Origin of the sequence: Haloarcula sp. CBA1131 (assembly GCF_008728975.1) — an archaeon.
Lineage (GTDB): Archaea > Halobacteriota > Halobacteria > Halobacteriales > Haloarculaceae > Haloarcula > Haloarcula hispanica.
The window spans coordinates 1,384,008-1,606,411 of the sequence record NZ_RPCY01000001.1 but is presented as its reverse complement, the minus strand read 5'-3'; the positions used below and the strand labels follow the sequence as shown (position 1 = coordinate 1,606,411).

General features: G+C 62.2%; 224 protein-coding genes, 5 tRNA genes, 1 other RNA gene and 11 pseudogenes (1 of these 241 only partly in view). 110 read left to right on the top strand and 131 right to left on the bottom strand.

Features of this window, described 5'->3' with window-relative positions:
- The first annotated feature begins 91 nt into the window (after nt 1-91).
- Complete coding sequence (yqeC, locus tag Har1131_RS08310; RefSeq protein ID WP_151145896.1) at nt 92-811, top strand: selenium cofactor biosynthesis protein YqeC; 720 nt, start codon at nt 92-94, stop codon at nt 809-811.
- A gap of 27 nt (nt 812-838) precedes the next feature.
- Here the strand turns inward: yqeC and Har1131_RS08305 are convergent, their stop codons facing one another.
- Nucleotides 839-1,444 carry a molybdenum cofactor guanylyltransferase gene (locus Har1131_RS08305; protein ID WP_050036714.1) on the bottom strand — a complete coding sequence of 202 codons (606 nt, stop codon included), beginning with the start codon at nt 1,442-1,444 and terminating at the stop codon, nt 839-841.
- A 78-nt stretch (nt 1,445-1,522) separates the two neighbouring features.
- Between Har1131_RS08305 and Har1131_RS22690 the strand changes: the two are divergent.
- The 7 genes and pseudogenes from Har1131_RS22690 to Har1131_RS22510 form a co-directional block, all read left to right on the top strand.
- Nucleotides 1,523-2,067: pseudogene (locus Har1131_RS22690) on the top strand (aldehyde ferredoxin oxidoreductase N-terminal domain-containing protein); the annotation flags it as partial.
- 21 nt (nt 2,068-2,088) lie between these two features.
- Entirely contained in the window at nt 2,089-3,294 is a 1,206-nt protein-coding gene (locus Har1131_RS08300) for an aldehyde ferredoxin oxidoreductase C-terminal domain-containing protein (RefSeq protein ID WP_370455089.1), read from the top strand.
- Nucleotides 3,291-4,079 carry a hypothetical protein gene (locus tag Har1131_RS08295; RefSeq protein WP_050036716.1) on the top strand — a complete coding sequence of 263 codons (789 nt, stop codon included), beginning with the start codon at nt 3,291-3,293 and terminating at the stop codon, nt 4,077-4,079. The genes Har1131_RS08300 and Har1131_RS08295 overlap by 4 nt, the downstream gene beginning before the upstream one ends.
- 48 nt (nt 4,080-4,127) lie before the next feature.
- On the top strand, nt 4,128-4,394 hold the full coding sequence (locus tag Har1131_RS08290) for a hypothetical protein (RefSeq protein WP_014040690.1): 267 nt from the start codon (nt 4,128-4,130) through the stop codon (nt 4,392-4,394).
- Nucleotides 4,391-4,534 carry a hypothetical protein gene (locus tag Har1131_RS21695; RefSeq protein ID WP_004516231.1) on the top strand — a complete coding sequence of 48 codons (144 nt, stop codon included), beginning with the start codon at nt 4,391-4,393 and terminating at the stop codon, nt 4,532-4,534. Before Har1131_RS08290 ends, Har1131_RS21695 begins: the two co-directional genes overlap by 4 nt.
- Nucleotides 4,531-4,875 (top strand): hypothetical protein, encoded by a 345-nt coding sequence (locus Har1131_RS08285; protein ID WP_174878659.1) that lies wholly within the window; start codon nt 4,531-4,533, stop codon nt 4,873-4,875. Before Har1131_RS21695 ends, Har1131_RS08285 begins: the two co-directional genes overlap by 4 nt.
- Nucleotides 4,876-4,919: 44 nt before the next feature.
- Nucleotides 4,920-5,054, top strand: coding sequence for a hypothetical protein (locus Har1131_RS22510; RefSeq protein ID WP_008313251.1), 135 nt, complete (start codon nt 4,920-4,922; stop codon nt 5,052-5,054).
- A 60-nt stretch (nt 5,055-5,114) separates the two neighbouring features.
- Here Har1131_RS22510 and Har1131_RS08280 read toward each other — a convergent pair whose 3' ends face one another.
- On the bottom strand, nt 5,115-6,332 hold the full coding sequence (locus Har1131_RS08280) for a hypothetical protein (protein WP_050036717.1): 1,218 nt from the start codon (nt 6,330-6,332) through the stop codon (nt 5,115-5,117).
- 96 nt (nt 6,333-6,428) lie between these two features.
- Between Har1131_RS08280 and Har1131_RS21690 the strand changes: the two genes are divergently transcribed.
- From Har1131_RS21690 to Har1131_RS08270, 3 genes are read left to right on the top strand one after another with little or no spacing between them, the layout of a single operon-like run.
- Complete coding sequence (locus Har1131_RS21690) at nt 6,429-6,578, top strand: hypothetical protein (protein WP_014040693.1); 150 nt, start codon at nt 6,429-6,431, stop codon at nt 6,576-6,578.
- Nucleotides 6,578-6,853 (top strand): hypothetical protein, encoded by a 276-nt coding sequence (locus tag Har1131_RS08275; RefSeq protein WP_014040694.1) that lies wholly within the window; start codon nt 6,578-6,580, stop codon nt 6,851-6,853. Before Har1131_RS21690 ends, Har1131_RS08275 begins: the two co-directional genes overlap by 1 nt.
- Nucleotides 6,846-7,079 (top strand): hypothetical protein, encoded by a 234-nt coding sequence (locus Har1131_RS08270; protein ID WP_050036718.1) that lies wholly within the window; start codon nt 6,846-6,848, stop codon nt 7,077-7,079. The genes Har1131_RS08275 and Har1131_RS08270 overlap by 8 nt, the downstream gene beginning before the upstream one ends.
- A gap of 8 nt (nt 7,080-7,087) precedes the next feature.
- Here Har1131_RS08270 and Har1131_RS08265 read toward each other — a convergent pair whose 3' ends face one another.
- Nucleotides 7,088-7,714, bottom strand: a complete 627-nt coding sequence (locus Har1131_RS08265; protein WP_014040696.1) for a molecular chaperone — start codon at nt 7,712-7,714, stop codon at nt 7,088-7,090.
- Nucleotides 7,711-9,846, bottom strand: coding sequence for a 4Fe-4S dicluster domain-containing protein (locus Har1131_RS08260; protein ID WP_151145893.1), 2,136 nt, complete (start codon nt 9,844-9,846; stop codon nt 7,711-7,713). Before Har1131_RS08260 ends, Har1131_RS08265 begins: the two co-directional genes overlap by 4 nt.
- Before the next feature lie 233 nt (nt 9,847-10,079).
- Here Har1131_RS08260 and Har1131_RS08255 point away from each other — a divergent pair, with 233 nt between their 5' ends.
- From Har1131_RS08255 to Har1131_RS08240, 4 genes are read left to right on the top strand one after another with little or no spacing between them, the layout of a single operon-like run.
- Nucleotides 10,080-13,481, top strand: coding sequence for a formate dehydrogenase subunit alpha (locus Har1131_RS08255; RefSeq protein WP_146417162.1), 3,402 nt, complete (start codon nt 10,080-10,082; stop codon nt 13,479-13,481).
- Nucleotides 13,482-13,492: 11 nt separating this feature from the next.
- Entirely contained in the window at nt 13,493-14,155 is a 663-nt protein-coding gene (locus tag Har1131_RS08250; RefSeq protein WP_151145890.1) for a 4Fe-4S dicluster domain-containing protein, read from the top strand.
- On the top strand, nt 14,152-14,562 hold the full coding sequence (locus Har1131_RS08245; protein ID WP_050036722.1) for a hypothetical protein: 411 nt from the start codon (nt 14,152-14,154) through the stop codon (nt 14,560-14,562). The genes Har1131_RS08250 and Har1131_RS08245 overlap by 4 nt, the downstream gene beginning before the upstream one ends.
- A complete protein-coding gene (locus tag Har1131_RS08240) occupies nt 14,559-15,602 on the top strand; it encodes a cytochrome b/b6 domain-containing protein (protein WP_050036723.1) in 1,044 nt (347 codons plus the stop codon). The genes Har1131_RS08245 and Har1131_RS08240 overlap by 4 nt, the downstream gene beginning before the upstream one ends.
- A gap of 28 nt (nt 15,603-15,630) precedes the next feature.
- Here the strand turns inward: Har1131_RS08240 and Har1131_RS08235 are convergent, their stop codons facing one another.
- Complete coding sequence (locus Har1131_RS08235; RefSeq protein ID WP_008313240.1) at nt 15,631-16,029, bottom strand: hypothetical protein; 399 nt, start codon at nt 16,027-16,029, stop codon at nt 15,631-15,633.
- An 89-nt stretch (nt 16,030-16,118) separates the two neighbouring features.
- On the opposite strand from Har1131_RS08235, the gene Har1131_RS21685 reads away from it, so the two are divergent.
- Entirely contained in the window at nt 16,119-16,295 is a 177-nt protein-coding gene (locus Har1131_RS21685) for a hypothetical protein (protein ID WP_008313239.1), read from the top strand.
- 670 nt (nt 16,296-16,965) lie between these two features.
- Here Har1131_RS21685 and Har1131_RS08230 read toward each other — a convergent pair.
- The 3 genes from Har1131_RS08230 to Har1131_RS08220 all read right to left on the bottom strand — a co-directional run bounded on the left by Har1131_RS08230 (nt 16,966) and on the right by Har1131_RS08220 (nt 19,989).
- Nucleotides 16,966-17,730, bottom strand: a complete 765-nt coding sequence (locus Har1131_RS08230; RefSeq protein ID WP_151145887.1) for an IclR family transcriptional regulator — start codon at nt 17,728-17,730, stop codon at nt 16,966-16,968.
- A 337-nt stretch (nt 17,731-18,067) separates the two neighbouring features.
- The gene (locus Har1131_RS08225; RefSeq protein WP_151145884.1) at nt 18,068-18,931 is read right to left on the bottom strand and encodes a fumarylacetoacetate hydrolase family protein; all 864 of its coding nucleotides are present in this window, start codon (nt 18,929-18,931) and stop codon (nt 18,068-18,070) included.
- A gap of 455 nt (nt 18,932-19,386) precedes the next feature.
- Nucleotides 19,387-19,989 carry a bifunctional 2-polyprenyl-6-hydroxyphenol methylase/3-demethylubiquinol 3-O-methyltransferase UbiG gene (locus Har1131_RS08220; RefSeq protein WP_014040704.1) on the bottom strand — a complete coding sequence of 201 codons (603 nt, stop codon included), beginning with the start codon at nt 19,987-19,989 and terminating at the stop codon, nt 19,387-19,389.
- 100 nt (nt 19,990-20,089) lie between these two features.
- Between Har1131_RS08220 and Har1131_RS08215 the strand changes: the two genes are divergently transcribed.
- Nucleotides 20,090-21,775, top strand: a complete 1,686-nt coding sequence (locus Har1131_RS08215) for an acyl-CoA synthetase (RefSeq protein WP_050038234.1) — start codon at nt 20,090-20,092, stop codon at nt 21,773-21,775.
- Nucleotides 21,776-22,176: 401 nt separating this feature from the next.
- Here Har1131_RS08215 and ffs read toward each other — a convergent pair.
- An RNA gene (gene ffs, locus Har1131_RS08210) (signal recognition particle sRNA) lies at nt 22,177-22,489 on the bottom strand.
- Between the two features lie 79 nt (nt 22,490-22,568).
- Nucleotides 22,569-22,982: a hypothetical protein gene (locus Har1131_RS08205; RefSeq protein ID WP_050038235.1), complete on the bottom strand. Its 414-nt coding sequence runs from the start codon at nt 22,980-22,982 to the stop codon at nt 22,569-22,571.
- Between the two features lie 79 nt (nt 22,983-23,061).
- Between Har1131_RS08205 and Har1131_RS08200 the strand changes: the two genes are divergently transcribed.
- Complete coding sequence (locus Har1131_RS08200; protein ID WP_014040706.1) at nt 23,062-23,337, top strand: DUF5798 family protein; 276 nt, start codon at nt 23,062-23,064, stop codon at nt 23,335-23,337.
- 74 nt (nt 23,338-23,411) lie between these two features.
- Nucleotides 23,412-23,486, top strand: a tRNA-Arg gene (locus tag Har1131_RS08195).
- Between the two features lie 461 nt (nt 23,487-23,947).
- Here the strand turns inward: Har1131_RS08195 and Har1131_RS08190 are convergent.
- The 6 genes from Har1131_RS08190 to Har1131_RS08165 form a co-directional block, all read right to left on the bottom strand.
- Entirely contained in the window at nt 23,948-24,943 is a 996-nt protein-coding gene (locus Har1131_RS08190; RefSeq protein WP_050036724.1) for a hypothetical protein, read from the bottom strand.
- An 89-nt stretch (nt 24,944-25,032) separates the two neighbouring features.
- On the bottom strand, nt 25,033-25,449 hold the full coding sequence (locus tag Har1131_RS08185) for a PIN domain-containing protein (protein WP_014040709.1): 417 nt from the start codon (nt 25,447-25,449) through the stop codon (nt 25,033-25,035).
- A gap of 9 nt (nt 25,450-25,458) precedes the next feature.
- On the bottom strand, nt 25,459-25,689 hold the full coding sequence (locus tag Har1131_RS08180; RefSeq protein WP_044951905.1) for a hypothetical protein: 231 nt from the start codon (nt 25,687-25,689) through the stop codon (nt 25,459-25,461).
- A 409-nt stretch (nt 25,690-26,098) separates the two neighbouring features.
- Entirely contained in the window at nt 26,099-26,977 is an 879-nt protein-coding gene (locus Har1131_RS08175) for a mechanosensitive ion channel family protein (RefSeq protein ID WP_044951907.1), read from the bottom strand.
- A complete protein-coding gene (locus Har1131_RS08170) occupies nt 26,977-27,225 on the bottom strand; it encodes a YhbY family RNA-binding protein (RefSeq protein ID WP_008313216.1) in 249 nt (82 codons plus the stop codon). Before Har1131_RS08170 ends, Har1131_RS08175 begins: the two co-directional genes overlap by 1 nt.
- A gap of 52 nt (nt 27,226-27,277) precedes the next feature.
- Complete coding sequence (locus tag Har1131_RS08165) at nt 27,278-27,565, bottom strand: ribonuclease P protein component 4 (protein ID WP_005538431.1); 288 nt, start codon at nt 27,563-27,565, stop codon at nt 27,278-27,280.
- A 509-nt stretch (nt 27,566-28,074) separates the two neighbouring features.
- Here Har1131_RS08165 and Har1131_RS08160 point away from each other — a divergent pair.
- On the top strand, nt 28,075-29,124 hold the full coding sequence (locus Har1131_RS08160; protein ID WP_050036725.1) for a glycosyltransferase family 4 protein: 1,050 nt from the start codon (nt 28,075-28,077) through the stop codon (nt 29,122-29,124).
- 39 nt (nt 29,125-29,163) lie between these two features.
- On the opposite strand, the gene Har1131_RS08155 is transcribed toward Har1131_RS08160, so the two are convergent.
- The gene (locus tag Har1131_RS08155; protein WP_050036726.1) at nt 29,164-30,486 is read right to left on the bottom strand and encodes an MFS transporter; all 1,323 of its coding nucleotides are present in this window, start codon (nt 30,484-30,486) and stop codon (nt 29,164-29,166) included.
- A 120-nt stretch (nt 30,487-30,606) separates the two neighbouring features.
- Between Har1131_RS08155 and Har1131_RS08150 the strand changes: the two genes are divergently transcribed.
- The gene (locus tag Har1131_RS08150) at nt 30,607-31,710 is read left to right on the top strand and encodes a glycosyltransferase (protein WP_050036727.1); all 1,104 of its coding nucleotides are present in this window, start codon (nt 30,607-30,609) and stop codon (nt 31,708-31,710) included.
- A gap of 32 nt (nt 31,711-31,742) precedes the next feature.
- On the opposite strand, the gene Har1131_RS08145 is transcribed toward Har1131_RS08150, so the two are convergent.
- The 4 genes from Har1131_RS08145 to gatC are packed head-to-tail and all read right to left on the bottom strand — an operon-like array spanning nt 31,743 to nt 34,726.
- Nucleotides 31,743-31,928: a hypothetical protein gene (locus Har1131_RS08145; protein ID WP_044951910.1), complete on the bottom strand. Its 186-nt coding sequence runs from the start codon at nt 31,926-31,928 to the stop codon at nt 31,743-31,745.
- A gap of 41 nt (nt 31,929-31,969) precedes the next feature.
- The gene (locus Har1131_RS08140) at nt 31,970-33,115 is read right to left on the bottom strand and encodes a M48 family metallopeptidase (protein ID WP_151145881.1); all 1,146 of its coding nucleotides are present in this window, start codon (nt 33,113-33,115) and stop codon (nt 31,970-31,972) included.
- A gap of 54 nt (nt 33,116-33,169) precedes the next feature.
- A complete protein-coding gene (gene gatA, locus Har1131_RS08135; protein WP_014040717.1) occupies nt 33,170-34,447 on the bottom strand; it encodes an Asp-tRNA(Asn)/Glu-tRNA(Gln) amidotransferase subunit GatA in 1,278 nt (425 codons plus the stop codon).
- Nucleotides 34,448-34,726: an Asp-tRNA(Asn)/Glu-tRNA(Gln) amidotransferase subunit GatC gene (gene gatC, locus Har1131_RS08130; protein WP_008313198.1), complete on the bottom strand. Its 279-nt coding sequence runs from the start codon at nt 34,724-34,726 to the stop codon at nt 34,448-34,450.
- Nucleotides 34,727-34,950: 224 nt separating this feature from the next.
- On the opposite strand from gatC, the gene Har1131_RS08125 reads away from it, so the two are divergent.
- Both Har1131_RS08125 and Har1131_RS08120 read left to right on the top strand, forming a co-directional pair.
- On the top strand, nt 34,951-35,925 hold the full coding sequence (locus tag Har1131_RS08125; protein ID WP_008313196.1) for a transcription initiation factor IIB family protein: 975 nt from the start codon (nt 34,951-34,953) through the stop codon (nt 35,923-35,925).
- A gap of 43 nt (nt 35,926-35,968) precedes the next feature.
- Nucleotides 35,969-36,442 carry an NUDIX hydrolase gene (locus tag Har1131_RS08120; protein WP_050036730.1) on the top strand — a complete coding sequence of 158 codons (474 nt, stop codon included), beginning with the start codon at nt 35,969-35,971 and terminating at the stop codon, nt 36,440-36,442.
- 1 nt (nt 36,443) lies between these two features.
- Here Har1131_RS08120 and Har1131_RS08115 read toward each other — a convergent pair whose 3' ends face one another.
- The 6 genes from Har1131_RS08115 to Har1131_RS08090 all read right to left on the bottom strand — a co-directional run bounded on the left by Har1131_RS08115 (nt 36,444) and on the right by Har1131_RS08090 (nt 41,874).
- Nucleotides 36,444-36,650 carry a DUF2061 domain-containing protein gene (locus Har1131_RS08115; protein WP_050036731.1) on the bottom strand — a complete coding sequence of 69 codons (207 nt, stop codon included), beginning with the start codon at nt 36,648-36,650 and terminating at the stop codon, nt 36,444-36,446.
- Between the two features lie 148 nt (nt 36,651-36,798).
- Nucleotides 36,799-37,893 carry an asparagine synthase C-terminal domain-containing protein gene (locus tag Har1131_RS08110; RefSeq protein ID WP_151145877.1) on the bottom strand — a complete coding sequence of 365 codons (1,095 nt, stop codon included), beginning with the start codon at nt 37,891-37,893 and terminating at the stop codon, nt 36,799-36,801.
- Entirely contained in the window at nt 37,893-38,579 is a 687-nt protein-coding gene (locus Har1131_RS08105) for a PHP domain-containing protein (protein ID WP_014040722.1), read from the bottom strand. Before Har1131_RS08105 ends, Har1131_RS08110 begins: the two co-directional genes overlap by 1 nt.
- A 248-nt stretch (nt 38,580-38,827) precedes the next feature.
- On the bottom strand, nt 38,828-40,063 hold the full coding sequence (locus tag Har1131_RS08100; RefSeq protein ID WP_151103532.1) for a TIGR04347 family pseudo-SAM/SPASM protein: 1,236 nt from the start codon (nt 40,061-40,063) through the stop codon (nt 38,828-38,830).
- Nucleotides 40,060-40,374, bottom strand: a complete 315-nt coding sequence (locus tag Har1131_RS08095; protein ID WP_151103533.1) for an Htur_1727 family rSAM-partnered candidate RiPP — start codon at nt 40,372-40,374, stop codon at nt 40,060-40,062. The genes Har1131_RS08100 and Har1131_RS08095 overlap by 4 nt, the downstream gene beginning before the upstream one ends.
- Before the next feature lie 348 nt (nt 40,375-40,722).
- On the bottom strand, nt 40,723-41,874 hold the full coding sequence (locus Har1131_RS08090) for a multicopper oxidase domain-containing protein (RefSeq protein ID WP_151145874.1): 1,152 nt from the start codon (nt 41,872-41,874) through the stop codon (nt 40,723-40,725).
- 211 nt (nt 41,875-42,085) lie between these two features.
- On the opposite strand from Har1131_RS08090, the gene Har1131_RS08085 reads away from it, so the two are divergent.
- The 3 genes from Har1131_RS08085 (at nt 42,086) to Har1131_RS08075 (ending at nt 43,219) form a co-directional block, all read left to right on the top strand.
- Complete coding sequence (locus Har1131_RS08085) at nt 42,086-42,463, top strand: helix-turn-helix domain-containing protein (protein WP_004591803.1); 378 nt, start codon at nt 42,086-42,088, stop codon at nt 42,461-42,463.
- A 2-nt stretch (nt 42,464-42,465) separates the two neighbouring features.
- Nucleotides 42,466-42,765, top strand: a complete 300-nt coding sequence (locus Har1131_RS08080; RefSeq protein WP_014040726.1) for a hypothetical protein — start codon at nt 42,466-42,468, stop codon at nt 42,763-42,765.
- 157 nt (nt 42,766-42,922) lie between these two features.
- Complete coding sequence (locus Har1131_RS08075; RefSeq protein WP_023843329.1) at nt 42,923-43,219, top strand: hypothetical protein; 297 nt, start codon at nt 42,923-42,925, stop codon at nt 43,217-43,219.
- A 1-nt stretch (nt 43,220) separates the two neighbouring features.
- Here the strand turns inward: Har1131_RS08075 and Har1131_RS08070 are convergent, their stop codons facing one another.
- Entirely contained in the window at nt 43,221-44,534 is a 1,314-nt protein-coding gene (locus Har1131_RS08070) for a hypothetical protein (protein WP_151145871.1), read from the bottom strand.
- Nucleotides 44,535-44,623: 89 nt separating this feature from the next.
- Here Har1131_RS08070 and Har1131_RS08065 point away from each other — a divergent pair, with 89 nt between their 5' ends.
- Together Har1131_RS08065 and Har1131_RS08060 are read left to right on the top strand one after the other, a co-directional pair.
- On the top strand, nt 44,624-44,908 hold the full coding sequence (locus tag Har1131_RS08065; protein ID WP_014040729.1) for a DUF2249 domain-containing protein: 285 nt from the start codon (nt 44,624-44,626) through the stop codon (nt 44,906-44,908).
- Complete coding sequence (locus Har1131_RS08060) at nt 44,905-45,177, top strand: glutamyl-tRNA reductase (RefSeq protein ID WP_014040730.1); 273 nt, start codon at nt 44,905-44,907, stop codon at nt 45,175-45,177. Before Har1131_RS08065 ends, Har1131_RS08060 begins: the two co-directional genes overlap by 4 nt.
- Nucleotides 45,178-45,179: 2 nt before the next feature.
- On the opposite strand, the gene Har1131_RS08055 is transcribed toward Har1131_RS08060, so the two are convergent.
- The gene (locus tag Har1131_RS08055) at nt 45,180-45,494 is read right to left on the bottom strand and encodes a cupin domain-containing protein (protein WP_014040731.1); all 315 of its coding nucleotides are present in this window, start codon (nt 45,492-45,494) and stop codon (nt 45,180-45,182) included.
- A complete protein-coding gene (locus tag Har1131_RS08050) occupies nt 45,491-45,724 on the bottom strand; it encodes a DUF2249 domain-containing protein (protein WP_008313171.1) in 234 nt (77 codons plus the stop codon). The genes Har1131_RS08055 and Har1131_RS08050 overlap by 4 nt, the downstream gene beginning before the upstream one ends.
- A gap of 89 nt (nt 45,725-45,813) precedes the next feature.
- Between Har1131_RS08050 and Har1131_RS08045 the strand changes: the two genes are divergently transcribed.
- Complete coding sequence (locus Har1131_RS08045; protein ID WP_008313170.1) at nt 45,814-46,350, top strand: hypothetical protein; 537 nt, start codon at nt 45,814-45,816, stop codon at nt 46,348-46,350.
- Between the two features lie 193 nt (nt 46,351-46,543).
- A complete protein-coding gene (locus tag Har1131_RS08040) occupies nt 46,544-46,867 on the top strand; it encodes a hypothetical protein (protein ID WP_008313168.1) in 324 nt (107 codons plus the stop codon).
- 23 nt (nt 46,868-46,890) lie between these two features.
- Here Har1131_RS08040 and Har1131_RS08035 read toward each other — a convergent pair whose 3' ends face one another.
- Complete coding sequence (locus tag Har1131_RS08035) at nt 46,891-47,256, bottom strand: hypothetical protein (protein WP_008313166.1); 366 nt, start codon at nt 47,254-47,256, stop codon at nt 46,891-46,893.
- Between the two features lie 329 nt (nt 47,257-47,585).
- On the opposite strand from Har1131_RS08035, the gene purL reads away from it, so the two are divergent.
- Entirely contained in the window at nt 47,586-49,751 is a 2,166-nt protein-coding gene (gene purL, locus Har1131_RS08030) for a phosphoribosylformylglycinamidine synthase subunit PurL (RefSeq protein WP_151145868.1), read from the top strand.
- On the opposite strand, the gene Har1131_RS08025 is transcribed toward purL, so the two are convergent.
- The 3 genes from Har1131_RS08025 to Har1131_RS08015 all read right to left on the bottom strand — a co-directional run bounded on the left by Har1131_RS08025 (nt 49,752) and on the right by Har1131_RS08015 (nt 52,466).
- Nucleotides 49,752-50,966 carry a HAMP domain-containing sensor histidine kinase gene (locus Har1131_RS08025; protein WP_050036736.1) on the bottom strand — a complete coding sequence of 405 codons (1,215 nt, stop codon included), beginning with the start codon at nt 50,964-50,966 and terminating at the stop codon, nt 49,752-49,754.
- Nucleotides 50,967-50,969: 3 nt separating this feature from the next.
- Entirely contained in the window at nt 50,970-52,181 is a 1,212-nt protein-coding gene (locus Har1131_RS08020; protein WP_064287582.1) for an FIST signal transduction protein, read from the bottom strand.
- A gap of 93 nt (nt 52,182-52,274) precedes the next feature.
- Nucleotides 52,275-52,466 carry a hypothetical protein gene (locus Har1131_RS08015; protein ID WP_004591771.1) on the bottom strand — a complete coding sequence of 64 codons (192 nt, stop codon included), beginning with the start codon at nt 52,464-52,466 and terminating at the stop codon, nt 52,275-52,277.
- Nucleotides 52,467-52,583: 117 nt separating this feature from the next.
- On the opposite strand from Har1131_RS08015, the gene hisF reads away from it, so the two are divergent.
- Together hisF and Har1131_RS08005 are read left to right on the top strand one after the other, a co-directional pair.
- Nucleotides 52,584-53,399 carry an imidazole glycerol phosphate synthase subunit HisF gene (hisF, locus tag Har1131_RS08010; protein WP_129755313.1) on the top strand — a complete coding sequence of 272 codons (816 nt, stop codon included), beginning with the start codon at nt 52,584-52,586 and terminating at the stop codon, nt 53,397-53,399.
- A 297-nt stretch (nt 53,400-53,696) separates the two neighbouring features.
- Nucleotides 53,697-54,545 carry a hypothetical protein gene (locus tag Har1131_RS08005; RefSeq protein ID WP_050036738.1) on the top strand — a complete coding sequence of 283 codons (849 nt, stop codon included), beginning with the start codon at nt 53,697-53,699 and terminating at the stop codon, nt 54,543-54,545.
- 2 nt (nt 54,546-54,547) lie between these two features.
- Here the strand turns inward: Har1131_RS08005 and Har1131_RS08000 are convergent, their stop codons facing one another.
- The 3 genes from Har1131_RS08000 to Har1131_RS07990 form a co-directional block, all read right to left on the bottom strand.
- Nucleotides 54,548-54,832 carry a DNA-directed RNA polymerase subunit L gene (locus Har1131_RS08000; RefSeq protein WP_050036739.1) on the bottom strand — a complete coding sequence of 95 codons (285 nt, stop codon included), beginning with the start codon at nt 54,830-54,832 and terminating at the stop codon, nt 54,548-54,550.
- 80 nt (nt 54,833-54,912) lie between these two features.
- Complete coding sequence (locus Har1131_RS07995) at nt 54,913-55,224, bottom strand: C2H2-type zinc finger protein (protein ID WP_129755314.1); 312 nt, start codon at nt 55,222-55,224, stop codon at nt 54,913-54,915.
- Nucleotides 55,221-56,567, bottom strand: coding sequence for a hypothetical protein (locus Har1131_RS07990; protein WP_151103947.1), 1,347 nt, complete (start codon nt 56,565-56,567; stop codon nt 55,221-55,223). Before Har1131_RS07990 ends, Har1131_RS07995 begins: the two co-directional genes overlap by 4 nt.
- Before the next feature lie 159 nt (nt 56,568-56,726).
- On the opposite strand from Har1131_RS07990, the gene Har1131_RS07985 reads away from it, so the two are divergent.
- The 4 genes from Har1131_RS07985 (at nt 56,727) to Har1131_RS07970 (ending at nt 59,858) form a co-directional block, all read left to right on the top strand.
- A complete protein-coding gene (locus tag Har1131_RS07985) occupies nt 56,727-57,590 on the top strand; it encodes a heme-copper oxidase subunit III (RefSeq protein WP_008313149.1) in 864 nt (287 codons plus the stop codon).
- A 42-nt stretch (nt 57,591-57,632) separates the two neighbouring features.
- Nucleotides 57,633-57,875 carry a hypothetical protein gene (locus Har1131_RS07980; protein WP_004957007.1) on the top strand — a complete coding sequence of 81 codons (243 nt, stop codon included), beginning with the start codon at nt 57,633-57,635 and terminating at the stop codon, nt 57,873-57,875.
- 54 nt (nt 57,876-57,929) lie between these two features.
- Nucleotides 57,930-58,565, top strand: a complete 636-nt coding sequence (locus Har1131_RS07975; protein ID WP_050036742.1) for a PGF-CTERM sorting domain-containing protein — start codon at nt 57,930-57,932, stop codon at nt 58,563-58,565.
- A 252-nt stretch (nt 58,566-58,817) separates the two neighbouring features.
- Nucleotides 58,818-59,858, top strand: coding sequence for an NAD(P)-dependent alcohol dehydrogenase (locus Har1131_RS07970; RefSeq protein WP_151145865.1), 1,041 nt, complete (start codon nt 58,818-58,820; stop codon nt 59,856-59,858).
- A gap of 51 nt (nt 59,859-59,909) precedes the next feature.
- Here the strand turns inward: Har1131_RS07970 and Har1131_RS07965 are convergent, their stop codons facing one another.
- The 11 genes from Har1131_RS07965 to Har1131_RS07915 all read right to left on the bottom strand — a co-directional run bounded on the left by Har1131_RS07965 (nt 59,910) and on the right by Har1131_RS07915 (nt 68,891).
- Complete coding sequence (locus Har1131_RS07965) at nt 59,910-60,215, bottom strand: hypothetical protein (protein WP_151103540.1); 306 nt, start codon at nt 60,213-60,215, stop codon at nt 59,910-59,912.
- 274 nt (nt 60,216-60,489) lie between these two features.
- Nucleotides 60,490-60,563 (bottom strand) — tRNA-Thr (locus Har1131_RS07960).
- 78 nt (nt 60,564-60,641) lie between these two features.
- Complete coding sequence (locus tag Har1131_RS07955; protein ID WP_014040741.1) at nt 60,642-61,055, bottom strand: universal stress protein; 414 nt, start codon at nt 61,053-61,055, stop codon at nt 60,642-60,644.
- A 3-nt stretch (nt 61,056-61,058) separates the two neighbouring features.
- Nucleotides 61,059-61,808: an ABC transporter ATP-binding protein gene (locus Har1131_RS07950; RefSeq protein WP_014040742.1), complete on the bottom strand. Its 750-nt coding sequence runs from the start codon at nt 61,806-61,808 to the stop codon at nt 61,059-61,061.
- Between the two features lie 2 nt (nt 61,809-61,810).
- A complete protein-coding gene (locus tag Har1131_RS07945; RefSeq protein WP_146417143.1) occupies nt 61,811-62,596 on the bottom strand; it encodes an ABC transporter ATP-binding protein in 786 nt (261 codons plus the stop codon).
- Entirely contained in the window at nt 62,589-63,650 is a 1,062-nt protein-coding gene (locus tag Har1131_RS07940; RefSeq protein ID WP_014040744.1) for a branched-chain amino acid ABC transporter permease, read from the bottom strand. The genes Har1131_RS07945 and Har1131_RS07940 overlap by 8 nt, the downstream gene beginning before the upstream one ends.
- Nucleotides 63,647-64,534, bottom strand: a complete 888-nt coding sequence (locus Har1131_RS07935; RefSeq protein WP_151145862.1) for a branched-chain amino acid ABC transporter permease — start codon at nt 64,532-64,534, stop codon at nt 63,647-63,649. Before Har1131_RS07935 ends, Har1131_RS07940 begins: the two co-directional genes overlap by 4 nt.
- Nucleotides 64,535-64,539: 5 nt before the next feature.
- Nucleotides 64,540-65,859, bottom strand: coding sequence for an amino acid ABC transporter substrate-binding protein (locus Har1131_RS07930; protein WP_151145859.1), 1,320 nt, complete (start codon nt 65,857-65,859; stop codon nt 64,540-64,542).
- Between the two features lie 144 nt (nt 65,860-66,003).
- Nucleotides 66,004-67,551, bottom strand: a complete 1,548-nt coding sequence (locus Har1131_RS07925) for a DASS family sodium-coupled anion symporter (protein WP_151145856.1) — start codon at nt 67,549-67,551, stop codon at nt 66,004-66,006.
- A gap of 61 nt (nt 67,552-67,612) precedes the next feature.
- Nucleotides 67,613-67,864: a hypothetical protein gene (locus Har1131_RS07920; RefSeq protein WP_151145853.1), complete on the bottom strand. Its 252-nt coding sequence runs from the start codon at nt 67,862-67,864 to the stop codon at nt 67,613-67,615.
- Between the two features lie 46 nt (nt 67,865-67,910).
- Entirely contained in the window at nt 67,911-68,891 is a 981-nt protein-coding gene (locus Har1131_RS07915) for a class I SAM-dependent methyltransferase family protein (RefSeq protein ID WP_050036746.1), read from the bottom strand.
- Nucleotides 68,892-68,966: 75 nt separating this feature from the next.
- Between Har1131_RS07915 and dph5 the strand changes: the two genes are divergently transcribed.
- Nucleotides 68,967-69,746, top strand: a complete 780-nt coding sequence (gene dph5 / locus Har1131_RS07910) for a diphthine synthase (protein ID WP_014040750.1) — start codon at nt 68,967-68,969, stop codon at nt 69,744-69,746.
- A 22-nt stretch (nt 69,747-69,768) separates the two neighbouring features.
- On the opposite strand, the gene artA is transcribed toward dph5, so the two are convergent.
- The 6 genes from artA to Har1131_RS07880 form a co-directional block, all read right to left on the bottom strand.
- Entirely contained in the window at nt 69,769-70,770 is a 1,002-nt protein-coding gene (gene artA / locus Har1131_RS07905; RefSeq protein ID WP_014040751.1) for an archaeosortase A, read from the bottom strand.
- 147 nt (nt 70,771-70,917) lie between these two features.
- Nucleotides 70,918-73,677 carry a BGTF surface domain-containing protein gene (locus Har1131_RS07900; RefSeq protein WP_151145849.1) on the bottom strand — a complete coding sequence of 920 codons (2,760 nt, stop codon included), beginning with the start codon at nt 73,675-73,677 and terminating at the stop codon, nt 70,918-70,920.
- A 574-nt stretch (nt 73,678-74,251) separates the two neighbouring features.
- Nucleotides 74,252-77,020: a BGTF surface domain-containing protein gene (locus Har1131_RS07895; protein WP_151145846.1), complete on the bottom strand. Its 2,769-nt coding sequence runs from the start codon at nt 77,018-77,020 to the stop codon at nt 74,252-74,254.
- Nucleotides 77,021-77,450: 430 nt separating this feature from the next.
- Nucleotides 77,451-78,203: a VOC family protein gene (locus Har1131_RS07890; RefSeq protein WP_014040754.1), complete on the bottom strand. Its 753-nt coding sequence runs from the start codon at nt 78,201-78,203 to the stop codon at nt 77,451-77,453.
- A gap of 72 nt (nt 78,204-78,275) precedes the next feature.
- Nucleotides 78,276-78,716: a TIGR04206 family protein gene (locus Har1131_RS07885; protein WP_014040755.1), complete on the bottom strand. Its 441-nt coding sequence runs from the start codon at nt 78,714-78,716 to the stop codon at nt 78,276-78,278.
- Nucleotides 78,717-78,850: 134 nt separating this feature from the next.
- On the bottom strand, nt 78,851-79,960 hold the full coding sequence (locus tag Har1131_RS07880) for a GTP-binding protein (protein WP_014040756.1): 1,110 nt from the start codon (nt 79,958-79,960) through the stop codon (nt 78,851-78,853).
- A 159-nt stretch (nt 79,961-80,119) separates the two neighbouring features.
- On the opposite strand from Har1131_RS07880, the gene Har1131_RS07875 reads away from it, so the two are divergent.
- The 5 genes from Har1131_RS07875 to rpl12p all read left to right on the top strand — a co-directional run bounded on the left by Har1131_RS07875 (nt 80,120) and on the right by rpl12p (nt 83,243).
- On the top strand, nt 80,120-80,320 hold the full coding sequence (locus Har1131_RS07875) for a hypothetical protein (RefSeq protein ID WP_004591733.1): 201 nt from the start codon (nt 80,120-80,122) through the stop codon (nt 80,318-80,320).
- A gap of 138 nt (nt 80,321-80,458) precedes the next feature.
- Nucleotides 80,459-80,947, top strand: coding sequence for a 50S ribosomal protein L11 (locus Har1131_RS07870; protein ID WP_004591731.1), 489 nt, complete (start codon nt 80,459-80,461; stop codon nt 80,945-80,947).
- 238 nt (nt 80,948-81,185) lie between these two features.
- The gene (locus Har1131_RS07865) at nt 81,186-81,824 is read left to right on the top strand and encodes a 50S ribosomal protein L1 (protein WP_014040758.1); all 639 of its coding nucleotides are present in this window, start codon (nt 81,186-81,188) and stop codon (nt 81,822-81,824) included.
- A gap of 1 nt (nt 81,825) precedes the next feature.
- On the top strand, nt 81,826-82,878 hold the full coding sequence (locus Har1131_RS07860; RefSeq protein WP_050036751.1) for a 50S ribosomal protein L10: 1,053 nt from the start codon (nt 81,826-81,828) through the stop codon (nt 82,876-82,878).
- A 17-nt stretch (nt 82,879-82,895) separates the two neighbouring features.
- Nucleotides 82,896-83,243: a 50S ribosomal protein P1 gene (gene rpl12p, locus Har1131_RS07855; protein WP_050036752.1), complete on the top strand. Its 348-nt coding sequence runs from the start codon at nt 82,896-82,898 to the stop codon at nt 83,241-83,243.
- A 149-nt stretch (nt 83,244-83,392) separates the two neighbouring features.
- Here the strand turns inward: rpl12p and Har1131_RS07850 are convergent, their stop codons facing one another.
- On the bottom strand, nt 83,393-87,166 hold the full coding sequence (locus Har1131_RS07850; protein WP_050036753.1) for a hypothetical protein: 3,774 nt from the start codon (nt 87,164-87,166) through the stop codon (nt 83,393-83,395).
- 603 nt (nt 87,167-87,769) lie between these two features.
- Nucleotides 87,770-88,798, bottom strand: coding sequence for a tyrosine-type recombinase/integrase (locus tag Har1131_RS07845; RefSeq protein ID WP_151145843.1), 1,029 nt, complete (start codon nt 88,796-88,798; stop codon nt 87,770-87,772).
- An 824-nt stretch (nt 88,799-89,622) separates the two neighbouring features.
- On the opposite strand from Har1131_RS07845, the gene Har1131_RS22140 reads away from it, so the two are divergent.
- From Har1131_RS22140 to Har1131_RS07820, 5 genes are all read left to right on the top strand, one after another.
- Nucleotides 89,623-89,751: a phage repressor protein gene (locus Har1131_RS22140; RefSeq protein ID WP_225308098.1), complete on the top strand. Its 129-nt coding sequence runs from the start codon at nt 89,623-89,625 to the stop codon at nt 89,749-89,751.
- A 13-nt stretch (nt 89,752-89,764) separates the two neighbouring features.
- Complete coding sequence (locus Har1131_RS07835; RefSeq protein WP_151145836.1) at nt 89,765-90,058, top strand: hypothetical protein; 294 nt, start codon at nt 89,765-89,767, stop codon at nt 90,056-90,058.
- Nucleotides 90,059-90,268: 210 nt separating this feature from the next.
- Entirely contained in the window at nt 90,269-90,916 is a 648-nt protein-coding gene (locus Har1131_RS07830) for a hypothetical protein (RefSeq protein WP_151145824.1), read from the top strand.
- A complete protein-coding gene (locus Har1131_RS07825; protein WP_151145816.1) occupies nt 90,913-91,386 on the top strand; it encodes a hypothetical protein in 474 nt (157 codons plus the stop codon). Before Har1131_RS07830 ends, Har1131_RS07825 begins: the two co-directional genes overlap by 4 nt.
- Nucleotides 91,387-91,391: 5 nt before the next feature.
- Entirely contained in the window at nt 91,392-92,141 is a 750-nt protein-coding gene (locus Har1131_RS07820) for a hypothetical protein (protein WP_151145813.1), read from the top strand.
- Between the two features lie 219 nt (nt 92,142-92,360).
- On the opposite strand, the gene Har1131_RS07815 is transcribed toward Har1131_RS07820, so the two are convergent.
- From Har1131_RS07815 to Har1131_RS07775, 10 genes are all read right to left on the bottom strand, one after another.
- The gene (locus tag Har1131_RS07815; protein WP_151145807.1) at nt 92,361-93,350 is read right to left on the bottom strand and encodes a hypothetical protein; all 990 of its coding nucleotides are present in this window, start codon (nt 93,348-93,350) and stop codon (nt 92,361-92,363) included.
- On the bottom strand, nt 93,343-93,639 hold the full coding sequence (locus Har1131_RS07810) for a hypothetical protein (protein WP_151103555.1): 297 nt from the start codon (nt 93,637-93,639) through the stop codon (nt 93,343-93,345). Before Har1131_RS07810 ends, Har1131_RS07815 begins: the two co-directional genes overlap by 8 nt.
- Entirely contained in the window at nt 93,632-94,465 is an 834-nt protein-coding gene (locus tag Har1131_RS07805; protein ID WP_151145804.1) for a hypothetical protein, read from the bottom strand. The genes Har1131_RS07810 and Har1131_RS07805 overlap by 8 nt, the downstream gene beginning before the upstream one ends.
- A complete protein-coding gene (locus Har1131_RS07800; protein WP_151145801.1) occupies nt 94,462-95,016 on the bottom strand; it encodes a hypothetical protein in 555 nt (184 codons plus the stop codon). The genes Har1131_RS07805 and Har1131_RS07800 overlap by 4 nt, the downstream gene beginning before the upstream one ends.
- A 19-nt stretch (nt 95,017-95,035) precedes the next feature.
- Nucleotides 95,036-95,197, bottom strand: a complete 162-nt coding sequence (locus Har1131_RS21680; protein WP_023843035.1) for a hypothetical protein — start codon at nt 95,195-95,197, stop codon at nt 95,036-95,038.
- Nucleotides 95,197-97,002 (bottom strand): hypothetical protein, encoded by a 1,806-nt coding sequence (locus Har1131_RS07795; RefSeq protein ID WP_151145798.1) that lies wholly within the window; start codon nt 97,000-97,002, stop codon nt 95,197-95,199. Before Har1131_RS07795 ends, Har1131_RS21680 begins: the two co-directional genes overlap by 1 nt.
- A 39-nt stretch (nt 97,003-97,041) precedes the next feature.
- Complete coding sequence (locus Har1131_RS07790) at nt 97,042-97,440, bottom strand: hypothetical protein (protein ID WP_127014747.1); 399 nt, start codon at nt 97,438-97,440, stop codon at nt 97,042-97,044.
- Nucleotides 97,437-97,808 (bottom strand): hypothetical protein, encoded by a 372-nt coding sequence (locus Har1131_RS07785; RefSeq protein WP_008313104.1) that lies wholly within the window; start codon nt 97,806-97,808, stop codon nt 97,437-97,439. The genes Har1131_RS07790 and Har1131_RS07785 overlap by 4 nt, the downstream gene beginning before the upstream one ends.
- An 89-nt stretch (nt 97,809-97,897) precedes the next feature.
- Nucleotides 97,898-98,641 (bottom strand): hypothetical protein, encoded by a 744-nt coding sequence (locus Har1131_RS07780; protein WP_151145795.1) that lies wholly within the window; start codon nt 98,639-98,641, stop codon nt 97,898-97,900.
- Between the two features lie 104 nt (nt 98,642-98,745).
- Nucleotides 98,746-100,536: a hypothetical protein gene (locus tag Har1131_RS07775; RefSeq protein WP_151145791.1), complete on the bottom strand. Its 1,791-nt coding sequence runs from the start codon at nt 100,534-100,536 to the stop codon at nt 98,746-98,748.
- A gap of 151 nt (nt 100,537-100,687) precedes the next feature.
- Here Har1131_RS07775 and Har1131_RS07770 point away from each other — a divergent pair, with 151 nt between their 5' ends.
- A complete protein-coding gene (locus tag Har1131_RS07770; RefSeq protein ID WP_151145788.1) occupies nt 100,688-100,927 on the top strand; it encodes a hypothetical protein in 240 nt (79 codons plus the stop codon).
- On the opposite strand, the gene Har1131_RS21675 is transcribed toward Har1131_RS07770, so the two are convergent.
- Together Har1131_RS21675 and Har1131_RS07765 are read right to left on the bottom strand one after the other, a co-directional pair.
- Nucleotides 100,918-101,061, bottom strand: a complete 144-nt coding sequence (locus Har1131_RS21675; RefSeq protein ID WP_191907474.1) for a hypothetical protein — start codon at nt 101,059-101,061, stop codon at nt 100,918-100,920. The two genes, Har1131_RS07770 and Har1131_RS21675, sit on opposite strands and share 10 nt — an antisense overlap.
- Before the next feature lie 194 nt (nt 101,062-101,255).
- Nucleotides 101,256-101,327: transfer RNA gene (locus Har1131_RS07765), tRNA-Ala, on the bottom strand.
- A 210-nt stretch (nt 101,328-101,537) separates the two neighbouring features.
- On the opposite strand from Har1131_RS07765, the gene Har1131_RS07760 reads away from it, so the two are divergent.
- From Har1131_RS07760 to Har1131_RS07740, 5 genes are read left to right on the top strand one after another with little or no spacing between them, the layout of a single operon-like run.
- Nucleotides 101,538-102,143, top strand: coding sequence for a hypothetical protein (locus Har1131_RS07760; protein WP_050036754.1), 606 nt, complete (start codon nt 101,538-101,540; stop codon nt 102,141-102,143).
- Between the two features lies 1 nt (nt 102,144).
- Nucleotides 102,145-102,732, top strand: coding sequence for a hypothetical protein (locus tag Har1131_RS07755; RefSeq protein WP_014040763.1), 588 nt, complete (start codon nt 102,145-102,147; stop codon nt 102,730-102,732).
- Nucleotides 102,720-103,700 (top strand): hypothetical protein, encoded by a 981-nt coding sequence (locus Har1131_RS07750; RefSeq protein WP_014040764.1) that lies wholly within the window; start codon nt 102,720-102,722, stop codon nt 103,698-103,700. Before Har1131_RS07755 ends, Har1131_RS07750 begins: the two co-directional genes overlap by 13 nt.
- Complete coding sequence (locus tag Har1131_RS07745; RefSeq protein ID WP_008313095.1) at nt 103,690-104,133, top strand: hypothetical protein; 444 nt, start codon at nt 103,690-103,692, stop codon at nt 104,131-104,133. Before Har1131_RS07750 ends, Har1131_RS07745 begins: the two co-directional genes overlap by 11 nt.
- Nucleotides 104,126-104,869, top strand: a complete 744-nt coding sequence (locus Har1131_RS07740; RefSeq protein ID WP_008313093.1) for a hypothetical protein — start codon at nt 104,126-104,128, stop codon at nt 104,867-104,869. The genes Har1131_RS07745 and Har1131_RS07740 overlap by 8 nt, the downstream gene beginning before the upstream one ends.
- Before the next feature lie 8 nt (nt 104,870-104,877).
- Here the strand turns inward: Har1131_RS07740 and Har1131_RS07735 are convergent.
- Nucleotides 104,878-106,613: pseudogene (locus Har1131_RS07735) on the bottom strand (polymer-forming cytoskeletal protein).
- 108 nt (nt 106,614-106,721) lie between these two features.
- Nucleotides 106,722-108,452, bottom strand: a complete 1,731-nt coding sequence (locus Har1131_RS07730) for a hypothetical protein (protein WP_225308097.1) — start codon at nt 108,450-108,452, stop codon at nt 106,722-106,724.
- Between the two features lie 369 nt (nt 108,453-108,821).
- Here Har1131_RS07730 and Har1131_RS07725 point away from each other — a divergent pair, with 369 nt between their 5' ends.
- From Har1131_RS07725 to Har1131_RS07710, 4 genes are read left to right on the top strand one after another with little or no spacing between them, the layout of a single operon-like run.
- Nucleotides 108,822-109,292, top strand: a complete 471-nt coding sequence (locus Har1131_RS07725) for a 30S ribosomal protein S15 (protein ID WP_008313088.1) — start codon at nt 108,822-108,824, stop codon at nt 109,290-109,292.
- Nucleotides 109,293-110,414 carry a hypothetical protein gene (locus Har1131_RS07720; protein WP_151145785.1) on the top strand — a complete coding sequence of 374 codons (1,122 nt, stop codon included), beginning with the start codon at nt 109,293-109,295 and terminating at the stop codon, nt 110,412-110,414. It abuts the gene before it with no gap.
- Nucleotides 110,411-110,641: a KEOPS complex subunit Pcc1 gene (locus Har1131_RS07715; protein WP_050036758.1), complete on the top strand. Its 231-nt coding sequence runs from the start codon at nt 110,411-110,413 to the stop codon at nt 110,639-110,641. The genes Har1131_RS07720 and Har1131_RS07715 overlap by 4 nt, the downstream gene beginning before the upstream one ends.
- A complete protein-coding gene (locus Har1131_RS07710; protein ID WP_050007149.1) occupies nt 110,634-111,275 on the top strand; it encodes a 30S ribosomal protein S3ae in 642 nt (213 codons plus the stop codon). Before Har1131_RS07715 ends, Har1131_RS07710 begins: the two co-directional genes overlap by 8 nt.
- 194 nt (nt 111,276-111,469) lie before the next feature.
- Here Har1131_RS07710 and Har1131_RS22685 read toward each other — a convergent pair whose 3' ends face one another.
- The 3 genes from Har1131_RS22685 to Har1131_RS07695 form a co-directional block, all read right to left on the bottom strand.
- Nucleotides 111,470-111,757: a plastocyanin/azurin family copper-binding protein gene (locus Har1131_RS22685; RefSeq protein ID WP_369804294.1), complete on the bottom strand. Its 288-nt coding sequence runs from the start codon at nt 111,755-111,757 to the stop codon at nt 111,470-111,472.
- A gap of 232 nt (nt 111,758-111,989) precedes the next feature.
- Entirely contained in the window at nt 111,990-113,135 is a 1,146-nt protein-coding gene (locus tag Har1131_RS07700; protein WP_050007150.1) for a 5-(carboxyamino)imidazole ribonucleotide synthase, read from the bottom strand.
- A 25-nt stretch (nt 113,136-113,160) separates the two neighbouring features.
- On the bottom strand, nt 113,161-115,134 hold the full coding sequence (locus Har1131_RS07695) for a flippase activity-associated protein Agl23 (protein WP_151145774.1): 1,974 nt from the start codon (nt 115,132-115,134) through the stop codon (nt 113,161-113,163).
- Between the two features lie 151 nt (nt 115,135-115,285).
- Here Har1131_RS07695 and ribH point away from each other — a divergent pair, with 151 nt between their 5' ends.
- Both ribH and Har1131_RS07685 read left to right on the top strand, forming a co-directional pair.
- On the top strand, nt 115,286-115,699 hold the full coding sequence (gene ribH / locus Har1131_RS07690; protein ID WP_050007152.1) for a 6,7-dimethyl-8-ribityllumazine synthase: 414 nt from the start codon (nt 115,286-115,288) through the stop codon (nt 115,697-115,699).
- A complete protein-coding gene (locus Har1131_RS07685; RefSeq protein ID WP_064287604.1) occupies nt 115,696-116,856 on the top strand; it encodes a pyridoxal phosphate-dependent aminotransferase in 1,161 nt (386 codons plus the stop codon). Before ribH ends, Har1131_RS07685 begins: the two co-directional genes overlap by 4 nt.
- A gap of 320 nt (nt 116,857-117,176) precedes the next feature.
- On the opposite strand, the gene Har1131_RS07680 is transcribed toward Har1131_RS07685, so the two are convergent.
- The 3 genes from Har1131_RS07680 to Har1131_RS07670 all read right to left on the bottom strand — a co-directional run bounded on the left by Har1131_RS07680 (nt 117,177) and on the right by Har1131_RS07670 (nt 118,904).
- Nucleotides 117,177-117,887 carry a hypothetical protein gene (locus tag Har1131_RS07680; RefSeq protein ID WP_225308096.1) on the bottom strand — a complete coding sequence of 237 codons (711 nt, stop codon included), beginning with the start codon at nt 117,885-117,887 and terminating at the stop codon, nt 117,177-117,179.
- A gap of 94 nt (nt 117,888-117,981) precedes the next feature.
- Complete coding sequence (locus Har1131_RS07675; protein ID WP_064287605.1) at nt 117,982-118,410, bottom strand: adenylyltransferase/cytidyltransferase family protein; 429 nt, start codon at nt 118,408-118,410, stop codon at nt 117,982-117,984.
- Nucleotides 118,407-118,904: a Mov34/MPN/PAD-1 family protein gene (locus Har1131_RS07670; RefSeq protein WP_014040778.1), complete on the bottom strand. Its 498-nt coding sequence runs from the start codon at nt 118,902-118,904 to the stop codon at nt 118,407-118,409. The genes Har1131_RS07675 and Har1131_RS07670 overlap by 4 nt, the downstream gene beginning before the upstream one ends.
- Before the next feature lie 94 nt (nt 118,905-118,998).
- On the opposite strand from Har1131_RS07670, the gene Har1131_RS07665 reads away from it, so the two are divergent.
- Nucleotides 118,999-120,912 (top strand): DHH family phosphoesterase, encoded by a 1,914-nt coding sequence (locus Har1131_RS07665; protein ID WP_151103568.1) that lies wholly within the window; start codon nt 118,999-119,001, stop codon nt 120,910-120,912.
- 27 nt (nt 120,913-120,939) lie between these two features.
- Here Har1131_RS07665 and Har1131_RS07660 read toward each other — a convergent pair whose 3' ends face one another.
- Together Har1131_RS07660 and Har1131_RS07655 are read right to left on the bottom strand one after the other, a co-directional pair.
- On the bottom strand, nt 120,940-122,565 hold the full coding sequence (locus Har1131_RS07660; RefSeq protein WP_151145761.1) for a phosphatidylserine/phosphatidylglycerophosphate/cardiolipin synthase family protein: 1,626 nt from the start codon (nt 122,563-122,565) through the stop codon (nt 120,940-120,942).
- 42 nt (nt 122,566-122,607) lie between these two features.
- Complete coding sequence (locus Har1131_RS07655) at nt 122,608-123,879, bottom strand: HEAT repeat domain-containing protein (RefSeq protein ID WP_064287608.1); 1,272 nt, start codon at nt 123,877-123,879, stop codon at nt 122,608-122,610.
- Between the two features lie 125 nt (nt 123,880-124,004).
- Here Har1131_RS07655 and Har1131_RS07650 point away from each other — a divergent pair.
- The 14 genes and pseudogenes from Har1131_RS07650 (at nt 124,005) to Har1131_RS07585 (ending at nt 137,680) form a co-directional block, all read left to right on the top strand.
- Nucleotides 124,005-125,626 (top strand): annotated as a pseudogene (locus Har1131_RS07650) (uracil-xanthine permease family protein).
- Nucleotides 125,627-125,628: 2 nt separating this feature from the next.
- On the top strand, nt 125,629-126,051 hold the full coding sequence (locus Har1131_RS07645; protein ID WP_014040783.1) for a hypothetical protein: 423 nt from the start codon (nt 125,629-125,631) through the stop codon (nt 126,049-126,051).
- 46 nt (nt 126,052-126,097) lie between these two features.
- Nucleotides 126,098-126,748 (top strand): AIR carboxylase family protein, encoded by a 651-nt coding sequence (locus Har1131_RS07640; RefSeq protein WP_014040784.1) that lies wholly within the window; start codon nt 126,098-126,100, stop codon nt 126,746-126,748.
- 156 nt (nt 126,749-126,904) lie between these two features.
- Nucleotides 126,905-127,318 carry an NADH-quinone oxidoreductase subunit A gene (locus Har1131_RS07635; protein WP_004957100.1) on the top strand — a complete coding sequence of 138 codons (414 nt, stop codon included), beginning with the start codon at nt 126,905-126,907 and terminating at the stop codon, nt 127,316-127,318.
- Nucleotides 127,311-128,003, top strand: a complete 693-nt coding sequence (locus Har1131_RS07630) for an NADH-quinone oxidoreductase subunit B (protein ID WP_004957101.1) — start codon at nt 127,311-127,313, stop codon at nt 128,001-128,003. Before Har1131_RS07635 ends, Har1131_RS07630 begins: the two co-directional genes overlap by 8 nt.
- A 6-nt stretch (nt 128,004-128,009) precedes the next feature.
- Nucleotides 128,010-129,677, top strand: a pseudogene (locus tag Har1131_RS07625) (NADH-quinone oxidoreductase subunit D); the annotation flags it as partial.
- A gap of 13 nt (nt 129,678-129,690) precedes the next feature.
- Entirely contained in the window at nt 129,691-130,731 is a 1,041-nt protein-coding gene (locus tag Har1131_RS07620; RefSeq protein WP_014040786.1) for a complex I subunit 1 family protein, read from the top strand.
- Nucleotides 130,732-130,777: 46 nt separating this feature from the next.
- Nucleotides 130,778-131,239 (top strand): NADH-quinone oxidoreductase subunit I, encoded by a 462-nt coding sequence (locus tag Har1131_RS07615; RefSeq protein ID WP_004518194.1) that lies wholly within the window; start codon nt 130,778-130,780, stop codon nt 131,237-131,239.
- A 293-nt stretch (nt 131,240-131,532) separates the two neighbouring features.
- Entirely contained in the window at nt 131,533-131,802 is a 270-nt protein-coding gene (locus Har1131_RS07610; RefSeq protein ID WP_004591678.1) for an NADH-quinone oxidoreductase subunit J, read from the top strand.
- Complete coding sequence (locus Har1131_RS07605; protein ID WP_014040787.1) at nt 131,799-132,197, top strand: NADH-quinone oxidoreductase subunit J; 399 nt, start codon at nt 131,799-131,801, stop codon at nt 132,195-132,197. Before Har1131_RS07610 ends, Har1131_RS07605 begins: the two co-directional genes overlap by 4 nt.
- The gene (gene nuoK, locus Har1131_RS07600) at nt 132,194-132,496 is read left to right on the top strand and encodes an NADH-quinone oxidoreductase subunit NuoK (RefSeq protein WP_014040788.1); all 303 of its coding nucleotides are present in this window, start codon (nt 132,194-132,196) and stop codon (nt 132,494-132,496) included. The genes Har1131_RS07605 and nuoK overlap by 4 nt, the downstream gene beginning before the upstream one ends.
- A gap of 3 nt (nt 132,497-132,499) precedes the next feature.
- Nucleotides 132,500-134,593, top strand: a complete 2,094-nt coding sequence (gene nuoL, locus Har1131_RS07595; protein WP_151145748.1) for an NADH-quinone oxidoreductase subunit L — start codon at nt 132,500-132,502, stop codon at nt 134,591-134,593.
- Nucleotides 134,594-136,129, top strand: coding sequence for a NuoM family protein (locus tag Har1131_RS07590; RefSeq protein ID WP_014040790.1), 1,536 nt, complete (start codon nt 134,594-134,596; stop codon nt 136,127-136,129).
- Entirely contained in the window at nt 136,130-137,680 is a 1,551-nt protein-coding gene (locus tag Har1131_RS07585; RefSeq protein WP_014040791.1) for an NADH-quinone oxidoreductase subunit N, read from the top strand.
- A gap of 45 nt (nt 137,681-137,725) precedes the next feature.
- On the opposite strand, the pseudogene Har1131_RS07580 reads toward Har1131_RS07585, so the two are convergent.
- A pseudogene (locus Har1131_RS07580) lies at nt 137,726-138,672 on the bottom strand (MBL fold metallo-hydrolase).
- 148 nt (nt 138,673-138,820) lie between these two features.
- Between Har1131_RS07580 and Har1131_RS07575 the strand changes: the two are divergent.
- The 5 genes from Har1131_RS07575 (at nt 138,821) to Har1131_RS07555 (ending at nt 141,463) form a co-directional block, all read left to right on the top strand.
- A complete protein-coding gene (locus tag Har1131_RS07575; protein WP_008313024.1) occupies nt 138,821-139,090 on the top strand; it encodes a hypothetical protein in 270 nt (89 codons plus the stop codon).
- A gap of 48 nt (nt 139,091-139,138) precedes the next feature.
- A tRNA-Val gene (locus tag Har1131_RS07570) sits at nt 139,139-139,213 on the top strand.
- Nucleotides 139,214-139,548: 335 nt separating this feature from the next.
- Entirely contained in the window at nt 139,549-140,298 is a 750-nt protein-coding gene (locus Har1131_RS07565; protein ID WP_151103572.1) for a pirin family protein, read from the top strand.
- Between the two features lie 96 nt (nt 140,299-140,394).
- Nucleotides 140,395-140,955, top strand: coding sequence for an NAD(P)/FAD-dependent oxidoreductase (locus Har1131_RS07560; RefSeq protein WP_151145736.1), 561 nt, complete (start codon nt 140,395-140,397; stop codon nt 140,953-140,955).
- A gap of 94 nt (nt 140,956-141,049) precedes the next feature.
- Nucleotides 141,050-141,463 (top strand): DoxX family membrane protein, encoded by a 414-nt coding sequence (locus Har1131_RS07555; protein WP_007190793.1) that lies wholly within the window; start codon nt 141,050-141,052, stop codon nt 141,461-141,463.
- Between the two features lie 20 nt (nt 141,464-141,483).
- Here the strand turns inward: Har1131_RS07555 and Har1131_RS07550 are convergent, their stop codons facing one another.
- The 4 genes from Har1131_RS07550 to Har1131_RS07535 all read right to left on the bottom strand — a co-directional run bounded on the left by Har1131_RS07550 (nt 141,484) and on the right by Har1131_RS07535 (nt 144,304).
- Nucleotides 141,484-142,098, bottom strand: a complete 615-nt coding sequence (locus Har1131_RS07550) for a TetR/AcrR family transcriptional regulator (RefSeq protein WP_050036773.1) — start codon at nt 142,096-142,098, stop codon at nt 141,484-141,486.
- A 109-nt stretch (nt 142,099-142,207) separates the two neighbouring features.
- A complete protein-coding gene (locus Har1131_RS07545) occupies nt 142,208-142,555 on the bottom strand; it encodes a TRAM domain-containing protein (protein WP_050036774.1) in 348 nt (115 codons plus the stop codon).
- 54 nt (nt 142,556-142,609) lie between these two features.
- Nucleotides 142,610-142,987 carry a hypothetical protein gene (locus tag Har1131_RS07540; protein ID WP_050036775.1) on the bottom strand — a complete coding sequence of 126 codons (378 nt, stop codon included), beginning with the start codon at nt 142,985-142,987 and terminating at the stop codon, nt 142,610-142,612.
- Nucleotides 142,988-143,062: 75 nt separating this feature from the next.
- Nucleotides 143,063-144,304 carry a hypothetical protein gene (locus tag Har1131_RS07535; protein ID WP_050036776.1) on the bottom strand — a complete coding sequence of 414 codons (1,242 nt, stop codon included), beginning with the start codon at nt 144,302-144,304 and terminating at the stop codon, nt 143,063-143,065.
- Nucleotides 144,305-144,425: 121 nt separating this feature from the next.
- Here Har1131_RS07535 and Har1131_RS07530 point away from each other — a divergent pair, with 121 nt between their 5' ends.
- A complete protein-coding gene (locus Har1131_RS07530; protein ID WP_050007157.1) occupies nt 144,426-144,869 on the top strand; it encodes a DUF6653 family protein in 444 nt (147 codons plus the stop codon).
- 57 nt (nt 144,870-144,926) lie between these two features.
- On the opposite strand, the gene Har1131_RS07525 is transcribed toward Har1131_RS07530, so the two are convergent.
- Nucleotides 144,927-145,973 (bottom strand): phytoene/squalene synthase family protein, encoded by a 1,047-nt coding sequence (locus Har1131_RS07525; protein ID WP_064287612.1) that lies wholly within the window; start codon nt 145,971-145,973, stop codon nt 144,927-144,929.
- A gap of 151 nt (nt 145,974-146,124) precedes the next feature.
- Between Har1131_RS07525 and Har1131_RS07520 the strand changes: the two genes are divergently transcribed.
- Entirely contained in the window at nt 146,125-146,352 is a 228-nt protein-coding gene (locus Har1131_RS07520) for a hypothetical protein (protein WP_225308094.1), read from the top strand.
- A gap of 140 nt (nt 146,353-146,492) precedes the next feature.
- Nucleotides 146,493-147,836 carry a glycoside hydrolase family 68 protein gene (locus Har1131_RS07515; RefSeq protein WP_151145733.1) on the top strand — a complete coding sequence of 448 codons (1,344 nt, stop codon included), beginning with the start codon at nt 146,493-146,495 and terminating at the stop codon, nt 147,834-147,836.
- A gap of 43 nt (nt 147,837-147,879) precedes the next feature.
- On the opposite strand, the gene Har1131_RS07510 is transcribed toward Har1131_RS07515, so the two are convergent.
- The 3 genes from Har1131_RS07510 to Har1131_RS07505 all read right to left on the bottom strand — a co-directional run bounded on the left by Har1131_RS07510 (nt 147,880) and on the right by Har1131_RS07505 (nt 152,068).
- The gene (locus Har1131_RS07510) at nt 147,880-149,991 is read right to left on the bottom strand and encodes a GH32 C-terminal domain-containing protein (RefSeq protein WP_151145730.1); all 2,112 of its coding nucleotides are present in this window, start codon (nt 149,989-149,991) and stop codon (nt 147,880-147,882) included.
- Between the two features lie 225 nt (nt 149,992-150,216).
- Nucleotides 150,217-150,351 (bottom strand): hypothetical protein, encoded by a 135-nt coding sequence (locus Har1131_RS22505; protein ID WP_023843340.1) that lies wholly within the window; start codon nt 150,349-150,351, stop codon nt 150,217-150,219.
- Between the two features lie 220 nt (nt 150,352-150,571).
- Nucleotides 150,572-152,068 (bottom strand): hypothetical protein, encoded by a 1,497-nt coding sequence (locus Har1131_RS07505; RefSeq protein WP_151103577.1) that lies wholly within the window; start codon nt 152,066-152,068, stop codon nt 150,572-150,574.
- Between the two features lie 206 nt (nt 152,069-152,274).
- Here Har1131_RS07505 and Har1131_RS07500 point away from each other — a divergent pair, with 206 nt between their 5' ends.
- Nucleotides 152,275-152,460: a hypothetical protein gene (locus Har1131_RS07500; RefSeq protein ID WP_008311620.1), complete on the top strand. Its 186-nt coding sequence runs from the start codon at nt 152,275-152,277 to the stop codon at nt 152,458-152,460.
- Here Har1131_RS07500 and Har1131_RS07495 read toward each other — a convergent pair.
- Together Har1131_RS07495 and Har1131_RS07490 are read right to left on the bottom strand one after the other, a co-directional pair.
- Nucleotides 152,457-153,551 (bottom strand): rod shape-determining protein, encoded by a 1,095-nt coding sequence (locus Har1131_RS07495; protein WP_008311619.1) that lies wholly within the window; start codon nt 153,549-153,551, stop codon nt 152,457-152,459. The genes Har1131_RS07500 and Har1131_RS07495 overlap by 4 nt on opposite strands.
- Before the next feature lie 140 nt (nt 153,552-153,691).
- Nucleotides 153,692-154,177 carry a FlaD/FlaE family flagellar protein gene (locus Har1131_RS07490; RefSeq protein WP_014040806.1) on the bottom strand — a complete coding sequence of 162 codons (486 nt, stop codon included), beginning with the start codon at nt 154,175-154,177 and terminating at the stop codon, nt 153,692-153,694.
- Nucleotides 154,178-154,347: 170 nt separating this feature from the next.
- On the opposite strand from Har1131_RS07490, the gene Har1131_RS07485 reads away from it, so the two are divergent.
- Together Har1131_RS07485 and Har1131_RS07480 are read left to right on the top strand one after the other, a co-directional pair.
- Nucleotides 154,348-155,253 (top strand): ParA family protein, encoded by a 906-nt coding sequence (locus tag Har1131_RS07485; protein WP_080505498.1) that lies wholly within the window; start codon nt 154,348-154,350, stop codon nt 155,251-155,253.
- Nucleotides 155,250-156,233, top strand: a complete 984-nt coding sequence (locus tag Har1131_RS07480; RefSeq protein ID WP_151145727.1) for a chemotaxis protein CheW — start codon at nt 155,250-155,252, stop codon at nt 156,231-156,233. Before Har1131_RS07485 ends, Har1131_RS07480 begins: the two co-directional genes overlap by 4 nt.
- Nucleotides 156,234-156,496: 263 nt before the next feature.
- Here Har1131_RS07480 and Har1131_RS07475 read toward each other — a convergent pair whose 3' ends face one another.
- The 5 genes and pseudogenes from Har1131_RS07475 to msrA all read right to left on the bottom strand — a co-directional run bounded on the left by Har1131_RS07475 (nt 156,497) and on the right by msrA (nt 160,531).
- Entirely contained in the window at nt 156,497-156,814 is a 318-nt protein-coding gene (locus tag Har1131_RS07475) for an RPA12/RPB9/RPC11 RNA polymerase family protein (RefSeq protein ID WP_151145724.1), read from the bottom strand.
- A 135-nt stretch (nt 156,815-156,949) separates the two neighbouring features.
- Complete coding sequence (locus tag Har1131_RS07470; protein ID WP_151145721.1) at nt 156,950-158,095, bottom strand: NAD(P)/FAD-dependent oxidoreductase; 1,146 nt, start codon at nt 158,093-158,095, stop codon at nt 156,950-156,952.
- A gap of 69 nt (nt 158,096-158,164) precedes the next feature.
- The gene (gene mvaD, locus Har1131_RS07465; protein ID WP_151145718.1) at nt 158,165-159,139 is read right to left on the bottom strand and encodes a phosphomevalonate decarboxylase MvaD; all 975 of its coding nucleotides are present in this window, start codon (nt 159,137-159,139) and stop codon (nt 158,165-158,167) included.
- Nucleotides 159,140-159,226: 87 nt separating this feature from the next.
- The gene (locus Har1131_RS07460; RefSeq protein WP_014040811.1) at nt 159,227-159,763 is read right to left on the bottom strand and encodes a cob(I)yrinic acid a,c-diamide adenosyltransferase; all 537 of its coding nucleotides are present in this window, start codon (nt 159,761-159,763) and stop codon (nt 159,227-159,229) included.
- Between the two features lie 100 nt (nt 159,764-159,863).
- Nucleotides 159,864-160,531: pseudogene (msrA, locus tag Har1131_RS22680) on the bottom strand (peptide-methionine (S)-S-oxide reductase MsrA).
- A 91-nt stretch (nt 160,532-160,622) separates the two neighbouring features.
- On the opposite strand from msrA, the gene Har1131_RS21670 reads away from it, so the two are divergent.
- On the top strand, nt 160,623-160,793 hold the full coding sequence (locus Har1131_RS21670) for a hypothetical protein (RefSeq protein WP_004591646.1): 171 nt from the start codon (nt 160,623-160,625) through the stop codon (nt 160,791-160,793).
- 309 nt (nt 160,794-161,102) lie between these two features.
- A complete protein-coding gene (locus Har1131_RS07445) occupies nt 161,103-161,498 on the top strand; it encodes a response regulator (protein WP_225308093.1) in 396 nt (131 codons plus the stop codon).
- Here Har1131_RS07445 and Har1131_RS07440 read toward each other — a convergent pair.
- The 6 genes and pseudogenes from Har1131_RS07440 to Har1131_RS07415 form a co-directional block, all read right to left on the bottom strand.
- A complete protein-coding gene (locus Har1131_RS07440; protein WP_151145713.1) occupies nt 161,467-164,565 on the bottom strand; it encodes a PAS domain S-box protein in 3,099 nt (1,032 codons plus the stop codon). The genes Har1131_RS07445 and Har1131_RS07440 overlap by 32 nt on opposite strands.
- A gap of 76 nt (nt 164,566-164,641) precedes the next feature.
- A complete protein-coding gene (gene gcvPB, locus Har1131_RS07435) occupies nt 164,642-166,063 on the bottom strand; it encodes an aminomethyl-transferring glycine dehydrogenase subunit GcvPB (protein ID WP_058990826.1) in 1,422 nt (473 codons plus the stop codon).
- A gap of 82 nt (nt 166,064-166,145) precedes the next feature.
- On the bottom strand, nt 166,146-167,489 hold the full coding sequence (gcvPA, locus tag Har1131_RS07430; RefSeq protein ID WP_050036783.1) for an aminomethyl-transferring glycine dehydrogenase subunit GcvPA: 1,344 nt from the start codon (nt 167,487-167,489) through the stop codon (nt 166,146-166,148).
- Between the two features lie 106 nt (nt 167,490-167,595).
- On the bottom strand, nt 167,596-167,973 hold the full coding sequence (gcvH, locus tag Har1131_RS07425; RefSeq protein WP_014040818.1) for a glycine cleavage system protein GcvH: 378 nt from the start codon (nt 167,971-167,973) through the stop codon (nt 167,596-167,598).
- Nucleotides 167,970-169,061 carry a glycine cleavage system aminomethyltransferase GcvT gene (gene gcvT, locus Har1131_RS07420; RefSeq protein ID WP_151145710.1) on the bottom strand — a complete coding sequence of 364 codons (1,092 nt, stop codon included), beginning with the start codon at nt 169,059-169,061 and terminating at the stop codon, nt 167,970-167,972. Before gcvT ends, gcvH begins: the two co-directional genes overlap by 4 nt.
- Before the next feature lie 226 nt (nt 169,062-169,287).
- A pseudogene (locus Har1131_RS07415) lies at nt 169,288-171,086 on the bottom strand (PAS domain-containing protein).
- A gap of 163 nt (nt 171,087-171,249) precedes the next feature.
- Between Har1131_RS07415 and Har1131_RS07410 the strand changes: the two are divergent.
- Entirely contained in the window at nt 171,250-171,696 is a 447-nt protein-coding gene (locus tag Har1131_RS07410) for an NYN domain-containing protein (RefSeq protein ID WP_014040821.1), read from the top strand.
- Nucleotides 171,697-171,749: 53 nt separating this feature from the next.
- Nucleotides 171,750-172,595: a TatD family hydrolase gene (locus Har1131_RS07405; protein ID WP_151145707.1), complete on the top strand. Its 846-nt coding sequence runs from the start codon at nt 171,750-171,752 to the stop codon at nt 172,593-172,595.
- A gap of 6 nt (nt 172,596-172,601) precedes the next feature.
- On the opposite strand, the gene pstB is transcribed toward Har1131_RS07405, so the two are convergent.
- From pstB to Har1131_RS07385, 4 genes and pseudogenes are all read right to left on the bottom strand, one after another.
- On the bottom strand, nt 172,602-173,501 hold the full coding sequence (gene pstB, locus Har1131_RS07400; RefSeq protein ID WP_014040823.1) for a phosphate ABC transporter ATP-binding protein PstB: 900 nt from the start codon (nt 173,499-173,501) through the stop codon (nt 172,602-172,604).
- 3 nt (nt 173,502-173,504) lie between these two features.
- Nucleotides 173,505-175,204 (bottom strand): annotated as a pseudogene (gene pstA / locus Har1131_RS07395) (phosphate ABC transporter permease PstA).
- A gap of 19 nt (nt 175,205-175,223) precedes the next feature.
- Entirely contained in the window at nt 175,224-176,156 is a 933-nt protein-coding gene (pstC, locus tag Har1131_RS07390; RefSeq protein WP_151145704.1) for a phosphate ABC transporter permease subunit PstC, read from the bottom strand.
- 51 nt (nt 176,157-176,207) lie between these two features.
- The gene (locus Har1131_RS07385; RefSeq protein WP_014040826.1) at nt 176,208-177,203 is read right to left on the bottom strand and encodes a PstS family phosphate ABC transporter substrate-binding protein; all 996 of its coding nucleotides are present in this window, start codon (nt 177,201-177,203) and stop codon (nt 176,208-176,210) included.
- Between the two features lie 308 nt (nt 177,204-177,511).
- Here Har1131_RS07385 and Har1131_RS07380 point away from each other — a divergent pair, with 308 nt between their 5' ends.
- On the top strand, nt 177,512-178,510 hold the full coding sequence (locus tag Har1131_RS07380) for a phosphate uptake regulator PhoU (RefSeq protein ID WP_014040827.1): 999 nt from the start codon (nt 177,512-177,514) through the stop codon (nt 178,508-178,510).
- 55 nt (nt 178,511-178,565) lie between these two features.
- Here the strand turns inward: Har1131_RS07380 and Har1131_RS07375 are convergent, their stop codons facing one another.
- Nucleotides 178,566-178,937, bottom strand: a complete 372-nt coding sequence (locus Har1131_RS07375; protein WP_008311571.1) for a 30S ribosomal protein S8e — start codon at nt 178,935-178,937, stop codon at nt 178,566-178,568.
- A 90-nt stretch (nt 178,938-179,027) separates the two neighbouring features.
- On the opposite strand from Har1131_RS07375, the gene Har1131_RS07370 reads away from it, so the two are divergent.
- Nucleotides 179,028-179,468 (top strand): DUF2240 family protein, encoded by a 441-nt coding sequence (locus Har1131_RS07370; protein WP_014040828.1) that lies wholly within the window; start codon nt 179,028-179,030, stop codon nt 179,466-179,468.
- Nucleotides 179,468-179,809, top strand: a pseudogene (locus Har1131_RS07365) (hypothetical protein); the annotation flags it as partial. The gene Har1131_RS07370 and the pseudogene Har1131_RS07365, both read left to right, overlap by 1 nt.
- Before the next feature lie 138 nt (nt 179,810-179,947).
- Here the strand turns inward: Har1131_RS07365 and Har1131_RS07360 are convergent.
- Nucleotides 179,948-180,430, bottom strand: a complete 483-nt coding sequence (locus Har1131_RS07360) for a hypothetical protein (RefSeq protein WP_049943000.1) — start codon at nt 180,428-180,430, stop codon at nt 179,948-179,950.
- A gap of 120 nt (nt 180,431-180,550) precedes the next feature.
- Between Har1131_RS07360 and pyrF the strand changes: the two genes are divergently transcribed.
- Complete coding sequence (gene pyrF, locus Har1131_RS07355; RefSeq protein WP_014040831.1) at nt 180,551-181,384, top strand: orotidine-5'-phosphate decarboxylase; 834 nt, start codon at nt 180,551-180,553, stop codon at nt 181,382-181,384.
- A 1-nt stretch (nt 181,385) separates the two neighbouring features.
- On the opposite strand, the gene Har1131_RS07350 is transcribed toward pyrF, so the two are convergent.
- Nucleotides 181,386-181,586, bottom strand: coding sequence for a hypothetical protein (locus Har1131_RS07350; protein ID WP_064287625.1), 201 nt, complete (start codon nt 181,584-181,586; stop codon nt 181,386-181,388).
- Between the two features lie 138 nt (nt 181,587-181,724).
- Here Har1131_RS07350 and Har1131_RS07345 point away from each other — a divergent pair, with 138 nt between their 5' ends.
- Nucleotides 181,725-181,913, top strand: coding sequence for a hypothetical protein (locus tag Har1131_RS07345; RefSeq protein ID WP_146417115.1), 189 nt, complete (start codon nt 181,725-181,727; stop codon nt 181,911-181,913).
- Here Har1131_RS07345 and trpG read toward each other — a convergent pair.
- The 4 genes from trpG to trpD are packed head-to-tail and all read right to left on the bottom strand — an operon-like array spanning nt 181,910 to nt 185,767.
- On the bottom strand, nt 181,910-182,533 hold the full coding sequence (trpG, locus tag Har1131_RS07340; RefSeq protein ID WP_151145701.1) for an anthranilate synthase component II: 624 nt from the start codon (nt 182,531-182,533) through the stop codon (nt 181,910-181,912). The genes Har1131_RS07345 and trpG overlap by 4 nt on opposite strands.
- Nucleotides 182,530-184,134, bottom strand: coding sequence for an anthranilate synthase component I (gene trpE / locus Har1131_RS07335; protein WP_151145698.1), 1,605 nt, complete (start codon nt 184,132-184,134; stop codon nt 182,530-182,532). Before trpE ends, trpG begins: the two co-directional genes overlap by 4 nt.
- The gene (locus Har1131_RS07330; protein WP_151145695.1) at nt 184,131-184,775 is read right to left on the bottom strand and encodes a phosphoribosylanthranilate isomerase; all 645 of its coding nucleotides are present in this window, start codon (nt 184,773-184,775) and stop codon (nt 184,131-184,133) included. Before Har1131_RS07330 ends, trpE begins: the two co-directional genes overlap by 4 nt.
- On the bottom strand, nt 184,772-185,767 hold the full coding sequence (gene trpD, locus Har1131_RS07325) for an anthranilate phosphoribosyltransferase (protein ID WP_044952246.1): 996 nt from the start codon (nt 185,765-185,767) through the stop codon (nt 184,772-184,774). Before trpD ends, Har1131_RS07330 begins: the two co-directional genes overlap by 4 nt.
- Nucleotides 185,768-185,945: 178 nt before the next feature.
- Here trpD and Har1131_RS07320 point away from each other — a divergent pair.
- Both Har1131_RS07320 and Har1131_RS07315 read left to right on the top strand, forming a co-directional pair.
- Nucleotides 185,946-186,020, top strand: a tRNA-Val gene (locus Har1131_RS07320).
- A gap of 283 nt (nt 186,021-186,303) precedes the next feature.
- The gene (locus tag Har1131_RS07315) at nt 186,304-186,657 is read left to right on the top strand and encodes a hypothetical protein (protein WP_050007161.1); all 354 of its coding nucleotides are present in this window, start codon (nt 186,304-186,306) and stop codon (nt 186,655-186,657) included.
- A gap of 11 nt (nt 186,658-186,668) precedes the next feature.
- Here Har1131_RS07315 and Har1131_RS07310 read toward each other — a convergent pair whose 3' ends face one another.
- Nucleotides 186,669-187,160 carry an HTH domain-containing protein gene (locus Har1131_RS07310; RefSeq protein ID WP_151145692.1) on the bottom strand — a complete coding sequence of 164 codons (492 nt, stop codon included), beginning with the start codon at nt 187,158-187,160 and terminating at the stop codon, nt 186,669-186,671.
- 181 nt (nt 187,161-187,341) lie between these two features.
- Nucleotides 187,342-187,661, bottom strand: a pseudogene (locus tag Har1131_RS07305) (lycopene cyclase domain-containing protein).
- 108 nt (nt 187,662-187,769) lie between these two features.
- Here Har1131_RS07305 and Har1131_RS07300 point away from each other — a divergent pair.
- Complete coding sequence (locus Har1131_RS07300; RefSeq protein ID WP_050007162.1) at nt 187,770-188,912, top strand: CBS domain-containing protein; 1,143 nt, start codon at nt 187,770-187,772, stop codon at nt 188,910-188,912.
- Nucleotides 188,913-188,929: 17 nt separating this feature from the next.
- On the opposite strand, the gene Har1131_RS07295 is transcribed toward Har1131_RS07300, so the two are convergent.
- Together Har1131_RS07295 and Har1131_RS07290 are read right to left on the bottom strand one after the other, a co-directional pair.
- Nucleotides 188,930-189,943 carry an NADP-dependent oxidoreductase gene (locus Har1131_RS07295; protein WP_050038238.1) on the bottom strand — a complete coding sequence of 338 codons (1,014 nt, stop codon included), beginning with the start codon at nt 189,941-189,943 and terminating at the stop codon, nt 188,930-188,932.
- A 188-nt stretch (nt 189,944-190,131) separates the two neighbouring features.
- Nucleotides 190,132-192,357, bottom strand: coding sequence for a CDC48 family AAA ATPase (locus tag Har1131_RS07290; protein WP_008311543.1), 2,226 nt, complete (start codon nt 192,355-192,357; stop codon nt 190,132-190,134).
- A gap of 200 nt (nt 192,358-192,557) precedes the next feature.
- On the opposite strand from Har1131_RS07290, the gene Har1131_RS07285 reads away from it, so the two are divergent.
- The gene (locus Har1131_RS07285) at nt 192,558-192,974 is read left to right on the top strand and encodes a universal stress protein (protein WP_050036797.1); all 417 of its coding nucleotides are present in this window, start codon (nt 192,558-192,560) and stop codon (nt 192,972-192,974) included.
- A gap of 75 nt (nt 192,975-193,049) precedes the next feature.
- Complete coding sequence (gene larC / locus Har1131_RS07280; protein WP_151145689.1) at nt 193,050-194,369, top strand: nickel pincer cofactor biosynthesis protein LarC; 1,320 nt, start codon at nt 193,050-193,052, stop codon at nt 194,367-194,369.
- Here the strand turns inward: larC and Har1131_RS07275 are convergent.
- Nucleotides 194,366-195,172 (bottom strand): hypothetical protein, encoded by an 807-nt coding sequence (locus tag Har1131_RS07275; RefSeq protein WP_129755357.1) that lies wholly within the window; start codon nt 195,170-195,172, stop codon nt 194,366-194,368. The genes larC and Har1131_RS07275 overlap by 4 nt on opposite strands.
- Before the next feature lie 163 nt (nt 195,173-195,335).
- Here Har1131_RS07275 and Har1131_RS07270 point away from each other — a divergent pair, with 163 nt between their 5' ends.
- Entirely contained in the window at nt 195,336-196,166 is an 831-nt protein-coding gene (locus tag Har1131_RS07270) for a hypothetical protein (RefSeq protein ID WP_050036798.1), read from the top strand.
- Between the two features lie 54 nt (nt 196,167-196,220).
- Nucleotides 196,221-196,931 carry a DNA repair and recombination protein RadB gene (gene radB, locus Har1131_RS07265; RefSeq protein ID WP_008311538.1) on the top strand — a complete coding sequence of 237 codons (711 nt, stop codon included), beginning with the start codon at nt 196,221-196,223 and terminating at the stop codon, nt 196,929-196,931.
- A 308-nt stretch (nt 196,932-197,239) separates the two neighbouring features.
- Here the strand turns inward: radB and phoU are convergent, their stop codons facing one another.
- The 7 genes and pseudogenes from phoU to Har1131_RS07235 all read right to left on the bottom strand — a co-directional run bounded on the left by phoU (nt 197,240) and on the right by Har1131_RS07235 (nt 204,199).
- A complete protein-coding gene (gene phoU, locus Har1131_RS07260; protein WP_050036799.1) occupies nt 197,240-197,920 on the bottom strand; it encodes a phosphate signaling complex protein PhoU in 681 nt (226 codons plus the stop codon).
- A 125-nt stretch (nt 197,921-198,045) separates the two neighbouring features.
- Complete coding sequence (locus Har1131_RS07255; RefSeq protein WP_050007164.1) at nt 198,046-198,357, bottom strand: hypothetical protein; 312 nt, start codon at nt 198,355-198,357, stop codon at nt 198,046-198,048.
- Between the two features lie 57 nt (nt 198,358-198,414).
- A pseudogene (trkA, locus tag Har1131_RS07250) lies at nt 198,415-199,745 on the bottom strand (Trk system potassium transporter TrkA).
- A gap of 159 nt (nt 199,746-199,904) precedes the next feature.
- The gene (locus Har1131_RS22490; RefSeq protein WP_255355535.1) at nt 199,905-200,033 is read right to left on the bottom strand and encodes a hypothetical protein; all 129 of its coding nucleotides are present in this window, start codon (nt 200,031-200,033) and stop codon (nt 199,905-199,907) included.
- 396 nt (nt 200,034-200,429) lie between these two features.
- Nucleotides 200,430-201,143 (bottom strand): hypothetical protein, encoded by a 714-nt coding sequence (locus Har1131_RS07245; RefSeq protein ID WP_151145686.1) that lies wholly within the window; start codon nt 201,141-201,143, stop codon nt 200,430-200,432.
- 485 nt (nt 201,144-201,628) lie between these two features.
- Complete coding sequence (locus Har1131_RS07240; protein WP_151145683.1) at nt 201,629-203,332, bottom strand: hypothetical protein; 1,704 nt, start codon at nt 203,330-203,332, stop codon at nt 201,629-201,631.
- Between the two features lie 108 nt (nt 203,333-203,440).
- Nucleotides 203,441-204,199, bottom strand: coding sequence for a helix-turn-helix domain-containing protein (locus Har1131_RS07235; RefSeq protein WP_151145680.1), 759 nt, complete (start codon nt 204,197-204,199; stop codon nt 203,441-203,443).
- 538 nt (nt 204,200-204,737) lie between these two features.
- Here Har1131_RS07235 and Har1131_RS22130 point away from each other — a divergent pair.
- The 3 genes from Har1131_RS22130 to Har1131_RS07225 all read left to right on the top strand — a co-directional run bounded on the left by Har1131_RS22130 (nt 204,738) and on the right by Har1131_RS07225 (nt 206,985).
- Nucleotides 204,738-204,851 carry a DUF2089 domain-containing protein gene (locus Har1131_RS22130; RefSeq protein ID WP_218587543.1) on the top strand — a complete coding sequence of 38 codons (114 nt, stop codon included), beginning with the start codon at nt 204,738-204,740 and terminating at the stop codon, nt 204,849-204,851.
- 222 nt (nt 204,852-205,073) lie between these two features.
- Complete coding sequence (locus tag Har1131_RS07230; protein ID WP_151145677.1) at nt 205,074-206,489, top strand: DUF4330 family protein; 1,416 nt, start codon at nt 205,074-205,076, stop codon at nt 206,487-206,489.
- Between the two features lie 49 nt (nt 206,490-206,538).
- Nucleotides 206,539-206,985 (top strand): hypothetical protein, encoded by a 447-nt coding sequence (locus tag Har1131_RS07225; protein WP_151145674.1) that lies wholly within the window; start codon nt 206,539-206,541, stop codon nt 206,983-206,985.
- Nucleotides 206,986-207,766: 781 nt separating this feature from the next.
- On the opposite strand, the gene Har1131_RS07220 is transcribed toward Har1131_RS07225, so the two are convergent.
- From Har1131_RS07220 to neuB, 6 genes are all read right to left on the bottom strand, one after another.
- On the bottom strand, nt 207,767-208,798 hold the full coding sequence (locus tag Har1131_RS07220) for an NAD(P)-dependent oxidoreductase (protein ID WP_151145671.1): 1,032 nt from the start codon (nt 208,796-208,798) through the stop codon (nt 207,767-207,769).
- A gap of 50 nt (nt 208,799-208,848) precedes the next feature.
- Nucleotides 208,849-209,931, bottom strand: coding sequence for a DegT/DnrJ/EryC1/StrS aminotransferase family protein (locus tag Har1131_RS07215; protein ID WP_151145668.1), 1,083 nt, complete (start codon nt 209,929-209,931; stop codon nt 208,849-208,851).
- Nucleotides 209,932-209,992: 61 nt separating this feature from the next.
- Nucleotides 209,993-210,697: a cytidylyltransferase domain-containing protein gene (locus Har1131_RS07210; protein WP_151145665.1), complete on the bottom strand. Its 705-nt coding sequence runs from the start codon at nt 210,695-210,697 to the stop codon at nt 209,993-209,995.
- The gene (locus Har1131_RS07205) at nt 210,694-211,473 is read right to left on the bottom strand and encodes a methionyl-tRNA formyltransferase (RefSeq protein WP_058994870.1); all 780 of its coding nucleotides are present in this window, start codon (nt 211,471-211,473) and stop codon (nt 210,694-210,696) included. The genes Har1131_RS07210 and Har1131_RS07205 overlap by 4 nt, the downstream gene beginning before the upstream one ends.
- Nucleotides 211,473-212,255: a sugar phosphate isomerase/epimerase family protein gene (locus Har1131_RS07200; protein WP_191907473.1), complete on the bottom strand. Its 783-nt coding sequence runs from the start codon at nt 212,253-212,255 to the stop codon at nt 211,473-211,475. The genes Har1131_RS07205 and Har1131_RS07200 overlap by 1 nt, the downstream gene beginning before the upstream one ends.
- 50 nt (nt 212,256-212,305) lie before the next feature.
- Nucleotides 212,306-213,334 (bottom strand): N-acetylneuraminate synthase, encoded by a 1,029-nt coding sequence (neuB, locus tag Har1131_RS07195; protein ID WP_191907472.1) that lies wholly within the window; start codon nt 213,332-213,334, stop codon nt 212,306-212,308.
- Nucleotides 213,335-213,678: 344 nt separating this feature from the next.
- Here neuB and Har1131_RS07190 point away from each other — a divergent pair, with 344 nt between their 5' ends.
- Both Har1131_RS07190 and Har1131_RS07185 read left to right on the top strand, forming a co-directional pair.
- Nucleotides 213,679-215,469: an ABC transporter ATP-binding protein gene (locus tag Har1131_RS07190; protein ID WP_151145655.1), complete on the top strand. Its 1,791-nt coding sequence runs from the start codon at nt 213,679-213,681 to the stop codon at nt 215,467-215,469.
- A gap of 397 nt (nt 215,470-215,866) precedes the next feature.
- Complete coding sequence (locus Har1131_RS07185) at nt 215,867-217,120, top strand: hypothetical protein (RefSeq protein ID WP_151145652.1); 1,254 nt, start codon at nt 215,867-215,869, stop codon at nt 217,118-217,120.
- 10 nt (nt 217,121-217,130) lie between these two features.
- On the opposite strand, the gene Har1131_RS07180 is transcribed toward Har1131_RS07185, so the two are convergent.
- A complete protein-coding gene (locus tag Har1131_RS07180; protein ID WP_151145649.1) occupies nt 217,131-218,513 on the bottom strand; it encodes a sulfatase in 1,383 nt (460 codons plus the stop codon).
- A 165-nt stretch (nt 218,514-218,678) separates the two neighbouring features.
- Between Har1131_RS07180 and Har1131_RS07175 the strand changes: the two genes are divergently transcribed.
- The 3 genes from Har1131_RS07175 to Har1131_RS07165 are packed head-to-tail and all read left to right on the top strand — an operon-like array spanning nt 218,679 to nt 222,325.
- Nucleotides 218,679-219,848, top strand: a complete 1,170-nt coding sequence (locus tag Har1131_RS07175; RefSeq protein ID WP_151145646.1) for a glycosyltransferase — start codon at nt 218,679-218,681, stop codon at nt 219,846-219,848.
- A complete protein-coding gene (locus Har1131_RS07170; RefSeq protein ID WP_151145643.1) occupies nt 219,849-220,754 on the top strand; it encodes a polysaccharide deacetylase family protein in 906 nt (301 codons plus the stop codon).
- Between the two features lie 32 nt (nt 220,755-220,786).
- Nucleotides 220,787-222,325 (top strand): alkaline phosphatase family protein, encoded by a 1,539-nt coding sequence (locus Har1131_RS07165; RefSeq protein ID WP_151145639.1) that lies wholly within the window; start codon nt 220,787-220,789, stop codon nt 222,323-222,325.
- On the opposite strand, the gene Har1131_RS07160 is transcribed toward Har1131_RS07165, so the two are convergent.
- Nucleotides 222,322-222,404, bottom strand: partial view of a hypothetical protein gene (locus Har1131_RS07160; RefSeq protein WP_151145636.1) — the final stretch only. Its footprint extends 100 nt past the window's final position; only the last 83 of its 183 coding nucleotides appear in the window; the start codon falls outside the window, past its right edge; its stop codon occupies nt 222,322-222,324. The two genes, Har1131_RS07165 and Har1131_RS07160, sit on opposite strands and share 4 nt — an antisense overlap.

The window sequence follows — 222,404 nt, the reverse complement described above, 5'->3', positions numbered from 1 at the left end:
CAGCACAACCTCTTAAATGGCGTGACTGGTCCGGTTCCGTTGTCGCGCGCACCAGGGTAACGATTAATTCGGCGACTGCCGTGCACTGCGTATGAACATCGTCGATGCGCTGGACGCGCGGCGGGGAACGACCTGTTTCGTCGGCGCTGGGGGGAAGAAGACGACGATGGCAACGCTCGCCGGCCGACTGGACCGCGCGGTTGTCACAGCGACGGTCCGGATTCCGATATTCGACGGCTGGGTCGAGAACGTTGTCGTGACGGAGACCCCACGGACAGCCATTGACGAGGCGTCTGCGTGGCCGCTGGGCGTCGTCCCGACACAGGAGCGGCCGGACCGCTACCGCGGCTACGACCCGGAAACCGTCGCCGACCTGGCTGATATCGACCATCCGATTCTGGTGAAAGCCGACGGCGCACGGATGCGAGAGTTCAAAGCGCCGAGCGACCGCGAGCCACAGCTCCCCACGTCGGCCTCGACCGTCGTCCCGATTGCCAGCGCCCACGTCGTCGGCGAACCCTTGACCGACGACATCGTCCACCGGGTCGACGAAGTTACCGCGATTACCGGGCTCGCTCGCGGTGACGAGATTCGACCGCAAGACGTCGCCGCGGTCCTCGCCCACGAACAGGGCGGGCTGAAAGACATCCCTCCCGACGCGACCGAGATTCCGCTACTCAACATGGTCGACGACGAGAGACTCGAAACGAACGCGCGGGCTGTCGCCGAGGGGATTCACGACCGCGCCGACGTGCCACGCGTGGTGCTCGCGGAAATGCGAGCCGACGACCCACTGGTGGCAGTCGTCTGAGATCGAGCCGACACCGGCACCGCTTGTTCAAAATCGTTTGCCAGCGGCCTCGAACTCTTCGCGGGTATTGAGGTTGTTGAACGTATCAAGTGAGGTGCATTCGAGTATCTCTTCGCGTTCGACGACGACGTAATCGAGGTCGAACAGCGGTTCGACGACTTTGTGCTCGCCGCGTTCCAGCGCTCGCTGGCAGGCCGCCTGCATTGCCTCGGCGTGGTACACCGCCTGTGTCGTCTGGAACCACTCGTCCGGGCGCGGCACCGCGGCCTCGTGGGACGCTGCCCGCTCGAACAGATAGTCGAGGAACGCGGGATCGACGAAAGGCATATCACAGGCCACCACGGCGGCGTACTCGCTATCGACGGCCCCCAAACCGGTTGCGATGCCCGCCATCGGCCCCTGATCGGGGTCCTCGTCGAGCGCGAACGTCGGGTCGAGGGTGTGGCCCGACAGCGCCGCGTCGATGGCCTCGACCTGGTCCTCGCGGCAGTTCACGACGAGTTCGTCGACGACCTGTCCCAGTCGGTCGGCGACGCGGCGAATCATCGGCGTCCCCGCGAGGTCGGCGACGGCTTTGTCGCTGTCGCCGAACCGCGTCGACCGACCGCCCGCAACGATGACACCTGCGCGCATACCCTGCCTTCTCGGGTCTGGCAGAAAGGTGCTTGGTGCTGTGGGTAATCCTTTAGTCGACAGACGGAAGAGTGAGGTATGATGACAGTAGCCAATCGGGACCGGATGCTCCACGTCGACCTGTCGTCGGCATCGGTCGAGAGCTGTCCGGTTCCGGAGGCCTGGCGTCGCCAGTTTGTGGGCGGCAAGGGACTCGGCGCTCGGTACCTGTACGACAAACTCGACGCAGGCACCGACCCGCTAGGCCCGAGAACGTCCTGTTGTTCATGCTCGGGCCGGTCTCCGGGCTGCTCCCCGGCGAGACACGCTACGCGGCGGTCACGAAGTCGCCCCTGACTGGCGGCTTCCTCGACTCCTATGCGGGCGGGACGTTCCCGGACACGCTGGCCGGCGCGTTGCAGGACCACACCGGGATTCTTGTCACCGGGCGCGCTTCGGAGCCGGTCAAACTCGTCGTCGAGGCCGACGGCGCGACGGTCGAACCCGCCGAGACGTGGGGGCAGGATACAGCCGAAACCGACGCAGCGTTCCCCGAGGCTGCGGTGGCGTGTATCGGCCCGGCGGGCGAGCAGGGCGTCGCGTTCGCGACTATCGCTTCTGACGGCGGCGAACACCACGCGGGGCGGGGCGGTGCCGGAACAGTGATGGGCGCAAAACGGCTGAAAGCCGTCGTCGTCCGCGGTGAGCCGCCGACGGACCTCGCGGAGCTACGGGAGCAGTACGCCAAGCGGTACCGCGAGGGCGACACCGGACAGTGGCTCAACGCCAGCGGGACCGTCGAAACGGTCGACTTCGCCAACGAGATCGGCGCGCTCTCGACGCGCGGCTGGGAAGACGGCCAGTTCGAGGGAGCCGACGGGGTCGGTATCGAAGCCGTGCAGGAACTCGCCGCGGGGCGGGAGTACGACGACGATGCTAGCCCCGGCGGGTTCCGCGTCCAGACGGAGGACGGCGAAACCGTCCCGCGCGGGGCGACGGCGATGAGCCTTGGGGCCGGGCTTGGCATCGACGACTTCGACGCCGTGGCGACGCTGGGCGAGACATGCAACCGACTGGGGCTCGACCTCATCAGCGCCGGAAGCGCCGTCGCGTGGGCTATCAAAGCCGGCGACGCCGGCCTGCTTGCGGAATCGCTCGATTACGGGAGTCCTGACGACGCGCGAGCGCTCCTCGAAGAAATCGTCGCGCGGGAGTCGACGCTCGGCGACGCTCTGGCCGACGGCGTTGACGCGGCCTCGGCCCGTCTAGGCGGGGACGACCTCCTGCCGACGGTCAAGGCTATGGAACTGCCCGCGTACGACCCCCGCGGCGCACGGAGCATGGCACTGGCGTACGCGACCAGCGACCGCGGGGCCTGTCATCGGCGGGCGCTCCCCATCGAGCGGGAAGCCTTCGACTCCGATTGGGACCCGGAGCGGGCGGCCGCGGCCGTCATCCGCGAACAGGACCAGCGCTCGGTGCTGTGGTGCCTCGTCGTCGACGACTTCGTCGGCGACGCCTTCGAAGACCTCGGCGCGGAGTGGCTCGACGCTATCGGCCTGGACACGGACGGCGACCTCGCGACGGTCGGCGAGCGGGTCTGGACGCTCACGCGCCTGTTCAACGTCCGGGAGGGCGTTTCCCGAGCCGACGACGAACTCCCGGCAAAGCTGCAGGAACCGCTTGATTCTGGCCCGAACGCTGGCGCGGCAATCGACACCGAGTCGTTCGACGCGATGCTCGACGAGTACTACAGCCAGCGCGGCTGGGACGCCGACGGCCGGCCCACCCCCGAGACAATCGAGCGACTCGGCCTCGCGGACGCCGTCGACCAATCGACACGACCAGCGGACACGACACTCGGAGAATGACAGACGAAATCGACCTCGACGAACTCGACGTACAGGACGACGAGGAGACGCCGAACCGGGGCGACTGGTTCTGGAGTGGTGATGGCGACCCCGAAGACGAACCCGACTCCGGAGCGACTGGGACCGAATCGGTACGGCCCGACAGCGATACCGAGGCTGAGAGTCCCGGCGCGGCCACAGATACGGGTCCTGCTTCGGACACTGGTGTCGAAGGGAATGGCGGAGATACCGCCAGCGCAGACCCCGGAGGCCAAGCGGTCCCCCACGTCCCGCGGGAGAACAAGGACAAGCCGGTCGGTATTCCGACAGACAGCGGCGGCGCGGGCGGCGCGGCCGCGACCGACACAGACCCGGCCTCGAACGTCGCCGAGGACCCCGCTGCCGGCGAGGAACCCGTCGAAGCGAGCGGTCCCCACGGCGGCGGCATCGACGACATGACGATGGCTGTGACCTACGACGCGGCCCGGCAGTTCGCCGATCCGCAACTGGTCTTCCGCGAGGCGCGGGCGTGGGCCGACTGGGTCGGTATCGTCGGCGACGTCGACGCCTTCGTCATCAACAAGTTCCAGCGTGACCACGGCATCGATGCCGACTTCTTCAGCGGCGCGGGTCAGGAACCGGCCGAACGCCTCGCCGACATCGGCGAGCACTCGATGTTCTACGCCGAGCGGATGGTCCTCGTCGGCCGTCCGGACGACGAGCCCATCGCCGACCGGACGGGCTGGGAGTTCATCCCGCTCGCCGACGCCGCAGAGAAGGCGGAGTGGGAACTCGCTGACGAGTGACGCCCTATATTTATAATGCTTGCTGGTCATTGTCATACACGAACGACAATGACACTCCGAACCGCGGTCCACCAGTCGAAGATACTCACGTTCGTGGTACTGGGGGCCTTCGTCTGGCTCTTATTGACACTGTTCGAAGTACTGTCGACCATCAACTTCGCGACCGGAACAGCGACGTTCGTCGGTCAGAACGCGCTGGGCGGTCTCGCCGGAGTGCTTGTGCTGACTATCGTCCTCGGGGCGCTCGTGGTTCTGTACTCCGAGATAACCGAGTCAGACCCGGCCCCGCAGTCGTGGCCCCCGTCGGAAGAATGACGTACTACAGTTGCGAAGAATGCGGCCAGATGATAGACCTCTCGGCGTTCGAGGGGCAGCCGCGCCGGCAGGACTGTCCGGTATGTGAGGAGACGACGCTGTGGACGCCCGAGTTCGAGGGTGAAGGGGTGTCGTTTTGACACTCGCTTTCGAGGTGAGCGACCGCCTGTACGAGGCCGCTCAGGAGTGGGCCGACCGGCGGTTGGAGGACATCGACGAAGCGATGGAAACGAAAGTCGAGCAGGCGTTGCTGGAGATCGAACACCTCGTCTCACAGTCCCACGACGTGGCGTTCGAGGTCGACGGCCGCGAGGTACGGTACGAACCGACAGAAGAACTGGCCGCGTTGCTCCGTCGGCAGGCCGAGGAGAGCGGAATCGACGAGAGTACCGTGCTGAAGATGCACGTCGACCTCTACGCGAACGCGTTCCTCGACGAAGTCTCGGACGAGCAGAAACCGCCGGGAACGCCGTCTGAGTGACGGCACCAAAACTTAAGCCCGGCCACTACGACAGATGATATACAATGGCACACGAAGAGAGTGAGTGGAAACCGAAGGGTGCGACAGAGACGTTCAACGACTTCGAGGTCTGGGACCACGGCGTCTGGCCGGGCGACGTGAACCAGAACGACACGACGACGGACGACGACGAGGAGTGACCCGCTGCCGGCGTCAGGTTCGTACTGTTTTCGTGGCCCCTCTCTACATGCGAGCGACAGCTACGGGGCCGGGAAGACCCGTTTGTCACGCGGCGGGACGTAGAAGTTCGAGCGTGACGCAACCTCGATGAATTCCAGCAGGCCGTTGTTCTGTCGATCCCGGAGTTCCTCGTGTTCCTCCCGGAGCCACCACCCGTTCATCGCGTCCCGGACTTCCTCGAAGTCACGCGGGCGTTCCTGTAACGAGAGGAAGTGAATCCCGGCCTGGCCGCCGTCAATCGTGTTGAAATCGCGCCGGAGGACAATCGGCTCCCCGTCCTTGCGGGCGCGGGCCACCTTCTCGAAGTGGCCGACCTCCCCCTCTGTGCTCGCGTGCTCGCGGACCATGTCGGCGAAGGGGAGGGTACCTCTATCGATGTCCTCCGGCGAGAACTCCGCCGAGAACAGTCGCTTGACGCGGTCGGACTGGGCGAGTTCCCACCAGTTGTCGAAGGCCTCGTTGATTCGTGAGAGGTGTATCGTCGTCCCGCCGGCGTACGGGCCGTCGTCGATGGTGACGCGGTCCTCGCTGGCCTGCGTCCCGGCCCGGCCGGCGAAAAAGCCCGAGAACATATACGACTCCTCGGGGATGTCGGCGGGGACGCCCTCCGCGTCGGCGTGGGCCGCCGGGAGCCCCTCGCCGATGAAGCCGCCGCGGCGGTCGGCGACGGAGAACACGTCGCCGAGTCGACCCTGAATCTCCGCGTCCGCGAGCGTCGGCCGCGTGTCGAACATCGCCGACTCGGCGGCCGCGAGGTGCGAGGGAACGTCGCTCGCGAGGACGAGCATCGCGTCGAAAGACTGCAGGTCGGGGTTGTCCGTCCGGGAGAGGACTCGCGGGCTGCGTATCGGGGACGAATCGAGCGACCCGTAGGTGTCGAAGTAGCTCGTCCCCCAGCCGAGCATATGCAGGAGCCCCGAACTGGTGAACTCGTAGGCGTCTTCCAGTGTTCGCATCGCTAGCTCGACAGTCTCCGCGGCAGAATCCGACGGTGACCCGTCGAGGTCGAGCATGAACAGACGGAAATGACGTGGCAACAGGTCGTTGCCGGCGGCGTCGCTCCGGAGGCGCGCGTTCCAGGCGTGTTGCCGTCTCGGGAGTTCGTCGGCTCGGGGGTTCGGGTCGAGGTCACCCGTCGGCGACTCCGCTTGCCTGGCCAGCAGGGACGAACACCCGCTGAGACCGGCTGCTCCGGAGAGTGCGGAGAGTCGAAGCAGCAGCCCTCGGCGCGAGTTCATGGTATGATATCACAAGGGTAGGTCTGCGTGGAGAAAAACGTTGTCTCAAGGGAACAGGTCGCAACGGTTTTTACTTGACATTCCGTACCATATACCATGTTAACTATACTCATACACTCGGAATCGGGACTCACCCTCCCGTTTCCACCCGATATGGGCACGGCGGTCCTCGGTGTCGGACTGGTCGTCCTCGCCGTCGTCACGTACGATATCTATCAGCAGCACTGGACCGGGGAGGGAACCTGATGGCCACCGAACAATCGGACTCCCGGCTGACAGCCGTCTCGCTCCTCGGATATCTTCGAATCCTGGTCTACACTCTCGCTACGCTGCTGGCGCTGTCACTGCTTGTCGTCGGAACGATCGGACTCATCGCCGAGCTCAAGGGGAGCTGGCACTGGGAGATTCACCTCAAATCGACTATCAGCTACATCGGCCTGTTCGTCAGCCGGCTGCTGATCGTTCTCGTCCCGCTGTTCGTGGTCCTCGTCGTCGGTCGGCGGGTGGTGCCCGATGCGTGAGCGACTGCGTGTGAACCCCTTCGGCGTCGTCGCGGCGGCGTCAGTCACGCTCCTCTGCGTGCTGGTCGCGGGCGCGGGAGCCGTCGCAGTCGTCGCACGGTCGGTCAACTCCTGGCGGTCGCTCTTTTTCATGGAACAGACGATGGCGTTCCTGCTGCCCGCGGTGAAGGTCCTGCTGGTCGTCGGCCTCATCGCAAGCACGGGCCTCGTGCTCCGTATCCGGTAGCCGCCCTGCTAGCCGATCTGCGCGACGATCTCGTCCTCGAAGCGGACCAGCCCCTCACAGATGAGCGCCGCCGCGAGGAACAGCCCCTCGTCGGCTTCCTCGCGCATCTCGTCGGCGAAGTCGATGACCCACTCGCTGAGGTGTTGCTCGATGAACACCCGCTCGTAGCCGACGGTCTCCTCGTCGCCCTCGCGCTGGCGCTCGATGAGATACCGCAGGAACGCCAGCTCGACGGCGATGAAGTCGTCCTCTTCGGGGTAGTCCTCGGGCGGTGCCCAGCCTGCCGCACCGTAGCTGGCATCGACTTCGGCGAGCCCCTCGCCGATGAACTCCGTGTCCTCGCGGTAGTTCGTCTCGTGGGGCAACACCGGCGGCCGCGGGCCGACGAGCAGGTCCGTGTACTCCCGTTCGAGTTCGTCCTGCACGTCCGAGACCGACCGGTCAGTGTTGTCGTCTATCCACGCCTGCAGCATCTCGAAACCCTCGTCCAGCTGGTCGTTGATGGAGTCCTCCGGCAGTTGAACCTCGCCGCTCAACAGCCGCTCGACGAACGCCTCTTCGGGCACGTCCCAGAACACGTCGATGACGAAGTCCACCAGTTCGAGGCGGGCCTCGTAGACAGCCGCGTCGTTCATCGTTTCTCCCCCTGGTCGAACAGCAGGCGACTCCGACAGTCGCTGCAGTACTCGAAGACGCTGTGGTCGGCGTCGGGGGCCAGCCCCTCGACCCGGTCGCCGACCTCCGCCTCGATCTTGTCGGCGGAGGCGACGCTGGTGAACGGTTTGCCACAGCGAACGCATTCCAGCATATCGCCCTCGTGGACGGTCACCCAGGCCTCGCCGTCGCGGTTCTCGGGGAGCAAGGAGAGGTCGAGCCCGTCGCGCATCGTGATCGCCGTCTCCGGACAGCCCTCCTCACAGAGGCCGCAGTTCACGCAGTCCGCGTGGTTGAACGCCAGTTCACCCTCACCGGTTCGCTGGATGGCGTCGGTCGGACAGAGGTTCGTACAGGTCGGCGTCAGCGTACACGCGTCGTTGACGTCCATAATGCCGAAGTCTTTCAGCCCGCGAATCACCTCGCGTTCGGGCTCGACGTGATCGAGGATGGTTCGAACGCTCTCCAGCGTCCAGCCGTGGCTGTCGAAGTCGGGGTTAGGGCGGGGCTCCTCGCGGTCGGTGTCGCTGCGGCCGGTCGCCTCGTAGTCGCCAGCCGGAATCGGCGTCTCGTCGAGGCCGAACTCGACGAAGCCAGACAGCGATTCGACGAAGGCTTGGGGGTTGCCGGCCTCCGGCGCGAAGAAGCCGACCCGGTCGCCCAGGCCCAGATCGGTCGTCGCCTGATTGAGCCGGTCGACCAGCTCCTGCTTGGGGTCCGGGCCAGAGTGGAGGCAGGAGCCGCCACAGCCGACGATGGCGACGCCGTCCGCGCCGGCCGCCAGCGCGTGCATGACGTGTGCTTCACCGACCGTGTCCGTGCAGTTGACCTGCACCGGGAGAATCGGTGGGTAGTCGAGATCGCCCGATTGGACGGCTTTGCGTCCGTGTGCGCGGAGCCGTTCGGCGGCGTACTCCGAGCAGACGAAGGCGACGACCTGCGTGTCGATACCTGCGCTGTCGCCACGCGAGAGTAGTCCCTCGTCCGTGTCGTCTTCCAGCAGCGCCTCGACTTCGCGGGCGAGCCGCCGGTTCGATGGCTCGCGGAGCTGTGTCGCGCCCGTCGGACAGGAACTCGTACAGGCCCCGCAGTTCTCGCAGGCTGCCTCGTCGAACTCGACTGAATCGATAGTGGGCCGGTCGACCGCGCCGTGGGGACAGGCGTCTACGCAGGCCGTACACCCCTCCTGGCTAGATGCCCCGGCGGCACAGACGTCCATATCGAGGTCGAGGAACTGCGGCTTCTCGATGCCGCCCAGTTGCGATTCGACGGCGGCGATGGTTCCGGCGTCGACGGGACCCGTATAGAAGCCAAGCCGGCCACCGCGGGCGTTGTCCCGGCCGCCGGGGTAGATGACCTGGTCGACTTCGACGGTGTGGGTGACGCCGTCCAGATCGATAGCGTCGGTCGGGCAGATGTTCGTCCATTCGCCGTCGGGCGCGTCGGGGTGAATATCGACAGGGAACTCGATCACCATTCCGTCCGGCCCCTCTCGAACGCAGTCCATGCAGTCGATGCAGTCGTCGGTGACGCGGGCTTCCAGCGTGAGTTCGTACTCGCCGTAGGAGCCATCGATGTCGACGACGCGGCCGCGCTCCATCGTCACGTCGCCGAGCCCTTCCACGTCCGCGAAGTCCCGCCCGTCCGCAACGAACGTCACGTCGGCGCCGTCGGTCAGTGACCGCGCTGCTTCCGGATCACCAACGACGGCGACGCGGTTCCCGGCGTCTTTCGACACCGTCCGCGACGGCGCTTCCTCGCGGAGGCCGGCCCGCTTTGCATTGATGAGACGGGCCGTCTTGTCGGTGGCCGCGGCCCCGTCGTGGACCCAGGCGTTGGTTTCCCGGTGGTCGACGAACACCGACGCCTCGGGGTGAAGGCCGTGTTCGTCGGCGAGCCCGCGGATGCGATCCTGACACGACGGTTCCGGTGTCGTCGCGATGACCTGATCGAGATCGTACTCCTCGATGACCTGTGACATCCCGGCCAGGCCGTCCTGACAGAGCAGTTCGGAACTGGCCACGACGTCGACATCGCTGACACCGTCCCGTACCGCTTCGAGGTCGATATCGCACGATCCCCCACAGGAACACACGAAGGCGCCCGTGTTCATTAATCATGCAAAACCCTGTCCCGGTAATAGACCTTGCGGAGTGTTCACACATCTATTCATGAATACAACCCCAAATATTTGGCTGGGTAGAAAATTTCATGAATTATTATGGCTAACTATGACACATTTTATCATGGACGACATCGAATTTGTGGCACGTCTAGAGAGACAATGACAAACCAGATTTCGTGGCAAACACGGACAGCATCGGTAATGGGTGGGCACCATTCACCATGAGTACACAGCAGGAACCAGTCTCACTGGATCTCGACCGGCGCTCGTTTATGAAGGCGAGCGCCCTGGCGGGCGGGGTCGCCCTCGGCGTCAGCGGCGCTGGTCAGGCACTCCAGGGGGACGGCGAGGAAACGGACGGGACAGACACGGACACCGAACTGACCAAGACGATCTGTAATTACTGCTCAGTTGGCTGTGGCTTCCGTGGTGAGAAGGAGGGCAACTCCTTTGTCGGCATGGAGCCGTGGCATGAACACCCGATAAATGCCGGGTCGCTGTGCTCGAAAGGAGCCGGCATCTACGAGACCGAACACTCCGAGAAGCGCCTCAAACACCCGATGATACAGGAGGACGGGGAGTGGCGCAAGCTCGGCTGGAACGATGCCTACGACCGTCTGGCGACTGACATCCGAGCGCTGTGGCCCGATTCCGACGTCTCACCAGCGGAAGCCGTCGACGTCGACGCGGAGCACAGCCGCGAGAGTGTGATGTTGCTGGGCAGCGCGCATCACTCCAACGAGGAGGCCTACGCCATCCGAAAGCTGGCGGCGTTCATGGGCACGAACAACATCGACCACCAAGCGCGTATCTGTCACTCCACGACGGTGACGGGGCTGGCAAACACCTGGGGCTACGGCGCGATGACCAACACCGTGCAGGACTACCGGAACTTCGACCTGAACATCATCATCGGCCAGAACCCCGCCGAGGCACATCCCATCGCGATGCAGCACATCCTCGAAGGGCAGAAACGCGGCGGGACCATCCTCAATCTGGACCCGCGGTTCACGAAAACGTCGGCCCACGCCGACGAGTTCATGCGGTTCCGGCCGGGCACCGACGTGGCCCTGATGATGGGTATCATCAAGGAGCTCCGCGACAAGCACGGGCTCGCGATGGACCCGGACGCGGACGACAGCGGGCAGAACATGCTCACTGACCGCGTGCAGGGCTGGGAAGACGTCGACGCGGAACTCGATGAGTACGACAAGGAGACCGTCGAGGAGATCACCTGGGTGTCCGCCGAGGACATCGAGCGCATCGCCGACATGATCGACGAGGCCCGGCCACACGTCCAGATCGAGTGGGCGATGGGTGGGACCCAGCACAACAACGGGACTCAGAACATCCGCTCGTATGCGATGGCGAGCCTCGCCTCCGGGAGTGCGGCCCGGAGCGGCGGCGGCCTTCAGGTGATGCGCGGCCACGCGAACGTCCAGGGGGCGACCGATCTCGCGGTCGCGAGCCACATCCTTCCGGGCTACTACGGCCTCACAGCCGGCGGCTGGTCCTGGTGGGCCGAAATCTGGGACAAGACGCCGGAAACCAGCGGCTCCACCTCGTTTGCGGACATGTACAACCGGTTCGAGCTGATGCCGCCGGAGAAGTACGTCCGCCAGAGCCCGAACTACGAAGGGAGCGAGGACGCGAACGAACTGCCGCCGAACGGCGACCACGGCCCGGAGAACCCGGCCGAGAACTCGATGATGTTCCAGAACGGGCTGACGGTGGCCCGCTGGTTCGAATCAGCGCTCGACCAGGAGGACCGGTATCAGGAGACGCCGATCTACCAGCCCGACCAGACGAAAATCGCCGTCTTCTGGGGCCACTCCGCGAACTCCATCAGCGAGATGGAGCAGATGAAAGAGGGGATGGAGAACCTCGACCTGCTAGTCGTTGTCGACGTGTTCCCCTCGGTCGCGAGCGTCCTCCCGGACTACGAGGACGGACCGCCGGTGTTGCTGTTGCCGGCGTCCAGCCAGTACGAGCACCACCGGTCGCTTACCAACACGAACCGGTCGGTGCAGTGGTCTGAACCGGTCCGCTCGCCGGCGCACAACTCCAAGCCGGACCTCCAGATCATGCAGGAACTGGCCGGCTATCTGGGCTTCGGCGAGCACTTCGACTGGGGCGCGGGCTCGGAGCTGTACAACGGCAAGTCGAGCTACGAGGGCGTCGTCCGGGAGTTCAACCTCGGGACCAACACCATCGGCTACCGGCAGACCCCCGAGCGGCTCCAGCAACACCTAGAGTACGACTGGGCGTTCTCCAACGAGGACCTCAAGGGGGCCGAAGGGACGCCTGTCGCGGGCGAGTACTGGATGCTTCCCTGGCCCTGCTGGGGCGAAGACCATCCGGGCACGCCGATAATCTGGAACGACGACTTAGACCCCAACAACGGGGGGCAAGACTTCCGGACCCGTTGGGGCGTCTCGGCACCGACCCCGGAGGACTGGGACGCGATGCCGACGGACGACGAGTACCCGATGCAGGAGACGCTCGACGCCGTCGGCGACCGATACGACAGCCAGGCGGAAGCGCTGGACCTGACCCGGGCACCGTACAACCCCGAGTGGGCCGACGACGACGACACGGCTGCAGACGGCATGATTCACGGCATCCCGGAGTATCCGGGCTGGAAGGTGACGCCGCCACAGAGCCTCGTGGACCCCGAACAGGAGGTTCAGCCGGACGAACTCACCATTCCCCAGCAGTACGCACTCGACAACCAAGAGTCGGTGTACACCGCCGCGCAAGCGTTGAACAATCCCGACACGGGGAGCGCGGTCTTCGACGAGTACCTCGAAACGATGATCGGGCAGGGGGTCGACCCCGAGTTCTACGAGGAGTACGATTACAACCAGCCCGACGCACCGACCGGGCGCGGTCGTGCGCGGGCCGTCGTCTGGAGCTTCCTCGACAAGGTGCCGGTCCACCGCGAGCCAATCGAGGGGCCGGACACGGAACTGCTGAACGAGTGGCCGGCAAACGGCCAGCAGCGGAACTTCTACCGGCTCGACCAGAACAACCTCGTCGAACAGGAACAGGCCACGGACATCATCCACAATCAGGACGACGGGCCTGATCTGGACATGATCATGACCAGCGGTCGGCAGGTCGAACACCAGGGCGGTGGTGCGGAGACGCGGAACAACATCCACACCGCCGACCTCCAGCCGCATATGTACGCTGAGATAACGCCGAACAAGGCGGCGGAACTCGGCGTCGACGGCGGCGACCTCGTCGTCATCTCCTCGACGGACCGTGGCTCCGTGCTGGTGAAAGCCCGCGTGACGGACCGGCCGAACGATCAGGAAGTGTTCCTGCCGTATCACTGGGGCGGCGTGTTCAAAGGCGAGAGTCTGGAGGACAAGTACCCCGACGGCCACGTTCCCTACGCAATCGGGGACTCAGCCAACGCTATCACGTCCCGCGGCTACGACGTGGAAACCCAGATGCAGGAGACAAAAGTATCGATGGTCGCGGTCAACCCGGCGACGCCGGAGGTACTGGACCGGTACAACATCGACGTGGACCTCGATCTCACGTTCCCGCAAGACGAGAACGACGTCGGGACACAGAAGGACTTCGACGTCCGCGACAACTCGACGGTGCAATGAGGTGAGCTAGTATGTCAACAGGCAACGAAGTGATGCACGACGGCGTGATGAGTACCGGCGAGGACGCGCGCATCTTCCCGGACGTCGAAGCGTGCATCGACTGTGGCGGCTGTGTCGTCTCCTGTAAACGAACGTGGGACGTCCCGCGCGACGAACAGCGAATCAGCATCGCGACGATGCTCGAAGGCCAGGAGGCCGCGTCGGGGCTCAACGCCAGCAGCGGCAAGGCGATGGAACAGGGCGAGTCGCCCGGCGAGACCGCGGTGCCGATGCAGTGTTACCACTGCGAGAACGCGCCGTGTGTCTCGGTGTGTCCGACCGACTCGCTCATTTCGAAGGAGAATGGCTTCGTACGGGTCCGGGACGACCTCTGTATCGGGTGTCAGTACTGCCTCTCGGCGTGTCCCTTCGGCGCACCGCAGTTCCCGAACGAGGATGAGGGCGTCGCGAACCTCGTCGGCAGCGGTGGCAACATGGACAAGTGTACCATGTGCGAGGAGCGCCAGGACGTCGGCAAGGGGCCGGCCTGCGCCGAGGAGTGTGCTACCGACGCCATTCTGGTCGGGACGCCCGCCCAGATATCCGACGAACTGGACAACAGGGACAGCGGCACGTTCTTCAACGACGTGGCCATGGACATCATCTTTGGCGAGGACGCCAGTGAGTTCCAATGACTGACAGGGATGACCTTCCGGAGGTGAACGGGTATAGCCGCGTCTCGGTGCTCATCAGCACGGTCGTCGGCCTCGCCGTCGCGGGGCTGGCGCTGTTCTGGGCACAGGGGTTCAGACTCGGCTACGAATCGCTGTACCGGGTCAACCCCAGCGTCGAAGGCGGCGGTATCGGTTCGGACTGGGTGTTCGGCAACACCATCCCCGCGCTCGACTTCCTCATCGCGCTCATCCACGCGGCCGACGTCATCCTGGGTGCGTTCATCCTCGTGATGGTGTTCATCCACTGGGCAGCGTTCCAGCGCCTCGCCGGCCAGATGCGCGAACCAGGTGAGGACACCGGCGAGGCCGTCGCGGCCGACGGTGGCTCGCCGACCCACGGCGACGGGCAGGGAGGTGACGGAACGTGAGTAATCTCGACCACGGGAAGTTCACGCGCGTGACGACCCTGTTCCACTCGCTTTTGGGCCTGGACGTGTTCCTCCTGTTTTTCACCGGCTACGCCATCATGTTCAACGACGAACTGTGGTGGATGCTCACGCTGATGGGCGGGGCCTCCGGCGTGACGGCGATTCACCGCATCACCGGCATCGGGCTGGTCGCGCTCGTTATCTTCTGGATTACGCTCCAGATTATCTCCCCGACCGGACGGAGCAACTTCTCGAAGATTCTCCCGGCGAAAGGCGACGTCGACGCGTTCATTCAGGACATCCAGTTCGTGCTCGGCCGGGCCGACGAACGGCACCCGAGCGCGCGGCAGTTCGCCGGCTACAAGGCCGACGAGGTCCCGCTGCTGTCCTACATCGGCAAGGGCGTCGTGTTCATCTTCTCAATTGAGTTGACCCTGCTGGCGATTTCGGGGCTGCTCATCTGGAGCAAGACCGGCCTCGCCGCGATGTTCCAGACCAAGGCGGCCGCGATGGCCTTCGTCACCTTCCACGGCCTGCTTGGCGTCATCATGCTGATGGGGGTCATGTTCCACATCTTCGAACACGGGATGCATCCCGCCTTTTACCCCGTCGAGACGAAGGCGTTCATCCCGCGCAGCATGGTACCGGAACACCACGGTGACGACGACGAGGAGCCGGACACCACGGGAATCGAACGGCTCTCGCTATCCCCGTCCTGGCGCACCGTCTCGACCATCTTCGGTGCGATGACCGTCATCGGCATCGTCTCCGTGCTCATCGGGAGCATCTTCGACGAGGGCTATCCGGTACCCCGTGAGCTTGCCATCGGCGGCGGGCCGTCGAGCATCCTGTTGACTATCGGTATTAACCTCGGGATGGTCGTCCTCGGTGTCGGGCTCGTGCTGTCGATGTACGGGAACGTCCTGCGCATCCGCTGGGAACAGCAGCTAGAAGCGGAGCGGGAACCGTCGACCGCGGCCGATGGGGGCGAGCCCCAGACCGACGGCGGCCAGCCTAAATCAGACGACAACGAGAACTGAACCGACTCGGGGCCGTTTTTCCGTGCAACTACGCGATGAGTGCCTGTCCTTCAGGTGATAGCTCGACGTCGACGTCCTGGCGGGTCTGCTCTTGAATCTGGTTCAGGTTTCGAGTCAGGACCTGGAGGATGTCTTTTGGCTCCGGGTAGACGAGCATGTTGCCGTCGCCGTCCTCCATGACCAGTTGTGTGTCGGAGAGCGCGACCTGGTCGCCCTCAATGCTGGCGACGATGACGTCCAGTGCCTCCGCGCCGCCGGGGTCGCCTTCCGTCACCTTCGTAATATAGAGTGCATCGAGGCCAATGAGGTCCTTGTACTCGCGGACCTGTTCGGCGCAGGCGACCATATCCTGTGTCACAGCCGTCTTTTCGGCGTTGCCGTGATCCCCCTCGTGGCAGTGTTTACAGATTCGGAGTTCGAGACGCATGCCCCTGTCTATGTGATTGGCTCTCATTACCGTTGGGGAGGGGGCGCTCAACCACTAGTGTTTACTGTACCGCTGTGAAATGGTATCATATGGCATCAGCGCTCAACGCGGTGTATCTGGCACTGGTCGTAGTCGTCGGCGTCGTCGGAACGCTGTTCGTCGCAAGTATCAGGTCCGCCGACGTGCGGTCCCGGTGGCTCGAACTGTCATCGATCGGGATCGTGGTACTGTTCCTGCTGTCCCTGGGCGTCCAGTTCCTCGCGTAACCGTACCCGATTGCCGGGAGACACTGCCGAAGCGATAGCCATCGTTGTGTCTCTGCCAAGCAAGATCCATCGACGGATGGCTCGAACTCTAGCTCAGTACCGGCAAATATAATCCAATCTACCCAAACTTATGAATATATTTTCCTCTATCTATTTTTCAGGCACTGAATTAGCGCTATATATCGGAGACTCGTATATAAATACAGTATTTGGGTGTACTCCCTCGAAAGTCGGTGGGTTTAGCTACTACTTAGAACGTATCCAGTGATAGGAAACCGATAGTCGATATCCCTCGTTTAGAGTAACAGTAGTACATCCATTATTGAGATAGGGGCCGCGTCAGGGGCGTGGTACTATCTAGTACCACACGGTGTAAGATAGCGTTGGAACGTCGTTCACTCATGATGAATGATATGTATGATAGCTATTTATCAAACAAAACCAAGAACCGGTATCTATGAGATGAAAGCCGGAACTCGTGTCTACTCGTTCGCGTCGCGGGACCGAAACACATGCTCGAAACGCCTTCCAGACATACTTCCAGTACCCTCCTGACTAGTCTGTGCTGTTCTGCAATCACTGGGCGAGGACGGTGCTATTGTCGAAATACGCTGTCTAATTACCGCTGTCACAATACTGTACTACCGTTCACCGTTTCTGAACACTGCTGTTACGAATAGGTAACGTTCAGCTCGATGACGTTGGCGACTTCCAGTACCTTCTGTGGGAGTTCCTCGCGGAACCGATCGCCACGGAACCGATTTATCGGTCCCGAAACGCTAATCGCACCGATGATTTCGTTATCGTGGTTGAGCACTGGGGCAGCGACACAGCGGAGCCCTTCGAGACGCTCTTCGTCGTCGAAAGCGACGCCGCGGTCCCGGACGTCCGCTAGCTCTTGCTCCAGTTCCGCTCTACTACTGATCGACTTGCTGGCCTCCCCGCCGAGTCCGTGGCGGTCGACGATTGCATCAACCCGTTCGGTCGACATATGTGCGAGGATCGCTTTTCCCAGCGCTGTCGTATGAAGCGGAACGCGTGTTCCGACGTGGGCCTTGACCTGGACAGCTTTGTCTCCCCGAGCACGGTACAGGTACGACCCGCGGCCGTGTTCTTCGACGAGAATATTCGCGAGTTCGCCGGTTTCTGCGGCCAACCGATCGACCTCTGGCTTCGCGATCCCGAACAGTTTCTCCCGGTGGCGGGCGTAGGCCCCCAGCTCCAGAAACCGGAGCCCTACCTCGTACACACCGTCCCTGTTGACAACGTACTCCTCCTGTTCCAGCGTGCTCAGATAGTTGTGAACCGTGCTCTTCGGGACGTCGAGGTGCTGGGCCAGTTCGGTGACACCGGCCCCGTCGAGGTCTTTCAGTGCGTCAAGCACCTCGAACGTCGTCTCGGCGGATTTGACTGGGTTTTGAGCGGTCTTTGCCATACCCGGTCATGGTACGCCCTCGTATTAAACAGTTGTTCAAACATCTGGGACAGAGCGGTGGCTCCGATGGCACACCAGTTTCTGTCACGACATATCGGTGGCATATCACCGCACACAGGCACGTACGTTCCGGCCGATTGTCGTAAGTAGAGATACCCATAGAGCGTGTAGTCAACCGAAGGGTGACAAAACTCTGTCGGGACAAATCCTCACAGCAGACCGACACACAGGCACGCAATCGGAACCAGTCGAGGGCCGAGTGGGGTATCACGCTGTGAAACCCCATGCGAAGGGGTTCCCAGAGAGACCGCGGCCCCGTTCCCGGTTCACTAGCCGCTTAGACGACCGTGACGGGATTTTTCAGCGTTCCGATGGACTCGATGTCGATGGTGACTTCGTCCCCTTCCTGCAGCGTAAAGTCGTCGTCGGGAACGAGCGAGGTCCCGGTAAGTAGCACCGATAGTTCGGGAACCGCGTTGTGTGCGGTGTAGTACGAGACGAGTTCCTCGCAGGTGCGTTTCATCTCGCTGGTGTTGGTCTCCCCGTGGTAGACACGCTCACCGTCGCGGTGGATCGACATCGAGAGCGCCAGCGAGTGCGGGTCTTCGATGTCCGTGACGACGGCCGGGCCGACCGAACAACAACGGTCGTACACCTTGGCCTGAGGGAGGTACAGCGGGTTCTCCCCCTCGATAGACCGACTGCTCATGTCGTTGCCGATGGTGTAGCCGACGATTTCTCCCTCGTAGAGAACAATCGCAAGTTCGGGCTCGGGCACGTTCCAGTCCGAGTCGGCCCGGATACCGACTGCTTCGTTGGGGCCGACAGTCCGATTGGGCGTCGACTTGAAGAAGATCTCCGGTCGCTCCGCGTCGTGCACGTACAGATACATCTCCGGCGTGTCGCTTTCTTCTGTCCGCGCTTCTTCGCTGATCTGGTACGTAACGCCGGCGGCCCAGACTTCGTCGGCAGTGACGGGGTCGGTAGCATCGGCTTCGAGTCGCTGCTCGGACACCGCTTCAGCGGTATCGAGATGGCGGGCACTGAGTTCATCCGGTGCAGTCTCCGCAATCGAGGCCGACTTGAGGAGGTCACGGAACGTGCGGAGTTGCGGTTTGACGCTGGTCAAATCGTACACACCGTCCCCAGTTTCGACCGCTAACCGCTGTGAGTTCCCGTCGCGTAGCTGGTAGTACCTCATACAGAGTAGCAAACTGCAACAATACATCAATCTTGCGCTGCCAACGGCGTACTTCCTGCCTGTCGCAAGGGGACACAGACACTAGTTGTGGAGAGCATCAGCTATCCGGCGGTAGACACACAGTCGGTACAAACGGCACTTTCCACAGAGACACACAAGGGAAACTCGCTTCCGTCGGTCAGTAATCCATTTCGCTTCAGGCGAACCGCCGTTCAGTAATACGGAACATCATGGATGACAGACGTACATACGTTATTCTGGTGTCCCAGTGAGTCTGTCGTGAGAGATGGACTTCTATCGAGCCACAGATCACGTCCGAAGTTGGACTTGAGTTCCCTAAGTACCACGTAAACTTCTAACCGTACTCATTTTTCTTACCAAATAGCACATATATGGATAGATCTTATTAATATCTAGCACCGTATTACTTAATATAGAGCTATCTGTGCAAGCTCTCACTTAGGTGGCCGAAATATGCGGACAGTATCCCGCTTCCCATCCATCGAATCTACTTCAGTAAGTCCACAGTCTGTGAACACCGCGTTCCAGTCCCGATAGTACAGCGGGACGTTGTCGTCGACGTAGTTTACCTCACCCGGGTCGCCGCCCTCGTTCTCGACGGTGATCAGCAGGTCATCGACGATACGCGCCAACTCCCCGAACGCCCAGTCCACGTCCGGGTGGAGGTGCTGTAGCGTCTCGACGGAGAAGACGACGTCGTACGCGTCGTCCGCGACATCCGTGACGAACTCCTCGATAGCCATCGCGTGGAACGAGCCGGTGGCCGCAAGGTCGGGATACGTCTCGGCGAGGACATCTAACGCGTCGGCGTTGATGTCGACCCCGGTCAGATCCGAGTAGCCAGCGTCAGACAGTGCAGCGAGATGTCGCCCGGAGCTACACCCGACCTCCAGAATAGCCGCGTCCTGCTCGACGTGCTCCGCAAGTATCGACTGCACTAGCTCACTCGTCTCGTCCGCTCCATAGTAGGCATAATACGCGGGGGAGTATTCGCCGGACCGGTCGGCCCACTCCTCGCGGATGTCGGTAGAGTCCACGGTCAAGTCGGGAGGGGAAGACGGAAAGTTCTGCCGGCTCGGTCGCAGCGGCGGTGGTTCGACCGAAAGACGCAACAGCCACCCAGCCGACCGGTATGCCATGGTCTGGACAGTGATGCCGGACTTCGAGGGGTACGACGAGGCCCGCGATCAGTTCAGCTGGGACCTCCCGGCGTCGTACAATCCGGCGGTCGATTTTCTGCAAAAACACGACGACCCCGACAGGGTGGCGCTCGAACAGGCATACCCCGACGGGCGGCGCGAGCAGTACACGTTCCGCGAACTGGACGAGCTATCGGACAGGCTCGCCGCGGGGCTGGCCGGGCTCGGTGTCGAGGCCGGCGACCGGGTCGGCGTCGTCGTACCACAGAAGCCACAGAACCCGATCACACACTTGGCGAACTGGAAGCTCGGAGCCGTCTCGGTTCCGCTGACGGTCCTGTTCGGGACGGACGTACTCCGGTATCGGCTGGACGACGCCGGCGCGACCGCCGCTGTTATCGACCCGGCCGTGCGCGACGATATCGACGCAGTCCGAGACGACTGTCCGGCGCTGGAACACGTCGTCGAGATCGAAACCGACGCACCAGCCGGCGATATCCACGCCTTCGAGGACGTGCTCGCCACGCCGGAACACACCGATATCGAACCCTACGAGTCCACACCGGACACCGATACGGCGATACTGTACACGAGCGGGTCGACGGGGCCGCCGAAAGGCGTCCGGCACTCACACGCGCTCTGGCTCGGGCGAGCCGCGGCCGCGTACAACTTCTTCGATCACGGGCTGGGACCGGACGCGACGGTCTGGACGCCCGCGGATTGGGCCTGGGGCGCGGCGCTCGGGGGGACGCTCTTCGCGACGTGGCACCACGGCGGGACTATCGTCGGCTACCCCGCTTCGGGGTTCGATGCCGAGGGAGCGTTCAGCCTGCTTTCTGAGTTCGGCGTTACCCGGTCGTTCATGCCGGCCACCGCCCTCCGAATGCTGATGGACGTCGAGAACCCGACGGCGGCGTACGACCTGGCCATCAAGACGTTCGCCGTCGGCGGTGAGTCGCTGACGCCCGAAATCGTCGACTGGGTGGCTGAGACGTTCGACTCTGTCACGATTAACGAGTTCTACGGCCAGACGGAGCTGAACCTCGTCGTCGCCAACAACTCGAACTGGTTCGACACTCAGCCCGGCAGCATGGGTAAGCCGTTACCGGGGTATGACCTGACAATTCTGGATCCCGAAGCCGCCGACAGCGGCGTTGCCGACCCCCTCCCAAGCGGCGAACTCGGTGAGATAGCGGTGCGACCCCACGACCGCTCGGTGTTCTTCGACGAGTACTGGAACATGCCAGACAAAACCGCAGCCAAGGAGGTCGAGGGCTGGTTCGTCACCGGCGACCTGGCTCGACGGGACGACGACGGCTACGTCTGGTTCAAATCGCGCAAGGACGACGTTATCATCACCAGCGGCTACCGCGTCGGACCGATGGAAGTCGAGAGTGCAATCCTTGAGCACCCCGACGTGGTCCAGGCGGGCGTCATCGGTGTGCCCGACGACACGCGTGGAGAGATCATCAAGGCCTACGTTGAGACAGCCGAGGACGCACCGGCCCGCGAACGGCTTCGGTCGGAAATCCAGTCCGCCGTCAGAGCGCACCTCGCCGAGTACGAGTACCCCCGCGAGATCGAGTTCGCCGATGCGTTGCCCCAGACGACCAGCGGGAAGATCCGGCGGAAGGAATTGCAGGAGTGGGACGCCGACGACAGCGCTGCCGGCGGGCCACCGTAGTCCCCAGTGTAACTCTCGGTAGTCATAGAGCGTCCGAAATCAGTTGTGTATCGCGGATACTGTCGGCAGCGAGGGGTACGTTGGATCTCGATATGCAAATTTCTGGTTCGAAAAGACGATAATCGATAGAAGATTGTAATTATAGTCCTATCAGCTGTTTTGATATTCATATCCTAGATATGCAGAGCTAAATCTGAAGGTCAGATCTAAGACACCCCTTCATTGGTGCCCCTCTGTAGTGTGTTGGTCAACCATAAGCCGGGAGCGTGGTCCAGCGGATGGTGGACCTCGGTCGTCAACCTCCGTTGACCGGCACCCGAGCGACGTACAGATTGCGTCGATAGCTTTCGGAAGACGACTACAATACGGCTGCTCGGGGAAATTAAACGCAGGTATGAATGGAACGGACAGCCAGGATGGCCCGGCGTTCGGACGCGGGTAATCCCGTTTGCCTCCTCCACCCCGCGACCCCACGAGCGACGGGTGTTCGATGGTCCGCTGCTCACTTCCGTGCCTGGCGGAGTGCCATCGTTTAACCACATGGGCGCACCCCTGCAGGTGCGACCACGCGGACCGCCGTCCCCGTGGGACGAGGCTTCCACGTTAGCTTACGGGGTCCACGTCCGTCAGACCGGACGCCCCCGGTGTTCGGTCCCCGCTCAAGACCACAGTGCGGGCGAGGAGGGGGGCCTAGCCCCCCGACCTAGTCCACCTGAAACTCCGCCGCCGCCCCATAAGGGCCTTTCGGATGCGCCCACAGACCGCTGGACGACGCGCCGGTGGGCAGACCGGCCTACAGCAGGTCCAGCGCTCGGGCAAACCATGTCCCACCGAGCGGGATGAGCACACCTGCGAGGACGACACCCCAGCGGTGGTACTCCATCAGTGTCGACTCAGTCAGTCCCAGCACGAGGCTCTCGGGAACGGTGACTGCCCAGAGGACGCTGAGGGCGACGATGAACACGCCCATGCCGATGCTGGCCCCCGCCGCAACACTCGGGTCCGACCGACCCTCGCGGCCGGCCGCCAGCACGATGATGCAGACGAGCGCGAATACGCCCGGTAGCAGCGGGGATAGCGCCCCTGAACTGTAGTACGCCCCCACGGCACTGGTCGTCTCGACGAGGCCATACGGGACCGCGAGTGCAAGGAGATATAGAACGCAACCGACGATGCCGACAGCCGGAGCGAGCCGTAAGTCGTCCATACCGTTGCTCGGTCCGGCGGCGTCATAACAGCGACGTTCGAGCGAAACGAGGAAATGTCGCCTCTCCGTAGCCGTGACCATGGGACTGGGTTCCACCGCGAAAAAGATACAGAAGGTCGCCGACATCGCCGAGGACCTCTACAAGAAGGTCAACGAGCTGAAGACGCAGCTGGAGGACCTGCGCAGCACCGTCGACGAGACGAACACCCGCGTCGACGGGATGGAGCGGGAACTGGCCGAACAGCGCGCACTCATCGAGGCACTCGCCGAAGAACGGGGCGTTGACACGGAGGCTGTCGTGGCCGAGGTCGCTGCTGACACCGACTCCGACACTGCTGAAGCGGTTTCGGAGTAATCCCATGACTGCGGTCCCATCACGCGGCGGAACCGGTTGGTTTAAACCATAACGTCATCATACCATTGTACGTAGGGCGCTTAGCTCAGCTTGGACAGAGTGCTTGGCTTCGGACCAAACCGTCGGGGGTTCAAATCCCTCAGCGCCCGTGTTCTGCCGCGAGCAAATTCGCGAGCGGCTGCCACGGTAAACTGAGGGATTTGAACCACGCGAGACGCACACAGTGGGTCTCGCAATCGGGTTCAAATCCCTCAGCGCCCGTATCGCTTAATTCATCCGAATTTTCCGCGTACAGAGGTTTAAGCCCCAAATATGATTTTATTACCTCGATTCCTTTCGTTCGACAATCGAACGGTTCTGAGTTGGAGCGGTGTCGTCTGGTGATTCGCGTACTTCTACACGGACCTCACGGGGAAATCAACCGCCAATTACGACGCTACCACCGCTTGTGTCGGGTAACTTACGGCGCTCAAGAACCTTCCTAAACTTCGTCAAGTAGTTCGGGCTGAATACAGAGAGTGTAGTCAGCACAGCGGCCTCATTTGCTCCAGATACGTTACGTTTTGTAAGCTGCTCAGTAGGCGTGTCACGACGAATCAGCTGGACCACACTACGTGGAGTCGCCCGCCCTTGTCGTCACCTGGTAACGTTCTCCCTGGAACTCGTAGATGCGGGAATCGTCAAGTCCGAAGGGCGGGATGGAGCTGGTGAACTCTTCTATCCGGACTCGGGCGGCGTCGTATTCCCGGCTCAGTGCGATGGCATCGCGCAACTGATCGTCGCGTACAACCTGCTCAATGATGATTTGCTCTGCATGGGGCTCGGAGTCGTCGATTCGTTCGAGCATATACGCATCGTGTTCATCGTTGTCGTTGTCAGCCTCACCCCGGGTTGACCGTGCAACCAGCGTCTCGCCGTCCCATTCCGTCTCGGCGATGGCGGCTGTTGTGGTCAACTGCAGTGGATCGGCCTGCAAATCGAAGCTTGCCGCGAGCGCAATTGGCTCCTCGTAGGAACCTGCTTCGAACCACCCATCGGTTGCAAACGCGTAGTGCCCGCCGCCGAGCCCATCGGCTGAGAGTGATTCCGTCCCTTGGACCCTGTCGATGGCAGCGCCATCGTTGACGCTACCAGTCGTAACGGTTAGCGTCCAGGTGTGGTCCTCGCCGGCCGCCATTATTGCCAGTGGTTGTGGCGTAGACCGAGGCATGATATAGTACCAGCCGCCATCGACTCGTTTGTACAGTTGCCAGTTGTAGAAGTTCGCCTCGAACCGCTGTGCACTCCGGTTTCTGAGCGTGAAATCGGTTGGTTGATCCAGTTGGACGGTCTGGGTTTCTGGAACGAGGACCACTGGCATCGCCTCAGGATCGACCGCCTCATAGCAGACGACTTGGGCGGCGTCATCGAACGGTGGGCACGCCTCCGAGGCAGTGTCACCGGGGAACTCCGGCACCGCTTGGGTCGGTTCGGTTGGGGAGTTGCCATCGGCGGTTGTCGTCGATGTCGCGTTTGATTCGTCTGGGGCGGCCGTACAGCCGGCAAGCAGTGTGGCAAAACCTGTAGAGAGGCCAGATAGAATCTGTCTTCGAGAGGGCTTGGGCATGTTAGTTCGCTCCCGATGCGATTCGTATATGTTTTCTGTCCGGTCAGAAGGATCTCCACTGCGCGCCGCTGAGAGCCTTATTCAGGCGTTTAGCGGGTGTCAAACGAGTTAATCACGTCGATCGTCGAGTAAGTCTCGGCCAGATCCTGGTCGTCAAAGTCGGAATCATCGCTCCAGATAGCTGCATCGTTGGCAATCGCACACGCCAGATAGAGAACATCGTCCGGGTCGGTGTCACCGATTGCTTCCTTTGCCCGTTCGATAGCTTGGTAGAAGTCGTCAGCAGGAACAACGTCGATGTACTGGAACAGGAGGTCGATGAATTGTGTCACTCGGTCCTGCTCCATCCCAGATTTCTTCACGATTAGCTCCTCGTAGTTCTCGATTTCTTCGTAGACGAAGGCGGGTGTCAGGAGGTCGGGTTCGAGCGTGACGATGAGCTCACGCGTTTTCGAATCAGCGATGAGTGCAGATATGACAACGTTGGCGTCGATGACCAGCTTCATTCGTCGTGTCTATGCTGATTCCTCGTCAACGCGCTTACGTCCGCTATCGTTTATTTTGTCGGCGATTTCCTGTACGTCGCTCTCGGTGAGATTACTCTCACTGGTGAGTTCGTCCATCACTTCGAGCGCCTCGATTTTTTCTTCGATGGCCTGTCGCGTGATCTCGCTCCAGTTGATCTCCGGGTGGCTCTCCATTCGCTCCTTGAGGTCGTTGTCCACATTGACGGTGATACTAGGCATACAGAAACCTATGGATTCACAGATTACTGTATTTTTCGGTGTATCTAAGAGCGCTCGAAGTCGGTTGCCTCACGCCTATCAAGGGGATTCGCTCGCCCCACGAACGAGCGCCCTCAGCGCCCGTGATTTCTGTGCGAACGACAGTGAGCGGTGAGGAGCGTCGGCTGCGGGATTTGAACCACGCGAGACGAGCGAGAGCGAGTCTCGCAGTCGGGTGAAAATCCCGCAGCGCCCATCGCAGATCTTCTCCACCCAAACCGTCCGACAGCGGCGGCTTAGTTCTGCCAGTGAACGGAATGGACTTACTGTCCCGAGGTGACGGAGGCCGCGACCGAAGCACGAGTATGGCGATACCGACACGGTAGCCAGATACCCCGGCATTTACAGCCAAAATACGCTACTGTGCGGTTCAGTCGTCGGCCGGCTCCACGACGCCGTCGAGTCCGGTCATCTCCAGCCCGCCACCGATGGTCCGGTTCGGGTACGGCATATTGATGTCCTCGGCATCGAAGCGTTGCTTGACTGCCTTGACGTATTCGGCGCGCGTCTTGACGAAGTCGGACCGACTCGGGTTCTTGATCCAGATACGGGACTGCAGTCCGACGGAGGAGTCACCGAGTTCAACGAGGCGAACCGATGGCTCGGGGTCGTCCATAATCTCCGGGTGTGCCCTAGCCTCGTCGAGAATGATTTCAGTCGCCTCGTCGATGTCGTCGTCGTAGTCGATACCGAACACGAACTTCAGTCGGAGTTGCTCCTTGGCGACGGGGTTCTTGATGACGCCGTCGGTCAGATTCGAGTTCGGCACGGTCAGCAGCTCGTTGTCGAAGGTCCGGACGCGGGTAACACGGAGACTAATGTCCTCGACGACGCCGGAGTTGCCGTCCCACTCGATCCAGTCGCCGATCCGGAACGGCTTGTCGGTGTAGATGAACACGCCGGCGACGAAGTTCTGGATGACGTCCTGCATCGCGAAGCCGATGGCAAGCGTCGCCGCGGCGGCGATGGTTGCCAGCGACTGCAGGAAGTTCCCGTACTCGGCCATCCCGAAGGCGACGGAGATGGCGACGAACACGACACCGATGCTGACGACCTTCTTCAGCGGCCGCCGTGCGTGGGTATCGAGGTCCCGTGACTTGAGCGAGCGGTCGACGATGGGGAGCACTATCGCCTTCCCCAATGCGTAGACGAGGACGAAGGCGACGACGAAGACCACTGCCGAGGCGATGGACCCGGCCGCCGGTACGCCGAAGCCATTGAGTAGGTCGGTGAGCGGTTGGACCTGCATCATTTCTCGAACACCGCGGTGTGGCCCCGCACTTGAATCACCTCAGCGTTGACCATCTCGGCCAGGTCGTCAGCGAGTTCCTCGGCCGTCGTGCCGCCCCGGGACGACCGGAGGAACTTGACCTTCACGAGGTCCGTGTTTTCCAGTTGGTCGTCGAGTTCGTCCGCTACGGATTCGATGCCGTGTTTGCCGACGCGGAGCGTCGCGTCGAGGTCGTGTATCCGCGACTGTCGAGAAGAGTCACTCATGTACACCGTTTAGCGAAGACAGCCCCTTAAAACCAGCAGTCGTAAAGAATCCTCAGTCGTACGGATAGCGGGACTGTGACCCACAGTCACACGTAATGACGACGTGGCCGGACTGGGTCCGGGATCGGGCGTTGTGTCCGTGCAGCAGGTACGTGTCGCAGGCGTCACACGTCGACCGCTCGAACGACCGCGGCAGGCGCAGCCGGTGGCGTTCGGCGACCCGGCGAGCCCGGCGGACGTACGACCGGGCGCGCTCCTCGTTGCCGGCCTGGACGGCCTCGCGAGCGAGCGACTGGAGGCGCTCGATCCGCTCGCGGGCGATGGTCGCCTCGTCCGTCATTGGCGGTACTGGGTCGGCGGCGGGAAAATGCCTTCCGAACGAGCTAGCAATGGTCGCCGTACGATTTGGTAGCTTTGTGAACAGCCGGAAAGCCCCGAGACGCTGGGCTACTGCGACTCTCACGGCTCGCTTCGCTCGCCGTTCGAGTGGTCGCGGCGCGGAGCGCCGCGCACTCGCTGCGCGCTTCTTCGCTCCCTACCGTCGCTCATGCAGTGCTTGCTTCGTCTCGAACGCCCAGCGTCTCGCCCCTTTCAGTCCCACCTGTGACTGTTCGACCAGCCGACACGGGTGGGACTGAAAGGGGCCGCGCTATCGACGAACCCCGGTGAAGCAAGCACTGGACTGAGTGAACGGAGTGAGCGAGGGAAGCGCACAGCGAGCCGCGGGAGTCGATAGCGCGGGGGCTTTCTGGCTGTTCTGAACGTTTGTTTGGTAAGTAAACGCTTCTAATCACACCCTCCACAAGTGAAGTCGATAGGATTTTCGGCCCCGACAGAGTTGCCCGAGACGTGCGCGTCCTGAACTATCTCGAACTGGCCGACCGCCTCGACCGGTCGGGCATCGGCACCGCCGTGGACCACCAGCGGGCGGCGCTGTCCGAGACCGACATCGAGGTGGAGACGACGCCCTGGCAGGAGGGCCATCCGGCGTGGGCACTGGGTGGCAATATCGCCTTCAACGACCCGGTGTTCCGCGAGTTCGACATCGCCCACTGCAACATGATCGGACCCGGCTCCGTCGCCGTGGCACAGCACGCGGCGCAGGCGGACATCCCGCTCGTCCTGCACGCTCACGTCACCCGCGAGGACTTCCGGGACAGTTTCCGCGGGTCGAACCTGGTCGCGCCGGCGCTGGGTCGCTATTTGAAGTGGTTCTACTCCCAGGCTGACCTCGTGCTCTGCCCCTCCGAATACACGAAGAACATACTCGAATCCTATCCCGTCGACGCGCCCATACAGCCGATGTCGAACGGCGTCGACATCGACGCGCTGGCGGGCTACGAGGACCTGCGCGAGGACTACCGGCGGCGCTACGACCTCGACGGGATGGTCGTCTTCGCCGTCGGCAACGTCTTCGAGCGCAAGGGGCTGACGACGTTCTGTGAACTCGCCCAAGAGACGAAGCACGACTTCGCGTGGTTCGGCCCCTACGACGCCGGGCCACAGGCCTCCAGGACCGTCTCGCGGTGGGTGAACGACCCGCCCGAGAACGTGACCTTCACCGGATGGATCGAGGACATCCGCGGGGCGTTCGGGGCCGGCGACGTGTACCTGTTCCCGACGAAGGCCGAGAACCAGGGCATCGCCGTGCTAGAGGCGATGGCCTGCGGGAAGGCGGTCGTCCTCTCGGACATTCCGGTGTTCCGGGAGTACTACGAGGACGGCCACGACTGCCTCATCTGTGCGGACGAAGCGGAGTTCCGCGAGGCGCTGGAGCGTCTCGCCGAGAATCCCGACCTGCGGGAGCGACTGGGCGAGAACGCCAAAGAGACGGCCAGAGAGCACAGCCTGGAACGGGTCGGCCGGCGGCTGGTCGAGACGTACGAAGAACTGGCCTGAGCGGATCGAGGCAGATGGCTCGAGCGGTCGAAGCGATTGTTATGCCGATAGCGGTTCGCTGTTGACAGACACCGACGGCGAGCGCCGCCAGACGACCGCGACCAGCACCGCGCCGACCAGCACCAGCGCGCCAGCGACGGCGAACGCGAGCAGGAAGTCGTAGCCGCCGAGCCAGCCGCCCAGTAGCGACCCGACGCCGCTCGCCAGCCCGGAGACGGCGGTGTAGATGCCGAGCGCCTCGCCGCGGATGGCCGACGGCGCGAGCTGGGTGACGACGCTGGCCGCGGTGACGGCGATGACGGCCCAGGCGACGCCGATGAGGACGAACACGACGCCGTTGATGATCGTGCCCGCGAGCGTCGCAGATAGCAGGAGCCCCACGACGGCGACAGCCGGATGAAGCGCGGCGCGGGCCAGCAGGCCCCCGACCTGGAGCCCGCTCGGGCTGTAGCGTTCGGCGAGTGCGCCAGCGCGGTCGTACCACAGCGCCGAGCCGACGCTGGAGACGAGATACAGCGCGAAGACGAGTCCCGACTCGTAGCCGAGCGTCCGCGAGAGATACAGCGGTAACGGCCCCCAGAACACGCCGAAGCCGAGGAAAAAAGCGACGACGGCACCGAAGTAGATGGTCAGCGACGGGGAGAACCGGGCCGCGACTTCGCGGGGACGCATCGACCGCGTGAGCCAGTACAGTCGCCCCGGACCGACCGGGAACGTCGCACTTCGGACCGGGAGCCGGCGCGACCGGGCGATGGCCCGCGCCATCCGACTGGCCCGCGGCCGGTCGAGTTCGTCGGGGTCGGACGGCAGCCACTTCGCCCCGAAGAACACCGACAGGCCAACGGCGGCCGCACACAGCCACAGCAGCGACTGCTGTGCGGGGATCTCTCCGAGTGGTCCGGAGAGCAGCGCCGTCCACACGAGACCGAGGACTAACCCGCCGGCCCAGCCCCAGCCCTGGTAGCGGTTCAGGACGGCGAACCGGGCCGGCCAGTCCCGCTCGACGGTTCCGGTGGTGACAAGCAGCGTCAGCACCGGCGCGGCAGCGCCGGCCGCGAACCACAGCAGGCCGTTGCCGACGATGACCAGCCACGGCTGTTCGGTGAGCGAGACGAGCAACAACGCGGAAGTCGCCAGCCCCAGTGCGAGGAGGACGAGCGACCGGCGCTTCCCCGTTTTGTCAGCGACGCGTCCGAAGATGAGTGCCCCCGGCGCACCCGCGGCGGCGGCCACCCCGGCGAGGACGCCCAGCATGAACGTCTCGCCGCCGATGGCGACGAAATACAGTGGAACGAGCAACGAGCCCGCGCCAAACGCGACCGATGCGATTGCCCAGGCGTACAGCCAGCCGTCCCGATCCATTACCTCAACTGTGCCACGGTCCCCCAAAAGAACTCTGGCACCCGCCAGATAGTGACAACTGTCTGACTGATGGCGTGCCAATGGCAACGGTTTAAGGCCTGGTCCTGCTACGCCGCGGCGATGACACTGCCGCACGTCGCGACGTTCACCGACACGTACCTGCCGACCGTCAATGGGGTGACCTACACGGTCCAGACGTGGCGGGACCGCTGGCGCGACCGCGGCGGTCGCATGGGCGTGGTCTACCCGAAAAGCAATCACGACCCATCAGAGAACGAGTATCCGGTCCGGAGCCTTCCGTTCCCCTTCTACGAGGGGTTTCGCCTGGGGATGCCACAGATACCGAAGGGTGTCCGGGACGCCGAACTGGTCCACGCCCACACTCCGTTCAGCCTCGGGATGGCGGGCCAGCGACTCGCCGGCAAACTCGATGTCCCCTTCGTCGCGTCGTATCACACGCCGACGAGCGAGTACGCCGAGTACGTCTCTTTCAACGGCGCTGTCGAGTCGGCGGTCCGCTCCAGCGCCGAGAGCTACGAACGCTGGTTCCTGGGCCGTGCCGACACCGTGATCGCGCCAAGCGAGCGCGCGGCGACTCACCTCCGGGAGGCTATCGGCCTCGATACGACAGTGACCGTCGTTCCGAACGGCGTCGACACGACCGTGTTCGAACCGGTCGACACGGCCGACTTCCGGGACCGCTACGACCTCCCCGATAGCCCTATCGTCGGCTACACCGGCCGTCACGGCTACGAGAAGTGCCTTGAGGACATCATCACCGCCTGCGAGGGGCTGGACGTGACTGTCGTGTTCGCCGGTGACGGCCCGGCCCGTGAATCGCTCGAAGCGACGGCCGAGCACAGCGACGTCGACGTGCGGTTTCTCGGATTTCTTGACCGTGCAGAACTGCCCGAACTGTACTCGACACTCGACGTGTTCGCGTTCCCCAGCCCCGTGGAGACGCAGGGTCTGGTCGCGCTGGAGGCCAACTGCTGTGGGACGCCCGTCGCCGGTGTCGACGCTGGCGCACTCAGCGACACTATCGAGGACGGCGAAACCGGCTACTCCTACGACGAAGGCGACATCGACGGCTTCCGTCGGGCTATCGAACGCGTCCTCAACGAACGCGAACACCTTCGGGAGCGCTGTCTCGCCCGGCGGGACGTGATCAGCGTCGAGCACGCTATCGACAAACTAGCCGACGTGTACGACAGCGTGCTGTAGCTGTCGCCGGCACAGCGTCTGCGTCGCGTAACTCAGGCCCGCGAGTGCGACCAGCCGATACCGAAAGCGAGCCCGTTGAGTGTGCCAAGCAGTATTCCAAGATAGAAATCCCCCAGTGACACGGCCAGTATCAGGCCGGCCCCGACTCCCAGCGCCAGCCCTTTCAGGACCGTTGGCCAGTGGAGCCAGCTGAGTCGCCCCTCGGCGTCGTCGCTCATACGCTCTCTCGGGTCGCCGGCGAGTAAACTGTACCCATTCGTCACGACTGCCCGCGCCGGTCGAGGGCGGACTGGTGGTCCTCCAGAGCAGCGATGCGGTCAGCGACATCTGGATGCGACCCGGGCAGCAGCCGCTCGGAGACGCTCCGCCAGCGGTGAGCGAGCCGTTCGGCCCGCCCCTCCGGCGGAGTTTGCTCGTCGGACGCAATGGCGTGTGGGATCACACAGAGTTCTCGAACCCCGGTCTCGGCGGTTCGGATGTCTGTGGTCGGACGCTGGTCGTCTGTCAGCGTCTCCAGCGCGCTGGCGAGTGCTGCCGGGGAGCCACAGATGGCGACACCGCCCGCGTCCGCGGCGTACTCCCGAATCCGTGAGAGGAGCCGGTAGCAGGCTGTGCTGGCGAGATACAGCGTCGCCGTGACCGGTATCGCGATGACAGCGAAGAGCAGCATCACGAGGTGAATGTTCCCGCCAGCGACCCACGTCCCGTCCTCGTCGTCGCCGCCGAGGAACCAGTGGAAGAACATCGAGTACTGCAGCGTCTTTCCGAGCGTGCGAGTAAACAGCGCGCTGACGGTCGGGAGGAACGCGGCCGCAGTCATGACGAACGCGTCGCCGTTCTTGAGGTGGGCCAGTTCGTGGGCGATGACGGCGTCGAGTTCCGCGTCGTCGAGCTGGTCGACGAGCGCCGTGGTCACGACCAGCGTCTGTTCGCCGGGCCGGCTGGCGACGTAGCTGTTGGGCGTCTCCGAGTCGATGACTGTCACGTCCGGTGTCGCCATATCCGCCGTCTGTGCCAGCCGAGCCACCCGCTCTCGGAGGTGGTCGGCGGTTTCGCTACGCCGTATCTTCGCCCGCATCGCGTCGACAGATTCAGGATTGGACGCCCTAGATTCGGTCGCAGTTGTTCCGGAATCCCGGAGCGTCATCCGGTAGCCGTAGATGGACTGGACGGCGAGCACGAGCGGCGTCCCGACGAGGACGACGGGCCACAGCGGCACGATATCGAACCCCATCGTCCAGAACAGCGTCCCGGTATCGTAGCCGACCAGCGGCAGGAGACCGAACGCGACGTGGCCCAGCACGTACGCGACGGCGACAGCCACGGCGTCGAAGGCGACGAGCACCACGACGAGCGCGAGGAGACGTGCGCGGAGGGACCACGTAGTGGACGGGCGGGGAGCCATAATTGTTCGTTCGTTATGACGAACAAAAAGCGTACGGGAGGGTCCGGCCCTGCCTCAGGCCAGCGCGCTGCCGGCCCGAATTATTTCGCGTTCACCAAACGCCGGGCCGACCAGTTGCAGCCCCACAGGTAGCCCGTCGTCGGTTTCGCCGGCGGGGACGGAGACGGCCGGGAGGTTCGCGAGGTTCACCGGGGTCGTGTTGGCGTCGGCCAGATACATCGTGAGCGGGTCGTCCAAACTCTCGCCGCGTTTCATCGGCGGCACGGGCATCGTGGGTGAGGCGAGCACGTCGGCGTCCTCAAGCGCCTCATCGAAGTCCTGTTTGACCCACGCGCGGGCGTCCTGCGCCTTCTTGTAGTACTTGTCGTGGTAGCCCGCCGAGAGGGCGTAGGTTCCGAGGAGAATCCGACGCTTGACCTCCTCGCCGAAGCCTTCCTCACGGGCGTTCGCGAACGACTCGTTCCAGTTGCCGTCGTAGCCGCCGGACTGCCCGTACCGGACGCCGTCGAACCGCGCGAGGTTCGAGGAGGCCTCGGACATCGCGATGACGTAGTACGCCTCGACAGCGTGTTCGACGGAGGGGAGGTCGACCTCGTGGTAGCTCGCACCCTGTGCTTCGAGGTCGTCCATCGCCGCCCAGAACGTCTCGACGACGTCCTCGTCGGCCCCGTCCAGCAGTTCCGTCGGAACGCCGATAGAGAGTCCGTCGACGTCGCCGTCGGCGGCCGCCGCGTAGGAGCCGTCGCTCTCGGGCGCTTCCTGCGTCGTCGCGTCGTGTTCGTCCGGCCCGGCGATGACATCCAGCAGTTCCGCAGCGCCCTCAACAGACGGCGCGATGGGGCCGATCTGTTCGAGGCTGTTGGCGTAGGCGACGAGGCCGTATCGGGAAACCAGCCCGTAGGTCGGCTTGATACCGACGACGCCACAGAAGGCGGCCGGACAGCGGATAGAGCCGCCGGTGTCACTCCCCAGCGCGAGGTCGGCGTCGCCGGCGGCGACGACAGCGGCCGAGCCACCGGAGGAACCGCCCGGCACCCGGCCCTCGGCGACGGGGTTCTCAACGGGCCCGAACGCCGACGTCTCGGTGGTCGTCCCCATCCCGAACTCGTCCATGTTCGTCTTGCCGGGGATGGTCGCGCCGGCGTCTTTCAGGCGCTCGACGACCGTTGCGTCGTACGGCGGGACGTAGTCTTCGAGCATCGCCGAACCGCAGGTCGTCCGGACGCCCTCGGTGGAGATGTTGTCCTTGACCGCGACGGTCTTGTCCGCCAGCGGGCCGTCGTCCGCGCCCTCGATGGTCTCGTCGGTGATGTAGCCGTTGTACGCCGTCATCTACGACACCTTCGGCCCTTTGAACTGCCCTTCTTCGGTATCACTGGCGTTCCGGAGCGCGTCCTCCTGCGAGAGGCTCTCGCGTGTCTCGTCGGGGCGCATCACGTTCGAGAGGTCAGCCTCCCGTTCTGTCTCTGGGACGTCGTCGAGCGCTTCGAACGCGTCGAGGATGTCGCCAAACTGCTCGGTGAACCGCTCGATCTCGTCGTCTGCGAGGTCGACACGGGCGAGGTCGGCGACGTGCCGGACCTCCTCGGGATCGACGGCGGGGTCGCTCATGTCGGGCCGGAGTGCTGGATGCGCGGTAAGCGTTTCGAAACACCGGGCAGATATATAGCATAGTTAATAATTGTGGAAGCGAATACACAAGAATTGCCAACTCTTGTTTCCCCTTCGGAAAATTGGACTTCTGAAACGGACAAAAGTTTTAAGTCGCCGTAGATACAACAGTAGGCTACAACACGTTTTTCGGGTACGATACCCGGTTGTCCCACCCCCAACAAATGACCGATACCAGCATCCGCCGATACTCGAACGAGCGCGAGACGGAGACAGAGCAGACGGACGAAGAGGAGTCGGAGACGCTCGTCTGTCCGGAGTGTAACGGGTCGTTACTGTCCGACAGCGAGCGCGGTGAAACGGTGTGTGAGGACTGTGGGCTGGTCGTCGAGGAGGACGAGATCGACCCCGGTCCCGAGTGGCGCGCGTTCGATTCGAAGGAGAAAGACGAGAAATCCCGTGTCGGTGCGCCGACGACGAACATGATGCACGACAAGGGCCTCTCGACCAACATCGGCTGGCAGGACAAGGACGCGTACGGCAATTCCCTGTCCTCGCGCCAGCGCGAGAAGATGCAGCGACTGCGCACCTGGAACGAGCGGTTCCGTACCCGCGACTCCAAGGAGCGCAACCTCAAACAGGCCCTCGGCGAAATCGACCGCATGGCGAGTGCCCTCGGACTGCCCGAGAACGTCCGCGAGACGGCCAGCGTCATCTACCGTCGCGCACTGGACGAGGACCTGCTGCCCGGCCGCTCCATCGAAGGCGTCTCGACGGCGTCGCTGTACGCCGCCGCGCGACAGGCCGGGACGCCGCGGTCGCTCGATGAGATTGCCGGCGTTTCCCGCGTCGAGAAAGACGAAATCGCCCGGACCTATCGTTACGTGGTCCGCGAACTCAGCCTCGAAATCCAGCCGGCAGACCCCGAGAGCTACGTCCCGCGGTTCGCGTCGGACCTCGACCTCTCCGAGGAGGTCGAACGGCGCGCCCGCCAGCTGCTCCAGAACGCCAAGCAAGAGGGCGTCCACTCCGGGAAGTCGCCGGTCGGCCTCGCCGCCGCTGCGGTGTACGCCGCCTCGCTGCTCACCAACGAGAAGGTAACTCAGAGCGAGGTCAGCGAAGTGGCCAATATCTCCGAGGTCACCATCCGCAACCGCTACCACGAACTGCTGGAAGCTGAGGACAACATCCACCCGTAACCGGTATCGTAACCTAAACCACCGACTGTGCCGTGCCGTCGGTATGGAAACTACTCGGCATTTTGTCGCAACCGTCTACGTCGTTAGCGAGGGTTGTGTCGCGCTCCACGAACACAGTAAGCTCGACATGTGGCTGCCCGCCGGCGGCCACATCGACCGCGACGAACTCCCCCACGAGGCCGCGCTCCGCGAGACGCGCGAGGAACTGGGCCTCGACGTGGCCCTCATTGCCCCACAGCAGGACATCGAAAGCGAAACGGTCCAGTCGATGCCCCAGCCACAGCACTTCTTGCTTGAGGATATCAACGTCAACGCCGAAGGCGAGGTCGGCCACCAACACATCGACTTCATCTTCTACGGCCGGGCGGATACCCGCGATATCGCGCCGGGGCCGGGCGAACAGCCGGCCGAGGACTGGGAATGGTTCTCTGCTAATGACCTACAGAATCGGAGCGATGAACTCCCGGCAGACGTCCTCGAGGTCGGCCAGCAGGCAATCGGTGCTGTCGGCGAGTGACTTACGCCTCACTGACTCCCCAGTCGATGTTCGCCCAGAGTCGTTCCCACACGTAGTACAGGACTGTCTTAGCAGCCGCCGCTGAAAGCCCGATTTTCGCAGACGACCCGAGTTCACCGGTAAACAGGAAGGCGATGCCGAACACGACGCTGGTCGCGAATAGTCGGTAGCTCACGGCTTTGACGACTGACCGCCGGTGTTGTGTCATTACGGCCCACCCCACTGTACTGCCAGGGATTCGCTGGGGCGGCGTTCACATCGAACACCTATCATTCGAGAACAACTATCGACGCCGCACACTAAAACCTAATTACATATTATTATTCACGGGGCTGACTGCAAGGACACCGCCCGTGTCATTCCACGAGCGACTCGACGTACTGCGTGACGTGGTCGTCCATCCGGCGCTTGTAGCCGGCCTGTCGGGCCAGACGGTCCAGTTCCCGGGCGGCGAGTGAGCCGTACTGTGCGGCCTTCTTGTCCCGGTTTGCGATCTCGTCGGGGAGTGATCCGCGCGCTGCCGCCCGGAGCGCGACCTTCCGCGTCTCGCCGTCCACGAGCAGCTCGCCGTCCAGTCGGAGCGCGGCCTCGACAACGCGGTCGTGTAACAGCGGTGTCACCGGCTCGACGCCGGCGGCCCGCAGTGCGAGCACGTCCCGCTCCAACTGGTCGGGGAGCGAGCCGATGACCTCCCGCTGTGCCCCGCGGACGGTGTCGGCTTCTACGCGGGGGTCCTCGGGGGCCTTTGCGACTTTTGCGTAGCCACCGAACAGCTCGTCGGCTCCCTGGCCGAGCGCCAGCCGGTCGAAGCCGTCGGCGGCGACCCGTTCCGCGGCGAGATACAGCGGGAGCGCAATTTGGACCGCCATGGCGTTGGTTCGACCGGTGGCGTGTGCGATTTCGGGGACCGCCCGCTCGATAGCCTCGTGAGTCAGTTCGACCACACGGACCTCGGTCCTCAGCAGGTCGGCGGCCGACCGAGCGGCCTCAACGTCGTGACTGTCCGGGAAGCCCGCGACGTACAGCGGCGCGTCGAGACGAGCCGCGAGCAGCGCCGAGTCCACACCGCCTGAGAACGCGATAGCGAGAGAATCAGTGTCGACGGCGTCGATGCTCGTCTCGACAGCCTCGCGAACCCGATTGATGGCTGTCTCGCGGTCGCTGAACGGGTCGGGCGACGGGAGCGACCACCGCTGCCGGGTCCCGTTGTCGTCCCGAATATGACCGGCGGGGAACAACCGCGGATCGGCCAGCGCGGTCGGGTCGCGGCTCCACTGCCCGGGGTCGAGAGGCTCCCCGTCAGAAACAGTCCGCTCCACGAACAGCGGGTATCGCCCGAGAACGTCCCGGAGGAGCGTTCCGTCCAGTTCGCCCGCGAACCCGCCGCTTCCCGGCAGCGCGTCGCCGCTGTCGAGGGCGTCGGCGACGGTATCTGGGTCAGCTCCCTGCATCACTGCAGTAGTTCCGCAATGCCGTTCTTGACGCGTCGCTTCGCCCCGCCGGCGGCCTGCCGGAAGCTAATCCGCCACGGCGTCCGCTTGCCCTCGACAGTCGTCTCGCCCTGGCGGATGGCGTCGAGAATCGCGTCGGCCGTTCGTTCGTCCGTGCCGACGTTGGTGACTGCCTGCCCGACCATCTCCGCGATGTGGGCGTCACTGCCGGCGGTCATCGGCAACCCGTTGCGACGGGCGAACCGCTCGGCCTGCCGGTTCGACCGTCCGGTCAACAGCCGCGAGTTGTACACTTCGATAGCATCGGCGGTCGCAAGTTCGGCCTTCGAGATGTGTTCCAGCACGCCGTGGCGGGACTCCTGAAACGGGTGTGGGACGACTGCGAGTCCCCCCTGATCGCGAATGCGGTCGAGCGTCTCCTCGAACGGAAGGTGTGGCGGAATCGCCTCCTGAATCCCCAGAGCGAGGACGTGTCCGGCGGCACATGTGACCTCCATCCCGGGAATCCCGACGAGGCCGTACTCCGGGGCGAGTTCGGCCGCCCGGAGGCTGGCGTCGATTTCGTCGTGGTCAGTCACGGCCAGCGCGTCCAGTCCGACGGCGCTGGCTTGCTCTAAGAGGAGCTCGACCGGGTCCCGGCCGTCGTACGACAGCGACGAGTGCGCGTGTAGCTCAACCGACTGCACAGGTATCGATAACGGGGGGCAGGGCAAAAACGCCCCGGTCCGCCCCCGTTCTCACAGAGAACAAACCGGCCGCCGTGTCCAAGGCGGCCGAGTGCCCGAAGAACGCCCATCTGTCCCACGAGACTGAGCGTGTGCTTCCCGACGATACGACCGTCAATCGACGGTCGCATGTTGCAATTACTGGTGTGCAGGAATGAGTGAGCCCCCTCAGCTTGGTGGGGATTAAAATGGGGTTAGACGCTGCCGACTCAGTCGGCCGAGCTCCCGCTCGCCACCGAGCGCTCACCGGTGTCGAACGGCGGCGACCCGTGGATCTCCTCGTCTTCCAGGTAACACTGCGGGTCCGGGGCGAACAGGTCGTCTTCCACGGTGAGCGCCCGGAGCCGGGAGGCCCCGCGGCAGACCTCGGCGTAGCGGCAGTCGGCGCATTTCCCCGTGAGGTGCTCTTCGCGGTTGCGGAGTGCCGTCAGAAGCGGGTTCGACTCGTCCTCCCAGATAGCGCCGAACGAGCGGTCGCGGACGTTCCCCAGCGAGTACCCCTGCCAGAACTGCGTGAGGTGGACGTTGCCCTGATAGTCCACGTCGGCGACGCGTTCGCCGGTCGGGTCCCCGCCGTTGACCCGCAGGTACTCGTACACCCGCTGGGCCTGTGCGTCGCTCATGTGCTCGCGGGCGTACTCGACGAGGTAGGCCGCGTCGGCGTAGTTCCCGACCAGCAGCGTCTCGATCTCCTCGCCGCGGTCGTGGTACTCGCGAGTCATGTCACAGACTCGCTTCACCGCCTGCCGGCGGTCCTCGGGCGTGAGATCGGCGTCGACAATCTCGGTCCCGCGGCCGCCGTAGTCCAGGTGGTAGAAGCAGAAGCGGTCCACGCCCACGTCAGTCAGCAGGTCGACGACGCCCTCCAGGTCCGCGGCGTTGCGCTCGGTTATCGTGTACCGGAGTCCGGTCTTCAGGCCCGCGTCGAGGCAGTTCTCTATCCCCTGAACCGCGCCCTCGAACGCGCCGTCGACCCCGCGGAAGTCGTCGTTTCGCTCCGGCAGCCCGTCGACTGAGACGCCAGCGTATTTCAGCCCGGCGTCCTTGAGCGACCGGGCGCGCTCTTCGGTGATGAGCGTCCCGTTGGTCGAAAGCACCGGTCGGACGCCGACCTCGTTCGCGTAGGCGACCAGTTCTTCGAGGTCCTGCCGGACGAGCGGCTCGCCGCCGGAGAACAGCACCACCGGCGCGCCGTAGTCGGCCAGGTCATCGAGCAGCGCTTTCCCCTCCGCGGTCGAGAGCTCCCCGTCGGCGATTTCGGTGTCGGCGGCAGCATAGCAGTGATCACAGTAGAGGTTGCACTGCTTGGTGACGTTCCAGACGACGACGGGCCGGCGCTGCTTCTCGTCCCGGATCTGGCGTTTGGTCGACTCGTTGGCCGCGTCGTACCGGAGGCCGTCCCCCTCAGCGTCGAGGTCACAGAGCAGTTTCGAGACCGAAATCATCGGTTTTCACCCCGGAGCGTCTCCGACTCCATCTCGTCGACGCTCATAGTGGCGTCGTCCCCCGCGTTCCCCGTTCCGAGCGTCGCCTCGTCCGTCTGGTAGCGGCGGGTCTTGTCGGCGGGACACAACCACAGTGTGACGGCCGTCCGCGCGAACAGCGACGCTGCCTGCTCTCTGGCGATGTCGGCGGACGGCGCGCTGACACTGCCGACGTGGGTGAGCGGGTCCGCCGTGTCCTCGCGGACGAACACCTCCCACTCGCGACTCGTTGCGCCGCGCGGGGCGTCTACCTCGTGGTCGAACTCTTCCATACCCCTCTGTTAGACTCCCCAAGAAAAACGGGACTAGCGTGTTCTCAGCTACTGGGAACCACTCGGTCAACGGCGTTTCAGTTCGATTGGAATACAGCGTTTGCCGTCCAGACGCTGGGCGGGAGCTGTGCAAGCACAGAGTGAGACTGGAGGATAGCGGTCACAGTCGAGTTGCTCGTGGCTGCCGGAAGTGGTCGCAATAGCCGAACTCCGAATTTTGGTATAGCAGTATCTGATTTACTAACGGGTCGTGCCTGCGTGGCTTAAAAGGAAAGTCTGCTATTCGAATGTAGCCGAGATGTCCCGCGAAAAGACCAATCAACTCACGCAGCCTATCGAAACGCCGTCTTACGCTTCGTAGCCGGCGTAGTCCATCAGCTGTTTGAAGATGTCGGTGTCCATCGCCTCCTTGTAGACGACACCGGTGATCATCCCACCGGGGTAGGAGGTCCCGTTCATCGCGTGGCTGACCTTGTGACAGTGCGCGAGGTAGATGCCGGGGTCGGCGTCGGCCTCGAACTCGATAGTGTGCCGACCGGCGGGCGGGATGCTGGTGATGTCCTGGTCGTGGCGGGCGGCTTCCGGAATCTTCCCGCCGTCCTTGTGGGTCACCTGGAACCGGTGGTTGTGAATGTGCATCGGGTGGTCCATGTACCCGTTATTACACATGTGGATACGCACCGTGTCGCCCTGCTCGACGATGATCGGCGAGCCGTCCTCGGGATGCAGCGTCCGCGGCGCGGACTTGCCGTTGACCGTGAACGTATCGGGGCGACGGTTGCGAACATCGTAGCTGGCGTCCATGCCGGCCATCTGACGGTTGAGTCGGGAGTCCCACTCCTTCAGCGTCATGAAGTACTCCTTGTCGGCCGGTTCGTAGCCCTTCGGGTCGACGCGGAAGATGCCGTACATCCCCATGTCGATGTGGCGGTGAGTCTGGTAGTGGCAGTGATAGAGATGCGTGCCCGTCACGTTCGCGGGGATCGTGTAGGTGTGCTTCTCGCCGGGGTCGATGCGGATGCCCGTGGTCGTCGGGACGCCGTCGTCTTCCCACTGCTTCTGGACGGCGTGGAAGTGGACCGTATGCGGGCGCATGCCGTCCGTGTTGTCGAACGTAACCTCCATGTCCTCGCCCTCCGTCGTCCGGAGAATCGGGCCCGGGACGCTCGGTTCGCCGTCGTCGGCTTTGAACGCCCACACCTTCGGGAGTTCGACGGGGCCGCCCATCGACTCGCCGGGATGGGCCTCGTGTTTGGCCGGGACGGAGGAGAGCGTCACTTCACCACCTTGCTCGTCGACGTTGACGATTTCCGGGGGCGACGTCGTCGGGAGGTCGCTGTCTGACTGTGCCGGGGTCGTGCCGGTGTCGACTGACTCTTCGGTTGGAACCTCACCCGGGGCGGTACAGCCCGCAAGCGCGACCGTGCCACCGAGGCCGGAGGCTTTCACGAAGTCACGACGGGAGATGCCCGATCCGGGTGCGCCGATCTGGTCTTCCATAAGCAACTGGGGCTAAGACACCACAGTATAAACCCCCAAAGCCAGTTCTCAGGCCGGCAGAACCGTTCTCAGTTACTGGGAACCGGGGCACGGTTACAGATAAGTCCCCCATATATTGCGTGCTGTGTGGCGGAAACGTCGGCTGTATCGGGCGGTAAGCGCTCCCAAGTCGGTTACATTAAACGTCTTGGGCGGGCAGTGTCGAGCAAGGATGGTCCGGGACCCCTTCGCTGACGAGGAGACGCCGGAGTTACAGACGGTCCTCGACGCACTCGACGACGAGGACTGTCGCGCCATTGTCAGCGTACTGGAGGAACCGTTGACGGCGAGCGAGATATCCGACCGGAGCGGCGTACCGCTATCGACGACCTACCGAAAGCTCGAACTACTGACCGAGTCCTCGTTGCTGTACGAGGGCGTCGAAGTCCGGTCGGACGGCCAACACGCGAGCCGATACGCGATCGACTTTGAGGAGGTCGTCATCAGTCTCGACGAGGAACTGTCGCTCACCGTCGACATCTCACACCGCGCTCGGACGCCGGACCAACGGCTCGAAAACCTCTGGTCCGAGGTGCGAAAGGAGACATAACCATGGTACACATTCCAAGTTCACAGGTCGGCATCGTCGTCTCGAAGACACTGATCCTCATTCTTGGCGGACTGATTACGTACTACTCGTATCAGGCGTACAGCCGGACGAAAAGCCCCCAGCACAAGTGGCTCACCTACGGGTTCGGTGTGGTGACCCTTGGCGCATTTATTGGTGGCGTTCTCGATATCGTTGTCGGCAGGTATCTCGGTCAGCAACTGCTCTCCGTGAGCGTCTTCACGTCGAGTTCACTGACGGCCATCGGCCTGGGTATCATCCTGTACTCGCTGTACGTTCGGTAGTGACCACGCGACGTACCCGCGCAGCAATCTCGTCGCCTCTCGCTTCTCGATTTCGGCCGGAGCGGGCAACTGGTCCGTATCGTGTCGTGACACTGGTATTCTCACCGACTGGAAACGCTACGGACGGTATATTTATCAGGACGTGTCAATCAGAGCCATGCTTGGAGCGAACGCAGTGTTGTTAATCGGGATGAAGACAGTCACGCTGTTCTGCGGTGTGATACTGACGACGTTGACATACCGCGCATACCGCCGCACTCGGGCACCGGCGATGCGAGCGCTCTGTCTCGGTATCGGGTTCGTCACACTGGGTGCAATACTCGGCGGCAGCCTCCACCAGTTCGTCGGCATGCCGGTCGCACAGAGCGTCACTGTCGAAGAACTGTTCACCGCTGCTGGGTTCTTTATTCTGACCTACTCGGTGTATACTGACCAGCCGACCACGACGAACTGAGTTACGGGTCCTCGGCGGGCGTGCGTCCACGACCGGTCAGGAGTGTTGGTAGCGATTGCGGGCTGTGTTCGACGAGGACGGCGACGAGGTTCCCCGCGAACAGGACAGTCCCGAAAAACGCGAGCGCCCCGGCGACTAACGCCGTGCTGTCCGGTGTCTCGAGCCACTGATTGCTCACGAGGAGGCCGTACGCAACTGTCAGCGCCACACCATCTATTGCCGCGATTCGGTGGTCGTACAGGTCATCGACCATCGGCACGTCCTCGAAGCCGAGGCGGTCGCTGTACCGGTGGACCCAGACGATAAACGGGACGACGTGATACAGCGTCCCGAGGACGACGAAGCCGACGCCGCCGACGAGCAGCACCGTCGACGGCTGACCGAGCAGCCCGGCGTACGCCAGCGGGTCGTTCCACCACGCGAACACCGTCAGTCCGGCCCAGAGAAACAGCGACAGCGCTGCGACGCTGTATCGGGTCAACATCGGGGACCACTCGACACGCGCCCCGACGAGCTGTCGCGCCAAGAGCACCGCCACCACGCCAAGGCCAGCAGCGACGAGAACTGCGCCGAACCGGGCCAGAACGGGTGACCCAACTAGGCGACCGCCGGCGAGCGCAAGAACGCCGAACGGATAGACGGCCGTCTCCGCCCGCTGGACCGCTGCATCGACCCTGCCTGTGTCGGCCTGCGTGAACATCGGGGCGAGCTGTGCCAGTGCACCCGCGACAGTCGTCAGGACAGCACCGAACACGGCGAGTGTCCCGTGGGCCAGCAAGAGCCCCTGCCGGCCGATTCCCAAAATCGGGAGGACGCCGGCAGCGTGATCCAGCGCCAACACTATCCCGGCGGCCGTCACGAGGGCGAAAAACACCAGTGCCCAGCCGAAATGAATCGCCGTGACGTCGGGCTCCGCAGCGAGTAGCGTCCGTCCGATGTTGTAACAGAGCGTCCAGACGCCGATCAGCGCGAACGCGCCGGCGACCGGTAGCAGGGCAGGAGTCGCTGTCAGGAAGCCAGCGGCCAGACCCGCGAACCCGACCGCAGCGAGTGGTAACTGCGCTGCAGCGAGGCGGCGCGAGTGGAGTTCGATGCCACACCAGACCGGGACGAACTGCGTCAGTGCGCCCATGATGGTGAGACAGACCCACCCCGCGAGCAGGAGGTGGACCTGTGCGAGGTGGCCAGCACGGCCCTCGACGACGCCGACGGTGACACCGGCGACCAGAAACGCCAGCGCGACGACGAAATGACGCAGCGGGACCGTCATCGGCGGGGCGGCGTCTGCGTCCACGTCGGCAGGTATTCCGCTCATTGCTGTGTAGTACGACCTTGTCCCTGCTGGCAATGTGGCCGAATATGTTCGGGGAAAGGGTCGGCCCGTTCACAACCGAACGCGAACACATGACGTCGAACCACCAGCCAACAGAGCAAATCGCGGCCCTGATTTCGGAAACTGGTGCGCCCGGTGACGCGCCGACGGAACGCCTCGATGTGCAGTCGCTGGGGCCGCCAAAGCCGCTCAAGCAGACACTAGAGCGGCTTGCGGACCTTGACGACGACATCGTCCTCGTCCAGTTCAACGACCGCGCCCCACAGCACCTCTACCCGAAACTCGAGGACAGAGGATACGAGTACGAAAGTGTTGAGACCGACGACGCGACAGTGACAGTCATCTGGCACAGATGAATCAGAACACGGAGCCGCCTGTCGACGTCGAAGAAGCGATCGCTCGTATCGACAGCCGTGGTGCGAAGATTCAGCGGGAGCAACTCGAACGGACGCTGTCACAGCTACAGCAGGACGGTGAACTGACGGCTGACCAGCAGCTTGCGGTCGAAAAACTGAGCGAACGGCTCGTCGACCGATTGCTCGCCGTCCCCCGGGCAACTCTACAGGACGCGGCGAGGAGTGCGGACGACGAGCGGATCGAAACCGCGATTTCCCTGTTCGAGTGAGCCTACTCCGACGACGCCAAAACGAGCAGTGCCTCGCTGTCCGCCGTTGCGGCGGGGGAGATGTCCTGGTCACCGTCGAACCGGACGACGTCGCCGGGAGAGAGCGACACCGTCTCGTCGCCGAGCGTCAGGTCCACGGCGCCCGAACGGAGGAGGAACACGATGTCCCGACCGGGATGCTTGTGGGCCGGAATCGACTCGCCCGCATCGAGTGTCAACCGGATGGTCTTTGGCTCCCCGTCGAACAACCTCGTCCGGCCGTCCCCGTCGCCGTCGAGCGTTGCTCGCTCCGTTTCTGTGACGGTAGATTCGCTCATTGTTTCGGAAGGTCGGCGACGAACTTCTGTGGGCCGTCCTGCTCGCACCGATAATTCGCCGCGTCGAACGCCTCGACCTCGGCTTGCATCTCGTAGAACAGCGGCTTTGGCTCGTGATCGTTGATAATCCGAAGCGTCTCCCCTGAGGACAGCGCCTCGAAGGAGTCGTGTATCTTCGAGTGTCGCTCCGGCGGCGGCGTCTCGCGCAGGTCGAGTGTGGTTGCTGGCATCACCTGAGCGTTCGCCGGGCGTCGGTGAGGGGGTTCCCCCGAACACGTTCGGGAGTAGGTCCTGATGGATGCCGCCCGTTCGATTCAGTATGAGCCTTCTCTCCGGCCTCCGTGGCGGCTCAGACGTCGGGTTCGATAGCTACGGGACGTTCGTTCCCGAACACAACCCTGACCCCGGCCCGTTCCTGTCTGAGACAGCAGTACTGACCGGCACCGACCACGCCGCGTTCCACCGACTCACGATGGACCTGTTCGACGAGCGCGGCGTGTACGACATGACTTTCGGGTACAACCTCGCACGGCTGAACCTCGACCATCGGCACCCGGACGCGGGCTTCCGCTACGGCCGTGAGACGGACGACAGGAGCGTGTTGCGAGCCGAGTTCACGCCGACGACCGAGTTCTGCCCCCAGAGCGACACGCTGACTGTCGGCGCGTTTCGCGCCTGGAACGGGCTGTCGGACCGCCACGAGTACGACCTTGTCCGCGTCCGCGTGAGCCCTGGCCACCACCAGAGTACGAGTATCAACGACAAACTCCAGCAACTCGAAACGCGGTACCGGAAAACCGGTGAACTCCGGACGGACGATGCGGACGAATCGTCCGACGAGAGCGTGCCGTTCTGACGGCTGAGTACATGGAAAACGTTATACGGTTTGCTGGGCGACATATCGTAAGCTGAGCCGACTGGGTGGGATATCGGTGGCTTGGTGGGATAGTGGAGGGTCCCTCCACGACAGAAAGCAACAACCTATCAAAAAACGATGGTATCGGAGTACTTACAGTGCGGCGTCGCGGCCCGCCGGAGGCGGAGCCGAGATGGATAGCGATATCTTTCGGGATGCGGACGGAACCTACAACAAGCGGCTTCTGGGACTGGTCCTTCTCGTTTTACTCGCCGTCGTCGGTGCTGGCGTTGGGACCCTCGGTCTCACCGACAACAGCGACGCGACTTCTGAGCCCGCCACCGAGATGACGCCAAGCCCGACGGAGTCGACACCGGACGGAACTGACGCCACTTCGACCGAAAGCGGCGGCAGTGCCTCCCCACCGCCGAGCGCGCTCCTGTCCGAAACTCCGACAGAGACTCCGGCTAACAACCAGTCGGACGGGACCACCGCGGGCAACGCGACGGCTGAATAGTCCGGCAGTAAAACGGCGGTTCCTCAGGAAAACAGCAGATTGAGGTTGAACCCGGTCACGGCGAGCCCCATCACTGTCAGAAGCACCGGCGGACCGTAGTAGAGCAACGGGTCTTCTTCGAGCACGCCGCCCCAGATGCTCACGCCGAGACAGCAGTATATCACGAGGAGTTTGAGGCCGAGGAAGCCGCCGCCGCCGAACGACTGGATCGCCCACCGGATCGCGGGATTCGCCTCGGTGAACGTCGGCACGAAATAGACGATGGCGATGGTGGTAACCACGTCCCCGACGCCGTAGGTCGCCAGCGCCACCGCCCACACGCTGGAGAAGGACCGGCCGGAGAAAGAACTCCCTTCCAGCGTCAGCCAGTCACCGTCGGCAGCACCCATACTGCATTCGGGTATGGCTAGCGGCCATATATACTGCGAGGGCCAGTTATCTGATTTGAAAAGGAGAGAGATATGGGCTCTCCAGAGATTTTGAGGTAATTGTACGCGGGATAGCTATTCTAAAGACCAATATTGTCCCTCCTGAAAGTCCATAGCCGATGCCGGTGCCCACTCGTATTCAGCTGTGAGTCTCAGCTATGGACGGTGTGTCGGGTTGTTGAACAGGCGCTCGCCTCGACAGGTGCGAGTTGTGTGCTGCCGGACGTTCGCGTCCTGCCAGCGCGGGTGCATGGAAAGGGACTTATCTTGTGGGCGGCCACGAGGAGGTAATGAGCCTGTCCGACGCGGACCACGAACTCGTGGTCGAGGAGATCGGTCGGGAGCCGACACGGGCGGAGGCCGCTCTCTTCGAGAACCTCTGGAGCGAACACTGCGCGTATCGCTCCTCTCGCCCCCTGCTGTCGGCGTTCGACTCCGAAGGCGATCAGGTCGTCATCGGCCCCGGCGACGACGCAGCCGTCGTCTCCCTGCCGTCCCACGGCGACGGCGAGGAGATGTACATCACGATGGGCGTCGAGTCCCACAACCACCCGTCCTACGTCGACCCGTTCGACGGGGCAGCGACCGGCGTGGGCGGGATCGTCCGCGACACGCTGTCGATGGGGGCCTACCCCATCGCGCTGGCTGACTGTCTGTACTTCGGCGATTTCGACCGTGAGCACTCCCGCTATCTCTTCGAGGGCGTCGTCGAGGGCATCTCCCACTACGGGAACTGCATCGGCGTCCCGACAGTGGCCGGCAGCGTCGCCTTCCACGACGACTACGAGGGGAACCCGCTCGTGAACGTGTCCTGTATCGGCCTGCTGGAGCCCGAGCGGACCATCACCGCCGAGGCCCAGAAGCCGGGCAACAAGCTCGTTCTCGTCGGCAACGCGACGGGGCGAGACGGGCTCGGCGGGGCGTCCTTCGCCAGCGAGGACCTCGCGGAGGACGCTGAAACGGAGGACCGACCGGCCGTGCAGGTCGGCGACCCGTACTCGGAGAAGCTACTCGTCGAGTGCAACGAGGCGCTGCTGGACGAGGAACTCGTCGAGTCGGCCCGCGACCTTGGGGCCGCTGGCCTCGGCGGCGCGTCGTCCGAACTGGTCGCCAAGGGCGGCCTCGGTGCACGTATCGAACTCGACCGCGTCCACCAGCGTGAACCGAACATGAACGCCATGGAGATTCTCCTCGCAGAGAGCCAGGAGCGGATGGTGTACGAGGTCGCGCCGGAGAACGTCGACCGCGTGGCCGAACTCGCCGAGCGATACGACCTCGGCTGTTCGGTCATCGGCGAACTCACCGAGCCGGGCACGAACTACGTCTGCACGTTCGAGGACGAGACGGTCGTCGACGTGGACGCGGAGTTCCTCGGTGAGGGCGCGCCGATGAACGACCTGCCCAGCGACGCGCCGCCGAGAGAGGAACGAGACCTGCCAACGGTCGCGCTGGAGGAAGCCTTCGAGGAGATCGTCAGCAGCCCGAACTGCGCCTCGAAGCGGTGGGTGTACCGCCAGTACGACCACGAGGTGCAGGTCCGCACGAGCGTCCTGCCCGGCGACGACGCCGCACTGCTCGCCATCCGTGAGGCCGGGACCGGACTGGCGTTCTCTGCCGGCGCGGACCCCAACTGGACCGACGCCGCGCCGTACGAAGGTGCACGCGCCGTCGCGCTGGAAAACGCCACGAACGTCGCCGCGAAGGGCGCGACACCCCATGCGGCTGTGGACTGTCTGAACGGCGGCAACCCCGAGAAGCCTGACGTGTACGGCGGCTTCAAAGGCATTGTCGACGGCCTGGCGGACATGTGCAGCGACCTTGACGTGCCGGTGGTCGGGGGGAACGTCTCCTTGTACAACGATTCCCAGGACGGACCGATTCCCCCCACACCGACGCTCGCGCTGGTCGGCGTCAAGGAGGGCTACGATGCCCCGCCGCTGTCGCTGTCCGGCGAGGGAACGCTCGTCGTCGTCGGTGACACCGCGCTGGAAGGCGAGGCCGACCCGCGACTCGGCGGCTCCGAGTACACCGCGCAGTTCGGCGGGACCGACCGCTTCCCCGCCCTCCCGGCGGACTCAACGGACGTTGTCGAGACGATTGTCGAGGTCGCCGACGCCGACCACGTACTGGCGAGCCACGACGTGAGCCACGGCGGCCTCGCGGTAACGCTGGCCGAGATGGTCCACGAGGACGCCGGTGCGTCGGTCGGAATCGGGACCACCGAGCACGGTACCCCGGCTCGACTCCTGTTCAACGAGCGGCCCGGCCGGGTCGTGTTCGAGACGACCGACCCGGCGGCGGTCCGGGAGGCCTTCGACGGCGTCGCCCCAGTGACGGAACTGGGCGAGGCGAACGACTCGAACGGACTCGATATTACGGTCAACGACGAGACGATGGCGTACAACGCTGCGGACATCGCCGACCTGCGGTCGGTCATCGAAGACGAACTGGCCTGATTACCAGCGGACATCGAACCGCGCACCGCCCCTCTCGCTCTCCGAGACTGCGACCGACCAGCCGTGCGCTTCGGCGATGCTCTGAACGATCGACAGGCCGAACCCTGTCCCGTCCGAGTTCGTCGAGTAGCCGTGTTCGAACACTAGCTCACGGTCGTCCGGTGAAATGCCGGGGCCGTCGTCGGCGATGGAGAACCCGTTCTCATGTGTCTCGGGCGCGGAAACGACGACGGTGCATTCCGCGCCCGCGTGCTCGATGGCGTTCCGGTAGAGATTCTCGAATAGCTGCTGGAGGCGCTCGGCGTCCGCCTCGATGGTCGCGTCGGTTTCGATGGTAAGCGTTGCGTCCCCGGTTTCGACCTGTTGCCACGCGTCGGCTGCGACGGCTTCGATGGAGACGCTCGTGGTCTCTCCGACGACCCGCCCCTGACGAGCGAGCGTCAGCGTGTCATCGAGGATCCGTGCCATCCGCTCGTGTGCCGCGGCGACCTCCTGTAACCCCTCCCGAACAGCCGCATCCTCGATGTCGCCGAGCAGGAGGTGGGTGCGGCCGGATGCGACGTTCAACGGGTTCCGAAGGTCGTGGCTGACGATACTGACAAACTCGTCAAGCCGCTCGTTCTGGTGTTTCAGCTGTTGTTCGCGGCGCTTCCGTTCAGTGATGTCGGTGTATATCCCGTACCCTTCCAGCTGGCTGCTGTCACGGGTGACGATGGTACTCCGGAACAGGTAGGTCCGTATCTCGCCTGATGCAGTCGTCCGCCTGACCTCTTGCTCCGACTGGCCGGTCTGTTCCCACCAGTCTGCCCTGATGACTTCGGAGTCGGCTCCGGGCGGCGCGAGGAGTGTCCGAAGCTCCGTTCCGACTGCATCCGTCTGGTCGTAGCCGAACGTGTCCGCGAACGCTTCGTTGATCGACTTGACGTACGGTTCTCGCTGCTCAAACTCGACGACGACAGCCGGGTTTGGGATGTTCCCCAGGAGCGCGTCAAACCGTTCCTGTGCCGCCAGCTGCACGCGGAGTTCACTCGCGACGAGTGCGACGTATCCCTCGTTGTTGTGCTGGATTATATCACAGATATCCTGTGCATCCGTGTCGTCTATCTCCGTGTCGCCACTGATACCCAGGTCAGCCATCGCGTCGTCGACGATAGCCGACGCCTTCTCGATGCCGACCGTTTCTGCGAACTTTGAGACGAGTCCTGTTCGATTCATCTGTTACTCCGGCAGTGCAAAGAGCACCGTTGTCGTGTTGTGAAAGCCACTGAGTTGTCCGGCCTGCATACACAGCTCTCCGTACGTCTCAAACCCAGCAACTGGGGCCGACAGGGTCGATGTGATACCATCGACAGTCGCCGAAAACGCGTCGTCGAAGAGAATCTGACGACACGCGCAGTCGTAGACGAACGCGCCAGCGATGGGACCGTCACACAGCGAGACAGCGTCGGCAGCAGCCTGTTCGGCGGACGCGATCTGGTCAGCTTTGTTGCCATGCATTACGCGGAGGACAGTTCCCTCCGGAATATCGACGGCAAACTGCAGTGCGCCAGTCTCTTCAATCGCAGTCCGGGGCCAGCGGATCTTGTAGGTTTCACCCTGGTCGATACCGAACAGGTATTCGACCATGAGCTTCCTGAGCGCCGCTGACCCGACTGGGACGTCGTCGACGGCTACCCCCGATGTCTCCACAGCGTGGTCTCGAACAGCGTCTTTCCATACCGCAAACGCTGGTTCACCGTCGAGTTCGTGAACCACGTTCCCGGAGACCTCGGTTACCTCCCACGGCTCTGAGATGGGGCTGTGGCCGTGATTGACGGTAATGATCGGACGCTTTTCGCCGGAGACGAGTACGATAACGACTGCGTCGTCGACAACCGACTCATCGCAAAACACTGGTGTCGACTCCATCCGGAGACCGTCAGACGCTGCCCCACCTGCGAATTCGACATAGGGGCCAAGCCGTCGCTGGACTGACAGCGACAACTGTTCACCGACGCCCGACAGCCCGTCGTGGAGGACGATCGCTGACTGGTAGGGTTCCTCGATATCTTCGGGAAGCGCTCGGACAGCATCTCTGACAGCCCCACGGGTGTTCTCGCTGAGACCGGCGGCAAGGGCCGTATCGAACCGGAACGAATCACTGGTAACGAGCGTGACGGCCACGCCGGCATCCATCGTTCGCTCTTCAGTGAACGTTCCGCCAGCCGTGCAGCCGACAACGGCTGTCTCGTCGTCGACGAGCGCATTCACGCCCGCCAGAACGGCTTCGGGGTCGAACCCAGAGCTGGCAAACACCTGACAGAAGTCCACCCGCTCGGCGTCCAGTCGGTCACGAGCAGCGCTGGTCGCCTCTCGGCCAGCGCGCGTCCCAGCGGTCGCCACTGACGTTCCCGTTGCGACCGCTGTACTCGCGCCTGACTGGGGCGACATTGTACAACAGTTATTCGCGCGGAAACCTATATACTCTCCCCAGAAGTATCAGAAATGATATCCCTGGCGGCCGACGTGGTCATACCGACCTGCTCAGGCCAGCGCCAGCGCGATACCGAACGTAAGCACCAGTCCGACCAGCAGGACGCCGAGCCCTGTCCCGACCTGCGACATGGTGAACGGGCTCTGTGGGGCCGTCGACCGAAGCGGCGGTTCTCGCGCGGGCAGTTCGACGTGTTCGGGGTCGTAATCCGGCCGGTCCTCCTCGTGGTGGTCGTCTGCCATAAGCGGTGGTTCTGGTGCGTCGTACGTGTAGCTGTCGGATTGTCACTGCGTGCTCGGCCAGACACTTGCACCAGTCGAAACGGTCAAACGGCGTTGCGTCGAACCCACAGGTATCGAATGACGCTCACGAAACGGATCATCCCCTGTATCGACGTCGACGTGGACGAGAACGGGGACGCGGCGGTGTACACGGGAGTCAACTTCGAAGACCTGGAGTACACCGGCGACCCGGTAGAGATGGCCAAGGCCTACAACGAGTCCGGCGCCGACGAGTTCGTCTTCCTGGACATCACCGCCTCCGCCGAGGGCCGCGAGACGATGCTCGATACAGTGTCGGCCGTGGCCGACGAGGTGTTCATCCCGCTGACCGTCGGCGGGGGTATCCGCACTCGTGACGACATCAAAGAGACGCTGCGGGCCGGTGCGGACAAGGTGTCGATCAACTCCGGCGCTATCGCCGAACCCGACCTGATCAACGAGGGCGCGGCGGCCTTCGGGAGCCAGTGTATCGTCATCTCCGTCGACGCTCGCCGTCGCTTCGATTCGGAAGGTGAGCACTACACCGAGGTCAACGGCGAGTCCTGCTGGTTCGAATGCACCGTCAAGGGCGGCCGCGAAGGGACCGGACTGGACGTCGTCGAGTGGGCCACAGAGGCCGAAGAGCGCGGCGCCGGCGAATTGTTCGTCAACTCCATCGACGCCGACGGAACCAAGGACGGCTACGATATCCCGCTGATGCAGGCCGTCTGTGACACCGTCTCGACCCCGGTCATCGCCTCTTCGGGCTGTGGTAGCCCCGCTGATATGGAGGAAGTGTTCGTCGACGCCGGCGCGGACGCCGGACTGGCGGCCTCTATCTTCCACTTCGGCGAGTACTCCATCGAGGAGACGAAAGAGTATCTGGACAGCAAGGGGATTCCGGTCCGACTGTAACGCATCTCCGACTTAGGGTAGCAATATTAAATACCCACTCCTGTCATTATCTCTGTATGACGCAGTTCTTCTGTCGCCTCGGATGCCTCGATTTTCCCCGCGTCTCGGCGTTCGATATCGGTTCTCGCTGTCAGCGGTCACGCCCACCCCAGTCCCTGGAAGCAGGCGTCAACGGGGTCGAACGGCCCCGATGAGTCAGCCTGTGACCGAGCGACCGTGGGGGAACGTCTCCCCGGAACCGCAGCACTGTGGCCTGGCATCGGGCAGGTTTTATTCGCCCAACACGGAGAATCAACAATGAAATGGCGGTGTGAATGGTGTGGCAAACCCCACGAGGAGGACGACCCGCCGTGTGACAACTGCGGGCACGGTTCCTTCGAGGAGGCCGTGACGCAGGTCAACGAAGCGGTCGTCGAGGGCGGGCCCAGATGGGTCTGTCTGGACTGCGGTCGCCAGCACCAGAAGAACTCCCCGCCGTGCAAACGCTGTGGCGGGAGTAACTTCGAGCGGCGGACGGGGCCGCCGGAGGACGATCCGCTCGATGAGATACAGACCGGCTGGCTGGACGTGCTCGAAACGAAGTACGCGATCGGCTACGCCGCCGTGGCACTGCTGCTCGGCCTCATCGTGCTCGCTGCTGTGGGCGGTATCACGTTGCCGGGCTTTGCCGCCGAAACTCCCACCGGCCCACCGTCGATCGCGTCCCCTGCCGGCAGCGGCGACACCGTCGACTCGCTCTCGCTCGCCGAGGTCGAGGACACCTACGTCGACGTGTACAACGTCCGGCGGTCGGGCGTCGGCGGTGGAACGGTCTCGCGGAACGCGACCATCGACGACGCCGCGGCCTACTACAACAAGGGCCGCGTCGATGCGCGATACGACAACGCGGAGCGGCCCACGCGAGAGGGAGTATCCCGGTTCCCGCTCCCCTGTGACCGCCCAGTCGTGGTCAGCTACGAGGTGGCCTACGACCGGACGCCACAGTCACTCGACCAGTTCGAGAACGAGACAGCGCTGGCGACCGCGCTCGTCGACAGTTACATCGAGCGAGGTAACAGGCTTCGGACGTCGGACGCCGGACTGATCGGCCTCGATATCCACGTCGGTCCGGACGAACGCGTGTTCGTCACGTACGTACTCTGTTAGAACTACGCGGCGGCTTCGAACGCGTCAGTGAAGTTGTCCGCCTTCTCGATGACGGCGTCAGTCCCGTCTTCGAGAGCTTCGAGCGCGTCGACGCCATCCTCAGTTTTGATGGTCAGGACCGGGTCCGTCTGGCCACCGGACTGTTCCGGGTTCACGTCGTAGGTCGCCGCCGTGACGCCTTCTGTCTCCAGTAGCGCCCCCTTGATGACGTTCATGAACGTGTGGTCCTCACCGGCGATTTCGATAGAGAGTTCCGTGTCGGATTTGTCGATAACGCGAAGGTCCATACCCACTGTTTGGTCGCCTCCGACCCATCAACGCTTCGCTTCCCGCCCGTTGTCGGTGCGGTCACCAGGCCGAGTGGAGCTCACACGAGCGCGTAGATCATCAGGAGACCGAAGTAGATGAGCACAAGCGCGCCCAGCGCCTGGAGTCGGAACGTCGAAAGCGACTCCTCCTCGTCGTCGTGAGCCGCCCGGAAGGCCTCGATCTCCGCGTCGTCGAGTTCGTTGGGATGGGCCAGACCGCGGTGGAGCGCGAGCCATGACTCGCGGGCGAACGGCCGGCCGCAGTACGCACAGGTGTAGGCCGTGGCGTCGGCCGGGACGTCGTAGGCTGCTCCGTCATCGGTGCTTGTCGCTGCCGTATCAGCCGCCGTCTGGGTTGCTGTGTCAGTCATAGATGGGGGAGTGCCACCTCCGGCTGAGAGACGACCCAGAGGCTTGTCATCGTGTAGAACACCATGACCGCGATGAAGGGGTACTGCGACCGAATCGCCTGTAGTCGTGCGGGAAACAGGTCGTACGCGGCGGCGTGGGCCACCCAGATAGCGACCAGATGACCGACGATGACCGACGCGAGCGCAATCGCGCCGAACCAATCCGGTAGTTCGATGGTCGGCACTACTGCCGGGTCCGCGAACGGCGACGTGAGCACGACGGCCAGCGAAGGTGCGAGTACGAGGAAGTACCCGAGGTAGTGCGCGAAGTGGTAGCCGACGGCGATCGCGATAAGCGGCGGCGCGAACCGCTGTGCGAGCACTGCCGGAGCCAGATACGTGTCCGACATATCACGGGAGAGCCGGACCGCGAGTCGATACACGCCGAGGAAGCCGGCGAAGCCGATCCCGAGCGCGACCGGATACAGGAAATGCGGCGGGACGCCGGCGTCGACGAGTGGTGTCGTCAGGTCCCGCCAGGCCGGCGTCGTGACCAGCCCGTCGTAGGTCGTGACCCACAGCAGGGCGACCACGAACGCCACCTCGTCGGGGCCGTCGACCAGCCGCGGCGTCGAGAGGTCCATTCCGGGGAGCCGAAGTCGGAGTCCCCCCTCGTCGCGGCCGATGGGCGCAAAGCGACCGTAGTAGCGGAACACCCGCTCCACCGGGTCGGCGTGAGCGAACCAGTCCTCGGGTCCGAACACGAGCGCGCCCGCGAGCGTCAGCACCGAGTAGCCGGCGACGACCGACGCGAGCAGTCGCGGCTGGTCGGCGAGCGGGCTGACCACCTCAACCCACACCAGCACGAGCAGACCGCCGACAGCGGGCCACGACCCGACGCGGGCGGGGTAGGTGCGGTCGAGCGTCGGGAGGAGGTCGGCGAGCGTCTTGAACGGATTGAGCGTCGCCCAGGCGTTGCCCAGGAGGTATGTCGTCATCGCCAGCCCGGCCCACCAGCCGACCCAGACGAGCAGTATCGCGAGGTTCGTCCGGGCGTTCGTCGGTCCGAGGAAGCCGACGACGAACACCGCGGCGAGTCCGGCGAGCCCGAGGAGTTGGCCGGCGAGCTTTAGGACACGCTCGTAGTCGCCCGACAGCGGCCGCCCCCAGTCGTGGATGCGCTCGACGAACGCCCGGTCGGTGACGAACGAGGCCAGCAGGAACGACGCGCCGACGGCCGCACCACCGGTACTCAGGAAGAGCCACGTCGGTATCGTCAGCGATTCGCGCCCGCCGCCGGCGAGACTGCCGCCGTGTGCGCTCGCTGTTCCCGTCGCGGCCAGCCAGCCCAGCCCACACACCACCAGCGCGACCGTACGACGCCTCCCAGATGTCATCGTCGGCAGTTGGGCCTTCGCCCCCGTGTAGCTTCCGGGATGCCGGCGGGCCATTCAGAGACGGAACCGGACCAATCCGCAGTGAATTGGATGGGCTTTTAGTATTCCGTTCGCAAGGGCCCTAGTATGAGTGTCTCCGATGAACACGCGGACGACGGGCACGGGGAGCACCACCTCCCGGCGACGGAGGACTGGCCCCACGGGTTCGGCGAGGCCAGCTGGTGGCCCTTTGTGACGGCGATCGGTGGTTCGGGCATCTACGTCAGCGCGGCCCTGCTCGTGCTTTCGATGGGCGAGAACGCACTTGTCAGCCAGACGGTCGGGGCGGGAGCGATGGCCGGGAGTGTCGGCCTCTTCCTCGTCGGCATCTACGGCTGGCTGTACCACGCCTTCGTCTCGGACTTCTGGGAGCGCGGGACGGACTACCACTCAGACAAGACGCTGAAGTTCGCCATGCTCCTGTTCCTCGGGAGCGAAATCGCCACCTTCGGCGCTGGCTTCGTGTACTACTTCATCGTGCGTGGCGGCGAAGTCTGGGCGCAGGCGGCAGTGCCAGAGGTGTTCGGCTCGCTGGTGATCGTCAACACGCTGATTCTGATCGCCAGCTCGGTGACGCTTCACTACAGCCACATCGCGCTCCGGAACGGAAACCGAAGCCGGTTCCTGAAGCTGCTGGGCGCGACGCTGCTGCTGGGCATCGTCTTCATCGGCGGGCAGGTGTACGAGTACTACGAGTTCATCGTGCACAAGGGCTTCAGCATCGGTGGCGGCATCTACGGCTCCGCCTTCTACGGTCTGACGGGACTCCACGGCCTCCACGTCACGATGGGGGCCGTGCTTCTGGGTATCGTCTTCGTCCGCGCGTACTACGGTCAGTACTCGGCTGAACGGCACACCTCCGTCTCGACAGCGTCGATGTACTGGCACTTCGTCGACATCGTCTGGATCTTCCTCGTCGTCGTGCTCTACATGGGCGCGAACCTGGTGTAGATCGCCGACGAGTTTTAGACGGCCGACACTCGTTTCACACGCATGGACCGGCTAGACGTCAGCGGGAGCTTCGACGTCCACGAGTACCGACACGGACTCAAGCTGCTGAAAGACGACCGCGGGACGATGACGCTGTCGAACCGGAAGGGGTTCGCCTGTCCGGCCTGTGGCAACGAGTTCGAGACGCTCTTTATCAGCGAAAAGCGGACGAACACTTTCGGAGACCCCGGGTCCCCCTTCTGTCTGGTTCGGACTGACGACCAGCTACTGGTCCTCACACATTGAGCCGTATCGGCTCCGGTAACAAGGCTTATCCCATCTGACCCGATTCGGTGAGGTATGAATCGGATTGTCCCTGCGATCGGTCTCGCTGCCCTCGTCGTCCTCTCCGGCTGTGTGACGGCGACGGTTGACTCGACAGTGGCCGGAGACGGCACAGTTTCGGAGTACGACCTGACTCTCGACATGTCCCCGTCGGTGTACGACGGCCTCCAGAGCCAGGCCCAGCAAGAGGGCTATGACTCGGTTGAAGGATATCTCCTGGCCGACGTGAACACCAGTCGGATGGCGAATCACACGTACGAACAAGAGCTTGAGGGTGAGAACGTCACGCTCTCGATGACGTTCACGGACTGGAACCCCGGCCCGGAAAGCGACGTGTCGGTCAACGCTAGCGGGGGCAACGTCACGTACGAAGACCGGACGTTCGTCACTGCGAACGAGGATACCGACGTGGCCTTCGGCGATGGCGTCGCAGTCGAGTACCAGCTGACGATGCCCGCCGACGTCTCGTCCTCGAACGCTGATATCGTTCGGAACGAGACCGCTGTCTGGGAGTACGAGGCTGACGAACCGGTCGAGGAACCGATCCGCGCGACCAGCCCCGCACCGTCGTCGGCCTTCGGCCCCGGAATGGGGATTCCCGTCGCCGTCGTGGCGCTGCTCGGGGCCGCACTGCTGGCCAGTCGGGACTGAGACTGTCGGCTGTACCTCCCTGAAGATACTCGCTACCTCGGGGTAGCAATATTCTCCACGAGATGACAGCCGGTAGTCTGTGTAGCTGAGGGCGTCACCACACGCATCGTTCCTTGCACCCGGATTCGGAGTCTACAGACGCTGGCCGGGTGGCTGATACTCTTCTCAGACAGTGGAACGGGCGATACTACAATATATATATATGATATTTTATAATGGATGTTTAATGTCGTTTCGCCCGGATACAGAACGATGCGCGCAGCCAGACTCCACGAGTACACGCACGACATGTCGAACGGGCTTTCGATAGACGAGGTGGACGCACCACAGGTCGCGTCGGGGGACGACGTCATCGTCGAGGTCGAAGGGGCCGGCTGGTGCCAGACTGACAATCACATCATCGAGGGGATGTGGGACCAGTACGTCCCGCAGGACCTCCCGATGACGCTGGGCCACGAGAACGCCGGGACAGTCGTCGAGACCGGCGACGACGTCGATATCGTCTCGGAAGGCGACCAGGTCATCTGTCATCCGGTCCAGACCTGTGGCACCTGCCGACCGTGCCGGCAAGGTGAGACGATGTACTGCGAGAACGACGCGTTCAACGGCCTGACGACCGACGGCGGCTTCGCCGACCAGCTACTGACCAGCGACCGGTCGGTCATCCCGCTGCCCGGGGGCGTTGACCCGGCCGACATCGCCCCGCACGCCGACGCCGGTATCACGGCCTACCACGCGGCGAAGAAAGCCGTCGACGGACTCAATCCGGGCGACACTGCGGTCGTCATCGGTATCGGCGGGCTCGGACACATCGGTCTCCAGTGTCTCGACGCGATGTGTGCCGCCAACCTCATCGCCGTCGACATCAAGCAGTCCGCCCGCGACCTCGCTGACGACCTCGGCGCACACTACACCATCGACCCCGAAAGCGAAGACGTCGCCAGCGAGGTCGAGGCCATCAGCGACGGCGTCGGCGCGGCGCAGGTGCTCGATTTCGTCGGGGCCGACGAGACGACGGCGCTCGCGCCCGATATCTGTGCCGCCGGCGGCGACCACCACATCATCGGCTACGGCGGCCACATCCACGAACCCGCACAGGCGCTCGTAAACGGCGAGTTCGCCTATCAGGGCAACATCGTCGGCCAGTACACCGAGCTGCAGGAACTGGTCGCGCTTGTCGAGCGCGGCGCGGTCGACCTGCACACGACCCAGTACGACCTGGGCGAGGTAAACACCGTCGCACAGATGCTCGAAGACCGAGAGATCGACGGTCGGGCAGTCATCACGCCCTGAATGGCCTGTGTTGCGGTGTCGTATCGCCGGACAGGGCACCCTTCTTTCGGCTCACCGACCGTCGGCGCGAGTCTGTTCCGCGTCCTCGGCCAGGTCGTGATAGCACCTGAGAAACGCGTCCCGGCTCACGGTCCCGGCACCGGCCGCTTCGAGTCGGTCTTCCAGCCCGCTCCGGTCGACGTGCCAGCACTCCTTGTAGCAGGGCTTGCACAGGAACTCGAAGGACTTGCCGTCGCGGTTCCAGCGGTCCCCGTACTTGTCGTATTCCCGGGCATCCGACCGGGCGACCGTTTCACCGCAGGCGATGCAACAGACGTCTTCGTCGGTGGCGCGATGCCAGGCGTTTCTGAAATCCATCAGACCCACACTCCGTCTAACTGTCCGCAAGTGTGTCTGTCGTGCCGCTCTCGCCCGTACACCGCAGTACCCGCCGGTAATCCGTACTGTGTGCCCATCGTTTACGGCTAGAAGTACCGTCCAGCAGCCCGTCGCCATATCGCATCACTGATGAGGGTCGTTTTTATGCGGCTCACGGAGCACCGTCGGGATAGCGACGCAACACCTACGGCTGCCGACAAGTCGTCTTCGGTAGAGAACGCGGCTAACTCGCAGAACGGCATTCGAAAAGGGAAGCCGGTGGAGGGATTTGAACCCTCGGCCTAATCCTTACGAAGGATTCGCTCTGCCAGTCTGAGCTACACCGGCGCCGTACTCGCGTACATCAGTTGTTGGACGCATAACCGCAATAAGGATTGCGAATCGGGACCACCGAGAGAGACGTTCTCACTCCGCTCGGGACCCGACGACGGTGACCGGGTCGTCCGCCTCGAGCAGGACCTGCTGGGAGACGCTCCCGAACACGGCCTTACCGGTCGGCGACCGCTTTCTGGACCCCATGACGATCTGGTCGACATCGAACTCCTCGGCCAGATCGATGATGCCGTCCGCAGGCGGCTGCTGACCCTCAGCCAGCTGGACATCGACGTCGTGGTCTTCGAGGTAGTCACGCACGAGGCGCACTGTCGAGATCCGCTCGACGTTGCGTATCTCCTCGGGCGCTTCCGCCTCTTCCTTGGTCAGTGCGTGCGTGATCACGGCCTCGACGTCGGTCTCAGCAGCCGGTAGCTCCGCGACGAAGGCGGCCTGGCCGCGGGCGCGGTCCTCATCGGCGTCGACGGGGACGAGTATTGTGTACATATTTTACCCTCCTAGATACAAGCGTCCGACTTCCTCGTCGTTAAGCAGTTCGGTCCCCGTGCCGGTGAACTTGATTTCCCCGCTCGCGAGCACGAAGCCGCGGTCGGCGATAGAGAGGCCCTTTTCAGCGTTCTGTTCGACGAGCAGGATGGTCGTTCCGAGGTCGTTGAGTTGCTCGATGCGCTCGAATACGTCGTCGATGAACCGCGGCTCGAGTCCGATAGACGGCTCGTCGAGCATCATCACGTCCGGTTCGACCATCAGCGCGCGGGCCAATTCCAGCAGGCGACGCTGGCCGCCCGAGAGAGTACCGGCTGACTGGCTCCGGAGGTCGGCGAGCACTGGGAACTCCTCGTACAGTTCCTCGGCGCGGGCAGCGGCGCGGTCGTCGTCGTTGAACACGTAGCCGCCCATCAGCATGTTCTCGTGGACACTCATCCCCGGAAAGACGCTGGCGTCCTGCAGGACGTAGCTCATCCCGTTGGCGAGGTTCTGCTGGGGCGACCGGCCGGTGATCTCCTGGCCGCGGAACGACACCGTCCCGGACTGGACATCCGCGAACCCGTAGATGCTCTTCATGAGGGTGGACTTCCCGGAGCCGTTCGGACCGATAAGGCAGGCGACCTGTTCGTCCTCGACGGCGATGCTCACGTCGTGCAACACGGTGGTGTTGCCGTAGCCGGCCGTGACGTTTTCCATCCGGAGCACCGGGTCCTCGGTCGGGTCGCTCGTTGCGTCTGGTGTTGATGCCATACTCACTCTCTCCCGAGGTACGCGTCGAGTACGCGCTGGTCGTTCTGAATCTCTTCGGGCGTCCCGTTGGCGATGCGCTCGCCGTGGGCCAGGACGTAGATGCGGTCGGCGATGTCCATGACGAAGTCCATGTTGTGTTCGATGAGGAAGATGGTCGACTCCTGCTCCTCGTTGGCGTTACGGATGTACTCGATGAGGTTCCCCAGCATCGAGGGGTTGATGCCGCCTGCCGGTTCGTCCATCAGCAGGATTTCGGGCTCCGACATCAGCTCCATGGCGAACTCCAGTAGCTTCTGTTGGCCGAAGCTCATCCGTCCGGCGCGGGTCTCCGATAGCCCCCCGAGGTCAACGTAGTCAAGCAGTTCGTCCGTCCGGGAGAGCAGCGAGCTATCCGGGCGGCGCAGGAGACTACCGACGTTCGCGCCGCCCTCCTGGGCCGCAAGCAGCAGGTTCTCGCGGACGGTCATGTCGCCGAAGATCCGGGTTTCCTGGAACATGCGCCCCAGGCCGGCCCGCGCGATCTTGTGCTCGGGCCAGTCCGTCACGTCCTCGCCTTGCAGGTAGACCCGGCCCTCGTCGGGCGTCAGCGTCCCGGTGATGCAGTTGAACAGCGTGGACTTGCCGGCACCGTTCGGCCCGATGAGGCCGACGATTTCGCCGCTGTGTATCTCGATATCCACGTCGTCGACGGCGGTCAGGCCGCCGAAGCGCTTCGTGACGCCGTCGGTCCGCAACACCGCACGGTCGCTGTCCGTGACAGCTGTCGAACCGCTGTCCGCTTTACTCATCGGCGTTCACCTCCTGGTCGTCAGTGTCCGTGGCGGCCATGCCGCCGTGCTTGTAGTAGTCCATCTGGCTGGCGTATTCGCTGAGCGTTCCGACGACGCCCTTGGGGAAGCCGATGACCGTGACGATGACGGCTCCACCAAGCAGGACCAGCTGCCACCCAACGGCGTACGTCTCCACGAGTTCGATGATGGTGTGGAGGCCGAACGCACCGATGACGGGGCCAGCGACGGTGCCGGACCCGCCAAGCAGCGCCATCGCGATCAGCTCCACGTTCCACGCGCCGTTGTAGGCCGTCTGGGGGTCGATGAACGTGTTGAACAGGCTGTACGCCGCACCGGCAAAGCCCGTGAACAGGCCGGCCAGCATCCACGCGGCCGTCTTGTAGTAGGTGGTGTTGAACCCCATCGCCGTGGCCTTCTCCTCGTCGTCGCGGATGGCGTTCAGAACGAAGCCGAATCGCGTCCCGGAGAGGTAGTAGACGAGCGCCATCTCGACCACGAGAACGCCCAGGAACAGGTAGTAGAAGGTCTCGGCCGAGGGCGTCTCCAGCAGTATCTTCCCGCTGGCGCCACCGGTGATGTCGAGGATGCGAGAGACCTGCTGGGCGACCAGCAGGACGCCCAGCGTCGCGATGGCGAAGTAGTGGCCGCGGAGTCGGAGCACGACGATGCCGATGATGGCTGCGAAGGTGACGGCGAGCAAGCCGGCCAGCAGGAACGCGACCGGGAACGCGACAGCGAAGTCTTTCGTCAGGATAGCCGTCGCGTACGCCCCGATACCGAAGAAGGCCATGTTTCCGAAACTGGGATAGCCGGTCTGTCCGCCGACGATGTCCCAGGACAGCGCCAGGATGGCGAACAGGAACATCTCGGACAGCACTGTCATGAAGTAGCCCCCCTCCAGTCCGAGCACGGGGAACGAAGCCGCAATCAGCGTCCCAAGACCGAGGAGCGCCCAGCCGTAGTCGTCACAGGTCCCGAGGAACCGATCGACCTGTTCCGGCGGGAGGATCGACCGCAGGACGCCGCTCGAATCCTCGTCGGTCGTGCTCATTGTTCAGCCCCCTGGCCGAACAGGCCCCTCGGTTTGAGGATGAGCAAGACGATGAGCAGCGAGAAGCTCACAGCGAGCGTCCACTGAGAGGAAATAAAGCCCGCGACCAGTTCCTCGACCGACCCGAGCAACAGGCCCCCGATGAGTGCGCCGGGGATGCTCCCGACGCCGCCAAACACCACGATGATGAAGCTCTTGAGCGTGTAGATGAGCCCCATCTGTGGCTGGATGTTCAGGATGACGGCGATGAACGCGCCGATACCGCCGGCAATAGCCGATGAGACGCCGAAGGTCACCGCGCGGGTGTGTTCGACGTCGATGCCGACCAGCGCCGCGGCCTCGGGGTTCTGCGAGACGGCCCGTATCGCTCGTCCGGTTCGCGTTTTCTGGAGGAACACGTACATGAGCGCGGTGAGGACGAGCGCGCCGGCGAAGGCGACGAGTTTCATCTTCGGGACGACGATGCCAGCGAGGTTCATCGACGGGTCCGCGAAGCTGACCTGAATCGACCGCGGGTTCGCCGACCACGCCTGTATCGCCAGTTGCTGGATGGCGATGCTCGCGCCGAAGGTCACCAGCAGCGTGAGGAAGATGTCGGTTCCGATGACCCGTGAAACCAGCGTCCGCTGGAGCGCGTACCCGATGCCGAACAGCACGGCGATGGCGACCGGGATGGTCGCCAGAAACAGGAGTGGTGACCCCTCCGCGTTCCCGGTGACCAGCGTCAGCACCCAGTAGGAGGTGTATCCACCGAGCATCACCATCTCGCCGTGGGCGAGGTTGATGATGTCGACGACGCCCCAGATGAGCGCGAATCCGACCGCCACGCCTGCAAACAGTGCCCCGACCAGCAGGCCGTTGACGACGAATTGGGTGGCAGCCATCGCTCTCAGCGCTCGCTCCAGTCAGGCATCGGGTAGATCGGTTCCGACTGTGCCACGTTCTCCGGGTACGTTATCTGGAGGCCAGGGTCGGGCTGCCACTGGTAGACTAGCATGTTCTTGTCGATGACGCCGCTATCGTCGAAGGCGACGGTGCCGTACACCGTCGAGAACTCGGCCTGTCGAATGTGGTCCCGGACCGCCGTCGGGTTGAGTTCGTCGACGTTCTGGAAGGCGTTCATGTACGTGAGGATGACGGCTTCACCGGCCGCACTGTGGTAGTCCGGCGTGTAGTCGTAGTTCTCCTCGATGGCCGAGACAAAGTCCCCGGTCTTGCCATACACCGGGTCGTCGAAATCGGCGTTGACTGCCCACGAGGACGGCCCGTACATGTAGTCGCCGTTCGCGCCGGCCTCGTCTTTGAACGATTCGTTGAGGCTTCCGACGGTCCCCATCGCCGCGTCGACGTTGACATCCTGGCTCTCCATCTGGTTGGCCAGGATGATGTTGTGCTTCTGGTGGGCACACAGCAGGAGGATGTCGGCCTCGCTGTCCCGAACCTTTCCGAGGTTGGTCGAGAGGTCCGACGTGTCCGAGGGGAACGTCTGGTCGACAACCAGTTCCAAATCCGTGTTGCTGATTTTGTTACGTGCGCCCTCCGCGGTCGACTGGCTGAACGTGCCGTCTTCCGCGAGGATCGCGATGGACTCCGGCGTCGAGTCCTGCGCGAGGCACATGTCGATGTAGCTCTTGGCGTACTTGTTCGCCGTCGGCAGGAGGCCGAAGATCCACTCGTTGCCCTGTGCGAATATCTCCGGGCTCGCACCGCCGCCCTCGACCATCGGCTTCTGGTTCTGTGCGGCCACGGCGCTGGCGGGCAGGGTCACCGTACTGGAGTACGGTCCGAGCAGGTAGTCGATGCCCTCGCGGTCGATGAGTTCCTGGTAGATAGACTTCGACTGGGAGGCGTCTGTCCCGTCGTCACGGAGAATCATCTCCAGTTCGTAGGTGTTGCCGTCCCCGGCCTCAACCCCGCCGGACTCATTAATGCGCTGGATGGTCAGCTCGTAGGCGTCTTTATACAGCTGGCCGAGGTCGGCGTTGTCCCCAGTGAGACTCATCGAACCGCCGAGCTTGATGACGTTCATCCCGCCATCGCTATCCCCGGTGGACCCGCCGTCACTACCGTCACCGCCACCACCGCCATCGCCCCCGTCACTACTACCGTCGCCACCGTCACCGGAACAGCCAGCGAGGCCGGTCAGTCCGAGGACACCTGTACTTCCTGCCACCTTCAGAAACGCGCGTCGGTCTTGTTTTCCAGTCATAGGTCGGTTTACGCCCGTGTATCAATGATACACGGCCTGTACGTTCCGTTGTGACATACCCTATTAAATGTTAAGGATAGTGTGGCGAGGTAGGACGTATACGTAGAAGTACTTCCTCAAGAACGATCGACACCGCAGACCGGCCTACCAGAGTACGCGGGGCCAGAGGACCGCGAAGGAAACGAGGACGAGTGCCGTCAACACGAGCGTCATCAGGACGTTCAGTACGACGCCGGCCCGAATCATATCCCGTTGCTCCAGGTGGCCGCTACCGAAGACGATAGCGTTCGGCGGGGTGGCGACGGGGAGCGCGAACGCGAAACTCGCCGCGACAGCCCCGGTAACGGTCAGCGTGATGGCAGCCTGTACCGGTTCGACGCCGAGTGTTCCAGCGAGCACACTTCCGAGACCGATGAGGACCGGGGCGAGTATCGTCGTCGTCGCCGTGTTCGAGGACAGTTCCGTCACCAGCACGGTGAAGACGATGACGGCGAGCACGACGAGGGCGAGCGGCGCGCCGATCAGCGTGTCGAAGACAGTGCGTGCCAGCCACGTCGTCGCCTCGGTTTCGGCCAGCGCGTCCGCCAGCGAGATGCCGCCGCCGAACAGGATAATGGTCCCCCAGTCGATGTCAACCAGATTCTCCCAGTCGTCAGCCCCCGAGAGGACGAGTGCCGGGATAGCGAGGAGTCCGACCACCACGAGATACAGGACGCCGCGATGGCCCGTCAGGCCGAACACGGTTTCGCCCGCGCCGCCGAACAGCGTCACGAACACCGGTCCAGGGAGGAGTCCCTCGAACAGGAACCCGAGCCCACCGAGGATCCACAGGCCCGCCGTGGCAGCGAAGATGTACGCCGCGCGCCGACCGCTCGCCGATAGCGGCCCCTCCTCTTCGAGGTACGTGTTCGCTTGCGCTTTTGCCCCACTCACGTCTTCGACTTCCGGGGGATACAGCCAGAACGTCAGGACGTACCACGTCAGCGGCAGGGTCAACACGACGATGGGGAGCCCGACGGCCAGCCACTGTACGAACGATATCTCGACGCCGATGAGCCTGTCGAGAAACGCCACGGCGACGACGTTTGGCGGCGTGCCGATGAGGGTGCCAACCCCGCCGACGCTTGCCGCGTAGGCCGTTCCGAGCAAGGTCGCGATTCGCATGTTCGACGCCTCGCCGTCGGGGACGTCCCGGCCGACGACCTCAGCAAGCACGCCCAGCGCGACGGGCGTCATCATCGCCGTTGTCGCCGTGTTCGACACCCACATCGAGAGAAACGCCGTCGCGACCATGATTGCCAGGATGAGCAGCCGCGGTGAGCGCCCCATCCAGCCAATGAGATGCAGGGCGATCCGCCGGTCGATGTTGTGGGTCTGGAGCGCCTTCGCGAGCATGAACCCCGCCACGAACAGGTAGATGAGCGGGTCGGCAAAGCCCGATAGCGCGGCCTCCATCTCGGTGTAGATACCGAACACTGTCAGCAACACCGGTATCAGCAGCGCCGTTACCGGGAGCGGCAGGGCGTCCGTGACCCAGAGAATCGCCGCAAAGGCCATGGTCGCCAGCGCGTACTGGGCGGCGATATCGAGTCCGGGCGGCGTCGGGGCTGCGGCTATCGCGGCCGTCGAGGCGAGCGCGACGGCAATCGCCGCCGCCGTTCGTCGCGGTCGCGTTCGGCCCGACCAGGTCATGGCCGACCCCGCCGGTCAGCCGCCGCATCTCGGCGTCCGTTGGATGTCTGTTCGGTCATGGTTAGAAGTTCGAAACCAGTACGCGCACCTGCTCGTTGGTCAGTTCCGACCGGTACAGTTCGAACAACACTTCGAGTCGTTGCTCCGAGAGACTCCGGTTGTTGTTCTCCAGCATCGAGATGTGAGCCTGCATGATGTCGTCGATTTCCACTTCAATCTCCCGCTGGCCGAACCCCGCCGCAACGCGGAGGAGACGCCACGCTGTCGGCGAGATGTCGTGGATGTCGATGTCGTCATCCTCGCTCACCTCCATCTGCTACTATTCCCCACCATCAGACGAATGAACATAACTGTTCGTTTCAGCGCGTCAGTCGAACGTCGAGAACGACGTTGTGTTCCTTCGGGGCATACGATCGAACGGGGTGGCGCGTTTCGACCGTCACGTCGTAGGCCGGCTCCGCAGCCGCCCGTATCGCTCGCTCGCCGGGCCCGAACAGGTCGTCCTCGTGCTGGATATCGTAGTAGTGAAAGACACAGTCGTCAGCCGCCAGGCGGACGGCGGTCTCCAGAAACTCGTCGGCGCTATGGGGCAGATTCATCACGACGCGGTTGGCCCAGCCCTCGTACTCTCCGGCGACCTCTCGTACGTCGCCACAGATGCCCGTCACGCGGTCGGCGACGCCGTTGCGCTGTGCGTTCGCCCGGAGGTACTCGATTGCCGTCTCGTTGATGTCTGTTCCGACGCAGGTCGCGCCGCGTTTGGCGAACGGAATCGCGAACGGGCCGACGCCCGCGAACATGTCGAAGGCCTGCTCGCCCTCGCTGACCTGTTCGGTGACACGATGGCGCTCTGTCGCCAGCCGCGGCGAGAAGTACACCTCGGCGAGGTCGAGGTCGAACGTACAGCCGTACTCCCGGTGAGTGACTTCCGTCCCCTCACCAGCGAGTACGTCCCAGTCCCGGACCCGCTGTTCGCCTTTGATCTTCGACGCGCGGTTCAACACCGCTCGCACGGGCAGGTCTGAATCCATAATCGCGTCGGCAATCGCCCGCGCCCGGTCGGCGTCGTCCTCGTCGACAATCGCGACGTCGCCGATGCGCTCGTAGCTCGGGTCGAAGTCGAGTCCGTCGGCCGGCATCGTCTGGCCCTCGCGGACCGGCGGGTCTGCCTCCACGACGACGAAGTCCGACGGCACTGCTTCGGGGTCGGTGACGGGAACGTATAGCTGCCCGTCGACGACCGTGATGTCGTAGCCGTCGTCGACGAGGTTTGCTTCGGCGAGGCGTTGGCGCGTCTCTTCGCCGGCCTCGCGGGGAACGCGAACGCAGGGAACGCCCATACTCTCTCTCCCCGACCGCGGGCGGTAAGCCTGACGCTTCGCGCCCTTTATGCCCGACGGCGCCCCACTCCGGATATGCTCACATTCGTCGGGCTGGGCCTCTACGACGAGCGCTCGGTCACGGTCGCCGGCCGCGACGCCATCCGAGACGCCGACCGGGTGTTCGCGGAGTTTTACACGAGCCGGCTGGTTGGTACCGACCTCGAAACGCTGGAGGACGTACTGGAGACGAGTATCGAAGTCAGGGACCGCGCCGGCATCGAGCAGGACCCCGAACCGATTCTCGAAGCCGCCGAGAGCGAAGATGTCGTCTTCTGTACTGCCGGGGATACGATGGTCTCGACGACACACACCGACCTCCGACTCCGCGCTGCTGACCGCGGTATCGAAACCCGAATCGTCCACGGAACGACAGCCCAGACGGCCGCCGGCTCACTGACTGGCTTACAGAACTACCGCTTCGGGAAGGCCACGACGCTCCCGTTCGAGGACGCCCACGGCGGTGACGGCGTTCCGGACAGCGTCGTCGCCACCATCGAGGACAACCGGGAGCGGGACCTGCACACGCTGGTCTATCTCGACATCAAGGTCGACGACCCCCACTGGGACGAGAGTGACGACACGTACATGACTGCCAGCAAGGCCGCCGCCATGCTATCCGAGCCGTTCCCCGACACGCTCGGCGTCGTCGTGGCCAGAGCCGGTAGCCCGGACCCGCTGGTGGCCGCCGATACGCTCGACGCTCTCGCCGCACAGTCATTCGGCGAGCCGCTACATCTGCTCGTCATTCCCGGTTCGCTCCACCCGCTCGAAGCTGACGCACTGGAATCGATTGCTGGAGCAGAATTAGAATAACGGCCGTTCCTCCCGACGCAGTTCAGTCGTCACCAGGCGTTGCAGGACCCGACTCCGACTGGTTCTTTTCGAACGCCGTTCCGAGGTCGTACTCCGTGCCAGTCACCAGGAAGAGGAGGTCCTCGACGATGACCGTGAGTTCCGGTAGCTCCCGCATCAGCACCCACGTCAGCCCGACGAGAACGATGACGGAGCCGAACTGCGCCAGAATCCGGTCGACGATGTAGTAGGACACCAGCTGTGCGTCGCTGAGGCCGAACAGCGCCATGACCGTTCCCGGGAAGAACTGCGCCTTCTGCAGGCCAAAAGCCAGCGCGATTCCGAGGTTCCGAATCAGATTCAGTACGTAGATGATGCTGACAGCCGCGACCAGCACGCGGAGCTTCCGCCGCCACGGCGCCTTGACCGCCAGTATTCCGCCGGCGAAGATAGATATACTCCCGATACCCGTACAGGCCAGAATGATGGTGTACGTTATCGGCCGCTCGTTCCCGCCGAACCAGAACGTGTTTTCGTAGGGGTACTGCTTCGAGGCGATATCGATGCCGTTGTGCGAGAGCCCGTCGACTACCACCGGGTCGTAGCCCAGGACGGTCATGAGGAAGGAGACCTGCCCGGTGACGATCTCGATGATGGTCTGGCGGAGCGGCCCGATGGTGAGAAACGGTACGTAGATGACGCCCATGAGGCCGATTGCCCGGGTCAACACCAGCAGCGACTCGCGGCCGTTCCAGAGCAGATAGCCGGTGTACAGCGACAGGGGGACGGCGATGACGCTCCCCAAGCCCTCGACGACGCTCTTCTGTATCAGAATGAAATGCGGGGCCAAGACGAGCCAGTATGCTGCGAACAAAGCCCAGCCGACTGTTCCGACGGGACGGGCCAGTCGCTCGTCGTACTGGGCGACAGCCACGCTTCCCAGAAACGCCGCGAGAACGAGCCACATCAGCGGTTCCGAGACTGTGACCGGGTCGAACGACAGTCCAGCGATGTCGACGCCTGCCTGCAGGACTGTCTCACTCATTGCTCGTACGTTGGCCAAACCGGCGTATATGTTTTGTCGTTGCGCTACTGTGCGGTGTCGTCGTCAGACCGACCTATCGACAGTGCCGCCGCTACCCACGTAGCGCGCGAAAGAAAGAACGGTGTTCAGAGACCGGAGCTGTTCCGGTTAGTTGTCGCGTCGGACAGCGAGGAGCGCAGCGGCGACGAGTGCGATGAGCGCGATGGCTGCCGTGAAGCCGGGACCTTCCGCGGCGGTGGTCTCGGATTCATCGGTTGCCGGCTCATCGGTTGCCGGTGCGTCAGTTTCCTCTTCGGTTTCGGCTTCCGTTTCGGTTTCCGTTTCGGTTTCCGTGTCCGGTGCTTCAGTCTGCTCTTCCTCGACGATGGTCACGTTCGCACTGTCCGTCACGGCAGAGCCGTTCTGGGTGTACGGATCGTCATCGCCGGGGAAGTCGTACGCTTCGTTGCCGTTGGTGTCCTGGTGCGGCATCGCGACCGCAGTGAAGTCCTCGTCCATCGGCTCGTCGAGCGTAACCGTGATGTCCTCGTGGCTGCCTGCCCCGAGGTACTCGGAGTTCCCGACGACGTCGCCGGATGCGTTACCGGCGTGGATTGCGATGAAGCCACCCTCGGACAGCTGTGCGCTGTCGACGACGACTTCGCTACCGTCGGATTCCTGCTCGCTGATGCTCACAGTAGCCGTGTCGGCTTCGACGATACGGCCATCTTCCTCGTCGCTGAAGTCAGAGTCACCGTCGACGTCCAGCGTCTGGACGGTGAAGTTCGTTCCAGCGGAGTAGTCGCTGAAGTCGGCCGTGGCGGTGTACGTACCGTCAGCGGCGACATCAGTTTCGGGGCGGAGGACGAACGGGTTCGCGTCACTCTCGGACTCCATCTCGACTTCGAGCTCGGAGCCAGGTGCGACGTTCGTCTCACCGGTCACTTCCTGACCAGTGGCGGCCGAGACCGTAACGACGCCGCTGTCGTCAAGGTCCAGTGTGGCGTCGCGCTCGGACGTGGTGTAGATCGCGCTGTCGCTGTTCCGGTCGTCGGTCAGCGGACCTTCTCGGACGGAGAAGGTAGCGTTGAGGCGCGTGTCTTCTTCTTTGACAATCGTCTTGCCGTTTTCGAACACAACATCGCTCGTGTCAACAGCGACGAAGTAGGTGTTGTTGTCCGGGTCGTCGACAACAGTTACCGCGTCACTGCTGTTCGAGAAGTCAATCGGGTTCGCGTCAGCGTTTGCACCGACGTCGGTCCGGTTGACGTAGAGTCGAAGACCGGACGTCGTCGCGTCACTGTCGTTGATGCGGTATGGCGTGGTATCGGTCGCTGCGATGAACGCCTCAGTAACATCAGAGGCACTTCCGTCTTCCTGCTCGTATTCGAGCGCACCCTCGATACCGGATGCCTGAATTTCGTGGACGACAACGTCCTCAGCTGCGACGTCGTCGGACTGCGTGAGGTTCTCACCGATGCGGTCGTAGATGTCGACATCATCGTCGTCGATATCTGCGTCGCTCGGTGCAGCCCACGTCTGGATATTTTCAACGGAGTTCTCGTTGAGTCGGAGCGTTCCAACCGTGTCGGGGCTGGTGACATCCGGGGAGGTCCCGGCGGTCACGTTCATCGAGTAGGAGCCTGCTTCGAGCGTGTCTCCACTCAGGCTACCTCGGGTGTAGTCGCCACCCTCCTTGATGTTGTCAATGTCGTCGTCACCAGGCACGCTGAGAACCGTACTATCGCTGTAGTTTCCAGCGGTGTAGCTGTTGAACTGAACGGTAACTTCGCCGTCACCGTTGTCGTCCTCAAGCTGGCCCTGGATGTAGTAGTTGTCGTCGTTCTCGTCGCCGATGTTGATGACGGCGTCCTCGGTGTTGTCAACCTGCACCGTGATGTTGACAACGTCGCCAATGTTGTCCTGAACGGTCGAGCTTTCGAAGCTTGCCTCACCGTCGTCGGACTCGGAGACGTTGATCTGGTCGGATTCGGCGGAGACGCCGGTCTGGTTGTCCGTCACTTTGACGTAGTACGGACTGTCGTCGGCGCTCTGGTTACCGAAGTCGAACACGACGTTCTCGTTACCTTTCAGGCTCTTGACCTGCGTGGCAACCTTGTCGTCGTCCTCGTTGAACAGCGTTGCGTTGGCCGGCTCGCCACCACGCGTGGTCGAGACGTTGACCGCAAGCGTGTCCTTGTCGTCGATGTTGGCACCGTCGCCGACATCGTCGTCAATGTTCACATTGAGATCGAGATTGCTGATGGTGATGTTTTCGTCCGCGTCACCAGCGACGGAGACCTCGTATTCTTCACCAGTGTCGAGGTTTTCCGTTTCGTAGGTGTAGACTTTGCTGTTGGCTGTGTAAGTGTCCTGCGTGACGACAGCGCCGTTCGAGTCCTCGACCACAATCTTCGTGCTCGAGGTAGCATCGTCATTGTCTGTGTCGCCGTCGGCTCGGATAGCCAGGACTTCACCGCGGAAGGCGTTAGTGTCGCCCGAGCTATCGTCGGCCACAATCGTCTGGGACGTCACGTCGATGTCCTCAGCGACGACCGTGTTGTCACCGCCGGTGAGACCTGAAACCTTGACGGTCAGGTTCCGGTTCGGCTGAACGTCCTGATCCAGACTGAACTGGAGGCGTCCAGTTGTCCCGTCGTCAGTCCCGTCGACTGACGAGACACCGTAGTTGCTCGGGTTCTTGTTGCCATCGACGTAGATGTCGATGTCTCCCGTATTGACTGTGCTACCGGTTGAACCATTGAGTGCCAATTCGACTGTCCCGCTATCGTATTCTGCTGCCTGTTCGACGCTGACGTTCGCGGCGGCGGCTGCGCCACCGGAGAACGCGATGGTCCCGGCGAATACCGAGAAGACCATCAGCGCCGTCAGGAACAGGCTGCGAACCTTGTCTGAATTTCCTGTCATAGTTTGTGTTTGCTATCGGGCGACCCCAGCAGTTTTCCACCTGGTCGGAACGCGGCCACCGTGGCCACGCATAGACCGAACCGGCGTACTCACTTCTGGCGTCATGGGTAGGGGTATCGGTACATTACCCGAAGTGCGGTAAATGCTTTATGGATAAAGGTTACATCCAAATTACACATTGCTGTCAGGTAATAATTATTTTGAAATGGTATGTACTCTTATTCTGGATATTTATTTGACTCTTTCCTGGGACCAGATCTGAGAAACACGCCTCCCGATTCGACCGGCGGTTGTTCCATCACTCGACTACGGACGGGTCCCAAACCGTTACCGAAACCACCCTCGCAGTGGCGGACATCGAGGAGGTGTCCGGCAGGCGCTGGGTTACTGCCGCGTTGGGCCAGCGTTCGACTGTGATCCAGTCACGACTGCCGATGGGGCAGTTAGCCGTTCAGAAGCGGACGGAATCGTGTCTGAGTAAACTACGAGTCCCCGAGTCGATCTGCAGTCTGTTTGCACTCTTCACGTAGCGTGCGAAAGAAAGAACGGTGTTCAGGGACCGGAGTGGTTCCGGTTAGTTGTCGCGTCGGACAGCGAGGAGCGCAGCAGCGACGAGCGCGATGAGCGCGATGGCTGCCGTGAAGCCGGGACCTTCCGCTTCGGTGGTCGCGGTTCCAGTGTCCGGCGTGTCCTCAGGCGTGTCCGCAGGCGTGTCTTCGGGCGTGTCCTCAGGCGTGTCTTCGGGCGTGTCCTCAGGCGTGTCTTCGGGCGTGTCCTCAGGCTCTTCGGCGGAGACGGTCACGTTCGCACTGTCCGTCACGGCGGAGCCGTTCTGGGTGTACGGACCGTCATCGCCGGGGAAGTCGTACGCTTCGTTGCCGTTGGTGTCCTGATGCGGCATCGCGACCGCAGTGAAGTTCTCGTCCATCGGCTCGTCGAGCGTGATCGTGAGGTCATTGTACGTACCTGCTTCGAGGTACTCCGAGTTGCCGACGACGTCACCGGATGCGTCACCGGCGTGGATAGCGATGAAGCCGCCACTGGACAGCTGTGCGCTGTCGACAACGACTTCGCTACCGTCGGACTCCTGATCGCTGATGCTCACGGTGGCCGTATCGGCTTCGACGATGCGGCCGTCTTCCTCGTCGCTGAAGTCGGAGTCACCGTCGACATCCAGCGTCTGGACGGTGAAGTTCGTTCCAGCGGAGTAGTCGCTGAAGTCTTCCGTAGCGACGTACGTGCCGTTCGGACCAACAGTTGCTTCCGGTCGTTCGACGAATGGGTTCGCCTCACTCTCGGATTCCATTTCGACTTCGAGCTCGGAGCCGGGGGCGACGTTCGTATCGCCGCTCACTGTCTGTCCGGCGGCGGCGCCAACGGTGACAAAGCCGTCGTCGTCAAGATTCAGCTCCGCGTTCCGCTCAGACGTGGTGTAGAGCTCGCTTTCGCTCGAAGAGTCGTCAGTCAGCGGACCTTCTTGCACGGAGAAGGTGGCGTTGATTTCCGTGTCCTCTTCCTCAGTGATCGTGTTACCGGACTCGAACTCGACGTCCTCGGTGTCGAGGGCGACGAAGTAGGTGTTGTTGTCCGGGTCGTCGACGACGGTCACTGCGCTACTGCTGTTGGCGAAGTTAATCGGATCTGCGTCAGCGTTTGCACCGACGTCGGTCCGGTTGACGTAGAGCTGGAGGCCGGAGGCGCTCGTGTCGTCGTTGATACGGTCCGGCGTGGTGTCGGCAGCTGCGATGAACGCATCAGTCACGTCGGAAGACCCGTTGTCTTCCTGCTCGTATTCGAGCGCACCCTCGATACCGGATGCCTGGATTTCGTGGACGACGACATCTTCGACTGCGACGTCGTCGGACTGCGTGAGGTTCTCACCGATGCGGTCGTAGATGTCGATATCCTCGTCGTCGATATCTGCGTCGCTCGGTGCAACCCAGGTCTGCATACTCTCGACGGAATTCTCGTTGAGACGTAGCGTCCCAACCGTATCAGGACTGGTGACATCCGGGGAGGTCCCGGCGGTCACGTTTATCGAGTAGGATTGTGGTTCCAGTACATCTTCGTCCAAGCTGTTCCTACTATCGGTGAAGCTTCCCTTCTCTTCGACTTCATCGAGGTCGTCGTCACCGGGGACGGTAAGAACCGTGTTGTTGTTGTCGGTCCCAGCGGTGTAGCTGTTGAACTGAACGGTAACTTCGCCGTCACCGTTGTCGTCCTCGAGCTGACCCTGGATGACGTAGTTGTCGTCGTTCTGGCTGCCGACGTTGATGACGGCGTTCTCGGTGTTACCCATCTGGACGGTGATGTTGGTGACGTCACCGACTTCATCCTGTACGGTGGAAGTCTCGAAGCTGGCGTCACCCTCACCGGACTCGGAGACGTTGATCTGGTCGGATTCGGCGGAGACGCCGGTCTGGTTGTCCGTCACTTTGACGTAGTACGGACTGTCGTCGGCGCTCTGGTTACCGAAGTCGAACACGACGTTCTCGTTACCTTTCAGGCTCTTGATCTGCGTGGCAACCTTGTCGTCGTCCTCGTTGAACAGCGTTGCGTTGGCCGGCTCGCCACCACGCGTGGTCGAGACGTTGACCGCAAGCGTGTCCGTGTCGTCGATGTTGGCACCGTCGCCGACATCGTCGTCAATGTTCACATTGAGATCGAGATTGCTGATGGTGATGTTTTCGTCCGCAGTACCACCAACGGTGACCTCGTATTCTTCACCAGTGTCGAGGTTTTCCGTTTCGTAGGTGTAGACTTTGCTGTTGGCTGTGTAAGTGTCCTGCGTGACGACAGCGCCGTTCGAGTCCTCGACTACAATTTGAGTACTCGAGGTAGCATCGTCAGCGTCACCTTCGCCGCCGTCGGCTCGGATAGCCAGGACTTCACCGCGGAAGGCGTTAGTGTCGCCCGAGCTATCGTCGGCCACAATCGTCTGGGACGTCACGTCGATGTCCTCAGCGACGACCGTGTTGTCACCGCCGGTGAGACCTGAAACCTCGACGGTCAGGTTCCGGTTCGGCTGAACGTCCTGGTCCAGACTGAACTGGAGGCGTCCAGTCGTCCCGTCGTCAGTCCCGTCGACTGACGAGACACCGTAGTTGCTCGGGTTCTCGTTTCCGTCGATGTAGATGTCGATGTCTCCCGTCGTGACTGCGCTACCGGTTGAACCATTGAGTGCCAATTCGACTGTCCCGCTATCGTATTCTGCTGCCTGTTCGACGCTGACGTTCGCGGCGGCGGCTGCGCCACCGGAGAACGCGATGGTCCCGGCGAATACCGAGAAGACCATCAGCGCCGTCAGGAACAGGCTGCGAACCTTGTCTGAATTTCCTGTCATAGTTTGTGTTTGCTATCGGGCGACCCCAGCAGTTTTCCACCTGGTCGGAACGCGGCCACCGTGGCCACGCATAGACCGAACCGGCGTACTCACTTCTGGCGTCATGGGTAGGGGTACAGTCTAAACGATAGGTGTCTGTTGTATATGTTTTGTGGTTAGGAAATCTGATTGTCATGAATAGTCAAGCCCCAAAGACGCCATCTGAGGCGATTAGATGTGGTCCAAGCAGCTTGTAGGTCATAGCACAGGATCGGCATTCGGGCGTTTGACGGCCCAGAGCTACGTATCGGAGATGGTATCGCTGGCCTGAGACGCTAGGGCTTCACAGATCCTCACTGCTCGCTCAGGAACGACTCCGTAGACGAATCTCCTTCTGACAGCTACCGCGCGAGAATAGATTAGAACAGATGGTTAGTACCGACCAGTGCCGTCAGTTGGTCACGATTTCGATTTCGCGGGCGTCGGGGTCTTTGGTGAACGCGTAGCGGTCGTCACAGCTCTCGGGGTCGCGGTAATCCTCGGCGTGGCGACCCATCAGCGTCTCCCACGCGCTATGGAGGTCATCGGTTCGAACCGCGAGATGCCCCCAGGCATCGCCGAGTTCGTACGACCGGCCGTCGTAGTTGTAGGTGAGTTCGACCGACATCGCCTCTTCTGGGGCATCCTCGGGCTTGAGGAAGTACAGGGCGAAGTCGTCGAACTCCTCGCGGCGGAACAGGTCGTAGTCGAGCTTTCGGGTGTACCAGCCGATAGCCTGTTCGGCGTCTTCGACACGGATCATCGTGTGGTCCAGCGACCACTTCGCGCCGTGGTCCCGTTCGACGATCTCGATCTCGTGACCGTCGGGGTCCGTGACGAAGGCGTAGGAGCCGCCACAGGAGTCCGGGTCGCGGTAGTCCTCGACGCCGGCGTCCATCAGCTCGTCGTAGGCCTCGTACACGTCGTCACAGCGGACGGCGATGTGTCCCCACGCGTCACCCATCGTGTACGAGCGCCCGTCGTGGTTGTACGTGAGTTCGAGCAGGGCACCATCATCGTGGACGTCCTCCGGACCGAGGAAGACGTTCGTGAAGGTGTCGGCCTCCCAGCGGCCCTTCTCCTCGTAATCGAAATACGTCTGGTACCAGTCCAGCGACGCGTCCAGATCCTCGACGCGCATCATCGTATGATCGAGTGACCACATACACGGCACATGGTGCGAGCGAGCGAAAAGGCTACCGCCACAGGTGGTTCCGTCCGGATTCGATACCGCGGCTCACTCCGTCGCCGTGTCCGCTCGGATAGCCGGGAGGTAGTACCACCAGACCACGATAAGCAGGACAAGGGAGCCGACCGGGACAGCCACGTAGTTGAGCCGCCTGTTGAATCCCAGAAACACCGGAAACTGCGTCAGACCCGCACCTGCGAGTGCGAGGGCGGTCACCCGAACATCCTCACGCCAGACGACACCGGCAACGGCGCTGGCTAGAGCAAAGGCATACAGCAGGACGCCCGAACCCCACGATTCGATAAACTGCGGGAGTGCGCTGGTAAAGCGGATGAAGTAGCTGTAGACCGAGAGCAACTCCGGCGGGTTCGTGTTGAACAGGCCAAACGAGAAGACGAGCGTCAGTTCCTTTCCAATTAGCACCACTGTCCAGGGGACGAGGCCGGCAACAACGACGGCGATAAGACGGCGTCTGGGACCGCGGTCCATAGTTGGTAGCAGGGTTCCACACCAATGAACGCATCTACTCCGCTATGCGGTAGCGGTCCTCCACAGGATTGTTCTTCCGTGGGACCCTTTCTTTTCAGTTGTTCGCGTGCACGCGAGAACCGACGCGCGACAACCTAGCGGTTAGCGACGATCCGCAAGATATCTTCGTCAGCGAGTTCGTGGTCGCGCCCGACCTGCTGTTCGTCGTGCTTGGCGCTTGGACCGGTCACACGAGCGAATCGGAAGCGCTCGTCGAAGCTCCCGCCGAGTTTCTCGCAGGCGTCGTCGACGGTGTCGCCCTCGCGGAGTATCAGCGGTTCCTCGCGGTCGACACCGCGGCCCGGCTTGTCCATGTAGATCCGGATCAGGCCGAGTTCGTCCCAGATGCGTTCGGTGAGGCTATCGAGCCCTTTCTCTTCCTCGGCGCTGATGAAGATTGCTTCGTCGGGGTCGATGTCACGCTCCCGGAGCTCGTCTTCGACTTTGGGCAGGTAGTCGGGTTCGATGAGGTCAGCCTTGTTGACAGCAACGAGGGAGGGCAGATAGACGCGGTTGTCCATCACGCCGTCGATGAGCTGGTCGATGTCGATCTGCTCGCCGATGGTGACGTCGGCGTTGACGTAGCCGTGCTCGCGCAGAACGGCTTTGACCGTCTCGTCGTCGAGTTCGACGCCGGAGGCAGTGTTGACCGAAATCCCGTCCTTGCCCTTCTTCCGGACGTTGACCCACGGCGGGTCCTGGTCGAGTCGGATCTTGTTCTTGTACAGTTCTTCGCTGAGTCGGTCGTACTGGTCGATCTCGAAGACGGAGATGAGGAAGACGATGAGGTCCGCAGTCCGGACGACGGACAGCACCTCCTTGCCGCCACCGCGACCACCAGCAGCCCCTTCGATGAGACCGGGAACGTCGAGAATCTGGATGTTCGCTCCCTTGTGCTTGAGCATTCCCGGGTAGACATCAAGTGTGGTAAACTCGTAGGCTCCCGTTTCGGACTCGGCGTTTGTGAGTGCGTTCAGCAGCGTCGACTTCCCGACGCTGGGGAACCCGACGAGCGCGACGGTCGCATCGCCGTGTTTCTCAACGCCGTAGCCACCGCCGCCGCCCGAGGAAGCCTGCTGTTCGAGCTTCTCCTTTTTCTCCGCGAGCTTGGACTTCAGCCGACCGATATGGGCCTCTGTAGACTTGTTGTAGGGAGTGCTGGCGATTTCGTCCTCGAGTTCCTGAATCTCCTCTTCGAGCCCCATTAAGTGTATGTCGGCCCCTCGCACCGAATAAGGCTTTCCTCCCTCGCCGACGCCACCCCATCGGCCCGGGTCGACGCAGTTGTCCTGCCGTTCAGAATGGTCAAACGACCCTCATGTAATTCGACACACCTATAGGGTATCCTCCGTCATGTGTCGATAATGGGAGCGGCGAGTCGGTTCCGCGACAGCACGCAGATACTGCTGCCAGTCGGTGCGCTCGACGGGATTCGCGAGGAGTTGGAACAGCGGTTCACTGTGAGCGTTCATCAGGAAGGTGAACAGGTTCGGATAATCGGCTCCCCGGTCGAGATCAAAGACGCGAGCGATTTCCTCGCACGACACGGCGTGACGTTCGCCTGAACTGACTGGGATTCTATTCTTTGCCGCGCTGACCTCTTGTTTGTTGGTTCCAAACGGTGAGCGTTCGTGCGTGTGGAGGCCTCACGCAGCGATCCGTGAAACGCAATCCTTTAAACTGCCGCGAGGATTCCACTATGTATGGCTGGAACTATCGAAGTCCTCGTTCCCGGTGGGGAGGCCAACCCTGGCCCGCCACTCGGTCCGGAACTCGGCCCGACACCGGTGGACGTGCAGGCAGTCGTACAGGAAATCAACGACCAGACGGCAGCGTTCGACGGCACCGAAGTCCCCGTCACCGTCGAGTACGACGACGACGGCTCCTTCGAGATCGAGGTCGGTGTCCCGCCGACGGCCGAACTCATCAAGGACGAGGCCGGCTTCGAGACCGGCAGCGGCGAACCGCAAGAGGACTTCGTCGCTGACCTCTCCGTCGACCAGGTCAAACAGATCGCCGAGCAGAAGCATCCCGACCTGCTCTCCTACGACCTGAAGAACGCTGCAAAGGAAGTCGTCGGGACGTGCACCTCCCTCGGTGTCACTATCGAAGGCGAGAACCCACGCGAATTCAAGGAACGCATCGACGCGGGCGAGTACGACGACGTGTTCGCGGCCGAAGCACAGGCGTAAGTCGGACCGCTGTGCGACTGGCGTGTGTTTTCCCTTGCTTTTGACGCTGTTGAGCCACTGCACAGTCGATGGGACCCCCGTCACCGACTGGTCCCTGAGAACCGGAAACACGCCCGTCAGCGGCCCTTGGGCTGGTTCGACGGGTTTAAGTGTCGCATTGGCGTCTACCCGCACGAGACAGGCATCCGCCTGTTTCACTGACCCGTAGAAGCCGATTGGCGTACTACGGAGGTGAACAATGGCAGATCAGGAAATAGAGAACGCAGTCTCGCGCGCACTCGAGGACGCACCTGAGCGGAATTTCCGCGAAACGGTCGACCTCGCTGTGAACCTGCGCGACTTAGATCTTAACGACCCGTCGAACCGCGTCGACGAGTCCGTCGTGCTTCCTGCTGGCACCGGCCAGGAGACCACTATTGTGGTCTTCGCCGAGGGCGAAACCGCCCTCCGTGCCGAGGAAGTCGCAGACGACGTACTCGACGAGGACGAACTCGAGGAACTGGGTGGCGATGACGACGCCGCCAAGGACCTCGCCGATGACACTGACTTCTTCATCGCAGAGAAGGGCATGATGCAGGACATCGGTCGCTACCTCGGGACCGTCCTCGGTCCGCGTGGGAAGATGCCGGAACCGCTCGACCCCGACGACGACGTCGTCGAGGTCATCGAACGCATGAAAAACACCGTGCAGCTCCGCAGCGGGGAACGGCGAACGTTCCACACGCGGGTCGGCGCGGAGGACATGTCCGCCGAGGATATCTCGGACAACATCGACGTTATCCTTCGCCGTCTGCACGCGGACCTCGAGAAGGGCCCGCTCAACATCGACACTGTCTACGTGAAGACGACGATGGGGCCTGCGATGGAGGTGGCCTGATATGAGCGCCGAATCCGAACGCAAGACCGAGACCATTCCCGAGTGGAAGCAGGAAGAGGTCGACGCCATCGTAGCGATGATCGAGTCCTACGAGAGCGTCGGCGTCGTCAACATCGCCGGGATTCCGTCCCGACAGCTCCAGGACATGCGACGTGACCTGCACGGGACCGCCGAACTTCGCGTCTCCCGGAACACGCTGCTTGAGCGTGCGCTTGACGAAGTCGACGACGGACTCGAAGACCTCAACAGCTACATCACCGGGCAGGTCGGGCTCATCGGGACCGACGACAACCCGTTCTCGCTGTTTCAGGAACTCGAGGCCTCCAAGACGCCCGCACCCATCGGTGCCGGCGAGGTGGCCCCGAACGACATCGTGATTCCGGAAGGCGACACGGGCGTCGACCCCGGTCCGTTCGTCGGCGAACTCCAGAGCGTGGGTGCCGACGCACGCATCCAGGAAGGCTCCATTCAGGTCCTTTCTGACTCGGTCGTGCTTGACACCGGCGAGGAAGTCTCCCAGGAACTCGCGAACGTCCTGAACGAACTCGGTATCGAACCGAAGGAGGTCGGTCTCGACCTCCGCGCCGTCTTCGCCGACGGTGTACTGTTCGAACCCGAGGAGCTGGAACTCGATATCGACGAGTACCGGAGCGACATCCAGGCGGCTGCCGGCCGAGCGTTTAATCTCTCGGTCAACGCCGACTACCCGACCGCGACGACGGCCCCGACAATGCTCCAGTCCGCTCGTGGCAACGCCAAGAGCCTCGCGCTCCAGGCGGCCATCGAGGACCCCGAGGTCGTGCCTGACCTCGTGAGCAAGGCTGACGCACAGGTCCGTGCGCTCGCCTCGCAAATTGACGATGAAGAGGCACTCCCGGAGGAACTCCAGGGCGTCGAGGCCGACGTGGCGACAGAGGAACCGACTGACGACCAAGACGAGGACACCGCATCCGAGGACGACGCGGACGCCGACGACGCGGCCGAGGAGGCCGACGACGATGACGACGACGACGAAGACGAAGACGCCGGCGACGCGCTCGGAGCGATGTTCTAACAACGCACACTACAACAATGGAATACGTATACGCTGCACTCATCCTGAACGAAGCTGACGAAGAGATCAACGAAGACAACCTCACTGACGTGCTCGAAGCCGCGGGCGTCGACGTCGAGGAGTCCCGCGTCAAGGCCCTCGTCGCCGCCCTCGAGGACGTCGACATCGAGGAGGCCGTCGACCAGGCCGCTGCGGCACCGGTGCCGGCAAGCGGTGGCGCGGCCGCACCCGCCGAGGGTGGCGCTGACGAGGCCGACGAGGCCGACGAGGAAGCCGAAGAAGAGGCTGCCGACGACGGCGGCGACGACGATGACGACGAGGACGACGAGGCAAGCGGTGAGGGCCTCGGCGAACTCTTCGGCTAACTCGGTTCAACACAGCTCAGCTTTTCTTTGCGTGCGCTCGACTGGTGAGAGGCATCGCTACCGCTCGAATCCTGGGAGCCGTCGTATTGCCTGCCTTCGAAGTATCGTCCGACGAACAAGCGACTGCAGAAGGATGTCGACGCGGCTGTTTAGCTACCGAGTGTCACCGTGTCTGAGTCGACCGTAACCGGTGAGTCGTTCCCGGTCGCCCCCGTTTCGTCGACGTTCTTGAGATATATCTCACCCGTCGCGGTGTCGGCCACGGTGCCGCTCGCCGTTTCGTCGTACACGGTCACCTCATAGGTGTAGTAGCCGGGGTCGAGATCGACGTCGTAGCCCGCCCAAGCCGGGAACGGATCGGTATTGGTCAGGTCGCCGGTCCCAGCAGTGACCATCTCGGAGCCGGCGAAGACGGTCGACCCGTCGCTTTTGTTTTTGATTGTGAGGTTCACTTCCCGTTCGTCACCTACGGTCCCGTTATTGCGGACCTCCACGGTCATCCGCTGTGCGCCGCCGCGACGCTCGATTAGTTCTGAGGTGTTGTAGGTCTCCGCGCCGATGTTCACCGACTGCGTGTCGTTGACGACAACGTTCGACTCCCCCACGAAGAACGACAGTTCCGGGGACGTGGAGTTCGACGTTTCGATGTAGTAGGTGTAGTTGCCGCGACTGGTCGGCATATCAAGCGTAAACTGTCGGGTTTCACCTGGGTTGAGGTCCGTTGCCATGGTTTTCGAGTCGATGTCGGTAAATGACGGACTTGCATCGTCGTTGTTTTTCGCACGGAGGACGACGGTATCTGTACCGTCCTGCTCACCAACGTTAGTGACGTTGACAGTCGCCGTTGCCGTGTCGTCACTGTCAATCACGCTCTCGGCACGGACTGAATCAATCTGCATGAACTGTCCTTCCGTATCACCGACACGCACGTTCCCGCTCGCCTTCTGTTGCGTACCGGGGATAGATACCGTGTACGGATAGCTTTCCCCAGTTGCCTTTGAACTAGTCGGAAGGGTGAACGTGACGGTTTCGGTCTCTCCGGGTTCAATTGTCGTCGAGTTCGTCCCGGCACTGTTGCCATCAAAGCTGCTCTCTAGGGTAGCTTCACCGCTCTTTCCGCCGACGTTCATTACCTCAGCCGTCAGCGTTGCGTCGGTTGTCTCATCAACCCTGCTTGGGGCGTCGGTGTCGATGAGGTTGTACTCCGGACCCGTCTGTACGTCTTTTTCGATTGCGTTGACTGTGAACAGGACAACGGCATCGTTATAGTCAGGGTCGCCGTCATTTGCCGCGTTAGCTGGGTCTGCGTCCTCCTGTGAGAGTTCATAGAGGAGTGCGCGTTCCCCGTCGCCCAGTTGGAGATACCCCGTGTCGTTCACGCGGCTTCCGAGCGTATCCTGAATGTCTCGCTGGTACCACTGTGCTTGCTCGAACGCTGGAAGCTCGTCGCCGTCGTTCAGGATGACGAGGTTCTGCTGGTTCTGTGTCTGGCTGACAGTGGTCGTGTCGTATGTATCCCAGTCACTACAGTACTTCGTGTCATAACCAGCCAGCTCAATCGAAGGAGAGGTGTAGGAATACCTGTCACAGCCGTAGGACTTTGCAAAGACTGAGATCTCCGTTCCGGGTTCGAACGAATCGGAGTAGTAGTACGGGTTCTCGTGTTCGTCAGAGATGAGGCGCTGCTCCGCGTGCGGACCATTGATGTCGCCGTTCTCGTACCCCCGCCAGAGTCCGATCGACTGTGGGTCGGACCCGTTGTCGACATATAGTGACATCTGCACGGGTGCATGGTAGATGTAGTTCCAGCGATTTGAGAAGCCTTCCAGGTCCGCACCCTTCAGCGCAACCGAAGCATTGACCGACTGCTGTATCGTGATCGTCGAGCCGTTCCCTTCGAGCAGCGAGTCCGGCTCGACGGTCAGCGTCGACTGTCGCGACCGGTTCGCCGTCGAGAAGGTTACCGAGTAATCTCCGGGTTCGGTGGGCGCCGTGACGGTCCGATTGAGCGTGACGCTCTCCCCGGGGTCGAGCCGTTCGTCCTCCGCAATGTGGGTCGTTCCGTTGTACTCGACGCGCAGTGTTTGCTTTCCTTCGGTTCCGCCGGTGTTCGCGACGGCGAACTTGATATTCGTCTGGTTGTTCGGTGCGACGGGGTTCTGTACGTCTACAGCGGTGATCTCGTACAACGGCGGCGACGATGAACCGACGACGAAGGACCCTGACCCGGTATCGTCCGGTGTCTCGACGACATAGGTGTACTGCTGTGGTGACCCGACTATTAGCGGGCCACTGGTCACTGAAGCGGTCCCCGACTCAGTGCCTCGGCGAGTCCCGTTGAGGGTGAGCGTCGTGGTCTTCGACGCAACAACGCTGCCAGACGCGTTCTCGATACGGACCTCGACATCGGTGGATTTCCGAATGTCACCAGTGTTTTCGACCGTTGTGTCAACGGTCGCCGTATCCCCACTTTGCAATCCACCCGGCGGCGAAACGGACGCTATCTCGAACACACCTGCATCACCGACGATGAAGTAGTGTCCGTCGTCGTTGTGTTGTGAGTATGTATCATCCTCTGTTTCGACTTCCAGGTCGTACGTGCCGTTCTCCGACGTTGGCATTGACGGCCCGAAGTCGATTGTTCGGCTCTGTCCAGGGCCGACCAGCACGCTTCGCGTCGCGCTTTTCGACCCGTTGACGCGGAAGACGACCTCCTGATCTGCCGTCATTTGCCCAGTGTTCGTGACTGTGACCTCAGCCGATGGGACCTGATTCAGCCGCGCTGTTGCCGGAATCGAATTGCTGGTGACATCCAGTGACGGCGTTCCGTGGACGGACGTATACTTGATGACTTTGTAGTCTTCGTCCTGCTTTGACTCCACAGTGAAGTTGTGTGGCGTCGCCGACGAGACGCTCACCGACCGACTCACAGTGGTCGATTCCCCGCCGATGAGGGTCATTGTCTCCTCCACCTCGCTTGGTGACCCCGACTGGTTGTGCTTCAGCGTGATATCCTGTGTATCTTCTAAGCCTCCGGTGTTCCGGACCGTCGCTGTCACGACTGCTTTCCCAGGGTCTGACGGGTCCGGCTTGACCGTGACACCCTCGACTTTGAACTTCGGGTTCGTCACGTCGCCGAGTGCAAAGCGTATGTGAACGCTCTCTCCCGGCTTGACAGACGCCGGGGTCACCTCAACGTACTGATCATCGTAGGTGCTCCGTGCCCAATCTGCCCAGGCGCGGGCATAGCTACTGTTTTCGATAGTCAATGTCGCGTTGGCGACTTGCGACGGAGTACACTCATAACTGGGTGACGAAATTGAGCCGGTTCGCGCGTCCTCGTAGGACGCGTCGGTGAACAGGGCCATCTGCAGTGCCGCTTCGTGCGACCGCTTGGCCGTCGCGTTGGATTGAATGGCAACCGAACTCCCCTGGATCTGCTGTCCGGAGATATTTGCGAACGATACCGACAGTGCCCCTTCGTCGTAGTTCACTGCTGGGGGCGACGACATCGTTGCGCCCGACTCGGTCATCCGCCACACACCCCCGCCCTGATAGCCGACCTGTTGGCCGTTCTTTTGATACCGAATCGTCTGCAGCGAGCGGTTCCCCGTCGAACAGGCCGAGCGTCCGTTCAGCGTCAGATTGTATGCCGCGTTGCCAGAAACGGCGACGTCAGACCGAACCCGGTCTGGGATCTCGACTGATTCGTTGGTGTCTGACCGCTGGAAGCTCTGATCGACCGACAGCAGCACCTCCTCGGCGAGTTCGACGTTCGCGTCGTCGTTGACATCTCCGATTGTCTGTTGCCCCACCTGAACGATCAGTACGGCACCAACAATGACGGCGCTTGCCAACAACACCACACCCAGAACATGCGATACACCCCGGTCTCCAGCCCCCCGGCTGCCCCACTCGAACATACTTATTTACATACCAACTATTGCACATAAGTTTACTGTTTCACCCATACTAATAACGGTTCCATCGGTGACCTACTGAGGTTAAACAGCAGGTATTCCCTCTAACGGGACCTACCAGCGGTATACACTACCGGCACCGTGTGTCGAATTCCGGAGCCACTGACATTACAATACCCTCCGTAAATGTCATATATTAACCAAGATTGCTATGCCATATGTTGGAACGCTTGTGATATGTGACAACACTAAACAAGATTTAGTTGACTGAGGTTCCTTATTATTCGTATACGGTGGACTGGACGGTACTTACGTAATGCGAATTGAGCCCCAACTTGACCTTTTAATTGAATCCGGCAGCAACGGGTAACGGTTGGTTTAGTAATGTCTCTAGCTGGTTTTTCTCCTAATATCTTGGTTAGACAGTATTGTGCCCTCGATTGTGTGGTTTATTATAGAATCTGCCGGGCTACATCCCAAATCAGCCTACCTGTGTCGTCGATCTCTCATCCACGACGGTAAAATAAGGATGGACTCGCCGGGTTGTTAGCCTATTCGAGGATGCGCGTATCCTAGATTCATCCGCTGGGGTGTACTGATGCTGATTCATGCGTCGTCGATGAACTCCCGTCGGACCTCCATCTTCTCGCGCTCGCTGCGCTGGTCGTAGTGCTGGTCGAGAACATCGTTCGAGACGTTCATCCGATCCGAAACGACCTCTTCCGGTGTCCCGTCTCGAAGGTGTTTCGTGATCGAGCCGCGGCGGATACCGTGCGGAGATCGGGACGACGGGCAACCGCTGGCAGTGTCCCGAGTCATGTACTCACAGCTCTCCGGGTTCTCTCCGTGTGGACACTCGCCGACCATACAGGGCCGAGTCCACTGATAGACAGTACTCCGGATGGGTGTCTCGCTCAGACGGCCCCGGTCACTGGTGATGAGTGGTTCCCGACCGTAGTCGTCGGTAACTGAATCCCGGTGGTTCTCGATGTACTCCTGAATCACCTCAGTGTAGAAATCACCGACAGCTATCGACCGCTCGGCAGCTCGTCCGTTCTTCAGTGGAGTTCCTGTTTCCGGTCGGTGGCGTAGTTGTAGGTACTGCCCATCAGCGTCGAAGTCATCCAGGTCGAGCGACCGGAGGCTACCGAGCCGGATACCAGTGTGCCAGAGGATTCCGAATATAACGTGTTCGCGGGAGGCGTACTGGTAGCGATCCAGGTGGTCGAGGATCGCTTCGGCGTGTTCGGTATCGAGTTTCTCATCCTTCGAGGCTTCTTCGGGGTCGACCTCCGGGAGTAACACCCGTTCGCGCATTCCCTGTTCGACCGCGTCGATGCTGGCACAGAATTCGAGAAACTTCCGGAGCGTAGCGAGGATGCCCCGAAGAGTCACCTTCGACACCTCACCGTATTCGCTTCCCTTGCCCTGTCGACGCCAGACACGGAACTCGTGGAGATCGCGCCCAGTTAGCTCGTTCATGTTCTCGATTCCCTTCGACTGGGTCCACTCGATGAACGAGTTGAGCCGGTACCGCTGGTTCGTGAGGGACTTTTCAGATAGCTCTGGTTCTCGGTGATCGAGGTAGAGGTTCACCGCGGTCGCCGGAGCTATCGGTTCGAGGTCGGCGCTCATGGTTCCCCCGTCGGGGCAAGCAGCTGGCGGGCAGTCTCAAACGCATTGTCCTCTGTTGGTTTATCACCAAGGGGGTAGCCGTCACCGTCTCGACCCATCGCCTCGAGTATCTTCGAAACGGAGGGTGCAGGACCATCGATGCGAAGTTCTCGGCGGGCTTCGCAGGCAGCCGCGACTGCTTCAGCAGCATCAAGCGATTCATTTCGTCGCTGCTTCGATACCTCCGACAGACCGAGCATTCGGTCACAGTGAGGGCAGGAATGACGGCACTGGTGGGAGGTCGCGTCGGCGTATGAGTCGTACCGCTTGGAGAAGTTACAGTCAGGACACCGGACGCGATACTCTGTACGCGGGCGAACAGCGGACTTTTCAGCAGGCGATTCGACTACTCTCGTGCGGGGAGTATTCCCCGTATCGGTTCCGTACGACATTGGTTTGCCGGGCGGAGCCACCTTCTGGGCCGTGTACCAGCACGGCCCGGTTCTCGACGAACAAGAACCATCAGTGACCCGCAGATACACAAGAACGTGCTGACAACATAAATGTAACGACGTGGTTAGTAAGTTGTAAGAGAACTTGAGAGGGCCTATAAAATGTATTAGGTGTCCACACGTAGAAGCGATAATAGAATGCGCCTATCTGGGTCGTGGCAGAGCGTATGGGATGACCGAATCCTAGAGTGGATGTCTGAAAACGAGGGGTCGGGTACACCCAAGCAGCTCAACGAAAGTGGTCTCATCAGAGTCTCTCAAACGCATATCGCGCGTAGATGTAAGGAGTTAGCTGAACACGGACTACTCCGACATGTTGGGAACGGAGCTTACGTGATTACTGAGGAAGGAGAAGCGTACCTCGATGAAGAATACGACGCCGAAGAAGGCGTCTACATCGATGGAGAAAACAGCATTTCAGAGCCATCGCCGACGGCTGAATCAGAGACGAACGGCGTGTAAGTAGTCCTCCACCATGACGATACGAAAGACCGCCCGCTGGCAGCAGTGTATCGACGATCGAATACTGGAACACCTGCGTGACGATTCGTGGTCGACCGCGAGTCAGATTGCACTTCAAGATGGGATTCATGCCACCGAAGCACAGGTCCAAGAACGGTGTCGTGTTCTGGCTGATGCGGACCTGGTGGCATTTCTGACTGAAGATCAGGACCTCGTGGAACTGACTACAGAAGGTGAGCAGTATCTCGAAGGCGAGGTCGATGTAGAGCTGTACCCACGCCCGCGCCATCCCCGACTCATGGAGTGAATCTAGGGGAATTAGTGTGCTAAGCTATGCTTGTGATATATCTTATTAGGGGCCCGTCCAGACGTCCCTGAATCTCTTTAAAACACCAAATATAGTTACTGACCCTCTCAGGATTGTACAATAACAAGCTGTTATGAACTAATTACTGATACTACTGGAAACGATTTTATGTGTTAGGAGAGAAGGCCCATGCAAGTCAAAACTAATACCATGGAAGATACTGATTGGGAGTCCATCGAATTTGAGCATATGTCCATCTGTCTGATGGAATACTCTGACGAAGAACAAAGGAAGGCGAACTTTGAGGAGATTGTAGATATCGGTCCATTTGACGGATTGGGAAGTCGATTTGTGGAAAAAAGTCCATCAAGTAAAGAGGATAATTACATTGTTATCGCAAGTGACGCGGCAGAAGATATCGAATCAGCGGGCATGGAAAACGATCAGGTTTATATTGACTTTGATAGTTCAGACGAGGGCCTCCATATTCACATAGATATTATTTCGATAGAACTGATTAAATCCTTTTCTAACGTACTTAGCGCTATTGGTGAAATTGTTGATGAGATAGAGGTCAGGCAAGTTGTCGTAGAAATTGAACATGAAGAGCCCTTTTCTAATTTTGAGTTCCCCCCTATACAGAGAGTAGAGTCAGAATTTCAATTCAATGGCCTACGATTTTCCAAGGATGATCTCTTCCATGCGGTACAAGATTTATCTGAAATGAGGGATAATGATGCAACTGGGTATCGAAGGGTTGACCACAGAGGACCAGTTATTGGGCAAGAAGGAGCAGAAAAGCTAATCCAAGAAGAACTGTCTCAGGCAAGAGAGTTCTTAGAGGGTCTCAAAAAATGACATTTGAGTGGAAAGAAGAACACAAGCGAGATTCAGTCCCTAGACGTGAAAGCAGCAGTAATGATAATTTCAAACACGATGACCCCTGTTTCGAAAATGAGAATATTAACCAATACTCCAGCGCCTGGGAAAATGACGACAGCGAGCAGGGTCTGAGTAAATTGGAAAAACAGCAGAAAGGATACGTACTTGATATCTTGGCAGACCATCCTGATCGTCAAGAAATTCTGGAATACATACTAGAGAACACTGACAAGGATGGTGAAAACTGGGTTAGCTTCGAACAGCTATCGGAGTTTATCGATTCAGAAGATGAGTACAATCTACTCTCAGATATTCAGAAATTGGAAGAATCTGGGTTAGTAGATAAGAGATTCCTAACAGAGGACGATAAGACTGTTACCGCATACAATATAAGCAGCTCATTCTCTGATCATAAGAATATAGCGTCGTTCTATTTAGACATCTAACGTCTATGGTCGGAGATGAGGTTATAAGACAATCAATTATCGAAAGTAGGGGCAATATTGAACATAGAGACATATTGGTGCCTATTTTCGGTCCTTTTACTAGTAAATACCACATGATTGATTGTTTTGCGGGTGAAAAAATTCAACAAATTGGTGGTGAGAATGCAGTTGACTTAGAGGAGTTCATGCAGGGTCTTCACGAAATTGAAAACGAAATACGGGATTTCCTTGCTGACGTTGTAGAAGAATTACAAAAAGAATATGGGTTCAACGCATTCTTAGCAGGAAGTGTTCCTCCGTTTAAGCGCGAATCCAAAAGGTCTGCTAAGTGGGAAGACTCCGTATTTCCCCAATCTGAATTAATAGATCCTGACTTCAATTATATACAGCAGAGCCGAACTTATGCACGAGTAGGTGATGTGAGTATATTCATATTTAGATACTTGGGAAATCCCGTTGGAACTACGTACGAGATTGCAGATATATTTAAAGGAGATGACAATGGTATAGTTGAAAATTCAGTGCTTTATTATCAAAGTGATCCGGAGAGAGAAGGCGATTTAGAACGGAAGTTTGGGGAATTTTCCGGATGGGGAAACTATGACAGTAACCCCAGTAAGCCTCACTACTTATCAGCAATGGTTACTGAGATGTCGGACCAGTATGGTGAGGAAATAATGTGGAAACCGTTTGAAAACCCAGATGCACTTGCTGAAAAGATAGGCTGGGGAATCCAGCAGAAATTAGATTTATAACCAGATCACCCGCCCCTACAGCCCACAAGGGGCATACCGGGGCGGTTTAAGCCAATCTATCTACACTGAAACCAATCCTGTTATAATCATATTACATTATCTTCTCCATTCGGTGATATTTCGAGGCATGAACTGGTTTGACTTGTCCCCAAGCAAACCGGACCCCTGAGAGCGGTGGGTCGGCAGGTGGGTGGGCGACGGGGTTGTGGAGATCTTCGGCTACGTGGTTGGGCCGAGTTCTTCCAGACGGTCGCCGAAGTGGTCCCAGTCGTTGAAGCCGTGCCACACGTCAGGGTCAAGATTCCACTTCCAAGAGGCAACGTCGTCCGGGTCGTAGCTGTGAAGTGTCGGTTCGAGATCGGTCAGATCCGCATCGAAAAGCGGAGAGTCGGGCCGGTCTGCGTCACCGTCCCAGTTGGTGTAGAACTCGACAACATCCGGGGCTGATTTCCAGAACGCCAAGTTGGTCAGTCGCTTGCACTCTGGGACGACGTCTTTTCCGGTGTGTCCGACCGCACCGACGACCTCGACGCCGAGTTTGCTCATGGCCTTCAGCGCGGGAGCGTACTGCGTACTCACTTCGCGGCTGTAGACACGAGCATCCATGTATCGGCTGGCTTCGTCAAGAACGAACGTTTTCGGAACGTCGCGGTTCTCGACGAGGAGCGTCATCAGCTCGTGCATCGAGGAGACGTAGCGGTCAGCGCCTTCCCAGGTCTTGGAGTTCGAGATAACCAGCACGTCGTCCCAGACAGCACGAGCCATATCCGAGGCGAGCAGGAACATCGTGTTCGTCTTGCCAGTGTTGGGTCGGCCCGCAGCGAGAACCGTCGTCAGTGTCCCGTCGGCGTCGAGCCGATCCATCAGGCGAGCGGTCACCGTCAGCGACGACGCGTCAAGTTCCTGTTCGGTGATGCCGACGAGGTAGGAAGCGAGCGACCCGTTGCCGTTCTCGATGGCGCGGGTAGCCGCTTCGGTGTGGTACTTGGACTGTAGAACGTCAGAGAGTGCGGTCTGTCCGAACGACCGGGAACCGCTCACCTCAGCACCTCGGTCGAAGAGCGAAGAGACGAACGACAGGGTCGCCCGATCTGCATCATCAGCCACGACACCGGTATGTTCGTGCAGTGACTCACCGCCCTCGATGTTTCCAGCAACGACTTCGTTTATTTTGGCCGCCGTCAGCAGTCGTTCGTCGGAGTCAGTCATCAGCTGGCACCTCAGCAGAGTCGGTATCATCTTCCACGAGCTGATCCCGGAACGCGTAGGCGAAGCCGATCAGCGGCAGCGCCACCGACAGCACAGGGAGATGCTCAGGAACAGGACGGTACGCAGCTTGGTATGCCTCTTCACCGGCGCGATACGTCACGTCAACTGGTACATCGAGTGCCTGCGGCGGAACTGCCCATAGGCCAGCCCAGTAGCCAGCGATGAACGTCACAGTAGCAGTCACCACGACGATACTCTTCTCACGATGGGTTAGGTTGAGTTCAATCATCAGCTGAAACACCTCCGTCGCCAGCACCAGCGAGGTCGGCAAGGTCCTGATCGAGGTCGACGCGGACGCCCGGAACATCAGACTCCGGAGACTCATCGTCCTCTGTGTGTCGAATCTTCCGGTCAAGTCCGAACTGCTCGATAGCCGAATCTATCTCGTCGGTCAGTGCGTCACCTTCGTCGGGCAGTGTCCCGCGCTCGAACGTCGACACGATACGGAGAACCGCCTTTCGGGTGGCGTTGCGGATGATCGTGAACGCCTGGGCTTCGATGGCGAAGCCACGCTTGGCGTCAGCTTCGAGCTGGCCGCGACACTCTTCGACTGCCTGGAGTGTTCGCATCAGTTCCCGGTCAGAGAGCGTGCCGCGCCAGCAGCCGTCGACGGTCTGGGCTTCGAGATCGACGTTCTTGCCAAAGGCGAGATTGGGACTCACCCAGTCGAGTTGGCCATCCTCGACGGACCACTCGCGGAACCGTTGCCCAGGAGTCCGGAAGATACCGCCTTTCGTGTGACGGGCGTCAATGTCGACGAGCCAGACGTAATTCGGGTCCCAGAGCAGCGACCGGACTTTCTTGCCCGTCGGTCGCCCGGCCAGCGGAATGGTCACGAGCGCGCAGAGTCCGATTAGCCGTAGGCTTCGCGGGAGTTCGTAGCCGAGTATCGACGCAATGACGAACAGAACGATACCGACACCCGACGCGATCAACAGCAGGTTCTCCGTGAACCAGCGGAACAGTCGATAAGTCCGACTGTGGTCCGGGCCAGGGTCAGCGTTGTGCGCCATCTCGTCGCGGTCGAGATCGGGGTTGCTCTCGTCGTCGGTCATGCCAGTCGCTCACCTCGCTGGGCCGACCCGATTTTCGCGGAGACGGCTTCGTACAGGACCGCAATCACGACGCCAAGCGCACTGCCGAGGGCGGCGTTGCGAACGTCCTCACCACTCCACGGGCCGGTGATGATGAACGAGTTGGGCTTTCGGAGGTAGTGGAACCGTTGTTGTTCGATGGACTGCTCAGTCCAGAGTGTCACGCCACCGCTGGATGGCACGCGAACAGTGGTCGTCGTATCCGCATCGACGACAGCCGCACGGAAAGAGACGCTGCCCGCTTCCGATCCGGCGTCAACCTGCGGAGCAACACTGACGACTTTGTACTCGTCCGACCAGAAGTCTATCACCATCTGGCCGTCCTCGTAGCGGTAGTCTGTGACGACCACGTTCTCGTCGACGACGAGTTCGACATCACTTGGCGCGCCGTCCGGTGCGGAGACGTTCGTCGAGGTCGCCGTTTCGTTCGTTGTTTCCTGCGCTGCCGCTGGTGCAGCGAGAGCGATACAGCTGACGATCAGTATGAGGAGTATAGGCGTACGTGGGTTCATAGTCGAAAATCCGAGTTTGTCACCAGAGCCAGTCGAGCGACGGTTCCGGGAGCCAGGACGACACCAAGTCAATGGCTGGCCCAATCACATCGACGGTTCCCGAGAGTTGCAGCGCGGCGAGTGCGACTATGACGAGCCACAGATCGCGGGGGACGAGTTTGAGAGCCAGCCAGTACACCATCAGTTGTTACCTCCCGTCCGACGCTGGCCTACGGCGTAGAGTGCGCCAATGCCGACCAGTACCAGTACGAGTGACGAGGATGAGCCACCGAGCAGGCCACCGCCAGCCGAGCCGCGAAGGTTCTGCTCACGCGCCTCGATCTCCGCTCGCTTCTGTGCCAGATCCTCGTACTGCTGTTTGAGTTCGGTGACGTTGGTTGTCTCGTACGTGGTTTTCTGGATAGTAACGTTCTGGACGGTCTGACCGTCTTGCGTGGATATGCTGTCAATAGTGAACTCTCCATCCAGTTCGACAATGCGATCCGAGGTAACGACGTACTGCGTGCCACCGATATTGGACGTGTTGTAGGTCGTTCCGTTCTCGAACTGACCGCTGGCTGGATTTTCTTGAGAGAACAGTACGCCCCCGTACTGTGTGCCGGATTCAGTGGTGATCTGGAAGCTCCCGATCTGGTCGAAGTTCTCTGGGGAGTTCGTGCCGAGCAGGGTGAGCTGTGCGGCGGCCCAGCCTTGGAAGTCGTCGCCCGGCGACTGCTGGGACGCCAGCACGTACGGGTCCACGAGGTCGCTATTGTTGATTTCGCCAGCCTGATAGGCGCTATACGTGTTCTCTGCCAGCGTATCCATTTCATTCCGAACAGTCTGGTCTTGATTCTCGATAGTCGTCCACGTAGACTGGAACCGCTCGAAGGGGACGACAGCAACATATGACGTATCGGAACTGTATCCATGGACTCCGAGCGACTTCGCCGATATACCGAGGGTTGCACCAGATTTCGCAGTGTTTGTGATGTAGTGGTCGTACGTTTCGGTGTCGCCACCCGGACCGTAGGTCTTGGATATTTGGATGTATGTGTAGTCCTCAGTCGTGCCATCAGTGAGAGTTACGGAGTCTGTCGGTTGATTCCAGTCGTAAGTGTAGTCTCCGGTGCTTGATAGCGACTGGTCGTCAGTATCCACGTAGCTACTGTCTATGCTCTCGTTGAGGGCAGTACTACGCAGGTACTTGAAGTGGGAGACGGTCAGTGTGTACTCAGCCAGCAGATTCCGCTGGTGGGTCGCGTAGAAATCACTTACAGCCTCTTTAGCCGCATTCTTAGCGGCTGACTTACTGCTTCCGTTGTTCAGTGCGCGGATATAGGCGTTTTTGCCCTCAATGCGAGCTTGCGTCTTAGCATCCTTCAGGTCGTTGTTCAGGACGGTTAGCGTGTTGTCAGTGCTAGCATTGCTGTTGAGGGCAGACTGATAGATGTCCGTTTTGACCTGTGCAGTGTCGGTATTCGTCGTGTTGACGGTCGTCGTGCCCGGTTGAGGCGTACAGTCCAGATTCTCGACGCCGGAGAGTGCATTACCGATTTGGTCGGATGTGTCGCAGGTCAAATCAGAGTCGCCGCCGGTGGTCCCGACGACGGTCCGAACGAGGTTCACACCGCCGAGAAGCCCGCTCTTGGAGTCGAACGTCGGTTCGCCGCCGGAGTAGTCCGACACGGTGACGTTCACGGATTCATACGCGCCGTCGTTGAAGAACAGGAGTTGGTCTTCTTTGAGGTTCGCCGTATTGTACGTTTCGCGGGCTAAGACGGTCGTCCCAGTGGACGGGCCGCCCTGCGTGGTGTACTCGACAGTAAACTCCGTGCCACCGTCGAGATTGCTGGTATCAACAATCAGCGTCGTTGGGGAACCGGTGTACTCGTAGGTGACTGGCCCGCTGTCCGTGGCTGTCTGTGCCAGCGCGGGGCTGACACCAGTAACGACAGTCGATAGGACGAGCAGGCCAGCCAGCAAGATCGAGCGTGCGCGACTCATCGGGGTTCACCTCCGAAAGAATAGCGTCGTGTCATCGGTTTACTGAACAGCGACTCCCCAGGAGACGACCGTGGCGAGGAACGCCAGCTGCATCCCGAGCGGGTCACCCAGGGAAGTGAGGAAGTCGTTCACCGCTGGCAGGTACTCGTTGCCGAGAATGACAGCGGGACCCAGTGCAATGGCGATCTTCTCCCAGTCCTCGTAGTACTCGAACTGCTTTGTCTCGGAGCTGGCAAACGCCGCAGCGAAGGCCCCCAGCGAGATCAACAACGAGTGCTGTGTCGTCAGCGTGTACGACAGCCACGGGAGTTCGACCGTGGTGATGCCGCCAAACTGGTAGAGGCTGGCCGCGACGAACGCCACCGACAGCATGGCGGGCAGACTACGGATGTTCATGTAGTCGCTCACCATGTCGCTCGCGCGATTCTGGTAGCTCATTCAGGCCCTCCAGCAGGGAGTTCCCGGACCTTCCAGATGTCGTACTCCTGTTCCTCGCCGTCCTCATTCGTGAACGTACTCGTCTGTTCGGTGTGCTTGATGCCGACTACGTCGCCCTCGCCGAGGTCGTTGTCGTCGAGCGCGTTGTCGATCTGGCTGTTCGACCACATGGCGACCACGTCGCCGATGCCACGGGCCAGCTCGATGACCGTCGTGTCGTACTTGCCGCAGTTGGGCGTGAGTTCCCGAATCTCACCGACGACGGATTCGCCGGGTTCGAGGTCAATCCACTCCGAGTCGTAGTCGTCAGAAGTGCTGTTGTCGACCGGTTCGAGATCGTCGAAGGATGGCGTTTCCTGAGTTGCCATACACAGAACGATTCGGAAGGTTTGGACTTAACTAGGGGTCGGAGGCTCGGTGAAAGTGAAAATAGCTACTATGCCGTATTAATCAAATCTTAGCTTTCCTGATCCTGAAAGCGCTTCATGTAATATTCTTTGAATAATAGTTCACTGTACTGCTGCTGGGTCATCGTTAATACTGACCAGAACATTATGACTACAACCGCTAATACGGCCGAAAAGCCCAGAACAAATGAGAAGAATGGGCTTCCCCAATTTCCAATCATATATAAGACAGATATAAGCAGGATTCCTGCTACAGATATCCGAAGGTTAGTAGAGAAAATAGAAACAGACTGTAATCTACGTAGACGTGGCGTGAAATGGCCATCCATATAAATCAACAATAGGTCATAAATTTTTTTCGGACGATCATTATCGAAATCCACACCAAGTTCTGTTTCAAGATCCTCTCGGAAATCTAATTCTAAGTTATTCGTGAGAAGCTTATCTTCATCAAATTCTTCGTAAAAGTTGAGCCTGTTGGGAAAATATTCTTGGACATTAATAGCATATATGAACCAAATTGGCATTTTCTCCAACTGTTGGGTTTCTTTATACACAAAATATCGGAAGCTCTGCGGAACTCGGAACAGACCTAATCGGAGTTGATCAATAAACTCACCAATGAGGTAAGCAAACAATCCTAATATTATATATCGAAGCGACCCTTCTGGTAGTAAACTTGGCATAAATACAGTCAGACTAATGATTAATGGGGAGAGGAACAATAATCCCGGAATTAATCTCGTTAAAGTATCCCTTAATGAGAATCCGAAAAATGGTCCTGTTTGAGACATAGACTATATTCCGGCTATTATATAAAAAACATTCTCCTTTTTGATAAAATAGCTATATCTCAGAACAAATATCGCTTTTTGATATATTCTTTTGAAAGTTATTTCTAATGAATCTCAGTATCAGTAATAGAGTCCTCAACAGTTTCGATATTGTAGGTATTACTGGCTGATTCGCTACTTGGAAGATCCCAACAAGCGTATGCACCGATGTAGTCAACGACACTCCGAAATGTAACCTCGACAGGGAGCGTTGAACGTACCTGCGGCTGTTCAACATCAGATACCGCCCGCTCTACGACAGCATCAAGATTGTCAAGATCGTCCCACTGCCGGCGTGCGAGGCTGTTACGTATCTCGCTTTCGCTCGCGGCTTGTACTGAATCGAGTGAACACCAGCGAACGGCTTCACGCACATCCGGGTCCTGCAGGTGGTCGTTCGGATCGATCCCCTCGGTAATTGACTGTGAACAGGACCAGAAGCGACGGTTTGTCGCCCAGTACAGCGCAAGCTTCCACGTCGCCGCTTTGTCTGCGTAGCTCCCTCGATCATCATCACCCTGCTCAAAGGATTCCGTTGCGTCAAGCAACGAGCCGAACGTCGCGCTCAGGTACTTGCCGAGGTACGCACCAGCGGTTGATTCCTTCTCGTGGCCGTCGTCGCCGAACTCTATCAGCTCGTGTGACCGAGTACGCTCGCGCACCCACTCTTCGCCGTGGTCGTGGTCGCCGAAGCGATACCAGTCGACGAAGCCTTTGTCACTCTGGAACTCCGGCTCCAGTTCGTCGAGGTCGTCGCGGTAGGTCAGCGGGTACACGTCGACGATCTCGCCCTGACCGTAGTCGGCCCACTTCGCAGCTACTTCTGGTTTGTCACAGAGCCACGGCATACCGTCCTCGTCACGGGTCGGTACATCGAAGAACAGGACGTGCAGGTGTGGGTAGCCTTTCTCGGTGAACTCTAGAGCCTTGATGTAGTCTGGTCGGTCCCGCGGTCGCCCGGTCACCTCGCTGTCGAGATCGTGCCGCCAGCCTGGAACAGCGGAGCGTCGGGTATTGTCTTTCGTCGAAGGGTCGGAATCGAAGTACGACAGGAGTCGATTGAAGTTCTCGTTGATGGAGTCGATTCCGTCGAGTAGCGAGTCTTGTCGCTTTGGGTCGGTCGTCAGTGTGACCAGTACAGCGTTATCGGCGTTCTCGTAGCCGTATTCGAGTGCATCGTTAAACCGCGCAAACTGTTTGGAAACACGCCCCTGGTCGTTGAAGCGGGTCTTGTAGTCCTTCGTCATCCGCTTGGTGGACTCGCCACCACGCCGGTCGACGAAGTGGACATCGAACAGGAGCTTGTAGTCTTTGATGCGGTTGAGGTAGGATGTAAAACCGTCCTTCAGTAGTTCTCGGAGGTCATCGTCCACAGAATCGACCTTAGAGAGGTAGTTCCGAAGAAACTCTCTGTCGTACTTGATGCCCTCTTCGTTGGCTGTTTGAGTAATGCCTTCTGTAATCAAGTCAAGAAGGCGGAGGGTCGGGGTCACCATCAGAACCCCTGCAGACTCGGATTTCCGCACGTAGGGGGTTTCAGGGGCTACAAGGTCGTCGACAAATCGATATGCAAACTGGTAGTCGGGGTCGGAGCCTTCGACGCGCTCGCAGGCTTCGGGCGCAACTCCTTTGACAGCGTACGAAACAACGTGTGACAGCGGTGTACCTTCCGGATGCGCCGCGATGAACTTTGCTACGCGTACGCGATCTTCGTCGCGTTCTGTGAGAGTTCCATCAAGCAGTTGGCCGTGACCGAGAAGGTCGCGCTCTTCGAGGAGGTCTGCTAAGACGGGAGTGTTACATCTATCGGCGAGGTCGAGACCGCCCAGGTGTCCCAGCGGTTCGACGACGCTCATTTGGGACCATCAGAACTGGCGTCCGTTCGTCGGCTGCCCAGTGTGTCGTTGTTGGGATTCCCCTCACCCTCCGGGTTCGGGGGAACGCTCGGGCTTCCGGGTCGCCCCGCGAGGGGGCGCTTCCAGTTGGTCGAGCTGGTGCGGACGGCGATTGGCGCTCGCCGACCGTTCCGGGATGCTCACTCCGCTGCGCTTCCGGGCGTACCAGCTCTCCCGTTCCCTCACTGGTGGTGAGTGCGTCACCAGTTTCAGGAGCGTTGTCGAGTTCGAGAAGAATACAGGACTTGCAGCGATGGCGCTGCGCTGGGAGACTATCGACGTGATTTATGCACTCTTCATGGCAGTGGCTACAGAAGTATTGAGTATAGGACGACCAGTCCGTCACTGCTGACCACCCTCCTCGACGCGCTCGATAGATCGACGAACATCGTCGTCGGTCGCCTCCAGGAGGCGAGACGCACGGACGAACTCATCACGAGCGAACGGCCAGTCGGCGGGTTGAGCGAGGTCGCGTTTAGGCGACACGCCGACCACCTCCAGAAATTGTTAGAGAACTGTCCTCCCTCGGAATAATCGCGTGACTGCAAGGGGTGCATCCGGATTCCCGGTGAACTCTCTTTCTCCGGGGAGGGTTCTCGAACCCCGATTGTGCCGAGAATAGGGAGAAACGACGCTCTCGCCGTGTTATTAATTCCCTGTTTACGACAGTAAAATAAGGATGGACTCGCCGGGATTTGAACCCGGGGCCTCTCCCATGCCAAGGGAGTGATCTACCCCTGATCTACGAGCCCTTGCGTGCATTGTTTGCTTCCCGATGGGATTGCTTAAACCCATCGAAGCACCGGGACATAGAGAACCGGCCCCACGGTCTCGGTTAGGCCAGTACTACATCGGCCTCGTGGAGTGCATAGAAATCTGGTAATTGGAGTTACGGTACGGCCATAATGGCTATAACGACTGAGGCCATCCCTACAGTAATCTCAGTTTAGTGAATCAGGCTCATGAACCGTAGGAGAAACGAGACGCAGTCTAACGACCGGCGTGTCGGCCGGTCACTCTGGATCGAAGAGCACCGGCGCGGGCAGACGACGCTGGACTTCGCGATCGGTATGAGCCTGTTTCTGAGTGTCCTGATATTCATTTTCCTGTTCATTCCGGGGTTGTTGTCGCCGTTTTCTGCGGGGGTTCAGGAGGAGACAGTCACGACCGACAGAGTCGCCGATGGGCTCACAATGGGGATGCTCGGTTCGCCACAGCAGCCGTACGTCCTAGACGAACACTGTACTCGGGAGTTCTTCGCTGGGAACGCACCACCGTCAGGATGTGGCTACGAGTCAGGCGGGAGTGCGGAGGAACGGGTCGGGCTCGACCCGGCTCGGGAGAACGTGAACGTCACAATCCGGGGGAACGCGACGGCAACAGCGGCCTCCGATGAAACGCTCTGCTGGGATGGAGCAACTGAGGAACTCGTTGAAGCTAGTGGTAGTTGTGGGACGGTACTCACTACTGGTGGGAACCCGCCGACAAACAACGACGCGTCGGTCACTGCGTTGCGAGTGGTCTCGTTGAACGGGCAGGATGTCACAGTACGCGTGGTGATGTGGTAGCATGCGCGCGCAGGCACACACGCTCGAAGCCATCGTCAGCGGCATGCTGTTACTCGCGAGCCTGGTGTTCGCGCTGCAGATGACGGCGGTGACGCCGCTGTCCGCGAGCACGTCGAGTCAGCACATCGAGAACCAGCAGCAGGCAATCGGCCACGGCGTCCTCGCCTCCGCGGCGGCAGAAGACGCACTGAAACCGGCTGTGCTCTACTGGGACAACAGCACGGCGCAGTTCCACAACACGGCCGGCGGTCGGGAGTACTACACGAACGGGCCGCCGGACAATCGATTCGGGGAGTTGTTAGAACGCGCGTTCGACCAGCGGGGAATCGCGTACAACGTCTATCTCAGGTTCCAGAACACGCAGGAGCGAACCGTCACGACACGATACATCTACAGCGGCGAACCGAGCGACAACGCGGTGCGTGCGAGCCACACAATCACGCTCATGGACGACGACCACCTGCGTGATGCGGACGGGACGCGCAACAGCACGCGGCTCGGTGACCCAGCGACCGATTATACGGTTTCGGACACTGGAAAGAACGTCTACAACACGGTCAGCGTAGAGGTGGTCGCGTGGCGCATCTGAACGACGACGACCGCGGACAGATAATCCTCATCGCCGCGTTGGCCCTGGCGGTGACGTTCATCGGGCTTGCGCTGGTCGTCAACTCCGCGATCTACACGCAGAACCTCGCGAGTCGGGGCGAGGTCGCCGGGAGCAACGACGCGCTGGAGATGCGGGCGATGGTGGAGACAAACGTCGGGGGCGGCATCACCGCGGCGAACAAGTACAACTACTCGACCCAAACAACACTCGAAACCGGTGTGCGTGAGAGCATCGGGACCGTCAGTACACAGACGGAACGCCAGCGGGTCACGAGCGGGACGCTGGTGAACGTCACACTCGCCGGCCCGCCGACCTACGGCACGCGGATCGCCCAGACCAACACGTCATTGTTCGAATCCGGCGAGGCGACACCGAGCGCCGATTGGATGGTCAGAGAGCGGGTCACGCGCCCGGGTGACGGAACGAACGCGACCAGACGGTTCGTCATCAACGCGACACAGCTCCCCAGTTCGGGAAGTGAGTTCGTCGTCGTAGCGAACGGCACCGGCGGCAACCCGAAATGGACGATGCGGGTCTGGGGTGACGTCGGACCCAGCGGGACGGTCAACGTGGAAGTCGACACACCGAGTGGCACACAGACGTGTGCTGTCCCTATCGAGGAGCCGTACGCCCACATCGACGTGACCGGCGGAACAGTCCAGGGCGAGCCGTGTCTCGCGCTCCAGGGCGGGAGCTTCGACGGGCGGTTCGCTCACGGTGTCGGCGACGAATACAACATCAGCTACGAGTCGGGCGACCAGATCAGGGGGAACTACTCGATGGTTGTCCGCGATAGCAAGCGGGCCTACACGCTCGATACAGCGCCCGCGTCGCCGTTCAGCACAACCGCAATCTACGATGTGACCGTCCGCTACCGCTACGACACGTCGAACCTCCGGTACGAGGCAAAGATACGGGTGGCCCCGGGTGAGCCAGATGCGTCGTAACCGTGCCGTCTCAACGACGCTGAGCTACACGCTGAGCCTGGCCATCGCCTCGATTCTGGTGTCCGGGCTCCTCATTGCCGGCGGCAACTTCGTCGAGAATCGGCAGGAGCAGGTCATCAGGGACGAACTCGAAGTCGTCGGACAGCAGGTCGCCGCCGACATCGCCCGTATCGACCGGCTGGTGGTCGCTGCCGACGACGACCCGACTGCGCGGCTGAATCACACGTTCCCGGCGCGGGTGAGTGGAACCGGCTACCGGGTTTCGATTGACGCCGGCGCCGATGAACTCGCGCTCGAATCGACGTCGCCGGACGTGTCGGTGACTGTGTTGCTCAAAACCCGGACAGACCTAGGGGACTCCAGTGCTGGCGGCGGTGTTATAACCGTGTTCTACGACGAATCGAACGATCAACTGGAGGTGCGAGATGGCTGACCGCGCCGTAAGTGAGGTGCTGAGCTTCGCCCTGGTGTTCAGCCTCATCGTGGCATCGATAATACTCGTCTCAGTGAGCGGGCTGGGGGCGTTACAGAACGCTCGGGACGCGGAGCAGATGGAGAACGCCGAACGGGCGTTCGACGTGCTCTCCGACAACATCGCGGACCTCCACAAACAGGGCGCGCCGAGCCGTGCGACGGAGGTCAGCCTCGGTGAAGCCACGCTCAGGACGGGCGAAAACACGACGATATCGGTACAGGTCCACGACGGGACTGCCCCCAAAGACGTCGGGACCTGGGAGATACGACCGATCATCTACGCCGGCAGCCAGGAGCGAGAGCTCGTCTACGAGGCAGGGGCAGTGTATCGGACGAACCGGGACGGTGGGGTGCAAAAACGGACGCCACCGATACTCGTCTCAGACGACCGCGTGCTCATCACCGTGGTCGGCACGACCGCCAGTGGCCAGCAGAGCCTGGGCGGGTCGACGGTGCTCGTCCGGACGAACCACCGGAGCAGCAACGTCTCGTTCGCCGATACCGGTGGGAACATCGAACACGTCAACGTCAGTGTCGACTCGACTCCACAGCGCGAGGCACTCTGGCAGTCGTACTTCGAGCAGGAAGGGTTCGCCTGTGGGGCCGACGGCTGGTGTAACTTCACGTCGTCTTCCGGCGGCATCCAGCGGACGTACGTCGTCTACCACGACATTGCGGTCGACATCGACCAGTAGCCGGTCGACTACCCGCTGGTCACGTTGATCCGGTTCTTCGAGACGTGGAGGTACGTCAGCCGGATGATGTTTGTGTTCTTCGGGACGGCCCGCTCGTTTCTGAGCGCCCGGTCGTAGTGGACCAGTCCGCCGTTATCCACCGTGACTGACCCGGCGACGAGGCCGCCGTACAGCTCCGCCTTCTTGAGTGAGACGCTGCTGGCACCGACGCCGCCGGCGGGTGCGTAAATCACGCCCTCGAACTGCGGAGTATCGGTGTCCCCCTCGATGACGGCGTCGAAGTCCGACTGACCGTACACCCAGAACTGCTTGGAGTTATTGGCGTTGTCGATGTTGACGTCCCCGGTGCGATAGATGTGGAAGTGGTGACCGCTGGCGGACGTCGCCTCGCCTTTGACGTAGAGGCGGACTTTCCCGCCACCGTTGACTTTTATCTGCCCGTTGTTCTCGATGTAGACGTAGTCCCGGACGGCGATGGTCACGTCGTCACCACCAGTGTTAATCGTCAGCGTCTCGCCGCTCAGTGTCAGGTCTTCTAAGTAGTAGGTGCCTGCGCCCAGCGTCTGGTCGCCGCTGTCGAGCTGGTTCCCCGAAATACTGCTGGTCGCGCCGTTGTCATTGGTATCGCTTGCGTTGGCGACTCGCCGGTTCACCAGGCCGTCGATAGCGCCGGCTCCCTCGACGCCCGAGATCTGTCTGACATCGCCGTTGACAGTGCCCTTGATGTGCTTGGTAGTCGAGTACTCCACGTCACGGGTGACGACGCCGCTTCCCTTGACCTCGACTCTGTCACCGGATCGAACGGAGCCGTCCACCTCGCTGTTTCCTTTCACGTACACGTCACCGGCTGTGGTGATCGTTCCGAACGACCCCCGTGAGGTCGAGTAGTCGCCGACAGACGAGTTGTAGCTGTCCGTTCGAGCGGGGTCGGTACCGCTACCGGAGAGCGTAATCTGTCCGCCGGCGGACGTGGCCGCGACGGCGCTCGTCACTTCTCGCGGCCCCGTCGGCACGACCAGCGTCGTGGTCACGCTGTCGTTTTCGTGGTCGTAGTACGCGTCACCGTCGGTCCGCTCTTCGAAGTAGCGCCCCCATGACCGGTAGTACTCGCTCTGGACGGTGATGTTGACCGTCCCGGTATCCAGCGGATTGATGTTCCCAGCTGCCTGGTCGGGATACACCTGCGTCGTGCCGTCCTTCGAGATGCTCGCCCGTGAGCCAAGCGAGCGGTCACCGCGGACGGTGATGAGTGGGAGCGTCAGCGTCGCGTCGCGGTAGTAGAACTCCGGCGGTGAAACCATGACACTGCCGCTGTCGGAGCGCCGCCACACCCCGCCGCCCTGATAGGCGACTTCCTGGTTCCCGTTTTCGTAGACAACCGCGCCGAGGCGCTCGTCCATCAGCGTGACGGTGGTCGGGGCGAAGCAGAGTGGTTGGTGATATTGACGGTCATCCGACCGGCAGTGTCGTCGATTCGGTACGTGGATCTGTCCGTCCCGACGAGAGACACCCGCTGGCTGTCGGCGTTCCCAAGCGCCACCAGGGCCGCCTGGGAATCCAGTTGGGTCATCCCCGTCTCCGCCCGGGAGACGTCGAGCCCGGCCTCAGTATCGACCAGCGCCGTCGCTCCCAGGCTGACAACGACGCTGGAACCGACGATGACGAGACTGAGAACCAGTATCAGCCCGAGCGGGGCTGATTGTGCCCGTTGCTGACCCCGACCCTGACCCCAGGGGAATCGCATTATCCGACAGTAGTTATCACAGCTGATAAGGCTGCTGGCCGTCCCGTCAATAGTCGCTACCAGCGACTGTCTATGGCAGCCACAACAAAAACCGACCGACGCTAAGTGCTACCATTTCTGGTAGTGATGAAGTGAGGTGTGTCGGCGGTCAATTGGACGTGATGTTGACGTCGTTCGTCGAGATGTGGAGATAGGTGATCGCAACCACGCTCGTGTCTTTGGGAATTGTACGCTCTTGTTTGAGTGCCCGGTCAAAGTGGACTCTGCCACCCTTTTCCAGTTCGACTTGGCTGGTGACCGCACCGCCGTAGAGTTCGCTCTTCCATATCTCGAACCTGCTCGTTCCGGTCTTTCCCCCGGCGCGTAGATGACGCCAGTGACTTTGGACTTGTCTGACCCTTTCTTCTCCATCCGGGCCTGGAGATTATCTTTGCCGTAGATCCACACTTGCGTCGACCGCTCACTGACCGCCCCGGTTGTCCTGATCTCACTCGCCCGTGTGAAGAAGTGATAGCCGTCAGCGCTCCCGCCCGACGCGGGCGACTCGCCTTTTACGTAAATCTTCACCTGATTCGGGCCGGACACCGTGATATCGTTTCCGGTGTTGAGGCTCACGTAGTTCTCGACGCCAATGATTACGTTTCCACCAGTCGTGTCGAACTCCACGTCGTCACTGAGGTCGATTCTGTCGACGTGATAGCGGCCCGCGGACAGGGTCGTCGTCCCCTCGGTCCCGTCGATGACGCCGTCGTCGGCTATCGTTCCCCCGTTATCGTTCGACGACGATAGGTCGTCGACCTGTGTGTCGACATGGGAGTTGATATTGGTGGTATCACCGAACGAACTGATCTGCTCGTCGGAACAAGAGCCGGAACACGCTCCGTGTTTGTCGTCGAATGCGTCCGCCCATTCTACCCGGTCACCGTTGAACGTCATCGAGTTACTACTGAATTCGACGCGACCGCCCGAGGTGATGTTTCCATTCAGTTCCGCACTCCCGGTGACGATGACATCACCTGCCGTCGTGAGATCGCCGCCGTCACCGGCCTCGGAGGCGTCGTACCCGTCCCCGTCTGCCGAGGTATAGCTGTCGGTAAATGCATCGTTCCCGCTCAGTTTGATCGACCCGGAATCACTCGTCGCGGCGACGGCGTTCCGGACTTTTCGCGGCCCTGCAGGGACCTTGAGAACGATCGAAACACGACTGCTGTCGGGGTGGTACGTCACATCACCGTCCGTTCGCTCCTCGAAGTACCCGCCCCACGCGCGGTAGTACTCGCTCTGGAGGGTAACGTTGACTTTCCCGTCTTCCAGCGGGTTCGTGAAGTTCGCGTTTCGCGTGGTGTTCGGAAAGTGCGACGTTGTTCGGTTGTGGGTGATCGACGCGCGGTCTCTGATTGTCCCGGACCCGCTCACTGTCACCAGGGGGAGCGTCAGCGTCGCGTCCCGGTAGTGGAACTCGGGCGGGGACACCATCACCGACGTTCCGTCACCGCTGGACCGCCAGACGCCGCCGCCCTGATACGCGAGTCGCGTCTCGTCACTGCCGTGATACGCCACCTCACCCATCGATTCGTTGAATACGGTCGTCCGACTCCCGGACGTTGTATTCTGATAGGAGACGTTCATCCACCCAGCGTCCTCGTCGATACGATAGGTGCTCGAACTGCTCGCAGGAAGTGAGACCTGCTGTACGTCCGTCTGTCCCAGTGCCACGAGCGCGGTTTTGGAATTGAGTTCCGTCAGCGACTTTTCCGTTCGTTCCGCGTCGAGTTGCGTCTGCGTGCTCGTAATTGCGTCAGCACCCAGTGCGACGACCGCCGTCGTCGATATAATCATCACCGCAAAAACCAGCGCTAGCCCGAGCGGAGCACTCTGCCCGCGACTGCCGAGTCTCCGCCCTGCGCTACCCATACTACGCATATCTACTCTAACAACTCACTTAAAGAAGCAGGGCGAGTTATCAATCGTAATACTGTGAAGCCGCTCGGCTGTGAAACGGGTTTCGCGGCTATCCTCGTTTCGAGACGCGACCGGGAAGCGGAACGGTTTAGTCGCGCCCTCTCAGACAGGGAGATGGGAACAGCACGACCGCAAATCTGACTCGCTGTGGACTTTCACAGCTCGGGATTGCGGCCGTGTTCGGCACTGTACAGTGCCAATACGCCTCGTAACGAGAGCGGTTCGTGCGGTTCCAACCAGATTACAATGGCACGAATGCATACACGCCGTCGCGGTTCGTCCGACTCGGACAAACCGGCGGCAGACGAACCCCCGGAGTGGAGCGACGTCGACGAGGACGCCATCGAAGAGCGCGTCGTCGAACTGGCCGAACAGGGCCACTCGCCCAGCGAGATCGGCCTGAAGCTGCGCGACGAGGGCGTTCAGGGCACGCCGATCCCTGACGTCTCGCTCGCGACCGGCAAGAAAGTCACCGAGATCCTCGAGGAGAACGAAGCTGAGCCGGACCTGCCGGAAGACCTTCGGAACCTGCTCGAGCGGGCCGTCCGCCTTCGCGACCACATGGACGAGAACCCCGGTGACTACCAGAACAAGCGTGCGCTCCAGAACACGCAGTCGAAGATCCGACGCCTCATCGACTACTATCGCGGTGACGAGGTCGACGAGGACTTCACCTACAGCTACGACAACGCCGTCGAAGCGCTGGGTCTCGAATAGATGTCGGCGACCGGTCGGGAACCGACGCCAGCCACGTCGCCCGGTGACCTCGCCGGGTCGCTGCGGGAGGCCGCCTTTGTGCGCCTCGTCAGCGACGCGACCGGCGAGGCGCTGGCTGCGACTGGCCTGCTGGCGCGGGCGCTCGGTGACACGCCGTTTCAGGCGAGCGTCGTCCGCCCGTTCGAGGACCCTGACCGGACCACGGAGACCGACATCACTGTCGCCATCGGTCGTACGCAGCCGACTGCCGACGTGACGCTGACCGACCGCGCCGCCGCGACCGCCTTCGAGACCGCTCGCGAACTCGGCACGGCCGACGCCGCGCTCGCCCTGGCTGGCACGATTGCTGCCGGGGACGTTGACGGGACAGTCGCCGAAGCCGCCGAGCAGGCAGGGCTCGACCGCCGACCCGGCGTCGCAGTGCCGGGCACGGACCTCGCGGACGGGCTGGCCCACTCGACGCTGTTTGTCGCGCCCTTCTCGGGCGACGCCGACGCAGCGCGGGCCACGCTCGCCGACCTGGGCCTCGACGCGGACCGGATTCAGTCTGCGGACTTTTCGGCCGACGACCACCGACGCCTCGCGTCGCTGGTCGCCCTGGCCGTCACTGCGGACGCGCCGCCTCGGGCCGCCAATGCGGTCCAGCGCGCGCTCCGACCAACGGTGGGCGGCCCCTTCGAGACGGTCGGCGGCTACGCCGACGTGCTCGACGCCGTCGCTCGGGAAGAGCCCGGCACTGCCGTCGCGCTCGCACTCGGCCACGAGGCCGTCCGCGAGGACGCCCTGGCCGCCTGGCGCTCGCACGCCACGCGCGCCCACGAAGCAGTTTCCGAGGCGACCACAGGGCGGTACGACGGTCTGTTCGTCGCCCGCGGCGACGCGATGCCGACCGGCACCGTCGCCAGACTGTTCGCGGACTTCCGCGCTCCGGAGCCAGTGACGCTCGTCGTCACCGACACGGAGGCCGCGGCCCGCGCCACGGACGGCCGGGACGTCGCCGAAACGATGCACGCTGCCGCCGAGACGGTCGGCGGCGATGCCGTCGGGACCGGCAACCGGGCGCGCGCTCGGTTCGACGCCTCGACGGCCGACTTCATCGAAGCGTTCCGGGAGGCAGTATGAGACGGGCGGAGATTCGCACGACGCACGACTCGCCCGAACGCATCGCACGCGCGGTGCGGCCCGACAACACCGACGAGATGACCACGCGCGTCGAGGGCGACGCGGTGGTCACCACCGTCGAGCGCGACTCGACCGGCGGCCTGCAGGCGACCGTCGACGACTACGTCGTCAACATCCGGGTTGCAGCACAGCTCGCAGACCAACACACACAATCCAATCATGAGTGAACGAAGCGTTTCAAAGCGCGCAGAACAGAAACGGTGGTACACCGTGCAGGCTCCCGAGCAGTTCGACCGGGAGGTTCTCGGTAAGACACCGGCAGACGAACCGGACAAGGTGCTCGGACGCACCATCGAAACAACGCTCGGCGAACTGACCAACGACGCCAGCGAGAACAACACGAAGCTGACCTTCAAGATCAACGAGGTTGCCTCGGACTCAGCGTACACGGAGTTCATCCGCCACGAACTCACGCGGGACTACCTCCGCTCGCTCGTCCGCCGCGGCTCCTCGAAGGTCGAGGCCTACATCACCGTGCTGACCACGGACGACTACCGCGTCCAGATTCAGCCAGTCGCCGTGACGACGAAGAAGGCCGACGCCTCTCAGGAGAAGGCCATTCGCCGGACGATGATCGACCTCGTCCGCGAGACGGCCGAAGACCGCACTTTCGAACAGCTGATCGACAGCGTCGTCGAAGGGCGTCTCTCCTCGGCTATCTACGGCGAGGCCAAGGACATCTACCCGCTCCGACGCGTCGAGATCAAGAAGACCACGCTCGAAGCGCGGCCCGAAGAAGTCGCCGCCGAAGAGGAGACGGCCGTCGACGTGGACGAGGAAGACGTCGACGTCGAAGCCTAACGCGTTCCAGCACCGACGTTCGATTTTTCGGCCGGAGTGAGAGAACGAGCCCTAGCGACGCGGCAGGCGTGAGTCTACTCTCCGACGTATGTTTCACACGACGGACACGAGTTAGCGACCGATACCGCAAAACAGCGCGTAGAAGACCCACTCAGCGCAGACAGGAAAAAGACTCGGCAAAAGCGACAGTGTCGCTACTCGCCGCTCGTCGCCGTTTCGGGGTTTTCGGTCACGACGACGGTCCCGACCATCCCGGCTCGCTCGTGTGGAATACAGAAGTAGGGATGTTCGCCGAGCACCTCGAAGGTGTGGGTGAAATCGTCACCCTCGTACATCGTCCCGCCGGAGGAACTCCCCCAGTTGTCGCGGGCCGCCTGTTCGGTGTCGAAGCCGCCGGAGGCGAAGTAGTCGGCGTCGTCGGGGATGTCGTCCTCGTAGGCCGTGACCGAGTGGCCCTGTTTGCTCGTGTTGAGCCACCGCACGGTCGTCCCCGGTTCGACGGCGATGCGAACCGGGCGAAACGCCTTCGCGGACATCCCCACGTCGTAGTCGGTGTCAGCGCTCCCACCGCCGAGGCAGCCGGCGAGCCCTGCGACCGCCGCCGGGCCGGCCGCACGGAGAAAATCCCGTCGCTCCATACCGTGACTCAGGACCGCATAGTCAAAGACCACTCGGTTCCGGACTGTGGAGAACCCCGGTGTCAGTCCGTCGCGGTCACTCGAAAGTCAGTCCGTCACGGAGGCCGCGCGCGTCGGCGAGCAGGCCGTCGCGGTCGTCAGCCGTCAGCGTTACGTGCCCCATCTTCCGGAGGTCGTACACCTCGCGCTTGCCGTACCAGTGCAGGTGCGCCCGTGGCGTCTCCAGTATCCCGTCTTCGCCCCGCAATGCTGCCGGCTGGCGCTCCGATACGTCCCCGAGGATGTTCGTCGAGACGGTGGGGAACCGCTGGTCGGTCGACCCCAGGGGCCGGCCGGTGACGGCCCGCAGGTGTTGCTCGAACTGCGAGGTGTGACACCCTTCGATAGTCCAGTGGCCGGAGTTGTGCGGTCGCGGCGCGATCTCGTTGAGCAGAATCTCGCCGTCGGTCGTCTCGAACAGTTCGATGCCGAACACGCCGCGGCCGTCCATCACGTCGAGCACGTCGTGCGCGACGTCTCGGGCGTGCTCGCGGACGGCTTTCGATGCTCGCGCTGGCGCGACGGACTCCCGAAGGATCTCCTCGCGGTGGATGGTCTCGGTCACCGGGAACGTATCGCGTTCGTCCGCACCGCGACAGCCCATGACCGCGAGTTCGCGCTCGAAGTCGACCATCTCCTCGACCATCGCGGGGCCGGCGATGTCGTCGACAGCGTCCTCGACGTCTTCCGGGCCTTCGACGCGGATGTTCCCGCGGCCGTCGTAGCCGCCGGTCCGGGCCTTGAGCATCGCGGGGTAGCCCAGTTCCTCGCAGGCCTCACGGAGGTCGGCGGCGGTGTCGACGGCGCGAAACTCGGGGACCGGAACGCCAGCGTTCGACAGCCGGCGCTTCTGGACGAGTTTGTCCTGAATCGTCCGGAGCGTCTCGGGAGCGGGGTGGATCGGCGTTCCCGTCTCCTCGGCGACCCGTTCCAAAACATCGGGGTCGGCCAGTTCGATCTCGAACGTGAGGTAGTCGGCGCGCTCGGCGAGTTCCCGCAAGGTCGCCTCGTCGTCGAAGTCGCCGACGATCTGGTCGCGGACGACCGGTGTTGCCGGACAGTCCGGCGTCGGGTCGGTCACGAGCAGTTCGAGGCCGAGCGGCGCGGCCGCCTCGCCTAGCATCCGGCCGAGTTGGCCACCGCCGACCACGCCGACGGTCGGCCCTGGTGACGTGAGCGTCATACCGCGCGCTTTCACAGCAGCAGTGTTAACCGTTCGGTTCTCGCCCGTAGGACTCGTGGACCCACACCGTCATGTCGTTCGAGCCGTACTTCGTTCGCATTCGGTGGGTTCGGGGTTCGTAGCCGGCGGCTTCGAGCCGTTCGGCGGGGACCGTGCTGTCGATCTGCTGGGTAATGACTATCGGTGGCTGGTCTTCTTGCGTCTGTTCGGCGAGCGTGTCTGGTCGGTTCTCACACGAGACGTTCACGTCCTCGGCCGCGTAGTACCACGGCAGCGGCAGTGAATTGTGCCATTGCAAGCAGGTCGGTCTGGTGTTCCACCACGAGTCGTTCCACTGACCGCGGTCTTCTTTGACGTACGCGTCGTCGCCGTCGTAGGCGTCGCCGCGCTCCCCGTGGTACATCACCACATCGGTGCCGTTTCCGTTGCTCGTCGCGATGCGGTCCATCTCCGCCAGATCGTCGCGGAGCGACTCCTGTGGCTGGGCGTACTGGACCAACGGATTCCCCTCCAGGTGCTCGTTGGTGTACACCCGCGTGGCAGTGGTGTTGACGACGAGGGCCGTAACGAGCAGGACGATGGCAGCGGCGATGGCAGCGCCGGTCACGTCGTCGGTCGACAGCGATTCGTTCCCCCACCGGATCACAGCAGCGAGTCCGACGGCGGCCGGAATCGACAGCGGGACCACGACGTGGACGGCGAGCCACGGCGCGCCGATGTCGGTCCCGATGGGGTAGCCCAGAATCGAGACGTAGCCGCCGTAGGCCGCGAACGGGACGAGGTGGCGCGGCTCGACGGTTCCGAGCCGGTCGAGCGCGTACCCGAACACCGAGAACAGAAGCAGCGGTGCCGCGGTGTAGCCCAGCGCTTTCAACAGTACCTCGTAGTGGCCGTCGACGCTCTCGTAGAACGTTTCGATAGAGTCGACCAGGCCTGTTTCAGTGGTCGTGGCTTTCTCCGAGGCCGGCGAGAACCACTCGCTGTACTGGTCGACGACGCGCTCCCAGGTCACCTGAACGAGCTCCGGGAACAGCGACGGGTTCGTCACGCCGGACCAGAAGTTCACGTCGCCACTGGCGGCCGGCGCTGGCGGGTATTCGATGCCCGCGACGCCGGCCCCGCGGGGCGCGTAGAAGAACAGCGAGACGAAGCCAAACACCAGCGCGGCGAGGATGATGTGACTCGCGTACGCCGCGAGGACGGAGCCGGCGCTGTCGTGGCGGTCGCGGAACGAGCGGACAGTGTTGACGACGAGCGCGATGTCGGCCCGAACGCGGCCCGATATCCGACGCCAGATTGCGCCGACGCTCGGGACGCCACGGAGGAAGCCGACCGCGTCGCGATAGCCGTTGGGGAGGACCAGTACCTTCGCCAACAGGAGGCCGGTCGCGCCGAGCCACGTCAGCACGTAGACGATGGCGTTCTCCTTCGAAGCGAAGCCGAGCGCCATGAACGCCGCGACGCCGTAGAGATAGCGCGCCTTGCGGGTGTCGACGAACCGGACGAGCAGGCCGAAGGCGGCGAACATGAACGCCGCGACCAGCACGTCGCTGCGCATGAACCGCGAGAAGTACAGCAGGACCGGATTGAGCGCGAGAAACGCGGCCATGAGGACAGTCTCGTCTGACCGGAGGTGTTCGCGAAAGAGCAGTGCTGTCAGCGGGAGCAGGCCACCGACAATCGCGACCGGGAGCCGCATCGTGAAGTCAGTCGGCGCGGCGACGGTGAACACCCAGGCGTCGACGTGCTGGATGAACGGGCCGTGGATGATGTATCGGTAGGCGAACGAGCCGGAATCGCGGAGATGCAGCGCCCAGTAGGCCACGCGACCCTCGTCGAAGTGGGCGACGCGGCTCCCGAGCGCCGCGACTCTGAGGACGAGTCCGAGAAGCGTCACGGCGACGACGAGCTTCACGGTGGCGCGGGGGTCGTCCGCGAACCAGGACCGGATCCGGTCCCGGATATCGTGGAGGGCAGACAGCAGGGACGACTCAGCCATATCTGGCTCAAGCACATGGGGCATTAGAATCCTTCTGGTTTCTATAACATGTTTTTAACCTAGCGGGCCACCTCAGATGCCGGCACAGCAGTCTGGAACTACGGAGGCATGGAACGGTAGTTCTTTAGTCGCCCCTGCCCGGGTGTCAGGTATGGTGCAGCTCGGGCTGGTTGTCGCCCAGTATGATAAACACGGGGCCGTTATCGAGGAGATGGAGCACGGGGCTTACGAGGCCGCTGCCAACAATGACGCCGAGATTGTCGCGTCGATTGACGTCCCGGGGTCCTACGATACGCCGCTGGCCGCCGACCGGCTGGCGCGGCGGTCGGATATCGACGCCGTGGCCGTGCTCGGCGCGATTATCAGCGGCGACACTGACCACGACCAGGTCATCGGCAACGCCGCCGCACAGGGGCTGACCGACGTGTCCCTCGACCGCGACACCCCCGTCACGCTGGGCATCATCGGCCCGGGCATGAGCCAGGACGAAGCCGAGGCCCGAACCGACAAGGGAGCCTCGGCCGTCCGGAGCGCAATCGAACTCGCCACTGAACTCGAACAATGACTATGGACTTTGCATCCCGCGTCGAACGTGTAGAACCGAGCGCGACCCTCGCAATCAGCAACAAGGCCGCAGAGCTGGAAGCCGAGGGGAAAGACGTCGTCGACCTGAGCGTCGGCGAACCCGACTTCGACACGCCAGAGAACATCAAAGACGCCGCCAAGGACGCACTTGACGCCGGCCACACCGGCTACACGTCCTCCAACGGCATCCCCGAACTGAAGGAAGCTATCGCCGACAAGCTTCACGAGGACGGCCTCACCCAGTACGACCCGGAGAATCTCATCGTCACGCCCGGCGGCAAGCAGGCACTGTACGAGATCTTCCAGACCATCATCGACGACGGCGACGAGGTCGCCCTGCTCGACCCGGCCTGGGTGTCCTACGAAGCGATGGCGAAACTCGCCGGCGGGACGCTGACCCGTGTCGACACTGCCGCCCACGACTTCCAGCTTGAAGGCGCGCTCGACGACCTCGCCGACGCCGTCTCCGACGAGACGGAACTGCTTGTCGTCAACTCGCCGGGCAACCCCCACGGCGCGGTGTACTCCCGCGATGCGCTGGAGGGCGTTCGTGACCTCGCCGTCGAGCACGACATCACGGTCATCTCCGACGAGATTTACAAAGAGATTACCTACGATGGCGTCGAAGCCGTCTCGCTCGGCACCCTTGAGGGCATGGAGGACCGAACGATAACGCTCAACGGCTTCTCGAAGGCCTACTCGATGACCGGCTGGCGGCTGGGTTACTTCGCGGCCCCGGAAGAACTGGTCTCCCAGGCCGGGAAGGTCCACTCCCACTCCGTCTCGTGTGCCGTCAACTTCGTCCAGCACGCCGGCGTTGAGGCCATCACGAATACCGACGACGCCGTTGAGGAGATGCGCCAGGCCTTCGCCGAGCGCCGCGAGTTCCTCATGGGCCTGTTCGAGGACCACGGCGTCCACGTCCCCGAGCCACAGGGCGCGTTCTACATGATGCCCGAAATCGCACCCGACGGAGACGACACCGAGTGGTGCGACCAGGCCATCTCGGAGGCACAGGTCGCCACCGTCCCCGGGACCGCGTTCGGGACGCCCGGCTACGCTCGCATCTCCTACGCAAACAGCAAGGAGCGCCTGCAGGAAGCCGTCGACCGCCTCGCCGAGGCCGACCTGATCTGACGCGCGAACCGTCGTTTTGCGAACGGTTTTGCCCCGACCACCGTTCGGGAGTCCTACCCGCCCGAGCCAGGCTGGGACTCCGTCGCTGATTCAGGCCCCGACAATCTGACCGTAGCCGTTCCGAACGACGGCGAGTACGCGCTGGCGATTGCGGCCGGCATCGACAGTACCGGTGAGCGCGTCGTCTCAGAGGCGGTTGTTACTGTCGTAAAACGAAGGCTGTGGTTAGACTGGAATCGGGGCCACTCACATCACGCCTCCAAGAACTGTGAGCACCACGTTCGTATCTCGGACTGGAACAGGGAGGGCTACGTCACCGATTACAGTGTCCCGATAGCCCGGTGGCGACGAAACAGGTAGTAGCAGCCGATTATAGGGTACACTATCGGCCCGGGAATCAGGAAAAAGACACCGAGATTGACGTAGTTCCCCGGATTAGGCTGCCACGTCCCGGACTGAAGGCGAACGTAGGTCGCATCGCGGTAGATGGCGACGGAGAACGGTACCGCGGTGAGGATACCGACGCCAATCGAAACAAGTCCGATACCGACGCTTCCGCTCGAAACAAGTACGCCCCCGAGAGCGAGGCAAACGGGCGGCAGCACGGCCCCGATAGCGACAACCGTCCACCACCAGTCCCGGTCGACCCAGTCGACGACATACTGATGGCGTTTGTACAGGTGGTGAAGTTTCATCAGGTAGCCGAGGAAGAAGCCGGCGACCGCATACAGGACTGGATTCGGGTCCCAGTCCACGTCTGCTTCCTGCACTTTCTTTGTATCAAAGTAGAGGAAAACCGGCGTTACGAGCCACGATATCAGTGCCACGACAATGCCACCGAGGTACCAGACGCCGAACGTCCCGAAGATGCTGGCCATCCCGAGGGGCCCGGTACCCACACTCTCGCCCCCTATCCCGACAACGATCAGTCCGAGACCGAGGAATCCAAACAGGAGCGTCGGCAGGAGCAGCAGTATCTCTACAGCGCGGTACGACCGTGAATCGACGTCGTTGACTGTGACCATCCCCATTGTATCGTCCCAACTGGTGATTGCATTAGCGATACAGGGGTGTAAAATAATTTTGCTAATATGCTGATAAGAGTGGGCAGACTACGGAACCGAGTCAGCTACGCTCGTCGACAATCCGGTCGATGATCCGGCCTGTCGACAGGAGCCGGTCAGCCGCCTCGGCTTCCAGCGGGCTGGCCCGGCAGATATCACAGTCGAGGCCCCGGGCGGACAGCGCCGCTTCGAGTTGCTCGTCGTCGTGGTGCTGGTCGTAGCCCAGCGCGATGATGTCCGGTTCGATGCGCTCGATGGGAACGAAGATGTCCTCGGGATGGCCGAGGTGCGCTTTGTCGACCGGTTTGAGCGCGCCGACCATCTCCCGGCGCTGCTCGTCCGGGACGACCGGCGGCTCCTTGTGGGTGACGTTGACCGAGCGGGCGACGATGACGTGCAGTTCGTCGCCCATGTCGGCGGCGTCCTGTAGATAGTGGACGTGGCCCGGATGCAGAATGTCGAACGTTCCCTGTGCGACGACGCGGGTCACTGATCGAACTCCTCCTCACGTAGCTCCGCGTCGATGTCGGCCTGATCGAAATCGAAAAAGGACTCCTCCGGCGGTTCCACGTCGAGCACCGGAAGGTCGACGACCGAGCCGTCGCTGTCGAAGGCCTTCCAGTCGTCGCGACCGTACGGGTAGCCGACGATGATGTGAACGTCGCCGCGGCCGAACGTCGCGAGGTCGGCGTCACTGGGCTTGAGGACGCCGTTCGGGTGCGAGTGAATCGACCCCGCTGCTCGCATGTCGTTCGGAACCATGCTCGTCTTGACAGTCGCACTGACCGGGTTCGACTCCGTCCCCGGAATGACCAGAACATCGGTCAGAACGGTCCCGTCGTCGTCGAGCCCGAGCTTGCTGGCGTCATCGCCCCTGAGAAAGCCCATATACTCGTTGGGATGGGCCTCCTCAGAGGCTGCGAGCGCGAACTCGAGTGCGGACTCCGCAATCCCGAGTATCCCGCTCGTTCGGAACAACCCCATACCACGCAGTCGGGTCGGACGCTTTTTACGCGTTGTGTTCGTCCCTCCGCGGATTCCGAAGAGTACAAACGGGGGAGCACCGAAGGATTGACAAATGTCTTCGCCAACTGGCACCGGTGACGGTGCTACGGTCCCCGACGGCGGGACCATCGTCTACGATCTCGCGGACCAATGTACGTCCGACGATCTCGAAGAAGGCGCACTGTACCACGCAACTGTCAACGGCACCGTCGAATACGGCGTGTTCGTCGATCTCTCCGACGCTGTCTCCGGTCTCGTCCACGACTCTAATCTTCTGGGCCAGTACGACGTGGGCGAGGACCTCATCGTCGAACTCGGCGAGATCCGTCCCGACGGCGACCTGAGCTTCGAGGAAGTGCGAGTCGCCGATTACGAGGAACAGCACGTCGCCCACGGCAACGCGACCACCGTCGCCGACCTCGTCGACGCCACCGGTGAGACGGTCATCATCGAGGGCCAGGTCGTCCAGATCAAACAGACCGGCGGCCCCACTGTGTTCCAGGTCCGGGACGAAACCGGTATCGTCCCCTGTGCCGCCTTCGAGGAGGCCGGCGTCCGGGCGCACCCCGACGTCCAAATCGACGACATCGTCCGCGTCTCCGGGCGCGCCGAGGAACGCGACGACGGCTTGCAGGTCGAGGCTGAATCGCTGACCGTCCTCGACGGTGAGGAAGCCGACGACATCGAGAGCGACCTCGACGACGCACTGGCCGAGGCCGCAGAGCCGGCCGACGTCGAGCCGCTGGTCGAGTGGTCCGCCTTCGAGAAGCTGTGGGACGACCTCCGCGAAGTCGCGACCGAACTCCGCAAGACGGTGCTTTCGGGCCGCCCGATTCGCATGCGACACCACGCCGACGGCGACGGGCTCTGTGCGAGCGTGCCGCTGCAGGTCGCGCTGGAATCGTTCATCGCCTCCCAGTACGAGGACGCCAGCGCGCCCCAGCACCTCCTCAAGCGCCTGCCGAGCAAGGCCCCCTACTACGAGATGGAGGACGTGACCCGGGACCTCAACTTCGCGCTGGAGGACCGTACCCGCCACGGCCAGAAGCTACCGATGCTGCTGATGCTCGACAACGGCTCCACCGAGGAGGACACACCGGCCTACCGTAACCTCCGGCACTACGACATCCCGGTGGTCGTCGTCGACCACCACCACCCGGACCCGGAAGCCGTCGAGCCGCTCATCGAACAGCACGTCAATCCGTACCTCCACGACGAGGACTACCGCATCACGACGGGGATGCTGTGTGTCGAACTCGCCCGGATGATCGACCCCGACCTCACCGAGGACCTCCGACACGTCCCCGCTGTCGCGGGCCTGTCGGACCGCTCCGAGGCCGAGGCGATGCGCGACTACATCGACCTCGCCGGCGAGAAGGACTACGACGAGGCCGACCTGCGCGACATCGGCGAGGCGCTGGACTACGCGACCCACTGGCTGCGCTACAACTCCGGCGAACAGCTCATCACCGACGTGCTGAACGTCGACTGCGACGACCGAGACCGCCACGGGGAAGTCGTCGACTTCCTCGCCGACCGGGCCGAGCGCGACGTCGAGGACCAGCTCGACGCCGCGATGAGCCACGTCGAGCACGAGCGCCTCGACAACGGCGCGCACCTCTATACGATCGACGTGGAGAACCATGCCCACCGCTTTACCTACCCCGCGCCGGGCAAGACGACCGGCGAAATCCACGACCGGAAGGTCGCCGAGACGGGCGACCCCGTCATCACCATCGGCTACGGCCCGGACTTCGCCGTCCTGCGCTCGGACGGCGTCCGGCTTGACATCCCGCGGATGGTTACCGAACTGACCGAGGAGGTCGACGGCGGCGGCGTCTCCGGCGGCGGCCACCTCGTCGTCGGCTCCATCAAGTTCGTCAAGGGCCGGCGCGAGTCGGTCATCGACGCCCTCGTCGAGAAGATGGCCGAAGCCGAAATCGACGAGGAGCTCGGAAGCTCGACGGCGCTGCCGGAAGAAGTGTAACGCCGCTCGACACACGATACCCGTTTTTTACGCCTCGAACGAAACCCGACGAGCGGCGAGCCCGGCGACCACGATGAGTCCGAGCAAGGCCACGAGTGCCCCAATCGGCGTGTCGAACCCGCCGGCCCCCCAGTCAGCGTCGAAGACGGCACCGAAGTAGTCGGCCGCGTCGCGGCCGTGCAACACGAGTACGACCTCGCGATTCGACGTCGCTGCCGCCTCGTTCCAGTTGAGGCTGCCGACGACGACCTGCTTGTTGTCGATGACGGCGCCCTTCGCGTGGATCTTCTCGTAGCGACCGGCGGGGTCCGCCACTTTCGCCGTCAGCGATGCGTCGTTGCGGTCGGCCCACTCCCGAAACCGCTGTGCTGTCTGCGTGTTCTCCTCGCGAACGTACCACGCGTCACTCAGCAGGAGGCGGACTTCGACGCCGCGCGACGCGGCCCGGCGGAGCGCCCGCAGAAGTGGGCTCTCCCAATCTCCGACCGTGGGCTGGATGACGTCGATGGAGTCGTCCGCGTCGTCTATCGTCGCGACGAGTTTGCCCTGGGCATTGTCCGGGGTAACCAAGAGGTCCGTCCGCTGGACGGCCACCGACTCCGTCCGGAACTCGCTCGGGTACGAGCCCGTCGCCGGCTCGCCCTGCTCGAACTGTCGCCCCTGACGGTACTCCCCCCACCGCTCGCTGTCCTGCCAGCCGGCGTCAGATCGGAACGTCTGATTCAGCCCGTCGACGACCCGTCGTTGTGCCGTGATGACGCCCCAGCCCCGGCTGCTGTTTCCGCCGGTTCCCGCGGGTTTCCAGTTCTCCGTCAGCACGACGGCCCGCCCGTCGGCGACGGCGTACTTCGCGTGGTGGTAGCGGTATCTGGTGCGCGGGCCAGTCACTACCCGAACCGGGACGCCGGCGTCGGTCAGCCGGTCGAGGGTGCGGGCTTCCGCGGCGGTGCGGCTCCCGACCGGTTCACCTTCGAGAAGGACGCGGACCGTCGCGCCACGGCGCTGGGCGGCGATGAGGGCGTCGGCGACCCTGGCCGAGGAGAGCGTGTAGCCGGCCAGGTACACCCGTTCGGTAGCGTTGCGAATCGGTTGCATCGGCGCGGCGGGCGAGTCCGGAAGCGTGAACGCTTGTACCTCGCCGCCGGCGGCCCTGACGACCGGTCGGTCCGTCGCGCCCAGCGGTCGCCAGCGGATGACTGATCCGTTTACCTCGCCGAGTTCCCCCTCGACAGCCTCGGTGTACCGAACGGCATCGACAGTCTGATTGGCACGCTGAAGGCGAACCCGCTCGCCCCCGTTTGCCAGCGCGAGATGTCCGTCGAGGCCGACGACCGGCCGGTCGGTGAGCCCGCGTGTCCGGTTCGGTGCCGTCGAGAGGACGACGCGCCCGCGTGCGCTGGTGTTCGGAATACCCGCAGTCCCGTCACCGTCGGTAATGGCGTACTGTCCGATGTCGGTCCCGTCGGGGATGTCAAGGACGACGAACTCCCCCGCGTCGCCGCCAGCGACAGGGTCCGGGTACACCGCGTGAATCGACGGCTCCGCAGGACGGCTGGCTGTTGTGCCGGCTTGAGACGCCTGTCCAACTGCGATATGGGGACCTATCGCGGCGAGGACGAGCACGCAACAGACGAGTGGGGCGAGCGACCGCATCGGGGCGTCTGGCCGCCCGTTCGTATAAAAAGATTCCCTGACTCAGGCGCTTGACGCCTTCTCGGCTTCGGCCTGGACGATGTACGCGCGGTCGTCCGTGTAGCGGGCGGCTTCCTCGAGCGCCGTTTCGGTCCCGATCTGTCGGAGCGCCCACGCGGCGGAGGCGCGCACGGAGTCGCTGTCGTCGGACTCGAGTATGTCGCCGAGCGGCTCGATAGCGCGGGTGTCACCGAGCAGGCCCAGAGTGCGGGCGGCGACCGAGCGGATTTCTTCGCTGTCGGCGTCGAGTCGGTTGGCGACCGGCTGGACCGACTCCGCGCTGCCGATAGCGCCCAGCGCGCGCAGCGTGACTTTCTGGAGCGCGGGGTCGCCGTCGCCGTCGATGTAGTCGTGCAGCGTCTCGGTCGCGCGCTCGTCGCCGATCTTCCCCAGTACCTCGATTGGCCCTTTGTCGCGCTTCTGGGCGCGCTGGTGCATCGCGTCGAAGGCCGGCTCGGCGTCGCTGCCGAGGTTGTACAGGAGGTCGACGATGTATCCGTCGAAGAACTCCGACCCGAGTTTGTCGTATGCGAACAGAACCTGTTCGAAGTCCCCCTCCTCGGCGTGGAGCTTCGCGGCGTTCCACTCCGGCGGGAAGTCCTTCCGGTTCTCGTTGGTCAGGATATCATAGAAGCCGCGGGCGTCGAGTTGCTCCTGTACCGTGAGGTCGTCCCAGACTTCGGCTTCGTCCAGCCCTGTTTCCAACGTTTCCGCCGCTTCGAGGAGCCCTTCGATAGTTTCCGTGTCCTCGTCAGGGTCGAGGTTTGCCGCTTCGATAGCGTCGACGACTGTGGTCAGCGCATCCCCGGCAGCGACGAAATCGCCGCCCGTGTCGGCGTCGTGGTCGACGAACTCGGCGCTTTCGTCGAGGAACGTCTCGACGGCCTCCTGGGCCTCGCCCTCGCCGTCGTCGGTCCACTCGCTGTCGGTGACGGTGTCTTCCGCGTCGGAAACGATAGTGACCACGTCCTCGGCGTAGGGGCCACGCTGTGCATCGAGGTCGTCCCGGAGGTCCGAGAGCTGTGACTCCAGTTCCTCGCGGGGGTCTTCAGCGTCGTCGTCTTCGTCGGGTTCAGGCAAGTCGGCGGCTTCGAGGTCGTTCTCGATGTCGTCGAGGGACGACTCGACGTCGTCGAGGTCTGCCTCCGTCTCTGCGGCGTCGAGGTCCTCGCTGGCCTCTGTAAGACGCGATTCCAGTTCTTCGGCGGTCACGTCGATCTCGTCTGCTGCCTCGGCGTCGTCCGACGCGTCGGCCTCGTCGTCCCCGTTGCTCATGTCGAAGACTGTGTCGGAGCGGGCCAAGAGCGTTTTCCTTTCGAGGCGGGCGGCTGAACCACGTCGCCGCTGGGCCAACGAGCAAAGAATATGTATCGGGAGTTGCAGTGCCATGGGTAGCGAGCATGACTGACGCGACACCGCCGGACGACGGACAAAATCCGACCACACCGGAGGAACCGGAAACCGCCGGCTTCGTCGAGTACGGCATCGACGACAAGCCACCGCGAAAGCAGGCGATACTGCTCGGCGTCCAGCACTACCTGACGATGATCGGCGCGTCCGTGGCGATCCCGCTCGGACTCGCGGGCGCGATGGGGATGTTCGAGGCCGCGCCGGACCAAGTTGGCCGTCTCATCGGGACGTTCTTCGTCGTCTCCGGCATCGCGACGCTCGCCCAGACGACGCTCGGGAACAGATACCCGATCGTCCAAGGCGGGACGTTCTCCATGCTCGCGCCCGGGCTGGCCATCATCGGCGTGCTGGCCCAGCAGGGGGCGGACTGGCAGACAATGCTCGTCGAACTACAGGGAGCTGTCATCGTCGCCGGCATCGTCGAAGTGGTGATCGGCTACAGCGGCCTCATGGGGAAGCTGAAGCGGTACGTCGGGCCGGTCGTCATCGCGCCGGTCATCGCGCTCATCGGACTGTCGCTGTTCAACGTCCCACAGATAGCGAACCCGAACTTCGGCAACCCCGGGACCGGGCAAAACTGGTGGCTGCTCGGGCTCACAATGCTCTCGATTATCGCGTGTTCGCAGTATCTCGATCGACGCCACCGCGCGTTCAAGCTCTTTCCCGTACTTCTGGGTATTCTGTTTGCATGGACCGTCGCGGCTATCCTCTCGGTCACCGGCGTCTTCGCCGCAGGCTCGGTCAGCTATGTCTCGCTCGGTTCGGTCACGAACGCACCGCTGGTCCAGCCCATCTACCCGTTCCAGTGGGGCTCCCGCAGTTCACGCCGGGGTTCATCGTCGGGATGTTCGCCGGGATGCTCGCTTCCGTCGTCGAGAGCTTCGGCGATTACCACTCCGTCGCCCGCATTGCCGGCCGCGGTGCGCCGAACAGCCGCCGAATCAACGACGGTATCGGGATGGAGGGGGTCGGCAACGTATTCGCCGGCATCATGGGCACCGGCAACGGCTGTACGTCGTACACTGAGAACGTTGGGGCAATCGCTATTACTGGCGTCGCGTCCCGCTATGTCGTGCAGATCGGCGCCGCGGTAATGATTCTGGTCGGCTACTTCGGTCCAGCGGGCCAGCTGTTCGCGACCATCCCGTCGCCGATCATCGGCGGCCTCTACATCGTCATGTTCGGACAGATCGCTGCCGTTGGCCTCTCACAGCTCAAATACGTCGACCTCGATGCCAACCGGAACGTGTTCATCGTCGGCTTCGCGCTCTTTGCCGGCCTGGCGGTGCCCGAGTATATGAGCCAGGTCGGGCAGGGAATGGACGTCGGCAGTGCGACAGCTCTCCAGCAGGGCTTGGCAGCCGTTCCGGTCCTCGGGAGTGTGCTCGGGACCGATGTGGTCGCGACGACGCTGTTCGTCATGGGTGGCACCGGGATGGTCGTCGGCGGTATCGTCGCCTTCGTCCTCGACAACACCGTGCCGGGGACCCGCGAGGAGCGCGGCCTCGCAGCCTGGGCCGCGCTCACGGAGGACGACAGCGAATACGTCTCGTCACTGGACCGCATCCGCGGCCGCGGCGGCGACCGCCCGGCTGCAGTGAGCGACGACTGACCGTGGACGACGACGGCGACGGCACGACCGCAGACGCCGCATCGCTTGTCGACACCGAGCGGTACGCCGGCACGCTCCGAACCGGCGGGACTGTCATTCTCGGTGCTGATCGCCTGGTGGTCGACCGTGGCGACAATCCGGTGGTCGTCGACCTCGACGACATCGTCGAGGTAAGTCTTCAGGACGTCGACTGGTTTCTCGCGGTGATGAGCGCCGCGCTGGTCGGGTTCGGTCTGCTGTCACTTGACCGGTCGGTCCTCCTCGGCGGGGCCTTCGCTGTCGCCGGTGCCGCCAGCCTCGCGCTCACCTACCGCAAGCGGTACGCGCTCAGGATACAGGTCACCGGTCGTACCGACCCACTCAGGTGCTTCCCTGCGGACCCACAGACGCTGCTTGCCGAACTGGAAGCGGCCCTAGCCGACTGACCGGAAATCGCCTACACTTACGCCCGTCCCCGTTCCAGTCGGTCGTATGCCCGCAGACAGCGTCCAGTCGCTCATCGACCAGTTACGCGAAGAAGCCGAGATGGACCGGCCGAACGATCTGACGCCCGATGTCGGCATCGTCATGGGGTCGGACTCGGACCTGCCGACGATGGCCGGCGGGCAGGGCAAGCGGCCCGGGGCCTACGCGGCGCTTGCCGACGAACTCGGCTTCGAGGAACAGACGGACTACACCGACGCGCCCGAGAGCCGCTTCACCTTCGAGACGTTCGTCTGCTCGGCCCATCGGACGCCGGACCTGATGTACGCGTACGCAGAGACGGCCGCTGACCGCGGCATCGACGTCATTATCGCCGGCGCTGGCGGCAAATCCGCGGACCTGCCGAACATGACCGCCAGCATCGCCTACCCGCTGCCGGTTATTGGCGTCCCAGTGCAGGAGAAATCCGTCGACTCGGTCATCGGGATGCCACAGGGCGCGCCGCTGACCGCGGTCGACGCTGGCAAGTCGTTCAACGCCGCGCTCTCCGCGGTACAGATTCTCGCACGGCAGCACGACGAACTCCGTGACCGTCTCGTCTCGTATCACGAAGGCCTCCAGACCAACGTCGGCGAGGCGTCGCGCGACCTCCACGAACTCGGGACACCCGGGTTCAAGCGCGAGTACTGGGACGAGTGATAACTGAGGGGCGTCACACCCTGGGAGGTGCGGCAGTTACAGGTCACTTGCCATCCGAGAGCGCGTCGGCTCTTAAAGACCCACAGGGCCGAAAAACCGAACAATGAACCCTTATATGCGAGTACTTCTAACCGGCAGACGATAGGAGATACCGGAATGAGTAATCCATGGATCGCCATCGGCGCGCTCGCGGTCGTGGCGCTAGCCATCCCACTGACGATGATGGCAGTTTCGAGCCTCTTGCGGCCCAGCGTGCCGGAACAAGGCAAACGCACCACCTACGAGTCCGGTGAAGTGCCGACTGGCAGCAGTCGACAGATCAAGTTTAATATCCAGTACTACATGGTCGCGCTGCTGTTCGTCGTCTTCGACATCGAGACCGTCTTCATCTTCCCGTGGACGGTCATCTACAGCGACGCTGCCGCTGAGCTCGGGATGACCACGGCACTGCTACCGATGGTCGTATTCATTACGATTCTCGCCATCGGACTCGGTTGGGCCTGGCGTAACGGTGCAGTTCAGTGGGTGCGCAGTCCGCGCGCCACGAAGGGGGCAGACACATATGAGTAGTGACCAGACACCACCGGCCGTCGAAGACGTATCGACACAGGAGGCCCGCATGGGCGACGGGGCCGACGACCGCTTCAACTCGACGCTACGTGAGGCGTTCGGGTCGACGCCGTTCATCCTGACCAAGTTTGACAAGTTCATGAACTGGGTCCGGGGCTCCTCGATGTTCATGCTGCAGTTCGGGATCGCCTGCTGTAGCATCGAGATGATCCACACCTACGCGATCAAACACGACCTCGACCGCTTCGGTTCAGGGGTGCCGCGCGCGTCCCCGCGCCAGGCGGACGTCATCATCGTCCCGGGGACCATCGTCTCGAAGTTCGCGCCGCGGATGAAGCGCGTCTACGACCAGATGCCCGAGCCGAAGTTCGTCGTTTCGATGGGGTCGTGTACCATCTCCGGCGGCCCGTTCCAGGAAGGGTACAACGTCATCAAGGGCGCGGAGGAGGTCATCCCGGTCGACATTCACGTCCCGGGCTGTCCGCCCCGCCCCGAGGCACTCATCTACGGCGTCGCCAAGCTGCAGGAGCGCATCGCCGAGGGCGAGTCCTCACCGGTGACGGTCAAGCCCTACGAACTGGAGCAGTTCGGCGACCTCGAACAGGACGAGCTCGTGGATAAACTCGCCAGCGAGATCGACGAGGAAGACCTCGTCATGCGGTACAACTGGAACGACTCTCCATAACCTGCCATGAGTTTAGAAAAACCATCACGCGATACGGCGCTCGACGTCGGCGTTACGGAGGACGGGCTCGATTACGACGCGCTCGCGGACCTGCTCGGGGGCCACGTCCTCGACCGCGAGGAGCACGTCAACGCCGAGGGGTTCGTCATCCGTCCCGACGAGGTTCAGGAAGTCCTCTCGACGCTGAAAGAGGAGGCTGGGTTCGACCACTGCGCCTGTGTCACGGCACAGGAGTACGACGACCGGTACGAATCCATCTACCACCTGCGGAAGTACAACGACCCGACACAGGAGCTGTCGATTGTCGTCCCGTCGCCGAAAGACGACCCGCACAACGAGTCGGCCGCTCGCGTCTACGACACCGCAGACTGGCACGAGCGGGAGGCGTATGACCTGGTCGGGATCGACTACAACGACCACCCGGACCTGCGTCGCATCCTCCTGCCAGAGACCTGGCAGGGCCACCCCCTGAGCCAGGACTACAATCAGGACCAGCCACAGATCGTCTCACTGCGCGAGCACGCGAACCCACTGAAAGACGACAAACGCAGCGAGGACGACCCGGACACGATGTTCGTCAATATCGGTCCGCACCACCCGGCGACCCACGGCGTGCTCCACGTCGAGACGGTGCTTGACGGCGAGCAGATCGCCGACCTCGAACCCGATATCGGCTACCTGCACCGCTGTGAGGAGCAGATGTGCCAGCAGGGCACCTACCGCCACCAGATCATGCCGTACCCGGACCGGTGGGACTACATTTCTGCTGGGATCCTCAACGAATGGGCGTACGCGCGCGCAGCCGAGGACCTCGCGGACATCGACGTTCCCGAGTACGCGCAGGTCATCCGGACGATGTCGGCGGAGATGTGCCGGATCGCCTCGCACGAGCTTGCGCTGGCGACGTTCGCGCTGGACGTGTTCGGCGACTTCACCGCCGTCTTCCAGTACGGCATCCGCGACCGCGAAATCGTCCAGAACCTGCTGGAAGACCTGACCGGCCAGCGGCTGATGTTCAACTATCTCCGGCTGGGCGGGGTCGCCTGGGACCTACCCGAGCCTCGCGACGAGTACTTCGAGAAGATCCGCGACTTCCTCGACGATCTCCCGCACAAGCTCGAAGAAATCCACGACCTCGTCACCGGCAACGAGATCTTCCAGATGCGGTGTGTCGACACCGGCGTCCTCTCGCCGGAGCAAGTCAAACAGTACGGCGCGACCGGTCCCGTGGCACGCGGGTCGGGCGTCGACTACGACATCCGGCGCGACGACCCGTACGGCTACTACGACGAACTCGACTGGAACGTCGTCACCGAGCAGGGCGGCGACAACTTCAGCCGCGTTCTCGTCCGCCTTCGCGAGGTCGAGGAGTCCGCCCGCATCATCGAGCAGTGTGTCGACCTGCTGGAGCAGTGGCCGGAAGACGACCGCGAGATTCAGGCCAACGTCCCGCGGACGCTCCGACCCGACCCCGACAAGGAGATTTACCGCTCCGTCGAAGGTGCAAAGGGCGAACTCGGCATCTACATCCGCTCGGACGGCACGGACAAGCCGGCCCGGTTCAAGATCCGCAGTCCGTGCTTCTCGAACCTGCAGACGCTGCCGGAGATGTCCCAGGGCGAGTACATCCCTGACATGATCGCCTCGCTCGGGAGCCTCGACATCGTACTCGGGAGGTGGACCGGTAATGCAGTCGGCGCCGTTACCGGAAACGCTCGCGAACCTGCTGGACCTCGACCCCAACAGCACGGCCGTGATGATCGTGCTGAGCCTCGTCGGAGCTGGACTCATCGGGACGCTCATGATGACGAACACGGCGCTTGCCGGTCCGTGGGCGAAGCGAAAGATTACGGCCGCGTTCACCGACCGCATCGCCGTCGACCGTATTGGCCCGTACGGGCTGTTCATTATCGTGGCTGACGCCGTTCGCCTGCTATCGAAGGAACTCATTGTTCCCGAAGGCGTCGACCGACCGGCGTGGGACCTCGCGCCGCTGATTATCGCCAGTACCGCGCTGCTCGGCTTTGCCGTGATTCCGATGGGGAACGGCATTCACCTCGCCGACCCCGAGGTCGGGCTGGCGTACGTGTTCGCCGTGGCCTCGACCACGTCGATCGGTCTCGTGATGGCCGGCTACGCATCGAACAACAAGTACTCGTTCCTTGGCGGGCTGCGCGCCGTCGCGCAGAACCTCGCCTACGAGATCCCGCTCATCCTGACGGGCGCGTCGGTGGTCATCTTCGCCGGTTCGCTCCAGATGAGCGAGATCGTCGCGGCCCAGCAGCAGTCCCTTATCGGCCCGCTGCCGTCGTGGTACGCGTTCGTGAACCCCTTCGCGTTCGTGCTGTTCATGATCGCGAACCTCGCGGAAGTCGGCCGGAACCCGTTCGACATCCCCGAAGCGCCGACCGAAATTGTCGCCGGGTATCAGACCGAGTACTCCTCGGTGTACTTCGTCCTGATCTACCTCGGGGAGTTCATCCACATCTTCCTCGGCGGGGCGATCATCGCCACGATCTTCCTCGGTGGGCCGGCCGGTCCGGTCCTGCCCGGCATCGTCTGGTTCCTCATCAAGATCTGGGGCGTCTTCCTGTTCACGCAGTGGGCCCGTTCGGCGGTGCCCCGCGTCCGGATCGATCAGCTTATCGAAATCGGCTGGAAGGGAATGCTGGTGCTCTCGCTGGCGAACCTACTGCTGACCGCGGTTATCGTCGGGGTGACCGTCTGATGACGGCCACGCGAACCGACCCACGAGCGACCGGAGGTGACCTGTCATGATCGGAATCCTGAAATCCATGGCGACGACGATGAAACACGCCCTCGACGGGGAGACGTTCACGGTGGAGTACCCGGACGTCGCCCCCGAGGTGAGCCCCCGCTTCCGCGGCGTCCACAAGTGGAGCCAGGAGCGGTGTATCTGGTGTCGACAGTGTGAGAACGTCTGCCCGAACAACACGATCCAGATCGTGATGGACGAGCAGCGCAACGGCGAGCAGTACAACCTCCACATCGGCCAGTGTATCTACTGCCGGCTGTGTGAGGAAGTCTGCCCGACCGACGCCATTCTCCTGACCCAGAACTTCGAGTTCACCGCGGACACGAAAGACGAGTTCGCCTACGACAAGGAGCAACTCAAAAACGTCCCGTGGTACAAGGACATCGACCCACTCGAGTCACGCGAACCGGACCGGGGCGCGTGGATCGGCGAAGGCGACGGCGAAGTGGACTACCAGTAACTCCTTTTACGACGGCTTTCAGCGGTTCTCTGTCGGGTCAAGCGTCGTTGCTGAACTGTCATCCGTATGTGACTCGCCGAAACGACCGTCCGCTCAGCGAGGCCGACCTTCCAGTATCACTCCCTGGGTAGAGCTACGGGCTCCACCGCTGCAACCCACCAGTTAATTGATAGGTGTTCGCCAGCAGGACGGAAGTGCCCCGAAATATGGGGGCCATACCGGCAAACAGTGGCTCTACTGGCGAGACGAAAGAGGAATCTTCAAAGGGACGCCGCAAAGAGTCTCCAAGTAAGATGGCACTGGCAGAGTCAATTGCGTTCGCGCTGTTCGCTATGGTAACGGTGGGCAGCGCTGCGGGCGTCGTGTTAGTCCGGGACGTCTGGCACTCGGCGCTGTTACTGGGCGTGTCACTCGTCAGCGTCGCAGTGTTCTACGTAATGAACCAGGCGGCGTTCGTCGCAACGATGCAGATCCTGGTGTATGTCGGCGGCGTCCTCGTCCTCATCACCTTCGCGGTGATGCTGACCCGCGAGGACGAGTCGGTGATCGAGGTGACACCATGACCACAAAACCCGAACTACAGACGGAGGGGAGTTTCGTCGCTGGACTGGCCGCAATCGCCCTGTTCGTCGTTCTCGGTGCAGTGTTCATGGGCGTCTCGTTTCCCGCACCAGCGGGCTTCGGCGAGGGAGCGGCGATAACCAAGAGCCTCGGCGCGGCGCTGTTCGATATCGCCCCGAGCGCGATTATGGGCGAGGGTGAGACGGCCGTTCCCGGTGAAGGGTTCCTCGTCGCCTTCGAGGTCATCGACATCGTGCTGGTGGCCGCACTCGTCGGGGCCGTCATGCTCGCTCGCCGCGAGGTCGCCGGCGAGTCGGTCACGCTCGGTGTCGAAACCAAAGAAGACGAAGACGTGCCCGTTGCCGCTGACGGTGGCCCGGGAGGTGACGACTCGTGATTCCGGCCGAGACGTATCTCCTCCTGTCGGCGGCCATATTCTGTATCGGCCTGTTCGGCATCCTCACGCGACGGAACGCGCTCATCTTCCTGATGTCCGTCGAGCTGATGTTGAACGCTGCGAACATCAACCTCGTCGCGTTCTCGCTACAACACGGGAACCTCACCGGCCAGGTGTTCAGCCTGTTCACGATGGCACTCGCCGCCGCGGAGGTCGCCATCGGGATCGGTATCGTCCTGGTCCTGTACCGCAACTTCTCAGACGTGGACGTGACGAAGGCGACGACGATGAGGTGGTAACAGATGGCTGCATTCACATACGCTCCGGCGATTGTCCTGCTGCCGTTCGTATCGTTCCTCGTCGCGCTGTTTGCCGGCGACCGCATGCCGAAAGGCGGCGCGCTCGCGGGCATCACTGCGACGGGTGGATCGCTTCTGCTATCGATCTGGGTCGCGCTGACAGTGGCCGGCGGTGAGGTTCACAATGAGATACTGTACCAGTGGACCACGAGCGTCGAGTCGCTCCAGCTTAACTTCGGACTCCTGCTGGACCCGCTGTCGGCGCTCATGCTGCTTATCGTCTGTCTCATCTCGTTCCTCGTCCACATCTTCTCGCTCGGGTATATGAACGACGAGGGCGAGACCGGTCTCCCGCGCTATTACGCCGGGCTCGGCCTGTTTACGGCGAGCATGCTCGGGTTCGTCGTCGCCAACAACCTCCTGATGGCGTTCATGTTCTTCGAGCTGGTGGGCCTGTGTTCGTACCTGCTCATCGGCTTCTGGTTCCGTGACGACGGCCCGCCGAGCGCCGCGAAGAAGGCGTTCCTGGTCACCCGTTTCGGTGACTACTTCTTCCTCATCGGCGTCGTCGGCATCTTCGCCACCTTCGGGACCGGTCTCTTCGCCCCCATTACGCAGGGCGGCGAAGTGGTCGCCGAGAGCTTCCCGATGCTTGCCGAACACGCCATCGTCGACGGCGAGACCGAAGGCATCGCGATGCTTGAGACAGTCGGCATGGGGCCACAGCAATGGTTCACCGTGCTCGGCCTGCTCGTGCTGGGCGGCGTCGTCGGCAAGTCCGCGCAGTTCCCGCTGCACACATGGCTGCCCGACGCGATGGAAGGTCCGACGCCGGTCTCAGCGCTGATCCACGCGGCGACGATGGTCGCGGCCGGTGTGTACCTCGTCGCGCGCATGTACGGTTTCTACGCCCTCTCGCCGACGGCGCTGGCCGTCATCGCGCTCATCGGCGGCTTCACCGCGTTGTTCGCGGCGACGATGGGTCTGGTCAAACAGGAAATCAAGCAGGTACTCGCGTACTCCACCATTTCCCAGTACGGGTACATGATGCTCGCGCTGGGCTCGGGTGGCTACATCGCTGCCGTCTTCCACCTGACGACCCACGCCGTGTTCAAGGCGCTCCTGTTCCTCGGCGCGGGGTCGGTCATCATCGCCATGCACCACAACGAGAATATGTGGGACATGGGCGGCCTGAAAGACCGGATGCCGGTGACCTACTGGACGTTCCTTGCCGGCTCGCTCGCGCTCGCTGGCATCGTTCCCTTCGCCGGCTTCTGGTCCAAAGACGAGGTGCTGTACGAGGCGCTTATCCACGGCTTCGGCACTGAGGGTGGTCTCGGCACGGCCTACCTCGTCGCGTACGCGATGGGGCTGCTGGCCGTGTTCTTCACCGGCTTCTACACCTTCCGGATGGTGTACCTGACCTTCCACGGTGACGCCCGCTCGGACACCGCGCGTGACCCCGAGCCCGTCCACTGGAATGTCAAGGGCCCGCTGACGGTGCTTGGGATTCTCGCGACGACGATCGGGTTTATCAACATGGCTCCGGTCGCGAAGCTCACCGGTGCCCACATCGACTTCCTCCACAAGTGGCTGACCGGGCCGGAGAACGGTGGCTGGCCTGCGGCGCTCAACACTGGACTGCACCACTACGAGGGTCTCCTGCACGATGTTTCACACGTTGTGAAGGGCTACCCGCTTGGAGAGACGCCGACACTGCTCGCTTCTGCAGGCGTCTCGCTCGGGCTGGCACTCGCCGGTGTGTTCGTCGCTCGGAGCCTCTATGCCGGTGCCGACCCGGTCGAGCATACGGACAAGCTTGGCGGTCTGAAGACGCTACTCATGCACAACTACTACCAGGACGAATATCAGGTGTGGCTCGCGACGGGTGTCACCTACCCGCTCGCCCGTGTGATGAACAAGTTTGACCAGGGTGTCGTCGACGGGGTCGTCAACGGCATCTCCAGCGTCAGCCTGTTCGGCGGCAGCCGCATCCGACGCATCCAGTCCGGCGTCGTCAGCAACTACGCGACGCTGCTGACGCTTGGACTCGTGCTCTTGCTTGCTGCCTTCGGCATCATGGGAGGGTGGTTCTAGATGTGGGTCGCTGCACTGCTGCTCGTGACCCTGCTGGGAACCGGCCTCGTGTTCCTCTCGCCTGACCGGTACGCCGGAAAGCTCGCCGCGGCCGTCAGTGCGGTGCCGGCGCTTGGCAGCATCTACATGTATTGGGTGTACCTCACGCAGTACGGCGGGACGGGCAACGCACTGCTGTCGCCCGCCGACATCGCGTTCGGCCAGCAGATCCCGTGGATCACGCTGGGTGAGCTGGAAGTGTCGTACTACGTCGGCCTCGACGGCATCAGCATGCCGCTGCTCGCGCTGACGACGGTGCTGACGACGCTCGCCATCGTGTCCGCGTGGACGCCCATCGACGAGCGCCAGTCCCAGTTCTACGGGCTGATGCTGTTCATGGAAGTGAGCCTCATCGGCGTGTTCTCCGCGCTCGATTTCTTCCTCTGGTTCGTCTTCTGGGAGGGCGTCCTCATCCCGATGTACCTGCTCATCGGTGTCTGGGGCGGCCCGCGCCGGAAGTACGCCGCGATCAAGTTCTTCGTCTACACGAACGTGGCGTCGCTGATCATGTTCGCGGGGCTGTTCGCGCTCGTGTTCAGCACCGACCTCACGTCGCTGTCCCTGCCCGCGATGGCCGAGGCGTTCCGCACCGCGAGCGGGCTGCCGACCATCGCCGGCGTGAACCTGATGACCATCTCGTTTATCCTGATGTTCTTCGGGTTCGCGGTGAAGGTGCCCGTCTTCCCGCTGCACACATGGCTGCCCGACGCACACGTCGAGGCCCCGACGCCGGTGTCGGTCATGCTGGCCGGTGTCCTGCTGAAGATGGGGACCTACGCGCTGCTGCGGTTCAACTTCACGATGCTCGCTGACACGGCGCGCCAGCTCGCCGTTCCGCTGGCTATCATCGGCGTTGTCAGCGTCATCTACGGCGCGATGCTCGCGCTGGCACAGCGTGACCTCAAACGCATCGTCGCCTACTCCTCGATTTCGTCGATGGGCTACGTCATCCTGGGCCTGGTCGCGTTCACGCCCTACGGCATGGGCGGGGCGACCTTCCAGATGATCGCCCACGGCCTCATCTCGGGGCTGATGTTCATGTGTGTCGGCGTTATCTACAACACGACGCACACGCGCATGGTCGGCGACATGTCCGGCCTCGCGGACCGCATGCCCTGGACGGTTGGCATCTTCGTCGCCGCCGCCTTCGGCTACATGGGCCTGCCGCTGATGGCCGGCTTCGCCGGGGAGTACTTCATCTTCCAGGGTTCGTTCAACGCGCCGACACTCGGCGGGGCTGCACCGGTGTTAACCTCGCTGGCGATGTTCGGCATCGTCATCGTGGCCGGCTACCTGCTGTGGGCCATGCAGCGCACGCTGTTCGGGGCCTTCAGTCTGGAGACGGACTACGAGGTCAGCCCGGCCGCGTTCCACGACGTCGCGCCGCTGGCCGTGTTGCTCCTGCTGGTCATCGCACTCGGTGTCGCACCGGACCTCTCCTTTGCCATGATACAGGACTCGATTTCACCGGTTCTCGAAATCGGAGGTGGTGCATAGATGGTCGCACTCCCTGACTGGATGGCGCTCGCCCCGGCACTTTCGCTGGGCCTCGCCTCTCTGGTGTTGCTGCTAGCGGACTCGATCGACCCGGACACGACGAACACGGGGCTTCTGGCCGGCATCTCGGTGCTCGGCTCCCTGCTTTCCTTCGGGTTCGCCGGCTGGTTTATCACCGCCGGCACCGGCATCGCCGATAGCACTGGCGTCGCACTGTTCAACAACCAGCTCGTCGTCGATCAGATGGCCCTGTTTTTCATGGCCATCGTCGGCAGCGTCACGACGCTGGTCGTGCTCGCGAGCTACGACTACGTCGCCGAACACAGCTACCAGGCCGAGTTCTTCGCGCTGGTCCTGCTGTCCGCGACCGGGATGAGCCTCCTGAGCGCGGCCAACAGCCTGGCGACGGCCTTCGTCGCACTCGAACTTGTCTCCCTGCCGTCCTACGCACTCGTCGCCTTCCTCAAGGAGAACAAGGGCAGCGTCGAGGCGGGATTGAAGTACTTCCTCATCGGCGCAGTGTCCTCGGCGGTGCTCGCCTACGGTATCTCGCTTGTGTACGCTGCGACGGGCGTCCTTCGATTCGACGGCGTCGCGACGGCCATTTCCAGTGGCACGGTCCAGACCATCGTCGACGGGTCGGTTCAGGCCCAGTCCGGTGAGCCTGCCGTCCCGATGGCTATCCTCGGCGTCGGTATCCTGATGATTATCGGCGGCGTCGCGTTCAAGACGGCTTCCGTGCCGTTCCACTTCTGGGCACCCGAGGCGTACGAGGGCGCGCCAGCGCCGATCTCGGCGTTCCTCTCCTCGGCGTCGAAGGCCGCCGGCTTCGTGCTGGCGTTCCGCGTCTTCGCCGTCGCCTTCCCGATCGGTGACCTGCTCGCCGCCGGCGGCGCGATCAACTGGGTGATGGCGTTCCAGATCCTCGCCATCGCGACGATGTTCATCGGGAACTTCGCCGCCGCGACCCAGGAGACGGTCAAGCGGATGCTGGCCTACTCCAGTGTCGGCCACGCCGGCTACGTCCTCATCGGACTCGCCGCCGTGTCCGGCTCCGGTGAGGGACTGAGTCTCAGCATGAGTGCGGGGATGTCCCACCTGCTCGTCTACGGCTTCATGAACACGGGCGCGTTCCTGTTCATCGCGCTAGCCGAGTACTGGGGCGTCGGCCGCCGCTTCGAGGACTACAACGGCCTCGGCAAGGAAGCGCCGGTCGCCTGCGCGGCGATGACGGTGTTCCTGTTCAGCCTCGCCGGCCTGCCGATCGGCGGCGGGTTCTTCTCGAAGTTCTACCTGTTCCAGGCGACGCTCAACGTCAGCGCGTGGTCGCTGGCCGCCGCGCTCATCATCAACAGCGCGCTCAGCCTGTTCTACTACTCTCGCGTCGTCAAGGCGATGTGGATCGAGGAACCGACCGGCAGCCGGACCATCGAGTCGTACCCGATGGGGCTGTACACCGCTGTGGTGGGCGCCGCCATCGTGACGGTGCTCCTGCTGCCCGGCTTCAACCGCGTCTCCGAGATCGCGTTCCAGGCAGCGCAGTTGCTGTAGTCTGACGCCTGGCTATTTTCTTTCTCACACGCTTGTTAGCGAGGCTTACGCCGACTCGTAGACGAACACGCCGCCACTCTCGCGCTTCTCGACGCGGTCGGTGACTTCGAGTACGTCCAGGTGGCCGACAGCCTCGCTCATCCCAGCGAAGTACTCCGTAGCGGGCAGGTCCCCGAACAGCGCCGTCATCACGTCACTGGGTGTCGTCGCCCCGCCGGAGACGATGTCGGCGACCTCCGCGGTGCGCTGGTCGTGTTCCGCGAGGATGTCGTCGATGCGTTCCTGCGGTGATGCAACGGGCTCGCGGTGGCCGGTGAGAAAACGGTCGTGGCCCTGCTCGCGGAGCCACCGGAGCGAGTCGTTGAACGCCGGCAGCACCTGCGGGCGCGTCCCGCTCTCGTCGGGCACCTGCAGGAACGGGTTGGGCGTGATGTCGCCCAGCACGTTGTCGCCGACGATCGCCTCACGGCGACCCTGAAAGTCGTACGAGAAGATGATTTCGCCGGCGGAGTGGCCCTGTACGGTGTCGACCGTGAGTTCTGTGTCGTCGACGGTAGCGATATCACCAGCCGCGAGCGCGCGGTCGGTATCGACGCTCTGGGCGTAGGGCAGGAACGCTTCCGGTAGCTGTGTGACCGTCTCGGCAGTTTCGCGTGAGACGCCACACCGCTCGAAGAAATCCGCGAAATAGGACTGTTCAGTGTGTAGCTGCGCCGCGAAATCGCGCATGATATCGGCTGCCGGCTCGCTGGCGAGGACACGCGCCCCCGCTCGGCGAACCGGTTTGCCATGCCGAAATGGTCCGGATGCGGATGTGTGACCAGTACCTGCTCGATGTCATCCGGCGACAGCTCGCGTGCTTCAAGCGCCTCAACCAGACGCGACCACGCTTCCTCGCTGTCGGGTCCCGGATCGACGATGGTTCGTCGCGCGATATATGCATTGACTGGCCCGACCTGAAACGGCGTGGGAATCGATACCCGTGTGAACATGTCTCCCCGTTGCAGGTGCCGGCGCAAAACAGTTCGTACCCGCGGGACACGTTTACCATCGTGGCCGCTCGCAGTCCCTCGATCAGCCGTGATTGGGGACTGTGTTCCGGGCACAAGAGATATATTCGTCCTTCGCGTAAGGTCATATATGAACAAGCACTTCGAAGACGCACGATACTACCTGAAGCGCGCCGGCAAGACCGCCACCAAGGGCGTCAAGGAAGAACTCGAACCGGTCGAGGAACGGTTCCGAGAGCTTACTGGGAAGGAAGCCGAGCCCGAACCCAGCCGACTGGAGGCCGTCAAGGCTGACCTGAAAGAACTGCAGGGGAAAGCCGAAGGCGAAGCCGAGGAAGCGATCGCTGACGCCCGCAAAAAGATCGGCGAGTACCGCGGGAAGGAAGAGCCGGAAGCGTAGTCGGAAAGCAATTCTTAAGGGATACGCTCGAATAGAGTCGAGTGCATCGGGTTGGTGATCTAGTTCGGTTATGATACCTCCTTCACACGGAGGAAGTCGGCGGTTCGAATCCGCCCCAACCCATTCTTGTGACGAACAGGCGTGAGGAGCAGAATGGTCCGGCGGATTCGGACCCTGCGAGACGAACGCAGTGAGTCTCGCTTCGGTGAGAATCTGCCCCAACCCATACGCTCGCTTCACACTTTTGAAGGACAGAATACCACTGTATGAGGCTGTGCTACGGCAGTTTCCATCGAGGCCAGTAGTACACGGAGAGAGGGGTTTGCCCGTCTGCAGGGCTTTGTTCCACCCGCGAGAGCGGATTCGATACCGGTGACGGCAGTGTCACCGAACCAAGGCCAGCGGGTGATTGCAGTTCACTCCCGACAGTTTTTACCGCTCGGTAAACAAGGAGCGGTATGACCGAGAGCGAGTCACAGGCGTCGACTGACGGACCGATTCCTGGAGAGATGGTCCGGCATGGAACGGGCGTGAATTCGAACCGTGCGTTCCCGACGGACAGCTATCCGTACAATCTGGACCCATTTGTCCTGTTTGAACAGTTCTATATCGACCCTGACACGGGGTTTCCGATGCATCCCCACCGCGGCTTCGAAATCGTCTCGTACATGATCGAAGGCGGGATGGAACACGAAGACTCGCTCGGCGTCGCAAACACCGCATACGAGAACGATGCGATGCGAATCACGACCGGAAGCGGGATACGTCACTCCGAATTCCCCGCGGATGGGCAGGCCTGTACCGGACTACAACTCTGGGTGAATCTCCCGCAGGCGGAGAAGGACGCTGACCCGGACTACGTTGACGCGACGGCCGACGCGCTTCCGACGGAGGAACGGGACGGTGCGACGGTCACGACGGTTATCGGCGACGGTTCACCGATCAGCCTCTACACGCCGATGGAGTATCTGGATGTTTCGGTAACCGACGCGTGGACGTGGTCGGTTCCGACGGAGTGGTCCGGGTTCCTCTACGGTGTCGCCGGTAGCGGGACGGTCGAGGGGCATTCGTTCACTGACGGTGATGTTCTACCGGTCACTGACGCGCGGTCAGTGACACTCCGGGGCAATGAGTCGCTCCGTGTCGTCGCCGTCTCGGGCCGTCCGCACGGCGAGTCGATCCGACAGCGCGGGCCGTACGTTCTTTGAGTGGGCAGCGTTACGTGGTTGAGAGCCACCTGTGAGCTTCCGGCCGAATTTTACCAGATGGTAAGACTCTTTTATTGGTGGCCCCTGGCTTGAGACATGGCAGATGTAGCAGTTGTCGGCGGCGGCCCCGCCGGATTGAGTGCGGCACAGTACGCTGCGAAGAACGACCTCGAAACGATCACTTTCGACACGGACGAGTCGTGGATGCACAAGGCACACCTGTTCAACTACCCCGCCGTGCGGTCCATTAGCGGCGAGGAGTTCCTCACCATCGCTCGCGGGCAGGCCCGCGACCGTGGCGTGATGCTGTACGAGACGGAAGTCACGGCTATCGAACAGACCGACGACGGGCTCGTCCTGACGACGGACGACGACGAGTACACCGCGGCGTACGTCGTCCTCGCGACTGGTGGCGACCGCAGCCTCGCCGAGGATCTCGGCTGTGCGTTCACCGATGAGGATGTCGTCGACGTGACCGTCGACATGGAAACGTCGGTCGAGAACGTGTACGCGACCGGTGCAATGGGGCGAGCGGAGAAGTGGCAGGCGGTTATCGCGGCCGGTGACGGTGCTGCCGCTGTCCTCGACATTCTCTCGAAAGAGAAAGGCGAGTACTACCACGACTTCGATATGCCGTCAGACGTGCCGGAACTCTAACGATGCAGCCAGAATCGACTCCCACAATGAATTCCGCTACTATCCCGAATCACACTGCTGGAAACGCCCGCGTGGGCTCGGTGGTGAGTTTGTGATGGCACCCGAACTCAACGTCGTGTTGCTCGTCGCCGGCCGTGTCCTCTTCGGCGGCGTGCTCGCCTTTACGGGCCTGAGCCACTTTACGCAGACCGAACAGATGGCCGGCTACGCCGAGTACAAGGGCCTCCCGGCGCCGAGATTCTCCGTCCTCGCGTCCGGTGGGCTCCTCATCCTTGGCGGGCTCGGTGTGACCGTGGGTGTCTTCCCAGTCGTCGCAGCGGTCGCCCTCGCCGTGTTCCTCATCGTCTCGGCGGTTGCGATGCACGACTTCTGGGCCGTGCCGGACGAGGACCGGCAGGACGAACTGAACAGTTTCCTGAAGAACGTGACGCTTGCAGGCGGGGCGCTCGTCGTCGCGGCGTCGGCAACTGGAACATGGGCGCTCAGCGTCGGTATTAGCCCCCTCTGACGCTGCCTTTTCAGCCCAATCTACTGCGGCGGGTACAGCGAGTCGAGAATAAAGTCGTTGACGGCCCGCTTGGCCTCGTCGGGTGCGTCCTCGTGGCCAAGCGCAATCCGCCGGCCGCGGGCCGCGTGAATCACGTCCGTGACGAGCTGGCCCATCAGTTCGGCGTCGACGTCGCGAAACGTGCCCTGCTCAACCCCGTCTTCGATGACCGTGGCGATGCTTTCGCGAAGGCGGTCGTAGTGCTCGTTGAACAGCGCCCGGTGCTCGTCGTCGTTTTGGGCGTAGGCGTACAGCTCGTGGTACACCTTCATCCGGTCCCAGTGCGAGAAGTCGTCGAACTCCGGGCCGAACAGGCACCGGTCGATGCGCACATCGAGCTCTGTGCGGGGGTCAGTCTCGTCGTCAACCTCGACACTTCCTTCGTACTGATCGATGATGTACTCCAGAAACGAAGAGATGAGGTCGTACTTGCCGTCGAAATGATAGTGAATCACCTGCCGGGACATGTCCATCTCCTCGCCGATGTCCCGGACCCGCAAGTCCTTGTAGCCGTGCTTGCTCAGCGCCCGAAAGGTGGCCTCCATAATGACCTCCCGGGTGTCCTGTGGCGTGCTCTGCCCGTCCGATTCGCTCATGCCCTGTTTTATCGTGGTAGGCACATATCGGTTTCTCCCTCCGTCGGGACTGGCGATCCGTCGTCGAGCGGGACGTGCCTCGCCTCGAGGCTGTAACCGCTCCCCTCGCTCACGCGCGTTCGACGAACCGAGCGTCGGCGGAGGTGTGGCCCCGGTTGAACGACAGCACCTTCGCTCGAATCACATCGCCGGCTGACACCGACGACGGCACGTCTTCGGTGAACAGGACGAATCCCTCGACTTTCCCGACGGCGACGGGGTCGCCGGAGTGGTGGTCGCTGAATTCGGTGACGCCGAACTCGTAGGTCTCGCCGAGTTCGACCGGCGGTTCTCGATCCTGTGCGGCCTCGTGGGCGCGTTTCGACGCACTCTCTCCGGAGCGGCGAGTGATCACAAATGCCAGCGCGAGGCCCACGGCGAGGGCGGCCCCGCCAGCGGCGAGCCAGATCGGTTCCATGCCAGAGGTTGCAGGACGAACGGATTAATACCTTTCAGAGTCCGACGGGCGTGCTCACAATCCGAGGCGGTCCAAGAGGCCGCCACTGGAGTCCGAGCTCCCGTCTTCAGAGTCCCACTCCGTCGGTAGCTCGGCCGCGAGTGACGTGACCTCGTCGTCGCTGTAGCGGGGGTCCGTCGTCGCGTCGTCCAGCCAGTCCGCCCACTCTTCGGCCGTCATCTGACCCTGTGAATCGACTTCCCACTGGTCGACGAGCGCCTCCCGGTCGCGGAACGGGATGTCCATGCCGCTGTCGCCCCAGTACAGCGGCGAAAGCGCGAACTCGTGGGTGTCGCTCTCCAGCCAGACGAGCCGGTAGGGGTAGTCGTTGTAACAGAACACGTCGTCCGGTGAGACGACGTCGCCGTTGGGGAGCTCCAGAGTCTGGGACATTACGTTACTGTAGGGGCTACCCACGTTTCAGGATTATGTGTCGGTAGAAATACCGGAGCCACCGGAGCAGCGCCGCTACACGAGCGGGTCACACAGCGCCCACTCGTCCGTCTCGGGGTCGAGGTTCGATGGCTCCGCACCGCGGTCGGTCACGATACCGGCGTGGTAGAAAATCGCCTTCAGTTGGAAGACGGTGGGTGAGTGGTAGACGCTACCGTCAGTAAGCTCCGAGCGGCGGAGTTCGCCGTCGCCGGTCAACACCCGCTGGCGGACGGTCTCGTCGCCGCGGAGGAACAGTTCGACAGTGAACTCGGGGTGCAGCGCGTGGAGGTACGCCACGAACTCGACGAGCGACGGGGAGCCGTAGCCGTCCCGGTGGCAGGCGTAGAGCCCGTCGACGAGGAGGTCCGTGGCCGGATAGTCGGAGACGACACGGCGGACGAGCTGGCCCCACTGTGGCGCGATGTCGATGAATCGCTTGCGGGACCGCTGCCAGTCCTCGAACCGGCGGAGTGCGGCGTCGATGTCGCCGACTGTCCGGAGCGCGAACCGGACAACCTCCCGACCCAGCGGCGTCAACGTGAGCGACCCCTGGCCGGCGGCGATCAGGTTCAGGAACTCCGCGCCAGCGATAGCGCCGTCGACGGCCCCGACGACGTGGCTGGCAAGCAGGTCCCGCGCGTCGCCGTCATGGTAGACGGCCAGCGGGACTGCGACGTAGTTCTTCGGATGGTTGAGCCCGAAGTTCTGGTCGGCGACGCCCTGGGCGCTGGCCTGGAACCGGATCGCCGAGGCGGCGTCCATCGACCCGTGGCCGACCACGCGGGGCCGTTCCAGCACTGAGACCGAGCCATCGGATTCGACGCCCAGCACGCCAACGTTCAGCTCGCGGGCCATCGTCCGCGCGGCGGTGGAGATGCCGCTCCGCGGGGCGGTCAGGAAGGCGACGTTCGCCTCGTTGAGCCGGTCGTGGGCTTGGACGACCCCGCGCTCGGCGTCGACGGCACCGTCGCCGGTGTACCCTTTCGCCTCGACGGCAATCAGCGGCGGTCGGTCCCCGAGGCGGTCGACGGACAGCAGGTCCGTCGAGAGCGTCTGCACGCCAACGAGATCGGGATAGCCCGTTCCGACCCGGACGTGGTTGAACGGTGCGAGCGTCGCCTGCACGGCCGCCTCGATAGGCGTTTCGTCCAGCCAGCGCTGCTGTGCGAACTGTGTGTCCGCGACGACGTAGGCGTCCTCGCGGTCCGCAAATAGCCGGTCTTTCGTCCGGGCGAGTACCTGTGGCTCAGAGAGCCCCGACGCCGCTGTGGCCATAGACGGCGTTCACACAGGGCGGACATGAGTGTTCTGTCCCCGGAGAATCAGATCGGGGCCGCTGCTCTGGGCCACACCACCCGGCAGCAGTGTTATCCTCTGTCACGGTCGATAGGAAGATATGACAGCACCACTACCGAACAGCGTACGGGACTGGTTCTGGAGCCGCCACTCGAACCCCAAGAGCGGCTGGTCGCGCGTTCCGACCGGCGCTGTCATTGTGTACGCAGTGTATCAGCGTCGCTGGCGACTCTTGACCGCGGCGCTGCTGTGGACAGCTATCAACCCAATCCTGTTCGCGCCGCCGGACACCGAGGACGCTTGGATGACCCGCGCCGTGCTGGCAGAGCGGTGGTGGCTCAGGGAGCAGGATAACGGAACGATGGGCCTCGATTATCCGAACGTGTGTAACACCGGCGGCGCGCTGGCGTCGACCATCGCTCTGTACGCTGCCTGGCGTCGCCGACCGGTCAGCGCCGCGGCCGCCACGCTGGCGATGAGCGGGCTAAAGCTCTGGTGGCTCCGCGAGATCGTACAGCAGTACGACAAACGCGGCCCGGAGTAGGCGGCGCTCGTTTGAATGGGAAACGGGACCGGAAAAGAGGAATGTCTCTGCTGGTCGTCAGTACTGGTGGAGCGGCTGCTGGCGGATTTTCGCCCGCAACTCCCCGATTGAAGGGTCGCCGTCGCCGCCGAACTGCTGTGTCACGGAGTGGACCTCCTCGCGAGAAATTTTGACGTTGCCCTGCTCGATGACGTCGGCGGGTCGTTCGCGGAGTTCACGGATCGTCCCGACCGCGAGCAGGAACGGAATGGCCCACGCTGAGAGGGTGTTACCGCGGGTTTCGGGCATGGCTTCGAGCCACGCCTGTGCGTCGTCGAGATAGCCCTCTGCTCGCTCGGTGACCTGCTCGATGACGGGCACCAGCGAATCGACGTTGCCGGTGTCGCTCACGTCGCTGTGATCAAGCCCCTGTTCGTGGAGTAGTTCCAGCGGGAGATAGACGTTGTTCTCCTCTTCCATGTCCGTCGCGGCGTCCTTGGCGACGTTGACGAGCTGGAGCAGGAGGGCAAACGAGCGGGCGTTTTCCTCCATCTGGGCGATCTGCTCGTCTGTGGCTTCGTGGGAGACCAGCCCGGTCACCAGCGTACCGACGGTGCCGGCGGCGTACCAGCAGTACTCTTCGAGTTCGTCCAGCGTCTTGATTCGAAGTCCGCCGGCGTCGGCGTAGCGGTCGACGAACATCGCCATCCCGTCGACGAGTTCCCGGACCGGCCCGCGAATCGTCTGCGTGGAGTGGTCGTCGAGGGTGTGAAACACGTCGACGATGCGGCCCGCGTTCTCGACGACCTCCCAGTCGGCGTTCGTCGTCGTTGGAATCCACTCCTCGACGGCGTCGTGGAACGACGACACGGTCGTCCCGCTCGACGGTTCGAGCGAGCGGCTGTACGTCTGCAGGAGTTCGGTCTGTACCGCTGGAGGGAGGTGGCCGGCGTCCTCGATCGTGTCAGCCACGCGGCAGAGAAGATAGCCCAGACAGATGTCCCGGGCCATCGGTTCGTTGAGTTCCGAAATTGTGAGACTAAACGTCCGCGACACACGATGGACGGCATCGTAGCACCACTCGATGTCTTCCGAAGACGACCGGTCTGTGTGGTTCTGAGACATTCCCGACATCCGGGGTAGGGCATACGATGATAAAAATGGGACGGCTACGGCGTCAGTCTCGTCCCGGTCACGGGTCGGTGTTCCGACAGACTCAGGAGTGTCCGAGCCTAATTTGTGGTATGAACGGCACAGTAACGTGGGGGCTGCGACCGTGAACAATCGGGACACAGCAGTGCTGGTGCTGACGGTTCTCGCTGCGATCATTCTCCCCGGACTCGCGAACTGGGGGTTCAGCACGCTCGGCTACCCGTGGATCGGGAGCGCCGTCTGGGCGCTGGGGTACGGCCTCGGCGTCGTTTTCATTTGGCACGAGTGGGTCCGGCCGCTCGATATCACCGGTCCAGAGGGTGTCAGCGGCAGCGAGGACTCAAGCGAGTAATGTGCTGTTCGGCCCCCTTGACCTACCCACTATCAGTTTTCTCTGCTAGCGCCCGGCACTGTCGTATTGCATATATTTCATACAACACCCGTAGTACCCGCCTGGCAACATTTATACCCGTGGTCGGCCCAACGTGAGATATGACAAACGAGGCGCTCGGCGAGGGTCGTCCCGGAACGAAGGGGCGCGCCGGGTGGACACGCGAGCAGGCGAGTCGGATCGAGCGGACCGACGACACCGTTGCCCCCATCGTCTACCCGCCCGCGACCGAACAGATCCCTGAGGTCCACATCTGGGATACCTGGTTCCTCCGCAACCGCGACGGCACGCTGGCGACGGTCGACGGCTACCGGGTCTGCTTCTCGCTGACGGCTCCGTCCGACTTGCTACCCGGCAAGCGCCACGACGTGGCGACTATCCGCTGTTTCTACTCCGACGACGGCCGGAACTGGCACAACGCCGGCCCGGTGTTCGAGGACGCGCTGGGCCAGCGCCAGTGGGCCGGGTCCGCCTTGTACGACGACGACGGCAGCGTCTATCTGTTCTATACGGCGGCCGGCAAGGAGGGAGCCGACGACCTGACCTACACGCAGCGGATCGTCGGCGCGGGCGGCGGCAGCATCGACACGACGGACGGGTTCGAGCTTTCGGGGCCGTGGACCCACCACGAACTGCTCCAGCCCGACGGCGACCGCTACGAGCGCGAAGACCAGTCCCGCGGGATGATATACACCTTCCGCGACCCGTGGTTCTTCGAGGACCCCGAGACGGGCGAGACCTGGCTCCTGTTCGAAGCGAACACGCCGGTTCCGGAGGAGAGCGACGTGTGCGATGGCGACGCCGCATTACAGGAGTTCAACGGGAGCGTTGGCGTCGCCCGCTCGCCGACGGGCGACCCGCTGGAGTGGGACCTCGAAGACCCGCTGCTGGACGCCGTCGGCGTCAATCAGGAGCTCGAACGGCCCCACGTCGTGTATCGAGAGGGCCTGTACTACCTGTTCATCTCCAGCCACCTCCACACGTTCGCGCCGGGGGTCGAGGGCTTCGACGCGCTGTATGGCTTCGTCGCGACGGACCTCCGCGGCGAGTACGTCCCGCTGAACGAGTCCGGACTCGTCGCCACGAATCCCGAGAATGCGCCGTTCCAGTCCTACTCGTGGATGGCGTTCCCCCACGGCGACGAGGTGCTGGTCCAGAGTTTCTTCAACTACTACGACTTCGACGGCGACACGCTGGACGAAATCGCCCATCTGTCCGAATCCGAGCAGATGCGTCGGTTCGGCGGCTCGCTCGGCCCGACGCTCCGGCTCGATGTCGAGGGGAGCCGAACGCGTATCATCGGAACTCTCGGGCACTGGCACATCCCGCTGGACGGCGAGACGCTGCCGCTGACGGACAGGGAACTGATCCGGCGTGGAAAGGGCAACGAGACCAGCGCCGGGAGCTACGGCACCCGAACCGAGACTGGCACCGAGTCAAAGTAACGAGCGCGGAATCCGTCTTTTCGCAGGAATCCAGTCGGGCTGGTTACCAGACTGAGTCCAGTTCCCAGATATCCAGCGACGCGATAGTGGCGCGCCCGCCGTCGGCCGACAGCGAGATACCGGTCGCGTCCTCGCGGGTCGGATACACGCGGCTGGTCAGGCAGTGCCGTTCGTTAGCGAACACCTCGACGACGCTCCCGTCGACGAAGACGCGCAGCGACAGCGGCGCGTCGTACGGCTGGACTCGCATCGACTGGGTATCGCCGGTCGCTTGCGGGTCGATGCTCGACGCCGACCGGTCGACGGCGATCTCGCTCTCGTAGGAGTATCTGATTGGCGTCCGTTCCTCGCCGTCCGGCGATTCGAGGACGGACAGCTCGACGGCTTCGGCGTCTTCCAGCCGGACGGTGGCGCGGAGTTCGAACGACCGGCTCTCGACCGGCAACTGCTCGGTGTCGCCGGGGTCGAGGCGCACCACGTCGTAGCCGGTGTTCTCGCCCCGTAGCTCGGTGAGCTCGGGGGCCGGCCGCTGGCACAGGCCGCCGTCGTCGGCCAGCGACAGCTCCCGGGGAAGCGACATCGCGCCGGACCAGCCGGCGTCCCACTGCCCGCTCACGTCGCGGGCTTCCGGGAGCCACCCCCAGGTCAGGATGCGGCCGTCGTCGGTCCACATCGACTGCGGGGCGTAGAAGTCGCCGTGGTCTAGCTTATCGCGGCGGTCGACGTCGAACTCACCGTCATCGTATGTCCCGAGGAAGTACACCACGTCCTCGTAATTCGAGATGTGGAGGAGCTGTCGGTCACCGAAGTCAAGCAGCTCCGGGCACTCCCAGACGGTCCCGGCGGTGTCGCGGTCGCCGGCGAGGATCGGTCCCTGATACTCCCAGTCCCGGAGGTCGGAAGACTCGTACAGCAGCGCCGCCCCGCCGCCGCCCTCGATGCCGGCCCCGATGAGCTGGTACCAGGTCCCGTCCTCGCGCCAGACGCAGTGGTCCCGGAACTCCCCCTCCCAGTCCTCGGTGCGGAGCACCTCCGGTTCCGTCGGCAGTTCCTCGATGATGGGGTTGTCCGGGTCCTTGTCCCAGGCCGTGAGGTCGTCGTCCGCTGCGGTGGCGATGCAGGGAAGCTGGCGTTTGTCCCGGCCGCCCGTGTACAGCACGGTCGGGACGCCGCCGTCGTCGACCGCACAGCCGGACCAGCAGCCGTCCCGGTCCGGGCCGTCCGGCGAGGGCGTAAGCGCGACCGGGCGGTCCTCCCAGTGGACGAGGTCGTCGCTGACGGCGTGGCCCCAGTGAATCGTGTTGTGGAACGGCCCGGCCGGGTTGTACTGGTAGAACAGGTGGTAGCGCCCGTTCCAGTGGATGAGCCCGTTCGGGTCGTTGAGCCAGTTCGCCGGCGGCGTTACGTGGTAAGACGGGCGACTCGGGTCATCGCCGAGCCGCTCGCGCAACTGCCCGAACGTGTCGACGTCCTTCGGACGGCCGGTCAGCGGGTGCCGGTCGGCCGTCGCCAGGAATCCCAGCGCGTTCTCGATGAGCGTCTCACGGTTGCCCCGGCACACGTCGTGGGTCGGCTGGGCGAACGCTACGGACGACCCGATGCCCAGCACCTGCCCGGCCCCGGGCTCCCAGGAAAGAATCGACATCTGCTTGACCACGTCGGTGTCGCCACGGACCGTACTCGCGAGCACGTCCCCGGACTGGGGCGCGATGGACTCGTATCTCGCGTAGGGGATCGTCACGCCGGCCCCGCGGGTGTGGACGCGAAGGGTGTCGTAGTCCGCGTGGATTGGGTGGTCGGCGTACAGGGCCTGCCAGAGGTGTCCGGTCGGCTCCGGAATCTCCTCCCAGCCGACGGCGTCGGGCGCGACGTCGTCGAACCCGAGCGGTTCGACGGCCGAGAGCGCGCTCAGTGTCAGCAGGAGCGAGCCGCCGTCACGAACGTACGCGGCCAGGGCCGGCGCGTCGGCCAGCGCTCGCTCGTCGAACAGTTCGTCCCGATGCCACCAGAGGACATCGTACTCGGTCGGCTCGACCGACGAGAGCTCGCACCGCTCGGCATCGTCGACTGCCTCCTGACACCAGTCGTACGCCGCCGCCTGCTCGTCCGTACAGGCGTCGGCGTAGAGACAGCCGATGCGTGGCGAATTTCCCATTGCCTCGGTATCCCTTCCTGAAATATAAAAACATTCGGCAATCGTTTCTGAACGAATATGCACGCTCTTGTTGATTATGTCGTCGATGCGGCCAGCGGAGCGTCCGGCAACCTATCGAGGTCGCATCAGCATGGGCCGTCGAAGATTCCGAGCAGTACTGGGAAGGGGCAATAGCCAGAGCAGTGGCTGAAAGCGGACTATCGGTGAGAAAGCGGGCGGAACCGGTCAGTGAACGCGGGCGTTGCGGGCCTCGGCCTTCCAGTCGATGACGGTTTCGTGACAACTGGGACAGACGAACTCGGTGAGCTTTGTCGTCTGATCGTTGTATGACATCCGCGTGCCACAGTTGGTACAATCCATTATAATTGTATATATTCTACTGAAGGATATAAATTTTCTCCTGACCATAGTCGGCTCGGGCGGGAGAGGTCCTGACACGGCTGAATTATGCTATGTCATTACATGGTGTTGATCAGATACCCTCAGTCTGTGGTGATAGCGCCACCGCTACACAGTTTCGCCAGGGTGCGGACGGTCGCAGACAACGGACGGCGAGCCGAGAACGGATGGCTAGCGAGGACTACGACCCACCGTGTCCCGTCGGATCGATTTTCGGGTCGGTGCCGTCGATACCGCTCTCGATATCCGAGAGGTCAGTCGTGTCAGTCGGTGACGGCGAGGGTTCGTCGGCGGTCGTGATGTCCAGGTCCGGCGTTGTCCCAGTCTCGTCGAAGCGGTCGTCCACGTCGACGGGTTCGCCACCGAGTCTGGCCTCCGTCCGCGAGAGTCGCTGTTCCACGGCATCCAGTTCCGCTTCAAGGTGGTCGGTGGCGTCCGGATAACAATCCCTGGCGTCCGCCAGCGCGGTTTCGAACGCCGCCCGGGCCGTCTTGTACTCCTTTAACGCGGCGTCGGGCTGGCTGGCGTCGGCGTACCAGTCCCCTGCCTCCATCGCGTCCGTCGCGACCGTCCGCCGCGCGGCGACGAGGTTCTCCGCGACTGTTCCCAGTCGGTCCCGGACCTTCTCGGGGTCGCCAGCGAACCGCCGCTCGTCCGCGCCCCAGTCGAGTTCGAGAACGTCTCGGTAGGCTTCGAGCGCCTCGGCCCAGTGATCGGCGGCGACAGCGGGGTCTTCCGCCGCGACGGCCTCGTTGTCGGCCGCGACCGCAGTGCGCAACGGCGACTGTTCGAGGTCCTCGATGACGGTGTCGAGTCGGTCCCGCTCGGCACGGATGTCCGGGAGGTCGGTGACGCCCCCCGTCGGGAGCGAAAAGATCTCGTCGTACTCCGCCCGCGCCGCCTCGTAGGCGTCGTACGCCGCCTCGAAATCGTTCCCCCGCCAGTGCTTCTCACCGGTGTCGACCGCCCTTCGGGCACGGCTGCGGCGGACTTCCGCGAGTGTCGCGACGTGGCGCTCCCGTACCGTCGCGACACGCCTTTCGAGCGCATTCGCGTCTCCGGGCGGCCCGAATTCGGTGGCCGTCTCGCCGGCCGCGTCGAGTCGGTCCCCGGCTTCCAGCACCGACTCCAGTGCCTGCTCGTGGTCCCCTCGGTCGCGCTGTTCGGTCGCAGTCACGAGGATCCGCTTGACCTCGTCCAGGATGTTCTCGACGCGAACCCACGCCTGTGACGCGTGCGAGAGATACGCCGTCAGGTCCACGAGTCCCTGCTTGCCACAGTGGACCTGCCACTCCGTGTCGCCACATCGCCGAAACGTGATCCGGCCGTGTCCGAGCGACCGGTCACCCGAAATCTGGTCGATATCGACGTGTGGGATGGCGAACCGCGTGTCGCCGTCGTCGTCGCCCACCAGCAACAGGAACCGCTTGTCAGTCACGATCCCGATCATCCGGTAGTTACTTCCTGGTCGCACCGTCTCACCGGACTCCGACGTGCCGATTTCGATGCCGTGCTTGCGACTGGTGAGGGCGAACTGCGCCGTCTCGTCGTCGTCGACGGCTCCCAGTGCTGGCCCATCGTGGAGATATCCGGCCGAGAGGAGTCCGCCCGAACCGGTGCCGGTGAGAACGTCGGGCGGATCTCCCTCGAAATTATCTAAGTTGATAATTTTTCCCATTACCGGGTAGAATAGGCCTTAGGACTTGATATTCACTTATCTATTCTGATATCGCCATGGTAAATTAATCTGGTTTGGGTGCATATCGTGCTGCTGTTCCTCGGTCACGGCAGCCCTGTCGACTACGCCGTGACTCCCTACCGTGCGTCAGCCGGCAGACGGCTGTCTGACTTGGCTTTAGGTATCATGTCTCCGTACTTGGCCACATGCCACGTACCCGTCTCAGCGGGGGTTCGTCTCAGGAGCGACAGGGTGGTGGTCTCTCGACCGACGCGACCCGTCTCGGAATCGACACTGACGTATTCGAACTGCTCTCGACCGATCGTGGTCACGAAATGGCACAGTCTGAGCCCAGAATCGAACGGTGGCTGAACTGCTGGCGGAACCCCTAGTTGGTCTCGACGAGACGCGCCGCGATCCGCTGTGCGCCGATGGTCGGCGCGACGTCCGGTTCGTCGGCGGCGATGACTTCGATGTCGCGGTTCAGCTCCGCACTGAGTCGCTCCTCGAACTCGTCGACGATGCCGGGGATACAGGCCATGCCGCCGGTGATGGCGATCGGCCGGTCCAGTGCTAGCTGGTACACCTTCATGTAGTCGTTCGCCAGCTCCGGCAAGAACGTGTTCGCCAGTTCGTCGACAGCATCGTCGAGGTACTCGTTGACCGCGTCCATCACCGAGCGCTCGATGGTGAACTCGTGTGAGCCGCCGCCGGGCTGCTGGATGATGTCCGTGAACGGCTCGAAATCGACGAAGTCGGCGTGTTCCTCCTTATATTCGCGGGCAGTCTGATTGTCAATGTTGACCCGGCCCTGGGTCTCCTCCTCGACGTAGTTGGCGATCATCCGGTCGACCTCGTTCCCGGTCACCGCACCCGTCGTGAACGGAGAGAGCTGTTCACCGCGGCGGTACGCGGAGGCTTCGAGGTTCGTCGACCCCATGTTGACGGCGACGAAGATCTCGTCGATGGCTTCCAGGTCGTCACCGAAGGCCGGAATGGAGCCACACAGCGACTCCGGATAGCTCTCGACGAGTTCCAGCCCGATCGAGGAGTTCTCGATGACGTTCTGCAGGTTCTCCAGCCCGGTCGGGTTGTCGATAGTCGGGATGGCGTACACGACGCCGCTGTTTGCCGGAATGTCATGCTCCTCGATTATCGCCTCGAAGAACGTCTTGGTCATCTCGGCCCGGTCGGCGTCCTCGGGGAGCCCCGACCGAAGCATGTACTCGACGCGGTCCGGATACTCGCGGGCCGCTTCCTCGCCGTAGAGGATCTTCTCCTCGCCGGTCAGGGCGTCCTCGTACGTCGCCATGCACGTCAGTGTCTTGATGATTCGGTTCTCCGTGCCGTGTTCGCCCGGCAGGGCAATGACGGTCCGGGTGCTCCCGAGTTTGACCCCGACCGGAACAGCGGCAGCGCCGTCCGACGACACACCGGCGTCCGATTCGGACCCGGTGCCGTCGTCCGCATCCTCGTCACTCATATACGGTCGTCCTTGTCGACCGCCCGATATATATCCTCTCCCTAGTATTCAGGACTGATAGCTGTCCTCTCAGGTGGCTGATACTGAAACCCCCTCGGTAGCGGGGATTCGAAGGAAAGAGCTGGTGCTGAAAACGAGCGTTACGTCATCGCAGTGAGCTTCGCGACGTAGACGAGACTCAGCATGTGGTCGTCGACGCTCAGTTCGTTGTCGTCGTTCGTCGCCGACTCGTCGATGCCGAGCAGATAGTCCGAGAGGTCGTCCTGTACGTCCTCGGTGATCCAGTCGATAGAGCGGTAGTAATCGAGCGCTTCGTCGGCCCCCTGATACCCGGAGTGCATCAGCAGGAACTCCAGCCACTCGAAGACCACGAACTCCGCGGCGTAGGTCTCGGGCAATGTTTCGAGATAGGGCTTCTCGTTGGCGTCGCCGCCGAGGAACGGCAGCAGTTCACGGTACAGCCCGGAGCGGAACGAACTCCCCGCAAGCACCTCTTCGTCGGAGTCGTCAAGCCCCATGTCGAGGCCCGTCGGGTCCGGGACGTCTTCGTCGCTCATCCCGTTCCCCCGCTGACGAGCCATCTTCCGTAACTCGTCGAGGTCGTAATCGCGCGGGTTGATGGTCATGATACTGACCCTTCAATCTACACAATCATAAATCTTGCACACCGTCAGACGGCCGTCATGCACACGCTCGCGGGTGTTTCTGTCTCGTCCGCGTTCCGTCCCCCAGTTGCGACGTTGATAATCGGGACCACATTTTTATAGTGGCTCGGAGTCGACCTGTGGATACTTGGATGATGAACCGGCAATCAGAAACCGGTCCAGCCCGCTTCTGTGTGACCAACGCGAAAGGCGGGACCGGAAAGACGACAGTTGCTATCAACGTAGCCGGTGCACTGAACGACCGCGGCCGGGACGTCCTCTTTATCGACCTCGATCCCCAGGGCAACGCCACGGAAGGCGTGGGCCTCGTCGAGGCGTACGACGCCGACCCGCCGACGCTGTTCGACGCACTGACTGGCGACCCATCGGCGCTGGGTGAGCTTATCTGCGAAGGCGAGGAGATGGACGTGATCCCCTCCAGCATCGATATGCTCCAGGCCGAGCACGAACTGACCATCGCCGACCTCATCGCCCGGGTCAACACCCAGGGCGGGGATATCGATCAGGCCGCGCTGGCCTCGTTCGCGATCAACATCACGCCGGAGATGGTCACGGGGTCACACGCGCTCGACACGCTCGACCGGGCGCTGTCGACGCTCGATGCCGACTACGACTACGTTATCATCGACTGCCCGCCGTTCTACGGGAAGCTGACTGACACCGGCATGTACGCCGCACAGAACGTCCTCATTCCCGCACTGACTGAAGCGACCTCCGAGCGAGCCATCGAACTGCTGATGGATCAGATGGCCGCGATGGAGCGCCAGACCGACGCGTCGATCAACACGCTCGGCGTCGTCGCCAATCGGGTCGAGACCACGTCCGAGGACGAGACGATGCTCGAATGGTTCAACATGGCGTTCCCGGACAGTCCCGTCTGGGAGGTCCGCAAACGGGTGGCGCTTCAGCGGGCGTTCAGCGCCGGTCAGTCTATCTTCGCGACCGAGGAATCGTGTGACATGGCGGCTGTCTTCGAGGACATCGCCGCTGAACTCGACGAGCAGTTCGGCTTTACCGACACAGAGGTACCAGCATGAGTGACGACGAACGCATGGACAGGGCGGAGCGCATCCGGCAGATGCGCGAGGGGAACAAGGCAGAAACCACCGACGACACCGAGGAGACAGACGACGCCTCCGCGGACGGCTCCGGTGAGCAGCCCACCGACGAGGGCGAAACCGAGGAGACAGCAACCGAGGTAGCCACCACGGACTCAGCGGCCGCCAGCGATGACGCGGCTGACGAAACGGCTACTGCCGATGAACAGGCCACCGACGATGGCGGTAGCGATACTGGCTCCGACGGCGCAACGACTGATCAGAGCGACACTGACGCGATGGCCGCCGCACAGCGAGCGGCAGAGGCCTCGGCACAGGTAACTCCCGAGAACGTCGCCGCCGGTGGTGCCGACCAGCCGACGGACGACCTGTCGGCGTCGGCCAGCCCGATGCAGGGACCGACCGGCGTTGAGTTGCCGGACCAGGAACTCATCGAGGAGGCGATGGCGTCGGACAACACCGCCACGACCGAAGGCGGCGCTCGCGCCGCGGCTATCGACGACGACGCGACCCAGACGGAAGAGATGGTCCGGGTACTCGAGTTCGCACTCGGCGACGAGTACTACTGTCTCGACATCGACTACGTCGAGGAGATCGTCAAACGCGAGACGGTCACCCGCGTGCCCAACACCGAGGACTACGTCGAGGGCGTCGTCGACCTCCGCGGGCAGATTACGACGATTCTCAACCCCAAGGCGATGATGGACATCGACAGCGACGGGACCGAGAACCTCATCATCGTCTTCGACGCAGGTGTGTTCGAGGAACAGGGCGCGATGGGCTGGATTGTCGACGAAGTCCGGCAGGTCGTCCCCGTCGCCGAATCTGAAGTGAACACCGCCCCGGTCGACGGCGAGTACATCAACGGCGTCGTCGACCGCGACGGCGAGGACGAGTTCGTCATCTGGATCGAGCCCGACGACGTACTCGGGAACGCAACTGCGGACAGCGAGGACTGACGCGCCGCTGTACTGTTTTCAGCTTGACTGCATCCCCTCGTAACGGACAGAACTGCCGTGCTGCATAGAGCGGTTCCACGCAGCACAGGCTCCGTTCCTTTCGTGTCGGAGACGTTGAACCAGCCACTCGTTGACCGACAAGAACGGTGTGAGAGCTGGTCCGGAGTCGATGTCTGGCCCTACGTGAGACCGAGTCCCACCGGGAGTTGCGGGGCTGAATCGGTCTCTGCATATGTACCCGGCGGGGTTCGCGAGATACGCCGTCAGGACTCGCGCCACTTGTGGCCGCAGTCGACGCAGGTGAACAGCCGAACCTCGTAGGAACCGCCCGGTTTCGGCAGCATCTCGTAGTAGGCCCGGTCGCTGTCGCAGTCGTCCGCCGGACAGGGCTCCTGCATCGTCTCGGAGGTGCTCTGGGTCGCGTCGGCCACGGCGGGTGCCCCGTCATCCCGCTGTGCATCCTGGGTCGCCATCGCCGCTTCTGCTTGCGAGTCCCGGGGCTCCTCGTTTTCACAGGAGCGACACACCCAGGTGTCGCCCTCCGTGTGCATTACCGAACCACACTCATCACAGAATTGCATATAACGTGGGGATACACGGGTGTCGGATATATGTGTTAACTTCCGCTCCGCCGTGGGTTTCAGGTACCCGCTCGTGCTGACGCCCGTGAAAATCTCTCGTCTTTGAGAGGGTCACCCGGGCCGCTTTCCTGCCTCTTACTCACTGTCCGGCTTCTCGTCGTGGAGGTCCAGTTCCTCGCTGACGAGGTCGACCGCGTTCTGGACGGCTCCGACCGTTCCGAGATAACCCGCGCCGACAGTCGTCTTGAGCGCCAGCGCGGCCCGCCCGGTGAGGATAGAGGGGCCGACCTTCGCCACGGCGTCGTCGCCGACCGAGACGAGCCACCCAGGGACGTTGAACTGGTACTGGGTCAGTCGGGGCTGGAAATCGCCGGGGCCACCCTGCTGCTGGTCGACGAGCGTCCCGATGTTGTCCGCGGCCACGCGGGCCTCGCGGATGGCCGCCGCCGCGCTCGCCGGCACGGCCTCGCCGTCGCTGTCGACGACCCGGGCGGCGTCGCCGACGGCGAACGTCGACTCGCCGAGTCGGAGGTCCGCCCGGACGACGGGGCGGTCGGCATCGAGCGCTGGCGACCCCTCGATACCGCCGGTCCAGACGAACTGGTCCATCGCCAGGTCCGTGCCGTCCTCGAGCGCAATCGCGTCGGCATCGGCTCCGGCCACGCCCGTTCCGGTCCTGACTGTCACGCCGGCGTCGACCAGCGCGTCGTGGACGGCCGACTGGAACGACGCCGGGAACGACGGCGCGACGGCGTCTTCCTGTTCGAGCAGCAGCACCTCGATATCGCTGTCCGAGGCCATTTCGGCCAGTTCGCCGGCCACCTGCACGCCAGACAGGCCAGCGCCGCCGACGACCACGCGGTCGCCGTCACCGAGTTCGAGGAACCGCTCGCGGATATCGTGGGCGTCGGCAAGGCGCTTCAGCGGCGTCGCGTGCTCGCGTACGCCCGGAAGGTCGTAGAAGGCCGTTCGTGCACCGAGACATACCGCACCCACGTCGTAGGACAGCGTCTCAGCCCCGTCCAGCGTCGCCGTCCCTTCGTCGGTCGATACGTCCGTGACTGTTGCCTGTCGGACCTCGCAGTCGAGGACAGCGTCGAGGTCGACAGTGATCTCGTCGGCCAGCGACGGCCGGCGGACGACCCGGTGGAGTTCGTGCTGGACGAGGTGTTCGGGCTCCTCGTCGACGACGACCAGCGAGACGCTATCGGGGAGAGTCTGTTCGAGCTTTCTGGCGAGCGTGAGCCCGGCGTATCCGGCTCCGAGAACGGCGACGCGCATTGTGTTCTCCGGTTAGGACGGCGTCGGGTTAACCCTGTGCTCGGGAGCGACGATTCGATCAGTGCCGGTTCAGAACAGCGCCTTGTCTTCGTCGAGAATCTGTGCGGGGCCGCCAACATCCCAGACGCGGGTGTCGACGCCGCAGTCGGCGACCGTCTCTTCGACGCGGCCGACGTACTCCTCAGTCGTATTGATGTAGACGCTCGCGCCGGTGTCGACGGAGAAGTACACCGGCACGTCCTCGGTGTTCCGGAGCTCCCGGACGGCGTTGAAAATCTCGATGGTGCGAGGCTGCCAGTACACCCAGCCGGCGGGACCGGTCATCGTCGCGGCGGCCAGCGACAGCGAGTCCTTCTCGGCGAGGTCGAAGACGGCGTCGAAGTCGCCGTCGTACAGCGCGTCGCGCATATCCGAAATCTGGCCGTGGATGTGGGCCATCCGCGACTCGAACATGTGGCTCTCGGCAGCCTCCTTGTGGGCTTCCTCGGTTTCCTTGTAGGATGGGACCATCCCGGCGACGATCCGCAGGTCGTCTTCGAGGTCCGTCTCGATGCGCTCGCTCCGACAGTCCTTGTCGTTCATGCCGGTCCGCAGGTGGGAGAACGCGCCCGTCACCGCGCGAGCGGCCGAGGAGGAGCCACGGCGGGCGACGGTCGATATTTCCGGTCGCGTCATGTCAAGGCCCGCCGCCTCAACGAGGGCCATTGCCGCGGCGGCAAAGCCCGACGAGGAGGAGCCAAAGCCGATGTTCGTCGGGAAGTTGTTCGCCGACTCGAAGCGGACGCCGTGGTCGATGTCCGCGAGGTCGCGGACGTGGTCCACGACAGCGTCGATTCGTTCGGCCCCGCGGCCGGTGACCTCCTCGCCGTCGATGACGTACACGTCTTCCTCACGGTCCGGCTCGAAGGCGGCCGTCGTCTTCGAGTGGCTCGGTGCGGTACAGACGGAGATGCTGTCGTGGTACGGCAGTCGCAGTTCCTCGTCTCGCATCCCGTGGTACTTGACCAGCCCCTGAATCGGATGTGCCTTCGCGGTCGCTTTCATACCTCACCCTTCCGGGCCGGTCACTTTGCTATTGCGAACCGCCGTCGCCGACGCGGTACTGACGGCGGCCGCGCGGGAGGTGTCGTCTCAGTACTCGGGGTTCTCCTCGCGGATGCCCTCCCGCTTGTTGACGAGGCGGGCGAGCGTGAACAGGGCGTCCGAGAGCCGGTTCAGGTAGATGATAGCCGTCTCGTTGACACCGGCCTCCTCGGCAGCAAAGGAGACGCAGCGGCGCTCTGCGCGCCGACAGACCGCGCGGGCGTGGTGGAGCTTCGCCCCCGGCTCCGATCCGGAGGGAAGGATGAACGATTCGAGCGGGTCAAGCTCCGAATCGGCCTCGTCGATGAGGTCTTCGAGCGTCTCGACGTGGGACTCCTGTATCCGTGGGTCGTCCTCGTCGGGGTCGGGGTTGGCGAAGTCGGCCTGAACGATGTGGAGGTGGTTCTGGATGACGCGGAGCTTTTCGTCGATGTCATCGTGGCCGGTCGGCCTGACGACGCCGACCAGTGCGTTCACTTCGTCGACGGTGCCGTACGCCTCGATGCGGCGGCTGTCCTTCGACACCCGCTCCATGTTCCGGAGATCAGTCTGGCCCTGGTCGCCGCGGCCGGTGTAGATAGTCATAGCTGGATCTGGCACTGCCAGCGTCTTATAGCCGTGGGCGAATCGTTGGGGCGCGCGGGCGGCCGAGCCCCGTGGCGACTGTGAACCGCTAGCTCCGTGTTCAGAGCCGGCGGCGGACCTCTGAGAGCGCAGCCGGTGAGATATCCAGTTCGGCAAACAGCGCCTCGCGCTCGGCGTCGTCCCCGTGGCCAGCGACGAAGCCGTTGAGCCGGGCGGCGACCGTCGAATCGACGAACGCATCGCCGTAGATATCTTCAAGTTCATCGGCGACCACTGGCGTCGAGCGGAGTTCGTACTTCTGGTGGTAGTCTTCCGCCAGGTAGAACTGGTCGAGGGTTTCGATGGCCGTCTCGACTGACCTACCCGTCCGCGATTCGAGTTCCTCGCGCGTCCGCTTGGCGGTTTCACGCTGCTGATCGTTATGAGCCAGCACCACGCCGCGGTACTGGCGTTTCCGAGGGCGGAAAACGGCGTATGGTTCGCCCAGAACACGGCAAGCAGGTCCTCGTAGCGCACCGCCTCGGGGTCGTACTCGACCTGGACGACCTCGGTGTGGTCGCCCAGCGAGTAGTAACTGGGGTCCAGGTCGGTGCCGCCGGCGTAGCCGACTCGTGTCCTGACCACGCCCGGTGTCGCGCCGAAGCGGGCGTCTGGCCCCCAGAAACAGCCCATGCCGAACGTCGCCGTCTCGGTCGCCGACGGCGGCAGCGATTCAGCGTCGACGGCCAGTTCGGTCGGATGAGTCGGCTCGTACGCACTCGGAATCATACTGGGATACAGGGGTTCGAGCGGTTTGCCCCCTTCGACGCCCCGAGTGGAACCGGGAAATTCAACTGTACCCCCGCGGAAACAACTGGATATGGGCCTCGAACTCGAACACTACTGTCCTGAATGCGAAGAGTACCGCGACTTCTGGAAGGTCGCGAGCACGACGATGCACCTGGGGACCAAGATCAAGTGGCACTGCCCGGAGTGTGACTACGGGTTCGTCCGCATCGACGGCGAAGTCGACACCGGCCAGGCGGCATAGCTCTCCGGAGCGGTATAGAGACCTCTTAGCAGCCGTTTTACACCGTCCCTGAGAGGTATCCATTACCGATGAGTCTCGACCCGGACGGTGCGGGAAACGCGACCGCCGAGCGAACGCAGGCCCCGCACGACCTGTCGATGACCGTGGTTGAGTACACCGGCGAACCGGACCGCTGTACCGTGTCACCGCGGGGCTCTCCGGCATTGCCAAGCTATCGACGTGGATTACCGTGGACAAGGACATCGTCGTCAACCTGGATGCGATGCGGTGACCGAGAGTTTTTACCGGGGAACCACGGACCTAGAACCGATGAGTATCGAGGTCCTACTGGTAGACGAGGACGTAGACGTTCTGGACATCGTCGGGACGTTTCTGGGACAGGAAGACGAGTTCGAGATCACGACGGAAGCCGACCCAGAGGCGGCACTGGACCTGGCAACTGACGGCGATTTCGACGCCGTCGTCAGTGACTACAAGATGCCCCGGCTCGACGGGATGGAGCTATGTGCCGCGCTCCGGGAGAACGACGTCGACATCCCGTTCCTGCTGTTTACGGCCCGCGAGTACGACGACGTCGCAGATGCTGCCGCGGAACATGGCGTCACTGCCGTGGTTCAGAAGGGACGGGCACGGAGCAGTACAGCGTGCTCGCCGACCGGATCCGCGACGCCATCTAAGTATCCAACCGAGGCAGTTCTAGCGTGACGACTGTCCCGCCGTCCCGACCGCTAGCGAAGTCGACGGTGCCGCCGTAGGTTTCGGTCACCCAGACGACCAGCCACAGGCCGAGGCCGGTCCCGTGGCGGAGTTGTGTAATCGGTTCGTCGCCGGTCACGACGTCGAGTTCGTGCTGTGGAATCCCCGGGCCGTCGTCGGCGACAGTGATTGAGACGGTTCGCTGGTCGGCCGTCACGTCGACGCTAATCGACGGGTCGTCGCCGGCATGTTCGAGGCTGTTTTCGAGGAGTTCACCGAGAATTCGGTGTAGCCGCCCATCACCCGCCGTAACCGACACATCCGGGAGGTCTGTTTTGATTTCACCGGCATACTCGTCGTGATACGAGGATACGGTATCCGTAACGGTTGCGGGCACGTTGACCGGGGCCGCGCCGTACTGGTCGCGGCGAACGGAACGCTCCATGTCGCGCGCCCGCTCACTCAGCGACGCCATCTCCTCCGCCTTTCGCTGAAGTCTGTGGAGAATGGCTCGCTGGTCCTCGTCGTCGATTCGCTCGTCCAGCGCGTCAGCCATCCCGAGGACGACAGTCAGGTCGTTCCGGAGGTTGTGCCGAAGGACGCGGTTGAGCAGTTTCAGCCGGCGTTCGCGCTCGCGCTGCTCAGTGATGTCGGTGTAGATACCGAACCCGCGGACGCTGTCGCCGTCCCGGCTGTACGGCACGCCCCGGAAGAGGAAGTCACGGAACCCCGTCTCGGTCATCAGTCGGAGTTCGGTCTGGAAGGGGTCGCCGTTCGCCCGTCGGTCGTCGAACTGGGGCAGTTCGTCGTGTGCAGTGTCCGGTGGTCGGAGGAGGTCGGAGAGTGGGCTGTCGACGGCTGTGTCCTCGCCGTACCCGAACACGTCGGAGAACGCGGGGTTGACCGACCTGACGACCGACTCGTCCGCGACCGTCTCCGTTTCGATGACGGCGTCTGGGAGCGTGTTGAACAGGTACGAGAACCGGTCACGCTCGTCTTTCAGCTCTGCCCGCGCCTGCTTGAGTTCGGTCAGGTCCCGGACGACGCCGACAGTGCCGCGGAACTGGTCCGCGTCGAGCAGCGAGACCTCGATTTCGGCCGGACGCGTCCCTCCGCTGGCCGTTTCCAGCGCCGCTTCGAGCTGGACCGCCCCGGTTCCGCCCGCGCGGCAGAGGTCGCCGATACGACAGGCGAACTCGTCGATAGTGTCCTGGTCGAGAACAACGCGCGGATGCTGGCCCAGAAGCGTCGCCCGCTCGTAGCCGAGCCACTCCGCGAGCGGTTCGGTGACCAGCTGGAACCGACCCTCGTCGTCGAGGACGTACATCATGTCACGGACGTTCTCGAACACTGACTCGTACCGTAACAGGCTTCGCTCACGCTCGACGCGGTCGAACGCGGCGGCTGCATTGGACGCGAGAATCTTGCCGACGGAGACGTCCGACTCGGTGAACTCGTGGCCCTGTCGCGCACCGATGCTCACGACTCCGTGGTCCCCCATCGGGAGGTACATCACCGCTGTCAGCACGTCGGAGTCGTAGTTGTCGATCCGCTCGAACTCGTCAACGATCAGCGGCTCGTCGCGCTGGAACGCGTCGCCGGGGAACCCTTCGTCGGCGTCGTACACCGGTCGTTCCGGGACCTTGTCGCTGGCTGCGACCGGTCGGAGTGTGTCCGCCTCCTCGTCGTACAGCCTGACGAGCGAGTGGTCGAACCCGAGATCCGACTCAGTCGCCTCGATGACTGTTTCGGCGACCTCCTGGGGTGTCTTGGCCTGCATGAGCGACCGAGTCGTATCAAGCAGTCCGGACAGCGCCTCGTCGCGCCGTTTCTGTTCCGTGATATCCCGGATGACGCCCGCGGTCCCGGCGAATCGCTCGTCGTCGTCGTACAGCAGCGTCATGTGGTCCTGGGCGGGGAACGAGTTCCCCGACGCCTGCTGGATCTCCAGCTCGAACGATTCCTCGTCGTCGCGGTCCCCGAATATCATCTCCTGAACGATTGATTCGGCGCGCTCGACGACGGCGTCGTTCTTGATGAACCCGGTGTAGGCGCCGAGCAGCTCCGACTCGGAGTAGCCAGTGAGGTCGGTCATTGCTTGGTTGACGAACTCGAAATACCCCTCTGAGTCGAGCGCATAGACGCCGTCGTCGACCGCTTCGATGATGTTCTCGTATCGTTCGAGTTCGTCCTCGCGGCGGCGGCGTTCGAGTTCGCGGTTCATCCATTCGGTCAGCAGTTCGAGAAACGCCTGCTCCGAGTCCGAAAACGGCTCCGGACGCGGGTCGCTGTCGGCGAAACACAGCGTCCCGTAGGTCGTCCCGTTGACGCTGAGTTCGCTCCCGATATAGCAGGACATCCCGGTTTTCTGGGCGATTGGTGGACCGCCCGCCACGTCGGTAGCGTCGGCGACCTCGTACATCTCGCCGGTCTCGATGACCCGATCACAGTAGGTGTCCGCAATCGGGGTCGTGGCCCCGGGCTCGAAGCGGGGGTGATCGCCGACCATTACCGCGATCTCGTGTGTCCCGTCCGCGATCCGGTTCAGAAAGCCAAGTGACACGCCGAGCCGCTGGCATCCGATTTCGAGGACTCGTTCGACCGTTTCGGTCTCCGTGAGCCCGTCTTCCGTTGCGAGCTGTGCTAGCTTCCGAAGCGCCGCGTTGTTCGTCCGTAGCTCGTGCTTGCGCTCGATGGGATCGGCTGGACTGTCGGCGCTCGTGTCGGTCCCTGTCAGGATGTCGCCGACCCGTGTCGCCAGGTCCACATCGCTCCGCGGGACGTACTCAGTAACGGCCAACTGCGTCGCACGGGCGGCGACCTCGCCGTCCGGTTCGGCCGTACAGAGAACGATCGGGAGGGCGTCGTATTGCTCGCGTATCGCCGCCAGCACGTCCAGACCCGTTTCGTCCCCCGGGAGCTCTTGCTCGCAGATGACGGCGGCGTAGTCGCGGTCGGCCAGCTCCGACAGCGCGTCTGCCGCGCTGGTGACTGGCGTAACTGCAACCGATGCGTCAGGTGTGGCTGTGTCCGCGTCGACAAGACCCACGTACAACAGGTGCGGCGTATCGGACATAGCGTTGCGTTGTAACTGCTATACAACGGGGTGGCATATACGCTCGGGCGGGAGTATCAATTGTCGAAACGAGCAGCTACGTGTCGTCAAGCGCCTGCCAGGAGAGTCGCGGGTTTCGGGCCGCAGTCGCCTGGTCGATGCGTTTCGCCGCCGGACGCGACGGCGCGTCGGCCAGTTCGGCGTCGGAGTCGCCGGCCACGGCGTTGAACGCGGCCGCGAGCTGGTCCAGCGAGCGTTTGGTTTCGCTCTCCGTGGGCTCGGTCATCAGCGCCTCGTCGACGATTTCGGGCCACTTCGTCGTCGGCGGGTGGACGCCGTAATCGAGCATCCGCTTGGCCGCGTCAGCAGCGTCCTGCTCGCCCGCGCTGGCGACGAACTCGTGATGGAACGGGCCAAATGGCACCTCGTACTCTATCTGCTCGGCGAGGTAGTTCGCGTTCAGCACGGCCTTCGCGCTGGCGTCCCGGAGTCCCTCGTCGCCAAGTCTGGCGATGTAGGCGAAGGTCTTGAGCAGTACCGGCCAGTTACCGTAGAAGCCGTGGACCTTCCCGATGGAGTTGTCCGGCTCGTAGTGTTCGTAGTTGCCGCCGCGCTCTCTGACGTGTGGGTTCGGGAGGAACTGGGCCAGTTCCTCGCGGACGCCGACCGGGCCGGCCCCGGGGCCGCCGCCACCGTGGGGCGTCGCGAACGTCTTGTGGACGTTGTAGTGCATCACGTCGAAGCCCATGTCGCCGGGGCGAGCGCGCCCGAGCAGGGCGTTGAGGTTCGCGCCGTCGTAGTACAGCAGGCCGCCGGCGTCGTGGACGATGTCGGCGATGTGCTCGATGTCGCGCTCGAACAGCCCCAGCGTGTTGGGGTTCGTGAGCATCAGCGCGGCGGTGTCGTCGCCGACAGCCGCCTCCAGCGCTTCGATGTCGACCCGGCCGTCGTCGCCGCTCGGGAGCTCGACGACCTCGTAGCCGGCCATCGCCGCCGTCGCGAAGTTCGTGCCGTGGGCCGAGTCCGGGATGACGACCTCCGTGCGCTCGTCGTCGTTATGCTGGTGGTAGGCTTTCGCTATCTGTATCCCGGTGAACTCGCCAGCCGCGCCGGCCGGGGGCTGTAGCGTCACCGCGTCCATCCCGCCGATGCGGCCGAGGTAATCCTGCAGGCGGTGACACAGCGCCAGCGTCCCCTGCACCGTCGAATCGGGCCGGTCCGGGTGGATGGCGGCGTCCGCCCGTGCAGCCACGTCCTCGGTGAAGGAGGGGTTGTACTTCATCGTACACGAGCCGAGCGGGAACGGCCCGCTCTCGACGCCGTAGTTCATCTGCGAGAGGCGCGTATAGTGCCGGGCCAGTTCAGGCTCGGCCGGGTCCGGCAGGGAGAGCGAGTCCCGCGTCAGGTCGTCGGGCAGCGGCGAGTCTTCGGTGTCGACCGTCTCGCTGGCTTTCTCCGAGAGCAGCGGCTCGTACCGGTCGTCGCTGTCGTCGGTCCAGCGCGCCTGGTCGTATTTCACGCGAGACACCCCCGTGTCGAGCGTGACGCTCGTGGGACGCGGTTTGTCTCACGGTGTTTCGCCGAGTAGCGCGAGGCGAGTGTCACTTCGCCACCTCCCGGAACGCCGCCACGAACTCGTCTGTGGCGTCAGCAGTGGTCTCGGTCGCACACACCTGCACTAAGTGGTCGTCGACCGCGTGGACCGCGAAGCCCTCGCTCGCGAGGTCGGCCACGATTGCGCTGGCCGGCTGGTCCGTGCGGGCGAGGAACTCCCGGAAGTGGTGGCGGCCGTGAATCGGGGCTTTCACGCCGACGATGTCGTCGAGGCGGTCAGATAGGTCACGAGCGCGGGTCACACAGTCCTCGGCGAGGTCGACCAGTCCGTCCGGGCCGAGCCACGCGGCGTGCATCGCAGTCCGAAGCGCGACCCACGCCTGATTCGTACAGATGTTGGAGGTGGCCCGCTCCTTGCGGATGTGTTGCTCCCGCGTCTGGAGCGTCAGCGTGTACGCGCGGCGGTCGGCGGCGTCTTCGCTGGCCCCGACCAGCCGACCGGGGACCTGCCGCAGATACTCCTCGCGGGTGACGAACATTCCGAGGCCGAATCCGTAGGCGGTCCCGGTCCCCAGCGACGCGGCGTCGCCGACGACTACGTCGGCTCCGACATCGGCCGGGCGCTCCAGCAGGGACAGCGCGATGGGGTCCGAGCCGAGACAGAACAGCGCCTCGTGGTCGTGGGCCAGGTCGCCGACAACCCCGAGCCGTTCCTCGATAACGCCCCGGACCGTCGGCGACTCGGCGTACACCATCGCGGTGTCGTCGCCTATCTGGTCGGCCAGCGCCGCCACGTCGACGACGCCGTCGGTCATCGGGTATGACTCGACCGTGAGGGCCGGTCCTTCGGCGTAGTTCGACAGAACGGTGCGTTTGCCCTCCCGGAGGTGCTCGGGAACCAGAATCCGGTCGCCCGAGACCGAACGGACGCGCTGGGAGAGCGTCGCCGCCTCGCCCAGCGCCGTCGCGTCGTCGTACATCGAGCAGTTGGCGACGCCCAGTCCCGTGAGTTCGACCAGCATCGACTGGAACTCGAACAACGCTTGGAGAAAGCCCTGTGCGACCTCTGGCTGGTACTGCGTGTAGGAGGTCAGGAACTCCGAGCGGCCGGCGAGGTCGTCAACGACGCTCGGGACGTAGTGGTCGTAGTGGCCGCGGCCGAGAAACTCGGTGAGGTCGGCGTTGCGGCCCAGGAGGCCGGCGACTTCCCGGCGCGCCGCCCGCTCGCTCCGGGCGTCGATACCGAACTCGCCGTCGAAGGCGACGGACTCGGGAACGTCGAACAGCGATTCGAGGTCGTCGGCCCCGACTGCATCGAGCATCGCCGCGGTCTCTGCGGCCGTCTGCGGTGCGTACGGACTGCCTGTTGCGTGTGAGTCACTATCGCTCATTGGAGAACCACCCAGTAGCGCCGGGGTGACATGATATCGACAGCTAGCGACCGTGCCCACATTAGGTTACTCCTTTCACCCCCGCAGGGACCGCTGCCACCGAGGGTTACTCGATCTGGTCGCGGTACGCGTCGGGTGAAAGCAGGTCGTCGCTCTCGTCGGCTATCTCGACCTCAAGCATCCACCCGTCACCGAACGGGTCCTCGTTCAGCAGTTCCGGCTCGTCGCGGAGCCGGTCGTTGACTGCTGTGACGGTGCCGGAGACGGGGGCGTACACGTCGGACACGGCCTTGATAGACTCCACTACGCCGAAGTCCTCGCCCGCGGTCAGCTCCGCCCCTGCCTCGGGCAGTTCGACGAACACCACGTCGCCGAGTTCGTCCTGTGCGAACGCCGTGATGCCGACCTCGGCGGTGTCGCCGGAGACGCGTACCCATTCGTGTGACTCCAGATATCGCAGGTCGTCGGGAACGTCGAAGCTCATCTATCGAGGAATGGTGTGCTCCTGGTACGTGCTTTCTTCGGTTCGCCGCGGACGACGACGCGGACAGTCTCGCCCGGTTGGGCGTACGCCGTCGGGACGTAGGCGAGGGCAATCGGCGCTCCCAGCGTCGGACTCATCGTACCGCTGGTGATGTGACCGATCGGCTCTCCGTCCGGCGTCGTCACGTCGTACCCGTGACGCGGGACGCCGCGGTCGATGAGTTCGATGCCGATGAGCTTCTCTTCGGGACCGTCAGCGGCGACGCCCTCCAGTGCGTCCCGACCGACGAACTCCGTATCTAGTTTGACGGTCCAGCCGATACCGGCCTCGTAAGGCGTCCTGGGCTCGTCGACCGGGTGGAACTCCTGCCCGGAGAGCAGAAAACCCATCTCCAACCGGAGGGTGTCGCGCGCGCCGAGCCCGCAGGGCTGGCACTCAAGCGCGCCCCAGACCGCCTCGGCATCGTCGGGCGGACAGAGGATTTCGAAGCCGCGTTCGCCCGTGTATCCCGTCCGAGCGATCAACGAGTCGACACCGGCGACAGCCCCGTCAGCCACCTCGAACCGCGACAGGGCAGCGAGCGAGACATCTGTCTCGGCTGCCAGCAGGTCCGGCGCGTCAGGCCCCTGGACGGCGATCATCGCGTACTCCTCGGTCCGGTTCGTCACCGTCGCGTCGATCCCCCGCTCGTCCCGCTCAGAGAGCCACCGTTCGGTCATTTCCCCGTCGTGCCCGGCGTTCGGGATGAACAGGAACTCGTCGGCCGCGCCTTCGGGCAATCGGTAGACGACGGTGTCGTCCAGCATAATTCCGTCCTCGTCTGTGATGGCCCCGTACTGGGCCTCGCCCGGGTCCAGCACGGTCACGTCGTTGGTGGTCAGCCGCTGTGTCAGCGTCGCCGCGGCCGGCCCGGACACGGTTATCTGTCCCATGTGTGAAACGTCGAACTTCCCGGCTTCGCTCCGGACAGCCTCATGTTCCGTGCGGATCGACTCGAACTCGACCGGCATCTCCCACCCGCCGAAATCGGTGAACGAAGCGTCGGATCGCTGGTGAACCGCAGAGAGCGGTGGTGCCCGCAGTGTCATACGCGGACCTCTCGTACCGCGTGGTCTTACCGTTTGGCCCTTGACCGCCTGTGGCCTCGCGATAAACCATATGTGGCGATATCAAATCCCGGATTGCGGTATAGTAGCCATTGAAAATCAATGCACACCTGATCGCACGACGGCAGTGCGATCAGTGTTAAATCGTTTCAATTGTTACTATAGATGGAGCGACAGAACCGGGACGGAAAATAAGCAGTCGTCTTCCTTACTCGCTTCGCGCCTGCGGAAACACGATCTTGACTGGTGTTCCGCCGTCGTCGTGGTCCTCGTCCATCGTCACGGACCCGCCGAGTCGTCGGGCAAGCCACATGACTGCCCACAGTCCGAGCCCACGGCTGTGTGCCACTGGCCCTTCCGTCTCCGAAGCCAGGACATTGCGCTCCATCTCGGGTATCGCGGAGCCATCGGTATCGACGCTGACTGTCACCTGTCCCGACGGTGTCTCTTCGGCCGTAAGTTCGACAGTTGGGTCGGCCAGGTCACTGTATTCCAGAGCGTTCTCGAGGAGAATCTCCAGTATCAGGTCGATAGCCATCCTGTCACCCGAAACCTCCGCGTCAGTGGGTGCGATTTCAATGGTGACTCTGGGGTGCTGTTCTGTGAGGTCATCTTGGACATCATTGAAGACCTGCCGGAGGTGGACTGTCCCGCTTCGGAGGTCTCGATCAATGACACGGTCGAACGACCGTGCCCGCTCGGCCAGTGAGTCGAGTTCTTTCGAGGCGTTTTCGATTCTATCGATATGTCCCTTAGTGGCATCAACGGGGAGCTCAGACGAGGTGAGTTCTTCCTTGAGGAGCCTCGAATTGCCCCGTATCACGGTCAGCTTGTTTCGGATATTGTGTCGGAGGATCCGACTCATGACCATTAGCCGCTGCTCTCGCTCCTTGTCCTTCGTGATGTCGCGGACGATGCCTCGCAGTTTCGGTGTCCCGTCCCGGACAGTTTTTTCCGCACGGAGTCGGAACCAGCGCTCGGTTTCGTCCGCGGTCTGGCGGCGTGCCTCTATCTCCATCGGTTCGCCGGTTTCACAACAGGTCTTGATCGCGTCGCGAACGACCGCTCTATCGTCGGGGTGGTACTGCTCGATAGCCTCCTCAAGCGTCGGATTGTACTCTGGCGTCCCGTAGAGGCGTTTCATCCCGGTAGTTCCCTCTATCATACCCGTCTCCAGATCGAGTTCCCACCCGCCAACGTCGGCCAGGGTTTCGGTCCCGACCAGCCACTCTAGTTGCTCCCCCTCTGTTTTAATCCCGTTACGTCGTCCAGACCAACGACGACGCGCTCAACAGTCCCGTCCTCACCCAGTATCGGCGCGGCATTGCTCGAAAGCCACCGCTCGCTCCCGTCGGCAAGTTCTATCCAGTGCTCGAACCCGAACACCGGTTCACCCGAGTCAAGCACCTGCGTGACTGGGTGTTCCGAATTGGGGATCGGTGTCCCGTCTTCGTAGTATATGTTCCACTCCGGTTGGGTGTATCGTCTCTGAGTGATTTTCTCGCGTTCGAGACCGAGCAGTTCCTCGGCGCGCTCGTTAGCTAGCGAGATTCTGCCAGATCGTTCTACGGCGACGATGCCAACCGGACTGACCTCAAACACACGCTCAATGAGGGCTTGCTTTTCTTCCCGCCGCTTACGCTGTGTGATATCTTCTGCCAGCCATAGCACGCGCCCCACGTTATCACCGCCGACCGGCGTGACACGAGCCTCGAAATATCGCTCTCCGTGGTCAAGCGATAGCTGGTACTCGATATCCTGCTGTTCACCCGTTTGTAAAACGTCCTCGATAATCGCGTGGAACTGGTCGGCCTGTGCTGTAGAGAAAATATCCCAGAGATCCGCTCCTAGCAGTGTTTCCGGATCTTTGAAAAACAATGCCCCGTTGTGGGCGTTGTGAATGACATCGACAAAGGTGCCGTCGGCGTCTATGACCAGAGCCGGATCGGAAATTATCTCACAGAGCCCGTTTAGTACGTCTTGGTCGTGAAGATGTCCTTCACTCATAGTCAAGTCCCACGCATTGTTGCTGGCTGACTGTGGACGGTGGTGCGTCCATAGTGTGAGGGGGGAATCATCCTAAGCTTTGTGTCGCACCATTCTATATAGCGGAAAAAGGTTTACCGACCGAAGCGGCACGCATAAGCGGACCGGGCAGGGAAAAGGGCGCATGGAGCTGTTTCGTCGGATATTCGGGGAGAAAGACTCGCAACAGCGCGTTGGACTGTTCGTCGACGGGCCGAACGTGCTCAGGTCTGAGTTCGATGTCGACCTCGACGAGGTCCGGGACATTGCAGTCGACTACGGGCCGCTGGCGTTGACTCGCCTCTACGTCGACCAGAACGCCTCGCCGGGGCTGATTCAGGCCGCCGAGGCCCGGGGCTTCGAGGTCCGAACCACCAGCGGTGACGTCGATGTGCGACTCGCCGTTGACGCGACAGACGCCGTCGCCTCGGGACAGATCGACGTCTTGGTCGTCGCCTCGCGGGACACGGATTTCAAGCCGGCGCTGGAAGTGGCCGCACGGGAAGGGGTCAAAACGGTCGCCATCGCGCCGGGAGAGTATGGCCGCTCCGACGCGTTACGCAACGCGGCCGAAGACGCAGTGACGCTCTGAGGGCCGAACTCCGTGACGCCAACTGTTTTTTCCGCCAGTGCCATTGGCCACGTATGGACATCGACGACACGCCGGTACTGGACAACCACCTCCATCTCGATCCGGTCAACGGCCGGAACGTCGCGGCAGCCGAGGAATTCGCCTCACAGGGCGGCACACACCTGCTGGTGCTCAACAAGCCGTCCTGGCACCTCGTCGAGAAGGCGACAGCGGCGGAGACGTTCCGCGAGGTGTTCGACCTCACCGTCGAGGCCGCTGCCGCCGCGACCGAGGTACTGGACGGCCGCGCCTGGCCTGTCCTCGGGGTCCACCCGGCGCTGATTTCGAAACTCGTTGATGACGGCTACACGCCGCCGGAAGCACGGGACATCATGCAGACCGGCCTCGACGTGGCGGCGGAGTACGTCGATAACGGTGACGCGCTCGCGATGAAGTCCGGGCGACCGCACTACGACGTTGACGACGCCGTCTGGGAGGCCTCCAATGCGGTGATGTGTCACGGGTTCGAACGGGCCGCCGACGTAGGTTGTGCGATACAGCTCCATACCGAAGGCGGCGAAGACTTTGAAGCAGTGGCTGGCTGGGCCGAAGACCGTGGCCTCGACCGTATGCAGGTCGTCAAACACTACTCCGGCGGGCGGCTCCGTGGCCCAGTCAAATCGGTGCTTGCGGATAAGGACGAACTGGAGATTGCGGTTGAGACGGACGAGCCGTTCCTGATGGAGACCGATTATATCGACGACCCGGACCGTCCCGGCGCGGTGCTCGGACCGAAGACGGTGCCACGGCGTGTCCGCTGGCTGCTGGAGAACGGACACGAGGACGCAGTCAGAACGGCACACGTCGAGACGCCGAAGGCGGTGTACGGCATCGACACCGAAGCGACGTTACAGCGATAGTACAGGCTACCCGAACTTGCCAGTAATGTAGTCCTCGACGCGCTGGCTATCGGGATTCTCGAATATCTTGTCCGTGTCGTCGAACTCGACCAGCTCGCCACCGGTGAGGAAGACGGCGGTCTTGTCCGAGATACGGGCCGCCTGCTGCATGTTGTGAGTGACGATGACAACGGTGAACTCCTCGGCCAGTTCCTCGATGAGGTCCTCGATCTTCGAGGTGGCAATCGGGTCAAGCGCCGACGCCGGCTCGTCCATCAGAATGACATCCGGGTCGACGGCAATAGCGCGGGCGATGCAGAGCCGCTGTTGCTGGCCGCCCGAGAGGTCGAGCGCGCTCTTGTCCAGCTGGTCTTTGACTTCGTCCCACAGCGCGGCGCGCTTGAGAGCCGTCTCGACTTTCTCGTCTATGTTCTCCGTCTGGTCCTGAATCCGGAGGCCGTAAGCGACGTTGTCGTAGATGCTCTTCGGGAAGGGGTTGGGGTGCTGGAACACCATTCCGATGCGTCGCCGCAGCGCCACCGGGTCCACGTCGGCATCGTAGACGTTTTTCCCCTCGAAGTAGAGGTCTCCCTCGACCCGCGCCGCGTCGATGAGATCGTTCATGCGGTTGATACACCGCAGGAACGTGGACTTGCCACAGCCGGAGGGTCCGATCATGGCCGTCACCTGTTTTTCCGGGATGGCCAGGTCGATACCCTGTAGTGCCTGCGTCTCGCCGTAGAACACGTTCAGGTCGCGGGACTCGATGACTGGCTTCCCCGTCTCGCCCGCGTTCGCGTCCGTTCCCTCCACGTCGATCGACTGGTCGACGAGGGGGTCGCCGGACGGGTCCGGCGACGACGCGGCTGTTTCAGTGGTCGGTGTGGGCTCGGTACTCTCGTTGCTCGTCATCTCGTTCTCTGTCATGAATTATCCTGTTCGCTGATACCGGTTCCGGATGACAATCGCTGTCGCGTTCATCACCAGCAACACTGCAAGCAGTGTAATCACGCCGGCCGCCAGCACGCCGTGGCGGAACGACGGGTCCAGTTCCGACGACCATGAGAAAATCTGGCGTGGCATCATGCTCGCCACGTCGAAGAAGCTATTCGGCGCGAGCCGGACCGACGCCGCCGCCCCGATCATCAGCAGCGGGGCCGTTTCGCCGATGGCCCGACCCAGCGCCAGTATCGTCCCGGTCAGAATGCCCGGAAGTGCTTCGGGGAGGACGACCTGCCGGATCGTCTGCCAGCGGGTCGCCCCCATTCCGTAGGAGGCCTGTCGGAACGAGTCGGGGACGGATCGAATCGCCTCCTGTGCGGAGATGATCACAATCGGGAGGATCAACAGGCCGACCGCGAGGCCGGCGACGATGACGGAGCCCTGGGGCCACTGGAGAACTCGGATGAAAAGCGCCAGTCCGAGCAGGCCGTACACGACCGACGGCACACCGGCGAGGTTCCCGATGTTGATTTCGATGAGTGTGACGAACTTGCCCATCAGCCCCTGGGAGGGTGCGTACTCCTCAAGGTAGATCGCCGCCCCGACGCCGACCGGGAACGTGGTGAGCACGATCACGATAATCATCATCACCGAGCCGACCATCGAAGGGTAGATACCGGCATCGGCGGCGGTCCGTGAGGTCGCGCTCGTCAGGAACCCCCAGTCGAGCCAGGGGTCCGGTCCGGCAAACCCGAGCGCGCCGGTGACGACGCTGCCGACGACCACGCCAAGCACGGCGGCGACCGGGAAGGCGAGGCCGCGGACGCCTTCGCCACGACGGAGCACGCCTTCCACGTAGACACCCAGCGGGAGTACGGCGAATGTGACTATGAGCAGCCACACGTCGGTCCCAATTCCCAGCAGTGGTCCGGCGACGACGCCCAGCACCGCAACTGCCGCCGTCAGCCCGACGACGGCTAGGCCGTCACGCCGCGACTCGCGTCGCTGTTCGACGAACCAGCCTGCGGCACCGGCGACTGGGAGCACGAGCGTCAGGAGTAACATGACCCAGTCCGTGGGCACGAACGGGAGCATCATGATGGCTTCTCGGAGGCTTATTACGCGATAGTACAGCCCGAAGTCGAGGCCGAGCGCCGCGGCGGCGTCGGTGACGAACCAGTTGAACCTGGTGGGTGGCAGCCCGAATACCGTGATAATCGGAGCGAGGAGCACCACGGCGAGGCGTTCGAGCGCGGCCTTCGGCCGTAGTCGGCCGTGTGCAACGATCAGGCCGCCGGCCACGACCAGCGAGATGAGGAGCGCGAACCACTCGAGTACGGAGAGCAGTTCGATGAACAGCACCGCAAACCCGCCCGTGAGCAGGAGTCCGACGACCGGGAGCCCGCTGGTGACGTAGGCGACTTCGCCGGCCGGTTCGTCAAGTCGGTAGTAGTAGACGGCCAGTACGGCCAGCGGCACCAGTACCGTCGCGGCGTAGGTCGCCAGCCACCCTGCGTCGGCCGAGAAGGGTCGGAACGCGTCGTTGGCGACGAACAGCAGGAGGAGCAGGACGGAGACGAGTCCGAACGCGGTCGCCGCGAGACAGGTCGCCTCGAAGGCACGCCCCGAAGATGGTTGACATCGCTGTTCTCCCCGTGCCAGCCCGTTTCAGGTTCTCGTGTTGCCATCAGTTCAGTCCCCCAGTGTTCATTCGTACTCCTCCCGGTATCGCGCCGCGATTCGGTTGCTCAGCAGGTTCAACAGGAACGTGATGACGAACAGCGTCAGGCCGATAGCGAAGAGACTGGTAAAGCCCAGTTGACTGACGCTGTCGGCGCTGTTGATCTGGACCATCGCCGCCGTCATCGGCTGGTACCCCTGGAAGAGGTTCGCGAGCGGGTCCGAGAGGTTCAGCATCCGGGGCCGGCTGCCGGCCGCGACGACGACGATCATCGTCTCGCCGATGGCCCGCGACAGGGCGAGAATGAACGAGGAGAAGATGCCCGAGGCTGCCGCGGGGACGACGACGCCGGTGGTCACCTCGAATTTCGTCGCGCCCATCCCGTAGCCGGCCTGTCGTAGTGAGTCCGGGACGGCGCTCATCGCGTCCTCGCTCAGGCTGGAGACCATCGGGATGATCATGATACCGACCATGATGGAAGCGCTGAGGATGTTGAACGTGTTCACCGGGAGCCCGATGGTCTGGAGGAACGGTGTCACGTACACGAGCGCGAAGATACCGTAGACGACTGTCGGGATACCAGCCAGAATTTCCAGCCCCGGTTTCAGCACCGAGCGCATCTGGTCGCTAGCGTACTCGCTGAGATAGACCGCGGCCGCGACACCCGTCGGGAGTGCGATGACGGCGGAGATCACCGTGACCAACAGCGTGCCGCTCAACAGCGGGAGTAACCCGTAGACGTTCCGACTGATGAGGAACTCCGTTCCGGTGAAGAAGTCGACCGGGTTCACCAGCGTAAAGAACGTAATCGCGTCGCGTGCGAGCAACACGACGATGCTGACGGTGACGAGAATCGACGCGGCAGCACACAGGAGCAAGACGTATCGGTACATACGCTCGCGTGCTGCACGCCCACTCGGTCTGGACGTAATATTCGGCCCGGGCGTCTCGGTACTCATTGTGTTGTCTCTCATAATGTACTCATGTGAGTAAGCCGGCTCTCGACCGTGTTAGCCGGCGATCTCGTCCAGCTTTTCGAGGTTCTCGTCGCGCTGCTCGGCGCTCGACGGCACGTACCCGATATCCTGCACTAGGTCGGTTTCGGCCTGCTCGAGGTAGAACTGAATGAACTCGTACACTTCCTCTCGCTGAAGCGCTGACTCGGCCGCGTAGATGAACAGCGGTCGGGCCAGCGGATAGGAACCGTCCTTGGCGTTTGCCAGACTCGGAGGGGTACATTCGTCGCCCTCTTCGGCTTTGACTTCGACGGCTTTCACCGCCTCGGAGTTGGAGTTGTAGTAGGCAAAGCCGAAATACCCCATCCCACCCTCGTTGTCACGGATCCCTTTGACGATAGTCTCGTCCTCTTCGGTCGGCTGGTACTCGGTTGTGTGTTCGGTGTCCTCGCCGACAACGTTCTCGTTGAAGTAGTCGAACGTCCCGGACGTCGACGCCGGGCCGTAGCGTTCGATCTCCATATCGGGCCACTCGTCGCGCACGTCCGACCAGTTCGTGACGCCCGCTTCGTCGCTCCAGATCTGGCGAAGTTCGTCGAAGGTCATGCAGTCGACCCAGTCAGCGTCGTTGTTGACCGCGACAGTCAACGCGTCACCCGCGATCTCGAACTCGACAGGCTCGACGTCGTTGCCCGAACACTGCTCTATCTCGGCGTCGCTGATAGGGCGGGAAGCCCCGTTGATATCGGAGTCGCCGGGACAGAACCAGTTCTCGAAGCCGCCGCCGCTCCCCGTGGAGTCGACGGTGACGTTGACGTTCCCGTGTTCTTCCATGAACTCCTCGGCCATCGCGTCGGAGATGGGGAACACGGTACTGCTGCCCTTGATAATGACCTGCCCCGAGAGGCCGTCAGAACCGCTGTCAGTGGAGCCGCCGTCGTTGCCACGGCTCGTGTTCTGCGTACAACCGGCCAGTGCCAGCGCCCCAATCGCACCAGAACTTGTTAAAAATCGGCGACGTGAGAGACCACTGCTCGGTGAATCTGTCATCACCTGATGGAAGTTAGAGAGCGGATAAGTACCCTACTATTAGCCCTATATCTGGATATAAACACTATATACTACTATATATTTTGATGGCGTTGCTATCTCGCGCGCCTAAAGCGGGGTAACGGGCGTCTAAGCCCGATAGCGGCCCAGTTAGAGAACAACTCGTTGATCCTGATATTGACACCATACTACACGGGGTAGCGCCCGCAGCGTGTGTCGTTATTTCATGACAGCACAGGTCAGAGTTTCGATCAGTAATATATAGTCACAGCATATTTTATAAATCTGCAGCGCGTATTCGTAGTACTATGGAGACGCGCAAAGTACAGCTGACGGGCGGGTCCACGTACACTGTCTCACTACCGAAGGAGTGGGCGACTGAGAATGGTGTCGAGAGCGGCAGTATCGTCGAGTTTTACGCCGAAGACGACCTGCTACTGGTCTCGCCACAGCACGGCGACGACCACGTCGAGGGAACGCTAGACGTGACCGGCCTCGAAAACAGGCACGAACTCACGCGGGCAGTGATGACGATGTACGTCAGCGGCTTCGACATCATCCGACTGGAGGCCGCTCGCATAACGGCCGAGCAGCGACGCATCATCCGCGATGCGACACAGGGACTGGTCGGCCTCGAGATGATAGAGGAGACGGCTGACCGAGTCGTCTTGCAGGACCTGCTGGATTCGTCGGAGCTCTCTGTTCTCAACGCCATCACGCGTATGCGGCTGGTTTCGTTGACGATGCTCTCAGACGCCGTCAAGGCGCTCATCGAGGACGACAACGACCTCGCCGAAGACGTTATACAACGCGATGACGACGTGGACCGCCTCTGGTACATGGTCTCGCGCGTGTTCCGAACCGTCCTTCGCAATCCGACGGCTGCCAACGAAATCGGCTTCCCGCGTGAGACAGTGTTCGACTATCAGTCCAGCGCCCGTCAGCTAGAGCGCATTGCTGACCACGCGACCAAAATCGCCAGCCTCTCCCAGGAAATCGGCGAAATCACCGGCGAAACTGCCGACCTTCTCGATCAGTTGGAAACCGAGGCCATCGCTGTCCCCGAAACCGCGATGGATGCGCTGTTGGCTGACGACAACGACGAGGCCGTCGAGTTGGCAAACGAGGCCCGTGCCCGGATTCCCGAAGTCGACGAAACCGCCCGCGAGGTCGACGGGAAAGTCAGGGAGCTAGACCCACAGAGCGCACAGCTACTTGGCCGCGTGGTCGACTCGCTGTCCCGAACCGCCGACTACGGCGGCAACATCGCCGAAAGCGCGCTCCAGAAGGCCGCTCCCCGGCCATAGCTGACGCTGTCGCTCCGAGTCCGTGAACAGCCGAAAAAGCTGATTGCGTGCCGGATTACTCGACCAGCACGGCGTTGACCTGACCGTGCTGTCCCGGGCGGGAGGTCACGCGGGCCTGTCCCTCGGAGGTGTCGAGGATTGCGCCTTTCGTGATGATGTTTCGCCGGGCGTAGTTCGGGTTCGACGGGTTCTCGACGACGTTCTCGATGGTCGCTTCGATGGTTTCCGCGCCGTCGGCGATGCTCGCAACGTCGGTCTTGACCGCACGGACCTTCTGGGTGTTACCGCGGGAGTCGACGGTCTTCAGTCGCTGCTCGCCGACCTGCGTCTCGACGGTGTCCTTGCCGAGCTCGTGTTTCTTCTTCTTGTGGTTCGGTCGTCGGCGGCCGCCTGTCCGCTTGCGAGGGGAGCGTCCCTGGTCTTTCATACGGGAAGGAAGACCCAGCGGCTACTTGAACCGTTCGATGCCGACTCGCCATCGTAATCGTTACCCCCGCGCCGACCGGTTGCTCTGACGATGAGTCTGAAGACGGCCGTCGCCGCACCGTTCCGCCAGCGTGGAACCGACCGGATGGCGGAAAGCGAGTTCGTCGTCGCGCTCTCGCTGGACCGGAACTGGTTCTCGCCCGACCAGGCTAAGACGCTGGTGGACGTGGCCGCGAGCGAGGGGCTGGTCGAACGGGACGAGGACGACCTCGTCGTCGCTTTCGACGCGACACACACCACGATTCCGGACGGGTTCACGCCGGGTGAGGAAATCCTGCAGTCGCGGTCGACGTTCGAGCGGGTGCTCGATGCGGTCGTCGAGGCCGGCATCGAGAAACAGACCGCTGTCGCCGGCATCAACGCGCTCCAGTCCGACATCGGTGTCACGCTCGAGGCCGCGGCCGTGGTGTACGCGCGGAGTGAGGGTGTCGACGTCGAAGCCATCGCTGCCGACGTTCGGGAGGAGCTCTAATGGTCAAAGACAGGATTGCTGACGGCCGACGGATCGGACAGTTGCTCGCCTCGGAACTGACCGGCCTCCAGCGCGGGCCGCTTGCCGACGTGTCCGTCGTCGATGCCGATAGGGACGTGGACCCGACGCCGGACGGGGCCTTCGCCTACCGCGTGACGGCCGACGACGCCGAAGTGGCAATCGTCGAGGTAACGCCGGAGACGGCTTGGTTGGTCTTGGAGCGAGAGCCCGCGACCGTGCCGGATCGTGATGATCTCACCGTCGACGGGACAACCATCGTCGTTCACAGCGGCGCGGCGGTGAAAGCCGCGGTCGACGTGCTGGAGCAGTCCCTCTCGGGTAGGAGGGTTTTCCGGAGAAAGAAACGGTTGGCTGCGACTCCGACTGAAATAGCTGTACTCATACTGTCGGCTGTACGTCTGTAAAGAATTTCGCCACCCCGGGTGGCGAATATCTTAAAATAGTTACAGCCAACAGTATCAGTGACGACTCGGCTCGGCAATAGCCGCGGACGTCCACGCGACGAAGCCAGTGAGGACGAGCACGGAACCGAGCACCGCTGTCGCGGCAGCGATAGCAAGCACCAGCGTCGGGAGGCCGAGCGGCGTTCCGACGGCGATGACAATCGGTGTCGCGGTGATACAGAGCGACCCCAGCGCGACGGCCCGGCGCTGTGTCGTCGTTAGTTCGATGCCGAGATGGAACAGCGACCCGGGCTCCGGGTCGGGAGCGGCGAGGCCGAGACACAACAGCGGAACGCCGATAAACACCAGCGTTGCCGCGACAGCGTACGACCAGAACAGCCACTGTCCGGACGCGGGCGCGAGCGACAACAGCGCGCCGACGGCCACGAGCAGGACACCACCGACGAGTCCGAACTGCCGCAGCCGCGGGTCGTCCAGAGCTTCGCTCAGGTCTGGGAGGGTCTCGGCCACATGGCCGACATCCATGAAACGGTCCATGAGCGGGCTTCTACCTGCGTTGTGAAATAGACACGGGGAAGAATATCAAATCTGATTCCATCGAAGCGGGCACGACGCGAGAAGGAAACGCTTGTATCGCTGCCAGCCGCCGCGGTATCTATGCACTTCTTCGACCGTCTCGCGGACCGAATCGCGACCGCCGACAGCGTGGTGTCGGTCGGCCTCGACCCGGACCCCGACCGCCTCCCCGACAGCGTGCTGGACGCCGACCTCCCGCGCTGGCAGTTCAACCGCCGCATCATCGATGCGACCCACGAACACGCCGCCTGCTACAAGCCGAACGCCGCCTTCTACGAGGACCCCGACGGCTGGCGCGCCCTCGAAGAGACCATCGCCTACGCACACGGGAAGGACGTGCCCGTGCTGCTCGACGCAAAGCGGGGCGATATCGGCAACACGGCGCGGCAGTACGCCCGGATTCTCGACGACGAGGAAGGGCCTGCGGCCGACGCCATCACGGTCAACCCGTTCCTCGGCCGGGACTCGTTGGAGCCGTTTCTCCAGCGCGCGGACAAGGGCGTGTTCGTGCTGGGGCGCACGTCCAACCCCGGCGGCGAGGACCTCCAGGACCTCGAACTGGCCTCCGGCGAGAAGCTCTACGAGCGCGTGGTCCACCTCGCGGACCTCTGGAACGGGAACGGGAACGTCGGACTCGTCGTCGGCGCGACCAACCCCGACGAACTCGAAGAAATCCGCGAATTAGTTCCGGACATTCCGTTCCTCGTCCCCGGCGTCGGCGCGCAGGGTGGCGACGCCGAAGCGGCCGTCGAGCACGGTCTCGCCGACGGCGTCGGCCTCGTCAACTCCTCGCGGGGCATCATCTTCGCCGGCGAGGACGCCGACACGCGGCGCGACGACTCCGGTGACGCGTTCTTCAAGGCCGCCGGACAGTCCGCGAAACAGCTCAAACAGCGACTGAATCAGTTCCGATAGCTTAGAACCGGTACGTGTCCACGCCGTCGGGCATATCCTCCGGCGACATCCGGTCGCTCGGCTGGCCGACCTCCGCACCGCACTCGACACACATCCCGGTGTCCTCGTCCCAGTGGCGGTCACAGACGAGTCGCCCGCATCTATCGCAGGTGTGGTCCACGTCGGGGCGCTCACAGAGTTCACACAGTCCGGCTACGCTCATGTCAGGATGTAGCATACCTGATGGTTTGAATCTTTGGCGGCGTGACTGCGGTAGTTAGTCCGGCAGGACGAACACAGAGAACCGGAGAGCCCCGAGACAGCCACGAAGTATTTCCCCGTGGGCATTCCTCTCTATAATATGTTGCCACTCCTCCAGCTCGGATCGCTTCCCTCACCGCCGGCGATACTCGTCGGCTTGCTGGCTATCGCCGTGGTGCTACTGGTCGGTCGGCTCGTGATGAAGGTGGCGTGGCGACTCGTCATCATCGCTATCATCGCCGTCGCCGTCCTCTGGATACTCGGAATACTGGGCTTCCAGGTGATCTAGAGTCCGGCGAGGAAGTTCCGGATAACGTCGTGGCCGACCGCGGTCAGGACTGACTCCGGATGGAACTGAACAGCTTCGATGGGGTGCTCGCGGTGGCGGACACCCATCACCAGTTCCGTGCCGTCCTCGGTCTCCGTCGTCGCGCTGACGACGAACTCCTCGGGAACGTCCTCTGCAATGAGCGAGTGATAGCGCCCGCCCTGGAACCCCTGTTCCAGTCCCGCGAAGACGCCCTGCTCGTCGTGGTCGATGGGGAACGCCTTGCCGTGAATCGGCTCCGGCGCGCGGCCGATGGTACCGCCGTAGGCGTACACCGCCGATTCGAGGCCGAGACAGACGCCCAGCGTCGGCACGTCGGGGCTGACCGCCCGGAGGACCGCCAGCGTGACGCCGACGTCCCGTTCGTTCTTCGGGTGGCCCGGACCCGGCGAGAGGATGATTGCGTCGGGGTCGAACGCCTCGACGTCTTCGAGCGATGCCGTGTTCCGGACGACTTCAGTCTCGGCGTGTTCGGAGACGTACTCGACGAGGTTGTACGTAAATGAGTCGAAGTTGTCCACGAACAGCACGCGGAGGTCGTCCCTGACGGCCTCCTCGCCGGCGGGCTGTGACGCGCTCATCGGGTCACCTCCTCGGGGCTGTCGGCTGACGACTGATCTCCAGTCTCTTCGATTCCTTCCAGCGCCGTCAGCACGCCGTCCATCTTCTGCTCGGTCTCGATGTACTCGCTTTCGGGGTCCGAATCCGCGACGATGCCGGCCCCGGCCTGGACGGTGATGCGGTCCCGGTCGCCCTCGTCCTCGACCGTCGCCGAGCGGATGACGATGGCGAAGTCGGTGTCGCCGTCCCAGTCGAAGTAGCCGACGCCGCCGCCGTAGGGGCCACGCGGCGAGCGTTCGAGTTCGTCGATGATCTCCATGGCGCGGATCTTCGGTGCGCCCGAGAGGGTGCCGGCCGGGAACGTCGCGCGGGCGGCGTCGAAGGCGTCCTTGTCTTCGGCGAGTCGTCCTGTCACCGTGGATTCGATGTGCTGGACGTGGCTGTACTTGAGGACGTTCATGAACTCCGGGACGCGGACGCTGCCGGCCTCGGAGACGCGGCGCACGTCGTTGCGCGCGAGGTCGACGAGCATCGTGTGCTCGGCCCGCTCCTTGCCGTCAGCGAGCATCTCGCCGGCGAGGCGGCGGTCCTCGACGGGGGAGTTCCCGCGCGGGCACGTCCCCGCGATAGGATTCGAGACGACGTGGTCGCCGGCGACGGAGACGAGCGTCTCCGGGCTCGCGCCCACGATAGTCAGGTCGTCGTAGCCAAGCAGATACATATACGGCGAGGGGTTCACGTCTCGGAGCGCCTCGTAGAAGCCCAGCGGGTCGACCTCGCCGTGCAGTTCGCGGGTCCGTGAGATGACGCCCTGGTAGATGTCGCCCGAGAGGACGTACTCCTTGGCGCACTCGACGGCGTCCTCGTACTCGTCTCTGGGGCCGGCGACTTCGTCCTCGCGGCGGAAGCCACCGGTCTCCAGCGGGGCGAGGTCCGAGAGGATGCCTTCGACGCGCTCGGCCTCGGTGACCAGTTCGTCGTAGCGGTCACCGGCGTCCTCGCCCTGGCAGACGACCGGCGTGAACACAAGCGAGACAGTGTCCTCGACGTGGTCGAAGCGGACCGTCGATGTCGTGAGCACGAACTGGGCGTCAGGGAACCGCGAGTCGGGCCGGTCCAGACCGACTTCATCGAGCCAGAGGTCGTAGACGGCGTCGTACGAGAGGAAGCCGACGAGGCCGCCTTCGAGGTGCTGGCGGTCCATCTCCGGGAAGTTCCGCAGCGCCACGTCGGGCATCGCCGCCCGGAGATCGTCGACCACGTCGCCGCCGTCGGTCGTCACCAGGTCGGCGTAGCGGTCGTCGAACGCCTCGACCTCGCTCTCGTCGCCAGTCACGGTAACGACGGCGCGCGGGTCGTAGCCGACGAAGGAGAAGCGGGCGTGGCGGTCGTCGGTCTCCGGCGCGAACGCGCCGTCGGGGTCGCTTGAGGCGACCTTCTCGGCGCTTTCCAGCAGGAACGTGTAGTCGTTTGCGGCCACGTCGCTCGTGCGGCCGGTCAGCGCCGAATACGCGGTCAACGGCTCCACGTCGACAGCCAGCTCCGCGGCGGTGCGGACGACGACCGGGCGGTCGGCCTTGGCGTGTTCGACGAACTCCGCGCGGGAGATATCGAGGGTCATACCCCACCCTCCGACGCTCGCGTGGCGTTCCGGACGAACCGCTCGACGGCGTCGTGGTCCTTCTTTCCGCCGGCAGACTCCACACCGCTCGCCACGTCGACGGCGAACGGCTTGACAGTCTCGACGGCCTCAGCCACGTTCTCGGGAGTCAATCCGCCGGCCAGCACGACGGGGACGTCCAGCGAGTCGACGAGGTCGCGCGTACGCTCCCAGTCGTGTGTCTCGCCCGTGCCACCGCCGCCGTCGGCGTCGACCGAATCGACGAGCAAGGCGTCGACGTGGTCGGCGTAGTCTTCGATAGCTGGGGCCTCTGCCTCGACCACAGCCACGATGTTCTGGGTGATTCGGCTATCGAGGGCCCCGAGTTCCGCCGGTGAGAGTCCGTCGTGGACCTGCACTGCGTCGGGTTCGACCCTGTCGATACGCCTGACAGCCTCCTGGACCGTCGTCGGCATCGTCACCAGCACGCTCGTCACGAACGGCGGGACGCCATCGACGAGCGTCGTGGCTGTCTTCTCGTCGACCTCTCGGGGCGTGTCGACCGGGACGCCGTGGATGACGCCGACCGCATCAGCGCCAGCCGCGATAACGGCGTCGCGGTCCTTGTTGTCCGTCACGCCACAGATCTTCACGCGCGTCATGCCCCGATCAGGTCGTCGAGTTTGTCGGCCGCCGCGCCCGATTCAATGGCCTGTCGGGCCTGTTCGACCCCCGCTTCGTGCGTGTCGGCGACGCCGGCGACGTAGATGGCCGCGCCGGCGTTCGCGAGAATGATATCCCGCTTTGCACCGGTCACGTCGCCAGTGACGATGCCACGGAGGTCGGCGGCGTTCTCCTCGGGCGATCCCCCGGAGATGGTCTCGATGTCGTGCATTTCAAGCCCTATATCCTCCGGAGTGATGGTGTACTCCTCGATCCGGTCGCCGGTGACCTCCGCGACAGCCGTCTCGCCGTGGATGGCGATCTCGTCGAGGCCGTCACCGTGGACGACCAGCGCTCGTTCGACGTCCAGTCGGGCCAGCGCCTCTGCCATCACGGGCACGAGGTCCGGGTCGTAGACACCAAGCACCTGCGCGTCCGCGTCAGCGGGGTTCGTCAGCGGGCCGAGAATATTGAAGACTGTCCGCATCCCGAGCTCCTGGCGCGGGCCGATGACGGCCTTCATGGCCGGGTGGAACACGGGAGCGAGCATGAAACCGATGCCGTCTCGTTCGATAGTCTCCTCGACGGCCGGCGGTTCGGCCTCGATGTCGACGCCGACTTCTTCGAGCACATCGGCACTCCCCGAAGATGAAGAAACAGAGTAGTTGCCGTGTTTGGCGATGGGGACGCCAGCCCCGGCAGCGACGATGGCGCTCGTTGTCGAGACGTTGATCGTGTTGTAGTCGTCGCCGCCGGTCCCGCAGGTGTCGACAAGCCCCTCGCGGTCCGGTCGAATGGTCCGTGCGGCGTCACGCATCCCCTCGGCGAAGCCGGCGATCTCGGCCTCCGTCTCCCCCTTCGCCCGCAGTGCCGTCAGGAGCGCACCGATCTGTGCCTCTGTCGCATCCTCGAAGACAGTCGTCGCAACGGCTCGGGCCTCGTCCTGTGTCAGGTCGTCACCGTCAGTGACGCGTTCAATATACTCTTTCATTGTATTCACCAATGGACTTTTTCGTGTTGTGATGTACAAATCCGTACATTGACTTAAGCCTATCGGGACCCCTGCTCGCCGACGAGTATGTGTGGGCAATCAACAGACAACGTGGTGATACGGAATTCGAAACCTTCAATTATACCCATCGGAAACAATGTGGTGTACCTCGCAGTGAGGGTTCGTGGTCTAGGTCGGTTATGACACCTCCTTGACATGGAGGAGGCCGGCGGTTCAAATCCGCCCGAACCCACTACTTCTGTCGCAAGCAAACCGCGAGCGACGAATCTACGCGTGAGTGCGGATTTGAACCCTGAAAGACGAACGAAGTGAGTCTTTCTCTGGTTCACAATCCGCCCGAACCCATTTCTGACGACGTAGCCGACGAGCGTAGCCAGTCGCGTTCGTCGTCTGTCTCTACTACCGTCGAGTAAGTGATTCCGACGGATGTGCGTTTCAACAGAATCGGAATGAGATCACCGGACCGACAGAGTCGTCCCATAGTTTCTTGCCCCAACCGCGTTAGAGTCATCTATATGAGAGATCAGGTCCAGTCGGCGGACGCGTTCGAACAGTTCGTGCTACTGGCGGTTGCAGAACTCGAAACGGCCGGCGAAACGCCGGCCCACTCCTATCATGTGACCCAGACGGCGAAGGCACATCTCGCGGATATCGACCGACAGCCGTTCGGCGGCGTCGAGCGCCAGAAGGTCATATCGGCGCTGGGCCAGCTCGCCGACAAGGGGCTGTTACGAACCGAACAGACGGAGTCACCGACGGGGAAAGGACGGCCTGGGTACGAACTGGCTGGCGACCCGGACGAAGTGCTCGAAGTGCTGTCGGCGACAGACGAGTTCACGTCGTATATCGAAACGGTCCGGTCCTCGTAACCGATCCCTCGTTAGACGACGCTCACCCCGCCGTGCTCCTGATCAAGGGAGGGTGGCTGGCCCGCTTCGAGGCGTTCGAGCCGGTCCGTAATCGTGTGGACGACATCGCCTTTCGTACAGGGTGCGACGTGGACGAGTTCGTTGCCGTCGTACTCAGCCAGCCCCATGACTGGTAGCGCCATGGTGTCGTACGCCGATTCCGCCACTTCTGAGTCAACGGTCGTGTCCTGATAGAAGGATTCCAGCGAGACGTTGTTGGTCAGCGCCCACTGCTTGAACTCGGCGACGCGGTTCAGGATGTACGTCCCTTCCTCCGTCCGTGCGGCGGCCGACTGGGGTGCGATCTGCTTGCCCCAGACGATGACGTTGAACCCGTCGATGTGGTCGTTCTCGTCGAGCGTCTGGAGACGGTCGATGACCGCCTCCTGTCGTTCGTGTGCGCCGTCGGGCAGCATCGACCGAACGTACAGCTCGATGTGAGGTGTCGGGATAGTATCACTCATAGCTATCAGACAGCACTCCCGGCTGACACATATAGGTACTGTGAGAGATGTCTGCATAGGACAGATTGTGTCTTCAGGCCCTGATACGCACGAAATCCCCATTTCTTGTGAGATGGTCTACTTCCAGTTGTAACGCTAACGCAGGAGTAGTTAACAACTGAAACCAGTATTCGATTACTGACTATTCGGCGTTTGACCCGGACGAAAGACCGTGGAGGTTCTCGTGGATGCCGAGGATGAGCGCGGGAACCACGATCATGAAGATGTGCTCTTCGATGGGAATCCCGAGCAGGTCGACACCGGTCCGGAGTTTGATCGCGAAGACACCGACGGTGAGGGTGTACCAGTCCCAGACGTAGGCAATCGGATAGAGCACGACGATGGTCTTGGCCGCCATCCGGAGGGCGTTCGCACGCCAGAGCAGCACGAGGGCAATACTCCCCAGACCACCTCTGTGACAAGATATGTGTAGGGACCGAAGACGCCAATGTCGGGCAGCATACACTGACCTTAGACCCAAGGGCCTAAAGCTTAGTTCGTCTCTCGGTTTCCGGGGACTAAACCAACCTTGATAACCCCACACGTCGAATCTACGAACTGTGAAGAACGATGGATATTGCTGATATCGCCACCAGAGAGTTTGTCGAGGTTGACGCCAACAAGCGCCTGGGGAAAGTCCGGTCTATCTTCGAACGCGAGAACCCCAAGGGTATCATCGTCACGGAAGACGGTGACTACGCTGGCGTTATCACGCAGAAACAGCTGGTCCAGTCCCACGTCGAGGACAACGCGAAAGCGGGGGCGATGACGCGCTCGGCACCGAAAGTCGAGCGCACCGACGACGTGCGCGAAGTCGCGCGCGTCTTGGTCGAGGGTGGAGTCAAGCTCGCGCCGGTGTTCGAGGCGGACGAGCTCTGGGGCATCGTCACCGAGGACGATATCCTCGACGCGGTTCTCGACAACCTCGACGCGCTGAGCGTCGAGGACATCTACACGCGAGATGTCATCACGGTGTCCGAGGATACCAACGTCGGGCAAGTCGTCAATCTCCTCCGGAAACACGGCATCTCCCGGCTGCCGGTGCTCGGTGACGACGACGGCCTGACCGGAATGGTCACGCGCCACGACATCGTCGACGTCGTCGTCCGGGACATGAACAAGACGACGCGGGGCGACCGCTCCGGCGAGATCGAGCGCGTGCTCGACATGCCCGTCTACGACGTGATGAGTAGTCCGGTAGAGACGGCGAAGCTCGGCGACTCCGTCGAGGACGCCGTCGCGCGGATGCTGGAAAACGACTTCGCCGGGCTCGTCGTCACGCCGGAAGACGACGACACCCACGTCGCCGGCATCCTCACGAAAACCGACGTGCTCCGCGCGCTGACCTACACCGAGGAGGAACACATGGACGTCCAGATTACGAACATCAAACTGCTTGACACCATCTCCCGTGCGGACATCCGGTCCGACATCGAGGCGGTCGCGGACAAGTACGGGGCGATGCAGGTCCAGCACGCCCACGTCCGGTTCCACGAGCACAAGGAGAAGCTCCGTGGCACGCCGCTCATACAGTGTCAGATCCGCCTGCGAACCAACAAAGGCCAGGCGGCCGGCTCCGGCGAAGGCTACGGCGCTGAAACCGCGTTCAACGTCGCGCTCGACAAGCTAGAGCGCAACGTCCTCGAACTGAAAGGCGTCCAGGCCGACGAGGAGTACCGCGGCCAACTCCTCCGTAAGCTCGGCGAACTATAACCGGATACTCGCTTTTTCTATCGCTCGGCGACCTGCACGAGCTGCTTGCCGATGTTCTCGCCCTCGAACAGCCCGAGGAACGCGTCGGGCGCGTTCTCGATGCCTTCGGTGACGGTTTCTCGGTAGGAGATGTCGCCCGAGGCGACCCACTGACCGAGCTGCTTCGTCGCTTCCTCGAACCGCGGCTCGAAGTCGGAGACGAGAAGTCCTTCGACGGTCGCCCGGGACTGGATGACCTGAGTCAGCTTGCGCGGCCCCATCGGGACTTCCTCGCTGTTGTACAGCGAGATCTGTCCGCAGACGGCGACACGCGCGTCGGTGTTGAGTCGCGTGAACACCGCGTCGGTAATCGGTCCGCCGACGTTGTCGAAGTAGGCGTCGACGCCGTCCGGTGCGGCCTCGTCCAGCGCGGCCCGATAATCGTCGGTCGTCTTGTAGTTGATCCCCTCGTCGAAGCCCAGGTCGTCTTCGAGGAACGAGACCTTCTCGTCGGAGCCGGCGAAGCCGACGACGCGTGCGCCCTGGAGCTTGGCGAGCTGGCCCGCCACGGAGCCGACGGCCCCGGCAGCCCCGGTGACGACGAACGTGTCGCCGGCCGAGGGCTGTGCCACGTCTCGGGTACCGAAGTACGCTGTCAGGCCCGGCATCCCCAGGACACCGAGCGCTGTCGAAATCGGTGCGAGCTCGGGATTGACCTCTGTAAGTACCGGTCCGGGCGCTGTGGCGTACTCCGCCCACTCCAGCTCACCAGTGACGACATCGCCTTCGTCGAAGCGTGCGCCGTTGGATTCGACGACCTCACCGACGACGGCACCGCGGAGCGCGTCGCCCACGTCCCACGGCTCCTCGTACGATTCGCTGTCGCGCATCCGGTCGCGCATATACGGGTCCACAGAGAGGTACAGCGTCTTGATGAGCACCTCGCCAGGCCCCGGTTCCGGGATCTCTTCCTCGGAAAGCTCGAACGTATCGTGGTCGGGAGTCCCTTCGGGCCGCTTTGCTAGCCTGTAAACGCGGTTAGTGTTCGACATCATCCCCTATACACTTGGGACCCGAAAGGGGGCTTCGAAAGGAGAAACAAACACCGGTTGTATAGTTTATCTAATAATTATCCACAGGTGTTGTGCGGCCGGCGGCAGGGGCATCGCTGATCGGGGACAGCAAAACCGAAAAATCGCGCTCGAATCACAGCGAGGAGCAGGAACCGTGAGCGCCGGAGTTACTGGAAGCCGATCCGGCCGCCGGTCCCGGCCTGGCGCTGCGGACTGGAACCGCCTCTGAACTCCTCTTCCATCTGCTCGTAGTACTCCCGGATGTCGTCGGTGATGGTTGGCCGCACGCTGTCCATCGCCTGCCGGAAGTGACGCATCTCGACTTCCTCCGCGTCGTCGTCCTCGCGGAGCGCCTCGATGGCGGCTTCGCGGGCGATGGATTCGAGGTCCGACCCGACGAACCCGTCGCTGACTTCGGCCAGTTCGCGCAGGCTCACGTCGGGCGACAGCGGCGTGTCGTCCGTGTGAATTTTCAGGATTTGCTCGCGGCCCTCGACGTCGGGCTCGCCGATCATCACCAGGCGGTCGAACCGGCCCGAGCGGATGAGCGCCGGGTCGATCATGTCCGGCCGGTTGGTCGCGCCGATGACCATCACGTCCTCCATCTCTTCGAGCCCGTCGAGTTCGGTCAGGAGCTGATTGACGACGCGCTCGGAGACGTTCGACCCCATCTCGCCGCCCCGACCCGGTGCCAGCGAGTCGAGTTCGTCGAAGAAGATGATGGTCGGGGCGACCTGGCGGGCCTTCCGGAACGTCTGCCGGATGGCCTTCTCGCTCTCGCCGACCCACTTCGAGAGCAGTTGCGGGCCACGGACTGAGATAAAGTTCGCGTCGGTCTCGTTGGCGACGGCTTTCGCCATGAGTGTCTTTCCGGTGCCGGGCGGGCCGTACAGCAACACCCCCGAGGGCGGCGTCACGCCCATGCGCTCGAACTTCTCCGGGGAGTTCATCGGCCACTCGACGGCCTCCTGGACCTGCTCTTTGGGGCCGCTGAGGCCGCCAACGTTGTCCCAGGACATCTTCGGGAGCTCGACCAGCACCTCCCGCATCGCCGACGGACTCACCTCGTTGAGTGCGCCCTTGAAGTCGTCCCGCTTGATGATCATCCGGTCGATGAGGCTCGGCGGGATGTCCTCCTCGTCCAGATCGATCTCGGGAAGGTAGCGCCGGAGCGCCTTCATCGCGGCCTCCTTCGTGAGACTCTCGATGTCGGCTCCGACGAAGCCGTGCGTGTCCGTCGCCAGCTTCGCCAGATTCACGTCGTCGGACAGCGGCATGCCGCGGGTGTGAATCTGGAGGATCTCCTCGCGACCGACTTCGTCCGGGACGCCGATCTCGATCTCGCGGTCGAAGCGGCCCGGGCGACGCAGCGCCGGGTCCACGCTGTCGACGCGGTTCGTCGCGGCGATGACGATGACCTGCCCCCGCGATTCGAGGCCGTCCATCATCGTCAGCAGCTGGGCGACGACCCGGCGCTCGACCTCGCCGGTCACGTCCTCACGCTTGGGCGCGATGGAGTCCAGCTCGTCGATGAAGATGATCGAGGGCGATTCCTCGCTCGCGTCCTCGAATATCTCGCGTAACTGCTGTTCGCTTTCCCCGTAGTACTTCGAGATTATCTCGGGGCCGGCGATAGAGAAGAAACTGGCAGAGGTTTCATTGGCGACGGCCTTCGCAAGCAGCGTCTTCCCGGTTCCGGGCGGCCCATGCAACAGGACCCCCTGTGGCGGCTCGATGCCGAGCTTCTTGAAGATCTGGGGGTGTTTCATCGGCAATTCGACCATCTCTCGCACCCGCTGGATCTCGTTTTGCAGGCCGCCGATGTCCTCGTAGGTGATGCCACCGCCGGTCTTCTCGAAGCCGGAGATCGGTTCCTCGCGGAGTTCCACCTCGGTGTCTTCGGTGATGAGACAGACGCCCTCGGGCTCGGTCTCGACGGCGATGAGCGGGATGGCCTGTCCGGGCGAGCGCATGAACGGGTGGTTCGTCGAGGACATCACCGGGACGATGTCGCGCTCGACGACCGGCCGTTTCAATATCTGCCGCTTAACCATGCCAGCGGCGTCGGAGCCGAACTGGACCGACGCTTCCTCGGGCGGCGCGAGAACGAGCTTGTCGGCCTTCTCGGCCTCGGCCTTCCGGATTGTGACGCGCTCACCAATACCCACGTCAGCATTCTGGCGCGTGAAGCCGTCGATGCGAACAGTGTCAGTGTTCCAGTCCTGCCGGTCGGCCCGCCACACCTTGGCCGCGGTCGTGTCGCTCCCCTCTATCTCGATGATGTCTCCGGGGGAGAGCTTGAGATGCAACAACGTATCGGGGTCGAGTCTGGCGATACCGCGTCCCGAGTCGTTCGGGTACGCCTTCGCCACTTCCAATTGAACTTCGTTCATAGTAGAGCCTGCTTACAATGAACTCGGGTAGCCCCGGAGATATGCTTTATGCTACCGGCGGCCAAGACGCAGGGCGACGGGTTTATATGATACCTAATAGCACACCGCACAGTAGGGGGTAATAGCCACCGGTCTGGGTTGCCGTGACACAGGCTGCCGCCATCGCCGCGTTTCATAAGGCTGGACGCGATAGCGCCGGTATGGTATTTCTCGTTCCCTTCGATGGGTCACCGCTTGCAGATGCGGCACTCAACCGCGCCGTCACCTACGCTGAAGCGCTTGACGAGGACGTCGTCGCTGTCGCGTTTATTCCGACTGGCGCCGACTACGCCGAGCGCCGCCGCCGCGTCGACCCGACCGAGGACTTCGCCGCCGAGACCGCTGCGGACGACCTCCGGCGCAAAATCGAGGAGGCGACCGACGACTCCGAACTCCGCTACGACGACGTGAGCGCCCACTCCACCAGCGAACTGTCGACGACGATCAGACAGACTGCCCGCGACGTCGACGCCAGCGTCGTGTTCCTCGGCAGCGACGACACCGAGGACATCGTCGTCCCTATCGACGAAGTCACCGACGGCGAGACCTACGACATCCACATCGTCCGTCAGGCCTGAGCGGTTCAGCGACTCGACACGCTGGGTGGAATCGTAGTATGAGGGCTTTTACTCGCGGGGCGCGACGCCCCGTGTATGCGAACACTCGCTTTCGACGGCCGGATGGGCGCAGCCGGCGATATGCTTCTGGGGGCGCTACTGGCTGCCGGGGCCGACCGCGAAGCCCTGGCGCCGGTCGAGGACGCACTCGCTATCGAGTACGCCGTCTCCGAGGTGGACCGATGCGGCATCGCCGCCACGCGCGTCGAGGTACTGCTGACCGACGCTGCTAGCGACGCTGATGGACCTCACGACCACGCTCACGACGATCACTCGCACTCCCACGACGAGGGACACGGCCACACTGGGGACGACGACGGATATTCTCATACCCACGATGAGCACGACCACACCCACGCCGAGGGCCACGGCCCGAGCCGAACGTACGCCGAGGTGGTCGAACTCGTTGAGGAGATGGACCTCTCGAAGTCCGTCAAGGCGGACGCGCTGGCCATCTTCGAGATACTTGGCGAGGCCGAGGCGTCGGTCCACGGGACGGACCTCGACGGGACGCACTTCCACGAGGTCGGGGCCGACGACGCCATCGCCGACATCGTCGGGGCCTGTCTCCTGCTGGATGACCTCGACGTCGAGCGGGTCGTAACGACGCCACTGGCGACGGGCGGCGGGAGCGTGGAGATGAGCCACGGCACCTACCCGGTTCCGACTCCCGCGGTGGTCGAAATCGCCGAGCGGGCCGACTGGTCGATGCAAGGCGGCCCCATCGACAGGGAGCTGCTGACGCCGACCGGCGCGGCGATACTCGCCCACGTCGCCGATGGAACCGAGTCGCTACCGCCGCTCGACATCGACGCGTCGGGGTACGGCGCTGGCGGATGGGACCTCGACGACCGCCCCAACGTTCTGCGGGCGATGGTCGGCGACGGGACGGGACGGCTCCGCCGCGACGAAATCACGGTACTCGAAACGAACGTCGACGACGCCCCGCCCGAGGTACTCGGCGACCTCCAACGTTCGCTTTCAGAGGTCGGCGCACGCGACGTGTCGATCGTGCCGACGACGATGAAGAAGTCCCGGCCCGGCCACATCGTGAAGGTCATCTGCAGACCGGACGACGCCGAACGGGTCGCGCGTCGGCTTGCCGAGGAAACCGGGACGCTCGGCGTCCGCGAGTCCGGGGCCGGTCACCGCTGGGTCGCCGACCGCAAGTACGAGACGGTCGCGCTCTCCGTCGACGGCGAGGAGTTCGAGGTGACGGTCAAGATCGCCAGCGACAGCGACGGCACGGTGTTCGACGTGAGCGCGGAGTACGACGACGCCGCAGCCGTCGCGGACGCGACCGGACTCCCCGTCCGTGAAGTGATGCAACGGGCCGAGCGGATGGTTTCGAGTTAACCGCTCCCGTCGGCCGTTTCGTGTTCTTCGTGGTCCGGATCGTCGGCGTCGCCCGTGCTTTCGTCGGTCGCAGTATCGCTGTCGTGTTCCGCCAGGGCCTCTTCGACGGTGAGCGCACCAGTCGCGACCTGCCGAGCCAGTCTCTCGCTGATCGCCCGGTTCGTGTCGCTTTCCTCCCGGGAGCGGTCCTTGATCTTCTGGAGTTCTCCAGCCGTGGGCTCGATAGTCCGACTCTCGATTTCTTCGCCGTCAAGGCGGGCGATGTTGACCGCAGCCAACACGTCGCCCATCCCGCGCGCCCCGGAGCCGAGATACGGCGTCGTCCCCGTTTCGTCGACCAGTTCCACCGGCACGGATTGGATGTCGTCGATGATGCGCGCGCCGACGAGCCGTGCGCCGTCGCCGATGCGAACGACCGGATTGACAGCGTCTTCGACCTCCTCGCGGACGATTTCGCCGACCTCCGCCGCGGGCACCTGAAACGCTGCCACGACCATGTCACCGTGGAGAATCGCGACGCCCGGTCGCTCGCCGGGGTCGATGCCGATGACGGTGCGACCGTCGCCACCGCGGAGTGTCGAAATAACGGCTTCTACGGCTCGACGCGGCGTATCCGGGTCCGCTTGCACGACGTCCACGCCGTCAGGGATCTCGACCGACTCCCCGGCCGCGATGACCGCGACGTCGGCCCCCTCGGGCCACTCGTCGCCCGGTTCGATAGTCGTGAACGCTACGCCGCGGTCGCGGAGTTCGTTGACGACGCCGTGGTACACTTCGAAGTCCTCGGTGGCGACGACAATCACGACCGGATTTCGGCCGCCGATTACTTACAAATGTGGGGGTACAGTGGTCCGCGTATATGTTGCAGATAATTACGAGGTACTTGATAATACATCCAGATAAGAATCTGCCCGATCCCTATTACGTTTGACAGGATTTTTATAACAGCTAACTGGAGTGTCAGTGATGGGTCCAGCGGCCAGCACTGATGGAGAAGACGCGGCGTCAGACCCACTGTTCGGTGGTGTCAGTGGTGCCTATCTGGGCTTAATTCTAGCACCGCCAGTCATACCGCTCATCGAGCGTGTCGGCGTCACCGAAGCCTGGACGCTGTATCTGGCACTGATCGTGACGTTCGGGCTTGTAACCACCGGGACGGCCTGGATACTCACCAGTCGACCGACAGTGGCTGTTACACTCGGCGCGACTCGCGCACGCTGGCTTCTGCCGGTGATTGCGGTTGGGTACGCTGTCGTCGGCTTTGCGTCGCTGGAGACGACTGGAATCAGTGGCGTGCTGGCGTTCTTCTTCGGCCTGCTGGCCTTTTTACTCGGAGTTGCTATCGCGACCATGGCACAGACGCGGTACGCCGCTGCGGTCACCGCAGACACGAACGAGCTGACCCGCTGGCGAGCGAGCTGGCCCGAGTCTGCACAGCGCCGGCGGTTGCACGTCGGCGGAGCCATCGCTGGCGTCGCGACCATTGGCTTCGCCGTCGGTGCGGTGTTCGATATCGCCCTGCTCCAGTACTCCGGCCAGGTGCTGTTCCCCGCTGGGTTCGTCCTCCTCTCGACGGGCGGGTCCCGAACCGCCGTTGCGACCGAACGTGGTCTGGAAATCAGACTGCCGGTCGCCAGGCGGTTCTATGCCTGGGAAGACCTGGAATCCTACGACCTCGACGCCGAATCGCTCGTCGTCACCCGCAAATGGGGGTCGGACCTGCGGTTTGCGACGGCCGAAATCGACGATGTGTCGCTCGTCGAATGGACGCTGGCCGAGCGGCTTTCGGACGACTGACAGTAGTGCTGCCAGGTACCAGCGTTTTTATCGGAACCTGCCCAACCCTTGCCCGTGAGCGAGTACGTCCCGACCGGGTGTGATGCAATCGACGATCTCCTGGGTGGTGGGCTGGAGCGCGGGGCCGTGACGCAGGTGTACGGCCCGCCAGCGGCCGGGAAGACTAACTTCGCCCTCTCGGCGGTGATGGAAGTCGCTGCTGCCGGCGACGCGGCGCTGTACATCGACACCGAGGGGCTCTCCGCAGACCGCATGGAGCAGGTCGCCAAGGGCCGCGCACGCGGGACGGCCCAGACCGTGGACGACCTCGCTGGCCGGCTCATCATCACCGAGGCGCTGGACTACGACGAGCAGGCCGAGGCCGTCCAGGACGCCGCCGAGTTCGCCGCCGAGGTCGAACTCATCGTGCTGGACAGCGCGACCGGGTTCTATCGGCTCCGCCGGGACGACGAGGACGGTGGCGAGACGCTGCGGGACGTGGCCCGCCAGATCACCCACCTGCTCTCGCTGGCCCGCAAACACGACATTGCCGTCTTGTACACGAACCAGGTGTTCACCGACCCGGACAGCGACCGCTCGACGGCGCTTGGCGGCCACACCCTGAACCACTGGTCGGGCGCAATCGTCCGTCTGGACCGGTTCCGCGGCGGCAACCGTCGCGCCACGCTGGAGAAACACCGTGCCAAACCGGCCGGCGACACGGCCCAGTTCCGCATCACCGACGCGGGACTCGTGGGCGACGACACGCCCGAGACGCCGAAGTAGGCTTTTCGTCGAGAAGCAGTGCTGTCAGGCGCGCGCCGTCGCGGCGACGGCCGCGTCGTAAGCGCGAGGGACGAGTCGCACAGGCGAGCGGAGCGAGCCGAGCAACGCAGTCGGCTGGGGAGGCGTGTGGCTGTCGCGGTTTTGTGGCTGTCGTAATTAATGCATACCGCGCGAGCGGAGCGAGCGCGGTTTCGCTCCGAGCGCGGCCCTGGCCGCGACTCGGAGGTCGTTTTTAGCGTAGATTTTTGCAAAGGGGGTTCCCGCAGCGCCGCAGGCGCGAGGAAACCCCCTGCAGTAAAAAGGTACTCTCAGTAGATGAGGTCGTCGTCGTTCTCGACCATGTACAGCGTCCGCGCGGCGATGTTGACAGCGTGGTCCCCGACCCGCTCGATGTCCCGAATCGTCAGCAGCAGGCGGGATACGTCGGCCATCAACTGCTCGATTTCGGCCTCGCTGGAGTCGGCGTCGATCTCACGCTCGATGAGGTCGCGTACGACCGTCTCGGAGGCGGCCTCACAGCGTTCGTCCACCTCGTCGTCGATGTCGGCGATAGCGTAGCACTGGTCGGCGCTCTCGTCGCCGTAGGCTTCCATGGCGTTCTCGACCATCTCGATGGTCACGTCGGCGACCTCCTGAATGTCGACCTCGGGGTACACGTCGCGTTCGGCCTCCAAGGAGTACTCGCCGAGGTTCGTGGCGAGGTCACCGATACGTTCGAGGTCGGTGATGATCTTGAACGACGCGGCGATAAAGCGGAGGTCGGACGCGACCGGCTGTTGCAGCGCCAGCAGGTCGATACAGTCCTGTTCGAGGTCGAGATACAGCTGATTGATCTCGTGGTCACCCTCGATGACCTCCCGGGCCATCTCCTCGTCTTTCTGTTCGAGCGCATCCAGGCCAAGCCGGAGCCGCTCGAGGACGATCTCTGACATATAGAGGACATCCTCGCGGAGCGAGTTCAGTCCCTCCTGATAGGAATCGCGTGGCATAGTCCGGAATGTGCTAGTGGTATGCATCAGCCTTTCCCTTCTCCCAATATCTCCCGATACCGACCGGCGCGACGGTTGCAGCCGGCGTGCTATGCGGGGACAGGGAGCTCGACAGCGAGAACCGGCTACTGTGGCACCGTCTCGGCGTCGTCACGGGGACGAACGTCCAGCGTCGTCGCGTCGCCGAGTGCTGTCCCGCCCTCGACGCGCTCGACGCGCAACACCACGTCCTGTGGCGTTGCACAGCCACAGCTGACGAACTCGTCCCACTCATCGCCAACAGCCACTGGGCCGCCGTGGGCGCGTCGGAGGTACTGTTGATAGGTGTCCCCGCGGAGTTCGTCGGCTATCCACTCGGTATCGACGCCTGACCACGGGTCCCCATCGGCGATGCTGGGGGCAAACGAGAGCACGAGACGGTCCGCAACGGGAGCCATACACTGGCTGAGGCGGGAGACAGGCTTAGTCCCTTGGGAGCGACCGCCTCGGCGCGGCTACAGTTTGTCGTTGACCGCTTCCAAGCAGTCGGCGTCGACGAACACCACGACGTGATCGCCGGGTTCGATGACGGTGTCACCACGGGGGATGACCAGTTCGCCGCCGCGGCTGATGGCCCCGATGACCACGCCGGTCGGCAGTTCCTGCACCGATTCCTGAATCGGCCGCCCGGCGAGGACGCTGTCGGCGGCTACCTCGATTTCCAGCACCTCGGCGCGGTCGGATTCGATGATAGCAACCTTCGTCGCGTCGTACTCCCGGGTGAACCGCGTAATCTCTTCGGCGGTCGTCTCGCGGGGATTGACGGCCACGTCGACGCCGACGGCCTCGAACAGGTCGACGTACTCGCCGGAGTTGACGACGGCGACGGTTCGCTCCGCGCCGAGCCGCTTGGCCAGCAGCGTCACCAGGAGGTTCTTTTCGTCGCTGTCGAGCGTCGCAACCACGGCGTCGGCGTCTGAGACGTGTTCGCGCTCGAGGAACTCGCTATCCGTTGCATCACTCTCAAGCACGGTGGTTCCCTGCAGGTCCTCCGCGAGTTCGCGCGCTCTGTCGTGGTCTTGCTCGATGAGCCGTGGCTTGATGCCGCGATCCTGGAGCAGTCGTGCGGTGTGATAGCCGACATCACTCCCCCGACGATGAGGACGTTCTGGGTCGCCTCCGACTCCGGTGCGATCTCGGTCGCGAACTGGCGAACGCTCTCGCAGCTGCCGATGACGACGAGATCGTCGCCTGCTTTGATGACTGTCTCCCCACGCGGGATGATGACTTCGTCGTCACGCAATACGGCAGCGAAGGTCAGGGATTCGTAGCGGTCAGCCTCCGCGACGGTCAGGTTCGTGATTGGACTAGACTCACGAACCTCGAACTCCCCCATCTGGACCTGCCCGTCGACAAACGTTTCCACGTCACGCGCGCCGGGGAGCCCGATGACGCGAGCGATGTTCTCCGCGGTGAGCAGGTTCGTCGCAACCATGTGGTCCACGCCGAAGGCGCCACCGGACTTCTCCCAAGTCCGGAGGAACTTCGCGCTCTTGACGCGGGAAATCGTGAACGGGTCGGCGGCCGTTACCGCCGTCCCGCAGGTGACGATGTTCGTCTCGTCGTCGTCGGTACTGGCGATGAGTACGTCGGCTTTCTCGATACCGGCCTCTGCGAGCGTGTCGAGTTCCGCGCCATCTCCTTCGACGCCGAGCACGTCAGCCTCGTACATCAGGGCCTCCACACGGTCAGGGTCGATATCCACAACGGCGACTTCGTGGCTTTCGGCGAGGCTCTCGGCGATGTTCGAACCGACCTCGCCCGCACCGACGATTACGATATACACGGCTGTGCCTCCGCCTGATACATGTGCATCAGCTTTCCACCGATAGGTGAAGTGTATTTTCATCCGGCTGGCAGGCCAACTCCATCGGGGCGGCCGGGCTATCGAACCCGGCGATGAACGAGTGCTGATCTATCGGTGAAGATGCAGCCTTCGAGCCACTTACGGCTCATCTCGGAGCGGCACGTCTAACCAGGGACAGAGGGCTGACCGACGCTGGAACCGTTCGACCGCATCGAACGACTCTTTCGTCTCTTCGATAGCCTTTCGCATACTGGCGTAGTCGGTCATACACACTTCATCTGTCGCCCCACCGTTTGATTATATGCTTCTTTACGCCCGCTACCTGGCCGGTAGACACGTACTTCTGTCGGTCGCTCGCGTCGGTCTGTTCGTCGAACCGACCTCGGCGACTGCGACGCGATAGCTACACAGATCTTGTCCAAGATTCTGGCCAACGCGTGGCGGACACTTGGCGGACCGTTCGCTTAGTAGCAGGTGACTACTCTCCCGTCGCTAGTCGGCGTGACTGCCACTCACCGTCACGCTGGCAGCTTAGTGACTATTTGTAGACGTGGCTGTGGACGCGAGTACGAGAAGATGGACTGCACTAGATCTGACTGTCGGCAGCAAGCGTTATCCGCCTCCGGGTGTGCCACTGTGTCACGCATCTCTCCAGTACGTAGCTTATTTCTCCGTATCGAGAGCGGCCCGCAGACGGTCAGCAAGTGACTGTGGTGCCGACAGTGAGAGCCGATGGCTCACCGCCAGTGCTACAAACACCACGCTCACGACGAGCGCGACGGCGATGCCCGGCACTGTGACCCCGCTAAGTGCGAGTCCGCCGACCGTAATCAGTGTGGCACACGCGGTCCCGAGATACCGACCTGACCACCGCTCATCGGCCGAGGTGTGAGCACCTGTCCGGTCGTGATCGATGACGGACTCAGTCGACGGCGTCGACTCCGCGTCCGGCGTCGACAGGAGCGATGGTTCCTCGTCGAGATACCCGTCGAAGGAGTCCGCGAGTGCGGTCGCTTCGACGAGTCCGCGGTCCTGATTGTAGTTGATGACGCCCGCGTCGTCCATCTTCGGGAGGTGGGACTGGTACAGCGCGATGTAGACGCGCTGGCGCTGTTTCGAGCGGAGCGAGTCGACTGTCGTGTCGTGTTCCAGCGCCGCGATGTGTTCTGCGATATCGCTCATATCGGCCGGCTCGTCGCCGGGGTGTTCGTGGAGGTACTTGAGGACTAAGCGGCGGCGACGACACTGGAGGACGTGGAAGAGGTCGTCGCGGGTGAGTTCGTCGCTCGATGTGGACTCCGAAGACGACGACTCCTCTGTCGCGGACTCCTCGGCCTCAGTTGTCGTGGGGTCGGAAGTCATTTCAGCTATGGACATGTTCGCTCGTTCCTTTTCCAGCAACCGACATATACCGGGTCGACTGTTCCGCCGATTGCGACTGTTTCACCGATTTAACGGGTCGATAATGGCCGACTTACCCGGGGCCAACGTGCGATAAAATAACGTTCTGAAGTGCCTACACCTATTTGCTGGGGGTTTCGGGTCAAGAACTCTGTTCCACGGCTGTTTCACACAGCATACTAAATTGTTTCATCACTACGACGGTAAATAATGTCTACAAATACACATATGTGCAGTTGCGGTAGGCGTTGTTTCTCGGGCTAATTCTGCCGTTTGTCGGCCATAGAAGGGTCAGAGGGCGAAAGTTATCGTTTCTATGTGTCTGTCGGCTATCGGTGTGGCTTCAGTTGCGACTGTCGTGACAGTGGCGAATAGTTTCACTTGGCGGAGACACACCCGAAAAACGCCGGTAGTGAACAGTGATGCCACTATCGACCCGGCTATCCGAGCCGTGAGCCAGTTTATCCGCCGGGCGTCGGTGGCTTGATATCGCCTGCGTGTGGCGAGTTCGCGGCTGCGGGTTTCGCCCGCTCCAGACAGATGAGGTTCTCCCTGCCGAGACGGATCTTGACGACCTCGTCGTCGTCGACCATCCGCGAAAGGAGGCGGCTGACCTTCGCTTTCGACCAGTCCGTCGCCTCGACGATGTCGGTCTGGTGCATACGGCCGTTCTCGACTTGCAGCATCAGTTTCACGAGCCGCGCGTCAGGGGTGAGTTCCCAGTCGGCTTGCTCGAAGGCTTCAGCCGCGGTGTCCGCGTCGATGTCTGCACGGTCAGCTTCGGCCACCCTGTCCGTCGCCTCGATTTCACGGTTGACCTCGATAATCTCTCGGTCCAGTTCGAGGCGGCGATAGATGTACAGTCTGGCCGCCACGGAAAGCTCCGTGACCCAGCCACGCCTGATCGCCGCGATTGCCACCCCGATCCCAATGAGGAACCCAAGAAGCGAACTCGTCACCCAGACTGGCGTCAGCATGCTGTTCGGATTCGTTCCCCAGGCGACTTCCTGGCGATCGGTCAGGAAGTCACCGTCCGAATCGGCCGCGAGCGGGTCCGTTCCGAGGTCCGAAACCTCGCGCCCGTCGCTGAGACCATCGCCGTCGGTATCAGCGGTGGTCGGGGACGTGCCAGCCGCCAGTTCCTTTCCGTCGTCGAGGCCGTCATCGTCCGTATCGCTCTCGGTAGGTGCGGTGCCCGTTTCGAGTTCTGTCCCGTCTGTTACCCCATCTCCGTCAGTGTCTGCGACTGTCGGGTCCGTGCCTATGGCCAGCTCTCGCCCGTCGGCGACCTCATCGGCGTCAGTGTCAGCCTGTACTGGGTTCGTGCCAATTTCCAGCTCCCGACCGTCGAGAACACCGTCGTCGTCCGTGTCTGCGTCGGTCGGGTCGGTCTTGCCGGACGCCTCTCGCTGGTCGGACAGCCCATCGCCGTCAGTATCGGCGACGGTCGGATTCGTCCCAAGTGACAGTTCGCGCTCGTCCGACAACCCGTCGCCGTCCGTGTCGCTCTGTCGCGGGTCGGTACCCTGTTGAAGCTCAGTCCTGTCGGCGACACCGTCTTCGTCAGTGTCTTCGGCCGCTGGGTCCGTCCCGTGCTGGTGGACTTCCGCACCGTCCGTCAGCCCGTCTCCGTCAGTGTCAGCATCAGTGAAATTTGTCCCCTGAGAGACCTCGTTGCTGTTGTTGAGCCCGTCGTCGTCAATATCACCGGCACGCTGAATCGGCTGTAGAGACACCGACTGCCGATCTAGCGTGGTGTTAGAGCTCGTGTTGGAGAGCGAGATAGAGAGATCATCGAGCCCCGCCGTTCCGGGGGTTGTGAGGGCTGCGGTTCCGTTCGGGCCGACCGACGTACATGTCGCCGACCCGTTCGCACGCGCACAGACTGAGAGGTTTTCCTGCGGCGAACTGACAGTCACTGCGATCCGATACCCGCTGACCCGCTCGCCGTCTATCCGTTCCCAGACGAACGCGGTTCCGTTCGGCCCGTCCGCAGCAGCCTGTGTGGGCTCGGCCGACTGTATCGCCGGCGCTGTTTCGTTGCCCGCCGCTGTGTATTCAGCATACTGCCCGGCGTCCGCTGCGGTAGCGACACCTACGGAGACAGACGCGACTATCAAGAGGAGGAGTAAAGCGCAGATCCCGCTCACGATCCGGTGTCTCATACAGTACGAGTGTCACAGCGGGACAATATCCTTTTTGGCACATAGTCTCCTTGTCACTTCTAGACACACCTGATAATTCAATGATGGTTTCGGCTGCGTCCCAACTACTTACTCATCGGATAACCCGAGCTCCGACCCAACGACCTGATCCATCCCCCGCCGAATCCGCTGTGACATCGCCGATGGCGAAATGTCGAGTTTGTCCGCCAGCTCAGCCTGTGAGATGCCACGGGGCACGTCGAAGTACCCCTCTCTGTGTGCCGTCTCGAGCGCGACTTGCTGGTCTGCGGTCAGTCCGCATACGCCGGCGTTTGCCTCCCCAGAGGTCCAGTACAGTCGATCAAGTCTAAACGTGATACTCCGTTCAGAGCACTCAGATCGGAACTGCGACAGTGCCGCTCGCGACCGAAACTGCGCCTGTACCTGCCACTGTCCACCCGTCCCTTCGATGTCGAGCATCCGTCCACCGGCTCGGACGAGCGAGGGCGTGAGTCGGATGGCGCTGTCGGCCACCCTAACCCGATAGACGCGGTTCGTCTCCGTCCAGTCTAACACGACAGGCTCGTATACCGTACTATCCCTCTCCAGTTCTGCTTCGAACTGGTCAAGGCCCTCACCGACGGCTTCTATCACCAGAAAGCTCGACGTCCCGTCGTCGACCATCTGTTCCGGACGGACTGTTATGTCCGGCGTGCTCTCGACTGCCTCCGTCAGAACCAGCTCCGGATGACTCAGACACAGATCGACACCGAGGCTGTTCTCCCGTGGTGTCCCATCCGTCTCCGATGGGCTTGCCGGCCCGTGTCCAGCACCATCGACTGGCTGGTCTGCCTCGGTTGCCGATCCCTGGTCGCCGGTGTTGCGCATGTAGACACCAATCGAATCGGGCACAAGGACATTATCACTATATAGATAGTGTCTGACAATAAAGAGACTATACTAATAGCCACTCTGTGGGTCCGGTGTTTGACCACCTGTCGAGACAGAACAGTATCTTCCAATAGCAGGTTTCGCTGGGACAACTCAAACTGAATGAAATAAGTCCTACTTCACGGTGGTTCCGGACTGGCTTCGAGTAGGGTGCTGTCCCACGAAATCAGCCATATTGGCCGATCAGATACGGCATACGCCGGCTGGGTCATCCACCGATCTAGTCAGATACGACAGCGGTCATTCACCTTGTTCCGGTGGTGTTGACGTGGGGTGGACACCCGCAGATTGGCAAAGGACGGTGTTCGGTCGGTTTGTCGGTCTCAGCTGGTCTATTCCACCCTTGCAAGTCATACGAAACGGAGGGGTCGGTGCAGTCGAGCAGTGGTTGCCGGTTGCTATACTTGCAACTTCGCTGCGTTGACTGGCCGCAGTCGGGGCAACGTTCTCAATCCATTGGAATGTATAGACGATTATGGGCGACCCAGCGTGTTACCGCGACTACTGTCCTGCATGTGACGCGCAGGTAACGATCACTGACGGTGAGTGTCCGGACTGTGGCACGAGCTTAGAGTCGTACGAGGCATAGAACCGATTGAGATTTCACTCGTTGTGGGGTCTCCATAGTTCAGTTGGAGCGAGACCTGAATGATTGTGACGACTAACTACACTCGGCCCGGGAGATGAGGAATCAGTCAGAACGGTATCTTTACTGACGGACTGGAATTACTTAGAGAAGTGCAAATTGAGAGGTGCACAGTCATAGTAGTACAACGAAACAGCCAAACCACTCCGAAAAAATGCCTACAGTATGGCAGATAGTCGTTCGCCGGCCCTCCTCGACGAGGATGGAAACCTCTTCGGCCTCGTCAACGTCGTCGATGCACTGGCCGTCCTGCTCGTCATTGCGGTCGTTGTGGCAGGCGCCGCACTTGTCCTCCAACCGGAGCCAGAGCCACCTGATCCAAATACTACCAACGTCACCCTCGATCTCGGGACACAACCCTCATACATCGTCTCAGAAATCACCGAGGGAGATACGTACAGTCCAAGCGGTAATTCACAGCTCACGATCACAGACGTCCATCTGACACCGCAGGGCAACCAGACACGTGTCATCTTACGCGCTACGCTTCAGGGACCGCCTGACGGGGACAGTCTCACATATGCGAATGCGCCCCCGCGCCTCGGGCGACCGCTAACCATCGCGACGAGTCGATACGAAGTAGACGGCCAGATTCGTGCAGTGGGTGGTGACAACAGTTTCACTCAGGAAGACACGACGGTGGTTCTCAGAGACACCATGGCCACCGCCGAAGCGCGAGACGTCACCCCCGGTGATGAGATCCGACTCAGCGGACGCACTGTTGCGACTATCGAAGACGTAGCTGCATACACAACCGAGAATTCAACCGAACAGACCGTCTTCGTCGAAGCAGAACTCGACACACACAGACAGCAGTCTGACCGTCGGTTCGGCGGCACACAGATGCGGCGCGGGCAGACGGTCACGCTCCCGGCCGAAGACTACACCTTCGACGGTCGCATTGAAAAGGTGGATAGCGGCCTCCAGCCAACGACTACTGATGTGCTCCTGGAAACAACCGTCGATGCAGAAACGGCTGGCCGTATCGCTGCCGGCGACGTCACTACCGTCGCCGGGTACGAGGCAGCCGAAGTACGAACGGTTACCACGTACGCGACACAGAACCCCGACCGCAAACGCGTGCTCGTTGGGCTCTCGTTGGCCACTCTCGAAAACGCCGGTCGTCAGCAGTTCGGTAGCGCCGCCGTCCAGCGTGGGAACAACATCACTATTTCGACTGAAAGCTACGCGCTCTCCGGCACCATCGAACGTGTTGGCGCACTCGAACCGCGTGGAACGCTCACCAATCGGACGGTAACCCTACGGATGACCGACATGCGTGCGGACATGGCGGATGCGATCGAACCCGGCATGACCGAGACCAGTGGTGGCGAAACAATCGCTCGCGTCAGCCGCGTCAATACCGAGCCATCTGTCATCATTACGACGGGCGATAACGGCACGGTAAACGTCGCTGATCATCCGTACTTGCGTGATATCACCATCACGACTGAACTCCGGGTCCGCGAGTCGACAAGCGGTGTCCAGTTCAAAGGCGAGTCTCTCCAGCAGGGCTCGACAGTTGTGATCAATCTGGGGACAATCACTATCGAAGCGACGGTTGTGAGTGTTGGGCTCTGAACGACATCACAAATGGTATGGTAGATCACTCAAACCAGTATGTAATCGGATGTCCGAGGAATCCGGGTCGCTAAACCATGACGCTGTCGGAGAGAAAATCAGCGCGATTAGCGACGGGTCACAGGTCATCAGCACCGGGCGAGCGATCGGCACTCGTGTAAGTGAGTTCGTTCGGGAGTCGTATTGCTATCGCTGGCTCACGAAGGAACCTGACCCAGACATCATCGTTATCGATCTTCGAGAGACGTACACTGTCGGTCCGTTTATTACGCTGCTGGATACGCTTATTCCACATATTGAAGACGCTTGGAATCAGTCGCGTGTGGAGTCTGCCGCGAGCCGAGTGTTTGAACGGCTTAGTGAGGAGGTGTTTGACCCGCTTTCCGAGACGCGTGGCTACGAACTCGCAGTCTCGGTCTTGGTGCCACCGGAACCACCAGAGCAAACGCGCACTGGGGATGACGAATCGGAATCTGCCAGGGATGGCTCGACCTGACGTTCCAGAATATTCTTTTTAGTAATTCCAGCGACTTGCCAATACTCTCTTCGGGGTGAGGAAATCGCAGTTTCAAACAATCTTGAATGACCCCAGGCTGAGTTTTATCGCGAGTGCAGTCAGAAATTCGCGCTTCTGGCACGTCCGACCATCCATTCCTGCGATGGGATGTTCCTCAACTGGCGAAGCCCGGGTATTGCACTCACACTTCCGATATTACCCTTTTATCCCGGAGTGGCTTCGGAGTCTGATCCGGATAGACCACCCAGAATAGTCGGTGTACGGATATGATGACGGTGATTCGGAGTGTGATCGCTCGGGCAGGCGGTCCCGAAGTGGACAATAGGCAATCATCTGTGATAGCCTCGGCTCGTTAATGTGATAATGCTTGGTGGCGTTCCGGAACTGTACGTCCTCTCGACCAAGGGGACCCTTCGGGAGGATCGTTGAACATCAACCCTCTGGAACCCGACGAATCAGGATCCGAGACCTAGTCAATGAGACGGTAAAACGGGGGTCAACTACAAATTTGTGGTTATGATCCTGCTGTGGCGAGTGGTTTACATATATATATATATATATATATAATTCCTGAAACGTATAGTGGTCCGCGTTTGCCGGAAGTGCGCACAGTCAGTCGGTTTGGGCACGCGTCCCCACCGTTTGTTGCTCGTCTCTCGGACCAATAGTAGCACACAGGTATTACCACAGAACAGGTCTCAGTTGGTGCTGGTATGCTCTCATCGAATCCCGACTCAACAACCGGAACGAGCCGAACGGGTTAGTTTTCAGGCCAGAGCTGGTCTTTCAGGGACCGCTCCCACACCCATTCGCCGTTTTCCCGGTACCAATCGATGGTTCGCTGTATCCCCTCACGAATATCAATCTGTGGTTCGTAATCGATCAGGTTCGAGGCCTTAGAATAATCACAGTGAAGCTGCTGGACGTCCAGCGGTCGGAACCGAGACTGTTCAACCTCGATGCTCACTTCGGCGTACCCCATCTCTTCTGCGATTATGTGCGCAAGCTCCTCGACAGTATAGTCCTTACCGAAGCCGAGATTCACGACTTCTCCTTCCGCGTCGGGACAGTTGATAAGCTTCGAGGCGCCGCGGACTGCGTCTTCGACGTACGTAAGGTCGCGACTCGCCTCAATGTTCCCCAGCGACAGCTGATTATCCGTCGATAGCTGTGCGATCAATTCTGGAACGATGTAGGGGTGAGTTTCTCTTGGCCCGTAGCAATTAAACTGACGGAGGATGACGACCGGGACGTCCTGTTCATGGAAGAGCGTAAAGCAGAGGCGGTCGGCCGCGAGTTTACTGACCGCGTAGGTTGACTGCGGATACGTACGGTGAGACTCGCTCATCGGGACTTCCTGTGCGGTCCCGTACACTTCCGACGACGAGTAGGTAAGGATGCGCTCAACCCCAGCGTCCCGGCACGCGAGCAGCAGTTTGAGCGTCCCGTTCGCGTTCACCGAAAAGAAGTCTGTGGGTCGGTCATAACAACTCGGGATGTATGGTTCTGCGGCGAGGTGGAACACGTAGTCGATTTCGTTCGAATTTAGCAAATCGACCAGATCCGACCGCAAGATGTCACCACTGACGAGGTCGATGTGGTCCGCCAAGTCGGCTCGTTCCCCTTCGATTCGGTTGACGATATTTTGTAAGTTATCTAGAGCGCCCGTCACGAAGTTGTCCAAGACGGTGACGTGGTTGTCATTCTCGAGCAGTCGCCTGACGAGAGCGGAACCAATGAAGCCGGCGCCCCCAGTAACCAGCACCCGCTCGTTCTGGAGTTCGGTAACCATACAGGTTAGTTTTTTTCGGGGATTATAACCTTCTCGTCTCGATGCCGAGGTCAGAGGGCATCGCGGATAACGTCACATATCTCGATTATAATCTGATCATTAAGATTCGGAGCGGACGGCAGATTCATACCACGCTCGTGGAGTCGTTCCGTCACGGGGCAATCGCTTCCACTCCCGGCGTAGGGCGGTTGCTCGTGGAGTGGGTAAAAAAATGGCCGCGTCTCTACGTCGGCATCAGCGAGTGCGTTCCGCACCCGCTCGAACTGTCCGGTCGTTCGAAACACCGGGGCGACCATCCAGTGGGCTGACTCCCCCCAGCCGGGTGTCGCCTGGAAGCGAACGTCCTGCGTCGTCAACTCGCGGCGATATGTCGCAGCGACGCGGCGTTTGTTCTCAAGGATCGCGTCGGCACGCTCAACCTGCCCAATGCCGATCGCGGCCTGTATGTTCGTCAGTCGATAATTGTACCCGATCACCGAGTGGTAATATTTTCTGTCTCTCGACATACCGTCCCGCCGGAGCAGCCGTATTCGCTCTGCAAGTTCGTCGTCGTCCGTCGTTATCATCCCACCCTGACCGGTGGTGAGGATCTTGTTCCCGTAAAAGCTGAAACAGCCGACATCGCCGAGGCTCCCCACACGTCGACCACGATACGTCGCTCCGTGTGCCTCGGCAGCGTCCTCGAGGACCAAGAGGTCATGCTCGTCGGCGAGCCGTTGAATCGGCGTCATCTCGCATGGCTGTCCATAGAGATGGACTGGCATCACCGCCTTGGTGTCTTCGGTGAGACGCTCACGGACGCTAGCGGGGTCAAGTGTGTATGTGTCCGGGTCGACGTCCGCGAACACCGGAGTTGCACCGACGTAGGACACCACGTTCGCACAGGCGATCCACGTCAGGTCCGGGACGATTACCTCATCTCCCTCGCCGATCCCGGCAGACAGGAGTGAAAGGTGGAGTGCAGCGGTTCCGGTTGAGGTAGCGAAAGCGTGTTCGGTTCCGATCCAAGCCCCGAATACATCTTCGAACTCCGTAACGTACTCGCCCTTCGGGGAAATCCATCCACGTTCGAGTGCGTCAAGCACCCGGGAACGCTCGGCGTCCCCAAATGTCGGTTCTGCAAGCGGAATCATGTATAAGTAGTAGAGTGCCAGTGAAAGTGATCGTACATTCTCAAACTATAAGCGTTGCATTTCATTTTTCTGCAAGGGTCCTGACTATCTCTAGATCTATCGGTTCGTCAATATCAATTGACCGGTCTCTTGGCATTTCGAATGGGACTGTAGCATCGGTATAGAATGATTCGTGTTTAATAAAAGCGTTCCTCCGCGCGGCAAAGATGGCCCCGTTCGGGCAGCGCAAAGCTGGAAGGTCCTGGCTACGTGGAATGTCGTCAGTCCAAAGGACGTCCCTATCGAAGTACGTATGTAGGTACCCGTCATCGTCAGGTTCCACTGCCCAGAAAGGTGGTTGCTCAAACTCAGTCACGGAGATGACCGACTTCGCAGCCTCGTCGTTTTGCAGCTTCCGTACTGCCTGGTCGATGTCATCTACTCGACGGAGTGGAGAAGTAGCTTGCAACTTTACAACCACGGTCGGCGGTTCCTGTTGTTTTTCGATCCAGTTGAGCGCGTGTTGGATGACCGGTGGCCCCGGTGTCTCATCCGTTGCTAGTCTGGCCGGCCTTATAAAAGGGATTTCCCCGCCGTACTCGCGTGCTACTGAGGCTATCTCCTCGTCGTCAGTCGAGACAATCACTCTGTCTATCGTTGTCGCTTCGTTCGCCTGCTCCACCGTGTGGGCGATGAGGGGTTTTCCAGCCACTTCCTTGATGTTCTTTTTCGGTATCCGCTTTGACCCCCCACGCGCCGGAATTACGGCGAATACGTCACACGTCATTGCTTGATACCGTGTCGACGTCGGAGACGACGGTACTCCGCCATCGACGTTATCTCGAATTCCTGACCGCCGAATTCGGCTACTGCGGGTCGAAACGGTGGGTAATACATCGCCCGGATGAATCGATCGATTTCATCGTCAGACCACTGATGGTTAATAACTCCGTCGTTTGGAAGGTCGCCTCGCCCGTGATACGTGCCGACCCCCGTCTGTGGTCGGCCGCTGTACTCTTCTTCCACGATCAATTCGAGTACTGGCAGGAAGTTGCTCATTCCGGCGTGGATGAGTCGGTGGTAGAGCGAATAAGCGGTATCGGTAGGCCCGATGGAGACCTCTTCCTGCTTGAGTATCGGCCCAGTATCAATTTCGTCTGTCATGTAGTGGTACGTGTAGCCGGTACGCGATTCACCTTCGACCATCGCCCACGGCACCGACAGCACACCGGCGTACTGCGGGAGCAACGATGGGTGGAGATTCACACCACCGTACTGTGGAATATCGAGAATACGGCTCGGAATCTTGTCTCGATAGTAGAGGGAAAAGATGAGGTCTGGGTTGAAGGCCTCGATCCACGACTCTGTATCGGGGTCGGAAATATCGTCGGTCTTATACGATATATCCTTCTTTTCGAGAAACTCCAGTAGTTCTTCGTTCCGCTCAATATCGTAGGTCAGGACGCGAAGTTGCTCTTTTTCGAAGCCACTATTCAACAACTGCCTGATCGCTAGAATCCCAGACCGATAGAACGTCGCCAACAGAATTTTCGTGTCAATCATCACCGTTCACTCTTAGCGCCTAAGCGTAGCAACAGTTGTTTTAAGTCTCTTGCGTTCCCGTGATGTGATTCGACTACCCGAGTCAGCCCTGACATCGACGACACGGGTATGTCGTCGTCGGTTGGATTGACCGCGTCGTGTTGGTCAACGCGTCCGTTATTTGTATGCAGGTGGAGACAATCGAGATAGTCTGCTACTTCTTGTACGACTCTTGACTTATCGTAATCAAAGGTCTGTGAGGACACGTTCAGATGGCCAGTATCGAGTAAAACGCCGCAGTCAGATGGGTCTACCTCCTCGAATAAACGACTGAACTCGTCAGGTCGACAAAACATGAGGAGGGGGTCTCCTCCGACCACGTTCTCCGTGGTGACGACGTTGTTCTCGATCGAGATCGACACGTCGGTCGACGTCGCATGGTCAATTACAGACCGCAGTGACGAAAGAAACCGTTCGAAGCACGTTTCGTAGTCGGGTGGCGACTGCTTAGGGAATGTCAGGGACAGATCCGGGTCGACTCTGAACCCGCCGTGGAACGTGTACCGCGGTATATCGTGCTTCTCGCAGAAGGTGATCGCGTCCTTGACGTAGTCGACGCTTTGTCGTCGCAGGGACTCGTCCGGCGATGCGAGGTTCAGGATGAACTCGTCCTGAACGGGGAGAAAGTAATTGTGGGCAACGAAATTGAACGAATACTCCTCAACTAGCGCCGAGACATCTACATCCTTTTCGCTGCAGTAGCCGAGTTCGACGTTTTCGATGTCGGCCCGAGAGTACGCCATTAGTGTTTCCTCCATCCCGGTGTCTGGAAGACACTGCGTTGATGCACATATCATGCGATGTGATCCCACGTAATCGGTGCATGCTTGGGGATCTCCTGCGTGGTAGACTTACCGACGACATCGTCGTAATTCCACGGATCTATTCCTTCGTCTGGGCGGACGATCAACAAGTCGTCGGGAGAGATAGCCGCACCAGATTCGATATCGCGACTGGCGTGTAAGCTCCGGCGCATGGAGTGTTTGTTGTTCCGTTCCACTGTGGAGATCAACCGACGAGTACTTCCGATCGCCTTCTCGGCGAATCGCACGTTGTCCACCATCTGCGAGAGTTCATCGGGTTCTAACGACGCGTAGTGATCCGGGCCCTCCATCCCCCGGTCTAGAGTGAAGTGCTTTTCAATCACAGAGGCTCCGTATCCCATCGCCAAGACTGGAGCCACGACCCCCCTCGTATGATCCGAAAACCCAACCTGCCCAGGGAACGCCGTTGCGAGAGTCTCGATAAATCGCATATTGAGTTGGGTGGCCTTAGCTGGATACGATGAAACGCAGTGCAAGAGAGTGACGTCCCCGCAATTTCGAAACCGGAGGAACTCGACTGCGCGTTCAATTTCACCAAGGTTTGCCATCCCCGTGGAGAGGATGACGGGCTTTCCTGTTTCTGCGATCGCGCTCAAGAGGGGTTTATTCACGATGTCGGCCGAGGCGACTTTATACCGATCAACGCCGGTGGATTCAAGAATTTCGACGCTCTCCGGGTCGTACGGCGTAGACATGAATTCGATCCCAACTTCCTGGCAATATTCCATCAGGACGTCGTGATCTTCTTCTCGCAGTTTTACGTTGTCCAGCATTTCGTACTGGTTTGTACTGGCATCCCGTTCCTTCTGATAGTCGGCCTGCTCCGTCTGAGCTGTCGCGACTTCTTTCGGCTGGAAGGTCTGAAATTTGACCGCGTCAGCACCGGCGGAAGCGGCTGCGTCCACAAGGTCTTTCGCGATCTCGATATCGCCGTTGTGGTTCACACCCGCCTCCGCGATAACTTTACAGTGGGGTTCGAAACCAGTGTCTGCAGTCATGAATGAGTACAACTCACCATCGGATAAGAATATATCGACGTATGGCGACCACTGTCTCCCCCATGCTTCCCCGGTCGTGGGTGAGCGTTGGTAGATCTGTGATCGAACGAGGCGGCGCCAGCGCTGGTAGAATGGGACAATCGCGGCCAAACACATTCGATTCCGATCGAATCACGTACACCGATGCTCATCAAGTACCACACCTAGCTATGATCGTGTCTGTCGACGTGCTTGCGGACTATACCCACGACAAGATGCCATATCCCGGGGGCGACGGCTAGCGGATCGGATCGTTTTTATTGGTAGAGGGTCCACCGCCGATTGAACCCTACTTTCCTAAACAAATGAACAACGAAGCCTCGCAGCGGGAGAAGCTAGCTGCGCTCGAACACGTCGCTCGTCATCGGCCGCTGACGACACTCGCCATTCTTGGGATGAGTCTGGTAGCCGCCGTGCTGGAGGGTATCGGTCTCAGTTTCATTCTTCCCATCATTGAGGTCACCCGAGGGCAAACGTCTTCGTCCGACCAGAGCCAATTCGTTGAGGCGTTCGTTACGCTCTACGACGTTCTAGGAATTCCGTTCTCACTCGAGTACATCATCGTCGGTGTTATCACCGTCATGGGTGTTCGGTACGGGTCCAGTTTTGTCGTCGACTGGTTGAAGGCCTATCTCCGAACAGATTACGTCCGTCACCTGCAGACAACGGCCTTCAACCGGGCACTCGATACCGAGATTGCGTACTTCGATGAAAAGGGGTCCGACGACATCCTCAATACGATAGTGACGCAAGCAGAGTATGCCGGTCAAATGATCCAGTGGCTCGTCGAGATCCTCAAACAAGCGTTTATGAGTTTGATTTACGTGGCGATAGTGGTCTATTTGGCACCGAAGTTCCTGATCGTGGCAGCCGTTTTCCTCGGTGGCCTCTTCTATTTCGCGCGGAAAATGGTCGAGTCCGGCTACTCCGTCGGTGATCGGGTCGCCGACGCGAATCACGAGATACAGACGGTCGTTCAGGCCGGGACGCAGGGCATCCGCGACGTGAAACTCTTTGCGCTCTCGGACGAACTAATGGACGACTTCCTTGAATCGGTTCAGAAGTATACCGATTCGACGATCCAACTGTATCGGAACCGGTCTGCGATTGATCACTTCTATCAGTTCACCATAGCCGTCACAATCTTCGCTTCGCTGTACGCGTTCCTCGAGTATTCTACTCTTTCGTTCGGCGGACTGGGACTGCTCTTGTTCGCAGTCTTCCGACTTGCACCCCGAGTTAGTACAATCAACAACCAGTTCTACCAGATCGAAGGACACCTGCCACACCTCATTCGGACCCAGACGTTCGTCGACGAACTAGCGGACCGGAAGGAACCGGGTTCCGACGGGGACCCATGCCCCGATCAGCTCGAAAGCGTTTCCTTCCGCGATGTCACCTTTGCATATCAAGATGAAACCGTACTGGACGATATTTCCTTCGCGATCGAGCAAGGCGAATTCGTCGCGTTCGCCGGTGGCTCCGGGGCCGGGAAGTCGACCATCGTCTCGCTTCTCGCTCGTTTCTACGACCCCGACACAGGGACCATCACGGCCAACGACGTACCAATCGAGACCTACAAACTTGACGAGTGGCGCCGGCGGCTCTCGGTTGTCCGCCAGCAACCGTACATTTTCAACGATACGCTCTGGAAAAATGTGACCGTCGCTGACAGGGATGCGACCAAGGAAGAGGTCGAAGCGGCCTGTCGAGCGGCGCAGGTGACGGAGTTCCTCGACGAACTACCGAACGGATTCGACACCGTGCTCGGTGACGACGGGGTCCGACTCTCGGGTGGCCAGCGACAGCGAATTTCCATCGCGAGAGCCGTGCTCAAGGACGCGGAAATTCTGGTTCTCGACGAGGCGACGAGTGATCTGGACTCGCACCTCGAAGAGGAAATACACGAACGCATCGAGCGTCGCGATGACGTCATGCTCGTCGTCATCGCGCACCGTCTCTCGACGATCACGGATGCGGACCGGATTTACGTTGTAGACGATGGCGGGGTCCGGGAAGTGGGCCCCCACGACGAGTTACTTGAGCAGGATGGAATGTACGCCTCGATGTATCGAACGCAAATCCGGTCGCCCTGATTCACCTCGTCAAGAAACCGCACTGGCGTTATTCCAAGCGTTTTTAAATTCCACCGACTTGAGCATCCCTATGCTCTCGAAGTGGCAGATCTATCAGACTCTCTCTAGGGCCGGTCTCGGATCGGCCGCAATCCGGCTAGAGAATCACTTTACTCAGAAGTACGACTTTGCGGATCTGACGGACGAAAGTATAAAGTCGTATTCGGAGCCTACAGATGAGGGGTACGTCCTCATTCCCCTCACGCGCGGGCAAGATGGGCTGAATTCCTTCCGGTACTGTATTCTCGCACACGCCTTTCGGACGCGGGGCTACACTCCGATTATTCCTCTTTGCCACGCCGATCTCGATCTTTGTCAACGGAAGACGTGCGAGAAGGATGGGAAGGCGGTCTGTGACGTGTGTAACTACGCCGGGCGGTCGCTCCTTTCAGCGTTCGGACTTGAGGGCATCCCCATCGAGTCACTGCTCAGTGAAACGTACGGTGCACCGGAGGTAGATACAACGCTCGAAACATATCGCGGAATTTCCGTCGCTGATTACGCGATGTCATCCACTCGCCGCTTCCTCTTGCGGCACTCGATCGACTTCGAGGACAGCTACCATCGTGAAACGTACCTCAGGTTCCTCCGAAGTGCGGTCATCCTCGTCGACATGTGTGAGGCGCTGTTCGAGCAATATCCGTTCGACGCTGTTCTCGCACACGACGACCGCTACGTTCACGGCGGGATCCATCTCGCAGTCGCGCAGAAACACGGCGTAACGTCGTACAGTCATGCCCTCGGTCGTCGCGAGGGGACTATCCTGTTCGGTAACGCAGGGAACCGCTCCTCATTACCATTTTTTACTGACTATGATACGCTCCAGACGGAGTTAGCGGAACCACTCTCTGCTAGCGAGGAGCGCCGTGTCGAAGACATCATGACTGCCAGAACCGAAGGCTCTGACGTCAGGATCAACTATTCCGCTCGAACCAACAACTCGTTCGACTCATCTGCTGACTGTACGGTCGGCATATTCACGAACCTGATCTGGGACGCTTCTCTCGAAGTCGAGGAGCTCGTTTTCCCCGACGTACTCGATTGGATAGATGACACAGTCGAACACGTGTCGAGTGTCGATGGCGTGCAGTTCGTCTTGAAGACCCATCCCGCCGAGACGAAGTTCGGTACGGACGAGTCAGTTGAAGGACGGATCCGTGACGGCCACGACCCACTCCCCGACAATCTCGAAATCCTATCACCGAATACCGACGTCGATACGTACGCGCTTATTCGTGATCTGGACGCAGGGATCGTGTACAACTCTACCGTTGGCCTTGAGATGGCGTACGAAGGTGTCCCAACTATCGTGGCCGGGGACACCCATTACCGCGATCTCGGTTTCACGTTCGATCCAGAAACGCAGGACGAGTACTTCAGATTGCTAGGCAACATTCGCGATCTAGAGATGGACGAAGAAATGATCGCACGCGCGAAGCGGTACGTACACGTCTACTTCGAACAGAAGCACGTCGACTTTCCGTTCTTCAAGACGCAGTCTGCCGGCGACAACGAGTATTTCAAAGTGGAACATGATGAGGTCAAGCCAGGGAACGAGAACTTCGATTTCATTGTTCGGAAAATCCTCGCCGATGAGCCGGTGCTACGGTAGGCGCTGCCGCTCACATTTTGTATCCAAGAGCCTCTAGCTGTTCCGTTTCTACTCCATTCTGGAACTCGTTCGACTCGTCGGCCCGCAACTGGCGACACTCCTGGTACCACAAGTCGAGTTCCGCCCGCAATTCGCTGGCGGTTTCGATGTCCTCACTGACCCTGTTCTCCGTCTCGCGTGGGTCTTCGTCGACGCGATAGAGCATCTCGCCGTCGACAAGGAACCTGTATCCGACCATCTCTCGCAGATGGTTTTTGAGGTTCTCGAAGGACCAGTCTGGTGGATCGATAGAGATGAGCTTTCTGTCCATAGAACGGACGCTGGTGAAGGCTGGCCCGCGCCGTCGACTCTGGGTTCTACTGAACACGAACTCGTGTCCAGACACGACTCCAGGCTCCCAAACAACCGATCCTTGTCCGCTGAGGAATTCGGGATCAACGTCTGCTGCTCGAAGAAGCGTATATGGAACGTCGATCAGTGACACGACCTCGTCGTGAACACCACCATCCGTCGACGAGGTTTTGAGAACGAACGGAACGTGGGTCTGTTCGTCATGCGGGATAGTGTTGTGTCCTCGCGCCGGATTCCGGAACAGTACGCGTTCACCGAACGCCTCGCCGTGGTCACCGACGACCGCGACGATAGAATCGTCGGCCGGTCGGTTCGATTGCAGGTAGGAGCGTAACTCCCCCAGCTTGTCGTCCCAATAGTTGATGCAATCGTCGTAGAGATTTTCCAGCCGTCGAAACTCACGGGGCGTACTCGCCTGGTTCACCGTGTTCTGATCCCTGCCGAACGAATCGTCGCCGTCGAACTCCCCGGAGAACCGCGAGAACTCGTTCGGTGGGTCGTAGGGGGAGTGGGGATCGATCGCCCACAGGAGGACGAACGTATCCTCGTCCTCGTGTTCCTCGAACCATTCGAAGAGGTACCTGTTCAGGTCCTCGGCTTTCGGATACGCGAGGATATCCTGGTCGGTGTTCAGGAGTTCACGATCGGCCGTCGTCGTGGTCCGTCGCTCGAGTACCTCGGGGTGTTTGTACACCTCGATCACGTCGTCGAACCCGCGGTCGAAGCCTGTCGCGGACGAGACGTTCCCCATCGACGTGACGCAAAGCGTCTCAAAGCCAGCGGAGGCGAACGCTTCCGAAAGCAGCGGAACCCCGTCCGGTATACCGTCGGAACGCGTTTCGACGCCATGTGCCGGCGGATAACGCCCCGTTAGCAGAGACGAAGCGACGGGGCGAGTCCATGTGGACGGACTGAAACATCGAGTAAACAGCCGCCCTTCTTCGGCGAGAGTGTCGAGGTTCGGAGTTGTGGCGCGATCGTATCCGTAGGCGGAGACGTGATCCGCCCGCAACGAATCGACGACGGACAGAATGACGTCCATTGCTTGCTCTGATAACTTTCACAAACGCACTTAATCGAATCGTTTGAGCGAGTCATGCTCCGGCGCCGACCTGTGTCTGTTACTGTTTTCACCGATGCTATGCCGACTCTGCGTCCGGCAGACCAGTAGATTCACAATAGCCGCTAGCCTACGAATCGCTCACACATGGCTTCTATCGGCGTTATCTATCCTCGTCTCACTGCCTTCGGTGGTGCGGAAGCAGTCTGTCTTACCATCGTTGACGCTCTCCGTAACGAACACGACGTGGAACTGATCACTGCAACTCCTCCTCGAACGCGGGAGCTGAGTACGGAACTGGTCGGGACCGAGTTTACCCTCAACTACCGGGAACTAGACGTCGACGCGACCGTTCCCGGTCGCGTCACAAATCTACTCGGGACCGTGAGCGGAAATAACTTCGACCTAGTGACGAAGTCCCTGTTCATCCGTCGCGTCCGTGCCATTGCACCGGAGTACGACCTCCTTGTGAGCGTCCGCGACGACGTTTCGCTCCCGCAGCCGACGCTCCAGTACGTTCACACGCCACGGTTAGCGTTGCTCGCCGCGGGTCGTCGGGTATCGCACCCTGACCGGAGTGAAAAAAGTACCGTCAGGCGCATCTACAACCATATTTGTACCACTCTCGCCGGACACAACCCACCGTCCGTTCATAACGACGTGTTGCTGACGAACTCTGACTGGACCCGATCGCTTACCAGAGAGTTCTACGGTCCCGACGTCGATATTCGGACGGTGTACCCACCCGTCACTCTCTCCGAGTTCGATCCCGTTCAGTGGGACCGCCGAGAGAACGGTTTCGTAACGATCGGCCGCGTCTGCCCATCGAAACGGACGCTTCGGACCATCAAAATCGTGTCTGAACTCCGTGACCGCGGATTCGACACCCACTTACACGTCATCGGGACAGTCGGGGATTCCTCGTACGCCGACAGCGTCTGTGACGCGGCGGCTGAACGGGACTTCGTCAGCCTCGAGGGCGAGGTGAAGCGAGCGACGCTTGTCGAACTTCTGACGACCCATCGGTATGGTATTCACGGGAAGGAGCGAGAACCGTTCGGCATGAGCGTCGTCGAAATGGTCGGCGCAGGTATGATTCCGTTTGTTCCGTCGGGGGCGGGGCCTGCCGAGATTCTGGGTGGCGAAGACGCACTGGTCTACGACTCCCTCGAGGATGCCGTAACGCTTGCCGAAGCCGTCCTTGAAAACCCCGACGTTCAGGCATCCCTCCGCTCGTCGTTGCCCGACTCGAACGAGAACTACGGGCCAGATCGATTCAAAACGAGCGTCGTCGAAGCTGTGGAGGAACTGGTTTGAATGTCGGGTTCGCTGGTCATCTCACTGGACACTGAACTCCAGTGGGGGTTCCACGGCATCGATGCTGAAAAGGAGTTTTCCACCGCCGGACGGGAGGAACGATCGAACGTCGATACACTACTTGACCTGTTCGACGCCTTCGATGCACCGGTGACGTGGGCAGTCGTTGGGCACCTGTTCCTAGACGCCTGCGACGGACGGCACGCGGATATCGAGCCGCCCCGAAGAGACTGGTTCGACACCGATCCGGGAACGTCACAGTCCGCCGATCCCCTCCGGTACGGACGCGACATTGTCGAGAATATCGTTTCCGCCCCAGTCGATCACGAGATCGGGTCCCACACGTTTTCACACGTCCTCTGTCACCAGCGTGGGTGCACCGAGGCGGTGCTCAAAACCGAACTAAAGCGATGCCGCGAACTCGCGTCGTCGTTCGGCGTCAACCTCCGCTCGCTCGTGTTCCCGCAGAACCAGATCGATATGCTCGGAACCGTGGCCGACGCCGGTTTCACTGCCTTCCGCGGACTGTCCCCGGAACATCGGCTGCGGGACGAAGCGATTGCAGGGCGCTACCGGCGTTTCGCTCGCTACCTCGCCAGACGACCGGCACCGACCGTCCAGCCCGTCCGGGATCCGTCCGGGGTATGGGAACTTCCCGCTTCCCAGTATTTCCCGTATGTCTCGCCGGGCCCTCTCAAGGATTCTCCCATCCGGCTCGCCCGGACACTCCGCGGACTCGAACGCGCCCACGACCGGGACGAGGTGATCCACCTCTGGGCTCATCCACATAACTTCACGCCCACACTGCTTGAAGACCTGCGCCGTGTTCTGGAGTACGCGGAGCGTATCGATGTCCCTGTCCGTCCGATGGCTGACGCCGTCGCCGTGCACGCAGATCGGTCGTAGGGTTGATAACCCCCTCTCAAGAATTCACGATAATGAGCCAGCGACAGACAGTCGTCATCGGTCTCGACGGTGCGCACTTCGAGCTGCTCCGTCCGTGGATCGAAGATGGTAAACTTCCCAACATCGCTTCCATTATCGACGACGGTACCGCTGCAGACCTGTGCTCCGTTCTCCCGCCGGTCACATCCCCGAATTGGAAGGCGTATCTCACCGGGAAGAACCCAAGTAAGTTCGGGATCTTCTGGTGGGAGAACATCGACACCGACAACCGACGCGTCTACTACCCGTCCCATCGCAAGAACGAGCAGACCGAGTACTGGGAACGCATCGCGGAGGACGCGTCGGTCGGCGTCGTCAACGTCCCAACAACGTACCCACCGAAGTCCGTCGACAATGCGTGCGTGGTGGCAGGTGCGCCGGACGGCGAGAACACCGGCTTCTCGACACCGGAGTCCCTAGAAGCGGAGCTTGTGGACAAATTCGACTACACCGTCACCACCAAGAATCGAATGGAGACGAAGCCGGATGCTACCGTTGACGAGATTCTCGATCGCATCGACAGCCGGTTCAAGGTTGCAAAACACCTTCTCGAAACACGCGATCTCGATTTCCTGCAGGTGACGACGTTCTACATCAACACGCTCCACCACTTTCTGTGGGACGACGAGACGACTCTGGAGGCTTGGCGGGCAATCGACGCGCACATCGGCGACCTCCGCTCAGGAGACCGGAACGTGGTTCTGATGAGCGACCACGGATCGACGGAGATCGAGACAGTATTCAACATTAACGCCTGGCTTGAACAGGAGGGGTTCCTCACGCTTAAGCGAGATGTCTCCGATTTCATGTATCGGCTTGGGTTGACGACAAACCGGGTCGAGCAGTTCGTCGACGCGCTCGGGCTTCGGAATCTCGCGTTCAAACTCGCTCCGGAGCGGCTCAAACGAAAAGTTCCGGACGAGCAGGGCGAAGTCCACAAGGGTGCAAAGACTGACCGGGTGGACTGGGACGAAAGCGTCGCCTTAGCGAGCGGACAAGGGCCCGTCTATCTCTTGCTGGACCCGTCGACATCGGAGTACGATCGTGTTCGGTCGCATATCGTCGAACAACTCACTGCCGTGCGTGGCCCGAACGGCGAAAAGGTGTGTAACGATGTTCTGGTCAAAGAGGAGTACTACTCGGGGCCGTATGAGAACGAAGCGCCAGATATCATCATCGACCAGCGTGAAGGCGTTCATATCCGCGGTGGGATCGGTAACGACAATATATTTGCCGACCCAGAAAATGAGGGATGGCGCGCAGAGAACAAACGCCGCGGCCTGTTCGCAGCGTGTGGTCCCGACTTCACCTCGGAAGCTGTGGACCCGATGTCGATTCTCGACCTTGCACCGACGCTGTTACATCTATATGGAAAGGATATCCCGACGGCGATGGACGGAACGGTTAGGTCTGATGTGTTCGCTGCAGACAGCTCCATCACAGACACCCCTATCGAGTATCGTGACTCAGATGAGCGTGATGCAGAAATCCGGCGAATTCGACGAATTGCTCGCTCGCTTGACGACTACTAGAGGTATCCAAGATCTTCCAGCCTGTCCTCGAGATCGTCATCCTCGGCTTCGGTACCCTCCAACTCGCTGATGACGATAT

Coding starts and splice junctions, on each gene's coding strand:
- yqeC (WP_151145896.1), top strand. CDS start 92: ATGAACATCGTCGATGCGCTGGACGCGCGGCGGGGAACGACCTGTTTC.
- Har1131_RS08305 (WP_050036714.1), bottom strand. CDS start 1,444: ATGCGCGCAGGTGTCATCGTTGCGGGCGGTCGGTCGACGCGGTTCGGC.
- Har1131_RS08300 (WP_370455089.1), top strand. CDS start 2,089: ATGGGCGCAAAACGGCTGAAAGCCGTCGTCGTCCGCGGTGAGCCGCCG.
- Har1131_RS08295 (WP_050036716.1), top strand. CDS start 3,291: ATGACAGACGAAATCGACCTCGACGAACTCGACGTACAGGACGACGAG.
- Har1131_RS08290 (WP_014040690.1), top strand. CDS start 4,128: ATGACACTCCGAACCGCGGTCCACCAGTCGAAGATACTCACGTTCGTG.
- Har1131_RS21695 (WP_004516231.1), top strand. CDS start 4,391: ATGACGTACTACAGTTGCGAAGAATGCGGCCAGATGATAGACCTCTCG.
- Har1131_RS22510 (WP_008313251.1), top strand. CDS start 4,920: ATGGCACACGAAGAGAGTGAGTGGAAACCGAAGGGTGCGACAGAGACG.
- Har1131_RS08280 (WP_050036717.1), bottom strand. CDS start 6,332: ATGAACTCGCGCCGAGGGCTGCTGCTTCGACTCTCCGCACTCTCCGGA.
- Har1131_RS21690 (WP_014040693.1), top strand. CDS start 6,429: ATGTTAACTATACTCATACACTCGGAATCGGGACTCACCCTCCCGTTT.
- Har1131_RS08275 (WP_014040694.1), top strand. CDS start 6,578: ATGGCCACCGAACAATCGGACTCCCGGCTGACAGCCGTCTCGCTCCTC.
- Har1131_RS08270 (WP_050036718.1), top strand. CDS start 6,846: ATGCGTGAGCGACTGCGTGTGAACCCCTTCGGCGTCGTCGCGGCGGCG.
- Har1131_RS08265 (WP_014040696.1), bottom strand. CDS start 7,714: ATGAACGACGCGGCTGTCTACGAGGCCCGCCTCGAACTGGTGGACTTC.
- Har1131_RS08260 (WP_151145893.1), bottom strand. CDS start 9,846: ATGAACACGGGCGCCTTCGTGTGTTCCTGTGGGGGATCGTGCGATATC.
- Har1131_RS08255 (WP_146417162.1), top strand. CDS start 10,080: ATGAGTACACAGCAGGAACCAGTCTCACTGGATCTCGACCGGCGCTCG.
- Har1131_RS08250 (WP_151145890.1), top strand. CDS start 13,493: ATGTCAACAGGCAACGAAGTGATGCACGACGGCGTGATGAGTACCGGC.
- Har1131_RS08245 (WP_050036722.1), top strand. CDS start 14,152: ATGACTGACAGGGATGACCTTCCGGAGGTGAACGGGTATAGCCGCGTC.
- Har1131_RS08235 (WP_008313240.1), bottom strand. CDS start 16,029: ATGCGTCTCGAACTCCGAATCTGTAAACACTGCCACGAGGGGGATCAC.
- Har1131_RS21685 (WP_008313239.1), top strand. CDS start 16,119: ATGGCATCAGCGCTCAACGCGGTGTATCTGGCACTGGTCGTAGTCGTC.
- Har1131_RS08230 (WP_151145887.1), bottom strand. CDS start 17,730: ATGGCAAAGACCGCTCAAAACCCAGTCAAATCCGCCGAGACGACGTTC.
- Har1131_RS08225 (WP_151145884.1), bottom strand. CDS start 18,931: ATGAGGTACTACCAGCTACGCGACGGGAACTCACAGCGGTTAGCGGTC.
- Har1131_RS08215 (WP_050038234.1), top strand. CDS start 20,090: ATGGTCTGGACAGTGATGCCGGACTTCGAGGGGTACGACGAGGCCCGC.
- Har1131_RS08205 (WP_050038235.1), bottom strand. CDS start 22,982: ATGGACGACTTACGGCTCGCTCCGGCTGTCGGCATCGTCGGTTGCGTT.
- Har1131_RS08200 (WP_014040706.1), top strand. CDS start 23,062: ATGGGACTGGGTTCCACCGCGAAAAAGATACAGAAGGTCGCCGACATC.
- Har1131_RS08190 (WP_050036724.1), bottom strand. CDS start 24,943: ATGCCCAAGCCCTCTCGAAGACAGATTCTATCTGGCCTCTCTACAGGT.
- Har1131_RS08185 (WP_014040709.1), bottom strand. CDS start 25,449: ATGAAGCTGGTCATCGACGCCAACGTTGTCATATCTGCACTCATCGCT.
- Har1131_RS08180 (WP_044951905.1), bottom strand. CDS start 25,689: ATGCCTAGTATCACCGTCAATGTGGACAACGACCTCAAGGAGCGAATG.
- Har1131_RS08175 (WP_044951907.1), bottom strand. CDS start 26,977: ATGCAGGTCCAACCGCTCACCGACCTACTCAATGGCTTCGGCGTACCG.
- Har1131_RS08170 (WP_008313216.1), bottom strand. CDS start 27,225: ATGAGTGACTCTTCTCGACAGTCGCGGATACACGACCTCGACGCGACG.
- Har1131_RS08165 (WP_005538431.1), bottom strand. CDS start 27,565: ATGACGGACGAGGCGACCATCGCCCGCGAGCGGATCGAGCGCCTCCAG.
- Har1131_RS08155 (WP_050036726.1), bottom strand. CDS start 30,486: ATGGATCGGGACGGCTGGCTGTACGCCTGGGCAATCGCATCGGTCGCG.
- Har1131_RS08150 (WP_050036727.1), top strand. CDS start 30,607: ATGACACTGCCGCACGTCGCGACGTTCACCGACACGTACCTGCCGACC.
- Har1131_RS08145 (WP_044951910.1), bottom strand. CDS start 31,928: ATGAGCGACGACGCCGAGGGGCGACTCAGCTGGCTCCACTGGCCAACG.
- Har1131_RS08140 (WP_151145881.1), bottom strand. CDS start 33,115: ATGGCTCCCCGCCCGTCCACTACGTGGTCCCTCCGCGCACGTCTCCTC.
- gatA (WP_014040717.1), bottom strand. CDS start 34,447: ATGACGGCGTACAACGGCTACATCACCGACGAGACCATCGAGGGCGCG.
- gatC (WP_008313198.1), bottom strand. CDS start 34,726: ATGAGCGACCCCGCCGTCGATCCCGAGGAGGTCCGGCACGTCGCCGAC.
- Har1131_RS08125 (WP_008313196.1), top strand. CDS start 34,951: ATGACCGATACCAGCATCCGCCGATACTCGAACGAGCGCGAGACGGAG.
- Har1131_RS08120 (WP_050036730.1), top strand. CDS start 35,969: ATGGAAACTACTCGGCATTTTGTCGCAACCGTCTACGTCGTTAGCGAG.
- Har1131_RS08115 (WP_050036731.1), bottom strand. CDS start 36,650: ATGACACAACACCGGCGGTCAGTCGTCAAAGCCGTGAGCTACCGACTA.
- Har1131_RS08110 (WP_151145877.1), bottom strand. CDS start 37,893: ATGCAGGGAGCTGACCCAGATACCGTCGCCGACGCCCTCGACAGCGGC.
- Har1131_RS08100 (WP_151103532.1), bottom strand. CDS start 40,063: ATGATTTCGGTCTCGAAACTGCTCTGTGACCTCGACGCTGAGGGGGAC.
- Har1131_RS08095 (WP_151103533.1), bottom strand. CDS start 40,374: ATGGAAGAGTTCGACCACGAGGTAGACGCCCCGCGCGGCGCAACGAGT.
- Har1131_RS08090 (WP_151145874.1), bottom strand. CDS start 41,874: ATGGAAGACCAGATCGGCGCACCCGGATCGGGCATCTCCCGTCGTGAC.
- Har1131_RS08085 (WP_004591803.1), top strand. CDS start 42,086: ATGGTCCGGGACCCCTTCGCTGACGAGGAGACGCCGGAGTTACAGACG.
- Har1131_RS08080 (WP_014040726.1), top strand. CDS start 42,466: ATGGTACACATTCCAAGTTCACAGGTCGGCATCGTCGTCTCGAAGACA.
- Har1131_RS08075 (WP_023843329.1), top strand. CDS start 42,923: ATGCTTGGAGCGAACGCAGTGTTGTTAATCGGGATGAAGACAGTCACG.
- Har1131_RS08070 (WP_151145871.1), bottom strand. CDS start 44,534: ATGAGCGGAATACCTGCCGACGTGGACGCAGACGCCGCCCCGCCGATG.
- Har1131_RS08065 (WP_014040729.1), top strand. CDS start 44,624: ATGACGTCGAACCACCAGCCAACAGAGCAAATCGCGGCCCTGATTTCG.
- Har1131_RS08060 (WP_014040730.1), top strand. CDS start 44,905: ATGAATCAGAACACGGAGCCGCCTGTCGACGTCGAAGAAGCGATCGCT.
- Har1131_RS08055 (WP_014040731.1), bottom strand. CDS start 45,494: ATGAGCGAATCTACCGTCACAGAAACGGAGCGAGCAACGCTCGACGGC.
- Har1131_RS08050 (WP_008313171.1), bottom strand. CDS start 45,724: ATGCCAGCAACCACACTCGACCTGCGCGAGACGCCGCCGCCGGAGCGA.
- Har1131_RS08045 (WP_008313170.1), top strand. CDS start 45,814: ATGAGCCTTCTCTCCGGCCTCCGTGGCGGCTCAGACGTCGGGTTCGAT.
- Har1131_RS08040 (WP_008313168.1), top strand. CDS start 46,544: ATGGATAGCGATATCTTTCGGGATGCGGACGGAACCTACAACAAGCGG.
- Har1131_RS08035 (WP_008313166.1), bottom strand. CDS start 47,256: ATGGGTGCTGCCGACGGTGACTGGCTGACGCTGGAAGGGAGTTCTTTC.
- purL (WP_151145868.1), top strand. CDS start 47,586: ATGAGCCTGTCCGACGCGGACCACGAACTCGTGGTCGAGGAGATCGGT.
- Har1131_RS08025 (WP_050036736.1), bottom strand. CDS start 50,966: ATGAATCGAACAGGACTCGTCTCAAAGTTCGCAGAAACGGTCGGCATC.
- Har1131_RS08020 (WP_064287582.1), bottom strand. CDS start 52,181: ATGTCGCCCCAGTCAGGCGCGAGTACAGCGGTCGCAACGGGAACGTCA.
- Har1131_RS08015 (WP_004591771.1), bottom strand. CDS start 52,466: ATGGCAGACGACCACCACGAGGAGGACCGGCCGGATTACGACCCCGAA.
- hisF (WP_129755313.1), top strand. CDS start 52,584: ATGACGCTCACGAAACGGATCATCCCCTGTATCGACGTCGACGTGGAC.
- Har1131_RS08005 (WP_050036738.1), top strand. CDS start 53,697: ATGAAATGGCGGTGTGAATGGTGTGGCAAACCCCACGAGGAGGACGAC.
- Har1131_RS08000 (WP_050036739.1), bottom strand. CDS start 54,832: ATGGACCTTCGCGTTATCGACAAATCCGACACGGAACTCTCTATCGAA.
- Har1131_RS07995 (WP_129755314.1), bottom strand. CDS start 55,224: ATGACTGACACAGCAACCCAGACGGCGGCTGATACGGCAGCGACAAGC.
- Har1131_RS07985 (WP_008313149.1), top strand. CDS start 56,727: ATGAGTGTCTCCGATGAACACGCGGACGACGGGCACGGGGAGCACCAC.
- Har1131_RS07980 (WP_004957007.1), top strand. CDS start 57,633: ATGGACCGGCTAGACGTCAGCGGGAGCTTCGACGTCCACGAGTACCGA.
- Har1131_RS07975 (WP_050036742.1), top strand. CDS start 57,930: ATGAATCGGATTGTCCCTGCGATCGGTCTCGCTGCCCTCGTCGTCCTC.
- Har1131_RS07970 (WP_151145865.1), top strand. CDS start 58,818: ATGCGCGCAGCCAGACTCCACGAGTACACGCACGACATGTCGAACGGG.
- Har1131_RS07965 (WP_151103540.1), bottom strand. CDS start 60,215: ATGGATTTCAGAAACGCCTGGCATCGCGCCACCGACGAAGACGTCTGT.
- Har1131_RS07955 (WP_014040741.1), bottom strand. CDS start 61,055: ATGTACACAATACTCGTCCCCGTCGACGCCGATGAGGACCGCGCCCGC.
- Har1131_RS07950 (WP_014040742.1), bottom strand. CDS start 61,808: ATGGCATCAACACCAGACGCAACGAGCGACCCGACCGAGGACCCGGTG.
- Har1131_RS07945 (WP_146417143.1), bottom strand. CDS start 62,596: ATGAGTAAAGCGGACAGCGGTTCGACAGCTGTCACGGACAGCGACCGT.
- Har1131_RS07940 (WP_014040744.1), bottom strand. CDS start 63,650: ATGAGCACGACCGACGAGGATTCGAGCGGCGTCCTGCGGTCGATCCTC.
- Har1131_RS07935 (WP_151145862.1), bottom strand. CDS start 64,534: ATGGCTGCCACCCAATTCGTCGTCAACGGCCTGCTGGTCGGGGCACTG.
- Har1131_RS07930 (WP_151145859.1), bottom strand. CDS start 65,859: ATGACTGGAAAACAAGACCGACGCGCGTTTCTGAAGGTGGCAGGAAGT.
- Har1131_RS07925 (WP_151145856.1), bottom strand. CDS start 67,551: ATGACCTGGTCGGGCCGAACGCGACCGCGACGAACGGCGGCGGCGATT.
- Har1131_RS07920 (WP_151145853.1), bottom strand. CDS start 67,864: ATGGAGGTGAGCGAGGATGACGACATCGACATCCACGACATCTCGCCG.
- Har1131_RS07915 (WP_050036746.1), bottom strand. CDS start 68,891: ATGGGCGTTCCCTGCGTTCGCGTTCCCCGCGAGGCCGGCGAAGAGACG.
- dph5 (WP_014040750.1), top strand. CDS start 68,967: ATGCTCACATTCGTCGGGCTGGGCCTCTACGACGAGCGCTCGGTCACG.
- artA (WP_014040751.1), bottom strand. CDS start 70,770: ATGAGTGAGACAGTCCTGCAGGCAGGCGTCGACATCGCTGGACTGTCG.
- Har1131_RS07900 (WP_151145849.1), bottom strand. CDS start 73,677: ATGACAGGAAATTCAGACAAGGTTCGCAGCCTGTTCCTGACGGCGCTG.
- Har1131_RS07895 (WP_151145846.1), bottom strand. CDS start 77,020: ATGACAGGAAATTCAGACAAGGTTCGCAGCCTGTTCCTGACGGCGCTG.
- Har1131_RS07890 (WP_014040754.1), bottom strand. CDS start 78,203: ATGTGGTCACTCGATCATACGATGATGCGCGTCGAGGATCTGGACGCG.
- Har1131_RS07885 (WP_014040755.1), bottom strand. CDS start 78,716: ATGGACCGCGGTCCCAGACGCCGTCTTATCGCCGTCGTTGTTGCCGGC.
- Har1131_RS07880 (WP_014040756.1), bottom strand. CDS start 79,960: ATGGGGCTCGAAGAGGAGATTCAGGAACTCGAGGACGAAATCGCCAGC.
- Har1131_RS07875 (WP_004591733.1), top strand. CDS start 80,120: ATGGGAGCGGCGAGTCGGTTCCGCGACAGCACGCAGATACTGCTGCCA.
- Har1131_RS07870 (WP_004591731.1), top strand. CDS start 80,459: ATGGCTGGAACTATCGAAGTCCTCGTTCCCGGTGGGGAGGCCAACCCT.
- Har1131_RS07865 (WP_014040758.1), top strand. CDS start 81,186: ATGGCAGATCAGGAAATAGAGAACGCAGTCTCGCGCGCACTCGAGGAC.
- Har1131_RS07860 (WP_050036751.1), top strand. CDS start 81,826: ATGAGCGCCGAATCCGAACGCAAGACCGAGACCATTCCCGAGTGGAAG.
- rpl12p (WP_050036752.1), top strand. CDS start 82,896: ATGGAATACGTATACGCTGCACTCATCCTGAACGAAGCTGACGAAGAG.
- Har1131_RS07850 (WP_050036753.1), bottom strand. CDS start 87,166: ATGTTCGAGTGGGGCAGCCGGGGGGCTGGAGACCGGGGTGTATCGCAT.
- Har1131_RS07845 (WP_151145843.1), bottom strand. CDS start 88,798: ATGAGCGCCGACCTCGAACCGATAGCTCCGGCGACCGCGGTGAACCTC.
- Har1131_RS07835 (WP_151145836.1), top strand. CDS start 89,765: ATGACGATACGAAAGACCGCCCGCTGGCAGCAGTGTATCGACGATCGA.
- Har1131_RS07830 (WP_151145824.1), top strand. CDS start 90,269: ATGGAAGATACTGATTGGGAGTCCATCGAATTTGAGCATATGTCCATC.
- Har1131_RS07825 (WP_151145816.1), top strand. CDS start 90,913: ATGACATTTGAGTGGAAAGAAGAACACAAGCGAGATTCAGTCCCTAGA.
- Har1131_RS07820 (WP_151145813.1), top strand. CDS start 91,392: ATGGTCGGAGATGAGGTTATAAGACAATCAATTATCGAAAGTAGGGGC.
- Har1131_RS07815 (WP_151145807.1), bottom strand. CDS start 93,350: ATGACTGACTCCGACGAACGACTGCTGACGGCGGCCAAAATAAACGAA.
- Har1131_RS07810 (WP_151103555.1), bottom strand. CDS start 93,639: ATGATTGAACTCAACCTAACCCATCGTGAGAAGAGTATCGTCGTGGTG.
- Har1131_RS07805 (WP_151145804.1), bottom strand. CDS start 94,465: ATGACCGACGACGAGAGCAACCCCGATCTCGACCGCGACGAGATGGCG.
- Har1131_RS07800 (WP_151145801.1), bottom strand. CDS start 95,016: ATGAACCCACGTACGCCTATACTCCTCATACTGATCGTCAGCTGTATC.
- Har1131_RS21680 (WP_023843035.1), bottom strand. CDS start 95,197: ATGGTGTACTGGCTGGCTCTCAAACTCGTCCCCCGCGATCTGTGGCTC.
- Har1131_RS07795 (WP_151145798.1), bottom strand. CDS start 97,002: ATGAGTCGCGCACGCTCGATCTTGCTGGCTGGCCTGCTCGTCCTATCG.
- Har1131_RS07790 (WP_127014747.1), bottom strand. CDS start 97,440: ATGAGCTACCAGAATCGCGCGAGCGACATGGTGAGCGACTACATGAAC.
- Har1131_RS07785 (WP_008313104.1), bottom strand. CDS start 97,808: ATGGCAACTCAGGAAACGCCATCCTTCGACGATCTCGAACCGGTCGAC.
- Har1131_RS07780 (WP_151145795.1), bottom strand. CDS start 98,641: ATGTCTCAAACAGGACCATTTTTCGGATTCTCATTAAGGGATACTTTA.
- Har1131_RS07775 (WP_151145791.1), bottom strand. CDS start 100,536: ATGAGCGTCGTCGAACCGCTGGGACACCTGGGCGGTCTCGACCTCGCC.
- Har1131_RS07760 (WP_050036754.1), top strand. CDS start 101,538: ATGAACCGTAGGAGAAACGAGACGCAGTCTAACGACCGGCGTGTCGGC.
- Har1131_RS07755 (WP_014040763.1), top strand. CDS start 102,145: ATGCGCGCGCAGGCACACACGCTCGAAGCCATCGTCAGCGGCATGCTG.
- Har1131_RS07745 (WP_008313095.1), top strand. CDS start 103,690: ATGCGTCGTAACCGTGCCGTCTCAACGACGCTGAGCTACACGCTGAGC.
- Har1131_RS07740 (WP_008313093.1), top strand. CDS start 104,126: ATGGCTGACCGCGCCGTAAGTGAGGTGCTGAGCTTCGCCCTGGTGTTC.
- Har1131_RS07730 (WP_225308097.1), bottom strand. CDS start 108,452: ATGATTATATCGACGACGGCGGTCGTCGCACTGGGTGCTGACGCAATT.
- Har1131_RS07725 (WP_008313088.1), top strand. CDS start 108,822: ATGGCACGAATGCATACACGCCGTCGCGGTTCGTCCGACTCGGACAAA.
- Har1131_RS07720 (WP_151145785.1), top strand. CDS start 109,293: ATGTCGGCGACCGGTCGGGAACCGACGCCAGCCACGTCGCCCGGTGAC.
- Har1131_RS07715 (WP_050036758.1), top strand. CDS start 110,411: ATGAGACGGGCGGAGATTCGCACGACGCACGACTCGCCCGAACGCATC.
- Har1131_RS07710 (WP_050007149.1), top strand. CDS start 110,634: ATGAGTGAACGAAGCGTTTCAAAGCGCGCAGAACAGAAACGGTGGTAC.
- Har1131_RS07700 (WP_050007150.1), bottom strand. CDS start 113,135: ATGACGCTCACGTCACCAGGGCCGACCGTCGGCGTGGTCGGCGGTGGC.
- Har1131_RS07695 (WP_151145774.1), bottom strand. CDS start 115,134: ATGGCTGAGTCGTCCCTGCTGTCTGCCCTCCACGATATCCGGGACCGG.
- ribH (WP_050007152.1), top strand. CDS start 115,286: ATGGTGCAGCTCGGGCTGGTTGTCGCCCAGTATGATAAACACGGGGCC.
- Har1131_RS07685 (WP_064287604.1), top strand. CDS start 115,696: ATGACTATGGACTTTGCATCCCGCGTCGAACGTGTAGAACCGAGCGCG.
- Har1131_RS07680 (WP_225308096.1), bottom strand. CDS start 117,887: ATGGGGATGGTCACAGTCAACGACGTCGATTCACGGTCGTACCGCGCT.
- Har1131_RS07670 (WP_014040778.1), bottom strand. CDS start 118,904: ATGGGGTTGTTCCGAACGAGCGGGATACTCGGGATTGCGGAGTCCGCA.
- Har1131_RS07665 (WP_151103568.1), top strand. CDS start 118,999: ATGTCTTCGCCAACTGGCACCGGTGACGGTGCTACGGTCCCCGACGGC.
- Har1131_RS07660 (WP_151145761.1), bottom strand. CDS start 122,565: ATGCGGTCGCTCGCCCCACTCGTCTGTTGCGTGCTCGTCCTCGCCGCG.
- Har1131_RS07655 (WP_064287608.1), bottom strand. CDS start 123,879: ATGAGCAACGGGGACGACGAGGCCGACGCGTCGGACGACGCCGAGGCA.
- Har1131_RS07640 (WP_014040784.1), top strand. CDS start 126,098: ATGCCCGCAGACAGCGTCCAGTCGCTCATCGACCAGTTACGCGAAGAA.
- Har1131_RS07635 (WP_004957100.1), top strand. CDS start 126,905: ATGAGTAATCCATGGATCGCCATCGGCGCGCTCGCGGTCGTGGCGCTA.
- Har1131_RS07630 (WP_004957101.1), top strand. CDS start 127,311: ATGAGTAGTGACCAGACACCACCGGCCGTCGAAGACGTATCGACACAG.
- Har1131_RS07620 (WP_014040786.1), top strand. CDS start 129,691: ATGCAGTCGGCGCCGTTACCGGAAACGCTCGCGAACCTGCTGGACCTC.
- Har1131_RS07615 (WP_004518194.1), top strand. CDS start 130,778: ATGATCGGAATCCTGAAATCCATGGCGACGACGATGAAACACGCCCTC.
- Har1131_RS07610 (WP_004591678.1), top strand. CDS start 131,533: ATGGCACTGGCAGAGTCAATTGCGTTCGCGCTGTTCGCTATGGTAACG.
- Har1131_RS07605 (WP_014040787.1), top strand. CDS start 131,799: ATGACCACAAAACCCGAACTACAGACGGAGGGGAGTTTCGTCGCTGGA.
- nuoL (WP_151145748.1), top strand. CDS start 132,500: ATGGCTGCATTCACATACGCTCCGGCGATTGTCCTGCTGCCGTTCGTA.
- Har1131_RS07590 (WP_014040790.1), top strand. CDS start 134,594: ATGTGGGTCGCTGCACTGCTGCTCGTGACCCTGCTGGGAACCGGCCTC.
- Har1131_RS07585 (WP_014040791.1), top strand. CDS start 136,130: ATGGTCGCACTCCCTGACTGGATGGCGCTCGCCCCGGCACTTTCGCTG.
- Har1131_RS07575 (WP_008313024.1), top strand. CDS start 138,821: ATGAACAAGCACTTCGAAGACGCACGATACTACCTGAAGCGCGCCGGC.
- Har1131_RS07565 (WP_151103572.1), top strand. CDS start 139,549: ATGACCGAGAGCGAGTCACAGGCGTCGACTGACGGACCGATTCCTGGA.
- Har1131_RS07560 (WP_151145736.1), top strand. CDS start 140,395: ATGGCAGATGTAGCAGTTGTCGGCGGCGGCCCCGCCGGATTGAGTGCG.
- Har1131_RS07555 (WP_007190793.1), top strand. CDS start 141,050: ATGGCACCCGAACTCAACGTCGTGTTGCTCGTCGCCGGCCGTGTCCTC.
- Har1131_RS07550 (WP_050036773.1), bottom strand. CDS start 142,098: ATGAGCGAATCGGACGGGCAGAGCACGCCACAGGACACCCGGGAGGTC.
- Har1131_RS07545 (WP_050036774.1), bottom strand. CDS start 142,555: ATGGAACCGATCTGGCTCGCCGCTGGCGGGGCCGCCCTCGCCGTGGGC.
- Har1131_RS07540 (WP_050036775.1), bottom strand. CDS start 142,987: ATGTCCCAGACTCTGGAGCTCCCCAACGGCGACGTCGTCTCACCGGAC.
- Har1131_RS07535 (WP_050036776.1), bottom strand. CDS start 144,304: ATGGCCACAGCGGCGTCGGGGCTCTCTGAGCCACAGGTACTCGCCCGG.
- Har1131_RS07530 (WP_050007157.1), top strand. CDS start 144,426: ATGACAGCACCACTACCGAACAGCGTACGGGACTGGTTCTGGAGCCGC.
- Har1131_RS07525 (WP_064287612.1), bottom strand. CDS start 145,973: ATGTCTCAGAACCACACAGACCGGTCGTCTTCGGAAGACATCGAGTGG.
- Har1131_RS07515 (WP_151145733.1), top strand. CDS start 146,493: ATGACAAACGAGGCGCTCGGCGAGGGTCGTCCCGGAACGAAGGGGCGC.
- Har1131_RS07510 (WP_151145730.1), bottom strand. CDS start 149,991: ATGGGAAATTCGCCACGCATCGGCTGTCTCTACGCCGACGCCTGTACG.
- Har1131_RS22505 (WP_023843340.1), bottom strand. CDS start 150,351: ATGGATTGTACCAACTGTGGCACGCGGATGTCATACAACGATCAGACG.
- Har1131_RS07505 (WP_151103577.1), bottom strand. CDS start 152,068: ATGGGAAAAATTATCAACTTAGATAATTTCGAGGGAGATCCGCCCGAC.
- Har1131_RS07500 (WP_008311620.1), top strand. CDS start 152,275: ATGCCACGTACCCGTCTCAGCGGGGGTTCGTCTCAGGAGCGACAGGGT.
- Har1131_RS07495 (WP_008311619.1), bottom strand. CDS start 153,551: ATGAGTGACGAGGATGCGGACGACGGCACCGGGTCCGAATCGGACGCC.
- Har1131_RS07490 (WP_014040806.1), bottom strand. CDS start 154,177: ATGACCATCAACCCGCGCGATTACGACCTCGACGAGTTACGGAAGATG.
- Har1131_RS07485 (WP_080505498.1), top strand. CDS start 154,348: ATGATGAACCGGCAATCAGAAACCGGTCCAGCCCGCTTCTGTGTGACC.
- Har1131_RS07480 (WP_151145727.1), top strand. CDS start 155,250: ATGAGTGACGACGAACGCATGGACAGGGCGGAGCGCATCCGGCAGATG.
- Har1131_RS07475 (WP_151145724.1), bottom strand. CDS start 156,814: ATGCAATTCTGTGATGAGTGTGGTTCGGTAATGCACACGGAGGGCGAC.
- Har1131_RS07470 (WP_151145721.1), bottom strand. CDS start 158,095: ATGCGCGTCGCCGTTCTCGGAGCCGGATACGCCGGGCTCACGCTCGCC.
- mvaD (WP_151145718.1), bottom strand. CDS start 159,139: ATGAAAGCGACCGCGAAGGCACATCCGATTCAGGGGCTGGTCAAGTAC.
- Har1131_RS07460 (WP_014040811.1), bottom strand. CDS start 159,763: ATGACTATCTACACCGGCCGCGGCGACCAGGGCCAGACTGATCTCCGG.
- Har1131_RS21670 (WP_004591646.1), top strand. CDS start 160,623: ATGGGCCTCGAACTCGAACACTACTGTCCTGAATGCGAAGAGTACCGC.
- Har1131_RS07445 (WP_225308093.1), top strand. CDS start 161,103: ATGAGTATCGAGGTCCTACTGGTAGACGAGGACGTAGACGTTCTGGAC.
- Har1131_RS07440 (WP_151145713.1), bottom strand. CDS start 164,565: ATGTCCGATACGCCGCACCTGTTGTACGTGGGTCTTGTCGACGCGGAC.
- gcvPA (WP_050036783.1), bottom strand. CDS start 167,489: ATGAGCGATAGTGACTCACACGCAACAGGCAGTCCGTACGCACCGCAG.
- gcvH (WP_014040818.1), bottom strand. CDS start 167,973: ATGAGCTTCGACGTTCCCGACGACCTGCGATATCTGGAGTCACACGAA.
- gcvT (WP_151145710.1), bottom strand. CDS start 169,061: ATGACACTGCGGGCACCACCGCTCTCTGCGGTTCACCAGCGATCCGAC.
- Har1131_RS07410 (WP_014040821.1), top strand. CDS start 171,250: ATGGAGCTGTTTCGTCGGATATTCGGGGAGAAAGACTCGCAACAGCGC.
- Har1131_RS07405 (WP_151145707.1), top strand. CDS start 171,750: ATGGACATCGACGACACGCCGGTACTGGACAACCACCTCCATCTCGAT.
- pstB (WP_014040823.1), bottom strand. CDS start 173,501: ATGACAGAGAACGAGATGACGAGCAACGAGAGTACCGAGCCCACACCG.
- pstC (WP_151145704.1), bottom strand. CDS start 176,156: ATGAGTACCGAGACGCCCGGGCCGAATATTACGTCCAGACCGAGTGGG.
- Har1131_RS07385 (WP_014040826.1), bottom strand. CDS start 177,203: ATGACAGATTCACCGAGCAGTGGTCTCTCACGTCGCCGATTTTTAACA.
- Har1131_RS07380 (WP_014040827.1), top strand. CDS start 177,512: ATGGAGACGCGCAAAGTACAGCTGACGGGCGGGTCCACGTACACTGTC.
- Har1131_RS07375 (WP_008311571.1), bottom strand. CDS start 178,937: ATGAAAGACCAGGGACGCTCCCCTCGCAAGCGGACAGGCGGCCGCCGA.
- Har1131_RS07370 (WP_014040828.1), top strand. CDS start 179,028: ATGAGTCTGAAGACGGCCGTCGCCGCACCGTTCCGCCAGCGTGGAACC.
- Har1131_RS07360 (WP_049943000.1), bottom strand. CDS start 180,430: ATGGACCGTTTCATGGATGTCGGCCATGTGGCCGAGACCCTCCCAGAC.
- pyrF (WP_014040831.1), top strand. CDS start 180,551: ATGCACTTCTTCGACCGTCTCGCGGACCGAATCGCGACCGCCGACAGC.
- Har1131_RS07350 (WP_064287625.1), bottom strand. CDS start 181,586: ATGAGCGTAGCCGGACTGTGTGAACTCTGTGAGCGCCCCGACGTGGAC.
- Har1131_RS07345 (WP_146417115.1), top strand. CDS start 181,725: ATGTTGCCACTCCTCCAGCTCGGATCGCTTCCCTCACCGCCGGCGATA.
- trpG (WP_151145701.1), bottom strand. CDS start 182,533: ATGAGCGCGTCACAGCCCGCCGGCGAGGAGGCCGTCAGGGACGACCTC.
- trpE (WP_151145698.1), bottom strand. CDS start 184,134: ATGACCCTCGATATCTCCCGCGCGGAGTTCGTCGAACACGCCAAGGCC.
- Har1131_RS07330 (WP_151145695.1), bottom strand. CDS start 184,775: ATGACGCGCGTGAAGATCTGTGGCGTGACGGACAACAAGGACCGCGAC.
- trpD (WP_044952246.1), bottom strand. CDS start 185,767: ATGAAAGAGTATATTGAACGCGTCACTGACGGTGACGACCTGACACAG.
- Har1131_RS07315 (WP_050007161.1), top strand. CDS start 186,304: ATGAGAGATCAGGTCCAGTCGGCGGACGCGTTCGAACAGTTCGTGCTA.
- Har1131_RS07310 (WP_151145692.1), bottom strand. CDS start 187,160: ATGAGTGATACTATCCCGACACCTCACATCGAGCTGTACGTTCGGTCG.
- Har1131_RS07300 (WP_050007162.1), top strand. CDS start 187,770: ATGGATATTGCTGATATCGCCACCAGAGAGTTTGTCGAGGTTGACGCC.
- Har1131_RS07295 (WP_050038238.1), bottom strand. CDS start 189,943: ATGTCGAACACTAACCGCGTTTACAGGCTAGCAAAGCGGCCCGAAGGG.
- Har1131_RS07290 (WP_008311543.1), bottom strand. CDS start 192,357: ATGAACGAAGTTCAATTGGAAGTGGCGAAGGCGTACCCGAACGACTCG.
- Har1131_RS07285 (WP_050036797.1), top strand. CDS start 192,558: ATGGTATTTCTCGTTCCCTTCGATGGGTCACCGCTTGCAGATGCGGCA.
- larC (WP_151145689.1), top strand. CDS start 193,050: ATGCGAACACTCGCTTTCGACGGCCGGATGGGCGCAGCCGGCGATATG.
- Har1131_RS07270 (WP_050036798.1), top strand. CDS start 195,336: ATGGGTCCAGCGGCCAGCACTGATGGAGAAGACGCGGCGTCAGACCCA.
- phoU (WP_050036799.1), bottom strand. CDS start 197,920: ATGCCACGCGATTCCTATCAGGAGGGACTGAACTCGCTCCGCGAGGAT.
- Har1131_RS07255 (WP_050007164.1), bottom strand. CDS start 198,357: ATGGCTCCCGTTGCGGACCGTCTCGTGCTCTCGTTTGCCCCCAGCATC.
- Har1131_RS22490 (WP_255355535.1), bottom strand. CDS start 200,033: ATGACCGACTACGCCAGTATGCGAAAGGCTATCGAAGAGACGAAAGAG.
- Har1131_RS07245 (WP_151145686.1), bottom strand. CDS start 201,143: ATGTCCATAGCTGAAATGACTTCCGACCCCACGACAACTGAGGCCGAG.
- Har1131_RS07240 (WP_151145683.1), bottom strand. CDS start 203,332: ATGAGACACCGGATCGTGAGCGGGATCTGCGCTTTACTCCTCCTCTTG.
- Har1131_RS07235 (WP_151145680.1), bottom strand. CDS start 204,199: ATGCGCAACACCGGCGACCAGGGATCGGCAACCGAGGCAGACCAGCCA.
- Har1131_RS22130 (WP_218587543.1), top strand. CDS start 204,738: ATGGGCGACCCAGCGTGTTACCGCGACTACTGTCCTGCATGTGACGCG.
- Har1131_RS07230 (WP_151145677.1), top strand. CDS start 205,074: ATGGCAGATAGTCGTTCGCCGGCCCTCCTCGACGAGGATGGAAACCTC.
- Har1131_RS07225 (WP_151145674.1), top strand. CDS start 206,539: ATGTCCGAGGAATCCGGGTCGCTAAACCATGACGCTGTCGGAGAGAAA.
- Har1131_RS07220 (WP_151145671.1), bottom strand. CDS start 208,798: ATGGTTACCGAACTCCAGAACGAGCGGGTGCTGGTTACTGGGGGCGCC.
- Har1131_RS07215 (WP_151145668.1), bottom strand. CDS start 209,931: ATGATTCCGCTTGCAGAACCGACATTTGGGGACGCCGAGCGTTCCCGG.
- Har1131_RS07210 (WP_151145665.1), bottom strand. CDS start 210,697: ATGACGTGTGACGTATTCGCCGTAATTCCGGCGCGTGGGGGGTCAAAG.
- Har1131_RS07205 (WP_058994870.1), bottom strand. CDS start 211,473: ATGATTGACACGAAAATTCTGTTGGCGACGTTCTATCGGTCTGGGATT.
- Har1131_RS07200 (WP_191907473.1), bottom strand. CDS start 212,255: ATGGCGTACTCTCGGGCCGACATCGAAAACGTCGAACTCGGCTACTGC.
- neuB (WP_191907472.1), bottom strand. CDS start 213,334: ATGACTGCAGACACTGGTTTCGAACCCCACTGTAAAGTTATCGCGGAG.
- Har1131_RS07190 (WP_151145655.1), top strand. CDS start 213,679: ATGAACAACGAAGCCTCGCAGCGGGAGAAGCTAGCTGCGCTCGAACAC.
- Har1131_RS07180 (WP_151145649.1), bottom strand. CDS start 218,513: ATGGACGTCATTCTGTCCGTCGTCGATTCGTTGCGGGCGGATCACGTC.
- Har1131_RS07175 (WP_151145646.1), top strand. CDS start 218,679: ATGGCTTCTATCGGCGTTATCTATCCTCGTCTCACTGCCTTCGGTGGT.
- Har1131_RS07170 (WP_151145643.1), top strand. CDS start 219,849: ATGTCGGGTTCGCTGGTCATCTCACTGGACACTGAACTCCAGTGGGGG.
- Har1131_RS07165 (WP_151145639.1), top strand. CDS start 220,787: ATGAGCCAGCGACAGACAGTCGTCATCGGTCTCGACGGTGCGCACTTC.